The organism is Pseudomonas sp. M47T1 (genome assembly GCF_000263855.1).
Taxonomy (GTDB): domain Bacteria; phylum Pseudomonadota; class Gammaproteobacteria; order Pseudomonadales; family Pseudomonadaceae; genus Aquipseudomonas.
This window is the reverse complement of record NZ_AJWX01000013.1, coordinates 1-168,729: the sequence shown is the minus strand read 5'-3', so window position 1 is coordinate 168,729 and position 168,729 is coordinate 1. Positions and strand designations below refer to the sequence as shown.

General features: G+C 64.8%; 131 protein-coding genes, 1 tRNA gene and 8 pseudogenes. 86 read left to right on the top strand and 54 right to left on the bottom strand.

Going from position 1 to position 168,729, the window contains the following annotated elements; genetic code table 11:
• The first annotated feature begins 127 nt into the window (after positions 1 to 127).
• From PMM47T1_RS15440 to PMM47T1_RS15430, 3 genes are read left to right on the top strand one after another with little or no spacing between them, the layout of a single operon-like run.
• The gene (locus PMM47T1_RS15440; protein ID WP_008370422.1) at positions 128 to 1,753 is read left to right on the top strand and encodes an FAD-dependent monooxygenase; all 1,626 of its coding nucleotides are present in this window, start codon (positions 128 to 130) and stop codon (positions 1,751 to 1,753) included.
• Positions 1,754 to 1,781: 28 nt separating this feature from the next.
• Positions 1,782 to 2,774 (top strand): VOC family protein, encoded by a 993-nt coding sequence (locus PMM47T1_RS15435; RefSeq protein ID WP_008370421.1) that lies wholly within the window; start codon positions 1,782 to 1,784, stop codon positions 2,772 to 2,774.
• A gap of 39 nt (positions 2,775 to 2,813) precedes the next feature.
• Complete coding sequence (locus PMM47T1_RS15430; RefSeq protein ID WP_008370420.1) at positions 2,814 to 4,832, top strand: oxidoreductase; 2,019 nt, start codon at positions 2,814 to 2,816, stop codon at positions 4,830 to 4,832.
• A gap of 46 nt (positions 4,833 to 4,878) precedes the next feature.
• Here the strand turns inward: PMM47T1_RS15430 and PMM47T1_RS15425 are convergent, their stop codons facing one another.
• Genes PMM47T1_RS15425 through PMM47T1_RS15410 form a run of 4 tightly spaced genes read right to left on the bottom strand, consistent with a single transcriptional unit; the run spans position 4,879 to position 9,657 of the window.
• On the bottom strand, positions 4,879 to 6,096 hold the full coding sequence (locus PMM47T1_RS15425) for an acyl-CoA dehydrogenase family protein (protein WP_008370419.1): 1,218 nt from the start codon (positions 6,094 to 6,096) through the stop codon (positions 4,879 to 4,881).
• A gap of 2 nt (positions 6,097 to 6,098) precedes the next feature.
• Positions 6,099 to 7,283 (bottom strand): acyl-CoA dehydrogenase family protein, encoded by a 1,185-nt coding sequence (locus tag PMM47T1_RS15420; protein ID WP_008370418.1) that lies wholly within the window; start codon positions 7,281 to 7,283, stop codon positions 6,099 to 6,101.
• Between the two features lie 57 nt (positions 7,284 to 7,340).
• Complete coding sequence (locus tag PMM47T1_RS15415; protein WP_008370417.1) at positions 7,341 to 8,540, bottom strand: acyl-CoA dehydrogenase family protein; 1,200 nt, start codon at positions 8,538 to 8,540, stop codon at positions 7,341 to 7,343.
• Between the two features lie 10 nt (positions 8,541 to 8,550).
• On the bottom strand, positions 8,551 to 9,657 hold the full coding sequence (locus tag PMM47T1_RS15410; RefSeq protein ID WP_008370416.1) for an acyl-CoA dehydrogenase family protein: 1,107 nt from the start codon (positions 9,655 to 9,657) through the stop codon (positions 8,551 to 8,553).
• Positions 9,658 to 9,909: 252 nt separating this feature from the next.
• On the opposite strand from PMM47T1_RS15410, the gene PMM47T1_RS15405 reads away from it, so the two are divergent.
• From PMM47T1_RS15405 to PMM47T1_RS15395, 3 genes are all read left to right on the top strand, one after another.
• The gene (locus PMM47T1_RS15405) at positions 9,910 to 10,710 is read left to right on the top strand and encodes an enoyl-CoA hydratase (RefSeq protein WP_008370413.1); all 801 of its coding nucleotides are present in this window, start codon (positions 9,910 to 9,912) and stop codon (positions 10,708 to 10,710) included.
• Positions 10,711 to 10,773: 63 nt separating this feature from the next.
• On the top strand, positions 10,774 to 11,610 hold the full coding sequence (locus tag PMM47T1_RS15400; protein WP_008370412.1) for a MaoC family dehydratase N-terminal domain-containing protein: 837 nt from the start codon (positions 10,774 to 10,776) through the stop codon (positions 11,608 to 11,610).
• Positions 11,603 to 13,054 (top strand): DHA2 family efflux MFS transporter permease subunit, encoded by a 1,452-nt coding sequence (locus PMM47T1_RS15395; RefSeq protein WP_008370410.1) that lies wholly within the window; start codon positions 11,603 to 11,605, stop codon positions 13,052 to 13,054. Before PMM47T1_RS15400 ends, PMM47T1_RS15395 begins: the two co-directional genes overlap by 8 nt.
• Before the next feature lie 39 nt (positions 13,055 to 13,093).
• Here PMM47T1_RS15395 and PMM47T1_RS15390 read toward each other — a convergent pair whose 3' ends face one another.
• Positions 13,094 to 14,005 carry a 3-keto-5-aminohexanoate cleavage protein gene (locus PMM47T1_RS15390; protein ID WP_008370408.1) on the bottom strand — a complete coding sequence of 304 codons (912 nt, stop codon included), beginning with the start codon at positions 14,003 to 14,005 and terminating at the stop codon, positions 13,094 to 13,096.
• 315 nt (positions 14,006 to 14,320) lie between these two features.
• Here PMM47T1_RS15390 and PMM47T1_RS15385 point away from each other — a divergent pair, with 315 nt between their 5' ends.
• Positions 14,321 to 14,866, top strand: coding sequence for a TetR/AcrR family transcriptional regulator (locus PMM47T1_RS15385; protein ID WP_008370406.1), 546 nt, complete (start codon positions 14,321 to 14,323; stop codon positions 14,864 to 14,866).
• A 72-nt stretch (positions 14,867 to 14,938) separates the two neighbouring features.
• Here PMM47T1_RS15385 and PMM47T1_RS15380 read toward each other — a convergent pair whose 3' ends face one another.
• Positions 14,939 to 15,349, bottom strand: a complete 411-nt coding sequence (locus PMM47T1_RS15380) for a Zn-ribbon domain-containing OB-fold protein (RefSeq protein WP_008370404.1) — start codon at positions 15,347 to 15,349, stop codon at positions 14,939 to 14,941.
• Between the two features lie 264 nt (positions 15,350 to 15,613).
• On the opposite strand from PMM47T1_RS15380, the gene PMM47T1_RS15375 reads away from it, so the two are divergent.
• The 10 genes from PMM47T1_RS15375 (at position 15,614) to PMM47T1_RS15330 (ending at position 28,835) form a co-directional block, all read left to right on the top strand.
• Positions 15,614 to 16,309: an SDR family NAD(P)-dependent oxidoreductase gene (locus PMM47T1_RS15375; RefSeq protein ID WP_008370402.1), complete on the top strand. Its 696-nt coding sequence runs from the start codon at positions 15,614 to 15,616 to the stop codon at positions 16,307 to 16,309.
• Positions 16,310 to 16,448: 139 nt separating this feature from the next.
• Positions 16,449 to 18,140 carry a DUF1302 domain-containing protein gene (locus PMM47T1_RS15370; protein WP_008370401.1) on the top strand — a complete coding sequence of 564 codons (1,692 nt, stop codon included), beginning with the start codon at positions 16,449 to 16,451 and terminating at the stop codon, positions 18,138 to 18,140.
• Between the two features lie 16 nt (positions 18,141 to 18,156).
• Positions 18,157 to 19,530 (top strand): DUF1329 domain-containing protein, encoded by a 1,374-nt coding sequence (locus PMM47T1_RS15365; RefSeq protein ID WP_008370399.1) that lies wholly within the window; start codon positions 18,157 to 18,159, stop codon positions 19,528 to 19,530.
• Positions 19,531 to 19,609: 79 nt separating this feature from the next.
• Positions 19,610 to 20,689 carry a WD40/YVTN/BNR-like repeat-containing protein gene (locus PMM47T1_RS15360; protein ID WP_177323384.1) on the top strand — a complete coding sequence of 360 codons (1,080 nt, stop codon included), beginning with the start codon at positions 19,610 to 19,612 and terminating at the stop codon, positions 20,687 to 20,689.
• Between the two features lie 28 nt (positions 20,690 to 20,717).
• Entirely contained in the window at positions 20,718 to 23,231 is a 2,514-nt protein-coding gene (locus PMM47T1_RS15355) for an efflux RND transporter permease subunit (protein ID WP_008370397.1), read from the top strand.
• A 219-nt stretch (positions 23,232 to 23,450) separates the two neighbouring features.
• Positions 23,451 to 25,082 carry an AMP-binding protein gene (locus PMM47T1_RS15350; RefSeq protein WP_008370396.1) on the top strand — a complete coding sequence of 544 codons (1,632 nt, stop codon included), beginning with the start codon at positions 23,451 to 23,453 and terminating at the stop codon, positions 25,080 to 25,082.
• 10 nt (positions 25,083 to 25,092) lie between these two features.
• On the top strand, positions 25,093 to 25,602 hold the full coding sequence (locus PMM47T1_RS15345) for a MarR family winged helix-turn-helix transcriptional regulator (protein WP_008370395.1): 510 nt from the start codon (positions 25,093 to 25,095) through the stop codon (positions 25,600 to 25,602).
• Positions 25,599 to 26,678: a phosphotransferase family protein gene (locus PMM47T1_RS15340; RefSeq protein ID WP_008370394.1), complete on the top strand. Its 1,080-nt coding sequence runs from the start codon at positions 25,599 to 25,601 to the stop codon at positions 26,676 to 26,678. Before PMM47T1_RS15345 ends, PMM47T1_RS15340 begins: the two co-directional genes overlap by 4 nt.
• Positions 26,679 to 26,704: 26 nt before the next feature.
• Positions 26,705 to 28,024, top strand: coding sequence for an acyl-CoA dehydrogenase family protein (locus PMM47T1_RS15335; protein ID WP_008370393.1), 1,320 nt, complete (start codon positions 26,705 to 26,707; stop codon positions 28,022 to 28,024).
• A gap of 61 nt (positions 28,025 to 28,085) precedes the next feature.
• A complete protein-coding gene (locus PMM47T1_RS15330; RefSeq protein WP_008370392.1) occupies positions 28,086 to 28,835 on the top strand; it encodes an SDR family NAD(P)-dependent oxidoreductase in 750 nt (249 codons plus the stop codon).
• Positions 28,836 to 28,898: 63 nt separating this feature from the next.
• Here PMM47T1_RS15330 and PMM47T1_RS15325 read toward each other — a convergent pair whose 3' ends face one another.
• Together PMM47T1_RS15325 and PMM47T1_RS15320 are read right to left on the bottom strand one after the other, a co-directional pair.
• Positions 28,899 to 29,801, bottom strand: a complete 903-nt coding sequence (locus PMM47T1_RS15325; protein WP_008370391.1) for a 3-keto-5-aminohexanoate cleavage protein — start codon at positions 29,799 to 29,801, stop codon at positions 28,899 to 28,901.
• A 27-nt stretch (positions 29,802 to 29,828) separates the two neighbouring features.
• Positions 29,829 to 31,304, bottom strand: a complete 1,476-nt coding sequence (locus PMM47T1_RS15320; RefSeq protein WP_008370390.1) for an aldehyde dehydrogenase family protein — start codon at positions 31,302 to 31,304, stop codon at positions 29,829 to 29,831.
• 185 nt (positions 31,305 to 31,489) lie between these two features.
• Between PMM47T1_RS15320 and PMM47T1_RS28710 the strand changes: the two genes are divergently transcribed.
• A complete protein-coding gene (locus tag PMM47T1_RS28710; RefSeq protein ID WP_008370389.1) occupies positions 31,490 to 32,101 on the top strand; it encodes a TetR/AcrR family transcriptional regulator in 612 nt (203 codons plus the stop codon).
• 96 nt (positions 32,102 to 32,197) lie between these two features.
• A complete protein-coding gene (locus PMM47T1_RS15310; protein ID WP_008370388.1) occupies positions 32,198 to 33,034 on the top strand; it encodes an SDR family oxidoreductase in 837 nt (278 codons plus the stop codon).
• A gap of 41 nt (positions 33,035 to 33,075) precedes the next feature.
• On the opposite strand, the gene PMM47T1_RS15305 is transcribed toward PMM47T1_RS15310, so the two are convergent.
• The 6 genes from PMM47T1_RS15305 to PMM47T1_RS15280 all read right to left on the bottom strand — a co-directional run bounded on the left by PMM47T1_RS15305 (position 33,076) and on the right by PMM47T1_RS15280 (position 41,161).
• A complete protein-coding gene (locus PMM47T1_RS15305) occupies positions 33,076 to 34,407 on the bottom strand; it encodes a spinster family MFS transporter (RefSeq protein WP_008370387.1) in 1,332 nt (443 codons plus the stop codon).
• 13 nt (positions 34,408 to 34,420) lie between these two features.
• Complete coding sequence (locus PMM47T1_RS15300) at positions 34,421 to 35,290, bottom strand: alpha/beta fold hydrolase (RefSeq protein WP_157213021.1); 870 nt, start codon at positions 35,288 to 35,290, stop codon at positions 34,421 to 34,423.
• Positions 35,291 to 35,348: 58 nt separating this feature from the next.
• Positions 35,349 to 36,839 (bottom strand): aldehyde dehydrogenase family protein, encoded by a 1,491-nt coding sequence (locus PMM47T1_RS15295; RefSeq protein WP_008370385.1) that lies wholly within the window; start codon positions 36,837 to 36,839, stop codon positions 35,349 to 35,351.
• A 40-nt stretch (positions 36,840 to 36,879) separates the two neighbouring features.
• On the bottom strand, positions 36,880 to 38,541 hold the full coding sequence (locus PMM47T1_RS15290; protein ID WP_008370384.1) for an AMP-binding protein: 1,662 nt from the start codon (positions 38,539 to 38,541) through the stop codon (positions 36,880 to 36,882).
• An 82-nt stretch (positions 38,542 to 38,623) separates the two neighbouring features.
• Positions 38,624 to 39,811: a thiolase family protein gene (locus PMM47T1_RS15285; protein ID WP_008370383.1), complete on the bottom strand. Its 1,188-nt coding sequence runs from the start codon at positions 39,809 to 39,811 to the stop codon at positions 38,624 to 38,626.
• Positions 39,812 to 39,865: 54 nt separating this feature from the next.
• Complete coding sequence (locus tag PMM47T1_RS15280) at positions 39,866 to 41,161, bottom strand: amidohydrolase family protein (RefSeq protein WP_008370382.1); 1,296 nt, start codon at positions 41,159 to 41,161, stop codon at positions 39,866 to 39,868.
• Positions 41,162 to 41,455: 294 nt separating this feature from the next.
• Here PMM47T1_RS15280 and PMM47T1_RS15275 point away from each other — a divergent pair, with 294 nt between their 5' ends.
• The 7 genes from PMM47T1_RS15275 to PMM47T1_RS30595 all read left to right on the top strand — a co-directional run bounded on the left by PMM47T1_RS15275 (position 41,456) and on the right by PMM47T1_RS30595 (position 46,759).
• Positions 41,456 to 42,754 carry a cytochrome P450 gene (locus tag PMM47T1_RS15275; protein WP_008370381.1) on the top strand — a complete coding sequence of 433 codons (1,299 nt, stop codon included), beginning with the start codon at positions 41,456 to 41,458 and terminating at the stop codon, positions 42,752 to 42,754.
• A gap of 24 nt (positions 42,755 to 42,778) precedes the next feature.
• Positions 42,779 to 43,351 carry a TetR/AcrR family transcriptional regulator gene (locus PMM47T1_RS15270; protein WP_008370380.1) on the top strand — a complete coding sequence of 191 codons (573 nt, stop codon included), beginning with the start codon at positions 42,779 to 42,781 and terminating at the stop codon, positions 43,349 to 43,351.
• 34 nt (positions 43,352 to 43,385) lie between these two features.
• Positions 43,386 to 43,706, top strand: coding sequence for a 2Fe-2S iron-sulfur cluster-binding protein (locus PMM47T1_RS15265; protein ID WP_043301095.1), 321 nt, complete (start codon positions 43,386 to 43,388; stop codon positions 43,704 to 43,706).
• Positions 43,700 to 44,929: an NAD(P)/FAD-dependent oxidoreductase gene (locus PMM47T1_RS15260; protein WP_008370378.1), complete on the top strand. Its 1,230-nt coding sequence runs from the start codon at positions 43,700 to 43,702 to the stop codon at positions 44,927 to 44,929. Before PMM47T1_RS15265 ends, PMM47T1_RS15260 begins: the two co-directional genes overlap by 7 nt.
• 123 nt (positions 44,930 to 45,052) lie before the next feature.
• Positions 45,053 to 45,610 (top strand): GTP cyclohydrolase I FolE, encoded by a 558-nt coding sequence (gene folE, locus PMM47T1_RS15255; RefSeq protein ID WP_008370377.1) that lies wholly within the window; start codon positions 45,053 to 45,055, stop codon positions 45,608 to 45,610.
• 13 nt (positions 45,611 to 45,623) lie between these two features.
• The gene (locus tag PMM47T1_RS15250; RefSeq protein WP_008370376.1) at positions 45,624 to 46,400 is read left to right on the top strand and encodes an enoyl-CoA hydratase-related protein; all 777 of its coding nucleotides are present in this window, start codon (positions 45,624 to 45,626) and stop codon (positions 46,398 to 46,400) included.
• Positions 46,298 to 46,759 (top strand): Lrp/AsnC ligand binding domain-containing protein, encoded by a 462-nt coding sequence (locus PMM47T1_RS30595; RefSeq protein WP_081492662.1) that lies wholly within the window; start codon positions 46,298 to 46,300, stop codon positions 46,757 to 46,759. Before PMM47T1_RS15250 ends, PMM47T1_RS30595 begins: the two co-directional genes overlap by 103 nt.
• A gap of 129 nt (positions 46,760 to 46,888) precedes the next feature.
• Here PMM47T1_RS30595 and PMM47T1_RS15240 read toward each other — a convergent pair.
• Positions 46,889 to 47,779: pseudogene (locus PMM47T1_RS15240) on the bottom strand (dioxygenase family protein).
• Positions 47,780 to 47,828: 49 nt separating this feature from the next.
• A pseudogene (locus PMM47T1_RS15235) lies at positions 47,829 to 48,863 on the bottom strand (maleylacetate reductase).
• Between PMM47T1_RS15235 and PMM47T1_RS15230 the strand changes: the two are divergent.
• From PMM47T1_RS15230 to PMM47T1_RS30890, 5 pseudogenes are all read left to right on the top strand, one after another.
• Positions 48,835 to 49,182 (top strand): annotated as a pseudogene (locus PMM47T1_RS15230) (cupin domain-containing protein); the annotation flags it as partial. The pseudogenes PMM47T1_RS15235 and PMM47T1_RS15230 sit on opposite strands and share 29 nt — an antisense overlap.
• Positions 49,179 to 50,156, top strand: a pseudogene (locus tag PMM47T1_RS15225) (fumarylacetoacetate hydrolase family protein). The pseudogenes PMM47T1_RS15230 and PMM47T1_RS15225, both read left to right, overlap by 4 nt.
• Before the next feature lie 9 nt (positions 50,157 to 50,165).
• Positions 50,166 to 51,126 (top strand): annotated as a pseudogene (locus PMM47T1_RS15220) (NAD-dependent epimerase/dehydratase family protein).
• Positions 51,123 to 51,922: pseudogene (locus PMM47T1_RS15215) on the top strand (cyclase family protein). Before PMM47T1_RS15220 ends, PMM47T1_RS15215 begins: the two co-directional pseudogenes overlap by 4 nt.
• Positions 51,919 to 52,772, top strand: a pseudogene (locus tag PMM47T1_RS30890) (cache domain-containing protein). Before PMM47T1_RS15215 ends, PMM47T1_RS30890 begins: the two co-directional pseudogenes overlap by 4 nt.
• 531 nt (positions 52,773 to 53,303) lie before the next feature.
• On the opposite strand, the gene PMM47T1_RS15205 reads toward PMM47T1_RS30890, so the two are convergent.
• Both PMM47T1_RS15205 and PMM47T1_RS15200 read right to left on the bottom strand, forming a co-directional pair.
• Positions 53,304 to 54,572 carry a tyrosine-type recombinase/integrase gene (locus PMM47T1_RS15205; RefSeq protein ID WP_043301092.1) on the bottom strand — a complete coding sequence of 423 codons (1,269 nt, stop codon included), beginning with the start codon at positions 54,570 to 54,572 and terminating at the stop codon, positions 53,304 to 53,306.
• Positions 54,573 to 54,725: 153 nt separating this feature from the next.
• The gene (locus tag PMM47T1_RS15200; RefSeq protein WP_008370359.1) at positions 54,726 to 55,640 is read right to left on the bottom strand and encodes a LysR family transcriptional regulator; all 915 of its coding nucleotides are present in this window, start codon (positions 55,638 to 55,640) and stop codon (positions 54,726 to 54,728) included.
• Between the two features lie 214 nt (positions 55,641 to 55,854).
• Between PMM47T1_RS15200 and PMM47T1_RS15195 the strand changes: the two genes are divergently transcribed.
• The 6 genes from PMM47T1_RS15195 (at position 55,855) to pgm (ending at position 66,114) form a co-directional block, all read left to right on the top strand.
• Complete coding sequence (locus PMM47T1_RS15195) at positions 55,855 to 56,871, top strand: zinc-dependent alcohol dehydrogenase family protein (protein ID WP_008370357.1); 1,017 nt, start codon at positions 55,855 to 55,857, stop codon at positions 56,869 to 56,871.
• A gap of 512 nt (positions 56,872 to 57,383) precedes the next feature.
• On the top strand, positions 57,384 to 58,847 hold the full coding sequence (locus PMM47T1_RS30120) for a hypothetical protein (RefSeq protein WP_008370355.1): 1,464 nt from the start codon (positions 57,384 to 57,386) through the stop codon (positions 58,845 to 58,847).
• Positions 58,847 to 60,244: an aminotransferase class I/II-fold pyridoxal phosphate-dependent enzyme gene (locus PMM47T1_RS15185; protein ID WP_043301123.1), complete on the top strand. Its 1,398-nt coding sequence runs from the start codon at positions 58,847 to 58,849 to the stop codon at positions 60,242 to 60,244. Before PMM47T1_RS30120 ends, PMM47T1_RS15185 begins: the two co-directional genes overlap by 1 nt.
• 89 nt (positions 60,245 to 60,333) lie before the next feature.
• The gene (locus PMM47T1_RS15180) at positions 60,334 to 61,977 is read left to right on the top strand and encodes a VRR-NUC domain-containing protein (RefSeq protein WP_043301122.1); all 1,644 of its coding nucleotides are present in this window, start codon (positions 60,334 to 60,336) and stop codon (positions 61,975 to 61,977) included.
• Positions 61,974 to 64,232 carry an ATP-dependent DNA helicase gene (locus PMM47T1_RS15175; protein ID WP_043301121.1) on the top strand — a complete coding sequence of 753 codons (2,259 nt, stop codon included), beginning with the start codon at positions 61,974 to 61,976 and terminating at the stop codon, positions 64,230 to 64,232. Before PMM47T1_RS15180 ends, PMM47T1_RS15175 begins: the two co-directional genes overlap by 4 nt.
• A gap of 241 nt (positions 64,233 to 64,473) precedes the next feature.
• Positions 64,474 to 66,114, top strand: coding sequence for a phosphoglucomutase (alpha-D-glucose-1,6-bisphosphate-dependent) (pgm, locus tag PMM47T1_RS15170; RefSeq protein ID WP_008370349.1), 1,641 nt, complete (start codon positions 64,474 to 64,476; stop codon positions 66,112 to 66,114).
• 53 nt (positions 66,115 to 66,167) lie between these two features.
• On the opposite strand, the gene PMM47T1_RS15165 is transcribed toward pgm, so the two are convergent.
• Complete coding sequence (locus PMM47T1_RS15165; protein WP_008370347.1) at positions 66,168 to 66,866, bottom strand: pirin family protein; 699 nt, start codon at positions 66,864 to 66,866, stop codon at positions 66,168 to 66,170.
• A 261-nt stretch (positions 66,867 to 67,127) separates the two neighbouring features.
• Between PMM47T1_RS15165 and PMM47T1_RS15160 the strand changes: the two genes are divergently transcribed.
• Positions 67,128 to 69,596 (top strand): UvrD-helicase domain-containing protein, encoded by a 2,469-nt coding sequence (locus tag PMM47T1_RS15160; RefSeq protein WP_008370346.1) that lies wholly within the window; start codon positions 67,128 to 67,130, stop codon positions 69,594 to 69,596.
• A gap of 49 nt (positions 69,597 to 69,645) precedes the next feature.
• Here PMM47T1_RS15160 and PMM47T1_RS15155 read toward each other — a convergent pair whose 3' ends face one another.
• Entirely contained in the window at positions 69,646 to 69,906 is a 261-nt protein-coding gene (locus PMM47T1_RS15155; protein WP_043301119.1) for a DUF1652 domain-containing protein, read from the bottom strand.
• Positions 69,907 to 70,307: 401 nt separating this feature from the next.
• Between PMM47T1_RS15155 and PMM47T1_RS15150 the strand changes: the two genes are divergently transcribed.
• The 3 genes from PMM47T1_RS15150 to PMM47T1_RS15140 all read left to right on the top strand — a co-directional run bounded on the left by PMM47T1_RS15150 (position 70,308) and on the right by PMM47T1_RS15140 (position 75,579).
• Entirely contained in the window at positions 70,308 to 71,933 is a 1,626-nt protein-coding gene (locus tag PMM47T1_RS15150) for a methyl-accepting chemotaxis protein (RefSeq protein WP_008370342.1), read from the top strand.
• 57 nt (positions 71,934 to 71,990) lie between these two features.
• On the top strand, positions 71,991 to 73,166 hold the full coding sequence (locus PMM47T1_RS15145) for a pyridoxal phosphate-dependent aminotransferase (protein WP_008370341.1): 1,176 nt from the start codon (positions 71,991 to 71,993) through the stop codon (positions 73,164 to 73,166).
• Positions 73,167 to 73,347: 181 nt separating this feature from the next.
• Positions 73,348 to 75,579, top strand: a complete 2,232-nt coding sequence (locus tag PMM47T1_RS15140; protein WP_043301089.1) for a TonB-dependent receptor — start codon at positions 73,348 to 73,350, stop codon at positions 75,577 to 75,579.
• A gap of 66 nt (positions 75,580 to 75,645) precedes the next feature.
• Here PMM47T1_RS15140 and aceE read toward each other — a convergent pair whose 3' ends face one another.
• Positions 75,646 to 78,315 (bottom strand): pyruvate dehydrogenase (acetyl-transferring), homodimeric type, encoded by a 2,670-nt coding sequence (aceE, locus tag PMM47T1_RS15135; RefSeq protein WP_008370339.1) that lies wholly within the window; start codon positions 78,313 to 78,315, stop codon positions 75,646 to 75,648.
• A gap of 100 nt (positions 78,316 to 78,415) precedes the next feature.
• Here aceE and PMM47T1_RS15130 point away from each other — a divergent pair, with 100 nt between their 5' ends.
• Positions 78,416 to 78,859 carry a MarR family winged helix-turn-helix transcriptional regulator gene (locus PMM47T1_RS15130; protein WP_008370338.1) on the top strand — a complete coding sequence of 148 codons (444 nt, stop codon included), beginning with the start codon at positions 78,416 to 78,418 and terminating at the stop codon, positions 78,857 to 78,859.
• 43 nt (positions 78,860 to 78,902) lie between these two features.
• On the opposite strand, the gene bamA is transcribed toward PMM47T1_RS15130, so the two are convergent.
• A complete protein-coding gene (bamA, locus tag PMM47T1_RS15125; protein WP_043301087.1) occupies positions 78,903 to 81,269 on the bottom strand; it encodes an outer membrane protein assembly factor BamA in 2,367 nt (788 codons plus the stop codon).
• Positions 81,270 to 81,492: 223 nt separating this feature from the next.
• On the opposite strand from bamA, the gene PMM47T1_RS15120 reads away from it, so the two are divergent.
• The 6 genes from PMM47T1_RS15120 to PMM47T1_RS15095 all read left to right on the top strand — a co-directional run bounded on the left by PMM47T1_RS15120 (position 81,493) and on the right by PMM47T1_RS15095 (position 86,641).
• Entirely contained in the window at positions 81,493 to 82,176 is a 684-nt protein-coding gene (locus tag PMM47T1_RS15120; RefSeq protein WP_008370336.1) for a response regulator transcription factor, read from the top strand.
• Positions 82,173 to 83,438 carry a HAMP domain-containing sensor histidine kinase gene (locus tag PMM47T1_RS15115; RefSeq protein ID WP_008370335.1) on the top strand — a complete coding sequence of 422 codons (1,266 nt, stop codon included), beginning with the start codon at positions 82,173 to 82,175 and terminating at the stop codon, positions 83,436 to 83,438. Before PMM47T1_RS15120 ends, PMM47T1_RS15115 begins: the two co-directional genes overlap by 4 nt.
• 180 nt (positions 83,439 to 83,618) lie before the next feature.
• Entirely contained in the window at positions 83,619 to 83,828 is a 210-nt protein-coding gene (locus PMM47T1_RS15110; protein WP_008370332.1) for a hypothetical protein, read from the top strand.
• Positions 83,825 to 84,241 (top strand): hypothetical protein, encoded by a 417-nt coding sequence (locus PMM47T1_RS28695; RefSeq protein WP_008370330.1) that lies wholly within the window; start codon positions 83,825 to 83,827, stop codon positions 84,239 to 84,241. The genes PMM47T1_RS15110 and PMM47T1_RS28695 overlap by 4 nt, the downstream gene beginning before the upstream one ends.
• 173 nt (positions 84,242 to 84,414) lie before the next feature.
• Entirely contained in the window at positions 84,415 to 84,819 is a 405-nt protein-coding gene (locus PMM47T1_RS15100) for a hypothetical protein (protein WP_008370328.1), read from the top strand.
• Between the two features lie 190 nt (positions 84,820 to 85,009).
• Positions 85,010 to 86,641: a methyl-accepting chemotaxis protein gene (locus PMM47T1_RS15095; RefSeq protein ID WP_008370325.1), complete on the top strand. Its 1,632-nt coding sequence runs from the start codon at positions 85,010 to 85,012 to the stop codon at positions 86,639 to 86,641.
• A 102-nt stretch (positions 86,642 to 86,743) separates the two neighbouring features.
• Here PMM47T1_RS15095 and PMM47T1_RS15090 read toward each other — a convergent pair whose 3' ends face one another.
• Positions 86,744 to 87,271: an RrF2 family transcriptional regulator gene (locus PMM47T1_RS15090; protein ID WP_008370323.1), complete on the bottom strand. Its 528-nt coding sequence runs from the start codon at positions 87,269 to 87,271 to the stop codon at positions 86,744 to 86,746.
• 160 nt (positions 87,272 to 87,431) lie between these two features.
• Here PMM47T1_RS15090 and PMM47T1_RS15085 point away from each other — a divergent pair, with 160 nt between their 5' ends.
• The 3 genes from PMM47T1_RS15085 (at position 87,432) to PMM47T1_RS15075 (ending at position 90,396) form a co-directional block, all read left to right on the top strand.
• A complete protein-coding gene (locus PMM47T1_RS15085) occupies positions 87,432 to 88,634 on the top strand; it encodes an NAD(P)/FAD-dependent oxidoreductase (protein WP_008370322.1) in 1,203 nt (400 codons plus the stop codon).
• A gap of 84 nt (positions 88,635 to 88,718) precedes the next feature.
• Complete coding sequence (locus PMM47T1_RS15080) at positions 88,719 to 89,642, top strand: extracellular solute-binding protein (protein WP_008370320.1); 924 nt, start codon at positions 88,719 to 88,721, stop codon at positions 89,640 to 89,642.
• Positions 89,643 to 89,646: 4 nt separating this feature from the next.
• On the top strand, positions 89,647 to 90,396 hold the full coding sequence (locus PMM47T1_RS15075; RefSeq protein WP_008370318.1) for a molybdate ABC transporter permease subunit: 750 nt from the start codon (positions 89,647 to 89,649) through the stop codon (positions 90,394 to 90,396).
• Positions 90,397 to 90,531: 135 nt separating this feature from the next.
• On the opposite strand, the gene PMM47T1_RS15070 is transcribed toward PMM47T1_RS15075, so the two are convergent.
• Complete coding sequence (locus PMM47T1_RS15070) at positions 90,532 to 91,545, bottom strand: alpha/beta hydrolase (protein ID WP_008370316.1); 1,014 nt, start codon at positions 91,543 to 91,545, stop codon at positions 90,532 to 90,534.
• A 257-nt stretch (positions 91,546 to 91,802) separates the two neighbouring features.
• Between PMM47T1_RS15070 and PMM47T1_RS15065 the strand changes: the two genes are divergently transcribed.
• The 5 genes from PMM47T1_RS15065 (at position 91,803) to PMM47T1_RS15045 (ending at position 96,586) form a co-directional block, all read left to right on the top strand.
• Positions 91,803 to 92,780: an AraC family transcriptional regulator gene (locus PMM47T1_RS15065; RefSeq protein WP_008370314.1), complete on the top strand. Its 978-nt coding sequence runs from the start codon at positions 91,803 to 91,805 to the stop codon at positions 92,778 to 92,780.
• 85 nt (positions 92,781 to 92,865) lie between these two features.
• Complete coding sequence (gene benA, locus PMM47T1_RS15060; protein ID WP_008370311.1) at positions 92,866 to 94,230, top strand: benzoate 1,2-dioxygenase large subunit; 1,365 nt, start codon at positions 92,866 to 92,868, stop codon at positions 94,228 to 94,230.
• Positions 94,227 to 94,715, top strand: coding sequence for a benzoate 1,2-dioxygenase small subunit (gene benB / locus PMM47T1_RS15055; protein WP_008370310.1), 489 nt, complete (start codon positions 94,227 to 94,229; stop codon positions 94,713 to 94,715). Before benA ends, benB begins: the two co-directional genes overlap by 4 nt.
• Before the next feature lie 10 nt (positions 94,716 to 94,725).
• Entirely contained in the window at positions 94,726 to 95,739 is a 1,014-nt protein-coding gene (gene benC, locus PMM47T1_RS15050; RefSeq protein ID WP_008370308.1) for a benzoate 1,2-dioxygenase electron transfer component BenC, read from the top strand.
• An 82-nt stretch (positions 95,740 to 95,821) separates the two neighbouring features.
• Positions 95,822 to 96,586, top strand: coding sequence for a 1,6-dihydroxycyclohexa-2,4-diene-1-carboxylate dehydrogenase (locus PMM47T1_RS15045; RefSeq protein WP_008370306.1), 765 nt, complete (start codon positions 95,822 to 95,824; stop codon positions 96,584 to 96,586).
• A gap of 10 nt (positions 96,587 to 96,596) precedes the next feature.
• Here the strand turns inward: PMM47T1_RS15045 and PMM47T1_RS28690 are convergent, their stop codons facing one another.
• Entirely contained in the window at positions 96,597 to 96,902 is a 306-nt protein-coding gene (locus PMM47T1_RS28690; RefSeq protein ID WP_008370304.1) for an ECF family RNA polymerase sigma factor, read from the bottom strand.
• 193 nt (positions 96,903 to 97,095) lie between these two features.
• Between PMM47T1_RS28690 and PMM47T1_RS29115 the strand changes: the two genes are divergently transcribed.
• Genes PMM47T1_RS29115 through PMM47T1_RS15025 form a run of 3 tightly spaced genes read left to right on the top strand, consistent with a single transcriptional unit; the run spans position 97,096 to position 103,659 of the window.
• Positions 97,096 to 98,148: a response regulator gene (locus PMM47T1_RS29115; RefSeq protein ID WP_008370302.1), complete on the top strand. Its 1,053-nt coding sequence runs from the start codon at positions 97,096 to 97,098 to the stop codon at positions 98,146 to 98,148.
• Positions 98,138 to 98,527 (top strand): response regulator transcription factor, encoded by a 390-nt coding sequence (locus PMM47T1_RS15030; protein ID WP_008370301.1) that lies wholly within the window; start codon positions 98,138 to 98,140, stop codon positions 98,525 to 98,527. Before PMM47T1_RS29115 ends, PMM47T1_RS15030 begins: the two co-directional genes overlap by 11 nt.
• Positions 98,524 to 103,659, top strand: coding sequence for a trifunctional serine/threonine-protein kinase/ATP-binding protein/sensor histidine kinase (locus PMM47T1_RS15025; RefSeq protein WP_008370299.1), 5,136 nt, complete (start codon positions 98,524 to 98,526; stop codon positions 103,657 to 103,659). The genes PMM47T1_RS15030 and PMM47T1_RS15025 overlap by 4 nt, the downstream gene beginning before the upstream one ends.
• 186 nt (positions 103,660 to 103,845) lie before the next feature.
• Here PMM47T1_RS15025 and PMM47T1_RS15020 read toward each other — a convergent pair whose 3' ends face one another.
• On the bottom strand, positions 103,846 to 104,667 hold the full coding sequence (locus PMM47T1_RS15020; RefSeq protein WP_008370297.1) for an alpha/beta fold hydrolase: 822 nt from the start codon (positions 104,665 to 104,667) through the stop codon (positions 103,846 to 103,848).
• 195 nt (positions 104,668 to 104,862) lie between these two features.
• Between PMM47T1_RS15020 and PMM47T1_RS15015 the strand changes: the two genes are divergently transcribed.
• Positions 104,863 to 105,423: a helix-turn-helix domain-containing protein gene (locus tag PMM47T1_RS15015; RefSeq protein ID WP_008370295.1), complete on the top strand. Its 561-nt coding sequence runs from the start codon at positions 104,863 to 104,865 to the stop codon at positions 105,421 to 105,423.
• Here PMM47T1_RS15015 and PMM47T1_RS15010 read toward each other — a convergent pair.
• On the bottom strand, positions 105,413 to 106,807 hold the full coding sequence (locus PMM47T1_RS15010; RefSeq protein WP_008370293.1) for an alginate export family protein: 1,395 nt from the start codon (positions 106,805 to 106,807) through the stop codon (positions 105,413 to 105,415). The genes PMM47T1_RS15015 and PMM47T1_RS15010 overlap by 11 nt on opposite strands.
• The gene (locus PMM47T1_RS15005; protein ID WP_008370291.1) at positions 106,804 to 107,676 is read right to left on the bottom strand and encodes a hypothetical protein; all 873 of its coding nucleotides are present in this window, start codon (positions 107,674 to 107,676) and stop codon (positions 106,804 to 106,806) included. Before PMM47T1_RS15005 ends, PMM47T1_RS15010 begins: the two co-directional genes overlap by 4 nt.
• Positions 107,677 to 107,898: 222 nt before the next feature.
• Here PMM47T1_RS15005 and PMM47T1_RS15000 point away from each other — a divergent pair, with 222 nt between their 5' ends.
• Positions 107,899 to 108,954, top strand: coding sequence for a diguanylate cyclase (locus PMM47T1_RS15000; protein ID WP_008370289.1), 1,056 nt, complete (start codon positions 107,899 to 107,901; stop codon positions 108,952 to 108,954).
• A gap of 67 nt (positions 108,955 to 109,021) precedes the next feature.
• On the opposite strand, the gene PMM47T1_RS14995 is transcribed toward PMM47T1_RS15000, so the two are convergent.
• Positions 109,022 to 110,725 carry an amidase gene (locus PMM47T1_RS14995; protein WP_008370287.1) on the bottom strand — a complete coding sequence of 568 codons (1,704 nt, stop codon included), beginning with the start codon at positions 110,723 to 110,725 and terminating at the stop codon, positions 109,022 to 109,024.
• A 291-nt stretch (positions 110,726 to 111,016) separates the two neighbouring features.
• On the opposite strand from PMM47T1_RS14995, the gene PMM47T1_RS14990 reads away from it, so the two are divergent.
• Both PMM47T1_RS14990 and PMM47T1_RS14985 read left to right on the top strand, forming a co-directional pair.
• The gene (locus PMM47T1_RS14990) at positions 111,017 to 112,369 is read left to right on the top strand and encodes an MFS transporter (RefSeq protein ID WP_008370285.1); all 1,353 of its coding nucleotides are present in this window, start codon (positions 111,017 to 111,019) and stop codon (positions 112,367 to 112,369) included.
• A 163-nt stretch (positions 112,370 to 112,532) separates the two neighbouring features.
• On the top strand, positions 112,533 to 113,552 hold the full coding sequence (locus PMM47T1_RS14985) for a branched-chain amino acid aminotransferase (protein WP_008370283.1): 1,020 nt from the start codon (positions 112,533 to 112,535) through the stop codon (positions 113,550 to 113,552).
• Positions 113,553 to 113,672: 120 nt separating this feature from the next.
• On the opposite strand, the gene PMM47T1_RS14980 is transcribed toward PMM47T1_RS14985, so the two are convergent.
• Positions 113,673 to 114,677, bottom strand: coding sequence for an aldo/keto reductase (locus PMM47T1_RS14980; protein ID WP_008370280.1), 1,005 nt, complete (start codon positions 114,675 to 114,677; stop codon positions 113,673 to 113,675).
• A gap of 133 nt (positions 114,678 to 114,810) precedes the next feature.
• Positions 114,811 to 116,115: an MFS transporter gene (locus PMM47T1_RS14975; RefSeq protein WP_008370278.1), complete on the bottom strand. Its 1,305-nt coding sequence runs from the start codon at positions 116,113 to 116,115 to the stop codon at positions 114,811 to 114,813.
• Positions 116,116 to 116,277: 162 nt separating this feature from the next.
• Between PMM47T1_RS14975 and PMM47T1_RS14970 the strand changes: the two genes are divergently transcribed.
• The 4 genes from PMM47T1_RS14970 to PMM47T1_RS14955 all read left to right on the top strand — a co-directional run bounded on the left by PMM47T1_RS14970 (position 116,278) and on the right by PMM47T1_RS14955 (position 119,906).
• Positions 116,278 to 117,384 (top strand): sugar diacid recognition domain-containing protein, encoded by a 1,107-nt coding sequence (locus PMM47T1_RS14970; protein ID WP_008370276.1) that lies wholly within the window; start codon positions 116,278 to 116,280, stop codon positions 117,382 to 117,384.
• Positions 117,385 to 117,478: 94 nt separating this feature from the next.
• Positions 117,479 to 118,612, top strand: coding sequence for a glycerate kinase (locus tag PMM47T1_RS14965; protein ID WP_008370274.1), 1,134 nt, complete (start codon positions 117,479 to 117,481; stop codon positions 118,610 to 118,612).
• A gap of 130 nt (positions 118,613 to 118,742) precedes the next feature.
• The gene (locus PMM47T1_RS14960; protein ID WP_008370272.1) at positions 118,743 to 118,976 is read left to right on the top strand and encodes a DUF2790 domain-containing protein; all 234 of its coding nucleotides are present in this window, start codon (positions 118,743 to 118,745) and stop codon (positions 118,974 to 118,976) included.
• 45 nt (positions 118,977 to 119,021) lie between these two features.
• Entirely contained in the window at positions 119,022 to 119,906 is an 885-nt protein-coding gene (locus tag PMM47T1_RS14955) for a LysR family transcriptional regulator (protein WP_008370270.1), read from the top strand.
• A gap of 72 nt (positions 119,907 to 119,978) precedes the next feature.
• Here PMM47T1_RS14955 and mltA read toward each other — a convergent pair whose 3' ends face one another.
• On the bottom strand, positions 119,979 to 121,124 hold the full coding sequence (mltA, locus tag PMM47T1_RS14950) for a murein transglycosylase A (protein WP_008370268.1): 1,146 nt from the start codon (positions 121,122 to 121,124) through the stop codon (positions 119,979 to 119,981).
• A 139-nt stretch (positions 121,125 to 121,263) separates the two neighbouring features.
• On the opposite strand from mltA, the gene PMM47T1_RS14945 reads away from it, so the two are divergent.
• Positions 121,264 to 123,627 (top strand): DNA polymerase II, encoded by a 2,364-nt coding sequence (locus PMM47T1_RS14945; protein WP_008370266.1) that lies wholly within the window; start codon positions 121,264 to 121,266, stop codon positions 123,625 to 123,627.
• A 159-nt stretch (positions 123,628 to 123,786) separates the two neighbouring features.
• Here the strand turns inward: PMM47T1_RS14945 and PMM47T1_RS14940 are convergent, their stop codons facing one another.
• The 6 genes from PMM47T1_RS14940 to PMM47T1_RS14915 form a co-directional block, all read right to left on the bottom strand.
• On the bottom strand, positions 123,787 to 125,262 hold the full coding sequence (locus tag PMM47T1_RS14940; RefSeq protein WP_008370264.1) for an aldehyde dehydrogenase family protein: 1,476 nt from the start codon (positions 125,260 to 125,262) through the stop codon (positions 123,787 to 123,789).
• A 9-nt stretch (positions 125,263 to 125,271) separates the two neighbouring features.
• A complete protein-coding gene (locus tag PMM47T1_RS14935; protein ID WP_008370262.1) occupies positions 125,272 to 126,081 on the bottom strand; it encodes an ABC transporter permease in 810 nt (269 codons plus the stop codon).
• A gap of 1 nt (position 126,082) precedes the next feature.
• Positions 126,083 to 126,991 (bottom strand): ABC transporter permease, encoded by a 909-nt coding sequence (locus PMM47T1_RS14930; RefSeq protein WP_008370260.1) that lies wholly within the window; start codon positions 126,989 to 126,991, stop codon positions 126,083 to 126,085.
• 16 nt (positions 126,992 to 127,007) lie between these two features.
• Positions 127,008 to 128,150 carry an ABC transporter substrate-binding protein gene (locus tag PMM47T1_RS14925; RefSeq protein WP_008370258.1) on the bottom strand — a complete coding sequence of 381 codons (1,143 nt, stop codon included), beginning with the start codon at positions 128,148 to 128,150 and terminating at the stop codon, positions 127,008 to 127,010.
• Positions 128,151 to 128,189: 39 nt separating this feature from the next.
• Positions 128,190 to 129,299 (bottom strand): ABC transporter ATP-binding protein, encoded by a 1,110-nt coding sequence (locus tag PMM47T1_RS14920; protein WP_008370256.1) that lies wholly within the window; start codon positions 129,297 to 129,299, stop codon positions 128,190 to 128,192.
• A gap of 162 nt (positions 129,300 to 129,461) precedes the next feature.
• A complete protein-coding gene (locus PMM47T1_RS14915) occupies positions 129,462 to 130,253 on the bottom strand; it encodes a helix-turn-helix transcriptional regulator (RefSeq protein ID WP_008370254.1) in 792 nt (263 codons plus the stop codon).
• Positions 130,254 to 130,444: 191 nt separating this feature from the next.
• Here PMM47T1_RS14915 and PMM47T1_RS14910 point away from each other — a divergent pair, with 191 nt between their 5' ends.
• Positions 130,445 to 131,092 (top strand): ribonuclease T2 family protein, encoded by a 648-nt coding sequence (locus tag PMM47T1_RS14910; protein WP_008370251.1) that lies wholly within the window; start codon positions 130,445 to 130,447, stop codon positions 131,090 to 131,092.
• On the opposite strand, the gene PMM47T1_RS14905 is transcribed toward PMM47T1_RS14910, so the two are convergent.
• Both PMM47T1_RS14905 and PMM47T1_RS14900 read right to left on the bottom strand, forming a co-directional pair.
• Entirely contained in the window at positions 131,089 to 131,979 is an 891-nt protein-coding gene (locus tag PMM47T1_RS14905) for a hypothetical protein (protein WP_008370249.1), read from the bottom strand. The genes PMM47T1_RS14910 and PMM47T1_RS14905 overlap by 4 nt on opposite strands.
• A 129-nt stretch (positions 131,980 to 132,108) precedes the next feature.
• Positions 132,109 to 133,551: an alpha/beta hydrolase gene (locus tag PMM47T1_RS14900; RefSeq protein WP_008370247.1), complete on the bottom strand. Its 1,443-nt coding sequence runs from the start codon at positions 133,549 to 133,551 to the stop codon at positions 132,109 to 132,111.
• A 91-nt stretch (positions 133,552 to 133,642) separates the two neighbouring features.
• On the opposite strand from PMM47T1_RS14900, the gene PMM47T1_RS14895 reads away from it, so the two are divergent.
• Positions 133,643 to 135,367 carry a phospholipase D-like domain-containing protein gene (locus PMM47T1_RS14895; protein WP_008370245.1) on the top strand — a complete coding sequence of 575 codons (1,725 nt, stop codon included), beginning with the start codon at positions 133,643 to 133,645 and terminating at the stop codon, positions 135,365 to 135,367.
• A 161-nt stretch (positions 135,368 to 135,528) separates the two neighbouring features.
• Here the strand turns inward: PMM47T1_RS14895 and mapR are convergent, their stop codons facing one another.
• The 5 genes from mapR to PMM47T1_RS14870 form a co-directional block, all read right to left on the bottom strand.
• The gene (gene mapR / locus PMM47T1_RS14890) at positions 135,529 to 136,938 is read right to left on the bottom strand and encodes a GntR family transcriptional regulator MpaR (protein WP_008370243.1); all 1,410 of its coding nucleotides are present in this window, start codon (positions 136,936 to 136,938) and stop codon (positions 135,529 to 135,531) included.
• Positions 136,939 to 137,023: 85 nt separating this feature from the next.
• Entirely contained in the window at positions 137,024 to 137,815 is a 792-nt protein-coding gene (gene map, locus PMM47T1_RS14885; protein ID WP_008370242.1) for a type I methionyl aminopeptidase, read from the bottom strand.
• Positions 137,812 to 138,060, bottom strand: a complete 249-nt coding sequence (locus PMM47T1_RS14880) for a ParD-like family protein (protein WP_008370240.1) — start codon at positions 138,058 to 138,060, stop codon at positions 137,812 to 137,814. Before PMM47T1_RS14880 ends, map begins: the two co-directional genes overlap by 4 nt.
• A 395-nt stretch (positions 138,061 to 138,455) precedes the next feature.
• On the bottom strand, positions 138,456 to 138,776 hold the full coding sequence (locus PMM47T1_RS14875) for a hypothetical protein (RefSeq protein WP_008370237.1): 321 nt from the start codon (positions 138,774 to 138,776) through the stop codon (positions 138,456 to 138,458).
• A gap of 97 nt (positions 138,777 to 138,873) precedes the next feature.
• Positions 138,874 to 139,509, bottom strand: coding sequence for a LysE family translocator (locus PMM47T1_RS14870; RefSeq protein ID WP_008370235.1), 636 nt, complete (start codon positions 139,507 to 139,509; stop codon positions 138,874 to 138,876).
• Positions 139,510 to 139,730: 221 nt separating this feature from the next.
• Here PMM47T1_RS14870 and PMM47T1_RS30885 point away from each other — a divergent pair.
• Together PMM47T1_RS30885 and PMM47T1_RS30880 are read left to right on the top strand one after the other, a co-directional pair.
• A pseudogene (locus PMM47T1_RS30885) lies at positions 139,731 to 140,492 on the top strand (PAS domain-containing protein); the annotation flags it as partial.
• Entirely contained in the window at positions 140,490 to 141,047 is a 558-nt protein-coding gene (locus PMM47T1_RS30880; protein WP_443216098.1) for a methyl-accepting chemotaxis protein, read from the top strand. The pseudogene PMM47T1_RS30885 and the gene PMM47T1_RS30880, both read left to right, overlap by 3 nt.
• A 69-nt stretch (positions 141,048 to 141,116) precedes the next feature.
• On the opposite strand, the gene PMM47T1_RS14860 is transcribed toward PMM47T1_RS30880, so the two are convergent.
• The 3 genes from PMM47T1_RS14860 to PMM47T1_RS14850 are packed head-to-tail and all read right to left on the bottom strand — an operon-like array spanning position 141,117 to position 145,258.
• Positions 141,117 to 142,124 (bottom strand): PstS family phosphate ABC transporter substrate-binding protein, encoded by a 1,008-nt coding sequence (locus PMM47T1_RS14860; RefSeq protein WP_008370232.1) that lies wholly within the window; start codon positions 142,122 to 142,124, stop codon positions 141,117 to 141,119.
• Entirely contained in the window at positions 142,121 to 143,152 is a 1,032-nt protein-coding gene (locus PMM47T1_RS14855) for a PstS family phosphate ABC transporter substrate-binding protein (protein ID WP_008370230.1), read from the bottom strand. The genes PMM47T1_RS14860 and PMM47T1_RS14855 overlap by 4 nt, the downstream gene beginning before the upstream one ends.
• A 15-nt stretch (positions 143,153 to 143,167) precedes the next feature.
• On the bottom strand, positions 143,168 to 145,258 hold the full coding sequence (locus PMM47T1_RS14850) for a TonB-dependent siderophore receptor (RefSeq protein WP_043301102.1): 2,091 nt from the start codon (positions 145,256 to 145,258) through the stop codon (positions 143,168 to 143,170).
• A gap of 268 nt (positions 145,259 to 145,526) precedes the next feature.
• Between PMM47T1_RS14850 and selA the strand changes: the two genes are divergently transcribed.
• The 3 genes from selA (at position 145,527) to PMM47T1_RS14835 (ending at position 148,945) form a co-directional block, all read left to right on the top strand.
• The gene (gene selA / locus PMM47T1_RS14845; protein ID WP_177323385.1) at positions 145,527 to 146,930 is read left to right on the top strand and encodes an L-seryl-tRNA(Sec) selenium transferase; all 1,404 of its coding nucleotides are present in this window, start codon (positions 145,527 to 145,529) and stop codon (positions 146,928 to 146,930) included.
• Entirely contained in the window at positions 146,927 to 148,840 is a 1,914-nt protein-coding gene (selB, locus tag PMM47T1_RS14840; protein ID WP_008370225.1) for a selenocysteine-specific translation elongation factor, read from the top strand. The genes selA and selB overlap by 4 nt, the downstream gene beginning before the upstream one ends.
• Positions 148,841 to 148,849: 9 nt before the next feature.
• Positions 148,850 to 148,945 (top strand) — tRNA-Sec (locus PMM47T1_RS14835).
• A gap of 10 nt (positions 148,946 to 148,955) precedes the next feature.
• Here the strand turns inward: PMM47T1_RS14835 and PMM47T1_RS14830 are convergent.
• The 3 genes from PMM47T1_RS14830 to PMM47T1_RS14820 are packed head-to-tail and all read right to left on the bottom strand — an operon-like array spanning position 148,956 to position 152,229.
• Positions 148,956 to 150,539, bottom strand: a complete 1,584-nt coding sequence (locus tag PMM47T1_RS14830; RefSeq protein ID WP_008370223.1) for a rhodanese-related sulfurtransferase — start codon at positions 150,537 to 150,539, stop codon at positions 148,956 to 148,958.
• On the bottom strand, positions 150,536 to 151,144 hold the full coding sequence (locus tag PMM47T1_RS14825) for a cysteine dioxygenase (protein ID WP_008370222.1): 609 nt from the start codon (positions 151,142 to 151,144) through the stop codon (positions 150,536 to 150,538). The genes PMM47T1_RS14830 and PMM47T1_RS14825 overlap by 4 nt, the downstream gene beginning before the upstream one ends.
• A 14-nt stretch (positions 151,145 to 151,158) precedes the next feature.
• On the bottom strand, positions 151,159 to 152,229 hold the full coding sequence (locus PMM47T1_RS14820; protein WP_008370220.1) for an LLM class flavin-dependent oxidoreductase: 1,071 nt from the start codon (positions 152,227 to 152,229) through the stop codon (positions 151,159 to 151,161).
• Positions 152,230 to 152,762: 533 nt separating this feature from the next.
• On the opposite strand from PMM47T1_RS14820, the gene PMM47T1_RS14815 reads away from it, so the two are divergent.
• Positions 152,763 to 153,692, top strand: coding sequence for a LysR family transcriptional regulator (locus PMM47T1_RS14815; protein WP_008370219.1), 930 nt, complete (start codon positions 152,763 to 152,765; stop codon positions 153,690 to 153,692).
• Here the strand turns inward: PMM47T1_RS14815 and PMM47T1_RS14810 are convergent.
• The 3 genes from PMM47T1_RS14810 to PMM47T1_RS14800 all read right to left on the bottom strand — a co-directional run bounded on the left by PMM47T1_RS14810 (position 153,683) and on the right by PMM47T1_RS14800 (position 156,694).
• Positions 153,683 to 154,126 carry a GlcG/HbpS family heme-binding protein gene (locus PMM47T1_RS14810; protein ID WP_008370217.1) on the bottom strand — a complete coding sequence of 148 codons (444 nt, stop codon included), beginning with the start codon at positions 154,124 to 154,126 and terminating at the stop codon, positions 153,683 to 153,685. The genes PMM47T1_RS14815 and PMM47T1_RS14810 overlap by 10 nt on opposite strands.
• The gene (locus PMM47T1_RS14805; protein ID WP_008370213.1) at positions 154,123 to 155,472 is read right to left on the bottom strand and encodes a metal-dependent hydrolase family protein; all 1,350 of its coding nucleotides are present in this window, start codon (positions 155,470 to 155,472) and stop codon (positions 154,123 to 154,125) included. The genes PMM47T1_RS14810 and PMM47T1_RS14805 overlap by 4 nt, the downstream gene beginning before the upstream one ends.
• Positions 155,473 to 155,770: 298 nt before the next feature.
• Entirely contained in the window at positions 155,771 to 156,694 is a 924-nt protein-coding gene (locus PMM47T1_RS14800) for a LysR family transcriptional regulator (protein ID WP_008370211.1), read from the bottom strand.
• A gap of 223 nt (positions 156,695 to 156,917) precedes the next feature.
• Between PMM47T1_RS14800 and PMM47T1_RS14795 the strand changes: the two genes are divergently transcribed.
• The 10 genes from PMM47T1_RS14795 to PMM47T1_RS14750 all read left to right on the top strand — a co-directional run.
• Positions 156,918 to 157,856, top strand: a complete 939-nt coding sequence (locus tag PMM47T1_RS14795; protein ID WP_008370209.1) for a VOC family protein — start codon at positions 156,918 to 156,920, stop codon at positions 157,854 to 157,856.
• A gap of 3 nt (positions 157,857 to 157,859) precedes the next feature.
• Complete coding sequence (locus PMM47T1_RS14790) at positions 157,860 to 158,249, top strand: Rieske (2Fe-2S) protein (protein WP_008370205.1); 390 nt, start codon at positions 157,860 to 157,862, stop codon at positions 158,247 to 158,249.
• A 50-nt stretch (positions 158,250 to 158,299) separates the two neighbouring features.
• Complete coding sequence (locus PMM47T1_RS14785) at positions 158,300 to 159,307, top strand: fumarylacetoacetate hydrolase family protein (RefSeq protein ID WP_008370203.1); 1,008 nt, start codon at positions 158,300 to 158,302, stop codon at positions 159,305 to 159,307.
• Positions 159,308 to 159,338: 31 nt separating this feature from the next.
• Positions 159,339 to 160,469, top strand: a complete 1,131-nt coding sequence (locus PMM47T1_RS14780; protein WP_008370201.1) for an FAD-dependent oxidoreductase — start codon at positions 159,339 to 159,341, stop codon at positions 160,467 to 160,469.
• A gap of 138 nt (positions 160,470 to 160,607) precedes the next feature.
• Entirely contained in the window at positions 160,608 to 162,221 is a 1,614-nt protein-coding gene (locus PMM47T1_RS14775; protein WP_443216097.1) for a DUF1302 domain-containing protein, read from the top strand.
• 24 nt (positions 162,222 to 162,245) lie between these two features.
• The gene (locus tag PMM47T1_RS14770; protein WP_008370199.1) at positions 162,246 to 163,595 is read left to right on the top strand and encodes a DUF1329 domain-containing protein; all 1,350 of its coding nucleotides are present in this window, start codon (positions 162,246 to 162,248) and stop codon (positions 163,593 to 163,595) included.
• 1 nt (position 163,596) lies between these two features.
• Positions 163,597 to 164,649, top strand: a complete 1,053-nt coding sequence (locus tag PMM47T1_RS14765) for a WD40/YVTN/BNR-like repeat-containing protein (protein WP_043301085.1) — start codon at positions 163,597 to 163,599, stop codon at positions 164,647 to 164,649.
• Positions 164,650 to 164,653: 4 nt separating this feature from the next.
• Positions 164,654 to 167,119 (top strand): efflux RND transporter permease subunit, encoded by a 2,466-nt coding sequence (locus PMM47T1_RS14760; RefSeq protein WP_008370197.1) that lies wholly within the window; start codon positions 164,654 to 164,656, stop codon positions 167,117 to 167,119.
• The gene (locus PMM47T1_RS14755; protein WP_008370196.1) at positions 167,109 to 168,296 is read left to right on the top strand and encodes an MFS transporter; all 1,188 of its coding nucleotides are present in this window, start codon (positions 167,109 to 167,111) and stop codon (positions 168,294 to 168,296) included. Before PMM47T1_RS14760 ends, PMM47T1_RS14755 begins: the two co-directional genes overlap by 11 nt.
• Positions 168,293 to 168,729: SDR family NAD(P)-dependent oxidoreductase (locus tag PMM47T1_RS14750; RefSeq protein ID WP_008370193.1), on the top strand; the 437-nt coding region annotated here is incomplete at its 3' end. The genes PMM47T1_RS14755 and PMM47T1_RS14750, both read left to right, overlap by 4 nt.

Genomic DNA, 168,729 nt, shown 5'->3' with positions numbered 1-168,729 from the left:
ACGGCGACGTGGTCGAGGTCCAGATTTCCGGCATCGGCACCTTGGTCAACCCTGTGCGCGACGAGCGCTGAATCCAAGTGATGCACTTGTTTTGCAATCAGGCCAAGGCACACAGAAGGGTAGCCCCATGAACATCCCTGTATTGATCGCCGGCGGCGGCCCTGTCGGCATGACCACGGCGCTGGAGCTGGCGCGGCGCGGCGTGCGCTGCATGGTGGTCGAGCGCAACGACACCACTACCCGCCATCCGAAAATGGACATCACCAACGCGCGCAGCATGGAGCTGTTCCGGCGCATCGGCATTGTCCCGCAACTTCGCGCCGCGGCCGTGGCGCCTGATCACCCGTTCGATGTGTCGTGGATCACCTCGTTCGCCGGCCACGAGCTGCAGCGCTTTCGCTACGCCACGGTGGACCAGGCCTATGCGCGCATCCAGGCGCACAACGACGGCAGTCAGCCGCTCGAAGCACCGATGCGGGTTTCGCAGGTCGAGATCGAGCCGGTGCTCAAGCGCGCGATCGACGAAGCGCCGCTGATCGATGTGCGCTTCGGCGTGCAAATGGTCGACCTGGTGCAGGATGCGCAAGGCGTGACGGTGACCTTGCGCCACCGCGCCGATGATCGCGTCGAAACCGTGCGCTGTGCGTTTCTGGTCGGTTGTGACGGCGGTGGCAGCCAGGTCCGGCGGTGCCTGGAGATCGGCCTCACGGGCCAGGAAAACGTCATGCAGCGCTTCATGACCCACTTCAAGTCAGATGCCCGCGAGGTACTGCAACGCTGGGGTTTCGCCTGGCACTACCAGTCGGTCCACGGCACCCTGATCGCCCAGAACGACAAGGACACCTGGACCCTGCACACGCGCTTCCCGGACAGTGCCCTGGGCAGCCCCGATCCCTCGGCGCTGATCCGGCGCTTTACCGGCGTCGACATCCCCCATCAGGTGCTGGTGGCCAATGCCTGGGTGCCGCATCTGGTGGTGGCCGACCAGTACCGCAAGGGCCGGGTGCTGATCGCCGGCGATGCCGCGCATCAGTACATCCCTACCGGCGGCTATGGCATGAACACCGGTATCGGCGACGCGTGTGACGTGGCCTGGAAACTCGCCGCCATTGTCCGCGGCTTTGGTGCCGAGGGCCTGCTGCACGCCTACGAGGCCGAACGTCGCCCGGTAGGCCTGCGCAACTGCGAAGGCTCCGGGCGCCACAATCAGGTGCGCGTGCAGATCGGCAAGCTCTATGACGACCGGCTCGAAGCACCCGGTGCCGAAGGCGAAAGCGCGCGGGCCCAGGTGGGCGAGCAGATCCGCCAGATCGGCAATGCCGAGAACGAGAGCTTCGGTATCGAGCTGGGCTACATCTACGCTGACTCGCCGATCGTGGTGCCTGAGGCGGGCGCGGTCGTGCCGCTCGATACCCTCGCCTACGTACCGACCACCGTCCCCGGCGCACGGCTGCCCAGCGTTTATCTGGCCAATGGCGCCGCCTTGTACGACTGCCTGAGCGACTGGTTCACCTTGCTGGTGTTCAGCGATGCCGAGGGCACCGCCGAGCACTTCGAGCAAGCGGCCCGCAGCCGCGACCTGCCGTTCACGGTGCTGCGTATCGACCAGCCAGAGTTGCTGAAGATCTATGACGCGCCGTTGATTCTGGTGCGCCCCGATCAGCACGTGGTGTGGCGCGGTCGGTCGATCAAGGATCTGGCAGCGGCGCATCGGGTCTTCGCCCGGGCGCTCGGCTGGCCCACCCACGTTTGAGCGGGCAGATGTCTGCAGCGAGGCAATCATGTTGATCAACGCCCTTGGGCAAATCGAGATCCGCACGGCCAAGCTTGAGGAGTGGGCCGAATACGGCCCGCGCTTCCTCGGCCTGCAGCTGGCGGAAAAGACCCGCGACGGCCTGCTGTTTCGCATGGACGATCGCGAGCAGCGGATACTGGTCAGCCGCGACGACGGCGCCGGGGAAAGCGCGGTGTTCTGCTGGGAGGTGGACGACGAGGCAACCCTGGATGCCCTCGGCGCGCGCCTTGAGGCCATCGACGTCGCCGTGCGGCCGCTGGGGCGCAACGAGTGCGATTACCGCCACGTACGCCAGGCCATCGCCTTCACCGACCCCGCCGGCAACGCCCTGATGGCGTACCACGGTGCCCGCATCGCGGCCGAGCCGTTCGCGCCCGGGCGCCCTTTGACCGGCTTTCGTACTGGTGTCGGCGGCATGGGCCACGCGGTGGTGCACGTCAAGCGCATCGACGACCTGATGTGGTTTTACACCGACGTGCTGGGCTTTCGCCTGACCGACTATGTGCCGCATCCATATCGCGTGTACTTCTTTCATGTCAGCGAGCGGCACCACAGCCTGGCCATGGTGGAGTCGGGCAAGACCGGCATCCATCACGTCATGCTGGAGTTGCAGCACCTGGACGACGTCGGCCAGGCCTATGACCTGGCCCAGGCCGACGAAGGCCGTGTGGGCGTGACGCTGGGCCGCCATACCAACGACTTCATGACCTCGTTTTATCTCTATACGCCGTCCGGCTTCATGATCGAGTACGGCTGGGGCGGGCGCAGCATCGACCCGGCCACCTGGCAGCCGGTCGAGGTGCAGCACGGCTCCAGCTTCTGGGGCCATGACCGCACCTGGATGGCCGCCGACGACCTCGCCGAAATGCGTCGCATCAGGGCTGGCGCCGCGGCGGCCGGGCTGTATGCGCCGGTGCAGGTGATGGAAGGTAATTTCGAGATCGGTATCGGCGCCTGCAGCGTGATCGATCGCCGCTGATGGGGCTCGCTTCGAGCACCCTTTGAGGACACCCACAAGATGCGCCATCCTTCATTTCCAAACCTGTTCAGCCCCTTGCGGCTGGGCAATCTGACCCTGCCCAACCGTATCGTGATGGCGCCCATGTCGACCCAGCTGGGCGACGAGGAGGGCCACGTCACGCCGCGCCAGATCGCCTTCTACAAGGCCCGCGCCGAGGGTGGCGTGGGCATGATCATCGTTGAGTTCTGCTGCGTGCATCGCCCTACCGGGCGCTCCGAGCACCGTCAGTTGAGCCTGGACACGCCGGCCCATCTGGACGGTCATCGGCGCCTGGTGGAGGTCATCAACCAGGCCGGCGCCGTGGCGTGCCTGCAGTTGCAGCACGGTGGCTCCGGGGTGCCGCGCGCGCTGGTCGAGGGCGGGGTCGCCATTGGCCCCAGCGATGTAGTATCGCGTCGCGATCCGAGCAAGCTCACGGCCCGGGCCATGACCGACGCTCAGATCGAGCACTTGATCGAATGCTTTGGCCGCACCGCAGAGCTGGGCGTGCAGGCCGGTTATCAGGCGTTCGAGTTGCACGGCGCCCATGGCTATCTGCTGACGCAGTTCCTGTCGCCCCTGACCAACCATCGCCAGGATGCCTGGGGCGGTGATGAGGCAGGGCGCCTGCGCTTGTCCCAGCGGGTCATCGCCCGGGTCAAGCAAGCCATTGGTGAGCGGCCGTTGAGTTATCGGCTGTCGGCCGACGAGTTCTCCCCAGCCGGGTTGGGCATCGCCGATATGGAGCGCATCACCCCGCAACTGGTGGCGGCGGGGCTGGACCTTGTGCATGTGTCCATGGGCACCGGCTATACCGGCATGGCCAAGGTGATCGAACCGATGTCCGCGCCCGAAGGCTGGCGCTTGCCCTATGCGCGGCGCATTCGTGCGGCGGTGGACGTGCCGGTGATATCGGTGGGGCAGATCCGCTGGCCAGCGACCGCCGAGGCCGCCATCGCCAACGGTGACACCGACCTGATCGCCCTCGGGCGCCCCTTGCTGGCCGATCCGCATTGGGCCAGCAAGGCGCTGCGCGGCGAGGTCGAGAGTATTCGCCCCTGTACCTCGTGCAACTATTGTGTGACCAGCCATGCCGGTGCCCATGGGGTGATCGGCTGCGCCGAAAATCCGCGTACCGGGCAGGAGCTCGACCCGGCGCTGGACGCCGGCAGCCAGCGCGGGGCGCGAGCGGTGGTGGTCGGTGGCGGGCCGGGGGGCATGGCCACGGCCTTGATGCTCGACCAGGCGGGCTACCGCACCGAGCTGTTCGAGGCGCGCGATACCTTGGGTGGCGGTCTGATCGCCTCGGCGGCGCCGCCCTTCAAGGAGAAGCTGCAGTGGTATCAGCACTATCTGGAACGCCAGCTGGCCGCCAGTGGTGTCGAGGTCCGCCTGCATCAGCGCGCCGATCTCGCCACCTTGCTGGCGCCACGCCCGGCGATCGTCATCCTCGCCATGGGCGGCCGGGCGTTGAGCCTGGACATCCCGGGCACCGACGGTCAACGGGTGTTCGATGCCTATGAATTGCTCATGGGCGCGGTCGATTGGCAGCCGTCGCCCCTGGGGCTACCGGTGCTGATCTATGGCGGTGGCGAGACCGGTTGCGAATCCGCCGAATACCTTGCCGAGCGTGGCTTCAATGTGGTGCTGGTGTCGCGTTCGCCGGCCAGCCAACTGGCCCGCGCGGCGGAGGCGATCTATCGCGGTGTGCTGCTGACGCGTCTGTCGAGCAACCCGCAGGTGCGGATCGTCGACGGCACGCAGATTCTCTCCATCAGCGGCGCCGATACTGCCTCGGTTAGCCTGAGCGGTGAGGACGGCAGTCCCTGGACGCTGCTGTGCGACCGGGTGCTGATCGCTCAGGGGCGCCGCCCTGACACTGAGCTGGCCGAGGCGCTGCGCGCTGCGGGCGTGCCGTTCGTGGCCATTGGCGATGCCCATCGCGGCGGGCGCATCGGGGATGCCGTGCACGGCGGTTATGCGGCGGTCAAAGCCTTGCGCTCACAGACGGTGGTGGTGCACGAACTGGCCTGCTGAATAGCGGCGCTGCCACCCGTTGCGGGTGTCAGCGCGGCCACCGCCCTCAGGTGTGTGCCAACTCTGCCGGCACCGGTACGTCGATGCTGGCCGGCACGGGCTGATCGAGCGCCACTGGCGCGCCAGGCACTTCACATTCGTGTTCGGCCAGGCGCTGCAGGTGAAAGTGCGAGTTGCCCATGGCTTGGTCGATCAGGGTCATGCGCTTGAAGTGATGACCGATCACGTACTCTTCCGTCACCCCGATGCCGCCGTGCAGCTGGATCGCCTGGCCGCAGACGAACTTGCCGCTCTGGCCGATATGCGCCTTGGTCGATGACAGCGCCAACTGGCGCGCAGGTTCGGCGGCACCGAAGTGCGAGAGGGCGCGAAAGACCATGGCGCGCGACAGCTCCAGCTCGGCGAGCATCTCGCTCATGCGATGTTGCAACGCCTGAAAACTGCTCAGTGGCGCGCCGAACTGCTTGCGCACCTTGAGGTAGTCGCGGGTGATCCACAGCGCCTGTTCCATGACCCCGATGGCCTCTGCGCACAACGCCACCGTGCCGTGGGCGTGGGCGCTCTGCAGGGGTGAAAAACCCTGATGCAAGGTACCGAGCAGGTCCTGTTCGCTGACCTGGACCGCATCGAGTTGCACGTGCGCGGCCCAGCGGTTGTCGATCAGCCGCACGTTGTGGCGGGTCAGGCCGAGTGCGTCAGGTTTGACCAGGAACAGGCTGATGCCTTCACGATCACGGCATTGCCCGGCGGTACGCGCCGAGACGATCAGCAGGTCGGCGATATTGCCGCCCACCACCAGTGTCTTGCTGCCCGAGAGCGTCCAGCCGCCGCTGGCGTTGCGCACGGCGGTGGTGGCCACGTGTTCGATGATGCCGCCTGCGTCTTCTTCACCGTGGGCCAGCACCGGCCGCGCTTCTCCGGCCACCAGCAGCGGCAGAATGGCCTGGGCCTTGGTCTCATCGCCGGCGGCCACCAGGGTCTGTGCGGCCAACACACTGACCGCCCACACAGGCTCCACCAGCAGTACCCGGCCGAACTCCTCCATCAGCACCGCCATGCTGGTCGGGCCCTCGCCCAGGCCGCCATATTCTTCCGGGATGGACAGCCCCAGCCAGCCGAGTTCGGCGAAGGTTCGCCAGTGGGCCGGGCTGAAGCTGCCTTGTTCGATGATCGGTCGGCGCGCTTCGAAATGGCAGTGCTTCTCCAACATCCGGCGGGCGCTGTCTTGCAGCATTTGTTGTTCTTCGCTGAGGTTGAAGTCCATGGTCAGAGTTCCAGAAATGAGCGGGCGATGATGGTGCGTTGGACCTCGTTGGCGCCGCCGTAGATGGTGGTGGCGCGCCGGTACATGAAGTCGGCGACGACCCCGGGCGCATGGGCGGGGCCGGGCGGCCAGGGCACGGCGGATTCGTGCGGGTCGGCGTAAACGTAGGCGCCATAGTCGCCAAGGGCCTCGACCTGCATCTCGCCGATTTTCTGCAGCAGCTCGGAGCCGCGCAGCTTGAGCAGCGAGCCGACCGGCAGGCGTGAGCCTTGATCCTTTTCGGTGAGCGCGCGCAGGGTCATCATTTCCAACGCCTGGAAATGCACCTCCAGTTGCGCCAGGCGGCTGGCGACGCCGGGGTCGTCAAGGCGGCGGGAGCCGTCGGCGCGGGGCAGGGCGAGCATCCGCCGCAGTTTCATCAGGTTGCTTTTGTTGAGCGGCACTTCGGCGCTCGAGGCGCGCTCGTTGTCGAGCAGAAACTTGGCGTAGTTCCAGCCTTGGCCTTCTTCGCCGATGAGGTTGTCGAGCGGTACGCGCACGTCTTCAAAGAGGGTTTCGTTGAGGCTGTAGCCTTCGCCGATGTCGATGATCGGGCGAATGCTGACCCCCGGCGCATGGGCGTCGACGACGATCATCGAGAAGCTGCGCTTGGCGGTGAGGTCAGTGCGTGCCAGCACGCAGATCACCTCGGTGTTGTGGGCGTAGGAGGTCCAGATCTTGCGGCCGTTGATGACGTATTCATTGCCGTCGCGCACCGCCCGTGTGGCCAGCGAGCCGAGGTCGGAGCCCGCATTGGGCTCGGAGAAGCCCTGGGCCCAGAAAAGCTCGCCGGTCAGAATCGGCAGGCCGAAGCGCGCCTTGCATTGCTCGTTGCCAAAGGTCATCACCACGGGGCCGAACATGCGCAGCCCGGCGACATCGACCGGGGGGGCACCGGCCAGCGCGCATTCCTCCTCGAAGATGAACTGCTGCAATTGCGACCAGCCGGTGCCGCCCCAGGCCTTGGGCCAGTTGGCTCCGGCCCAGCCCTGGGCATGCAGCAGGCGCGTCCAGTGGCGCATGTCTTCGCGCAGAAAGTGGTAGCCCAGGCGGTTGCGCTCGGCCATGTCGGGGGGCAGTTGCTCGCGCAGGAACTGGCGCACTTGCTGGCGAAACAGATCATCAGCAGGGTCGGGTCTCAAATCCATCACTTGGTCCTTTTTACAAACGGCTCGGCGGCGCTAACCGCGGGTACGCGCCGGGCATCAGCGCAGTGCGGTGTTGAAGGGCTGGCCCTTGTCGGGACGGTGATCCTGGGGCAGGCCCAGCACGCGTTCGGCGAGGGTGTTGAGCAGGATTTCATCGGTGCCCCCGGCGATGCGCACACTGGGGTCGAGCCAGGCATGGGTGAAGTCGCGGCTCGACAGGCTGTCAGCGGGCAAACGCAGCGCCTCAAGGCCCAGCAAGTCCATCGCCAGTGCCCCGAGTTGCTGGCGCGTGCGGCCGATCAGCAACTTGCGGATGGCGCCTTCGGGGCCCGGTTCGCGCCCCGCTGCAATGGCTGCCATGGCCCGGCTGTGGATGCTGCGCAGGCCCTGGCGTTCGACGAAGGCCTTGGCGATAGCCTGGCGTACTTCGCCATCAAGCAGCGCCGGGCGGCCGTTGAGGCGTGCGCCGCGGGCGAGTTCGACGAAGGCTTCAAGGGGCGGCGAGTCGGCGGTTTCGTCGGTGACGCCGTAGCGTTCGATCATCAAGGTCTCGACCGCCACCTTGAAGCCGCCGTTGACCTCGCCCAGGCGCTGGTCGTCAGGGATCAAGACGTTATCGAACCACACCTCGTTGAGGTCCGGGTGGCCGACCAGCCGACGCACAGGGCGCACGGTGATGCCAGGGCTGTGCATGTCGAGAAAGAAGTACGTCAGGCCGGCATGCTTGGGCAGCGATGGATCGGAGCGGGCGATCACCACGCCCCAGTCCGCCAGCTGCGCCCAACTGGTCCAGAGCTTCTGGCCATTGAGGCGCCAACCGTTGTCGACCCGTTCGGCGCGCAAACGCAACGCCGCGAGGTCGGAGCCGGCAGCGGGCTCGGAAAACAACTGGCACCAGATGTGCTCGCCGCGGATGGCCGGGGGCGCCAGGCGCTCCTTGAAGGCTTCGCTGGCATAGCGCAGGAAGATCGGCAGCGGGTTGCTGAGGCTGATGGAGTAGTAGACGGTGGGGAGGTCGTACTTGAGCTCTTCTTCACTGAAAATGATCTTGTCCAGCTCGCTGCCACCGCCGCCGCCGTAGTGCTCGGGCAGGTTGATGGCGGCGTAGCCGTGACGGGCCTTGAGGGCCTGCCAGGCGCGGCCCAGGGCGACGTCTTCGGCCAGCGACAGGCCGCGGCGGGCGGCGCCGCTGAAATCGACCGCGTGGGCGGCCAGCCATTGGCGCGCGGTGGCGCGGTAGTGCGTGTCATGTGTCATGGGGGAGGCCCTATGGGTGGTCCGCAAGGTCAAAGCCCAGCTGAGCGAGCAACGCGTCGCGCCAGGTTTGTTGGCTGCCCAGCTCCAGCGCCAGGCTGCGCGAGCGACGGTAGTAGTGGTGGGGCCAGGCTTCCCAGGTCACGCCCAGGCCGCCATGAATCTGGATGTTTTCCCGCGCTGCGGCTTCGTAGGCGTCGATGGCCGCCAGGCGTGCGCCGATCGTCAGCGCCGCTGCCTGCGGGTCGTCCTGCTCAAGGGCATTGAGCGCATCGAGGGCGCAGCCCCGGGCGATTTCCACACGCGCATAGACGTCCGCGACCTTGTGCTTGATGGCCTGGAAGCGCCCGATCGGCTGACCGAAGGCCACTCGCTCCAGGGCGTAGTCGCGGGCCATGAGCATGCAGGCACTGGCGCCGCCGATCTGTTCGAACGCGGTGGCCAGTGCGGCCAGGTGCAACCAGTGGCGGGCAGGCTGCTGGCTGTGTCTCAAGGGGTGGGCGTGGGCGCCGTCGAACTGCAGGCCCGCGTAAGCCCGAGCGTTGTCGAAGGTCGGCGCGACGTCGCGCTGCACGCCCGGCTGATCGAGCCCGACCCACAGCAGAATGTCGTCAGTCCCGGATTTGGCGCAGACCAACGCGTAGTCCGCCACGGCGGCGAAGGCGAGCAGGCCGGTACTGCCATAAAGTGCGCCCGCTTGCCAGCGCAACGCGGCGGGGGCGTCTGCGTCGTCATGCTGCGGGCGCCCCAGGCCCAGGCACGCGATGGCTGCTCCGCTGCTCAGTACCGCCACCGGCTCATCGATCAGCAGCGGCTCGCCGCTGTCCAGCAGCGCCGCGGCCGCCACCGCATTACCCACCAACGGCAGGGACGCGGTGTGGCTGCCCAGCGCTTCCATCAGCACGCATAACCCACGCCAGCCCAGGCCGATACCGCCCGCGGCTTCCGGCACGGCGATGGCCGGCCACACTTGCTCCACGGCGGCGCCCCACAGGGCGGTATCGAACTGCCCGGGTGCTTCTAGCAGCTGCTTGAGGTGTTCGGGCGTGGCGCTGTGCTTGAACAGCCGGAGCGCCTGGTCGCGAATCAGTTCCAGGGTCCCATCGACATCGTCGGTCACGGTGTTTTCCTTTCGGGTCTGCGGAAAAATCCCGTCGAGAACAGTAATAAACTGACGGTGTGTAAGTTATACATTCACCTTTTGAGGCTGGCAAGCAGGGGCAAGCAAAACGTTTTTAGGGGTGTTAGTGACATGTGGCGCACCGAGCTTGTGTTATCAGGATAAAAAAACTAACTACTTGACAGTTTGTTTGAGCTGGCTGATCTTGTTGGCCAGTGATGTTTTGGATGACAAGAGTCCCAGGAGGACCCCATGACGTACTCGCATATCAGCTATGAAGTGCTCGGCCCCGTGGTTCGGGTCTGTCACAACCGCCCCGACGCTGCCAACGCCGAATCCGAGGCGTTGCTCGACGAGCTGGACGACGCCCTGGAGCGGGCTAAAAACGACCCCGAGATCCGTGTGTTGATTCTCGGCGGCAAGGGCAAGCATTTTTCCTCGGGGCATGATCTGGTTGACGGCATCGCCACTCGAGCGCACTTCACGCCCGAGCAGATCTACATGTGGGAGCAGGAGCACTATCTGGGCAATGCCATGCGCATTCGCGACTTCCCCAAGCCGACCATCGCCCAGGTACAGGGCGCCTGCATTGCCGGCGGGCTGATGGTGGCCAACATGTGCGATCTGATGGTCGCCAGCGAAGACGCTTTTTTCAGCGATCCGGTGGTTCACAGCCTGGGCGCCGCCGCCGTGGAGGTGCTGGTGCATCCCTGGGTGATGGGCATGCGCAAGGCCAAGGAATTCCTGTTTACCGGCGAGCGCATCGGCGCCGCCGAAGCCAAGGAGTGGGGCATGGTCAACCATGTGGTGCCCCGCGACTCGCTGGAGGAGTTCACCCTGCGCCTGGCCAACAAGATCGCCGAGGCGCCGCCGGTGGCGATGCATGTGCTCAAGCGCTCGCTCAACCGCACGGCCGATATCCAGGGCTTTCGCAATTCGGTGATGGCGCATTTCGACAGCCACGTGTTTACCCATGCCACGGTCGAGCACAAGGAGATGGTCGCGCGCGGCATGAAGGCGTCGATGGCGGCGGTCAAAAACAGCAGCAACTGACGCCAGCCGCTGTGCGCTGGCCGTCCTGCGGTTTACCCCTTCGTTCACTCAAGGACCGTTGTCATGGATGTCGAGTTACTCAAGGCGTGGCCCTTTGCGCCGATGCTCAAGCGCTATAGCGGCGCAGATGCCATCGCCTTTGCCAAAGGCTTCGGTGCCGGATTGCCCGGTCCGCTGTCTGCGCAGGATCAGCCGTTCATCCAGGTCCTCGGTTTGCAGGCGTTGCCGGCAATGGCGGTGGCCCTGGCGGACGGTGAATTCTGGCAGCGCGATCCACGGGCCGGCCTGCATTGGCAACAGATCGTGCATGCCGAAGAAGCCATCACCCTGTATGCACCCTTGCCGGTGGAAGGCCGCGTGGTGGTCACGCGCGCCATCGAGGCCCTTTATGATCGAGGGCCGCAGCGCGGCGCCTTGTTCGTCGAGCAGCAGACGCTCAGTGACGACCAGGGCCAGCGCCTGGCGACGGTGCAGGTCAAGACCATCGCCCTGGGCGACGGCGGCTTTGGCGGCGACCCCGAGCCGTTGCGCGAGCGGGTGAGCATTCCCGAGCGCGCACCGGACGCCGAAGTCGAGATGCTCACGCCGTTGGCGCAGGATGCGCTGTTTCGCCTGCCCGCAGAGTTTGCTGTGGCAGCCCAGGATTCGACGGCGACGGTGTTGCGGGGGTTGTGCGGGTTCGGCCTGGCCTGCCGCGGTGCGCTGTACCTGCTGTGCGGCAATCGGCCCGAGCGCTTGCGCCATTTGAGCGTGCGTTACACGGCAGCCCTGCATGCCGACGAGACGGTGCGGGCGCAGGTGTGGCACACCGGGCCGGGCACGGCGCTGATGCGGCTGTGGTCGGTGCAGCGCAACGTGGCGATTCTCAACCACTGCCAGGTGGTGTTCGACGATGGATGAAGCCGCTGACGCGGTGTCGGCGGGCGAGGAGCGGGCAGTGGACGATTCGCCACGTGGCGGGCGGGCACTGCTGACCTTCACGGTGCTGCTATCGGCTTTTTCTGCTGCCATGTCGGCGGTGATCATGAATATCGGCTTGCCGGCGATCATCGATGCCCTCGGTGCCCGGCAAGCCACGGCCCATTGGTTGATCACCGGGTTCACCGCCTCGGGCACGCTGTCGATGCTGCTGGCGCCCTGGAGCGCGCGGCGTTTTGGCGTGCGACGTACCTTCATGAGTACTTTGCTGGTGTTCATCCTCGGGTGCGCGGCCTGTGGGCTGAGTACCAGCCTGGCGGTGCTGATCGCCAGTCGCATCGTTCAGGGCATGGCCAGCGGCTTGATCACCACTCTGGGGGTGGTTGCGCTCTCTGCGGCATACCCCGAGCACCAACGTGGCCGAGCCATGGCGGTGTTCGGCATGGGCGTGGTACTGGCGCCCATGCTCGGCCCGGCAGTGGGCGGGCTGCTGATGCAGGTGTGGGGCTGGCGGGCGTTGATGTGGATGCCGTTGCCGTTCTGTGTGGTGGCGCTGTGGACGGCGCGCGTGGCCCTGCCTGCGCAGGTTGCACACACCGGCGCTGCACCCCCCTTTGATTGGGGCGGGTTCGTGTGCTTGACGGCCACGCTTTGCCTGTTATTGGGTGGCATGACGCAGTTGCAGCTCAATGGCTGGCCGCCGGCCTGGACGCTGGCTTGGGGCAGTGCGCTATTGGCGCTGGGGACCCGTCTCGTGCGCCAGGAGCTGAGCTGTCGGATGCCCCTTGTCGATCTGCGCCATTTTCGCGTGTTGCCCTTTGCGGCAGCGGGCTGCGTGTCATTCGTCTACGGCTTTGGGGTGTGGGGCTCGGCCTATGTGCTGCCAATGTTCCTGCAGGTCGTGGGCGGGCGCTCGCCACTCGACACCGGGCTGATGCTGTTGCCGGGCGGGCTGGTGATGCTGTTGATGATTCCCGTGGCGGGGCGCATGGCTGATGCCCGCGCCCCGCAGTGGGTGGTGGCCGGCGGCTTGCTGTGCTTTGCCATTTCGTTCACGGCGCTGGCGCTGGTCGCGGATGTCGGCAGAGCGGCTTCGACCCTGCTGATCGTCGCGCTGATCACCTTTGGTCGCGGCCTGGGGCTGGGCATGGTGATCCCCGCACTGGATGCCACCGCCAGCCGTACCCTGCCGCCAGCGGCGATGGCCGAAGGGTTGGCACTGATGAATTTCCTGCGCCAACTGGGCGGCGCCCTCAGCCCGGGTTTGCTGGCGCTGGTGCTGGAGGCTCGGGTGGCGGTGCGTGAGCAGCCCGGCGTCAATCATGAATGGGCGAGGGCGCTGGGCTATCAAGACACCTTGATGGTGCTGGGTGTGTTGTTCGTGATTGCCGCCGTCCCGGCCTGGAAAATGCGCCCTCACGGTTGAAGAGCCCACTGGTCTGCCGGGCCAGTGGGTTCGTCGCAGTCAGCTGGCGTTGTGCCGCCGCGCCAACGCGCCACCCTCGAGCGCCTGCAAGGCGGCATCACCGACCACCACCGGGCGGCCGACTTCAGCGGCCAGTGCCACGGCGGCTTCTACCATCTGCCGGTTGCCCAGGGGCGAGGTGCCGGCGGCGTCCTCGATCCCGACCCGCAGATGGCCGCCACGCTCAAGGGCGTAGCGGGCCAGCGGGCTGTCCAGCAATGCGTCACCCATCAGGCCCACCGACCAGGCTAAAGAGGTGCCATCGAGCATGTCCAGGTAGGCATCCAGCGCCGAGCGGGTCGGTGGCAAGCCGAAGTTCAGCGCCTTGCGGCCCAGATGAATCAAGCTATGGCGCCCGCCGAAGTACAGCTTCACCAGCGAGCCGCGGGGCAGGTTGCCCGCCGCTGCATGGGCGAGTACCCAGCGCAGGTTGTAGGGCTCGTAGATGCCGATCGCCAGCGGTTTGCCGTACTCGTGCGCCAGCGTGAGGATGTAGTTGGCATCGTCGAAGGTGGCCTGCACCTTGTTGTCGCCCAGCGGCAGGCCGGCGGCGTCCAGTTGCCCGGAATTGGCCCGCCCGGGGTCCACGGGCAACAGGTCGATGGCACCGGCTTGCAGCAGCGGCGCGAAATGCCCGACACGGCCCTGCACGCTGTCTTCCTTGAGAAAATCGGGATACAGCAGCGCGGCGCGATGGCGCTGTTTGATCGCCTGGCCCATGCCGCGCATTTCGTTGATGGAGCTGGGTGAGTCGAGACGAAAATCATGGTGGTGATGAATGATCGCCGCGCCGGCGGCATGGCAGTCGCTGGCCTCGCGGGCCATGGCGGCTTCGTCCCACACCGGTTCGCCAAAGCGGAACGGGCAGATGGCGGCTTCGATGAGCAGAGGGGGGAGGGGGGTGGCGGGCATCGGGATTCTCCTTGTTGTACGTATGCCGGGTGTGCTCGAGTATAACTGATAGATCGACAGTTATGGCGAGTCTTGATGTCAGAGGCGGGTGGTCAGTGGCCGCCCAAGGCTATATAATTTTGATTACTGCAAAACTGTCAGTTTCTGCCAACCCCACGGTTTACGTGGCCTTCGGCGTATCGATGCGAGAGATTCATGGACACAGCGGTCACCACCAACAAGCAAGGGCAGGCACTGGGCCCTAAAGGCCAGGCCACTCGTCTGAGGCTGATGCACGCGGCGGGAAAACTTCTCAAGACGATGTCTCCGGTCGAGATGACAGCCGTCTCCATCGCCAAGATCGCCAAGACGTCTTCGGGCACCTTCTACATGTACTTCGACGACATCAAGGACGTGCTCTACGCCCTCAGCGAGTCGGCCGGCCATGACATGGGCAGCGCGCTCGAGGTGCTGGACGAGGTCTGGGAGCTGGATCGCCTGGAGGTGCAGGCCGTGCGGCTGGTCGAGGTCTTCAATCAGGTGTGGGACAACCACCGGGAGATCCTGCGCTATCGCAACATGGAAGCCGACCGCGGTGATTCCAACTTCGAGAAGCTGCGCATGGATGTCTACGTGCCCTTCGTCGAGTTGCTGGCGCAGCGCATGATTGGCATGTGCCCCACCGACAACAAGATCACCCGTGGCGATGCCCGCGCCCTGGCGTCGGTATTGCACGGCGCCATGGAACGCATGGCGACCACCGACCCGGATGTGGTCAACAAGGGCGTCGGCACCCGCCGCCTGCTCGCGGCGCAGGCCCGGGTGGTGGTGCAAGTGATCGCCTCGAGCTGCAATCACCCCGAGCCCCTGTCCAGGGACTGAGCCGTCCGGCGCAGCCTTCACGCTGCGCCGGCCTCGCTCGAAGCTCAAAGCTCAAAGCTCGAAGCTCAAAGCTCAAAGCGCCAGCGTGAACACCGGCAGCCACACATCCTCGCGATGCTCGAAGGCCACGCGCACCCGCTGGCCGATCTGCACCTGCTCCACCGGTACGCCGACCACATTGGTGGTCAGACGCAGGCCCGGCTGCTCGTCGAGCTCGACGATGGCGATCGCATACGGCAACTCGATACCTGGCACCCAGGACTGATGGTTGATGGTCACCGCCTGCACGGTCGCCATGCCGCTGACGGCGGCAGGGGCCAGGTGCATCTGCTGGCACACAGGGCAGATCGGCGCCGGCGGATGGACCCAGTGTTCGCAATCGGCGCAGCGCAAGACCTGCAAGGTGCCGGTCTGGCCGCTGGTCCAGAAGAAGCGGTTGGCGTCGTCGAGTTGCGGCAAGGGGGTAAAGCTCAGGTGGCTCATGAACGGCTTCCTCGGATTGAAGCTTCTTGTGGGAATAAAACGCTGCGGCTATCCAATAACTGATTGGTTGTTGTTTATAGTCCAGCCCGCTGCCGCTGGCAAGCGATCTCCTCTGGCGCCGCCACCTTAGCCAGTTCAGGCGACTCTCTGGGTGAGCTCTTTACACAAAAAGAATGATCTACAGCTTGATAAATGACGATTAGTCAGTTAAAAATCTCCCCAGCGGATAAAAACAACGAACCGTAAAGGATGAGGAGAGAGTCGATGAATCGCCCATTGGTGGTCATTACTGGCGCAGCGGGAGGCCTGGGTCGGGTCGTCGCACAGACGTTCGCCGATCACGCCCGGCTGGTGCTGCTGGATATCAGCGAGGCGGCGCTGGTCAAGGCCTTTGGCCCGCAGCGCGAGGGCCTGCACCTGATCGCCGTGGACCTGACCAACGCCGGCGCAGTGCAGGACGCCCTGCAACCGGTGTTCGATCGCGAGGGGCCAGCCGCCGTGCTGTGCAACCTGGCAGGCGGCTTCGACATGGGCCCCGCCGTGCACGAGACGGCCGACCAGGCCTGGCGCCAGTTGCTCGACTTGAACGTCGCCACCTTGATCAACGCCTGCCGCAGTGTGGTACCTGGGATGCTCGCTGCTGGCACCGGCAAGGTCATCAATGTGGCTGCAGCGGGTGCGGTCAGTGGCGCCGCTCACAAGGGAGCCTACTGCGCATCCAAAAGCGCGGTGGCGCGCCTGACCGAGTCCATGGCGCTGGAGTTGCGCGGCCAGGGCATCAATGTCAACGCCATCGCCCCCAGCATCATCGATACCCCCGCCAACCGCGCCGCCATGCCCGATGCCGACCCCGGCGATTGGGTGTCGCCGCAAAACCTCGCCGACATCATCCAGTTTCTCGCATCGCCCCAGGCCAGTGCCGTCCATGGCGCCGTGATCCCGGTGGTGGGGTTGTCCTGATCGTTGGTGCGGCAGGGACGCCGCAAGCTGTCGCTGATAAATGTTTCTCATGGTATCCGCTGGTGGTCTCGCGCTATTGTCATGGCGCCTATGAGCCCGCACAGCCAACAACAATAAAAAATGCATGAGGCTTGCTGACATGAAACTAGAGTGCTCCCCCCTGCGAGGCGTCCAGCTGCGCGCCCGCTCGTTGTGTACCGCATCGACTATCGCCCTGGCCGCCAGTGCCGCACCCGCGTATGCGGTCAGCCTGGATGTCGGCAACACCGACTGGGATGTGCGTTGGGACAACACCTTGCGCTACAACGCCGGCTGGCGCGCCGAGGGCACCAACAAGGCCTTCGCCAACAGTTCGGCCTATGACGAAACCGAGCGCAAGTTCGGCAAGGGCGACATGGTCCTCAACCGCGTCGATGTCCTCAGTGAATTCGATGCCGTCTATCAAGGCCGCCATGGCGCACGCTTGAGCGTCGCCGGCTGGTACGACCAGGCCTACAACGACGACAAGGTCGAGCACAGCTCTGCTTATCCCAGCAGCTACAGTAATGATCGCTACTCGGGCTTTACCCGGCGTTTTACCGAGGGGCCGTCGGGGGAGATTCTCGACGCCTTCGTGTTCAGCGGCTTTGATGTGGGCGACACCAGCGTTGACGTGCGCCTGGGCAAGCACACCGTGTACTGGGGTGAGTCGCTGTTCAACGCGGCGCAGTCGATCGCCTACTCGCAGTCGCCCCTGGATGGCCTCAAGGCGGCCTCCAGCCCAGGCATCACCGCCAAGGAAACCTTCCTGCCGGTGCAGCAAATCTCGATGCAGGTCCAGCCCACACCCGACCTGACCCTGGCAGCGCAGTACTACCTGCAATGGGCACCTAACCGCTTGCCTCAAGGCGGCACCTATTTCGGTGCCACCGATTCGCTGTGGGAAGGCCCTGAGCGGCTATTTTTGGGCTACGGCGCGGGCGGCGTGCCGATCTTCGCCAACAAGGACGGCAACGACAAACCGACCCAGGGGCCGGGCAACAACTACGGCCTGTCGGCGCGCTGGAGCCCGGACTGGCTCAAGGGCACGGCGGGCATCTACTTCCGCCAGTTCGACGAAACCCAGCCTTGGGCGCCGGTGCTGGTGGTCAATGCCGATGGCACGCGCAACTATCACCTGGCCTATGCCCGCGACACGCGCTTGCTGGGCTTCAGCCTGAACAAGGAACTGGGCGGTTTCAGCGTGGGCTCCGAGTTGAGCTTTCGCAAGAACACCGCGCTGGTCAGCAGCACCTCGTTTGCCGCCGCCGGCGATACCACGGGCCACGAAGGCGCACGCGGCAACACCATGCACTTCCTGCTCAACGGCGTTTACCTCTTGCCCCAGACCCCACTGTGGGTGGGCGGTACCTTCCAGGCCGAGCTGGCCTACGCTCATTTGCTCTCGGTGACCGAAAACAAAGAGCTGTTCAAGGGTGAGGGCTACGCCGGCTGCCCGACCGGGCAGAACCGCAAGGAAGGCTGCGCCACCGACGACGTGGTCTCGGCGCAACTGGGCTTTCGTCCCGAGTGGTCGCAGGTCCTGCCCTGGGGCGGCAACCTCGCGGCGCCCATGTCCCTGGCCTATGGCATCTACGGTAACGGCGCGACGCTGGCCAGCGGCAACGAGGGCTCGGTGGTCTGGTCGATGGGCCTTGAGGCCAACTTCCGCCAGAAGTACATCGTGACCCTCAAATACAACGATTCCCATGCCGCCTACAACACCAGTAACAACATCGTCACCACCACCAACGGTAACGCCGTGCAGAACAACCACGGCTGGGTTTCGCTGGCGCTGCAGACCACATTCTAATAAGCAGGAGAGCACCATGAATTTGTTGAAAAACTGTCTGCTGGCCGCATTGCTTCCCGTCGTGTGCCTGGATTTCGCCTTGGCGGCGCCGACTGCCGAAGAAGCCGCCCAGCTGGGTAAAAATCTGACCCCACTGGGGGCGATCAAAGCCGGCAACGCCGACGGCACCATCCCTGCCTGGGAAGGCGGCCTGTGCAAGCCGGTGGCCGGCTACAAGCCCAAGGACCCTGCCGGCGGCTGGCCGTACATCGACCCCTGGGCCGCAGAAAAACCGCGCCTGGTGATCAATGCCGCGAACATGGCGCAGTACGCCGACCAGCTGACCGAGGGCACCAAGGTCATGCTGCAGCGCTACCCGGACACCTACCGCCTGGACGTGTACCCGACCCACCGCTCGGCGTGCTTCCCGGACTACGTCTACAAGAACACCATCGAGCGCGTCATGAGCCCCAAGCTCAGCGGTACCGCGCCGGGGGTGGTGGGCGCCCACGCGCAGATTCCGTTCCCGGTACCCCACGACGGCTTTGAAGCCATGTGGAACTCCCTGCTGCGCTATGTGCCGCCCTACGAGACCTTCGACTTTACCCAGTACGTGATCGACAGCGCCGGCAATCGTAGCGTCTCCAACGGCAGCACCACCCAGGAAGAACGCCAGTACTGGGACAACAACCTGCCCGAGTCCACTGAAACCACCTACTGGAAAACCATCGCCACGCAAAGCGAGCCGCCGTCTCAGGCCGGCACCAAGAACATGCGCTGGCAGTACGTGCGCATGGACCTGCACGACCCGCAGAACTGGAGCTACGTGCCCGGCCAGCGCCGCGTCCGCCTGGCGCCGGAGTTCACCTACGACACCGTCTCGACCACTTCCGGCGTGCTGTTCTTCGACGAGATCAACGGCTTCGACGGCAAGATGGACAAGTACGACTTCAAGCTGCTCGGCCGCAAGGAAGTCTACGTCCCGTACAACAGCTACCGGCGCTTCCTCACGCCGCAGGACAAGGCCCATGGCGTGCACCACATCCTGCCCGAGGCCCAGCGCTGGGAGCTGCATCGCGTGTGGGTAGTCGAAGGCACGCTCAAACCGGGCGAGCGTCATGCGCAGTTGAAGAAGAAGTTCTACCTGGACGAAGACAGCTGGGCGATCCTCGCTTACGTCGGCTTCGATCACCAGGACAAGCCCAACCGTTACTACGAAGGCCCGACCTTCCCGGCGTACGACGTCTCGGCGCTGCGCACCAACGGCATCTACGACCTGTACGACCTGAGCACCGGCAAGTTCACCACCCAGGCAGTACCGGGTGGGCGCGGCATTGGCCATCTCGTCCACGAGCCGTGGTCGGCCAATACCTACAGCCCGACCGGCCTGGCGGGGCGCGGCGTGCGCTGATGGGCGGCCGGCGGTGCGAGCCGCCGGCCTGTGCGTGAAGGCTTCGACAATGGTCGCAGCCGGCCTGGAGAATAATAAAATGCGTCCAAGGTTAATGTTTGCAGGCATGTGCATGGCGGTGGCGCTGGTGGCCCACGCCGGCACTGCCGCGTTTGTCGATCCGTTGCAGGCCGCAGCGCCCATCGATGCGATGACGAGCGATTCGCTCACCAGCAGCGGCCAGCTGAGCGCGATCGCCAAGGCCGGCACGCGCCTGGTGGCGGTCGGTTTGCGCGGCTTGATCGTCCTCTCCGACGACCAGGGCAAGAACTGGCGGCAGGTACCCGTGCCGGTCAGCAGCGACCTGCTCGCCGTGCAGTTCGTCAGCCCGAGCAAGGGCTGGGTAGTGGGGCAGGACGGGGTGGTATTGCACAGTGACGATGGCGGCGAGCATTGGCTGCGCCAGTTCGAAGGCAATGCGGCGCACGCGGTGGCCGTTGCGCACTTTCAAGGGTTGATCAAGGCAGGGGAGCCCACCGCCGAACAGGCATTGAACGATGTGGAGCTCAACTATGCCAATGGCCCCGAACAGGCGTTGCTCGACCTGTGGTTCGAGGACGAACAGCACGGTTTTGTGGTGGGCTCGTTTGGCACCTTGTTCGCCACCGACGATGGCGGCGCCACCTGGCAATGCTGGATGGACCGAGTCGAGGCGCCGGAGTTGCTGCACCTCAATGCCATTCGCGGTATCGGCGCGACGGTGTACATCGCCTCCGAGCAGGGTTTTGTGTTCAAGCTCGATCGCCAGCAACAGCGCTTCATGGCGCACGAGACCGGTTACCCCGGCAGTTTCTTCAGCCTGGCCGGGTTCGGCAACACCGTGGTGGCGTTCGGGCTGCTGGGCAACGCCTGGCACTCCGTCGATGGCGGCGACAGCTGGAAAAAAGTCGAGACCGGCACCCAAGGATCATTCACCAGCACCCTGGCGCTGGACGATGGCCGCCTGCTGGCAGTGACCCGCACAGGGCAATTGCTGGTGAGCGCCGACCAGGGTCAGCATTTCAGCGCCGTAGCGATCCCGCGCCCAATGCTGTTGACCGGCCTCGCGGCCACCGGCGACACCGCCACGCTGGTCGGTCTGGGTGGCGTACAGGCCGCCAGCCTGACGGTTGCCAAGTAGTGAAACGCCTTACCATAAGAGAGTCCTCATGAAAATCGACCGTGAACAGGCGCCTCCGATCGTCCGCGATCCGCGCTACTTCGACACCGATGGCGGCAACTGGCTGGAGCGGCTGATCTTCAATCATCGGCTGCTGATGATCGCCATCTGCGTGGTGGTCACCGCCGTGCTGGGCTGGCAGGCGACCCAGCTTGAGGTCAACGCCAGCTTCGAGAAAATGATCCCGCAGTCGCACCCCTATATTCAGAACTACTTCCACAACCGCGAGGCCTTGCCCAGCGCTGGCAACTCGATTCGCGTGGTGGTCGAGAACACCCACGGGACCATTTACGACAAGGACTACCTGCTCGCCCTGCAGCGGGTCAACGATGCCCTGTACCTGATGCCCGGCGTCGACCGCAACTGGATGCGCGGCCTGTGGACCACCAGCCTGCGCTGGACCGAAGTCACCGAGGCCGGCTACCAGGGCGGCCCGGTGATGCCCGATCGCTGGGACGGCTCGGCGCAGAGCATGGAGCAGCTGCAAGCCAACATCAGCCGCGCGAACATCGTCGGCAGCTACGTGGCCAGCGACCTCAAGTCATCGATGATCGTGGTGCCGCTGATCGGCATGGACCCGGACACCCGCCAGCCGCTGGACTACGGCGTGTTGAGCCGCGACATCGAGCAGAAGATCCGCACCCTGGGCAACGACAACGTGAAGATCCACGTGTCCGGCTTTGCCATCGTGGTCGGCGACCTGATCGCCGGGCTGCAGCAGGTGATGAAGTTCTTCGCCGTGTCGGTGCTGATCGCGACCCTGTTCGTGCTGCTCTACACCCGCTGCCTGCGCAGCACGGTGCTGCTGGTCAGCGCCGCGACGTTGGGCGTCATCTGGCTGTTGGGGCTGATGCATCTGCTGGGCTTCGTCCTGGACCCGTATTCGATCCTGGTGCCGTTTCTGGTGTTTGCCATCGGCCTGTCCCATGGTGCGCAGAAGATGAACGGCATCATGCAGGACGTCGGTCGCGGCATGCACAAATACGCGGCTGCGCGCTTTACCTTCCGCCGCCTTTTCCTCGCCGGCCTGACCGCGCTGCTGGCCAACATCGTCGGTTTTGCGGTGCTGATGATCATCGACATTCCGGTGATCCGCGACATGGCGCTGATCACCAGCGTCGGCGTCACGGTGCTGATTTTCACCAAGCTGGTGTTGATCCCGGTGATGCTGTCCTACACAGGGGTCAGCGAGAATGCCGCGCGCCGTTCGATCGCCAGCCAGGCCAATCGCCGCGGGCTGGGGCGCAAGTGCTGGGAGGCCCTGGCCAGCCTGACCGAGCGCCGTCGCGCCAGTGTGACCCTGGTACTGGCGGCGCTGTTGGTCGGCGGCGCGTTCTACCTGCGGGGCAATATCCAGATCGGCGACCTGGACGCCGGCGCACCGGAGCTGCGCAAGGATTCACGCTACAACCGCGACACCGCCTACATCACCGCCAACTATCGGCTGTCGGGCGATCCGTTCATCATCATGCTGAAAACCCCGCCGGGGGACTGCGAGAAATTCCAGACGCTAGTGGAGGCTGATCGGCTGGGTGCGGTGCTGCGGCGGGTGAAGGGCGTGCAGACCACGTTCTCCACCGCTGACGGCGCGCGAATGGCCACCTCGGGGATGTTCGAGGGCAACCCCAAGTGGTTGTCGATTACCCGTAACACCAGCACCTTGAGCCAGGCGGTGGCGAGTTTCAGGCGCGATCGCCCGGATCTGGTCGACCGTACCTGTGCGATCACGCCGATCATCGCCTACCTGGCCGATCACCGTGCCGACACCCTGACCGGCGTGGTCAACGCGGTCGAAGCCTTTGCGGCCAGCCATGACACCGACGGCCGGGTGTTCCAGCTGGCGGCGGGCAGCGCGGGCATCGAGGCGGCCACCAACATCGTCGTCAAGCACAGCTTCTGGATCATGCACTTCGTGCTCTACGGCGCGGTGACAGGCCTGTGCTTCCTGACCTTTCGCAGTTGGCGCGCGGTGCTGGTGGCCTTGATTCCCCTGGTCATCACCTCAGTCCTGTGCGAGGCGCTGATGGTACTGCTGGGCATTGGCATCAAGGTCTCGACCCTGCCGGTGATCGCCGTGGGTGTGGGCGTGGGGGTCGACTATGCGCTGTACCTGCTGAGCGTGCAGCTGACCTTGCAGCGCCGCGGCGTGCCGCTGGCCGAAGCCTACATGCGTTCGCTGGACTTCACCGGGCGCATCGTCGCGCTCGTAGGCTTGACCATGGCTGCGGCGGTGATTACCTGGGCCTGGTCACCGATCAAGTTCCAGGCCGACATGGGCATTTTGCTGACCTTCATGTTCGTCTGGAACATGATCGGCGCGCTGGTGCTGATCCCGGCCCTGTCGCACTTTCTGCTGCCCAGCGCGCCTGACCGCAGCCTTGAAGCGGCGCCATCTGCCGGTACAGCGGACGCCGAGCGTCCAGCCCCGGCGCGAGAAGCCCAGGGGGCGCTGGAACCCAGTGAAACCTTGACCCTGCAGCGTTACGGCGTGACCCGCCGCTAGCGTCGATTGGGGTCGCCTCGACCCTGTCCGACCCTTGTCGGACGGGGTTTTTTTGTTGGCGAAACAGCCCGTGGCACCGGCAAAAAAACCTCACGAATAGCGTCGACAGCGGGTTGACGGAATGACGCATCGGTGTCAATTTGAATTAGCTGACGAATCATCAGTAATTTCCATGACGGTCATTTCCCGACAATAAAAACAGTGACGACGGAGAACCCAATGAGCGCTTCCTATCTTCCTTCAGGCTGGACGGCGGGGCAGGCGGACACCATCAACGATGCCCTGCGCCGCGCGGTTGCCGCCCACGGCGAGCGGCTGTTCCTCGACGTGCTGGGCGAACGCTACAGCTATGCTGACCTGGACCGCGAAGCCTGCCGCCTGGCCAACGGTTTGCACGACCTTGGCGTCACCAAGGGGGACACGGTCGCGACCTTGCTGGACAACCATTTCGACGCTGTTGTGCTGTGGTTCGCGATCAACAAGCTGGGTGCGATCAGCGTACCGGTGAACACCGCCTACAAGGGTGAATTCCTGCGCCATCAGTTGGCCGACGCCGGGTCGGCGATCATCATTGCCGAGCACGATTACGTCGAGCGGGTGGCGCGGGTCGCCGACCCACTCGAGTCGTTGCGCAACGTCATCTATCGCGGCCCGCACCCCGAACACATCCAACTGCGCAGGCCCATGTTGCCGCTGGACGAACTGCGCAGCAGTGACAGCCGTGACCCTGACGTGCCGGTGGCGCCGGCCGACCTCGCCATGCTGATCTACACCGGCGGCACCACCGGGCCTTCAAAGGGCTGCATGATCACCCACAACTACGCCTGCAACGAAGCCCGGCAAATGGTGGTCTGCCTGGGGCGCACTGCGCAGTCCTTCACCTGGACGCCGCTGCCGATGTTTCACCTCAACGCCATCGTCACCACGGTGCTGTGCAACCTGATGCTGGGCGCCAAGGTGGCGCTGTACCCACGCTTCTCGGTGTCCAACTTCTGGCCGGAGATCGAACGCACCGGCGCCAACGAGGTGTCGCTGCTGGCCTCGATGTTCCCGCTGCTGGCGCAGGCGCCGGACAACGACGCCATGAAGCGTTGTTTTGGCCAGTTGCAGATCGTCACCGGTGCGCCATTTGCGCCGCAACTGCAAAAGATCTGGCGCGAGCGCTTCGGCATCAAAGCGGTCAACGGCGCCTGTTTCGGCCTCACCGAATGCGCGGTCGTGACCATGACCCCGTTCGGCGAACCCGAGCCGCCCAACAGCGCCGGCAAGATCTGCGAGTGGTTCGACATCCGTGTGGTGGACGACAACGACGTTGAGCTGCCGCGCGGTACGCCGGGGGAGTTGATCGTGCGCCCCTTGCAGCCCCACGTGATGTTCGAGGGCTACTGGCAGCGGCCGGCCGATACCCTCAAGGTCATGCGCAACCTGTGGTTCCACACCGGTGATATCGGCAAGCTGGACGAACAGGGGTTTTTCTACTTTCTCGACCGCAAGAAGGATTACCTGCGCCGCGGCGGCGAGAATATTTCCAGCTTTGAAATGGAAAAGACCTTCCAGGCCCACCCCGATCTGGCGGAAGTGGCCGTGCACGCGGTGTATTCCGAGCTGGCCGAAGACGAGGTAAAGCTCACTGCGGTATTGGCCGAAGGCGCCACGCTGGACGAGGCCACCTTGTGCCGCTGGGCCATCGAGCGCCTGCCGTACTTCGCCGTGCCGCGCTACATCGAGTTCGTCCAACAGGTGCCACGCAGCCCGGTGGGTCGGATTCTCAAATACCAGCTGCGCGATGCCGGGGTCACCGCCGGCACCTGGGATCGCAATGGCTCCGGTATTGAACTGAAAAAGCGCTGAGGATTTCGCCATGAGTACCTTCCCCAACAGCGAGCCGCACGCTGCGGCTCCACCTTGTGCCAGCGCCTTGATCGAGCTTATCGATGAGGTGACACGCCTGCGTGGCCGGGTTTTCGCGGCCCACAAACAGGCCGATGACGCGACGCAGATGGGTGGCCTGCAATGGCTGGTGCTGAGCGCCGTGGTCGGCGCTCGCGAGGCCCCGACCGTGGCGCGTATCGGCCGCAGCCTGGGCCACCCGCGCCAATCGATCCAGCGCCTGGCCGACGAATTGGTGCAGCGCGGGCTGATCGCGCAGCAGACCAACCCCGAGCATGCCCGGGCGCGCTTGCTGGTGCCGACGCTGGCCGGTCGCACGCTGCATCAGGCGCAGAGCCTGCACAGCCTGGACTGGGCCGCGCGGATTGTCGGCGACCTTGACCTGACGGCCCTGGAACACAGCATTGCGACCTTGCGCCTGCTACGCCAGCGCATTGAAGCCGATTACAAAAATACTCCCTTGAAGGGCTCTGCCTCATGAACATCCTGTCCTCTGAAAACACCCCGCTGGCGGATTTTGGCGGCTTGCTCGACTGGCCCAGGCTGCAAGCCTGGATCGAGCACAGCGAACTGCCTGGGCAAGGGCCGGTGACCGCCGCCCAGCAACTCACCGGCGGCTCGCAGAACAATCTGTTTTTGCTGACCCGTGGTACGGCGCGCTTCGTGTTGCGCCGCCCGCCCGCGCATCTGCGCGAGCACAGCAACGCCACCATCCTGCGCGAGGCGCGAGTGCTCAAGGCCCTGGCCGACAGCGACGTGCCACACCCGCGCTTGCTGGGCGCCTGCGACGATCCGACGGTACTGGGTGCCTGCTTTTTGTTGATGGCGCCGCTGCCGGGGTTTTCGCCGCTGGGTGAACTGCCGGGGCGCTATGCTCGGGACCCCGACTGGCGCGCGGCGATGGGCCCGGAGTTCGTGCGCGCAGCCGCAGCCCTGGCGCGGGTGGATCATCAGGCCGTTGGCCTGGCTGACTTTGGCAAACCGGACCACTGGCACAGTCGCCAGGTCGAGCGCTGGCGGGCGCAGCTGGACGGTTACCAGAGCCTGCCCGGTTATACCGGCGCGCATCTGCAACACATCGACAGCACCGCGCGCTGGCTGCAGGACAACCTGCCCACCGACGGCCGGATCGGCATCATCCATGGCGACCTGCAATGGCCCAACGCGATGTTCGCCTACGACCAGCCACGCATCGTCGGCTTGATCGACTGGGAGCTGTCGACCCTGGGCGATCCGTTGCTCGACCTGGCCTGGATTCTCTCCTCATGGCGCGAGCCGGGCGACCCGCAGGTGGGCGCTGCCGATCCGGTGGTACGGCCCTGGGACGGCTTCGACAGCCGCGCCGAGATGATCGCCCTGTATGGCGAGCTGACCGGGCGCGACATGCATTCGCTGCCGTGGTTCTTCGTACTGGCCTGTTTCAAGCTTGCCTGCATCCTCGAAGGGAGCCATGCGCGGTCCCTATCCGGCGGGCCGGGCAAACAGATGGGCGAGTTCCTGCACGACTACGCGGTCTGGCTGATGGCCAAGGCGCGGCAATTGACTATGTCCCTATAACTAACAAAACATCAGGAATAGCAGCCATGTGGGATGTCGAACCGCAATTTCAGGAAAAACTCGCTTGGATGAGGCGCTTTGTCGAGGAGGACGTGGTGGCGCTGGACGTGCTCTTCCCCTCGGTCAGCGTGGTCTACAACACGCGCCACGAGGTCTCGCGCGCGATCCTCAAACCGTTGCAAGCCAAGGTCCGCGAGCAGGGCCTGTGGGCCTGTCACCTGGGCCCGGAACTGGGCGGGCAGGGCTATGGGCAGTTCAAGCTCGGCCTGATGAACGAAATCATCGGCCGCTCGATCTGGGCTCCGACGGTGTTCGGCACGGCGGCGCCCGATACCGGCAACGCGGAGATCCTCGCCCTGTTCGGCACGGCCGAGCAAAAGGCGCGCTACCTGCAGCCCCTGCTCGATGGCGATATCGTTTCGTGCTTCTCCATGACCGAGCCGCAAGCGGGCGCTGACCCGCGCGAGTTCACCACCATGGCGGTGCGCGATGGCGAGCAATGGGTGATCAACGGCGAGAAGTGGTTTTCATCGAATGCGCGCTATGCCGAGTTCGTCCTGGTGCTGGCCGTGACCGCCCCCGAGGCGCCGATTCAGCAGCGCCTGTCGATGTTCATCGTGCCGACCGACAACCCGGGCCTCAAGACCATTCGCGACAGCGAGCACATGCTCGAGCGCGCCGAGCAGGATGAAGCCACCGAGGGCTATTTGCATTACCACGACGTGCGGGTGCCGCTTGACCATATGCTCGGTGGCGAGGGGCAGGGGTTCGCTGTGGCCCAGGCGCGGCTCGGCGGTGGCCGCGTGCACCATGCCATGCGCACCGTCGGCCAGTGCCAGCGCGCCCTGGACATGATGTGCGAGCGCGCTTTGAGCCGGCGTACCCAAGGCACCTTGCTGGCTGACAAACAGATGGTCCAGACGATGATCGCCGACAGCCATATCGAACTCGAGCAGTTGCGCCTGCTGGTGCTGCAGACGGCAGTGATCATCGATGCCAGCCACGGTGATCCACGGGCAGCGCGCAAGCATATCGCGATGGTCAAGGTGGCCATGGCCAAGGCCTATCACGACATCGTTCAGCGTGCCCTGCACCTGCACGGGTCGCTGGGCACCACCCTGGAATTGCCGCTGGCCTGGATGTGGATGAACGTGCCGACCATGGCCATCGCCGACGGCCCCACCGAGGTACACCGGTTTACCGTGGCCAAGGAATTGCTGCGCGGCTACACCGCCGCCCGCGGGCTGTTCCCCAGCGAACACCTGCCGCCCAAGATCGAGGCGGCCCGCAAGCGCTATGCCGAGCTGCTGCAACCGGCGCCTACGATGGATCGCCGTCACGCCTGAGGCATTCAACGGTTAACCGCGCGCGTGGCCTGCGGGGCATGCGCGCAAGGAGTTCATAGCGATGAAAACCGATTATTTCGACCTGTCGGGCAAGGTCGCCCTGGTCACCGGCGCCAGTCGCGGCCTGGGCTACGAGATGGCCATGGCCTTCGCCCGCCATGGCGCCGATTTGATCATCACCAGCCGCAAACTGGAGGCCTGCGAAGCGGTCGCGCAAGAGGTGCGGGCGCTCGGTCGGCGCGCGCTGGCCTATGCCTGCCACATGGGCGAATGGCAGCAGATCGAGGGGCTGGTCGATGCCGCCTATGCAGAGTTCGGCAAGGTCGACATTCTGGTCAACAACGCGGGTATGTCGCCCTTGGCGCCGTCCTCGCTGGAAACCAGCGAAGGACTGTTCGACAAAATCGTGGGGGTCAACTTCAGAGGGCCGTTTCGGCTAACCGCCCTGGTCGGCCCGCGCATGGTGGCGGCGGGTAGCGGCTCGATCATCATGATCAGCAGCACCGGCGCGCTGCGTCCGTCCCCGGCCTTCGCACCCTATGCCGCGGCGAAGGCAGCGCTCAACAGCATCACCACCTCGTTCGCGCTGGAGTACGGCCCCAGCGTGCGGGTCAACTGCATCAGCGCCGGGCCCTTCCTGACCAACATCTCCACGGCCTGGGGCGACCCGCAACACATCAACGACGGCGCCGCGTTGAAGCGCGCCGGGCGTCCGGAGGAGATCGTCAGCACGGCGTTGTACCTGGCCAGCGACTACTCGAGCTACACCAGTAATGCGCTGATCAAGGTCGACGGAGGTCTGGCGCCCTGAGGTCGAGCCACATAACGCAAAAAGCCCGGCATCGCTGCCGGGCTTTTCTCATGCGCGTGGGGGTCAGGCCACGCGCCGCGCCGCATCGCCGATCAGCAATTTGCGGGCGCTGCTGCAGTCCGCCAGCGGCCGGCCCACTTCGGCCACCAATCTGGCGGCGGCCTCCACCGTCTGGGCGTTGTTCAGATCGGTGCCGCCGGCGGTGTCTTCAACGCCCACCCGCAAGTGGCCACCGCGCTCCAGGGCGTGGCGGGCGATGGGGCTGTCGAGCAGCACGCCGCCCATCAGGCTGACCATCCAGGGCACCTGGCTGCCCTCCATCAGCCCCAGGTACACATCCAGCGCCTGCACGGTCGGCGGCATGCCGAAGTTGGTCCCCGGCACACGGTTGCCGCCCAGCACCCACTCACCGCCAAAATACAATTTGATCATCGAACCCGGCGGCAGTTTGCCGGCCTTGGCGAAGGCCATGGCCCAGCGCAGGTTGCCCGGCTCATAGATGCCGATCATCAGCGGCTGTTGCACCCGCTGGGCAAACTTCATTACCTCGACGCAATCGGGGTAGGTCGCGCCGTTCTGCACGTGCAGGGTCGGCAGGCCGTCTTCATCGAGGAAGCCGAACTGGGTCAGGCCCGGGTCCAGCGAGATCATGCGCAGCACGCCGGCGTCGGCCATGGGTTGCAGGTGTGCGTTCTTTTCCCAGGTGGTGTCGCCGCGCAGGTAGTCGGCGTACAGAAAGGCGTCGGGATAGGCCTGCAGCAGCTCGCGCTCGATGCGGATGATCTGCGCGGTGGCGTCGCTGCGCGATTGGCGAAAGTCGTGGTGGTGGTGAACGATGGCGGCGCCTGCGGCAAGGCTGGCCATGCCTTCGTTGATCATCTGTTCGGTGCTCAGCAGCGGTTCGCCTTTGCGCAACGGCGTCACTGCCGATTCGAGAATCACAGGCGTGTTTTGGTACGAGGTCATGGGGTGTCTCCTTCAGCGGCGTTGTTGTTATTGGACGGGAGCGATGGATATGGTCTTGGGGCGGATGAATTCATCCAGGCCGGGCTTGCCGCCTTCGCGGCCGAAGCCGCTCTCGCCCTGGCCACCGAAGGGGCTGTGGGCGGGCACCGGGAAGGCGCCGTTGACGTAGACCGAGCCTGCCTGCAACTGCTCGGCGACCCGGTGCACGCGGCTGACGTCTCGGCTGTGGAGGTAGGCCGCCAGCCCGAAGCGGGTGTTGTTGGCGATGGCGATGGCGTGGGCTTCGTCGTCGAACGGGATGACGCACAGCACCGGCCCGAAGACCTCTTGCTGGGCGAGGTCGGAGTCCGGGTCGACGTCGGCGAACAGCGTCGGCTCGATGAAGTAGCCGTTGGCGAGCTCACCGCCCATGCGCGCACCGCCGAGCAGCAACCGCCCGTCGCCGGCCTCGGTGGCGCGCTGGATCATGCCCAGGATGCGCTCGCAGGACGCGGCATTGATGACCGGCCCGAAGCTCACCGTCGGGTCGCTGGGGTCGCCGCAAGGCAGTTGTCGTGCGGCACTCACCAACTTGTCGAGGAAACTGGCGTAGATCTGCCGTTGCACCAGGATGCGCGAGCCGAGAATACAGGCCTGGCCGCTCATGGCGCTGAGCCCCATGGCCACCGCATCGCGCACTGCGGCGTCGAGCTCGGCGTCGGCGAACACGATATTGGCCGACTTGCCGCCCAGCTCCATCACCGAGGGCTTGAGGTGCGCGGCGCAGGTGGCGAGGATCTTGCGCGCTGTGGCCGGGCCGCCGGTGAAGGTGACTTTTTCGACCTGCCGATGGGCCACCAGCGCATCGCCGGCCGCGGCGGTGCCGGGCAGGGTATTGATGACCCCCGCCGGGATACCCGCTTCACGGGCCAGGCGGGTGAACAGCTCGGGGGTGAAGGGCGTGTGTTCCGAAGGCTTGATGACCACGCAGTTGCCGGCAGCCAGTGCCGGGATGACCTTCATGCACAGCGACACCAGCGGCACGTTCCAGGTGATGATCACGCCGATCACGCCGTAGGGCTCGGGTTGTGTGTAGGTGAAGTCCTCACTGCGGATAAAGGCCCCGGTCACGCTGCCCTCGAGCTTGTCGGCCCAGCCCGCGTAGTAGCGTGTCCATTGCTGGGCGATGTACGCGCGGCCACCGCCCGAGCGCACGGGGGCGCCGTTTTCCAGGGCAGCGATGCGGGTGAATTGTGCCTCGTGGGCGGCCAGCAGATCGGCCAGGCGCAGCAGCATGTCCCGCCGTTGTGCGGGCTTGCAGCGCCGCCAGAGGTCGAAGGCTGCGGTGGCGACGGCGATGGCCTGGTGGATTTCCTCCGGGCCCGCCAAGGGCACCTGGGCTTGCACTTGCCCGGTGGTTGGGTTGCGGTGTTCAAAGGTACCGCCCGAGCCTTCGCTCAGTGCGTGCGCGCCGATGTGCAGATGGACATCGGGCAGGGCGTTGTCAGGTGTCGAGGGGAGCATGCGGGGTGTGTCCTCGGGGGCTGAATTTATTGTTATCGGGCGGCTTGCGCGGCACGTTTCTTACACTAGCATTGAGTGGCAGTAACTGCCATTATTTTTCATCTGGCGCCGCTGACCGGCTTGGCTATTTGAATTGCCAGGTCGATCAGTTACTCTTTTTCGTTCGTTATCGAAGCGATGGACCCATGCCTAAAGCTCGTTCCGCCCCGCCGGCCGCCAGTGCGCCCCACGATGTAAACCGCACTCGGCTAGCCGCTTCCCGCAGCGCCATTGCTCTGTTCATCGAGCACGGCACCAGCGATTTCACCGTCAAGCAACTGGTCAGCCACACGGGCCTGTCGGAACGCACCTTCTATCGCTACTTCCCCACCAAGGAAGACGTGGTCAAGCCGGCGATCGCCGAGGCCATCGAGCGTATCGGCGCGGCCATGGCCCGGCGGCCGCGCACTGAGCCGTTGCGCGACTCGCTGGTGGCGGCCTTTATCGACGCCTGGGTCGCGGTGCCTATCCAGCGTTCCCAGGCGTTGGCCCAGGTGATGAACGAGACCGACAGCTTTCGCGCGGTCTGGCAGCAGGCGTTCATGGCCGGTGCCAGCCAATGGACGGCCATCATGGCCGAGCGCCTCGGGCTGCCGCCCCAGGCGCCACAGGTGGTGCTGGGCGGCGCGGTGGTGGCGGTGTCGGCGCGCCTGGCGCTGGAAAACGCCGACCCGCGCAACGGCAGCCATGCCGGTGAGCTGCTTGCCCACTACCTGACGCTGCTGGGCCCGAATCTGTTTTCGGTCGATACGGACTGAATATTGGCAGTTACTGCCACTGGTGTTATGTTGCATTGGCTTGCCCGGGGTTCATGCCCAGGGCCGCCATAACAACAACAGCAGGGGCACAGCCACGTGAACAACTATCTGCAAGACAAGGTCGTCATCGTCACCGGCGCGGGGTCCGGCTTCGGCCGGCTGATCGCACGCAAGGCGGCGCAGCAAGGGGCCAGGGTGATCGGCGTCGATATCAACGAGCCAGGGCTGCAGGAAACCTTCACCGGCATGGGCGAACGGGGCGAGCAGGGCGCCTGGTGCCTGGCCAACGTCGCGGACCGTGCGCAAATGGCCGGCATGGCCGCCTTCGCGCTGCAGACCTTCGGCCGTATCGACATTCTGGTCAACAACGCCGGCACCATGCCGTTGGCGTTCTTCGCCGACCACGCACAAGCTGCGCACGCCTGGGACCGCGCCATCGATATCAATATCAAGGGCACGCTCAATGGCATCACCGCGGTCTATGACGCGATGATCGCCCAGGGGCAGGGCCATGTGATCAACATCTCCTCGACCTACGGCAATTATCCCAATGCCGGCTCTGCGGTGTATGGCGCGTCCAAGACCGCCATCAACAGCTTGTCGGAGTCGTTGCGGGTGGAGTCGCAAGGCAAGATCAAGGTCACCCTCGTCAAGCCCACGGGCATTCCGGCCACCGGGCTTAAGGGCTCGATCATCAACCCGCAAGCCTCGATCGGTATGCTGGGCCACCACAGCGAGCAGGCGCGCGAGGTGTTCAAGCGCTTCATGGCGGGCGATCTGGAGCCTGAGTACACCGACGTCGACAGCATCAAGTACTGGTTCATGGACCCGGCCTTGCTGGCCGATAACGTGCTGTACGTGATGAATCAGCCGTGGGGCGTGTGCATCAGTGATATCACCGTGCGCGCCAGTGGCGAGCCGTACATGCTGTGATGGCAATCGCCCCTGCCAGTGCGGCAGGGGCGGCCTTGCGCTCAGAGCTGAGCGGCGCGGGCCATGTCTTTTTCGAAATGGCGCGAGGCGCAGTAGAAGTGCAGCGCCGCCCACAGCAACGAGCCGCACATGACGATCAGCAGCGCCATGCGCAGTGAATTCTCGCCACCGACCACATCGCTGAGCATCCCCACCATGAACGGCGCCAGGCCATAACCAATCAGGTTGGTGACCACCTGCATGCCCGCCAGGGTGATCCCGCGCATGCGCGGTTTGGCCAGGCTGACCATGCTGCCGAAGGTCGGCGGTATGGTCGAAAACGCCAGCATCGCGAGGATGAACCAACTGGCGATGGCCAGCGGGGTGTTCTCTACCAGCGTCGCAGCGACGGCCACCGGCACCGCCAACAACGAGGTCGCCGCCGCCAGGCCGATGCGCCGCCCGGCGATGACTTTGCCCACGCGGTCGCTGAGCAGCCCGCCGAGAATCGAGCCCGCCGCCGAGAAGCCGCCAAAGGTAACGCCGGCGACGATGCTGGCGTGGGCGAGGTCCAGGTGGTGCACGCGCATCAGGAACGCCACCAGCCAGGCGCTGTTGGCGGAGATCGCCATGATCGCCAGCGGCATGGCGATGAACAGGTGGCGCAGGGATTTCTGCCCGACCAGAAACCGCGCCGTTTCTTTCAGGCTGGGCATGGCCTTGGGCTCGACCCGGGCTGGGTCCATGGCGCCGCGCCGGGGCTCCTTGACGGTCAGCAGCAGGATCGAGGCGAAGATCGCCCCCGGTAATCCGGCGATCAAGAACGCCGCACGCCAGCCGTAGTGCACGGCCACGTAGCTGCCGATGATGGCGCTGCCGGCCGCGCCCACCGAGGTGCTGAGAAACAGCACACCCATGGCAGTGGAGCGTTTGCGTGGCGGGAAGAGGTCGGAAATCATCGACATGCTGGTCGGTGAACCGCCGGCCTCGGCCGCACCCACCGCCATGCGCGCCAGCAGCAATTGGCTGAACGACTGCGCGAAGGCCGCGAAGGCGGTGAAGCAGCTCCAGCACAGCACCACGATGGCCAGCAGGTTGCGGCGGTTGACGCGGTCCACCAGATAGCCGAGGGGCAAGCCGGCCACCGCGAAGGTCAGGCCATAGACCAGCCCGGTGAGCAGGCCCAGCTGGCTGTCGCTGAGGCCGAATTCGTGACGAATGGGCTCGATCACGATCGACACCACGATACGGTCCAGGTAATGGGTCGAATGAATCAAGGTCATGATGAACAGCGCGTACCAACTGGCGCGCATCACCTGGTCCCGAGGTGTTGCGGCCGCGCTTTCAAGGGTCGTGCGTTCAAGCTTCAGGGGTACGCTCTGTTCGCCGTTCATCAGGGGCATCCTCTTATTGTGATTGTTGTTGCAGGAAGGTGATGATTGCGCCGTTGAAGGCGTCGTTCTTGTCGCCGGCCACCATGTGCCCGGCGCCTTCGATGTCCACCAGTTGCAGGTGCGGCAGGTGCCGGCGCAGGTGTTCGGCGCCCTCCAGGCTGACCACATCGCTTTGCTTGCCGCGCACCAGCAGGGTCGGCACCTTCACGTGGGCGGCGGCAGCGAGCATGCGCCGGGAGATGTCGCGGGTGCGGCCGCGATGGTCGCCCTCCATCAGGCGTGGGTCCCAGTGCCAGTAGAACCGTCCATCGTCGGCCAGCCGTACATTCTTGCGCAGGCCCTGGTGATCGGTCGGGCGCGGACGCGTGGGGTTATAGGCAGCAACCGCTGCGGCGACGTCTTCCAGGCAGGCGAAGCCCGCGGTGTGGGCGGTCATGAAGTTGACGATGTGATCGACGCCGTCGAATTCCAGCTGCGGTGCGACGTCGACCAGAATCAGCGCGCGGGCCAGCTGCGGATCTTCGCCCTGGGCGATCAACGCGGTGACGCCACCCAATGAGGCGCCCACCAGCACCGCCGGGCGCGACAGACTCGCCAGCACCCGGCGCAGGTCCGCCACCAGAGCGTCGAGGGAGTAATCGCCGCAGGGCGACCACTGCGAATCACCGTGGCCACGGCAATCGAGCGACAGCACTCGATAACCGCGCGCGACCAATTCATCGAAGGCGCGGGCCCAGGAATGGCGAGTCTGGCCGCCGCCGTGCAGCAGCACCACGGGTTGACCGTCAAGAGGTCCGTCGAGGTCGGCGACCAGCACGTTATCTTCTGCGCCGGTAAAGGTGACGACGGGGCGGGCGCTGTGCTGCAAATGCCGTGGAGTCATGAGCAAAACTCTGAGGGATGACCTGCCCGTTGCCGGGCAGGTGGGAGCTGTTTGCGCTTCAGCCCAGGGGCGCCACGCAAACGGTCTTGGGCCGGATGAATTCATCCAGGCCGGGCTTGCCACCTTCGCGGCCGAAACCGCTTTCGCCCAGCCCGCCAAAGGGCGCATGGGGTGGCAGGCGCGCCGCGCCATTGACGTACACGGAGCCTGCACGCAGCTGATCGGCGACCCGGTGCACCTGGGTCACGTCCTGGCTGTACAGGTAAGCGGCCAGGCCATAGACGGTGTTGTTGGCGATGGCCACGGCCTGGGCTTCGTCACTGAAGCGAATCACCGACAGCACCGGGCCGAACACCTCTTGCTGCGCCAGATCGGACAGCGGGTCGACGTCGGCGAAAATGGTCGGCTCGATGAAGTAACCCTCGGCCAGCGTACCGCCCATGCGTTTGCCGCCCGCCACCAGCTGCCCGGCACCTTTGCTCTGGGCGCTGTCGATGATGCCGAGGATGCGTTCGCAGGCGGCGGCGTTGATCACCGGGCCGAACAGCACCTGCGGGTCGTCGGGTATGCCGCGGGGCATGGCCTGGGTCGCCACCAGCAAGCGCTGCAAGACCTCGTCGTAGATGTCGTCCTGCACCAGCAGGCGCGAGCCGAGGATGCAGGCTTGCCCCGCCAGTGCGCCGAGGCCCATGTACACGGCGTTGGCGACCGCCAGATCGAGGTTGGCGCCCTTGAAGATGATGTTCGCCGACTTGCCGCCCAGCTCCATCACCGAGGGCTTGAGGTGCTCGGCGCACGCGGCCATGATCTTGCGCGCCGTGGCCGGGCCGCCGGTGAATGACATCTTCTGGACCTTGCGGTGCACCACCAGCGCGTTGCCCGCCTGGGCGGTGCCCGGGACCATATTGATGACACCCGGTGGTATGCCTGCCTCGATGGCCAGTTGGGCAAACAACTCCGAGGTGAAGGGCGTGAGCTCCGAGGGCTTGACCACCACGGTATTGCCCGCCGCCAGCGCCGGAGCGATCTTCATGGCGAGGGAAATCAGCGGCACGTTCCAGGTGATGATCACCCCGATGACCCCATAGGGTTCGGGCTGGGTATAGGTGAAGTCGCCGCCCTGAATGAACGAGCCGGTGACCGAGCCTTCGAGCTTGTCCGCCCAGCCGGCGTAATACTTGAGCCACTCGCGCGCATGGGCCACCAGGGTGCTGCCGATGCGCACCGGCGAGCCGTTTTCGAGCACCGCGATGCGCGCAAATTCGTCGCCGTGAGCCTGCACCAGATCGGCCAGGCGCAGCAACGCGTCGCGCCGAGCCGCTGGTTTGCAGGCGCGCCATTGAGTGAACGCCAGCGCGGCGGCATCAATGGCAGCGTTGACCTCGTCGGGGCCGGCCAGCGGAATCTGCGCCTGTACGCGCCCGGTGGCCGGATTGATGTGATCGAAACTGCCACCGCTGCCGGTGGTCAGTGCCTCGGCGCCGACCCGTAGATGTACGGCGGGGAGGCGAACGGCGGGCAGGGGCATCTGTGCAGCATGACTGGGCATGATGTATTCCTCGGGGTAGTCGGCAGGGGAGTAGGGGCCTTCAGCGTTTGCTGATCTTGATCCCGGCCTGTTCCTGGTCCCATGTGGCCGCCGTCACGCCTTCGTCGCGCAACTGGTACTTGAGAATCCGCCCCACGGGGCTGCGCGGCACTTCGCGGCGAAACTCGATGTAGCGCGGCACCGCGAAGTAGGGCAGATGATCCACCGACCAGAGAAACAACGGCTCTGCCTCCAACGAGTGGCCGGCGCGCAACACGATGGTCACCTTGAGCTCGTCCTCGCCCAGGTCGGAGCGCACCGCGTGGGCGGCGATGTCTTCGATTTCCGGGCGTTGACGAAAGGCGGCTTCGACCTCGAAGCTGGAGATGTTCTCGCCGCGGCGGCGCAGGTAATCCTTTTTGCGATCGACGAAATAGAAGTACCCCTGCTCGTCGAAGCGGCCGATGTCGCCGGTGTGAAACCACTGGTTGCGCAACAGCTTGAGGGTGTCCGCGGGGCGCTGCCAGTAACCGTCGAACATGACGTTGGGCTTGCTCGGCCGCACGATGATTTCGCCTGGGCTGCCCACGGGCACTTCGACGTCATGCTCGTCGACGATACGCACGTCGAAATCCGCGTGGCGCATGCCGGAGCTGCCGGGGGCTGCGGGCACATCCAGTGGCTGCACGGTGACCATCGCGCACTCGGTCAAACCAAAGCCGCTGATGATGGTGCGCTTGACGCCGAAGCGCGCCTTCCACTGTGCCTGGATGTCTGGCGGGAACGGCGCGCCGATGACATTGACGATCTGCCCGTGGCAACGCTGCATCGCGTCGTTGTCGGCCGCTTGCACCAGCAACGGGAACATCGAGGCCAGCAGCATGACTTCGTTGGCGCCGGTGCGTTCGATTTCCGGCCAGAAGTTGGACACCGAAAAACGCGTGTACAGCGCCACCTTCGCGCCCACCATGAGGTTGGACATCAAGGTCGCACCCACCGCGTTGAAGTGGAACATCGGCAGCGGCGTCCAGGTCACGCTGGTGTGATCGCGCCCAGAGACTTCGAGCATCTGCCGGCCCAGGTTGCAGGTGTAGTTGTGGTTGACCATGCAGCCCTTGGACGGGCCGGTGGTGCCGCCGGTGTAGATGAGCATCGCCAGGTCGCTGGGGGCGATGTCGACCGCCGGGTCCGAGGTATCGTCGCTGTACAGCGCGGGCCACTCGATGACCTGCCATTGGCGCTCGGCAGCGGCGCCCAGGTCCGGCGTTGCGCCGCGGTAGACCACGGTGCTGACCGCGGGAATACCGCTGGCGATGGCGGCGACCCGCTCGGCGTAGTCGCTCTGGGCGATGACCACCGCAGCGCCGGAATCAGCCACCTGGTGGCGCAGAAATTCGCCTTTGTAGGCGGTGTTGACCGGCACGCTCACCGCGCCCAGCTTGGTGATCGCAAACAATACGATGATCGCTTCGGCGCAGTTGTCGAGGATGGTCACCACCGTCTGGCCCTTGCTGACGCCCAGGGCCCGCAAGCCGTTGGCGACCTGGCAGGCATGCCGGTCGATGTCCCGGAAGCTGTACTGTTCGCCGAGAAAGTCCAGGAAGATGCGGTCGCCGTAGGCACTGACCGCACGGCGCAACACGGCGTTGATGGTGTCCTGGTCGCCGGCGCTCCAGCCGGCCGCCTGCAAGTGCTCTGGCTCTGAATGAGTAATGGCGTTCATGAAAATCCCCGGTGTTATTGGACTTGTCTGGAGTCAGTCTTGATGAATTTACTGGCTATATGTCAGTTATTTGTCTGCGCCGTTACAATCGCGTCAACAGCGCCGCGGAGGCGATCGGCCCGCCGCCCATGGTCACCGCAGACACCCTCGGCGTCCCGGGTACCTGGCGGTCGCCGCCCAGGCCGCGCAACTGGATCACTGCTTCGTGCACATGGCCAAGGCCATGCAGGCGCCCGGCCGACAACTGGCCGCCGCCGGTGGCCAGCGGCAACTCGCCGTCCAGGGCAATACGCTGGCCGCCCTCGATGAATGCCGCGCCTTCACCGCGCTTGCAGAAGCCCAGGCCTTCGAGCCACAACAGGCTGAGGAAACTGAAGCCGTCGTACAGCTGCGCCATGTCGACGTCGGCCGGCTTGAGATCAGTGCGACTCCACAGGCGCTTGCCGGCGTCTTCGGCGGCGAAGCGGGTGAGGTCGGTTTGCTGATCCCAGGTGTCACGGCCATACAGCGGGCCGCAGATCGCTTCGATGCCGATGGCGGCAGCGTTGAGGTCGCGGGCGCAGTCGCGGTGCGAGACGATGATCGCCACCGCGCCATCCACCGGCACATCGCAGTCGTACAGGCACAGGGGCGTGGAGATCATTCGCGCCTCCAGGTATTGCTGCAGGCTCAACGGCTCGCGGTAAATGGCCGCGGGGTTGAGCGTGGCGTTATGCCGAGCGGTCAGGGCGATCTGCGCCAGTTGCTCGCGGGTCGCGCCGAATTCATGAAAGTAGCGCGACGCCGCCAGGCCCACCCAGTTGGTCGCCGAAAACGCGCCGAAGGGTGATTGCCAGATGCCGAATCCCGCTACCCGATCAGTGCCGGCGCCTACCAGACTGGAGCGCGTGCCTTGGCTTGCGGCCGACGACTCGGTGACGGTGCGAAAGCACAGCACATGGCGCGCCTGCCCGGTGGCCACGGCCATGCAGGCATTGATCAGTGCGCTCATTTGCGACGCCTCGGCGCCGGCCGTGTACCAATTGAGCTCCAGGCGCAGGGCTTCCTTGATGTCGGTGATCGAGACCGGTGAATACCCAGCAGGCTCGGGCTTGTAACCCGGCCAGCCGGCGATGCCGTCGATGTCGCTGCGCTCAAGGCCGGCATCGGCCAGCGCCCGGGTGATGGCCTCCAGCGTCAGGTCCAGACCGCTGCGCCCCAGGCGGCGCCCGGTGGCGGATTGGCCAACACCGGCGATGATCGCTCGACGTTCGAATATTTCAGTGCTCATGACGCTTCCTTCGCTGACCGGGCCTGCCCGTGACGGCAGGCCCGAGACCACTGATCAGGCAAACATCTTCATGACGTCGCCGGAGGTGACCGGCTTGCCATCGGCGCGCGCCGGGTTGGCGCCACCCAGGCCCGCACGCGGCGCGGTATCGACATGCAACGCCTGAGCGCGCAGGGCACCGACGGTGCAGTTTTCGCGGCCCAGAATGGCGAACGGGTCGTAGGAGAACTCACGCATGGCATTGAGGTGGGTGATTTTGTGGATGTCGTTTTCCGGCAGGTGCTGGATGGTCTTCCACAAGGCCTCAGGGCAGTTCGGCCACACGGTGTCGGAGTGCGGGTAGTCGCATTCCCAGGTGATCATGTTGTCGTTGAGAAAGCGCGTGTTGGCCAGGCCAAAGGCGTCATCGATGAAACAGGTGATGAAGTTCTTGAAGAACAGCTCCGAGGGCAGCAGCTCGCCGAAGTTGGCGTTGGTCCAGGCGCTGTGGTGCTTGTAGGTGAAGTCGGCGCGCTCGAGGAAGTACGGAATCCAGCCGATGCCGCCCTCGGACAATGCCACCTTCAAATTGGGGAATTTCTTGAAGATGGGCGAAAACAGCCAGTCGGATGTGGCGTTGGCGATCGACATCGGCATGGTCACGATCCACGAATCGATGGGCGACTCGGACGACACATGGGGGGCGCTCATCCCGGAGCCGATATGGATGCTGACGACGATCCGATGGTCCTCGCACACCGCCCACAGGGGGTCCCAGTAGCCGCTATGGATGCTCGGCAGGCCTTTGGCGGCCGGCACGTCAGGGAAGGTGATGGTGCGCACGCCCAAGGCGGCGACCCGCTTGGCTTCGGCCACGCAGGCGTCGATGTCCCACAGTGGCATGATCGCCAGGGGGATCATGCGCCCGGGCGCGTAGCCGGCCCATTCATGGATGTGCCAGTCGTTGTAGGCGCTGACGATCGCCTTTGCCGCAGCCGGGTCCTTGGAGCCGATGAACAGCACGCCGGCGAACTGCGGGAAGGTCGGGAAGCAGATGGAGCCCAGCACGCCATTGACGTTCATGTCCTCGATGCGCGAGGCGATGTCCCATGCGCCCTTGCGGATCTGGCTGTAGGCTGCGGGCTCGACACCGTATTCCTCCGGCGGGCGACCCACCACGGCATTCAAGGCGATGTTGGGCAGGACCTTGCCGTCGTAGATCCACGAGTCCTGGCCTTCGGTGCCGTTCTTGGTGGTGTGCATCCTGGGGGCCTGGTCACGGTATTTGGCCGGCAGGTGACGGTCGAACAGGGTCGGCGGTTCGATCACGTGATCGTCGACACTGACCAGGATCAGATCATTCATTTCCATTCGGACTACCCTCATTGTTTTTGTTGGGCGAAGCAGTCGCATTGACGGCGACAGCGAGCGAAATGCGAAAAAACTGTCATATAGTCAGTTATAAACTTACCCCTCGTGGTCCGGCGCTGTCAAGCGGCCTGACCGGCCCACCCCAGTAAAACTGAAGAGACACAAATTTCTATTTGCGTCTCACAAAACTCTGGTTAGACTCGATGAGACACAATGTGGTTTCTGTCTCATTGCGCATGTGCGGCGACAGGCTCCTCATTGCGTGCCCCATCACTCTGATGCAGGACAACAACAATGAAGATCGGAGCTGTAAACCTGGCCGACCCCGACGTTTTCGTCGGCGGCGTGCCTTATGACTATTTCGCCTTTCTGCGCCAGCACGCGCCGGTCACTTGGGTGCCCCGTGCGGGCACCGACGGCTTTTGGGCAGTGACGCGGCATGCTGACATCGTCGCCATCGAGAAAACCCCCGAGGTGTTCAGCTCGCGCACCAATCTGTTGCCGCTGCCCATTCCGGAATTCACCCTGCAGCGCGACATCGATCACAACCTGGTGCTGACCGATCCGCCTCGGCATGCCTTTTTGCGCCGCATCATCATGAGCGCGTTCACGCCCAAGGCCGTGGCGCAATTGAACGAGCGGATCAAGGTGCTGACCGCGGCGATCATCGACGAGGTGATAGAGAAGGGCGCATGCGATTGGGTCGACGTCGCCGCCTACGTGCCGATCGAAGTGGTCGCGCACATCCTCGACGTGCCCGAAGAGGTTCGCGCCCAGTTGTTCACCTGGGCCAACGCCACCCTGGGCAGCAGCGACCCGCAAGTAGCCGCGCTGCTGGACCCGCGCACCGCCGCCGAGCAGATGTTCGCCTACGCCAGCGAGCTGGGTCGCCAGCGCCGAGCCAATCCTCAAGACGATATCTTCAGCGCCATCGCCGCCGCCCGCGAAGACGGCGAGATGCTCAGCGACGTCGACCTGGGTTGCTTCTTTCTGCTGCTGGCAACCGCCGGTAACGAGACCACCCGTACGCTGATCCTGCAGGGCACCCTGGCCCTGATCCAGCACCCCGAGCAGATGCGCAAGCTGCGCGCCGACTTGTCGCTGCTGCCCAATGCCATCGAGGAGATGCTGCGCTGGGCCACCCCCGTGCTGTGCTTCGGCCGCAAGGCACTGAGCGATGTCGAACTGCACGGGCAGTTGATCAAGGCGGGCGATCAAGTCGTGCTCTGGTACTGTTCCGGCAGCCGCGACGAGGCGGTGTTCGAGGCGCCCGATCGCTTCGATATCGAACGCCGCAACGCCCGGGATCACCTCGCCTTCGGGGCCAAGGGCGGCATTCATCAATGCCTGGGTTCGATGCTGGCACGCAGTGAACTGCTGGCGATGTTCGAGGCCATCGTCACGCGTCTGCCCGATATCCGCCTGGCCGGGCCCGTGGTGCGCTTGCGCTCCAACTTCGCCAACGGCATCAAGCACATGCCGGTGCATTTCAGCGCCGCGCCAGCCTCGGGCAATGGCCCACGCGCACGGCTGTACGCCACCGAAACCGTTGTACCGCCGCCCGGCTGCCCGATGCATCGGGCCGTGCCATGAGGCATTCACACCGTGGAGATTCAGATGAATGAGACAACACCCAAGCGCGGTGCCGGGGTACAGCAACGGGTGGTCGACAGCGCGGGCTCCTGCGTCGAGCGCCTGGGCCTGGAGGCTACTACCGTGGACGACATCGCCACCGAAGCAGGCGTGTCGCGGGCCACGCTTTACCGCAAGTTCGCCAACAAAGAAGCCATCTTCGACGCCATGGTCGCCGCCGACGCCGAGCCCTTCGCCGAGCAGGCCGAGCAGATCCTCAAGGGCGCGGGCGACCTCGCCACCCGTATCGAAGACGCCCTGGCCCTGGGCATCCTCGCCATGGCCGAACGGCGCTGGTTGCATGACGCGATGCAGGGCGCCGGCTCGTTGGGCAATACCCTGTTCCAGACCGGCTACCGCCAGCGCTCGCGCGCGGTATTGGCGCTGATCCTGCAGTCACCCCAGGCCCGTCCCGGGCTTGAGCTCGACCCGTTGCTGGAGTGGTTCATGCGCGAGCTGCTGGCGCTGGTGGCGGCTCGGCCCTGGGACGAGGTACGCCTGCGACGGCATATCGCCGACTTCGTGCTGCCGGTGCTGATCCTTGATCAGTACCGCTGAAACCGCCCGCCCAGACCTAGTGGATGAACGCACCATGCCAACAATAATAATGATCGAACACAACGGGACTCGCCACGAACTGCAGGCCAAAGCCGGCGAGTCGGTGATGCACGCGGTGGTGGAGAATATGGTCCCGGGGCTGCTCGCCGACTGTGGCGGCGCCTGCAGCTGCGCCACGTGCCACGCCTACGTGGAGCCGGCCTGGCGGGACGCGCTGCCGGCGCCGAGCGAGGATGAGGCGATGATGCTTGACGGCGTGCTGGAGCAGCGTGACACCAGCCGCCTGACGTGCCAGGTGATCGTCACCGATGCCATGGAGGGCTTGCAGTTCCAACTGCCGGCCAGCCAATGCTAGCGCCGGGTGGTGTGGTGATCGTCGGTGCCGGCCAGGCGGCGGCGGAGCTGGCGGTGAGCCTGCGCCAGCAAGGGTATGGCGAGACCATCACGTTGATCGGCGATGAGCCGTGCCTGCCGTACCACCGCCCGCCGCTGTCCAAAGGCTTGCTGGCCGGCGCGCTGCAAACCGACGCGGTGCTGATTCGCGGTCAGGCAGCTTATGCCAAGGCTGGCATCGACCTGCGCCTGGGCACCCGGGTGCAGCGTATCGAGCGCGAACACGCCAGGGTCCGGCTCGACACGGGCGATACGCTGACGTATGGCGCGCTGGTGCTGGCCACCGGCGGTCGCGCCCGCCGGCTCGCGCTGCCGGGCGCCGAGCATCCACGGGTGATGACGTTGCGCAGCATGGCCGACGTGCAAAGGCTGCGTGAACACTTCAGGCCCGGCCAGCGCCTGGTGATCATCGGCGCCGGCTATGTGGGCCTCGAAGTGGCTGCCATCGCCGCCCAGGCAGGGCTCGACGTGCAAGTGCTGGAGAGCGCTGACCGGGTGCTGGCGCGTGTCGTCACGCCGCAGCTCTCGGCCTACTACCAGCAGGTGCATGCCCGCGCCGGCGTGGCCATCAGCACCGGCATCAGCCTGAGCGCCATCGTTGAAGAGCCAGATGCCGCCTTGCGGGTGTGCGCCAAGCAGGGCGCCAGCTGGCTGGCGGACGTGGTGCTGGTGGGCGTTGGTCTGGAGCCCGATGTGGCGTTGGCGCGCGATGCCGGCATCGAGGTGGGCAACGGCATTCTGATCGACGAGTTCGGCCGCACCAGCGCGCCGTCGATTTTCGCCATCGGTGATTGCGCCAACCATTTCAACGCGTTTGCCGGCAGGCGCCTGCGCCTGGAGTCGGTGCAGAACGCGGTCGAACAGGCACGCGCGGTGGCCAGCTGGTTGTGCGGCAAGCCAGTCGCCCATTGCATCGTGCCGTGGTTCTGGTCCGATCAATACCATCTCAAGCTGCAGATGGCAGGCTTGTGCGAAGGTCATGACCACGTGGTGCTGCGCGGCACGCTGGCGGCCGATAGTTTTTCGATGTTCTACCTGCGCGCAGGGCAAGTGATTGCCGTGGATGCGGTCAACCGGCCGGCGGAGTTTCAGCACGCCAGGCGGCTGATTGCCAACGGTGGCAACGGGTTCAGTGTCGAGCAACTGGCGGACGAAGCCGTGTCTCTCAAGGAGGGAGCGGCGTAATCGAGCACATGAGCAGACGTGTACAGGCTGGATAACTGACATATGGTCAGCTAATATCCTGGCTCGACTGACCCGTTGCGCAGGGCCAAACCCCGCGTTGGCACTTCAATACAAGAGGCACTCATGAGCGAGAAGCTAGCAGTACATTACCGGGAAATCCTGGAGGGCCTGGGCGAAAACCCTCACCGCGAAGGCTTGCTCGACACCCCGGCGCGGGCTGCCAAGGCCATGCGCTTCCTGTGCAACGGCTACCACAAAGACCTGCACGAGGTTCTCAACGGTGCGCTGTTCGCGTCCGACACTGACGAGATCGTCATCGTCAAGGACATCGAGCTCTATTCCTTGTGCGAGCACCATCTGTTGCCCTTCATCGGCAAGGCCCACGTCGGCTACATTCCCAGCGGCAAGGTGCTGGGGCTGTCCAAGGTCGCGCGGATCGTCGATATGTTCGCGCGGCGCCTGCAGATCCAGGAAAACCTGACCCGGCAGATCGCCTCGGCCCTGCAGGAAGTGACCGCCGCCGCCGGGGTCGCGGTGGTGATCGAGGCCCAGCACATGTGCATGATGATGCGCGGGGTTGAAAAGCAGAACTCGGTGATGACCACCTCGGTGATGCTGGGAGCGTTCCGCGATTCGGTGAACACCCGTCAGGAGTTTCTGCAATTGATTGGCAAGCGCTAGGGTGAAGCCGCCCATGGACAACCCGCCGGTGATCATCCAGCGTGAAGGCCCGCTGACCCTCATTACCCTGAACCGCCCGCAGGTGCACAACGCCTTGAACGCCCTGGCGCAGCAGGCGCTGGAGCAGGCGTTCGATGATTTTGACGCCGACCCCTCGCAGTGGGTTGCGATTGTCACCGGGGCGGGCAGCAAGGCGTTCTGCGTGGGCCACGATCTCAAGCAACAGGCCCGTGCCCCGGCGCGCGTGACGCTTGCCAGGGGCTTCGCCGGCCTCACCGCGCGGTTCGACCTGACCAAGCCCGTCATCGGCGCAGTCAACGGCATGGCCATGGGCGGCGGCTTCGAGCTCGCTCTGGCCTGCGATATCCTGGTAGCCAGCGAGCATGCCACGTTTGCTTTGCCCGAGCCGAAGGTGGGCCTGGCCGCATTGGCTGGTGGCTTGCAGCGCCTGCCCCGGGCCATCGGCCTCAAGCGCAGCATGGGCATGCTGCTGACCGGGCGCCGCCTGAGCGCGGCCGAAGGGCTGGCGGCGGGCTTCGTCAATGAAGTGACCGGTGGTGATGTGATGCACTGCGCCCGCGAGTGGGCCGCGCAGATTCTCGGCTGCAGCCCACTGGCCATCAGGGCGACCAAGGAGGCCTTGCTGCGCGGCCTGGACCGCCCCATGGCGGCGGCAATGGAGGAGCAATGGCAGTACCCGGCGATGCGCCAGATGCTGGACTCGGAGGATGCCCACGAGGGACCGCAGGCCTTCGTCGAGAAGCGCGCGCCGGTGTGGAAGGGCCGGTAGTCGCCGCGTATCTGCACTGGCTGTGTTGTCAGCGCAGGGTGCGTCGAAAAAACAGCGGATACCTACCCGTGACGCGCTTGAAGGCGCTGCTGAATGCGCTCCGTGAGGTGATTTCGGCGTTTCTGGTCTCCGGGGAATCGGATTTCCTGTTGCACGTGGTGGTGCCCGACCTGCGTGATTACGAGCGCTTCTTGACCGAGTCGCTGCTCCGGCTACCGGGGTGGCGGGACATCCGCAGCAACTTCGCGATCAAGACCATCAAGCCTGCAGGGGTGTTGCCGTTGGAGCATTTGAAATCAACGCATCGCAGTGGATGTGGCAGCCCGGAAGTTGCCTGGCGCCGATGTGAGGTAGGATGAGGTCTTTGTATTATGATTACAATGTCATTGCTCCCACCTTTTAGGACGTACGCGAGCCCACGGCTGCGTGCAGGCCCCGATAAGCCGACTGGGGCGTTTCTGAGGGCGTATTGCCTAGGGCTGTGGCAGTCAAGCCCGCACGCCGGCGCCGAACCCTGAAGGACTAAGCACAAACTCGAAATCCAGCGTGCAGTACCCCCGATCGATGTGCTGGCCATACGGGTCTTCACCCGGCGGATGATCCTGCCAGTTGGCAATCAACGAAGAGCGCACGCCGAAGACCGCGTCCGAATCCAGATAGTCACCGCCTTCACGAAACACATGGGTCACCAGGCGCTCATGATTCGGTGCGGTGATCATGAAATGCAGGTGCGCCGGTCGCCATGGATGACGGTTCAGCGCCTCCAGCATTTTACCGACGGGGCCGTCATGGGGGATCGGATAGCAGTCAGGCACGATGGTGCGAAAGTGGCATGCGCCTTATGCATCGGCTTGCAGCACGGCGCGGCCTTGAAAGGTCGCTTCCCCGAGCTCGGGCTTCTGGACATCGTAGAAGCCTGCATCATCGGCCTGCCAGACCTCCACGGTCGGCCGGGCAACCGGCTTGCCGTGAATGTCCCGCACGTGGGTGCGCACGAACCAGGGCGTTCCAGGCAAGCCTTCGCTGATGTCTGCGCCGAGGTCGAAATGCGGGGCATTTGGGACATGGAAGGGGCCGAAGACCGTCGCTTCGGTACAGCCCTCAGGCTTGCGGTTGTTCTGCGCGGTGACCAGGGTCGACAGCCCCAAGGTGTCCGAATGCAGGATGAACTCCTGGCGCAGCGGCGAGCAGATTTGCCCGACCGCTGTTAAAAACTGGATGCCCTTGTCCCATTCCTCTTCGGTCAGCTGCGTCTCCCGAGCGAAGTCGTGCAAGTGCTGTATCAGGCCGGCCATTATTTCGTGCAGGCGCGCATCGTCGGTTTCGGCGTTGCGGGCGAGCACGGCTTGAGTGATGGTGTGTTCATCAAAGTTTTTCATAAGTCTGCCCTTCCTGTTGTTCTTGTTCAGGTGTATGCCCGGTGGCGCATCAGGCTGGACTTTTGCCTTCGTAGGCATCTTGCAGAAGCTCGCGGATGCCCGCGCGTTCCATAGGCTGCGGGTTCCAGTACGGGTTGGAGAGGGCGATGTCGGTGGCGGTGTCCAGGTCGGTTTCGGTCATGCCCAATGATTTGAGGGTCATCGGCGCCCCAAGGGATTGGGCCAGGTCATAGAGCGCGGCGCCGGCCGAGGTTTTACCCGCATTCAGGGCGCGGACAATGCCGCTGGCCGCTTCAGGGGCCGCGCCGGCGTTGTAGGCGATGGCGTGGGGCAGCACGATGGTGTGGGTCGGGGAGTGAGGCAGGTTGAAGCTGCCGCCCAGGGTGTGGCACAGCTTGTGGTGCAGGGCCATGCCCAGGTGGCCCAGTACCGTGCCGCATAGCCACGCGCCGTGCGGCAGTCGGCGCGTGCGTCGAGGTCCTGGGGGGCCTTGATCACCCGGGCGAGGCCCGCGGCCATGGCGCGAATGCCGTCCTCGGCCATCAGGGCCATCACCGGGTTGCCATCCTGGGCGTAGAGGCCCTCGGCCGCATGGGCAATGGCATTCATGCCGCTGGTGACGGACAACCCTACTGGCAACGTCGCGGAAAGTGCCGGTTCGTAGATCACGGTTTTGGGCAGCACGCGCAGGTCCTTGCCGGTCTTTTTCAGGCCGTTCTCGGTGAGCCCGTACACCGCGTCATTTCCGACCCTGCATAGGTGGTCGGGATCGCCAGGATCGGCAAGCCGGACTCCAGGGCGATGGCCTTGCCCAGGCCGATGGTCGAACCACCCCCGATTGCGATGGCGCAGTCCGCGTCCAGTTCATGGGCGACAGTACGGGCCTGCCGGGCGGTTTCGATCGGCACATGCATCACCGCCTTGTCGAACACACCGGCGGCTCTTGAGCCCAGTATTTCGGCGATGCGCTCGGCATGGTCGCGGTGGTCAGGGGTCGACAGCACCAGGGCGCGACGTGCCCCAGGCGGTCGATTTCACCCTCCAGTTGCGAGAGGCTGGGCAGCCTGATTCGCGTGGTCGACATCCCCCCGGACAGCGTACAGAACAACGTCAGCGCCGAGGACGCGGCGGCCGCGTTCGCCGAAATCGGCCAGGCCCACGCCAGCACGGGGGAGCCCGGCTCGCGCCACAAGCTGATGCACCGCACCGAGACCCTCGACTACGGCATCGTCACCGAGGGCGAAGTGTGGCTGGTACTGGGCGACGAAGAAGTGCACCTGACCCGCGGCGACGTGGTGGTCCGGCGCGGTACCAACCATGCCTGGAGCAACCGCACCGAATCGATGGCGCGCATGGTCTTCATCCTTCTCGACGGCCGCCTTGCCAAGGAGCTGCAAGCATGAAATTGGCAACATTGAATAACGGCACTCGCGACGGCCAGCTGGTGGTGGTCTCGCGCGACTTGCAACGCGCCGCGCTGGCACCGATCGCAACCCTGCGCGAGGCCATCGAAACCTGGCCGACCAGCGAGCCTCAGCTGCAGTTGCTGTTCCAGGCGCTCGAGGCCGGTACCGCAGCCGGCGCGTTCGACTTCGATCCCGCGCTGGCCATGGCGCCGTTGCCGCGGGCCTAGCAATGGTGCGACGGCTCGGCGTTTCTCAACCACGGCACCTTGATGCAGAAGGCTTTCAACCTCGAGCCCATCGATGGCGTCGAGCAGACGCCCCTGATGTACCAGGGCGCCGCCGACGATTTCCGCGGTGCCCGTCAGGACATTGCCCTGCCTAGCGTCGCTCAGGGCATCGACTTCGAGGGCGAATTCGGTGTGCTGGTGGATGACGTGCCGCTGGGCTGCTCGGCAGAGCAAGCGCTGGGCCATATCAAGCTGGTGCTGCAGATAAACGACGTCAGCCTGCGCGCCCTGGCCCCGCGGGAGATGAAAACCGGTTTTGGCTTCCTCCAGGCCAAGCCATCATCGGCCTTTGCCCCGGTGGCAGTCACCCCCGACGAGTTGGCTGAGGCCTGGCAAGACGGGCGGGTGCAGTTACCCCTCAACATTCACTGGAACGAGCAGTGGTTCGGCCACCCCCATGGAGGCGAAATGAATTTCAGTTTCGGCCAGTTGATCGCTCACGCAGCCTTCACCCGCAGGCTGGGGGCAGGGACCCTCGTCGGCTCGGGCACGGTGTCCAATCGTCAGCGCAGCGCGGGTTCGGCCTGCATCGCCGAGCGCCGTGCGATCGAGATGATCGAGCAGGGCGCCGCCCAGACCGCTTTCATGCAATTCGGTGATCGCGTGCGCATGGAGGTGTTCGATGCGGCTGGCCAGTCGGTCTTTGGAGCCATTGATCAGCGTGTGGTTCAGGCCAATGGCTAAGGGGTTTTCATGAGTGTATTGATCACTGGCGCGAATGGTTTCGTGGGGCGGCAATTGGTCCTGCGCCTGCTTGAGAAGGGCGCCATTGCCAGCCGACGTATCAGCCACTTGTTGTTGCTCGACGCTAAACTGGACGGCTTCGCCCAGGACCCGCGATTACGCCTGCACAAGGGCAGCATCACCGATGCCGCGCTCATTCGGCGAGTGCTGGCCGATGGTATCGATGTGGTCTTCCATCTGGTCAGCGTGCCAGGCGGCGCAGCGGAGCAGGATTACGGCCTGGGCTACCAGGTCAACCTGCTGGCCAGCCTGGAGCTGTTCGACCAACTGCGCCAGCAATCCCGGCCGGCGGTATTGGTGTATGCCAGCAGCGTCGCGGTCTATGGCGCGGCGTTGCCCGCACGCATGGATGAATCTGCCCCCACGTGCCCTCAGCTGTCTTATGGCGCGCACAAGCTGATGGTCGAGACGGCGTTGTGCGACCTGGCCCGGCGTGGCGAGGTTGATGGCCGGGCGCTCAGGCTGCCGGGTATCGTGGCGCGCCCGCCTCAGGCCAATGGGCTGCGCAGTGCCTTCATGAGCGATCTGTTGCATGCCTATGCGGCGGGGCAATCCTATGTCTGCCCAGTTGCCCCTGAGGCAACCGCCTGGTGGATGTCAGCACTGTGTTGCGTCAACAACCTTATCCATGCCGCAGAGCTCCCCGCAGGCCAGCACCGACCGCGTGTGGCAACTGCCCGTGCAGCGCTTGTCGATGGTGCAGGTCCTTGACGCCTTGGCCAATCGTTTTGGCGTCGCCGGGCGAGCCGCGATCAGCTTCGAGCCTGACGCGCCTCTTCAGTCCCTGTTCGGCGCGATGCCATTGCTCAAGGCTTCACGGGCTCGCGCCGCTGGTTTTTGTCACGACGGCAACGCCAATACGCTGGTCCGCAACGCCCATAAATTGCCTGCCGGGAGGAAAACCCTATGAACAGCTCGAAACGTCGTCTCGTGGATTGTCGGTCACGCTCGGAAACAACCCCTATACCGATCCACCGCCATTGCTCCCCAAGATCGAGTACATGGACCACCAGCAGGGTTGGCCCGAGATGGCCGCGATGTGCCCCGGCCTGCGCATGGACCAGATGCCTGGCAACGAGTCGTGGGCGGCGGAGCGCCAGCAGATAACGACGCACAGCGGGACCCATATGGACGCCCCCTGGCACTACGCATCGACCACTGACGGCGGGCAGCCGGCCTGGGGAGTTGACGAGCTGCCGTTGGAGTGGTGCCTGCAACCCGGGGTGAAGCTCGATTTCAGGCATTTGCCCGACGGGCATGTGCTCACCGCCCATGAGGTGGAACAGGAGCTGGCCCGCATCGGCCATAGGCTACAGCCCTTGGATATTGTGCTGGTCAACACCCGCGCAGGGGCATTGTTCGGGCAGCCAGGTTACCTCGATGCCGGGTTGGGCATGGGCCGCGAGGCCACGCTTTATCTGCTGGATTGTGGCGTCAGGGTGGTGGGGACCGACGCGTGGAGCTGGGATGCCCCCTTCAAATACACCCGCGAGCGATTCGCCCAGAGTGGCGACGCGGCAATCATCTGGGAAGGGCACAAGGCGGGCCGGGACATTGGTTACGGGCAGATGGAAAAACTCGCCAACCTTGAGCAATTGCCTGCCCATGGTTTTGAAGTGTCGTGCTTTCCCTACAAGATCAAACACGCATCAGCCGGCTTCGTTCGCGCCGTGGCGATTTTCCCAGAGACGATGGATTCGCTATGAATCTTCGTTTGTGTGTGGCTGCTGGTCTCGCACTGTGTGCCGCTCTGGCACATGCCGATGATGGGGCACAAGATGTCCGGGCCAGTGCACTGGTCAAACGTGCCGTCGATTACTATCAGTTGCAAGGTGACGCGGCCCTGCCGGCATTTAGCCGACAAGGTGAATTCATTGATGGTGATCGCTCTGTCTTTGTTGTCGACAACCGCGGTACGCTGCTGGCCAGCGGCGGCCCTACGGCCGTGCTCATAGGCCCCGAAGTGTCCAAGGTGCTGGCTGCGGAACTGAACAGCGCATTCGCCAAGGCCTTCAGCGCCAACGATAACCTGGGCGTGCAAAGCGTGGAATATCGCTGGAACAACAGCGTTCAGCATCGGGTGGATGCTTAAACGCGTGTACTTTCAAAGAGTCGGGGGACCGAGTGATCGCCGCGACTCAGTCGGTCCCTCACGCCAGCGCCACCCAGGCGCAGCAGTTACTCGGCCGGGCTGTAGCGGCACTCGCCCAGGACCCTGATGGCACCATCAAGGCGATCAACAATTTGTCAGCAGACTTTCGCGAAGACGACCTGTATGTCTTCGTGGTGGATTCACGCACGGGGCGCTACGCCGCGCATGGTTATAACGTGCGCCTGGTCGGTGTTGATTTCGCCAGTATCCATGACCCTGCCGGCAAACCTGTGGGCGAGCCGATCATGGCATTGATGCGCAAAAGCGACGCCGCCAAATACGACTATCGCTGGGAACACCCGGTGACGGGCAGGGTCGAGGATAAATATGCCCTGATTCAAAAGGTAAGGGATTATGTGGCCGTGGTTGGCTATTACCGTGGTTCTACCGGGGATGAACAGTAGCCCTGACCAGGCTGTACGCGGGAGCGCTGGCGAGGGAACATCGCCGCGCTCTCAAACGGGGGCGGTGGTGCATTTGAATTGGAGTATGTGCATGCTCGCAGAAGATTCCAGGTATCTCGCTTCGACCCGCGAAGGCAGCCAAGGTGTCAACGTGCTCACGGATTTCATCTGCGCAATTGGAAACGTCGATTCGGCGTTTCTGGGGTGTGGCGTGCAACTTCCATCCGCAAAGCTAGGGGGGCCTGAAACCGCGGTTGGGGCGAGGGCTGGTTGCCTACCTAGAAAAAAACAATCGGGGTTCCCGACCAATGCGTAAAACCTCTATGCGGGATTGTCCTGGCTTCGAGTGGTACTCTGCAAGCGTGCCTGGAAGTTTTTCACGCGGTGTGTTGACAACCCTTCGAAACCAGTCCAGAACTGCGTCCATTCCTGAGGCAGGAATGAGAAAAACCCTAAGTTAATCAAATGGTTAGCGATTGGATGTTGGTCTCGTTTCCCGCACCAGTCTCCTGATTTGCATTCGCCGCATCGTCAATCTGTGGTTATTCGCGCAGCGTTTTGCCGCAGCTGATCTAAGTAGTCAGCCCATTGTTGAGCCGCTTCCCGGCGTTGTGCCAGCAGTTGGGCGCGCGCATAAACAGCCCCTAGCGCACCTGGCATTCTATGGGATAACGATAGTTCGAGCACAATTGGATCGATGCCCAAGTGCTCGTGTGCAATGGTTCTGTAGGTCGCGCGAAAGCCGTGGGCAGTGATGTCGTACTCTGGCCAAATGCGCTGAAAGGACTTGAGCATGGAGGTTGGGTTTATGGGACGCCCCGGATAGACCGGGGAGACGAACACCCAGCCTTTGCCTCCTTCATCCACAACGCGGGTTTTATGTACCTCGCGTAACAGAGCCAAGGCTTGCTCAGGCAACGGCACGATGTGTTTGCTCTTGTCCAGATGCTTGGTCTTGCTCACCACATAACGCCAATCGGCGCCCACCAGGTCGACATCTTCCCAGCGCATCTGCACCAGTTCGCCTGGGCGGACCGGCAACATAACCAGCAGGCGCATTGCGGTGGCAACGCTGCCGTCGTTGCAGTCATCAAGGCGTAGAAGAAATCTGCCCAGGTCGGATGGCCTTTCGATTGCCGGGTTGCTGGTCACGATGTGGCGAATCTTCAACTCCTCGATGTTACTGAGCGCCACGTTGCGCTCTACCCAGCCGCGACCTTCGGCAAAGCCCAACACTGCCCGGATGATGGTACGCACGCGCCGGGCCATGGCCATGGTGCGCTGGCGGCGCAACTCAGTGATGATCGTAGTGATGTGCTCCAACTTGATCTCGCTGATCGGTTTTTTGCCAATGGCAGGCAAGATGTGGTTGTTCAGCGCTCCGGTAAAGCCTGAGATGGATTTGGTCACCAATTCGGCAGACTTGAATGCCAACCATTGCTCGGCTACGTACGCGAAGGTGCGCTCTTCATTAAGTAACTGCGCCTCGATTTTGGCGGTCTTGGCCTTGAGCGGAGCGGTGTGGTTAGCCACGTCGCGGCGCGCGCTGCGGGCAATGTCGCGCGCCTCCTTGAGACCAATGTCGGGGTAAGCGCCGATGGAGAAGCGGTTTTCCTTGCCATGAAGCCGATACTTCAATCGCCAAACCTTGGATGGGGATTTGCCGACCTTGCTCGACGCCCTTACCTCCAAGTAGAGGCCAGGGACTTCGCCATCGGCGTGTTTTCCGGGTTCGGTCAGTGAGCGAATTAAGGCATCGCTGAGTTTTCGTTTGAAAACAACCGCGTTATCTGGGGACATCGGTGGGGGCATCCCTTTTAAGGAACCGGAATTTGCCCCCAATTATGCCCCCGTGAGTCGTGGAATCCACTGGATTTAGACAGACGGCAGCGGACCGTAATTAGCGGTAAGAGGTTGTTAGACAACGCTTTTATGGAATTTAGCGGAATTCCATTACAAGCTATCGGGGTCCCCAAAAAACATCTGAATCCTTGACCTCAACCACCGCTCCCCCGGGTCGTTATCCTGCGCCCCACGCCACGCCATGTGCAGCTCAAACCCCGGCATCTCCAGCGGTAGATCCTCTGCCCGCACACCGCCGGCTGCCGTCAGCGCCTCGGCGGTGTAGTCCGGCACCGTCGCCACGATATCGGTGCCCGACAGCAACGTGCTCAGCCCATTGAACTGCGGCACGGCCAATACCACATGGCGCTTGCGCTCGACTTTTTCCAGCTCGGTATCAATGAACCCGCTGAGGTCGCCGGCGAACGACACCAGCGCGTGGGGGCGGGCGCAGAAGTCGTCCAGGCTGATGGGGCCGGGCATGGTGTCGGCGCGCAGCAGTTTGGGGCGGCTGCGGCGCAGCACCTTGCGCTTGGCGTTGGCCGGCAGGTCGTTGGTGTAGCTGACGGCGATGGAGATTTCGCCCGAGGCCAGCAGCGGCGGGGCGAGGATGTAGTTGACCCGGCGTATTACCAGGACGATGCCCGGCGCTTCGGCGCGCAAGCGCTTGAGCAGGGGCGGTAGCAGGGCGAATTCGACGTCGTCGGACAGGCCGATGCGAAACACCGCAGTGCTGGTGGCCGGGTCGAACTCTGACGCGCGGCTGACGGCGGTGGAGATGGAGTCCAGGGCCGGCGACAGCAGGGCGAAGATCTCCACGGCCCGCGCCGAGGGCTCCATGCTGCGCCCGGTGCGCACGAACAGCGGGTCGTCGAACAGGCCGCGCAGGCGCGACAAGGCGGCGCTGATGGCCGGCTGGCCAAGGAACAACTTCTCGGCCGCGCGGGTCACGCTACGCTCGTGCATCAGCGTTTCGAACACGATCAGCAGGTTGAGGTCGACGCGGCGCAGGTCGTTTCGATTCATCGGATTCGCTTCAATGCCAGGGTGACAAATGGTTCATGCGTGAATCTTACGGGCAAAGGCTGTTAATCTGCACCGGTAAATTCATTTTTGCCTGGTGCGCAAGTCATCGCGGAATCAATGCCAGGCATGTCGACTATTAATGGCCACGGGTGGTCTATCTCTCAAAGCCCGGATAGAGTTCATGGCATTAGAGGTTAAAAAGGCGAGGTTTGCGATGTCCCGCACGATCCGTTTTCACAAGTTTGGCCCGGCCGAAGTGCTCAAATGCGAAGAGCATGCGGCCGCCTTGCCCGGCCCGGGCGAAGTGCAGGTGCGTGTCGAGGCGATCGGCATCAGCTGGTACGACGTGCTCTGGCGTCAGAACCTGGCCCCGTCCCAGGCGCACCTGCCCGCAGGCCTGGGGCATGAAATGGCCGGCGTGGTAACCGCCGTCGGCGACGGCGTGGAAGGTTTTTCAGTGGGCGACAAGGTGGCCAGCTTCCCGGCCGAAAGCCCCAACCAGTACCCGGTGTACGGTGAGGTGATTGTGTTGCCGGCGCTGGCGCTGACGCGCTACCCCGACGTGCTGACGCCGGTAGAGGCGGCGGTGCATTACACGCCATTCCTGATTGCGTCGTTCGCCTACACGGAGCTTGCCCGCGCCAAGCCGGGGCAGACCGCCCTGGTCACGGACGCCAGCCACTGTGCCGGTCCTTCTTTTGTGCAACTGGGTAATGCCCTGGGCCTGAAGGTGATTGCCGCCACCAAGTCGGCGGACGAGCGTGAGTATCTGTTGTCCTTGGGCGCCACCAAGGTGATCGTCACCGAGGAGCAGGACCTGTTGATGGCGATCAACAAGTACACCGACAACCGTGGCGTGGACATGGTGCTCGATGGCCTGGGCGGCCCGCAGATGTCGATTCTGGGTGACGTGCTGGCACCGCGCGGCAGCCTGATCCTGTATGGCCTGCAGGGCGGCAACCAGACACCGTTCCCGGCGTGTGCGGCGTTCCAGAAGAACATTCAGTTCTACGTGCACTGCCTGGGCAACTTCACCGGCAAGCCGGAGCTGGGTATCGCCCAGGACAGCACGGCGTTGCAGCGCGCCCTGCGTGAAATCAACCAGCTCACCGCCGACCGGGTGCTGGTGCCGCAGATCACCCGTGTGTTTGCTTTCGAGCAGTTCGTGGAAGCGCACCGGTTGATGGATGAATGCCCGTGCGGCGGGCGGATCGCGCTGACCCTGGTGTGATGGAGGGGGCGGGTGCGCTGAGCGCAAGGCTTGCACCCGCGTAACCACGGATAGGCCCGTTTGTCGCCAGCGGCTACAGCCTCCGCAATTCTCCTACTTATATACTCCCAAATATTCGACAGATACTTCCGTAACTCATGTCGAAATTTCCTACAAGTTAGCCCCTGCAACTTCGCTCACCCCTCTAGACAGGGTGTTTCCCTCTGCTCGTTGATGTTTCCTTCGTAACTGCACTGGTTTTTACAGTCGTTCTGTCCCTGTTAATTCTCCTTCAGCCCTGACTACCATCCGCCCATCAGATAGCTCAGGGACCGAGTCATGCCTGTCCATTTTTCCGCGCCAAGGCCGCATACGCCCCTGTCAGAACCGTCTTGGTACTGATAGGCGATCGTGCGCCTGGTCGCCGTCGCTGCCTGTAGGAAGTTGTAAGAAAGCTCTGAAGATCCACAACTCCACTATTACGGTGTCAATGAGTGCCAAGTCCTAACGTCAGCGTTATTCATCGTGAAGCCATGAGCAATATCTACCAGCAAGTGCTGGAGAAGTTGCTGGAACACTTCACCCACGCCCAGCGCGCGGCCCTGCAACTGCTGGTGCAGCGCCTGGGCGTGGCCGCCGGTGGCATCGATCGGCTGGGGCAGTTCAAGGTGCTGGTGGCCCACGGCGGCGGCAGCACCAGTGGCCAGTGCCTGGCGCTGGTACGGGCGGCGCAGTTGAGCGTGGCCGTGCGCCACCCGGGCACCTTCCAGCTGCGGGTGGCCACCTACCGGCATTCGGGCATGGGCCGGGCGGTGATGGAAAACATCGAGCGCGGTTATGCGGCGTTGTCGTTGCATGACGACCCGCGGGTGGAGCTGTTGGTACTCGATGACCAGCAGGTGCACCCCTATGACCCGCTGGCGCCGTTGTCAGCCGCCACACGGTTGCGCAACCGCACCGACCTGCTGGTGAACGGCCATCTGAGCGGCGGTGATGGCCGTACCAGCCTGTGTCACGGCTGTTACCTGGGCCGCGCCGACTTCTATCAGCGCGCCATGACCTGCAACGGTGGCGTGCAGGCGATGGTCAGTGCCCAATCGCCCATGCGTCAGCGGCGATACCTGGCGTGGGGGTTGCGGGTGGCACGTCAGGCCGGGTTGGGAGACCGGGGCGAGGAGGGCAGTGGCGACAGTGCCCTGGACGTGATCGGCCGGCTGGGTGAAGCCTATTACCGGCAAATGTATGGCGAGAAAATAGGCAGCCGCCGCTTGCCGCGTCCCCGGCGCAAGGCCCATGTGCACTGGGTGCACATGGATGACCTGCTGGCGGTGGCGCCGCAGCAGCACTGGCGCCTGCTGGTGGAATTCCTGGGCTTTCGCTTTTCCGCCCAAGCCCTGGGCTTCAGTGAAACGGCCTGTGCCAACCCGCTGCTCATGGCCCACTTGCGCGGCCTGCGCGCCGAGCGCGTGCAGCAGCGCACCTATGCCGAGGGGGTGGAGGAATACCTCCAGGCCGCGCCGCAGCTGATGACCCGCAAGGGCATGCCCGATCACCTGGTAGACCTGATGCTGTCGGCGTACGACGACCCGCACAAGTTGCAGGAGCGGCGAGTGCTGGCCAACGAGCACGGCCAGGCCAATTACCAGGTCAGCGAGGAGCAACTGACCTGCCTGCTGTTCAGCCCCTTCGTCGACGGTGGCAAGGGCCTGGCCGGATACCTTGTGCGCTGCCATCCCGAATGCGTCGCGGCCCTGGCGCCGCTGCATCAGGTTTTGCAGGGCAGCCGCAACGACGAGCCGATGACGCGCTGGCTGGTGACGGTCAGTGGTTTGCCCATCCAGGCCCTGCGTCGCCTGTACAGCCAGCGTGGCGCCAGCGGCCCCGGCCCCCAGACGCTGATCGCCCGGCTGCGCGCCGGCGATCCGGACGGTGCCCGCGTGCAACTGCTGGACCCGGTCACCGGGCAAACCACAACAGAACGGGTGTGTGGCCGCTGATGTCGATCAAATCTCAACCAGGTTTTGCCTACCAGGCGGTGTATCGGTACCTTGGCGCGCTGATCGATGCTGGGGAGCCGGACGTCCCGTTCAAATTACCGTCACTGCGGGCACTGGCCCGGCGCCTGGGTGTGTCGGTGTCGACTATCCAATACGGCTACACCTTGCTGGAGCGTGAAGGCCGCGTGTATGCCTTGGCCAAGTCCGGTTATTACGCACGGCCCCCGGCCCGGCTGACGGCGGCGAAGGATGGCAGCGACCTGCTGCAACGGATTCAGGCCGAACATCGGCGCCAGGTGGGTGGCCAGGCGCCGTTGCTGGCCTTGGACGTGCCCTTGTTGCGGCTCGAACGCCAGGTGCAGCGCCAGTACGGCACCTTGCCCAGCCCGGCCTGGCACCCTTGCGGCGACCCGCAGTTACGCACGGCGCTGGCCGCGCGCTACACCCATAGCGCCCGCCATTGCTGGCACGCCGACCATGTCTACCTGGCGGGGGACCTGCGCGGCCTGCTCGACATAACATTCGAAGCGCTGGCGCTGAGCGGTGAGCCGGTGCTGGTCGCTTCGCCGTGCTGCCCGGTGGTGTTGCAGGCCTTGCGCCTGGCCAAGGTCAGGCTCATCGAATTGCCCTTGGGCGACGATGGGCGCCTGGACCTTGGCAGTGTGCGTCATTATCTGGAAACGCTGTCGGTACGCTTGATGGTGCTGGACGCCGGGTTCAGCAGCGTGCAGGGCGCACGCATGCCGGACGCCGACCTGGATACCCTGACGGCCTTGCTCACCCGTCACGACGTGTGGCTGCTGGAAAACGATGCCCAGGGCGAGCTGCGTTTCGAGCCGGGTCGCTGCCTGCGCGAAAGCGTCCCGGCGCAGCGGGTGCTGGTGATCGGCTCGTTGGAACCGTGGCTGGGGGCCGAGGCGCCCTTTGCCTACCTGCTGGCCGCCGGTGCGCACTTGCCGTTCACCAGCGCCTTTCAGCGCCGTGCCATGCGCCTGCCGCCGCTGCGCCAGAAGGCGGTGGCGCGCCTGCTGGAACAAGGCTTGCTGGACGATCAGTTGCCCGCCCTGCGCGTGCAGTTGCAGCAGCAGTTATGGCGCCTCGACCGGCAGATCCGCAGCCGCCTGGGGCGTTACCTGCTGGCCGTGCACCCGGCCGGCGGCACCGGGCTGTGGCTGCGCAGCCGCTACCCGATGGACATGCGCAAGGTGTTCGAACGGCTGCTGGCGCGCGGCCAGGTGGTGGAGCCCGGCACCCTGTTCAGCGCCCACGGCTTGCATGAGCGCTACCTGCGTATCGATGGCCTGCACCTGGACAGCGCCAACACCGAGGCCTTGCTGGATGCCCTGGGGGACGCCTTCGTCGAGGAACGCAAACTGCTGGACGCCATGAATGGCTGAGACGGCCACCATCGGTCCAAAAGGTTTGCCAATACTGCTTGTCTGTATGTATAAACAGTGTCTTTCATGCTTTGGCTACTGTGCGCATCGTGACCCCTGGCAACCTTGACGACCCGTTCTACTACCTCATCAACTTCCAGCGCGTGCTGGAGTGGCTGGCCCGCCGCTATGCCGACCTGCTGGACAGCGAGGAACGGCGGTTCATCGACGGTTTCGCTGGTCTGCCCCGTGCGCCTCAGGCGTTGCTGGTGCGCATGGTGATGCGCAAGGGGCCTTTGTACCGCGCCAGCAAGCTGGTGTATGGCGAGATTGGCTGCACCCATGCAGCCGTGGCGCCCTTGGTGCAGGCGGGGTGGGTCGACAATCGCGCGCCGCTGTCGGTAGCCCAGTTGTTCGAGGTGTTGCAGAAGGCCGAGGTGGTCACGCTGTTCAAGGCGCAGTTGAGCCGCACGTCCCTGCGCAAGGAGCAGTTGCTGGCCGAACTGCTGGAGCAGGCTCCGGCGCCGCAGCCGTTTACGGCCTGGTGCCCGGATATGGACGATGCGGTCTATTCCTTGCCGGTGCGGCCGTTGTGTGACCGGTTGCGGCTGCTGTTTTTTGGCAACCTGCGCCAGGACTGGTCCGAGTTCGTATTGGCTGACCTGGGCATCTACCGTTACGAACAGGTCGAGTTGGACCCTGCGTCTCGCGGTTTGCAAAGCCGTGCCGACATCGACTTCTGCGTGCAACTGCACGCCTGCCGCCAGGCACTGGAGGAAGGTGGGCTGTTGGCGCCGCTGTTACAGCAACTGGCCACGCTGCACAGCGACAACGCCTGGTTGCAGGGGCGTCGCGATCGACTGCTGTTCGCCGTGGGCCAGCAGTGCGAGCGCCAGGACCTGCTTGAACAGGCCCTCGCCATCTATGAACAGTGCGCCTACCCGGGCGCCCGCGCGAGGCGCATCAGGGTGCTGGAGCGTTGCGAGCACTATGAGGCGGCGCTAGCCCTGGCCGAAGTGGCGCTGGCCGCGTCGGAGAGTGCCGCCGAGGCCCAGCAGATCCCGCGCATGGTGCCCCGGTTGCGGCGTAAGCTGGGCCTGCCCGCGCTGCCCAGGGTGGGCAAAGCGGCGGTCAACGAGTCGCAGTTGTTGCTGGCCCAGGATCCGGGGCTTAGCGTGGAGCAGCGAGTGGCGCGGCACCTGCACCTGGATGAAGCCCCTGTACACTATGTGGAAAACAGCCTGATCAACTCGCTGTTTGGCCTGTTGTGCTGGCCGGCCATCTTTGCCGCATTGCCCGGCGCCTTTTTCCACCCGTTCCAGAGCGGCCCCACCGACCTGCATCAGCCCGATTTTCGTCAGCGTCGTGGCGCGCTGTTCGACGCCTGCCTGGCGCAGTTGCACGACGGCCGCTACCAGGACAGCATCCGCGCCTGCTACCGCGACAAGTGGGGCCTGCAATCACCCTTCGTGTATTGGCAGGCCTTGACACAAGAGCTGCTGGAGCTGGCCCTGCATTGCCTGCCTGCCGAGCACTTGCATCACTGCTTCGAGCGCCTGTTGCAGGACATCGCCGCCAACCGCGCGGGCATGCCCGACCTGATCCAGTTCTGGCCGGCCGAGCGGCGTTACCAGATGATCGAGGTCAAGGGGCCGGGTGACCGGTTGCAAGACAACCAGTTGCGCTGGCTGGAGTTCTGCGCCCGCCACGCGCTGCCAGTGCAGGTGTGCTACGTGCAATGGGCCCAGGCGTGAGTTATCGCGTGGCGGTGCGCGCCCTGTGCGAGTTTACCGCCAAGGTCGGTGACCTGGACCTGCGCTTCACCCCGTCGCCCAGCGCCCAGGAAGGCATGGCCGGGCACCGGCGGGTGACGGCCGGGCGGGGCGCGGCGTACCAGAGCGAGGTGGCGCTGGAGGGCGAGTTCGGCGAACTGTTGGTGCGTGGCCGGGCCGACGGCTATGACCCGGTACGCAACCGTCTGGAGGAGATCAAGACCCACCGCGGCGACCTGGAGCGCCAGCCTGCCAACCATCGCCAATTGCACTGGGCTCAGGCGCGGGTGTATGGCTGGCTGCTGTGCCAGCGCGACGACCTGCAACAGCTGAACCTGGCGCTGGTTTACCTGGAGGTCGACAGTGATCGCCAGACCCTGATCGAGGAAAGCTGGCAGGCGGTTGACCTGAAGGTTTTTTTCGATCAGCAGTGCGCACTGTTTCTCACCTGGGCCAGGTCGGAAATGTTCCGCGCCGCGGAACGTGACCAATGCCTGCGCACGTTGAAATTCCCCCATGGTGACTTCCGCCTGGGCCAGCGTGACCTGGCCGAGACCGTATACAAGGCGGTCAGCACCGGGCGCTGCCTGATGGCCCAGGCCACCACCGGCATCGGCAAGACCCTGGGCACGCTGTTCCCGATGCTCAAGGCATTGGTGCCCCAGCAGTTGGACAAGATCCTCTTTCTCACGGCCAAGACCCCCGGACGCCAACTGGCCCTGGAGGCCTTGCGTAAAATCGGCGCCAGCGCGCCCCAGCTGCCGCTGCGCAGCTTGGAACTGGTGGCTCGCGACAAGGCCTGCGAGCACTTGGACAAGGCCTGTCACGGTGATTCCTGCCCGCTGGCCAAGGGCTTTTATGACCGCCTGCCGGCAGCGCGGGCGGCGGCCATGCAGGTGCGCGTGCAGGACCAGCAGGCCGTGCGCGAAGTGGCCTTGGCTCATCAGGTGTGCCCGTACTACCTGAGCCAGGAACTGGCGCGCTGGGCCGACGTGGTGATTGGCGACTACAACTACTACTTCGACCTCAACGCCTTGCTGTTCGGCCTGGCCCAGGCCAACCAGTGGCGTCTGGCGCTGCTGGCCGACGAAGCGCACAACCTGGTGGAGCGCACGCGCGGCATGTACAGCGCCAGCCTTGACCAGTACCACCTGGGCGCACTGCGACGTGACCCGCCGCCGGCGTTGAAAAGCTCGTTGCAACGGCTCAATCGCGAATGGAACGCGCTGTACAAGGATCAACTGGGCCCTTACCAGGCCTACGCCCACCTACCTGACAAATTCGTGCAGGCGTTGCTGCGTTGCACCGCAGCCATCGCCGACCTGCTCAACGAACAGCCCGAGGGCCTCGACCGCGCCTGGCTGGATTTCTACTTCGACGCCTTGCAGTTCACCCGCGTGGCCGAGCTGTTCGGCGAGCACTATGTGTTCGACATCCAACAGCGCGAGGGGGCAGGGCGCCGACGTCAGGCCCAGTTGAACCTGCGCAACGTGGTGCCAGCCCCCCTGAGCGGGCCACGGCTGAAGGCGGCGCGCAGTTGCGTGTTGTTCTCCGCTACCTTGAGCCCGCAGCACTACTTCGCCGACCTGCTGGGGCTGCCGGCCGATTGCGCGTGGATCGACGTGCAGTCACCGTTCAGTGCCGCACAGTTGCAGGTGCGCATCATCAACAGCATTTCCACGCGCTTCAACCATCGCCAGGCGTCCCTGGCGCCGATCGCCGACCTGATTGCCGGCCAGTTTGCCCGCGCGCCCGGTAATTACCTGGCGTTCTTCAGCAGCTTTGACTACTTGCAACAGGTGGCCCAGGTCATGGCCGAGCGGCACCCCGGCGTGCCGCTGTGGCTGCAGGGGCGCAGAATGGACGAAGCGCAGCGGCGCGACTTCCTTGGCCAGTTCAGCGAACACAGCCAGGGCGTGGGCTTCGCGGTATTGGGCGGCGCCTTCGGTGAAGGCATCGACCTGCCTGGCAAGCGCCTGATCGGCGCTTTCATCGCCACCCTGGGCCTGGCCCAATTCAACCCGATCAACGAACAGCTCAAGGCACGCATGGGCGACATCTTCGGCGCCGGCTACGACTACACCTACCTGTACCCCGGCCTGCACAAAGTGGTACAGGCGGCAGGCCGAGTGATTCGCGGCCAGCAGGACACCGGCGTGGTAGTGCTGATTGACGACCGTTTCAGCGAAAGCCGGATCAAGGCGTTGCTACCGCGGTGGTGGGAAATTGCCCCGTAGCTGCCGCCAGGCTGCGAAGGCTCGCATAGCGTGCCCGCCATCCGAACCACAGAGCCCAAGGTCCTGCGAACCTTTGCGCCGCCTCGGCAGCGCCTACAAAAAAATGCGCGCCCCGCAGAGGCGGCGGGGGTAGGGACGTGTGTCAATTTTCATTCACCTACGGATCGAACTCGTCGCGCCAAGGTCAAACTGCCAGTAAACTGACCCTTAGTGTTCCCGAATTCCTTTTCAGAGGTTATGCATGAAGCTCAGTCCATTGGCGGGTAAGCCGGCTCCAGAAAGCGTGCTGGTCGATATTCCGCGACTGGTGACCGCCTATTACACGGTCCAGCCGTCTGCCGAACAGGCCACCCAGCGTGTGGCCTTCGGTACGTCCGGGCACCGTGGCAGTTCCTTTGATGCAAGCTTCAACGAATGGCACGTATTGGCCATCAGCCAGGCCATCTGCCTGTACCGTCAGGCGCAGGGCATCGATGGCCCGCTGTACCTGGGCGCCGACACCCATGCGCTGTCCACGCCGGCCGCTGCCAGTGCCCTGGAAGTACTGGCGGCCAACGGCGTGCAGGTGATGATCTCGCACAACGACGAGTACACCCCGACGCCGGCCGTGTCCCACGCCATCCTGTGCTACAACAAGGGTCGCACCCAGGGCCTGGCGGACGGCATCGTCATCACCCCGTCGCACAACCCGCCGCAAAGCGGCGGCTTCAAGTACAACCCGCCCAACGGCGGCCCGGCCGACAGCCATGTCACCAAGTGGATCGAGGCCAAGGCCAACGAACTGCTGGCGGACGGCCTCAAGGGCATCAAGCGCATGGGCCACGAGCAGGCGCTGAAGGCGGCCACCACCCATCGCCACGACTACCTCAACACCTACGTGGCCGACCTGGGCAACGTCATCGACCTGGACGCCATCCGTGGCGCCGGCCTGCGCCTGGGCGTAGACCCATTGGGCGGCGCCGGAGTCAACTACTGGTCGGCCATTGCCGATCACTACACATTGAACCTGGACGTGGTCAACACCCACGTCGACCCGACCTTCCGTTTCATGTGCGTGGACTGGGACGGGCAGATCCGCATGGACCCGTCCTCGCCGTACGCCATGCAGGGCTTGATCGGCCTGAAAGACCGCTTCGACGTGGCCTTCGCCTGCGACCCGGACCATGACCGTCACGGCATCGTCACCCCGAACGGCGGCCTGCTGGCCCCCAACAACTATCTGGCGGTGGCCATTGATTACCTGTTCCAGAACCGCCCGCAGTGGCGCGCCGATGCCGCCGTGGGCAAGACCGTGGTCAGCAGCGGCCTGATCGACCGCGTTACCGCGCGCCTGGGTCGTCGCCTGTACGAAGTGCCGGTGGGCTTCAAGTACTTCGCCGACGGCCTGTTCGACGGTTCCCTGGGCTTTGGCGGTGAAGAGAGCGCCGGCGCTTCGTTCCTGCGCCGTGACGGTGGTGTATGGGCGACCGACAAGGACGGCCTGATCCCGGCCTTGCTGGCTGCCGAGATCACGGCGCGCACCGGTCGCAACCCGGGCCTGGCCTATCAGGAACTGACCCGCGACCTGGGCGAGCCGTTCGCCACCCGTGTGGAAGCCAAGGCCAACCCTGCGCAGAAAGCCCTGCTGGGCAAACTGTCGCCTGATCAGGTGAAGTCCACCGAGCTGGCCGGCGAGAAGATCGAGCAGATCCTCAGCCACGCGCCAGGCAACAACCAGGCCATCGGCGGCCTCAAGGTCATGACCGCCAACGGCTGGTTCGCCGCGCGGCCGTCGGGCACCGAGGACATCTACAAGATCTACGCCGAAAGCTTTGTCGACGAGGCGCATCTGCAGCGCCTGGTGGGTGAAGCGCAGGTGTTGGTGGACGCTGCCATCCGCTGATTTTCAGCGCTCATAAAAAAAGGGCCTGCATCACTGCAGGCCCTTTTTCATGTTCACGCCACATCTACCAACACGATCTCGGCGTCTTCAACCGCGGTCACCCGCAGTACACGTTCGTCCTCCACCGCCACACCGTCGCGGGCCACGGCGCGCACACCGTTGACCTCGATCACACCCTTGGCCGGTACCAAATAGGCCTTGCGGCCCTCGTCCAGCACGTACTCGGCGGTCTCGCCGGCTTTCAGCGTGGCGGCCACCAGGCGGCCGTCGGCGCGGATGCGCAGGCTGACATCATCAATGGCACGGCCGCTGGCCAGGGTCACGAAGCCTTCGCCGCGTTCACCCTTGGGAAATGGGCGAGCGCCCCAGGACGGTGCTTCACCGCGGTTGTCCGGGATGATCCAGATCTGGAAGATGCGCGTGGCGCCTTTTTCCAGGTTGTACTCACTGTGGGCAATGCCGGTGCCGGCACTCATCACCTGCACATCGCCTGCTTCGGTGCGGCCCTTGTTGCCCAGGTTGTCCTGGTGGGTAATGGCGCCTTCACGGACGTAGGTGATGATTTCCATGTCCCGGTGCGGGTGTTGCGGGAAACCGGTGCCCGGGGCGATCACGTCATCGTTCCACACCCGCAGGTTGCCCCAGTTCATGCGTTTGGGGTCATGGTACTCGGCGAAGGAAAAGTGGTGATGGGCGTCGAGCCATCCGTGGTTGGCGCCACCCAAGGACGCGAAAGGTCTGAGCTGAATCATGGTGCACTCCTTAAGTGGAAGATTTGAATCACGGGGCCAGTGTCTCTCTTCCATAGATCGAAAAAAAGCGTAAAAACTTCAATATTCCAATCGAATTAATCAATGTGTTTCGTTATTCGTGGGCGCTGGCTTGCCTGCGGGCTGTTCAGGGCACCCAACCGCTCGCGGGCAAGCCAGCGCCCACAGGCGTGACGTAAATGCTTGATTACTCAAGCGTTGGCTGGCAGTGTCAGGGCCTGTCATTTCCACCCTGGTGCCCGTGTGTCCGAACTTCCCGCCGAACTTGTCCCTCCTGCCCAATTGCCCCTGCTCAAACGCCTGGTTGCCCGCTTGCTGGGCCGCGGCCTCAGCCGCCTCAGCGCCCAGCACCGCGATTCCTGGTTCCATGGCCACGTGGCTGGGCAGCGCAGCGGCCATGGCGAGGGCGTGCGTGAAGGCTACGAGCGCGGTCGCGTGGAAGGCTTCGAGGAAGGCCAGCAGGTGCTGGTGATTCGAGACACGCGCCCCGACGAGCACGGCGTGCCCGGGGTGGACGACTACCTGTTCGACCACTGGAAGCCTGCGCTCAGCGCCGAGCTGAAACGGGGCATCAAGGCCGACGTCGCCCAGCGCCTGCCCGAAGCCGCACAGCCCAGCGCCGCGCAGTGGAAGCTGATTTTCAGTGACACGCCGTCCACCTGCGTGATCGCCGGGGCAGGGGCGGGCAAGTCCACCTCGCTGGTGTTGCGCATGCTGGTGCTGCACCACTATCTGGGCATGGAACTGGATGCCCTCACCGTGGTGACCTTCACTCGCGAGTCGCGCAAGGACTTCATCAATAAGCTGCTGCACGTGTTCGGCCTATGGGGCTACAGGCTCACCGGCAAGCAGGTGCGCGAGGTGGTGCGCACCTTCCACTCGCGCATCCTGCCGCTGGTACGCAGCCTGCCGGGTTTCGGCCAGTTGCGCGCGTTTGAAAACCTCAGCAACCAGGCGCCTGCGCCCGGTGCGGACGAAGACGCCGACAGCAACCCTTTCGACCTGCGCCTCAACGACGCCCAGCGCCAGCAGATGAACCTGTGCTACCGCGACCTTATGCAGCGCAGCGAGCGCTTCGCCGAGCTGATCGGCCCCTTGCGCCGTCAGGCCCTGCAACTCAAGGAACTGGACCGCGAGCACCCCGATGTGCAGAAGCGCGTGGCCGTGACCGAGTTGTCCTCACGCCGCGACGAGGAACTGTGCGATGTGATCGAGGATTTGTGGTTCAACGCCGGCGCCTGGCCCATCAAGGGCATCGAGCCCAGCCGCGAAACCGTGGACATCAACGGCAGCCGCTTCCATTTCCACGGCTACATCGCCGAGATGGACGCCTGGGTGGTGCTGGGTTTCGACCCGTCCCAAGACCAGCAGATGAAACGCCCTGGCGCCAAGCTGCCGGTGTGGGCCGAGTGGGTGATCAAACGTACGCTGTTCCAGGCTTTCTGCCCGCGACCGGTGATTTGGCTGGAAAACTACGCCCAGGCTCGACGCCTGCTGGGCTCGTTGGCGGGCGACGCGGTGGCGGGGCCCGGCTTCGACTACAAGGTCAAGGGCGAACTGGTGGCGGCGCCGTTGCTGGACTGCTTTGTGGCAGCGGCCGGTTTCATCGAGAACCTCGGCCTGGACGTGTCGGCGGCCGTGGGCCAGATGAGCTTTGCCAGCGACGACAATGACCGGCTGTTTTTCGAGGCCCTTAGCCTGTACTGGAAGGCCTTTGAGGCCCACTTGCTCAAACAGTCGCCGCCGGTCATGACCTACAACCGCATGTTTGCCCTGTTCGGCGAGAACAACCCGGAAAACCTTCGCCAAGTGGGCGATGACATGCTGCGCCCGCTGTCGCACCTGATGATCGATGAATTCCAGGACGTGTCGCCGCAGATTGTTTCCTGGCTGCGGGCCACCCTGAGGGAAATCCGCAACCGTGGCCCGCAACTGTCGGTAGGGCGAGTGGCGCAGTATTCCTCGCTGTTGTGTGTGGGCGATGACTGGCAGTCGATCTACGGCTGGCGCGGCAGCTCGCCCAAGTACTTCATGGAGTTCGCCAAACAGTTCCCGTCCCCGGCCACCACGCGGGTGATGCTGGCGGACAACTTCCGCAGCCACCAGCACATCATTGATGCCGCCGAGCACCTTGTGCGCAACGCCCCGGCCATCCCCGGCAAGAAGGCCCGGGCCGCTGGCCGGCAGCCCCAGGTGTTGACGCCGGTGCGCGTGCTGGACCGCGACGACGAGACCATGGCGCTGACCGTGGCCGAACACTACCAGCGCGCAGATTCGATCCTGTTGCTGTTCCGCAAAGGCAGTGACCGTGCCGCTGCTGCCGAGCACCTGTTGCCGTTGTTGCAGCGCGACCAGGCGCGGCCCGTGGGCGAACGGCAGATCAAGCAATTGACCTATCACAGCGCCAAGGGCTTGCAGGCCGACGCGGTGTTTTTGGTAGGCGACTGCCAGCATGTCACCCGTTCACCCTACAAAAACCAGGTGTACCGCCAGGCAGGCCTGGGCAAACCGGGCGAGGCGCAAGCCTACGACAAGGCCCAGCAGGACGAGACACTGCGCCTGGCCTACGTGGCCGTGACCCGGGCGGTGAGCCATTGCTACTGGTACGTGGAAGCTGCAACCAAGGACGCTGCCGCGCTGCCCAAGGCATCGGACAACGTAGCGGGTGACAAACCTTTCTTCGAAGACCTGCGCAGCGCCACCACCGCGTAACTGGTGGCACACGGCTGCAAGGCGGGCGGTGCCTGGAGAGGTGCCGCTGTCAGCCGAACGCTGACAGCGAGTGGGGCGGGATAAAGGCTTCCAGCTCAGCTTCCACCGCCTCGATGATGCGTTCCACATCGGCGGCGTTCATCACCGTGGCACAGGGTATGCCGGCGATGGCGATCAGGGTTTCACCGCTGGCACGGTCGAACAGCCGTGCAACCATGCTGCTGGGCGCGTCCATGCTGCCCTCGAACCCCATGGGGTGAAAATGCCAACGCATGACCTGGCAGGCGTTGGGAAAGGTCATTTTGTTCATCTGTGCCACCTCTGCATCGTGCAGCCCGGCCGGCGTGCCGAATTTCTTCAACTGGCGTGTTCTGCCCCGACCCTTTCGAGACTGTAAAAGTAGCATTCGAGCACACAGGGCAGGGAAGTTTTTTAACTAAAAACATCCGCAATGCGCATTTTTTGACGCAGGTCATAAAGCAGCCGACCAATGGCAGTGAGATTAAAGTGCCATGTTTGCAGCGCAAACGTTTCACCTCAGAAACATGGACCATCCAGTTAAATAAACTTATGTTTATTTCCAATAAGCCGCTCATTTTTCTAAAGTTCTGCCGATAGCTCTGGTAAGGCACGCGACTGTTCGGCACGCGAGCCTTTTGCGTACTTCAACCGCATGGATGCCGCGCCACCTTTCTCTGTGAGAGCTATTCCATGTCCCTACGAAACATGAACATCGCCCCGCGTGCGTTCCTCGGGTTTGCCTTCATCGCCTTGCTGGTGGTGTTGCTCGGGGTCTTTGCCTCCAACCGCATGGCACTGATCCGCCAGGCCTCTATCGACATGCAGACCAACCAGCTGCCCAGCGTCAGTTTCCTGGGCAACATGGTGGAAGGTGTGGTGCGCTTGCGGGTGACCTCATTCCGCTTGCTGGTCAACCGCGAACCGGAAATGATTGCCGACACCGATACCCGCATTGGTGTTCTGGTGGACAAACTAAAGCAGGCTCAACGCCAGTATGCGGTACTGCCCGCAGGCGCTGATGAGCAAGCGTTGTACCGGGAATTTGAAACATCGCTCAATACTTACCTGCAATTGCAAAGCCGCCTGCAAGACTTGTCTCACCAGAACAAACTGGAAGACATGCGCACCTTGCTCAATACCGGTATCAAGGATGGTTCCGACAAGATGGGCGATCAGCTCAACCGCCTGGTGGCCATCAACCAGGCCGGTGCCAAGGCGGCGGGTGATGAGGCCGCTGCCCAGTACAGCCTGGCCAACGGGTGCGTCATCATTGTCTCGATCATTGCCTGCCTGATGACCGTGCTGCTGGCCTGGCTGTTGACCCGCAGCATCGTCAACCCGCTGAACGTGGCCGTGAAGGCCGCGCAGACCATCGCCGACGGCAACCTCACTCAACCGATTGCGGTGGAAGGCCGCGACGAACCGGCGCAATTGCTCAAGGCCCTGGCACAGATGCAGGGCAACCTGCGCCAGACCATCGAACAGATCGCCGGCTCCGCCACTCAGTTGGCCTCGGCGGCCGAGGAGCTGAGCGCCGTCACCGAAGAGGCCTCCAAGGGCCTGGTGGCGCAGAACCAGGAAATCGAACAGGCTGCCACGGCCGTGAATGAAATGACGGCGGCGGTGGAAGAGGTGGCGCGCAACGCCGTGTCCACTTCCCAGGCGTCCCAGGAATCCAACCAGGTGGCGCTGCAAGGCCGCGACCGCGTCAGCGAAACCGTGGGCGCCATCCAGCACATGACCCAGGACGTGCAGCAGACGTCGGTGCTGATCGAGGGCCTGGCGGCCCAGGGCCGTGATATCGGCCAGGTGCTGGACGTGATTCGCGCCATTGCCGAACAAACCAACCTGCTGGCACTCAACGCCGCCATCGAGGCGGCGCGGGCGGGCGAGGCAGGGCGTGGTTTTGCCGTGGTGGCCGACGAGGTGCGGGCCCTGGCCCATCGTACCCAACAGTCCACGCGGGAAATCGAGCAGATGGTCAACGGCATCCAGAATGGCACCGGCGAGGCGGTGCAGTCGATGCAGCAAAGCAGCCACCGCAGCCAGTCCACCCTGGACATGGCGCGCCAGGCCGGCACCGCCCTGCAGCAGATCACTGAGTCGATCTCGTTGATCAACGAGCGCAACCTGGTCATTGCCAGCGCTTCCGAGGAGCAGGCCCAGGTGGCGCGGGAAGTGGACCGCAACCTGGTCAATATCCGTGACCTGGCCAATCAGTCCGCCGCCGGTGCCCATCAAACCAGCGCCGCCAGCCACGAACTGTCGCGCCTGGCCGTGGGCCTGAGCGGCATGGTGTCGCGTTTTGTGATTTAACTGCACGCGCGGCAGTGATAGGGTCAGGGGCCGTCAGCTTGCATCAAGGACCTGTGCATGCGTTATTCCGCCCTTACCCAACGTATCGCCGGTGACGGCGCCGACGCCTGGAACATTCATTACCGTGCCCTGGGCATGATCGACCAGGGGCAGGATGTGATCCTGCTCTCGGTCGGCGACCCCGACTTCGATACTCCCGCACCCATCGTCGAGGCCGCCGTGCAGAGCCTGCGCGCCGGCCATACCCATTACTCTGAAGTGCGCGGCAACCTGGCGCTGCGTCAGTCCATTGCCCGCCATCACGGCCAGTGCAGCGGCCGCCACGTCGAGGCTGACGAGGTGGTGGTGCTGCCCGGCGCCCAGTGCGCGGTGTTCAGCGTGGCCCAGTGCCTGCTGCAGGCCGGTGACGAGGTGCTGGTGGCCGAGCCGATGTATGTCACCTACGAAGCGGTGTTCGGCGCCTGCGGTGCCACCGTGGTGCCCGTGCCGTTGCGCCCTGAGCATGGGTTTGCCCTGCAACCGGCCGACCTGGCCGCGCGCATTCGCCCGAACACTCGCGCGGTGATGCTCAACAGCCCCCATAACCCCACGGGTGCCAGCCTGTCGTTGGCCACCTGGCAGGCGGTGGCGCAACTGTGCATTGAGCATGACCTGTGGCTGATCAGCGACGAGGTCTACAGCGACATGCTCTACGACGGCCAGCACATCAGCCCCGCCAGCCTGCCCGGTATGGCCGCGCGCACGGCCACCATCAACAGCCTGTCCAAGTCCCACGCCATGACCGGCTGGCGTGTAGGCTGGGTGGTGGCGCCGCAAGCGTTGGCCAGCCACCTCAGCCACCTGGCGCTGTGCATGCTCTACGGCCTGCCGGACTTCATCCAGCACGCTGCACAGGTGGCCATCGAGGCGCCGCTGCCACAACTCGCGGCCATGAAAGCCGCCTACCGCGAACGCCGCGACCGAGTGTGCGCAGCCCTTCAGGGCTGCCCAGGGGTGAGGGCGGTGAAGCCTGCGGGCGGCATGTTCGTGATGGTCGACATCCGCGAAACCGGCCTCAGCGCCCAGGCCTTCGCCGACCGGCTGCTGGATGAGCATGGCGTGTCGGTGCTGGCAGGAGAAGCGTTCGGCCCCAGCGCGGCAGGGCATGTGCGCATGGGCTTGGTGCAGGATGCCGACCGCCTGGAAGAGGCGTGCCGGCGCATCGCCCGCTGTGCAGCAGCGATAGTGGGATAAATCGCACCCCCTTACTATGGCAGCGAAGCCATGTAACGTATTTGTGACCAAATATCATCCGCAAATAGGATGTATATGTAATTGATAGGCAATATCATTAGCGTTGAAGGCATTGTGCTTTCAGCGAGCGTGCCGGCACCCCTGGTACGCGCTTATCACTTATCCCCTCGCAGGATCGAACATGCTCTCACCTGTATGCCAAGGCGTTCCGTTTCGGCCCACGATGCTCGCGCTGCTGTGCTCGTTGACCCTGACGGCGCAGGCGGCCACTGTAACCACTTCGCAGGATGCGACCGAACAGCAGGGTGCCGGCGCCCTGCAGCTCAGTGACGTCAACATCTCTGCGCAGTCGTTGACTGCCGCGCCTTCGCTGCCCGCCGTCTACGCCGGTGGCCAGGTGGCAAGAGGAGCGCAACTGGGCGTGCTGGGTAACCAGGACATCATGGACACGCCGTTCACCAGCACCGCCTACACCGCGCAACTGATCGAGAATCAGCAGGCCGAGAGCATCGGCGACGTGTTACTCAACGATTCGTCGGTGCGCCAGGCCTCGGGCTACGGCAATCAGGCCCAGGTCTTCATGATTCGCGGCTTGCCCCTGGCCACCGATGACATCTCCTTCAACGGCCTGTACGGCATGCTGCCGCGCCAGATCATATCCACCGACGGCATCGAGCGGGTGGAGGTGTTCCGCGGCCCGAGCGCATTCACCAACGGCATCACCCCCACCGGTACCGGCCTGGGTGGCTCGGTGAACCTGCAACCCAAGCGCGCCGACGACACGCCCTTGCGTCGCCTGACCACGGATATTTCCAACAATGGCCGCATCGGCGAGCACCTGGACATTGGCCAGCGCTTCGGCGAGGACAACCAGTTCGGCGCGCGGGTGAACATTGCCCAGCGCAGCGGCAACACCGGCGTCGACCACGAAAGCCAGGCCGAGCAGGTGTTCACCGCAGGCCTGGATTACCGCGGCGACCGGCTGCGCTTGTCCGCTGACCTGGGCTACCAGAAGGAAGACATCGACGGCGGCCGCAATTCGGTGTTCCTCGGCAGCGCCACCAAGGCCCCGAAGGCGCCATCGTCCACCACCAACGCCAACGCCAAATGGGCCAACACCACGCTGGAAGACACCTACGGCATGCTGCGTGGCGAGTACGACCTCAACGACAACTGGACGGCCTACGCGGCGGGTGGCTACAAGCACACCCGGGAGAACGGTCGTTATTCGTCGGTGACGCTGACTGACAACGTGGGTGATGCCACGGTTTCAGGCTCCAAAATTCCTCACGACGAGGACAACACCAGCTTTTCCGCCGGCCTGAACGGCAAGTACCAGACGGGCTCCATCAGCCACCGTCTCAACCTCGGCATGGCCGACATCTGGGCGCAGCAGCGCAGTGCCTACGATTTCGACCTGGTGGGTGCCTCAACCAATCTTTATCAACCAGTATCCACGGCCAAGCCTGATTACAACTACCCGGGCGGCGACATGAGCGACCCGGGGATCATCGGCAAGACCTTCAACCGCAGCCTCGCGGCTTCGGATACGTTGGGCTTGCTGGATGACAAGGTGCTGTTTACCGCTGGCTTGCGTCACCAGCAATTAGTGGTTCAGGGCTACAGTTACGCTGACGGCGCCAAGGACGCTGGCTACGACAAGTCGATTACCACCCCGGTGTTCGGTATTGTCATCAAGCCGTGGGATCATGTGTCGTTCTACGCCAACCGCATTGAAGGCCTGGCCGCAGGTGAGACCGCAGGCTCATCGCTGGCGGGCTACACCTATACCAACCCCAATGAAACCTTTGCGCCAGCCCGAACCAAGCAGGTGGAAGCCGGCGTGAAGGTAGACATGGGTACCTACGGCGCAACGCTGGGTGTTTACCGTATCGAAGAGCCTACCGGTGGCTATACCGAAACGGACGCAGTCAATAAGACGGCCACCTTCGTGGTCGACGGCACCCAAATCAACAAAGGCGTCGAATTCAACGCCTTCGGCGAGCCGGTCCCGGGCCTGCGCATCCTGGGCGGCGTGACCGTGATGAAAACCCGTGTCGAAGACACCCAGAACGGTACCGACGACGGCAACCGTGCCATTGGCGTGCCCACCTTCCAGCTCAACGCTGGCGTGGACTGGGACGTGCCAGGCCTGGAGGGCGTATCGTTGAATGGCCGTATGCTGCGCACCGGTGGCCAGTACGCCGACGCCGACAACACCATCAGCCTGCCCACCTGGAACCGCTTCGACATGGGCGCGCGCTACGGCTTCAAGGTCGACCAGCGCGACGTAGTGCTGCGTGCCACCGTAGAGAACGTGTTCAACAAGGACTACTGGGCCTCCGCCCAGGGCGGTTATCTGACTCAGGGTGACCCGCGGGTGATGAAGCTCTCCGCCTCGGTGGATTTCTAACCCTCGATCCTTAGCCGCTGCCGCCAGGCGGCGGCGACAAGATTGCGCCATTGCCGGGATGTAGACCTACACGCTGGTTGGATCGGTCTTGGTTGCATCAATGCCCAGCGCCGACAACGCCCCGGCCACCACCCCACGCTCGATCACGCCGTCATCGGCCAGCGCCTTCAGCGCCGCCAGCACGACGAACTGCCTATCCACCTCGAAATGCCTACGCAACGCCTCGCGGGTGTCCGACTGGCCGAAACCGTCGGTGCCCAGCGCCACGAACCGTCGGCCGTGCACAAGCGGACGGATCTGGTCGGCAAAGATCTTCATGTAATCCGTCGCCACCACCACCGGGCCTTTGCGGCCGTGCAGGCAGGTTTCCACGTGGGACCGGCGTGGCTCGGCCATCGGGTTCAGCAGGTTCCAGCGCTCCACCACCTGGCCCTCGCGGCGCAGTTCCGTGAGGCTGGTGGCGCTCCATACGTCACTGCTCACGCCATAGTCTCGCGCCAGGATCTCGCCTGCGGCGATTACCTCGCGCAGGATCGAACCGCACCCCATCAACTGCACGTGGGGCGTGCCGTTGATCACCGAGTGGGAGGAGAGGTTGTACAGCCCTTTCAGGATTCCCTCGGCCACGCCCTCTGGCATGTCCGGGTGGCGATAGTTCTCGTTGAGCAGCGTGATGTAGTAGTACACGTCCTCATTGTTCACGACCATGCGGCGCATGCCTTGGTGAATGATCACCGCCAGCTCGTACGCGTAAGTCGGGTCATACGACACGCAGCAGGGAATGGTCGACGCCAGCACGTGGCTGTGGCCATCGTCGTGCTGCAAGCCTTCGCCCATCAGCGTGGTGCGCCCGGACGTGGCACCCAGCAGAAAGCCCCGGGCGCGGGCGTCGCCGGCCGCCCAGGCAAGGTCGCCGATGCGCTGGAAGCCGAACATCGAGTAGTAGATATAAAAGGGGATGGTGGTGACGCCATGGTTGGCGTAGGACGTGCTGGCGGCGATCCACGAGGACATGGCCCCGGACTCGTTCAGGCCCTCCTGCATGATCTGGCCGTCCATGCTCTCCTTGTAATAGCTCAGTTGGCCGGCGTCCTGCGGGGTGTACAGTTGGCCCACGTGGGAGTGGATACCGATCTGCCGGAACAGGCTTTCCATGCCGAAGGTACGCGATTCGTCCGGCACGATGGGCACCACCCGCTGGCCGATTTCCTTGTCCTTGAGCAGGGTGCCGAGAATCCGGACAAAGGCCATGGTGGTGGAAATCTCGCGCTCACCGGTGCCCGTGAGCTGGGCTTGCAACGCACACAGCGGCGGTATGTTCAAGGCGTCGGCTTGGCCATGACGCACTGGCACCTGGCCGCCGAGCCGCTTGCGCGCGGCCTGCAGGTAGCGAGCTTCGGCGCTGTCGGCGCCGGGCTTGAGGTAGGGTAGTTCGGCCACCTGCTCATCCGACAGGTCCAGGTTGAAGCGGTCGCGAAAGGCCTTCAAGGCATCGTTGCCCATCTTCTTCTGCTGGTGGTTGATGTTCTGCCCTTCACCGGCTTCTCCCATGCCGAAGCCTTTGACCGTCTTGGCCAGGATCACCGTGGGCGCGCCGGGGTGGCGCACGGCAGCGGCGTAGGCGTTGTACACCTTGACCGGGTCATGGCCGCCGCGTGCAAGCTTCCAGATATCGTCGTCGGACATGTCGGCCACCAGCGCCAGCAGTTGCGGGTACTTGCCGAAGAAGTGCTCGCGCACGTAGGCGCCGTTCTGCGACTTGTAGTTCTGATAATCACCGTCCACGCACTCCATCATGCGCTGGCGCAGCAGACCACTGCTGTCCTTGACCAGCAGGCGGTCCCAGCCGCTGCCCCAGATCACCTTGATCACGTTCCAACCGGCCGCGCGGTACAGGCTTTCGAACTCCTGGATGACCTTGGCGTTGCCGCGTACCGGGCCGTCCAGACGTTGCAGGTTGCAGTTGACCACAAAAATCAAGTTGTCGAGCTTCTCGCGCCCGGCCAGGGAAATGGCCGCCAAGGACTCGGGCTGGTCCATCTCGCCGTCACCCAGGAACGCCCAGACCTTGCGCCCCTGGTGAGCCTTGAGGCTGCGGTTCTCCAGGTAACGCATGAAGCGCGCCTGGTAGGCCGCCGTGATCGGCCCCAGGCCCATGGACACCGTGGGGAACTGCCAGAAGTCGGGCATCAACCGCGGGTGTGGGTAGGAGGAAATGCCGTCACGGTCGGTTTCGCGACGGAAGTTGTCGAGCTGCGCCTGGCTCAAGCGCCCTTCAAGGAAGGCGCGGCCGTAGATACCGGGTGAGGAGTGACCCTGGATGTACACCAGGTCGCCGGCAAAGGTGTCGGTGCGGCCGCGGAAAAAGTGATCGAAGCCCACGTCATACAGCACTGCGGCGGATGCGTAGCTGGCGATGTGGCCGCCCACGCCTGAGTGATTGCCGGCGCGCAGCACCATGGTCAGGGCGTTCCAACGGATGAGCGCGTTGATGCGTTTTTCAATGCCCAGGTCGCCGGGGTAGGGCAGTTCGCGCTCGGGTGCGATGGTGTTGACATACGGGGTGGACATCCGGCCGTGAAAGTCGCCGTGGAGGGCCACGTCGAAATCCAGTAATTGGTCGATCAGGTAATGGGCACGGGAGCGGCCTTCCACCTCGATGACCGACTCCATGGAGTCCAGCCATTCCCGTGTCTGCTGAGGATCGCAGTCGGGAAACTGAATTGGCTCGTTCATCATTCCTCCTGAATTATGATTGCAAGTGCAACTAGGTCTCGAATCTAGTTGCTGATGAAGTACAATTGCAACTACATTTTTGTGCACATCAGGAGTACCCATGGCTACGGGCCAAGTCGATCTTTGGTTCAATTTTGTGCGCGCACATCGCTCGCTGATCCGCGAGATAGAACGGCGCCTGGCGGCCGAGCAGTTGCCGGCCTATGCCTGGTACGACGCCTTGTGGGGGATTGAAAGCGGGCCGCAAGGCATGCGGCGCATGCATGAACTGGCCGACGTGATGGTGATCGAGCGCTACAACCTCACGCGCCTGGTGGACCGCCTGGCGGCCGACGACCTGGTGCAGCGCCAGCGCGTGGAAGGCGACGGCCGCGGCTACACGGTATGCATCACGCAGAAGGGCAAGGCCCTGCGCAAGCGCATGTGGGCCGTTTACGAGGGGGCAGTCAACGAGCTGTTCCTGAGCCAGTTCGACAGTGAGCAGGCCCGGTTGTTTGCCGAGGCCTTGGAGCGTGCCCGGTTATCCGCGAACGCCAAACCGTAGCCACAAGGCTCTGCGCTGGCCTCATGGGGTTACGTGGCAGCGTTTAGAACGTCTGGCCCAGGGAGAACTGGAACACCTGCGCTTGCGAGCCGCTCGGGCTGCGGATTGGTGCGGCGAGGCTGAAGGTCAGTGGGCCCAGGGGCGAGTACCAGGTGGCGCCGACGCCGATGGACGCGGCCATCTCATCCAGGCTCAGGTTGCCACAGTTCTGCGTGGTGGCCAGGTAGCACTTGTCCGAGTACACGGTACCGAAGTCCAGGAACACCGAGGTCTGCAGCGACTTCTGGTCCTTGATGAACGGCATCGGGAACAGGTACTCGGCGCCGCCGGTCACCAGGATGTTGCCGCCAAGGGAATCGGTGCTGCGGTCCGAATAGTATTCCTGGCCCATGGACGAGTAGGCGCCGGTCGCCGGGGTGCTGCGCGGGCCCAGGGTACCGTCCTTGAAGCCGCGCACGCTGCCTTCGCCGCCGGCGGTGTAGTTCTCGTAGAAGGGCAGGCCGTCGGTGTTGCCGTAACCGTTGCCGTAGCCCAGCTTGGTGTGCAGGCGAATCGAAGTGGTGTTGCTCATGGGCAGGAACGTCTGGCCGGTGTAGTCGACCTTGTAGAAGGTCAGGTCACTGCCCGGTACGGTTGCCATGAAGCTCAGGCTCTGGGAGTGGCCGCGGTTGGCCAGCACGCCGCGGTTGAGCGTGGACTCCGACCAGGCCATGCTGGCCTTGAGGTTGGTGAAGCTCTCGCCGTTGCGCTCGATGAAGTCGTAGATTTCGTCGGCGCTGTAGGTGCCCGGGGTAATGTCGTCGTGTTGCAGCGTCAGCCCGTAGGTCATGCGCGTGGTTTCGCTGATCGGGTAGCCGAAGGTCACGCCGGCGCCGTAGCTGTTGATCGAGTAGTACGACACACCGTCGGAGTAGTAGTCGTTGTAGTCGGTCTTGTTGTAGAACAGGTTGTAGCCCAGGCTCACGCCGTCGGGTGTGAAGTAGGGGTTGGTGTAGCCGAAGTTGTACTTGGTCTGGTACTCGGACTTGGTCAGGCCGATGCTGGCGTAGTTGCCGGTGCCCAGGAAGTTGCTCTGGGTGATTGAACCGCCCAGGATCAGGCCGGCACTCTGGGCAAAGCCGACACTGGCGGTGATGGAGCCCGAGGCCTGTTCTTCAACCGAATAGTTGACGTCCACCTGGTCGTCCTTGCCGGGCACGGCCGGGGTCTCGACGTTGACAGTCTTGAAGAAGCCCAGGCGTTCCAGGCGTGTCTTGGACTGGTCGATCAGGTAGGTTGAAGCCCAACCGCCCTCCATCTGGCGCATTTCCCGGCGTAGCACCTTGTCATCGGTCTTGGTGTTGCCCACGAAGTTGATGCGGTCCACGTAGGCGCGCTTGCCCGGTTCCACCACAAAGGTGATATCCACCGTATGGTCGTCGTCATGGGTTTGCGGCACGCCGTTGACGTTGGCGAAGGTGTAGCCTTCGTTGCCCAGGCGGCGGGTGATCAGCTCGCTGGTGGTGGTCATCAGCTTGCGCGAGAACACCTGGCCTTTTTGCACCAGCAACAGCGCGCGCACTTGGTCTTCAGGTGCTTTCAGTTCGCCCGACAGCTTCACGTCGCGCACGGTGTAGCGCTGGCCTTCGTTGATGTTCACGGTAATGAACACGCTTTTCTTGTCGGGGCTGATGGACACCTGTGTGGAGGCGATGTCCATGTTGATGTAGCCGCGGTCCAGGTAATAGGAGCGCAGCTTTTCCAGGTCGCCGGAGAGCTTTTCCCGGGCGTACTTGTCGTCATTCTTGAAAAACGACAGCCAGTTGGTGGTCTTCAGGGCGAACTGGCTGGTCAGGTCCTCTTCGGAGAACACCGTGTTGCCGACTATGTTGATGTGCTTGATGGCGGCGACACTGCCTTCGTCGATCTTGATCTTCAGGCTGACACGGTTGCGTGGCTGTGGCACCACGTCGGCGTCCACAGTGGCCGAGTAACGGCCCTGGGCCACGTACTGACGCTGTAATTCGTTGCGCACGCCTTCGAGGGTGGCGCGCTGGAAAATCTCGCCTTCGGCCAGGCCCGATTGCTTGAGGCCCTTCATCAGGTCTTCGGTGGTGATGGCCTTGTTGCCCTCGATCTCGATGGACGAAATGGACGGGCGTTCCACCACATTGATGATCAGTACGGTGCCGTCGCGGCTGAGGTTGATGTCCTGGAAAAAACCGGTCTTGAACAAGGCCCGGGTGGACTCCACCAGGCGGCGGTCATCGGCTTCATCGCCGACGTTCAACGGCAGTGCACCAAATACACTGCCGGCAGACACCCGTTGCAGGCCGTTGACACGAATATCGGAAATCTTGAACGCTTCGGCGTGCACCATCGTGGCATTGGCCACCAGTACAACCGAGCAGAGCAGGCGCGACACATTCATCAGGACAGGTTCCAGGACGCTTCGACAGACAGCCCAAACGCACCGCACGGCCCGCGGTAAGGCAAGGCGCCGCGCGGTCGCTTGGCTTGGGGGGTGAAGCATAAAAGGCCGGGAAGTTCGGTGCGGTTAACCGAATGTCAAGTTAGGTAAAGGTTGGGCAAGTTGCGGTGACGGCCATAGGGACTACGGTGATAATCCACGCACATTCATTCAAGAGCGCGCCATGATTTCCGTATTGCTGGTGGACGATGACGAGGAACTGACCGAAATGCTCAGCGAGTACCTGGCGCGTGAGGGTTTCTGCGCCACCGCCGTGCACACCGGCGAGGAGGGCGAAGTGCAGGCGCTGTCCGGGCGCTACAGCATTGTGGTGCTGGACGTGATGCTGCCGCGCCTGTCGGGCATCGAGGTGCTGCGCCGCATCCGCGCCAGCAGCCAGGTGCCGGTGCTGTTGCTGACCGCGCGCGGCGACAACATCGACAAGATCACCGGCCTTGAACTGGGCGCCGACGACTATGTGCCCAAGCCCAGTTCCCCCGGCGAGCTGGTGGCCCGGCTGCGCGCCATCATGCGCCGGGTGCAGCCCCAGGATGCACCGATTGCCGACACCATCCGCACCGGCGCCTTGGTGCTGTGGCCCGGCAAGCGCCAGGCCCATTGGCAAGGCAGTAGCCTGGACCTGACCAGCACCGAATTCAGCCTGCTGGAAGAACTGGCCCGGTATGCCGGCCAGGTGGTCACCAAGCAGAACCTGTCCATCAACGCCCTGGGGCGGCCATTGACCCGCTATGACCGGCGCATCGACGTGCACATCAGCAGCATCCGCCAGAAACTGGGCCCCCGTGACGACGCCAAGGCCTGGATTCAGAGCGTGCGTGGGCTGGGCTACCTGTTGATCGCCGAATGATCAGGCCCAGCCGGCTGTTCTGGAAGTTGTTCCTGGCCTTCTGGCTGGCCACCAGCCTGACTTTCCTGGCGGGGCTGGCGATTTTGCTGATCGGCCGCTTCTTCCCCGGCGACCCGCAGATCGGCACGGTGTTCTTCAATACCCAGCACGTGATTGAGCGGTTTGGCGTGGAGGCCGGCGAGCCGTTGCTGACGGTATGGGCCGATGACCTGCATGGCCAACAGATCGGCTTGTACGACCAGCAAGGCCAACTACTCGCCGGCAAGCCCGTGCCGGCCGACAAGTACAACCTGAAGGTGACGGCCAAGGACGGCCGCGTGGTATGGCTGCGTGCTCCGCAGAACCCCGGCTCGCCTGAAGGCAAGGGCCCCAGCCACGCCATTCCGCTGGTCGTGGGTACCATCATGAGTGCGCTGTTCAGCTGGTACCTGGCGTACTACCTGGTGTGGCCGCTGGTGCACCTGCGCAGGGCCATGCACAGCGTCGCCCAAGGCCGTTTCGACACGCGGGTCAAGCCGATCATGGGCCGGCGCCGCGACGAGATCGTCGACCTGGCCGAAGACTGCGACCGCATGGCCACCCAGCTCAAGCTGCTGGTGGACGCCCAGCAGCATCTGCTGCACGACATCTCCCATGAGCTGCGCTCACCGCTGACGCGCATGCGCGCGGCCATCGGCCTATTGTTGCAGGACCCGCACCGCCTGGAAATGCTCGGGCGTATCGAACGCGAGTCCGAGCGCATCGATATCCTGATAGAAGAACTGCTGACCTTGGCGCGGGTCCAGGGCCGTCCTGAAAGCCTGGACAGCGAACGGCTGGACGTGATCGAACTGCTGGCCGATATCGTTGAGGACGCGCAGTTCGAGGCAGGCATCAAGCACTGCACGGTGCAGCTCGATGCCCCAGAGAGTTTCGTCAGCTGCGTGAACGGCGAGTTGCTGTACCGCTGTTTCGAGAACGTGGTACGCAATGCCGTGCGCTACACCTGGCCGTCCACCACGGTGCGGGTGGTGGCCGTGGCCAACGCCGCCGGCGACAGCCTGACCGTGCGCATCACCGACCAGGGACCGGGGGTTGAACACCATCGGTTGCAGAGCATCTTCAGCCCCTTCGAGCGCGGTGTCGCCCAGCCGGCTGCAGGCTTCGGCCTGGGCCTGGCCATCGCCCAGCGCGCGGTAGAGCTACATGGTGGGCGCATCAGCGCCAGCAACCTGCCCGAAGGCGGCCTGAGCGTGGCCATCCACCTGCCACGCCGCGCCTGAACCCGTGGTATAGCCGCTGCCGCCAGGCTACACGTTTTGCGCCACGGCTAAATACGTATCTTTACCCAATATTACATGGCCTTGACCGCCTTGAACCTGCTCCCCGCTTAAGCTTTGGCCAGAGGCGCCCGTTGCGCATGAAGCGCCAGGCGCAATGGAGAATAGGCTTTGGAGGTAGAGATGAAAGACCTGATACGTTCCGTTGGCTTGACCTTCCTGCTGGACCATAAAGTGCTGCGCAGCGCCTATTCGGCAGCGCCGGTATTCCCCGCATTCAGCACCTATTGCGACTTCAACGTGGTGCAAACCCAAGTGGCTGGCTACGCCTTTGGTTTTGGCCACCCGGTGGCGGTGCAACTGCCATGGCAGGCGGTGGAGGGTGGGCTATGAGGCTCAAGCGCAAGCTCAAGGCGCGGCCGCCCCGGCGCCTGGTGGAAGAAGTGCCGGTCAATGTCCAGGATGCGTTGCAAGATCAACTGCGTGCCTACCTGGGGCGCGGATTTACCCCGGTGTTGCTGGGCAGTGGCGGCAGCGACGGGTCGCGGCGCTATCATTTGCAGATTCATCATGATCGCAGTGGTCAGTATCTGGAGTTGCATGGTGATTTTGATGCTCATGGCGCCGAGGCCATTTTCAAGGTTGCGCACCAGATGAAAACCATGCTGCAGCCAGCGGCCAATGCCCTGGGCAACAATGTGCGGCTGATTGCCCGCATCACTGACCTGCCATGCCCCGACACCCTGAAGGACGCCGCCCGACGCCTGGCCACCGACACCCGTCGATTTCAGCTCGCCAAGGGCTGAAAGCAGGCGATTGTTTCTGGCGTGGCTTTTGATCCGGCTTTTGATGTGAGGCCCTGTAAAGCGCCAGGCCCCCGCAAGGGCTAACCGCAACAGCAACAGCAGCGCGGTCCTGACCGTGAGGGGCTGGTTGCGGTAAGATGGGCGTTTTTCCCGCATTACGGAACAGCGCCCCCATGGCCTCCACCCACAAGCAAGACAAACGCGCCGCCCGCGCCAAGACCAAGGCCAAGCAGAACCGCGTCAAGCGCGCCGCGCCCGAAGTCGAACTGGACCCCAACGACCAGCGCATCGATTTTGAATCGGTAGACCTCACCGATCTGTTCAAATTGATGCGCGACGCCGAAGCCATCAGCCAGCAAGCCATGTGCAAGGCGTTCCTGTCCCACCCGCTGCTGGTGCTGGTGTTCGAACAGGAAGGCGAAGAGGGCGCCATGGACTTCATTCTTGCCGCCCTGATGGAATACCGCGAGTGGTCGGCCGGCGCCGATGAAACCCAGGCCCTGGCGTGGATCGAATCCGCCGAATTCCAGACCGACTACGTGGCCGCCTCCGACGAAATCGCCGCCGACAACGCCTGATCACTGTTTTCTGTGGGAGCTGGCTTGGCTTGCCAGCGAGCTTTTCGACGCCTGAAAGCTCGCTGGCAGCCAGCGCCCACAAAAACAACTGCGCCACGACGATCCTGCCGTTTACCGGTACTGCCCTTCAGTTCACTCCACCCATGCCGATGCCTTGCTAATAACAAGAGCAAGGCACGGAGTAGCGGACATGAAAATGCGCAATCTATCGATCAGCGGGCGTTTGTGGCTGATCCTGATCGTCGCGGCGTTGATGCTGTGCGCGATGGCCGCGGCGATGGTCAAGCAGATACACGACGACCTGTACGACGCCAAGGCGCAGAAAACCATGCACGTGGTGCAGACCGCCAGCGGCCTGCTGGCCTACTACCACGGCCTGGAGACCGCCGGCACACTGACCCGCGAGCAGGCCCAGGCCCAGGCCATGGAGGCAATTCGCGGCCTGCGCTACAACCAGACCGACTACTTCTGGATAAACGACCTGCGGCCGGTGATGATCATGCACCCGGCCAACCCCAAGCTGGTGGGCCAGGACCTGTCCCAGGTGAAAGACCCGGACGGTGTCGAGGTGTTCAACGCCATGGTCAAGGTGGCCAAGGCCCAGGGCGCGGGCATGGTCAATTACCGCTGGCCCAAGCCCGGCGCCAGCGAGCCGGTGGAAAAGACCTCTTACATCAGCCTGTTCGCGCCTTGGGGCTGGATCATCGGTTCGGGCGTGTACGTGGATGACGTGGAGGCCGAGTTCCATCAACAGGTGCTGAAAGCCAGCGCAATCACCGTGGGCATTATCCTGATCATGGCCGCGCTGCTGACCCTGATTGCCCGCAGCATCATCCAGCCGTTGAACGCCGCAGTGCAGGCCATGGCCAACATCGCCAGCGGCGACAGTGACCTGACCCGGCGCCTGGAAGAGCAGGGCAGCGACGAAGTCACGCAACTGGCCCGGCATTTCAATGCCTTTGTGGCCACCCTGCGCCAGGTGGTCAGCGAGTTGCAGCAGTCCGCCACGCGGCTGGGCCAGGCGTCGGGCGAGTTGGGCGTGGATGCCGACCAGGCCCAGGCACGCAGCCAGCAACAGTCCCAGCAAATGGAGTTGGTGGCCACGGCGGTCAACCAGGTGACCTACGGTGTGCAGGACGTGGCGAAGAACGCCGAGCATGCCGCCAGCGAAATGCGCGATGCCGAATCCGAGGCGCAGCGCGGCCAGGCCAATATCGACGGCAGCCTGCGGCAGATCGACCAGTTGTCCGGCACCATTGACCAGGCGGTCGAGGTCATCCGCACGTTGGCCAGCGAAAGCACACAGATCGGCAGCGTGCTGGACGTCATCAGTTCCATTGCCGAACAGACCAACCTGCTGGCCCTCAACGCCGCCATCGAGGCCGCCCGGGCGGGGGAGCAGGGCCGTGGCTTTGCCGTGGTGGCCGACGAAGTGCGGCTGCTGGCCCAGCGCACGCAGAAATCGACCGCGGAGATCCAGGGCATGATCGAACGCCTGCAACGTCATTCCGACGCTGCGGTGAAAGTGATCGGCGACAGCAGCCGCGCCTCGCACCTGACCATTGAACAGGCCAACCTGGCCGGGCGCAGCCTGACGTCGATCAGTCAGGCACTGAATAAACTCAACGGTCTGAATGCATCCATTGCCAGCGCCACCCTGCAGCAGTCCCACGTGGTGGAGGATATCAACCAGAACGTCACCCAGGCCGCCGAACTGTCACGCAGCGCGGCGCTGGCCGCCGAGCAGTCCAACACCGCCAGCGTGCAGCTCAAGGCCCTGAGCCAGCAGTTGGACGGGGTGTTGCGCCGGTTCCGGGTGTGACAAGCGGGTAGCGGCTGCCGAACGCTGCGCTGGGCATCAGCCTCGCTGAAGATCTACAGCGCATGCCAAGATCCGCGCAGCCCAGGGCGGCGGCTACACGGACTACAGGTTCGTGGTCTGGATCTTGCGGTCGCGGCGGCCTTCCATCCAGTCGTCCACCTGGCTGCCAAACTCGGCCGGCGCCTTGCGCGCTACGCGGCGTGACAGGTCGAGGATGGTCTGTTGCGCCAGCGCTTGCTCCATGCGTTGCTGCGCGGTTTGCATGGCGCCATGCACCGCACACGGGCCGTCCAGGGCCCAGGCGGGCGGGGCGCCGTCGAACAGCGCGCAGCGGCCACGAATTTCCCGGCAATCAAAAATCGACTTGCGCCCGTCGATGGCGTTGACCACGTCCAGCAGGCTGACCTCATCGGCCGGCCTGGCGAGGCGGAAGCCCCCGCGCACACCTTCAGTCGCCACCACCAGGTGCGCCTTGGCCAGTTTGGTAAAGATTTTTGCCAGGTAATCCTGAGGCACGCCTTGCAGCTGTGCCAAGTCGCGCACGCTGGCCTCGCGGCTGTCGCCACCGGCGCCGACCAGGAAAATCAGGCAATGGATGCCGTATTCAACACCCGCGCTGTAGAGCGACATGGGAATCTCCGACTGAATAAGTCGCCATTCTAGCGCTGACTATCGCCCAGAGGCAAAGCAACCCATTCGATGAGAGGTCGCTTGTCAAAATTAACTACGACCAATATAGTCGTAGTTATTGAGGCGCCATCGATCGGCACCTCTCCTCGTGGAGCGACACATGAAACAGCACATCCTGATTCTCGGCGCTGGCTTCGGTGGCCTGTGGACGGCCCTGGGCGCCACCCGCCTGTTCAACCAGCATGGTCACCGCGACACCCGTGTAAGCGTGCTTGCCCCCCAGGCCGAGCTGCGCATTCGCCCGCGCTTCTATGAGCCGGACGCCCACCGCCTGGCGGCGCCCATTGGCGACCTGCTGGCCGCCGTGGACGTGGACTTCATCAAGGGCGCCGCGCAAGCCATCGATGTGGCCGCCAAGTGCGTGCGCTACACCGATGCTTTCGGTGCCAGCCAGGTCTGCCGCTACGACAAACTGGTGTTGGCCACCGGCAGTGGCCTGGCGCTGCCCGGCGCGCCCGGCGTTGCCGAACATGCCTTTGACGTGGACCAGATCGAGCAGGCCGTGCGCCTGGAAAACCACCTGAAAGCCTTGGCCCGGCAGCCCGAGAGCCGTGGGCGCAACACCGTGGTCGTCGCCGGTGGCGGTTTCACCGGTATCGAGACCGCCACGCAGATGCCGGGGCGGCTGCGGGCCATCCTCGGTGAACAGGCCAACATCGACGTCATCATTGTCGATCGCGGCGCGCAGGTAGGCGCCTCCATGGGCGCCGAAATCGCCGAATCCATTGCCCAGGCCAGCGACGCGCTGGGGGTGAGCTGGCGGTTGCAGTCATCGGTGGTGGCCGTGGATGCGCAAGGTGTGACCCTGGAAGATGGCCAGTGCATCGAGGCTCATACAGTCATCTGGACCACCGGTGTGCGCGCCCACGGCCTGACGGCCCAGGTGCCCGGCGAGCGTGACGGCCTGGGGCGCCTGCACGTGGATGTCAACCTCAAGGTCATTGGTCAGCACGACATTTACGCCACGGGTGACGTGGCCCATGCCGCCACCGACGAGCTGGGCAACCACGCGCTGATGACCTGTCAGCACGCGATCATGCTCGGCCGTTTCAGCGGTCACAACGTGGCGGCCCAGGTGCTGGGTGTCGAGCCCCTGCCATACCGCCAGCCCAAGTACGTGACCTGCCTTGACCTGGGCGCCTGGGGCGCGGTGTACACCGAAGGCTGGGACCGCCAGGTGAAACTGGTGCGCGAAGAGGCCAAGGCCCTGAAGACCCAGATCAACACCGTGTGGATCTACCCACCGGCGGCCGATCGTGACGCCGCCTGGGCCGCCGCAGACCCGCTGGTTCCCATCGCCTGAGTACGGGTGCCTGCCCAAGCCGCACAAACCCCGATATCATCGGCGCTATATAACACCGTAAATAGCGCTTGGGGGCGCGTGTGCATGTCGAGAAAGACCGTTCAGTGGCTGTTCACCGGCCTGGCCATGGGCTGCGCGTTGGCGGCCCATGCCGAGGACAAGATCCAGGTGGCGTACGCCGGTTCCATGGGCGTGGTCATGGACAAGGCCCTGGGGCCCGGTTTCGCTCAGCGCGAACACGTGGCCTATCAGGGGCAGGGCCAGGGTGCCTATGGAATGGCGCGGTTGCTGGCGTCGAAGAAGGTGCTGGCCGACGTGTTTGTGTCCATTACCCCGGGCCCTATCGACGTGCTCAAGCAGGCCGGGCTGGTGGACCAGGCCGTGCCGGTGGCCAGCACGCGCATGGTGATTGCCTACAACCCCAAAAGCCGCTTTGCCGGCGCCTTGCAGGCAGCCGCCCAGAACGGGGCGGCTGCCCAGCCTTGGTGGCAGGTGCTGCAAAGCCCGGGCTTGCGCTTTGGGCGCACGGATGCCGCCACCGACCCGCAAGGGCAGAACATCATTTTTACCCTGCGCCTGGCTGAAAAGTACTACCACCAGCCAGGCCTGGCCAGGGCGGTGCTGGGTGCCGAGCAGAACCCCGAGCAGGTGTTTGGCGAAGGCGGCCTGCTGACTCGCCTGGAGTTGGGGCAGGTGGACGCCGCCTCGGGTTATGAAAGCGCGACGCTGTCGGCGAAGCTGCCCTACATTGCGCTGCCGGACGAGATCAACCTCAGCAACCCCGGGTTTGCCCACGACTGGTATGACACGGTCAGCCTGAGCCTGCCCGGCAAGGACGGCGCGGCCCAGGTGGTCACCCCGCAGCCGTTGGTGTTCTACGCCGCCGTGCTGAAAAACGCCCCGGACCCGGCCCGTGCCAAGGCGTTTGTCAGCTACCTGCAATCGGCAGACGGCCAGGCGCTGTTCAAGGCCAATGGCTACGGCCAGCCCAAGGGCCCGGCGCTGTGACGACATGAACCGTGGGCGCCTGGCGTGGCTGGGCCTGCCCGCGCTGCTGGTACTGGTGGTGCCGATGCTGGCGTTGATCCAGGCGACGGGTTGGCGGCATTGGCAGCTGGCATATGGTGATTGGACGGCGGTGGCGGTGTCGCTGGGGCTGACCGCCGTGTCGATGCTGGTGATTGTCGTGTTGGGCACGCCCTTGGCGTTCTGGCTGGCGCGCACCGGTTCGCGGGCGAAGTCCGCGGCCCAGACCTTGGTGTTGCTGTCGCTGTTGACCCCGCCGTTGGCCATGGGCATCGTGCTGGTCGGTGCTTATGGGCCTTACGGCAGTATTGGTGAGTGGCTGGGTCATGTGGGCGTCAGCCTTAACAACAACCCGCCGGCCTTTGTGCTGGCCCAGGTGTACGGCGGCCTGGCGTATTACGTGCTGTGCGCCCGCAATGCCTTCGAACAGGTACCCCGGGTGCTGGAGGAGGCCGCCCGCAGCCTGGGCGATGCCCCGGCCCAGGTGTTTCGCCGCGTTACCTTGCCGCTGGCGCGGCGCAGCCTTGCCAACGGCCTGGCCATCGTTTGGGCGCGGGTGATCGGTGAGTTTGGCATTGTCATGGTGTTCGCCTACTTCCCCCAGGGCATCCCGGTGAAGTTATTCGTCAATTTGCAGAACGAAGGCGTGGATTCAGTGTACGCGCTGTTGTGGCTGTTGCTGATCGTGACCTTGCCGTTTCCGTTGTGGTGCCTGCGCGGCCGGCTGGCCCTTTAGGCGCTGCCGAACGCTGCGAAAAGGTCCGCAGGACCTTCGGCGGTGTCATGCCGAAAACAGGCCCGCGGTGCGGGCCTTCGCAGCCTGTTGGCAGCTCCTGTTATTTCTGACGCAGGACAGTTGCTGCTACGGGCGTCAGTTCAGGTGAACCTTCAGCTCCTGAGCCGCCTGGCGCAGCGCAGCCTTGACTTCGGGGATGTTGCTCAACGGGTTGAGCAGGCCGTAGTCATGGATCATGCCGTTGTAGCGTACGGCGGTCACTTCAACCCCGGCGGCATCCAGTTTACGGGCATAGGCCTCGCCTTCGTCACGCAGCACATCAAGCCCGGCGGTCTGTACCAGCGCCGGTGGCAGGCCCTTGAGTTGTTCCAGGCTGGCACGCAACGGCGAGGCATGGATCTCGGCGCGTTGCGCCGCGTCGGTGGTGTAGCTGTCCCAGAACCAGGCCATCATGTTTTTGGTCAGGAAATGACCTTCGGCATACTGTTGATAGGAGGCGGTGTCGAAGCTGGCGTCGGTCACCGGCCACAGCAGCAACTGGAAGCGCAGTTTCGGCGTGCCCTGTTCCTTCGCCATCAGGCTGACCACCGCAGCCATGTTGCCGCCCACGCTGTTGCCGGCCACAGCCAGGCGCTGGCTGTCCACGCCGATCTGCTTGCCATGCTCGGCCACCCAGCGAGTCGCGGCGTAGGCCTGGTTGATGGCGGTGGGGTAATGGGCTTCCGGTGAAGGCGTGTAGTCCACGTACACCGCCACCGCGCCAGAGCCCACCACCAGGTCATGGATCAGGCGGGCATGGGTGGGGTAGTCGCCCAGCACCCAGCCGCCGCCGTGGAAGAACATGAACACCGGCAAGTCACCCTTGACCTTGGCAGGGCGCACGATGGTCAGCTTGATGGCCTGGCCATTCGCCTGGATGGTCTTGTTGCTGACCTCGGTGCCCGACAGGTCGACTTTCACCGAGTTCTGCGCGCCGGTCAGTACCGCCCGGGCATCCTTGGGGCTCAGTTGTTCCAGTGGTGTGCCACCGCCGGCATTCAAGGCATTCAGAAAGGCCTGAGTCTGATGCTCGGCGCCGGTGTCGGCAGCGAAGGCGTTGTTGACGCAGAGGGCTAGCAGGGTGGTGGTCAGGGCTTTGCGCAGGGTCATGGTGTTGTTCCTTCAAGATAATGTCAGTGGTGGACCGCTACCCGTGGTTGTGGGGTACGCGGTATGGAGGCCACTTTACGTAGGCTTGATAAAAGGAACAATTGGCTTAAATGGAGAATGATTGTTTCTAAATAAGGGACTAACAAGCCGCGCTACCATACCCGGCAGGTATGGCACCAGATCTCGACCCTATTGGCGCCCGAGGGCGCAAAGGGCGAAGATAACCGCACGTATAAAAACAATCAGAGTGACCAGCCATGCACACGCCTTTACTGGGCCAGCGCAGTGAGGTTTTCACCCAGGCCGACCCCCATGCGGTGTCTGTGTACGTCAACCAGCATGTGGGCAGCCACTGCATTCAACTGCCCCGTGCCAGCCGCCCGCTGGCACACCTGAGCCATCGCTCGTTCGCCGAACTGGACCTGTGCCGCATCGGTTACGGCGCCGCCGTGCGCGTGGTGTCGCCGGCCCTGGAACGCTTCTTTCACCTGCAAGTGCTGTTGCAGGGCCATTGCCTGTGGCGTCGCGGCCGTGACGAGCACTACCTGGCGCCGGGTGAATTGCTGTTGATCAACCCCGACGACCCGGTGGACCTGACCTACTCGGCTGACTGCGAGAAGTTCATCGTCAAGGTACCGGTGCGCCTGCTCGATGGCCTGTGCGAGCAGCAGCACTGGGCCTTGCCCGAAGGCGGCGTGCGCTTCCTCGAACACCGCTACCGCCTGGACGACCTGCACGGCCTGGTGAGCCTGCTGGGCATGGTCTGCCAGGAGGCCGAGGAGGCCGAGCCGCAACCGCTGGTGCAGGCCCACTACACGCAGATCGTCGCCAGCAAGCTGTTGAGCCTCACCCGCACCAACGTGAACCCGGTGACGGGCCACGAGCGACCGCTGAATTTCGAGCGAGTGGTCGATTACATCGACCACCACCTTGGCGACGAACTGGGCAGCGAGGCCCTGGCGCGGCTGGCCCAGGTCAGCGTGCGCAGCCTTTACGGGTTGTTTGAGCGCAACGCCTGCACAACGCCGGCCAACTACATCCGCCAGCGCCGCCTGGCGCGGGTGCATGCCTGCCTGGTAGACCCCACCTGCAAGGTGCGCAGCCTGTCTGAACTGGCCATGGACTACGGCTTTCTGCACCTGGGGCGGTTCTCGGAAAGCTACCGCAAACAGTTTGGCGAGTTACCGTCAGACACGCTCAAGCGCCGCCGCAACGGCCTTGCACAAAACGGATAGCGGTCTGCACGCAGCGGCTATTGCCACCCTTGACCCACTCGTACGCTGGAGGTGCCTGAACACAATAACAACGGAGGCCCTGGCCATGACCCTGGGAATCGAGTACCTCAATGCCTTGCTGCAAGAAGACCGCGAGCAGGGCATCTACCGCTGCAAGCGGGAGATGTTCACCGACCCACGCCTGTTCGAGCTGGAGATGAAGCACATCTTCGAAGGCAACTGGCTGTACCTGGCCCACGAAAGCCAGATCCCCAACGTCAATGACTTCTACACCACGCAGATGGGCCGCCAACCCATCTTCATCGCCCGCAACAAAGCCGGCGAGCTCAACGCCTTCCTCAACGCCTGCAGCCACCGCGGCGCCATGCTGTGCCGGCACAAGACCGGCAACCGCGCCTCCTACACCTGCCCGTTTCACGGCTGGACCTTCAATAACTCCGGCAAGCTGCTGAAAGTGAAGGACCCCAAGGAAGCCGGCTACCCGTCGAGCTTCAACTGTGAAGGCTCCCACGACCTCACCAAAGTGGCGCGCTTGGAGTCCTACCGCGGCTTCCTGTTCGGCTCACTGAACGCTGATGTACCGACCTTGGTGGAGCACCTGGGCGAGTCGGCCAAGATCATCGACATGATCGTCGACCAGTCCCCCGAAGGCCTGGAAGTGCTGCGCGGCTCCAGCAGCTACGTGTACGAAGGCAACTGGAAGCTCACCGCCGAAAACGGCGCCGATGGTTACCACGTCAGCGCCGTGCACTGGAACTACGCCGCCACCCAGCAGCAACGCCAGCAGCGCGAAGCCGAGGTCGCCGCCAAGACCATGAGCGCCGGCGGCTGGGCCAAGCAGGGCGGGGGCTTCTACTCGTTCGACAAGGGCCACATGCTGCTTTGGACCCGCTGGTCTAATCCCGAAGACCGCCCCCTGTACGAGCGCCGCGATGAGTTGGCCGGGCAGTTCGGCAGTGCCCGTGCCGACTGGATGATCGAGAACTCGCGTAACCTGTGCCTGTACCCCAACGTCTACCTCATGGACCAGTTCAGCTCGCAGATCCGCATCGCTCGGCCCATCGACGTCAACCGCACCGAAATCACCATCTACTGCATTGCGCCCAAGGGCGAGAGCGATGCGGCGCGCAGCCAGCGCATTCGTCAGTACGAAGACTTCTTCAACGTCAGCGGCATGGCCACCCCCGATGACCTGGAGGAATTCCGCTCCTGCCAGATGGGTTACCAGGGCAGCACCACCGCCTGGAACGACATGTCCCGTGGCGCCGCGCACTGGGTGGAAGGCGCCGATGAGGCGGCCAGGGAAATCGACCTGCACCCGCAGCTCAGTGGCGTGCGCACCGAAGATGAAGGCTTGTTCGTGATGCAGCACAAGTATTGGCAGCAAACCATGATCAACGCGCTGCAGGCCGAGCAGGCCAAACGCATCGATGTGGAGGTGGTGCAATGACCATCACCTACGACGCTGTGCGCGACTTCCTGTACCGCGAAGCCCGCTACCTGGACGACAAGGACTGGGACAGCTGGCTGGAGCTGTACGCCCCCGACGCTACCTTCTGGATGCCCAGCTGGGACGACAACGATGAGCTGACCCAAGACCCGCAACGCGAGATCTCGCTGATTTGGTACGGCCGCCGCGATGGCCTGGAAGACCGCGTGTTCCGCATCAAGACCGAGCGCTCCAGTGCCAGCGTTCCCGACACCCGCACCTCGCACAACCTCAGCAACATCGAGGTGCTGGAGCAGGGCGACGGCGTGGCCCAGGTGCGCTTCAACTGGCACACCCTGAGCTTTCGCTACAAGACCGTGGACAGCTACTTCGGCACCAGCTTCTACACCCTCGATACCCGGGGTGAGCAGCCGCTGATCAAGGCCAAGAAAGTGGTGCTGAAGAACGACTACGTTCGTCAGCTCATCGACGTCTACCACATTTGAGGCGGCCATCATGACCTACAAGATCGCACTGAATTTCGAAGATGGCGTGACCCGTTTCATCGACAGCAACGCTGCTGAAACCGTGGCCGAGGCGGCCTATCGCCAGGGCATCAACATCCCTTTGGACTGCCGCGACGGTGCGTGCGGCACCTGCAAGTGCTTCGCCGAAGCGGGCCGCTACGACCTGGGCGAGGACTACATCGACGACGCCCTGACCGAGGAAGAAGCGGCGCAAGGCTACGTGCTGACCTGCCAGATGCGCGCCCAGAGTGACTGCGTGGTGCGGGTACCGGCGTCCTCGGACGTGTGCAAGACCAAGCAGTCCAGATACGACGCTACCATCAGCGCGGTGCAGCAGTTGTCCGACAGCACCATCGCCTTGAAAATCAAGGGCGAGGCCCTGAGCCAACTGGCGTTTCTGCCGGGCCAGTACGTGAACCTGCAAGTGCCGGGCAGCGAGCACACCCGGGCCTATTCCTTCAGCTCCTTGCAGCGTGACGGCGAGGTCAGCTTTCTGATCCGCAACGTGCCGGGCGGCTTGATGAGCAGCTTCCTCACCGGGTTGGCCAAGGCGGGCGACAGCATGACGCTGGCGGGCCCGTTGGGCAGCTTTTACCTGCGCGACATTCGCCGGCCGCTGTTGCTGCTGGCCGGCGGTACGGGCCTGGCACCGTTCACCGCCATGCTCGAACGCATTGCCGAGCAGGGCAGCGAGCACCCGGTGCACCTGATCTACGGCGTGACCCACGACATCGACCTGGTGGAAACCGCGCGGCTGGAAGACCTGGCCGCGCGCATCCCCACCTTTACCTTCAGCGCCTGCGTGGCCAGCCCGGACAGCAGCTACCCGCGCAAGGGCTACGTAACCCAGCACATAGAGCCTGCGCACCTGAACGATGGCGATGTGGACGTCTACCTGTGCGGCCCGCCGCCCATGGTGGAGGCGGTGAGCGCCTACTTGCGCGACCAGGGCATCGTCCCGGCCAACTTCTATTTCGAAAAATTCGCCGCCAGCGCGGCGTGAACCCACTATCGGTTGCCTCCACCCCTGTAGGCGCGGACACGGTGCGCGCCTACAGGGCGGGTGCAGCCCGCGAGGAAGATTGATGAACCGATTTGAAAACAAGATCGCGCTGGTCACCGGCGCCGCCCAAGGCATCGGCCTGCGTGTGGCTCAACGCCTGGCGGCCGAAGGCGCTCGCCTGGTGCTGGTGGACCGCAGCGAGCTCGTCTACGAGCTTGAACAGCTGCCCAACAAGCCCCTGGTGTTGACCGCCGACCTCGAGCAATACGAAGAATGCGCCCGCGCCGTGCAAGCCGCCGTGCAGCACTTCGGCCGGCTGGATATCCTGATCAACAATGTGGGTGGCACTATCTGGGCCAAGCCGTTCGAGCACTACGAGCCACAACAGATCGAAGCTGAAGTGCGCCGCTCGCTGTTCCCCACACTGTGGTGCTGCCACGCGGTGCTGCCAACCCTGCTGGAGCAGGGCAGTGGCGCCATTGTCAACGTCTCGTCCATCGCCACCCGCAGCCTCAACCGCGTGCCCTATGGCGCCGCCAAGGGCGGGGTGAATGCCCTGACCGCCTGCCTGGCCTTCGAAACCGCCGGCCGCGGCGTGCGGGTCAACGCCACCGCCCCGGGCGGCACCGAAGCACCGCCACGGCGCATTCCGCGTAACAGCGCCGAGCAGAGCGAGCAAGAGAAAGTGTGGTACCAGCAGATTGTCGATCAGACCCTGGACACCAGCCTGATGCATCGTTACGGCACGGTGGACGAGCAGGTGGGGGCGATCCTGTTCCTGGCCTCGGATGAGGCGTCCTACATCACCGGGGTGACCTTGCCGGTGGGCGGCGGCGACCTGGGGTAAGCGCCAGCGCTCAAACCGCTGGCGCCAGGCCCAGCAACGCGCCAGCCAGGCGCTGCATCCAGCGCGGTGCCGGCTGCGGACGTTGTGCGACCACCACCGGCCGCAATGGGCGGCGTGCCTGGGCGTGGGCCAGATTTCGCACGATGCGCAACAGGCCGCTCAGGCGGGTTTCGCCGGCCTGCGCACCGAACCGCAACCAGGCTTCCTGCACCAGGCGCTCGGCCTGGTTGCGGCAACCGACCACGCTTGTCGCGTAGTTGATCAGCGCCGCGCGTTGGGTCAGGTAAAGGTCGAGTTTCTGTGCGCAGGGGTTCACGATCAGTCACCGGTCGCGGGAAGAGGAGGTCATCATATTCGTAGTGAGAAGCGTTATCAATAGTGGTGGTTGATTTTGCTGGCTGCACTTGGTATCCATCTGGATAATTGTCGGTGACGATGCCAGGCCCCACGCTGTGCATCATGGCCAGGGACAAGACGGACAGGCGCTTGAAAGGCATGGCGGGGTACCCATGATTCATATCGGCAATGTCACAGTGTGTCTTGCGCTGCGGGAAATGACGCGCGCAGGGCAGCCCGTCAAACTTGGCAGCCGGGCGTTCGACATTCTCGAACGGCTGATCGCAGCCCACGGCCAACTGGTTACCAAGGACCAGTTGCTGGCCCACGTGTGGCCCGAAGTCGTGGTCGAGGAAAACAACCTGCAGGTGCATATCTCCAGCCTGCGCAAGGCCTTGGGCAACGACCGCGAGCGCATTCGCACGGTACCGGGCCGTGGCTACCGGCTGGTACTGGACGCCCCGCACGCAGAGGCTGCGCCGCCCGCCCCGAGTGGCCGGGACAGCCTGCTGATCGCCTTGCTGGAACGCCTGGGGCTGCATGACATGCTGGCCGACCCCGTGCCGGCCCGAGCGGCTGTGATCCCCACGCACCCTGAAGCCATTGTGTACGTGGTGGATGACGAGGCCAGCGTGCGAGATGCCCTGTCGCGGCTGCTGCGTTCGGCCGACATCGCCGTACAGGCGTTTGCCAGCGCCGAGGCGTTCCTGGCCGCGCCGTTCGAGCAGCGCCTGGCCTGCCTGGTGCTGGACGTCAACCTGCAGGCAGGCACCGGCTTTGACCTGCAGGGCGAGTTGCAGCGGCGTGGCAGCGCGTTGCCCATCATCTTCATGACCGGCTACGGCACCATTCCCATGTCGGTGAAGGCCATGAAGGCCGGCGCCCATGAGTTCCTCACCAAGCCCTTCGACGAAGGCGAGCTGCTGGGCGCCATCGAGCGTGCGCTGGGCTGCGCGCGCCAGGGCTTTGCCGCCCAGGCACAGGCGCGCGAGGTGCGCGGCCGCTATCAGACCCTGACCCCGCGCGAGCGCCAGGTGCTGGGGTTGTTGATAGACGGTAAGGTCAACAAGCAGATCGCCTCTGCACTGGGCACCCGCGAGGTCACGGCCAAGGTGCACAAGAAGCACGTCATGGCCAAGATGCGTGCCGCCACCCTGGTGGAGCTGGTGCGCTTGTGCGAACAGATCGGCGTTGACCCTGCCGGGGTTCGCGCCCATGTCGGTTGACGCCTCGGCACTGCCCCTGCACGTGTGCATCGTTGATGACGATGGCTCGGTGCGCAAGAGCCTGGCCAACCTGCTGCGCGCCCTGGGCTACCACAGTGCAGGCTTTGCCAGCGGCGAACAGTTCCTGGCCTCGGAGCAATCGCGGCAGGCGGCGTGCGTGCTGCTGGACGTGCGCATGCCGGGCCTGTCCGGCTTCGAGGTTCAGCAGCAGTTGCAGGCCCGCCATGACCCTATCGCGGTGATCTGCATGTCGGCCCACGACGACCCGGCCACGGTGTCCCGAGCCCTGGCGGGCGGTGCGCGCGGGTTTCTGCACAAGCCGTTCAGTGAGTCGGCGTTGCTGGCTTCCCTGGCCGTGGCCATGGATCGCCCAGCATGACCCGGCCACCGCTGTTGCCCGGCGAGTTGGCCAGTTATCGTCAGCAACTGGGCGGCTTCAATGAGCAGTGGCTCAAGCACCTCAGTTGGCGCCTGCTGCTGGTGGACGGTGAGGTGGCGCGCTACCGCGTGCGCTCGCCCATTTCCGCCCGCGACTGGCTGATTGCGCGGCCGGCGGCGTTGCCCTCGGAGGGTGGCTCGCGGCGTCTGCGCCAGGAGTACGACTTTCGCCTGCACCTCAACCCGGCCTGGGCCATTGTCCCGGTCGCGCTGATCAGCGCAGCGGAAGGCCCCGTGCTGGTGTTCGACGACTGCCAGGGCCGTGGCCTGCATGAGCTGATGGGCGAGGGGTTGTCGATTCTGCGCTTTCTGCGCGTAGCCCTTGGCGCTACCCAGGCACTGGCGCAGGCGCACAAGGCTGGCGTTCTGCATCGTGATATCAAACCCTGCAACTTGGTTGAAGGGGCGGACGGCAAGGTACGCCTGATGTCTTTCGCCCTCAGTTGCCAGCGTCACGCGCCGGCGCCTGCCGCCGAGGCCATCTGCGGCAGCTTTGCCTACATGTCGCCGGAACAGGGCGGGCGGGTGGAGCAGGGCGTGGACGAGCGCAGTGACTTGTATTCGCTGGGCGTCAGCTTTTATGAAATGCTCACCGAGCGCCTGCCGTTCGAGGGCAACGACCCGGTGGAGTGGCTGCACCAGCACGTGGCGTTGCAACCACCGTCGCTGGACGCATTGCGTCCTTCGCTGCCGCCGCCGCTGACGGGCGTGGTGCTTAAACTGCTGGCCAAACGCGCGGCCGACCGCTACCCCAGTGCCGACGACTTGGCCGCCGACCTGCGCCTATGCCTGGCCCAGTGGGCGGAGTTTCGCACCATCCACCCGTTCCAGCCCGGTAGCCGTGGCGGGTCCGACCTGAACCTGAGCACCTCTCGGCTGCCGGGACGCGAACGTGAATCGGCCCTGCTGCATGAGCGGGTGCTGCGCTGTGCGGTCAGCGGCGAGGGCGAAGTGGTGCTGCTCGATGGTCCGGCAGGCAGCGGCAAAAGTGCGCTGGTACGCCAGGTGCACCAAGACTTGGTGGCGGGCAGTATCCTGTTCGCCGGGGGCAAGTTCGACCATGCCGGCTCGATCATGCCTTACGCATCGCTGTCCACGGCGCTGCGGGCGTTGGTGTCGCGGTTGCTGGGCGAGCACCCGCAGGGCCTGGCGGACTGGCGCCAACGGCTGCTGGCGGCGCTGGGCAACGACGTTGCGCTGGTGCTGGCCCTGGTGCCGCAGCTGGAGCTGGTGACCGGGCCGCTGCCGGATTCGACCGAGCCTGCGCGAGGGGACGCGGGCACACGGCTGCCGGGCGCGCTGCGAGCGTTCATCGCTGCGTTTGGCAACCCAGGTACGCCCTTGTTGCTGTTTTTTGATGACGTGCAACGGCTCGATGCCCACACCTTGGCGCTGGTGCATGAGTGGGTGGCAGCGCCCCTGGCCCATGTGTTGCTGGTACTGGCGAACCGTGGCGCCTGGCAGGGGCCCCTGGCCGTTGTCGCCCGAGCACCGACTCGCCACGTCACCCGGCTGTCGCTGGCGCCGCTGGACCGGCGGGCAGTGCTGGCCATGCTCAACGCCCTGCTGGCGAGCGACGGCGAGGCATTGCTGCCCCTGGCCGCAGTGATCCATGAGAAGAGTGGCGGCAATCCGCTGTTCATTCAGCAATTGGTGAGCACCCTGCTGGAGGACAAACGCCTGGTGCCCACGGCTGGCATGCAGGGCTGGACCTGGGATCATCACGCCCTGCAGGGCTGCCCGCTGGCCGATAACGTAGTGGACCTGATGGTTGCGCGCATGGCCCGCCTGCCGCGGCGCACGCGCTGGTTGCTGGGCTTGCTGGCATTGGTCGGCAACCGCGCCGACCTTGCGCAACTGGCGCTGCTGGGCCGGGTAGCGCCGGCGCGGGCCAGCCAGGCGCTGGCGCCGGCGGTGCAGGCCGGGCTGCTGCTGGGTGATGGCGAAGGCTGGTGCTTCAGCCATGACCGGGTACGCGAGACCGCCTACCACGCCATCGCCCCTCATCATCGCGCCGCCCAGCACACCCGCCTGGCACGCCTGCTGATCCAGGCCATGGACCGTACGCCGGCGCCGGGCCAGCTGTTTCGCATAGCCTTGCACATTCAGCAGTGTGCTCATGAGCAATTGCAGGCGGCCGATCAGCACGCTTTCATCGATGCCCTGTTGCAGGCCGCGCGTCGCGCCAGTGATACCGTGACCCTGCCGTTTGCCTTGCAGTACCTGGGCCTCGCCCGGGACCTGGCGCGGCGCCAGCGCTGGGTGCAGGACGCCGCGCAAGGCTACGCGGTGGATGTGCTGTACGCCCAATGCCTGATCAACAGTGCGGACTATGCCGGTGCCCACGCCTGCATCGACGCAATGCTGGACGGTGTCGACTCGCTGGCCCAGGTCTCGGCCCTGTACGTGCTGAAAATCGACGCGCTGTCCGTGGCCGACAGTTACATCGCTGCGCTGCACACCGCACGCGCCGGCCTGGCGCTGTTCGGCATCGAGTTCGCCCGGGCCGACAGCCAATGGGTTCGTGCCCAGGTGCGCGAGGCGCTGGGCGGCCGGGCCATCGATGCCTTGCTGGCCCATCACACGGTAGACAACTCGTTCATCACCGCAGCGCTGGACCTGATGGCGGCGATGATCATTCCCGCCATTCTGGTGGAACGCGACCTGGCCTTGCAGGTGTTGGGGCGCATGGTGCAGATGACCGTGCGCCACGGCGTCAGCTCGGCGTCGGTGCCGGGCCTGGCCTGGTTCGGCGTGTTGCTGGCGGACGAATACGCCGCCCATCAGGAAGGGCTGGAGTACGCCGAACTGGCCGTGCGCCTGGAGCGGACCCTGGGGGTGGGCGCCACCCAGGCCACCACGCAACTGGCGCTGGGGCGCGTCAGTGTGTGGACGCGCTCGCTGGCCTTTTCCCTGGCGTGTGGCGAGCAGGCCCTTGCTGCGGCACGCCGGGAAGGCCGCGTGGCCCTGAGCTGTTATGCCTGCCACCACTTGGTGTGCACGCTGCTGGTCATGGGCGAGGCGCTGGAGCAGGTGGAACAGCGCATTGACGCTGCCATGGCCCTGACCGACCCGTCGAGCTTTGCCGACAGCCACTTGCTGTTGCAGATACAACAGATCTACGTGCGCTCATTGCGTGCCGCCGACACGGCGCCGGACAGTGATCCGTTGCAATCGTTGCAGCCTCGCGTTGACGCCAGCACCATGCTGCCCATCGGCTTCTTCTACTGGCTGTACCGCGGCATGCTGGCGTTTGCCCTCGGTCGCCATGATGCGGCGCATGAGCACTTGCAGCGCGCCGAGCACCTCAAGGGCTGCATGGCCGCCCATGTGCAGTTGCTGGACTTGGCGTTTTATTCGGCGCTCAACCTGGCGGCGCGGGCGGCCAGTGCTCACAGCCCCCTGGCCGCCGTGCAGGCCTTGCAGGGGTATTTGCAGGATTTGCGGCGCTGGGCTCAGCTCAACCCCCAGAGCTTTCTGGACCGCCAGTGGCTGGTGGAGGCCGAGGTGGCGCGCTTGCAGGGTGACCTGATGCGCGCGTTACGGTTGCTGGAAGCGGCCATTGAACACGCATCGGCCACCGGCGGGGTGACCGTGCAGGCCCTGGCCCATGAGCGCGCCGCCCATTGCCATCAGGCGCTGGGCCTGCCCAGTGCGGCGCGTAGCCATCGCCTCAGTGCCCGGGACGCCTACCAACGCTGGGGTGCGCTGAACCGGGTGCGGGCACTGGAAGCAGCATACCTGTACCTCAACAGCAAGCCGCTGGATGCTCGCGCCTCGATTGACATGCTCAACGGTCAGCAGTACCTGGACCTGGTCTCAGTGACCAAGGCATCCCAGGCACTGTCGCGGGAAATCGTGTTTGAGCGGCTGGTGGAAACCCTGCTGGCCAACACCCTGGTGCATGCGGGTGCGCGCACCGGTTCACTGATTCTGCTCGATGGCGACGACCTGCGCAGTGTGGCCAGCGCGCAAGCGGTGGAGGCGGGGGTGACAGTCACCCTGGAGGACAAGCCCGCGGCTCCCCGCGCGCTGCCGTTGTCGCTGATGTACACGGTGATGCGTACGGGCCGCACGGTGGCCCTGGAGCAGGCGGGGGAGGATACCGATTTTGCCGAGGACCCTTACTTCCAGGTGCATTCGGCCGGGGCGGTGCTGTGCCTGCCGCTGCTCAAGCAGGGTGAGGTGATGGGCTTGTTGTACCTGGAAAACTCTCTGGCCAGTGGTGTGTTCAGCCATTCGCGGGTGGCGATGATCGAGTTGCTGGCGGCCCAGGCGGCGATTTCCCTGGAGACAGCCCGGCTGTATGCGCAGGTATTGGACGAAAACACCCGGCGACGTGCCACCGAGGCGGCGTTGCGCAGCGCCCGCGACGAACTGGCTCAGGTGCGCCATAGCATGGTCATGGGCGAGTTGGCGGCGTCCATCGCTCATGAAATCAACCAGCCGCTGGTGTCCATCGTCACCAATGCCAGCGCCAGCGTGCGCTGGTTGCAGCGCCAGGACCCGCAGGTAGAAGAAGCGCTTGAAGGCCTGCGCGACATTGCTCGTGATGGCCGCCGCGCGGCCGACATCATTCGCGCGTTGCAGGGCCTGGCCCGGCAGAAACCGGCCAGCCGTCGCTGGCTGGCCATTGATGAGTTGATTACCCAGGTGCTGCGCCTGACAGCCGTGGAGACCGAGCAACAACAGGTTCGTGTGTGCGTGGCCCTGCAGGCTCCGGGGGTGAAAGTGCAGGTGGATGGCGTGCAGTTGCAGCAGGTGCTGTACAACCTGATCATCAACGCCGTGGAAGCCATGGCGCCCATCACCGCGGCGCAGCGTCTGTTGCGGGTCACGTCCACGGTGCCGGTGGCCGGCCAGTTGGTGGTGATGGTGGAGGATCAGGGGCCGGGCGTGAGCGTGGAGCACCACGAAAAAATCTTCAGCGCCTTCTTCACCACGAAAGCCACGGGCATGGGCATGGGCTTGGCCATCTGCCGCTCCACCCTGGACGCCCAGGGCGGCACGCTCAACCACTTCACCAGTCGCGCAGGGCACACGGTTTTCGTGTTCACCCTGCCTTCCCGGTAGGCGGTGCCGCCAGGCTGCGAAAGGGGTCGCAGGGCCTTCATCGGTGTCATGCCAATCGCGGGCACGCTGCGCGCGCCTTCGCAGCCTGGCGGCATCTCCTACGGCGTCGCGACATCTCCGGCCTGGCGGCAGGTCCGGCGTGCGGCAGCTACGGGGACGCAGCGTAGCCGTTGGCGCGGCCGTGCATCAGCCGCGGGCGAACGCCAGCAGGTCCTGGTTCAACTGGTCCTTGTGGGTGAAGTACACCGCGTGCGGGGCGCCCGGGTAGACTTTCAGTTGCGCGCCACGCACCAGTTCGGCGGCGGCCTTGCCGGTGACCTCGAAGCTGACCACGGCATCGCCGTCACCATGGATGACCAGGGTCGGGATATCGATGCTGCGCAGGTCGTCGCGCAAGTCGGTTTCCGAGAAGGCCGCCACGCAGTCGAAGGTGCCCTTGAAACTGCCCTGCAAGGCCAGGAACTGGGTCCAGTCGAGCATCGGTTTGCCCACCTTGTTTTCCGGCTTGTCGCTGCCGGTGAACACTGGGCCGAAGGCGTCCAGAAAGCCGGCGCGGTCGTTGAGCAGGCCGGCGCGGATGCCGTCGAAAATGGCCGGGTCCATGCCTTGGGGATGGTCGTCGCGGCGAATCATCAGCGGCGTCACGGCGCTGACCAGCACGGCCTTGGCAATGCGCTTGCTGCCGTGACGGCCCAGGTAGCGGGCCACTTCGCCGCCGCCCATGGAGAACCCGACCAGGATGGCGTTGCTGATGTCCAGCTCGTCCAGCAATTGCTCCAGGTCATCGGCAAAGGTGTCATAGTCGTAACCGGTCCATGGCTGGCTGGAACGGCCAAAGCCGCGGCGGTCATGGGCAATCACCCGAAAGCCGTTGGCGGCCAGGAAGTTCATCTGGTAGTCCCACATGTCGGCATTCAGCGGCCAGCCGTGGCTGAGCACCACGGGCTGCCCGCTGCCCCAATCCTTGTAGTAAATCTCGGTACCGTCGGTGGTGGTGAGGTAAGGCATGGTCGACTCCTGTGAGGTGCATTGCGCAAGGGGTGGAGTCGACACGCTAGAGGATCGGCACCGGGCAAATCCTTGTCCTGGCCTTAATTGTTCTGAAACCACTGCGCTTCAGAACATTTAAGGCCCTGGCAAGGACGTGCCACGCCAGGGCTTGGACACTGTGCAGGTACCGGATCGTACACGGAGCGTCCCCCGATGAATGCTACCCCCCATGCCGCCGCCAAGCCGCTGGACCCCACCACCCTGGACCTGTTGCTGGCGCTGGCGGCCACCTTGGCCGATAACGGCCCAGCCGCGCCGCAGGCGCTTTACCAGCACTCCAGCGCCCTGTGCACGCACCTGCTGGTGCAATACGGCGATCGCCCGGCGCCGGCCCCCGAGCGCGTGGCACTGTCACCCTGGCAAGCGCGGCGGGCCAAGCAACTGATGCTGGAACAGATGAGCACCAGCCCCTCGATTGCCGACATCGCCAAGGCCTGCTCGTTGTCGCGTAGCCATTTTTCCCGGGCGTTCAAGCGCACCACCGGCCAGTCGCCGCGCGACTGGCTATTGAGCGCGCGGTTGTCCCGGGCCAAGGAACTGCTCGCGGACGGTAACGTGCCCATCGCCCAAGTGGGCCTGGACTGCGGTTTTGCCGATCAATCACACTTCACCCGGGTATTCACCCGTTGCCTGGGCACCACGCCATTCGCCTGGCGACGGGCTTTGCCCCGGGGTATTGACCATGTGGTCAATACCCCGACGCTTACCAACTGAACTTCATTTCCACGCCCAGGTAGTTGCTGTCATGGCCGCCGGCTTCACGCAGGGTTTGTCCCGCGTCGTAGTGCACGGCCTCGACGGCGCCGCTGAGGTTGGCGGTAAAGGCATAGTCGGTGCGCAGCTGGGCGTAGGCACCCGTCCAGCGCTGCCCGGTACCGGCAGTGTTGGCCACGGCAATGTTGGGCTGGGTGTACACCGCGTCATCGGTGGTCTGGCGCCATAACAGGCCGATGGCGGTTTGCACGCTCAGCCCTGGCAAGGGTTTGACCGTGAGCGACGGCTTCACGTGAATCAGGTTGCTGTAGCCGGTGTAGCCCGCCAGGGTGAAGTAGTACCCGTTGGGGAACAGCGGATTGAAGGTGCCCACACGGCCGTCACCGGCGTGGCTGTCACCCGAGGCAATGTCCAGTTGCAGGCCCAGCCGCGGCGTCCATGGCTGGTCGGCAAAGGTGTAGCCCACGCGACTGCCGCCGGCCCAGGCGCGAATGTCCTTGGCCCCCACGGTGCCGCCTTGCAGCATGGCTTCCAGGTCCCAGTCGACATTGGCCGCGGTGCCGGCGTAGCGGGCATCGACAATATGCCGTTCCTCACTGCCCGACGCGTCCAGGTACTGGGCGTCGTCGCGCTGGTACAGGGCGTAGTAGGCCGACAGCTCCTGATTGTTACCCACCACGTGCTCCACGCGCAGCATGTCGAAGCGCACGGCGTTGTTGGAGGTGTCATCGAAGTCCTGGTCGTCGCGGTACTGCACCGGGTGGCTGACGATACCGATGAAGCGCCACTGAGTGGTTTCCCAGTCAGCCCACAGGGCGTCGAACGACTGACGCACGTTGGGGCCGTCGCGCGAGGACACGAAGCGCTGCAGGTCAAAGGCGAAATCCTGGCGGCCTACGCGGCTCTTCAAGGTGCCGCTGTCGAAGGCGTTAATGTATTCCAGGAAGGCCAGGCGCAGGTCCAGGCGGTTCTGGTCGGCGCCGCCGAGGGTGGTCTTGTCGTAGGCGCGCACATCCTCCAGTTGAGTAAACAGGCGCCAGTGCTCGTTGAAGTGCAGGTCGGCGTGCACCTGGAAGCGTTGCAGCAAGTAGTTGTCCCGCGCCGTGCCCTTGGTGCCGAAGTTCGCCGCGTCATTCATTTCCAGGCGTTCGCGCAAGGTCGCGCCCAGCGACAGCCAGGCGTCGCTGCCAAGGGGGATATACTTGAGGTTGTCCAGGGGTTCGGTGCGCAGCGCCGGCGAGGCCAGCGCCGACCAGTCTTCCTGCCAGCGGTTGGCCTTGATGGTGGGGCGCGTCTCTTCGCCGTCAGCGTGGGCGCCGCTGCCGATCAACGGCAGCAGCACCAGCGACAGGCCCGCCAGACGAGAGGGCAGGGGGCGCTTCATTTTTTCGCCAGCACTTGGTGGATTTCTGCCACGTAGCCGCCGGGGAACTGCACCATCGCGGCCTGGCGGCCGTCACTGCTGGCGGCCGGGACCAGCACGGTAGCGCCGCTGCCGGTGGCCTTCTGCAGGGTGGCATTGAGGTCGGCGACTTCATAGCCGGTGGTTTCATGGCCATAAGGGAACGGCAGGTGGCCGTCGGTGACCAGCACCGTCATGTGGCCGAAGTCGGAGCTGATGCGCACGCGCTCGTAGGTGCCCTTGTCGCGGCCGATCTCGGCCCCGGGGGCGTGCTTGTCGTCGGCGACCACGCGGCCATGGGAGAAGGTGGTAAAGGCCTTGATGAACGCAGGGGCGCGATCAGCGGATACGTACACGCGATTCTCTGGTACATACTGGAACGCCGCATAGTTGGGCGCGGTGGTGTGCCAGTAGAGCTGCATGTTCACGCCGCCCGGCCATTGCACCACGGCGTCACGGCCGATAGGGTCGGGGAAGGGCGCGACGATCACATCGGCACCGGCCTGGCGGGCCTGCTGGATGGCCAGGTCCATGTCCTTGACCAGGTAGCCGTTGCGCTCATCGCCAAAGGGGTGCGGGATGGGCGTCTTGAAGCCGAACAGCGACACGGTGCCCGACGGGGTTTGCAGCAGTTGCGAGGTGGTGCTGCTAGGTGTTGGCGTCACATCGGCCACCACCTGCGCCGTGCTCTTGCCGCCAAAAGTGCTGGTGAAGCTTTGCACGAAGGCATCCACGTCATTGGGCGCTACGTAGACATGACTGGTGTCGTACTGCGGCCCTACGGCCGGGCCGGCGGCGGCCATGGCCGACAGTGGCGCGGCCAGGGACAGCATGAGGAAGGTGCGACGCATGACAATCTCCAAAAGGGGGAAGGCGGACTGCGTCAGGGTGCGGGGCAGGGCAGATGAATAATTGAATGGGTGTGCTTTTGTGTCTGTAGCGGCCGCACGCGGTGACGAGGGGGGGCGATTGTCCGACAAAAAGGCACATTCGCCAGTATCAAGCGTGGCGTGGCCGCGCCGACATCAGTCTCAGTACCAGACTTGAATTTTTTTTGCCCGCGAGACCACTTGATGACCAGCTCTACTGCGGATGACCGCGCCCAGGTGTTGCAGGACGCCACCTATCAGTTCTGGCGGCACATCATTGCCATTGTGTGGATTGCGTTTGCCATCCATGTCCTGCTGTTCGGGCTGTTCGTGGCCCTGGGCATACCGGTGCTGTGGGGCGCCAATGCGGTCAGCATCGCCATGTACGTGGCCTGCCTGTTGGCCATTCGTCGGCAGCGCTACCAGGCGGCCGGCCTGCTGTTCAGTATTGAGATCATCGCCCACGCCATCGTCGCCACCTGGATGCTGGGCTGGGACAGCAACTTCCACTTCTACCTGTTCTGCCTGGTGCCCATCATTGCCTTCAGTTTCCAGATTTCTCCGGTACGGCGAATCTGCCTGAACGTGGCCATTGTGCTAGTCGCCGTGGGCGGCTACGCGCTGCGTGGGCACATGGGTGTGGCCAATGGCATCAACGACGGCCTGGTGGAGGTGTTCGGTATTGTTAACGCCTTCACCGCCACGGCCTTGTTAATGCACGCCACTGCCTTGTCGGTGCGTTTTACCATGGCCATGCAGATGAACCTGTTTCATTCGGCGCACCGCGACAGCCTGACCAGCTTGTACACCCGCCGTCGGGTGCTACAACGGCTTCGGCAACTGGGGGCGGCGCGGCAAGGGGCGAGCACGGCGATCATTTTGCTGGACGTGGACCACTTCAAGCAGATCAATGACCGCCATGGCCATGACCTGGGGGATGTGGTGTTGCAGCGTATCGCCGAAAGTATCTCCGGCAGCGTGCGGGCCACGGACATCGCCGCGCGCTGGGGTGGCGAAGAGTTTCTGGTGCTGATGCCCAACACGTCACTGGCCGATGCGTGGCCGGTGGCCGAGCGCATGCTGGCGCACATCCGCGCCCAGGCCGGGCAGGTCAGCGGCGCCACGCTGGCGGTGACGGCCACGCTGGCCGTCACCGTGATCGAGCCGGGCGAGGCGTTTCGCGATGCATTGAACCGGGCCGACCAACTGCTTTACCAAGGTAAGGAAGCGGGTCGTGACCGGGTGATGCGTACGGCGTGAATCGGTCTGTAGCCGCTGCCGCCAGGCTACAGATCAGCGGCGGGATCAGCGGTTACGGATCGGCCAATCAACCCAACTGCGGTGTGCGCGGCGGGATCAGGCGCTTGCTGCCGGTGGCTTCGAACGCCGATGCCAGTTGCAGCAGCGACGAGTCATCGTAGGCACGGCCGGCAAACGTCAGCCCCACGGGCATGCCGATGTCGCTCATGATGCCCATGGGCACGGTCACAGTGGGCACGCCCAAGTGACGGATAGCCAGGTTGCCGTTGGCCACCCAGACCCCGTTGCTCCAGGCGATGTCAGCCGAAGCCGGGTTGATGTCGGCATCGGCCGGGCCTACGTCGGCCACGGTTGGGAACAGCACGGCGTGCAGGCCCAGGCGGTCCATCCACTCTTCCAGGTCGGTGCGCCGGGTTTGCTCCAGAGCGCGCAGGCCATCGGGCACGGTGCTGATCTCGTTCCACGGGGTGATGCCGCGTTCGGCCATGCGCACGTATTCGTCCATGCCGGCGGCCAGGTCGCCCTCGCGGTTGGGCAGGGTGCCCGGGTCGTGCGGGAAGATTTTCGGCCCGTCCACGTCCACCAGGCGGTTCAGCGCCGGGTCGCCGTTGGCTTGCAGGAAGTCGTCGAACGCCCAGGCGGTCAGGTCCCAGAGTTCATGGTGGAGGAATTCCTTGCTCACCAGGCCACGGTTGAACACGGTGGGCGCGCCAGGGCGGTCGCCCTCGCAGTTGGACACCAGCGGGAAGTCCACCTCTACCACCTCTGCGCCGGCCGCTTCCAGGGCCTGGCGCGCCTGCTGCCAGAGGTCGATGACCGTGGCGCGGGTATTGATGCGCTGCCCGGTGGGGCCGCCGATACCCGGGGTTTCAGACGTGCCCGCTTCGGCGTCGGCATTGATGTACATGCGCGGCACGCCCAGGCGCTTGCCTTTCAGTGCGGCCGGCGCGGCAGCCAGGTCCAGGTATGATGCAGGGCGCACCGACTCGACGCTGGGGATGGCCACCCAGGGTTGCAGGCGCCACAGGTCGCCGCGGGTGTCGGGGTCTTCGGCCACCACCACGTCCAGCACTTCCAGCAGGTCGGCCATGGTGCGGGCGAACGGCACTACCACGTCCATGGTGGGCGTGAGCGGCCAGTTGCCACGCACCGAAATCACCCCGCGCGACGGTGTATAGGCGCACAGGCCGTTGTTGGACGCCGGGCCGCGGCCGCTGGACCAGGTTTCTTCCGCCAGGCCGAAAGCGGCAAAGCTGGCAGCGGTGGCCGTGCCAGCGCCGTTGGACGAGCCGGAGGCGAAAGGCGCGGTGAGGTAGCTGGCGTTGTACGGGCTTTGCGCCCGGCCATACACGCCGCGCTGCATGCCGCCGTTGGCCATGGGCGGCATGTTGGTCTTGCCCAGGCAGATGGCGCCACCGGCGCGCAGGCGCTCGATGGTAAAGGCGTCGCGCTGAGCCACCAGGTGTTCAAAGGCGGGGCTGCCGGAGGCGGCGGTCAGGCCCTTGACCAGGTAGCTGTCCTTGGCGGTGTAGGGAATGCCATCCAGCGGGCCCAGCAGTTCGCCACGGGCGCGGCGGGCATCTGACGCCCGGGCCTCGTCCAGCGCCTGGGGGTTGCGCACCACCACCGCGTTGAGCGCGGTTGCCGTGCCGGGCAGGTCGTAGGCGTCGACACGTGCCAGGTAGGCTTCAACCAGCGCTACCGAGGTGGTCTGGCCGGACTCAAGCGCAGCGCGCAATTGCGCAATGGAAACTTCGGTGACCTCGATCATGCTTTTACCGCCGATGGCTGAAGGGAAATGGGGTGACTGTAACCTGCCGGGGCAGGGGCATCACTTCTCGTCGTGGGGGTGTTCATAGGATTCTCGTCGCACCGCGTCATGCGGCTGCGCTGAATTTACCCTGTGATCGTTATATTGAACAGTGCAAAACACCTTCTCTTGAGTGAATGAGGGGTTCAGGTGCGCTATTTGACACCCTCCAGATCACGTCATACGATGTCCTACAAATCCATCGCATGGCTGTCGAATGGATTCAATAACAACAAGAAAGGAAGCCTCAGCATGACCATCGATATCGGGCCCGCACCCCGGGCGAATGCCGTTCGCGCCGCTGAAACACGCAAACCCCTCACCAGCCGCTACCGCTGGACCATCTGCGCCCTGTTGTTCGTTGCCATCGGCATCAACTACATCGACCGGCAGATGATCGGGATCCTCAAGCCTACCCTCAGTGCCGATTTGAAGTGGTCGGAAACCGACTACGCCAACATCGTGTTCTGGTTCCAGTGTGCCTACGCCATCGGCTTCCTGACCTTCGGCCGCGTCATCGACAAGGTGGGCGTGCGCATCGGCTATGCCATGGCGTTCACCCTGTGGACCATCGCCAGCATCGGCCATGGCCTGGTGCAGGGCGTCACCCAGTTCGCCCTGGCGCGCTTTGCCCTGGGCTTCGGTGAGTCGGGCAGCTTCCCGGCCAGCCTGAAAGCGGTGTCCGAGTGGTTTCCACAGAAAGAGCGGGCCCAGGCCACCGGCATCTTCAACGCCGGCACCGCCTTCGGCCCTATTGTCACCCCGTTGCTGGTGCCCGCCATTACCCTGGCCTGGGGCTGGCGCGCCGCGTTCATTTCCATTGGCGTGGTGACCGCGTTGTGGTTGATCGCCTGGCTGCTGATGTACCGCAGCCCCCAGGAGCATGCCAAGGTCAGCGCCCAGGAGCTGGACTATATTCGCAGTGACACCGACCCTTCGCTGCCGGTGGACGCCACCCCGGCGAAGTTTTCCTGGTTCAAACTGCTGACCTTCCGCGAAACCTGGGCCTACGCCGCCGGCAAGTTCCTGACCGACCCGATCTGGTGGTTGTACCTGTTCTGGCTGCCGGACTTCCTGGGCAAGACCTATGGCCTGGACCTGAAGTCCTTCGGCCCACCGCTGATTGCCGTGTACCTGCTGGCTGACCTTGGCTCTGTGCTGGGCGGCTGGGGCTCATCGCGGCAACTGAAAAATGGCCGCGGCGTGAACGCCTCGCGCAAGACCACCATGCTGATCTGCGCCCTGGCCGTGATCCCGATTGTCACCGCCCAGTTTGTCTCCAGCCTGTGGCTGGTGGTGGCCATTATTGGCCTGGCCGCCGCGGCGCACCAGGCCTGGTCGGCAAACCTGATGACCTTGCCTTCCGACCTGTTTCCCAAGCAGGCCGTGGCCTCGGTGATCGGCATCGGCGGCACGGCAGGCGCCATGGGCGGCATGCTGATGACCACCTACAACGGCTACATCCTCGAGGTGTTCAAATCCTATCAGCCGATTTTCATCGTGGCTGGCAGCGCCTACCTGGTGGCCATCGTGGTGATCCACATGCTGACGCCGCGCCTGCAACCGGTGGCGGCCCATCGGCTGCTCAAAATGCAACCGCGCTGACCTCTGGCACAGGCCGCAAGGCGCGCCGTTGAGCGCTTTATGGCCCATTCGTGCATTTCCTGCGGCTTGCGTGCCAAGCCGCGCTTGCCGCAGGGCACCTGGCGCCGTATCTTTGTCGCCTGATCAACGAATTGCATCCTAGCGATCATCTGTAGAGGGCATCATGAGCGGCGCTGGCATAAACTGGGACAACCTGGGTTTCGACTACATCAAGACCGATTTGCGCTTCCTGTCGGTGTGGCGCGATGGCGCCTGGCAAGAAGGCACGTTGACCGAAGACAACGTCCTGCACATTGCTGAAGGCTCGACCGCGATTCATTACGGTCAGCAGTGCTTCGAAGGCCTGAAGGCCTACCGTTGCAAGGACGGTTCGATCAACCTGTTCCGTCCTGACCAGAATGCCGCGCGCATGCAGCGCAGTTGCTCACGCCTGCTGATGCCGCACGTGCCAACCGAGATGTTCATCGAGGCCTGCAAGCAGGTGGTGCGCGCCAATGAGAAGTTCATTCCTCCGTACGGCACCGGCGGCGCCCTGTACCTGCGCCCCTTCGTCATCGGCGTGGGTGACAACATCGGCGTGCGCACCGCACCCGAGTTCATCTTCTCGGTATTCGCCGTGCCGGTGGGCGCCTACTTCAAGGGCGGCCTGAAGCCACACAACTTCTCCATCTCCACTTATGACCGCGCGGCCCCACAGGGTACCGGCGCGGCCAAGGTCGGTGGCAACTACGCCGCCAGCCTGCTGCCAGGTGCCGATGCCAAGAAGCACAACTTCGCCGACTGCATCTACCTGGACCCGCTCACCCACTCGAAAATCGAAGAGGTGGGCTCGGCCAACTTCTTCGCCATTACCGAGAACAGCGAGTTCGTCACGCCGAAGTCGCCATCGGTATTGCCAGGCATCACCCGCCTGTCGCTGATGGAACTGGCCGAAAGCCGCCTGGGCCTGAAAGTGGTCGAGGGCGATGTGTTCGTCGACCAACTGGACCAGTTCAAGGAAGCGGGCGCCTGCGGCACCGCCGCCGTGATCTCGCCAATTGGCGGCATCCAGCACAACGACAAGCTGCACGTGTTCCATAGCCTGGAAAGCGTGGGCCCGGTGACCGTCAAGCTCTACAACGAGCTGACCGGCATCCAGTTCGGCGACGTCGAGGCCCCTGCGGGCTGGATCGTCAAGGCCTGATCAACTGATCGCCGCCCAGCCGTAGCCGCTGCCGCCAGGCTGCGCTGGCCCTGTGCCTCGCTGAAGATTTTCAGTGACCGCCAGGGCCAGCGCAGCCTGGCGGCAGCGTCGTTTTACCCTTTAAACGACGCGTCCCGGCACGAAGTGCCCCGGGTCGTTGTAACCCGGCGTCGACGGGTGGCCCGGTGTTACCAGCGAGTCGATAAACGCCTCATCTTGCGCCGTGATCTTCACCGCCAGCGCCCCGCTGTAGGTATCCCACTGGGCCTCGGTGCGCGGCCCCACAATGGCCGAGCTGACCAGCTGATTGTTCAGCACCCAGGCAATCGCAAACTCCACCATTCCCACGCCCTTGGCCGCCACATGCGCCTGGATTTTTTGCGCGATGTGCAGTGACTCGTCGCGCCATTCGGTTTCCAGTATCCGCTTGTCCTGGCGCGCGGCACGGCTACCGGCCTGGGGTGCCTTGCCGGGGCTGTATTTGCCACTGAGCACGCCGCGGGCCAGGGGGCTGAAGGGCACCACGCCCAAGCCGTGGTAGGCCGCAGCGGTGAGTTGCTCGGTTTCCACCTGGCGGTTGACGATGTTGTACAGCGGTTGGCTGGCCACCGGCTTGTCCACGCCCAGGCGCTGGGCCACGTTGACGATTTCGGCCAGGCGCCAGCCGCGGAAATTGGACACGCCCCAGTGACGGATCTTGCCGTGGCGCAGCAGGTCGCCGATGGCGCTGACGGTCACCTCCAACGGGGTGTTGAGGTCGTCGCGATGCAGGTAATAGAGGTCGATGTAGTCGGTGCCCAGGCGGGTCAGGCTGGCGTCGACGCCATTGAAGATGTGCTGGCGGCTCAGGCCGCTGCGGTTGGGCAGGCCGTCAGCCGGGCCAAAGCCCACCTTGGTGGCCAGAATCCAGTCCTGGCGGTTGCGGGCAATCGCCTCGCCGACGATTTCCTCGCTGCGGCCGCCGTTGTACACGTCGGCAGTGTCGATGAAGTTGATGCCCTGGTCCCAGGCCTTGTCGATGATGTGCAGGGCGTCTTCGGTAGGCGTCTGCTCGCCGAACATCATGCTGCCCAGGGTCAGGGCGGAGACTTTCAGGCCACTGTGGCCCAGTGCGCGGTAGATCATCGGTGACATCCCTTTGCAGTGGTGAACCGCAAAGGTACTGCACGGCATCTGAAGGCGCACCTAAAACCTGTTGAATGGCGCGGCGGCAGCGCCTACGGCCTGGCGGCAGCCTACGGGGCGCTGAGGTACCGGATCAACGCTTGCCGGCCACCTTGTAAGCCACCGCGCTGCCCAACACGATCAACCCCGCCAACGCATACAACGCCGCATCGGTGGACCCGGTCTGGTCCTTGATGAAGCCAACGATGTAAGGGCTTAGGAACCCCGCCATCTGCCCCACGGAGTTGATGATCGCCAGGCCGCCAGCGGCCACGCCTGCGCTCAGGAACGCCGTCGGCAATGGCCAGAACATCGGCAGGCCGGTCAGCGCGCCCATGGTGGCGATGCTCAGGCCAACGATGGCGATGGCCGGGGTGGCGGCGAAGTTCACGGCAATGATCAGGCCGATGGCGCCCATCAGCATCGGTACCACCAGGTGCCAGCGGCGCTCATTGCGCAGGTCGGCCGAGCGGCCCACCAGCAGCATGAAAATGCCGGCCAGCAGGTACGGTATGGCGCTCAGCCAACCGATCACCAGCGCATCGCTGAAGCCCAGGTTCTTGATGATCGACGGCAGCCAGAAGTTGATGGCGTACACGCCGCTCTGAATGCAGAAGTAGATGAAGCCTAGCACCCAGATCAGTGGTGTGGCGAACACCGCGCCAATGAATTCGTGCTTGTGCGCGGGCTTGTTGAGGGCGTCCTCGGCCAGGTCGGCTTCCACCACCTGGCGCTGTTCGGCGGTCAGCCAGGTGGCCTTGGCAAAACTGTCGCTGAGCAGGAAGTAGGCCAGGCAGCCGAGCACCATGGTCGGAATGCCCTGGATCAGGAACATCCACTGCCAGGCGGCCAGGCCCTGCTGGCCCACGGCAAAGTGGTTGAGAATCCAGCCGGAAAACGGGCTGCCCAACAACCCCGATACCGGGATGGCCGACATGAACAGGGCCATGATGCGACCGCGGCGGGCGTTGGGGAACCACTGCGAGAGGTACAGCACAATGCCGGGAAAGAAACCGGCCTCGGCGGCGCCGGTCAGCAGGCGCAGCGTGTAGAACTCCATGGGCGTAGTCACAAACAGCAGGCAGGTCGACAGGCCGCCCCAGGCCAGCATCATCAGCGCAATCCAGCGCCGTGGGCCAAAGCGGGTAAGCGCCAGGTTGCTCGGCAGACCGCACAGCACATAGCCGATAAAGAAAATACCGGCGCCCAGGCCGTAGGTGGTTTCGCTGAACTTCAGGGCATCGAGCATCTGCAACTTGGCGAAGCCGACGTTGACCCGGTCCAGGTAGTTGAACAGGTAGCAGATGAAGATAAAGGGGATCAGCCGCAGGGTGATGCGCCGATACACGGCATCGCGGACGCCATGGTTACCCTGGTCAAGGGCGGGGCTTGTAGACATGGGGTTTCTCTCTGTTTTTATGTTATTGGCGGCTATCGTGAGCCACCCTTGAGTGTCGGCGACGAAACGGGCACTGTCTTTGTGCGTTTGCACAGTGAAGCGGTGGCCCGGCTGTGCGACCCTACAGACGTGCGTGCTGCGCTTTACCAGGAATATCGTCCTATGTTCGAACTTGATCATGACCTTGCGCAAGACATTGTCGACCGCGCAATGGCCATTCTGCCGTGCAACGTCAACGTCATGGACAGCCAGGGGCTGATCCTGGGCAGTGGTGAGCCCGAGCGTATCAACACCCGCCACGAGGGCGCCCAGCTGGTGCTGGCCAACGGTAGGGTGGTGGAATTGGACGTCCAGGCGGCGCAGTGCCTGAAGGGCGTGCAGCCGGGGGTGAACCTGCCCCTGATGCTGGACGGGCGGCTGATCGGGGTGCTGGGCCTGACGGGGGAGCCAGGGCAATTGCGCACCTTCGCGGAGCTGGTGCGCATGACCGCCGAGATGTTGCTGGGCCAGCGCCGTCTGCAAGTGGAACAGCACTGGCGGCGTCAGCGTTGCGACGACTTACTGGCCTTGTTGCTGGGCGGTACCGGTGATTCCCCACGTTTGCTGGACGAAGCCCGACAGATGGGCCTCAAGCCGCACCTGCCACGCACGCCGTGCCTGTTCGAGCTCAAGGCCAGTCAGGGCACTGAGGCCTTGGCGGCCTGGTTGCTGGGGCGCTACCCGGACAGTTGGTGCGTGAGCCCGGCGGCAGGTTCGCTGCTGTGGTGCCGGCCGGCCAGCGTCACCGTTGACGAAACCCGTTTGCTGGACAAACTCGTTGCCCAGGCCTGGCCCGTGCAGCGCCTGGCCTTGGGCGAGGCCGCCGATGACCTGGCCGGGCTGCGCCGCGGCTACCGCTGGGTGCGCGACCTGTTGGCCTATGGGCGCGATATCGTGCCCCAGGTGCGATGCCTGCCGTTGGCCCGCTATCGGCTGCCCGCCATGCTCTGGCGCCACCGTAGCGATGACAGCCTGGACGAATGGCTGGGGCCACTGCGCAAGGTGATGGCCAAGGACGCCAGCGGCCAGTTGCTGGCCACCTTGCGGGCCTGGTGCGAACACGACGGCCAGAGCCAGGCGTGCGCCGACGCGCTGGGCATCCACCGCAACAGCCTGCGCTACCGCATGGAGCGCATTGCCGAGCTGAGCGGCATCGACCCCAACCGCCTGGCCGGCATGCTCACCCTGTACTTGGGTGTGCAGTTGCTGCCCGCCGACTTGTGGAAATGAACAACAAAGCACCGCCCGGCTTGTGCAATGGCCCGGCGCCGTGGCGTCGAGCAACTGGCAGCATGGGTGGAACAAGAAAACCGGAGTAGCCGTCATGAAAATCGTCATTGCCCCAGACTCGTTCAAGGACAGCCTCAGCGCTGCCGGGGTCGCCGCCGCCATTGCCGAGGGCCTGGCCCTGGCGCTGCCTGATGCCCAGCTAGTGCAGTGCCCCATGGCCGACGGTGGCGAGGGCACCATGGAGGCGATTCTGGCGGCCTGTGACGGGGAGTTGCGCAGCCTGACCGTGGAAGGCCCGCTGGGCGCACCCGTGCAGGCTCGCTGGGGCTGGCTGGCCGACAGCGCCACGGCGATCATCGAAATGGCCGAGGCCAGTGGCTTGCAGTTGGTGCCCGTGCAGCAGCGCGATGCCTGCACCAGCAGCACCTATGGCACCGGCGAGCTGATTCGGGCAGCGCTGGACGCAGGTGCGCTGCGGGTCATTCTTGCCATTGGCGGCAGCGCCACCAATGACGCCGGCACCGGCATGCTCCGCGCCCTGGGCGTGGAACTGTTCGGCGCAGACGAGCAGCCACTGGCCAAGGGCGGCCTGGCCCTGGCGCAGCTAGCCCGGGTGGTGCTCGACGGCCTGGACCCGCGCCTGGCCAGCGTGCGTTTCGAAGTGGCCGCCGACGTCGACAACCCCCTGTGCGGCCCTCATGGCGCCTCCCATGTATTTGGCCCGCAAAAGGGCGCCAGCCCTGCGCAGGTGCTGCAACTGGATGCAGCACTGGACCACTTTGCCGATCGCAGCGCCGAGGCGCTCGGCCACGACTTGCGCGAGTCGCCAGGCGCCGGTGCCGCAGGGGGCATGGGCTTCGCCGCCAAGGCCTTTCTGGGCGCCACGTTCCGCCCGGGCGTGCAGGTGGTGGCAGAGCTCACCGGGCTGGAACAGGCCCTGCACGGTGCCAACCTGGTGATTACCGGGGAAGGGCGCTTCGATGCCCAGACCCTGCGCGGCAAGACACCCTTTGGTGTGGCGCGTGCCGCCGCCGCGCAGAACGTGCCGGTGCTGGTGATTGCCGGCACCCTGGGCGATGGCTATGAGCAGATGTACGCCCATGGCGTGACCGCCGCGTTTGCCTTGGCCAGTGGGCCCATGACGCTGGATGAGGCATGTCGCAATGCGGCGCCGTTGCTGCGTGATCGGGCTCGGGATATTGCGCGGGTGTGGCAGCTGGGGCGCTGACCGCACCCACCCTGCGGCCGCCTTGGGGCGGCCACGTTTTGTGTATGGGTGATGACGAATTCAATCATATTCACCGGGCAGGCTGCCGCTTAACCTGTCTCCAAGGAAAAATCACTTGGAGAACAGACACATGAAAGCCCTCATGGCCATTGCTGCCTTGACCCTCGGTATTGCCGCCACGGCTCACGCCGACCCCGCCCAGCGTTACACCTACGGCCAGAAGCTGGACATCGCCAAAGTCATCAACGCCGGTGACATCCCGGACGTATGCGCGGTAGTGCCGGTGACCATGGTGTACGAAGACAGCCAGGGCCAGCGCCATTCGCTGATCTATCGACTAATGGGCAAAGGCTGCTACGACTAGGGCGTTCGGCTATTCTGGGTGCATGCCTTATGGACCGAGCCCTTCATGAATTTACGCCACCTGCTGTACTTCAAGACCATTGTCGAGCGTAAATCCATCGCGGCCGCCTCCCAGGAGCTGCACATCGCGCAGCCCCCCCTGAGCCAGCACCTCAAGACCCTGGAGGCCGACTATGGCCTGCAACTGTTCGAACGCCAGGGCCGCGGCCTGCTGGTGACCGACGCTGGCCAGCATCTGTACCGGCGTGCCTGTGAGCTGCTGAACCTGGCCGATGAGATCGACGCCGACATGCGTGGCCTGGCCCAAGGCGTCAGCGGCAGGGTCAGCGTTGGCACGGTGACCTCCGGCGCGGCCTTCCTGGCCCGCGTGCTGGGCGAGGTACGCCAGCAGTTGCCTAACCTCCTCTTTTGCGTCTACCACGCCGAACCTGCCGTGCTGGAGCACATGCTGCAATCACGCCAGCTGGACTTTGCCCTCAGTCAGTGGCCGGTGGCGAACCCTTTATTGCACAGCGAACCGTTGCAGGCCTTGACCCTGGCAGCGGTGGAAGCCGTGCCCGGGCATTTGCCGGATGTGGATGTGTGCAGCCTGGACGAGCTGGCGCAGGTGCCGTTGATCATCGTGCGGCGGCGCCAGGGCCATGGCTTCTACGAACGTATTCAGCAGGCGTTTACCGACAGTGGCCTGCGGCCCCTGGTGGCGTTCGAGTGTTCCGACATTTCCGCCGCCCTGGCGCTGGCCAAAGCCGGGGCGGGGGTGGCCTTGCTGCCGGTGTGGCCCGGCGACCAGGCGCTGGCCGGCCTGCGCCAACGGCCAGTGGCAGGCGTGGGCAGCGATGAGCGTCTGATGCTGACCTGGCTGGCCGACCGCGACCGCCTGCCGGCCGTGGTCAAGGCGGTCAAGGCCTTCCAGGCGTCCTGTACCCCCTAACCGCGAAAAAGCCCGCAAACTGCCGAAGGCTGGCTCTGCGGCACCCACTCCACAAATGCGGCGGCTGCTGGGTTACTGCACTTTGGGTGGCGGCGCGCCCTTGGGCCACAGCAGCCAGATCTGCCCCTGCTGTTTCATGTTGCCGGCCAAGTCGCCGGCCTTGTCGCCGGTGCCCCAGAACAGGTCCGCACGCACTTCGCCGGCAATGGCGCCGCCAGTGTCCTGGGCCGCCACGGGACGGATCAGCGATTTGCCGTCGGGGCGGGTGGTGGACAGCCACAGCAGGCTGCCCAGGGGGATTACCTTGCGGTCGATGGCCACGCTATAGCCAGCGGTCAGCGGCACGTTCAGCGAGCCGCGCGGGCCTTCGTTGCTGTCCGGGCGGGTGGAAAAGAACACGTAGCTGGGGTTGCTGGCCAGCAACTCGGGCACCCGCTCGGGGTTGGCCACGGCCCAGTCGCGGATCTTGCCCATGCTGACTTCTTCTTTCTTCAACTGGCCCTGTTCCACCAGCCAGCGGCCCACCGGCTTATAAGGGTAGCCGTTCTGGTCGGCATAACCGATGCGCAACTGGCGGCCGCTGTCCAGGCGGATGCGGCCCGAGCCCTGGATCTGCAGGAACTGCAGGTCCATGGGGTTGTTCAGCCACGCCAGCACCGGTGCGTTGACGCCCTTCTCATTGATGGTTTGCGCATCGTCGTAGGGGCGCAACACATGACCGTCCAGGCGTCCGCGCAGGCGTTTACCCTTCAGTTCGGGGTAGAGGCTGTCCAGGTTCACGATGATCAGGTCGTCGGGCACGCCCAGCACCGGCACGGTGTGGTGTGCGTCCTGCGTCAGGCTGCCGGGATACACCGGTTCGTAATAACCGGTGATCAGGCCGCGGTCCTGGTTGTCACCCGAGCGCAGGCTGTAGACCTGCAGCTGGGTTTGCAGGAAGGTGCGTACCGCCGCCGGTTGCGCCGGCACCTGGGCCGCGACGGCGCAGGTAGCGCCCCAGGTGGGGTCCTTGGCCAGGCGCTGACAGGCGGAATTCCAGGCGGTGAAACCGGCCATCAGGTCGCTGTCGCTGACCGCCGGCAGGGCGCTCCAGTCGACGCTTGTGTAGGTGGTGGGCGGTGGCGGCTTGGGCTTGCCGAAATCACAGCCGGCCAGCAGCACCAGCACACCGGTGGCGGCGAGCAGCAGGCGGGGCCATTTGATTGCTGAAGTCTTCACTCAGGGGTATCCGCAAAACGAGTGGAAAGGCGCGTAGCTTGGGCAAAGCCATGGGCTGCGTCAAATCGTTGGCATGAACGGGTACAATGGTTTCTTTGCGCCATGTTTCGGCAGCGCGTTTCAACCGAGGTTCAGTGCCGTGGATGTCCAGCAAGGTTTTATCCTCACCCGTCATTGGCGTGACACGCCCGCGGGCACGGAGATTGAATTCTGGCTGGCCACCGACGCAGGCCCCCGCCAAGTGCGCCTGCCCGTGCAGCCGTGTGTGGCCTTCGTGCCCCAGGCGCAGGCTGAGCACGCCCAGCGGTGGGTGGCGCAACAGCAGGGCGCCGAACTGCGCCCACTGGGCTTGCAGGATTTTCACCACCGTCCGGTGCAGGGCCTGTACTGCCAGCAGTACCGGCATTTGCTTGACCTGGAAAAGACCCTGCGCCGAAACGGCATCGATGTCTACGAAGCCGACATCCGCCCGCCCGAGCGCTACCTGATGGAGCGCTTCATCAACGCCCCGGCCAGTATCACCGGGCGCCCGGACGCCAATGGCCTGCTGCTGGGCGCCCAGCTCAAGCCCGCGCCCGGCTACCGGCCCACGCTCAAGCTGTTATCGCTGGACATCGAAACCACCGAGCATGGGGAACTGTATTGCATCGGCCTGCAAGGGTGCGGTCAGCACCAGGTCTACATGCTGGGCCCGGCCAATGGCGACGCATCGGGGCTGGATTTCGACCTGCAGTACTGCCAGTCGCGGGTCGAGCTGCTTGAATGCTTGAACCAGTGGATGGCCGAGCACGACCCCGACGTGATCATCGGCTGGAACGTGGTGCAGTTCGACCTGCGGGTGCTGCACGAACAGGCCCGGCGCCATGGCGTGCAACTGCGCCTGGGGCGCAACGGCGGCGAATTGTTGTGGCGCGAGCACGGCAGCGGCAACGGGCACTACTTTGCCAGCGCCGCCGGGCGGCTGATCATCGACGGCATCGAGGCGCTGCGTCAGGCTACCTGGAGCTTCCCCTCGTTCAGCCTGGAAAACGTCGCGCAAACCCTGCTGGGCGAGGGCAAGTCGATTGCCACGCCGTACCAGCGCATGGACGAGATCAACCGCCTGTTCGCCGAGGACAAACCGGCGCTGGCACGTTACAACCTAAAGGACTGCGAGCTGGTGCTGCGTATCTTCGAGCACACGCGCATCATGGACTTCATGCTTGAACGGGCCACGGTCACCGGCCTGCCCGCCGACCAGAGCGGCGGCTCGGTGGCGGCGTTCACCCACCTGTACCTGCCGTTGATGCACCGCCAGGGCTTCGTGGCGCCCAACCTTGGCGAGCGCCCGCCTCAGGCCAGCCCGGGCGGGTTTGTCATGGACTCGCGGCCCGGGTTGTACGAGTCGGTGCTGGTGCTGGACTACAAAAGCCTGTATCCGTCGATCATCCGCAGCTTTCTCATTGACCCCATTGGGTTGATAGAGGGCCTGCGCCAACCCGACGACGCGCATTCGGTGCCCGGCTTTCTCGGCGCGCGGTTCTCCCGCCAACGCCATTGCCTGCCGTCCATCGTCAACACGGTGTGGCAGGGGCGCGAGGCGGCCAAGGCGCATCACAACCAGCCATTGTCCCAGGCCCTGAAGATCATCATGAACGCCTTCTACGGCGTGCTGGGCTCCAGCGGCTGCCGTTTTTTCGACCCGCGTCTCGCATCGTCCATTACCCTGCGCGGCCATGAAATCATGCAGCGCACCCGGCAACTGGTGGAAGGCCAGGGCTATGAAGTGATCTACGGCGACACCGACTCCACCTTCGTGTGGCTCAAGCGCGCCCACGGCCAGCAGGAAGCGGCAGACATCGGTCGCGCTCTGGTGGCCCATGTGAATGCATTCTGGCGCCAGCACCTGCAGGATCAATACGGTTTGCACAGCGCCCTGGAGCTGCAGTTCGAAACCCATTTCACGCGATTCCTGATGCCCACCATTCGAGGCGCGGAAGAGGGCAGCAAAAAGCGTTATGCCGGGCTGGTACGCCGCGCCGATGGCAGCGACGAAATGGTTTACAAGGGTCTGGAAGTGGTGCGCACCGACTGGTCGCCGCTGGCCCGGGCGTTTCAGCAGGAGCTGTACGAGCGTATTTTTCACCACCGCCCCTATCAGGATTTCGTCCGCGCCCTGGTGCAAAAGACCCTGGCGGGCGAGGTGGACGAGCAACTGGTGTACCGCAAGCGCCTGCGCCGGCCGCTGGATGACTACGAGCGCAATGTGCCGCCCCACGTGCGCGCCGCGCGCCTGGCCGACGAGTTCAATGCCCGCCACGGTCGGCCATTGCAGTATCAGCGTGGTGGCTGGATCAGCTACGTCATTACCCTGGCCGGCCCGCAGCCGCTGGAAGCCATTGATGCCGCCATCGATTACGACCACTACATCAGCCGGCAATTGCAGCCGGTGGCGGACGGCATCCTGCCCTTTGTCGATGACGACTTCGCCACGCTGGTGGGCGGGCAGATGGGCTTGTTCTGACTACACCTGTGCGCTCCCCCGGAGCTGCCGTGAGGCTGCGAAAAGGTCCGCAGGACCTTCGGCGGTGTCAGGCCGATCGCGGGCCCGCGGTGCGGGCCTTCGCAGCCTGGCGGCAGCTCCTATCGTCGCAAGCTGCTTGAGCCAGGTGCGGGGGGAGGGTCAGGGCTTGAGGTACCACCCCCAGGGTTCTGCGCCCACGTACTCGGTCACCTGCTTGACCTCCAGGTAATTATCCAAGCCCCATTGCCCCAGTTCGCGGCCAATGCCGCTGTGCTTCATGCCGCCCCACGGCGCCTCGACGAAGGTGGGCTGCGAGCAGTTGACCCACACGATACCGGCGCGCATTAAGTTGGCAACGCGCGTCGCCCGCTCGGGGTCGGCGCTCATCACGGCTGCGGCCAGGCCGAAGCGGCTGGCGTTGGCCATCTGCACCGCCTGGGCTTCGTTGTGAAAACGCTTGATGCACAGCACCGGGCCGAAAATTTCCTCGCGCCACAGGGCGCTGTCCAGGGCCGGTTCGTCGAAGATCGCCGGGCTGACGAAGTAGCCCCTGGGCAGGTGCGCCGGGCGCTGGCCACCGGTGAGCAGGCGCGCGCCGGTCGCCTGGCCCTGGTCAATGTAGCCCATGACCTTGTCGTACTGCCCCTGGCTGACCAATGGCCCCAGCAACACGCCCGGTTCCAGCCCGGGGCCGATGGTGATGCGCCGGGTTTGCTCCACCAGGCGTTCGATCAGGCGCGGGGCGATGCTGTCCTGCACCAGCAGGCGCGAAGTGGCGCTGCACACCTGGCCCTGATTCCAGAAGATGCCAAACAGAATCCACTCCACGGCGGCGTCCACCGAGGCATCGTCGAACACGATGAAGGCCGACTTGCCGCCCAGCTCCAGGCTGATGTTCTTGATGTCCCGGGCGGCGCTGGTCATGATTTTCGCGCCAGTGGGCACGCTGCCGGTAAACGCCAGCTTGTCCACCCCCGGGTGTTCGGTCAGGGCGCTGCCGGCCTCGCTGCCCAGGCCGGTGACCACGTTCAGCACGCCGGCGGGCAAACCGATGCGTTCGGCGCTGGCGGCCAGTTCCAGGGCACTCAGGGGCGTCAGTTCCGAGGGCTTGAGCACCGCGGTGGCGCCTGCGGCCAGGGCCGGGGCCACTTTCCAGGCGGCCATCAGCAAGGGGTAGTTCCAGGGGATGATCTGCCCGGCCACGCCCACCGGTTCGTGGCGAATGCGGCAGCGAAAGCGCGCATCGCTGACGGCCAGCGATTGGTCCTGGCGATCATCCAGGGCCTCGGCCAGTTCGGCGTAATACTCGAAACAGCCAATGGCATCGGCGATGTCCCAGCGTGCTTCGGGCAACGGCTTGCCGTTGTCGCGCACTTCCAGGTGGGCCAGGCTGTCCTGCTGTTCGCTCAGGTCCTTGGCCAGCGCGCGCAGCCACTGGCCGCGCTCGGCGCCGCTGCTCTGGCCCCAGCCGCCGTCGAAGGCACGCCGCGCCGCACGCACCGCATGGTCGATGTCTTCCTCGGTGCCGGCGGCCACCTGCTGCAGCACTTCGCCGGTGGCCGGGTCCTGCACGGGCAGGTAGTTGCCCAGGTCCGGGCTGACCCATTGGCCGTTGATGTACAACTGGTCACGCATGCCTGACTCCTAGGCGCCGTTACGGCGATTCTGCAAATAACGGGAAGTGAACAGCAGGGCCATGGAGGCGCAGATGATCACCGTGGAAAGGGCATTGATCTCGGGCGTCACGCCCCGGCGGATCGACGAGAAAATGTAGATGGGCAGGGTGGTCTGCGACCCGGCCACAAAGAACGCAATGATGAAGTCGTCAAAACTGAAGGTGAACGCCAGCAGGAACCCCGCCAGGATGGCCGGGGTGATCTGCGGCAGCGTCACCCGCCAGAAAGTTTCCAGGGGCGGTGCATAGAGGTCGGCCGAGGCTTCCAGCAGCGCCTGGTCCAGGGTGTCGACGCGGCTGCGCACAATCACCATCACCAAGGCCATGGTGAACAGCGAGTGGGCGGCGATCACCGTGGCAAAGCCCATGTTCAGCCGCGGTACCTGGGGCAGCCAAGCCGCCAGCAGCGGGTTGATCAGGTCGAACAGGCTGATGAACGCAATCAGCGTGGAGATGCCGATGACAATTCCCGGAATGATGATGGCGCAGTAGGTGAGGGCGTCGAACAGCATCCGCACCCGCCGCCCGGCACGTTGCAGGCCGAACACCGCCAGGGTGCCGAATAGCGTCGCCAGCAGCGCCGAGGTGGTGGCGATGAAGGCGCTGTGGCCCAGGGCTTCCATGATAAACGGGTTACCGAAGGCACGGCCAAACCACTGCACCGAGCAGCATTCGAACGCCAGGCCGCTGCGCCCGGCGTTGAAGCTGAACAGCACGATCAGGGCGATGGGTGCGTAGAGGAACAGGTACAGCGAGGTCGAATAACTGCGCAGCCACATGCTACAGCCCTCCGTCGGCCGGGCGGCCGCCGACGCGGGCGACCAGTTTCAGGTACACGCCGATGATCACCAGCATCATCGCCACCAGGGTCATGGCCAGGGCACTGCCGAAGGGCCAGTTGCGCGATTGCAGGAATAGGTCCACCAGGGCATTGCCGACAAAGAACACCTTGCCGCCGCCCAGGATGGCGGGTATCAGGAACTCGCCCATCAGCAGGATGAACACCAGCATCACCCCGGTGATGATCCCGGGCGCCGACAGCGGCAGGGTCACCCGCACAAAGCTTTGCAAGGCACTGGCACCCAGGTCGGCGCTGGCTTCGAGCAGGCGTTTATCGAGTTTTTCCAGGCTGACGTAGATGGGGAACACCATCAGCGGCAAATAGCCGTAGACAATACCGATCAGCACCGCCCACGGCGTGTTGATCAGGCGCACGCCTTCCAGGCCCAGGCTGGCCAGCAGCGCCGGAATGCCCTTGCCGCTGAGGATGAAAATCCACGCATAGGTACGGATAAGGAAACTGGTCCAGAACGGCACGATCACCAGGGTCAGCAGCAGCGAGCGGTTGCGCTGCACCTTCACTGCCAGGAAATACGCCAGCGGGTAGGCCGCCAGCAGGCACACCAGGGTGCCCAGCGGCGCCAGCACCAGGGTGTTGCCGAACGCCGCCGCCCGTGAGCCCAGGTTCAGGTAGTTGTCCAAGGTGAACCCGCCCGCGTAACCGCCCACCGTGCTGCGCTGGCCGAAACTGAAGACCAGAATGATCACCAGTGGCATCAGCAGCAACAGCACAAACCACAAGGTGGAAGGCAATAGCATCAGCGCCGTGAAGCGCCGGCTACGGCTGCGCACCGGGGGCGGCAGGGGGCTGGCGTGGCTCAGCGGGCGAGTGCGGGTGGCGGCATTCATGGGCGGTTTCCTTGGCTCAGGCGGACTTGAAGCGGGCCATCAGTTCGGCGCGCGCAGGGCTGGTGAGCGTGGCAGCAGCGCCGAACTCCAGGGGGCTTAGGGCTTCGGCGGCCGGGTACATGATCGGGTCGTCGAGCATCGCTGTGGGCAGCAGTGCATCCACCCGCTTGTCGCCGCTGGGGTAGCCGTGGCTCAGCACTTCCAGCTTGTTGTGCTGCGGGTCCAGCAGGTAGTTGATGAAGGCGTAGGCGGCGTCCTTGTGTTCTGAGCTTTTCGGAATGGCGAAGAAGTCGCTCCAGATCTCGCCGCCTTCCTTGCCCAGTTCAAACTGCATCTGCGCATTGTCGCGGTGCAGTTGCGAAGCGTCACCGGTCCAGGACATGGCCAACACCGCGTCGCCGCTGCGCATGGATGGCTGGATGTCGGAGTTGATGGCAAACAGGTGCGGCTTGACCTCGATCAGCAGCTTCTCGGCGTCGGCCAGTTCTTTGGAGTCCAGGGAGTTGAAGCTGTAGCCGAAGTTTTTCAGGGCGTTGCCGATGGCGGTCAACTGGTAGTCGTGCACCATCACCTGGCCACTGGCCGGGCCCTGGGCGGCGGCCCAGAATTCCTTCCAACTGGTGGGGCCGGCCTTGAGCTTGCTTTTGTCGAACACCATGCCGGTGGTGCCCCAGTTTTTCGGCACCGCGTAGACCTTGCCATTGACCGTGCCTTGGGCGATGAACTTCTGCTGGAAGTCGCTGGCGTCGAAGTTGGGGATGCGCGACAGGTCCAGCGGCTCGATCAGGCCCAGGCCCACGTAGGTGCTAATGGTGTAGTTGGTGGGCACCAGCACGTCCCAGCCGCTACCGCCGGCCTGCAGTTTGGCGAGCATTTCCTCGTTTGAACCGAACACGCTCATGGACACCCGCGCGCCGGTGGTCTTGGCGAAGTTGTCGAGGTTTTCCTGGCTGTGGTAGTTGGGCCAGGTGGCCAGCGACAGGCGATCGCCCAGCTTGCCGGCTTCGGCGGCCTGAGCATCGCTCATCAGCAGCCCTGGCATGTTGCTGGCCACGACTGCGGCGGCGATGCCCAGGCCGGTGCGGCCGAGGAAGTCGCGCCGGTTGATCGAGCCGTTCTGCCAGCTGCGCAGGGTCTTGATAAAGGTCTTCTGGTCCATAGCACATTCCCCATCACGTTGATGAAACGAATTGGTTGATCAAGCGTTCATGGCCAGGCCGCTGGCCTGGTCCCAGCCCACGCGCACGGCGCTGCCGTGCGCAAAACCGTGGCCGTCCTGCTGGCGCGGTACCCGTGCGCAGACGATGCCGAACGCCTGGGTGCGCACGCGGTATTCGGTGCAGTTGCCCAGGTAGATACGGTCTTCGACCAGGCCGCTGAGGGTCACGTCGCGGGCGAGTGCCTGGCCATCGGCGGCAATGGCGATGAGTTCCGGGCGCACCGCAATGCAGGCTGCGCTGTCGGTGCGCAGGCCGTTGCCATTGGGGGTAGACGGGCTGGTCAGCTCCAGGCCGTGGGCGGTGCGCAGCACCACGGCGTTGCCGTGCAGGCGCTGCACGGTGCCGTCGAACAGATTGGACTCGCCGATGAAATCGGCCACGTAGCGGTTTGCCGGGGCTTCGTACAGCTCCCGGGCGCTGGCGGTCTGGATAATGGCGCCGTTACGCATCACGCTGATGCTGTCGCTCATGGACAGCGCTTCTTCCTGATCGTGGGTGACCAGCACAAAGGTGATGCCCACTTCCCGTTGCAGGCGCAGCAACTCCGACTGCATTTCCTTGCGCAGCTTGCGGTCCAGGGCGGCCAGCGGTTCATCGAGCAGCAACACCGTGGGTTTGTTCACCAGCGCCCGGGCCAGCGCCACCCGCTGTTGCTGGCCGCCGGACAGCTCGCTGGGCTTGCGCTGGCCCAGGCCGGTCAGGCGCACCATTTCCAGCGCCTCGTCGGCCAGGCGCTGCTGGCTGGCCTTGTCGGGGCGCGGGGTGCGGTAGCGCAGGCCGTAGGCGACATTCTGCGCCACGGTCATGTGCGGGAACAGCGCGTAGTGCTGGAACACCATGTTTACCGGGCGCTGGAACGCCGGTACCCCGGCCACGTCCTGGCCGGCCAGGCGCACCTGGCCGGCGCTGGGCTGCTCGAAGCCGGCGATCATGCGCAGGGTGGTGGTCTTGCCACAGCCCGAGCCGCCCAGGAAGGAATGAAACGAGCCACGGCGCACGCTGAAATTCAGGCCGTCGACGGCGGTGACATCCCCGTAGCGCTTGACCACGTTGCAGAACTCGATGTCGTTGGGCTGGCGATCGTCCACGGTGCGGCTCCCTTGCTGTGCGTGATTGCGTCGGGGGCCAAATTAGCAATGGGGTGGCGGGGGCGTATATATCCCTTGGGGGATACGGAGGGCTCTTGTGGGAACTGGCTTGCGTGCGAGCGGTTCATGCACCCAAAAGCTCGCTGGCAAGCCAGCCCCACATCACGAGGTGGTCAGCTCGCGGATGAACAGCCCCAGCAACTCGGCCTGGCTGCCGATGCCCAATTTGGCGTAGAGGTTCTTGCGGTGGATTTTCACGGTGCCGGGGCTGATACCCAATTGCTCGGCCACCGACGCACTGGAATGGCCACGCAGCAGCAGTTGCACGATTTCCTGCTCGCGGCTGGTCAAGGTGCGGGCGCCGAACTGCTCGAAGGCCTCGCGAATCTTGAAGTCCAGGTCCTGTTCGGGGCGCGGCTGCTGGGCCTGGCGCAACTGCCAGGCCGTGGCCACCACCTGTTCGACCACCGCCTGGGCACATTCCAGCCACTGCAACTCTTCACGGCTGAACGCGCAGCGACTGCTGGCGCGCATCAGTGACAACACCGCCATGGCGCCGTCGCCCAGGTGCACAAAGAACGCCACTTCCTCGGCCAGGCCGGTCTGCTGGTAATAGGTGAGGTAATACTCGCCCAAGTAGAAGTGGTCGGGCGCGAACTGCCGCAGGCGCCACAGCCCCGGCGCCTGCTGCCGGGTACAGGCCAGGTAGAAGGGGTCCAGCAGGTAGGGGCCACGCTGGTAGTCATCCACATAGATGGCGCGCTTGTCGGCCGGGAAGGTGTCGAACAGCGCCAATGGTCGGTGGTTGCCCTCATAGACAAACAGCACAAAATGGTCCACCGGGCACACGGCCTGCAACCAGTGGCCCAGGGCGCATAACCGCGCATGGCCATCGGGCTGGCTCATCAGGTGGGTGATGCCGGCCGTCCAGTGCTTCAATTCCTTGGGGCGCATGACTGCTTCGCGTCAATCGAGGGGCCAACGGCAATGCACAATGCGCGCCATGCCCTGTGACCCGCTGCCGGCGTGGCTGGCGGGCCGGCGCATTGCCCGGCCGTGCACCAACAGTGTCACCGACTGCCACAGAATGGGTAACACGGGAGGCCACCTGCTAAAGTGTGCGCACCATTGAGCGGAGAGATGACGTGACGAGGATCGTACTGATTACCCTGGTGCTGCTGTGCAGCCTGGGCACAGCAGATGCGCGGCAGAAGGGCACGCGTCCGGAAGCGGTGGCGGGGCAGTTCGATTACTACCTGCTGAGCCTGTCGTGGTCGCCCACCTTTTGCCTGACCCACGGCAATAACGAGCAGTGCAGCGGCAAGGGCTACGGCTTCGTGCTTCATGGCCTGTGGCCGCAGTACGCCAAGGGCGGCTGGCCGCAAAGCTGCGCGCCGATCACGCCGTTGTCCCCGGCCGAACGCAGTCAGGGCGCCGGCCTGTACCCCAGCCGGCAACTGCTGGACCATGAGTGGACCAAGCACGGTACGTGCAGCGGCCTGAGCGCCACCGACTACCTGAGCACCGCCGACAAGGCCGTGGGCCGGGTCAAGGTGCCGGGCGCGCTGCAACCCTCGGAAAATGCCCAGTCATTTGCGCCACGGCAGATCGTGCAGCTGTTGCGCCAGAGTAACCCCGGCATGCCCGAAGATGGCGTGGTAGTGCGGTGCAGCGGCGCGCAACTGGCCGAGGTGCGCGTATGTTTGTCCAAGGACCTGGCATTCACCTCCTGCGGGCGTGGGGTGAAGATGCAGTGCTCGCAGGATTCGGTGCGTGTGCCGGGTATCCGCTAAGGGACCAGCACGGCGCGCGCCGCAGGGGCGTTGAACACGCAGGCTACATCATGGCCGCACCCCGGCGCCTCGATCAGCGGCGCGCCCTGGGCCTGGGCATAAGCCTGCGCCCGTTCCAGGCGAAACGGGCCCTGGGCCATGGCGGCGCAGGAACGGTCGAGCACCTTGTAGGCGGTGCCTTTGCCGCTGCCGGTGTCCAGGGTGCCGGCCAGGTAGTGGACTTCAGCCGCGGCGTATTGCTTGGCTGCGGCCTGCCCATCGTGGGCTAGCCAGCTGGGCAATTGCCGGGTGCCATATTTCCACTGTTCCAGTGCCGGGCAATCGCCCACCGGGTAGGGCCGTGCACTGTTGAAATATAGCCAACTGCCGGGGTCGGCCACCACGAAGCGCAGGCCCGGTTGCGGCGCGGCAAAGCCTATGTAGTGTTGCACCAATTGTGCCCCGGCCGAAAAGCCCGCCACCGTGATGGTGTTTACCGAGGGCCACTGCCGATGCACCTCGGCAATCAACGCGTCCATGGCCTGGAACGAGGTGACCGAGGGCGCGTTCAACGCCGGGTCGCCCTGGGCCCAGCCACCGCAGCTCCATTGCAGCTCAACGGCTTGTGGCACGGGTTCATCCTCGGCCTGGCACTTGCTGCCCCGGCTCTGAAACAGCGGTGCTATCACCAGGCCGTTGGGGCTCAGCCCCGTGCCCACGTCGAACGTACGCCGGGCATCATGATGAAAACCGTGCAGCACGATCAACGCCGACCGCGCCTGGGTGTTGGCGGGCTGCGAGGCGTAATAGTGCAACTGGCCCTGGCCGGGTTGCGGTTCCACGGCCAGCCATTGGCTGGCCTGGGCGAGGGCGGGCAGGGCAAACAACAGGCAAAGCCAATGGCGCATGATCAGCCTCCAGTGGATAAACGTATGCCTAAGATACCTGTAGCGGCTATAGGCTGCACCCTGGCGTATCAGCTACTCCACGGTGTTCTTTTCGCGGGTAGAACCCGCTCCCACGCACGACAGTTGCGGTTACCGATAGGTAGCGTCCAGCCGTTGCAGCAGGTAATCGAAAAACGGGTTGCAGCCAATGCGCATCAACACGTCCAGCGGCACCACCAACACCCCGCGTTCGCCCCGGGCGGCCAGGGTGCCCAAGTGAATGCCGAAGCGGTCCGTGGCCGCAGGCTGGGTGCCGTACAGGCCATCGGTGACGGGAAAGGGCATGGCCACGTGTGACAGCGAAAAAATATCCCGAGGGTAGCTGGCTGCCAAGGGCGTGGTGGTGCTGGCCTGGCGGTCGGCCGGGGTGTCCACGGCCACGGTGGCGGGGCCGTTGCTGGCGGCGTTGGTGATCAGCGTGGTGCGCCAAGGCCGGGGTGTGGCCGGCAGCAGGCGCTCCACCGAGGTGGCCGCGCTGTCGTCCAACAGGCCACCAAAGTCACTGGCGCGGTTGATGTCGAACAGCACCAGGGCGCTGCCGTTGTCCGGTAGCAAGCGGTACAGCCGGTTGATCACCGCCGGCGTGCTGACGGTGTAATCCACCAGTGACTGAAAGGTCAGGATCGGCGGCAGCCCCTGCAACCCGTTGACCTTGGCATGGGCGGCCAGCGCCTTCTGCAAGTGGCTGGTGAGCAGCCACGACTGGCGCGCGGCGTTCACCGGGAACGAGTTGTACTTGAACGGGTTGAACTCCGGCAGGCGATCCAGCCATGCCGATTTGGCAAAGGCTGGGAAAATCGCCGGCCACCCGGCAATGCCGGCAAACCGCGCGTAGCCGTCCACGCCGATCATGGGCGACAACAGCACGACCTGGGCAGGGCGCGCCAGGCTGGCATCGTCCAGGCTGTCCAGGGTGTAGGTCATGGCCAGGGCGCCGCCGTTGGAATAGCCCACCAGAATCAGGGGCAAAGGCGCGGGCACCTGTTGGCGGGCCTCGCGCACGGCCAGGCGGGTGGCGGCCAGCCAGTCCTGCCAGTGCACGTGGGTCAGGCCGGCGGGCACCGTGCCGTGGCCGGGCATGCGGATGGCCACCGCCAGGTAACCAGCGTCGCGGTAGTGCTCGGCCAGGTGGCGCATGCTGAACGGTGAGTCGGTCAGGCCGTGCAGCAACACCACCACGCCCTTGGGCGCACCCGCGGGGCGCAGTTCGAACGAGCGGTTCCAGTCCTGGGCGAAATGGGCCGGGTAGACAATGCTGTCCTGCCGGTAACGGTTCACCCGGGGTACCTGGCCAAGGTCCAGTTTGGCAGTGACCTGGCTGGCTACTTGCGCCATGGCCTGGTTTTCGGCGGCCAGCCACACCTGCCAGTCGGCGTGGTCCAGTTGCGGGGCGCTGAGCTCGTCCGGCACGAAGGTGTGCCAGGGTTGCAGCGGTGGGCCTTGCAGGCTGTCCACGGCGCGCCAGGTCAGCAGGCCGGCAAGGGCGACTGTCACGACCAGCGCCGAGCGGATGAGCCAGCGGGGTAAAACCATGGGGCGATGCTCCGTGCAGAGTGCCCAGAGCTTTGCCGGGCGCGGTGGATCTGTCAATCTGCTGGCCCACCGTAGCCGAAGGAACGCAGCCATGCCCGGGGATTTTCAAGTCAGCGGCACCCACGACTCCGCATTGTTCAGCCTTAAATTGCACCGCAGCGAAGGCATGCTGCTGTTGGCCATGAACTGGAAAAACAGCCCGCCACCGGCTGATTTCGTCGGCTTCGGCATCGAATACAAGGAGCCGGCCGGCGACCGCTTCTACGCCCTGAACAACCGCCTCACGTTCCCCACTGTCGACGGCAGCGTGCCCACCACGGCGCTTTCGAGCCTGCTGTCACCGATTCAGAAATTTCGCTGGGTGCACTTCCCGCGTAACGCCGAGCTGGCCGGGGCCTTCACCTACCGGGTTACGCCGGTGTTCATGAATGCCCAGGGCCAGCTCAGTTACGGCGAAGCCCAGGCCGCCGACATCGAATTGCAGCGCAACACTTGGCCGGGCCAGCTTAATGTCACCTTTACCCGTGGCTACGTATCCTCCCAGGCGTTCGTGGAACGCTATGCCAACACCGACCGCAACCTCACCACGCTGTTGCCGCGCAAGGCCGACGACGGCCTGGACTTCGTGCCCACCAACCCGGACGCCCAGGCCGCCTTGGAATGGATGGGCTTCGAAGCCCGCGACGCGATTCTCGCCGTGTTGGACGCGGCAGTGGCCGACACCGGCGCGCAAGTGAAAGTAATCGCCTACGAGCTCAACGAGCCCAACATCGTTAACCGCCTGGAAAAGCTGGGCAGCCGCTTGCAGATCATCATCGACGACAGCAGCGACCACGGCGCTGCCGACTCGGCGCAAACCCTGGCCGCCACGCGCCTGACCCAGGCCGGCGCCACGGTGAAGCGCGAACACATGGCCAGCCTGCAGCACAACAAGGTCATCCTGCTGGATGGCACCACCGACAAGACCGTGGTGTGCGGCTCCACCAACTTCAGCTGGCGCGGGCTGTACGTGCAGGCCAACAACGCCTTGATCGTGCAGGGCCAGGCCGCGTTGGCGGTGTTCCAGGCGGCGTTCGCGCAATACTGGACGCGCTCATCGGCCAAGGACTTCGGCACCCAGCCACCCGCCCAATGGCACAGCCTGGGGCTGGACAACATCGACGCCCAAGTGACCTTTTCGCCCCACGCCCAGGACAACGCTGCCCTGGCCGGCATCGGCAGCGACATTGCCACTACCGCGTCCAGCCTGCTGTTCTCGCTGGCCTTCCTGTACCAAACCAAGGGCCCGATCCAGGCGGCGATCAAGGAAGTGGCGGCCAACCCCAAGGTATTCGTCTACGGCATCTCCGACCGGCAGATGCAGCAAGGCCTGGACGTGCTGTTGCCGGGCGGCGAAAGTGCGATCCTGCACGCGGCGGCGCTGAACAAGAACATCCCGGCACCGTTCCAGGCCGAACCCACGGGGTTGACCGGGGGTGCCGGGGTGCGCCTGCACCACAAGTTCGTGGTCATCGACTTCGACAAGCCCACGGCGCGGGTGTACATGGGCTCCTATAACTTCGCCGACGCCGCCGACCGCAGCAACGGCGAAAACCTGTTGTTGATCCGCGACCGCCGAGTGGCCGTGGCGTACATGGTGGAAGCCGTGCGCTTGCTGGACCATTACCACTTTCGCGTGGCCCAGGAGAGCGTCAATGCCGGCACCCGCAGCAGCCTGACCCTGCAACGCCCGCCGCGTCAGGCCGGCGACGCTGCGTGGTGGCAGGAGGACTACAGCGACCCCCGCAAGATCCAGGACCGCGAGTTGTTTGCCTGATGGCGGGCAAAACCTTCCACGCCTCCCCCGTAGGGGCTGCCGCCAGGCTGCGAAAAGGTCCGCTGGGCCTTTGGCGGTGTCAGGGTGATGGCGGGCCCGCGGTGCGGGCCTTGGCAGCCTGGCGGCAGCCCCTACGGGGGGGGGTGGCTGCGCCAGCGATGTCAGAACGAGGCAATAATCCGCCCCAGCATCGCCATCGCTTCTTCACTGCGCTTGTCCCACGGGTGCCCATGGTTCAACCGTGCGCAATGACTGAACCCGCGCGTGGCCGAGAATATCGGCCCCGGCGCAATGCTGATGCCCTGGGCCAGCGCCAGCTGAAACAGCTGCAACGCATCCACTCGCTCGGGAAATTCGAACCATAGGAAATAGCCGCCATCAGGCCGCGTCACCCGCGTGCTCTCGGGAAAATGCCGCGTCGCCGAGGCCAGCATCGCGCTCTGTTGCATTTCCAGGTTGTGCCGCAGCTTGCGCAAATGCCGATCGTATCCGCCATGCTGCAAGTAATCGGCTATCGCCCCCTGGGCCGGCACCGACGGCGAAATGGTGGTCATCAGCTTCAAGCGGCTTACCTGCTGGGCAAAACGCCCGGCCGCCACCCAGCCCACGCGATACCCCGGCGCCAGACTCTTGGAAAACGACCCGCAATGCATCACCAGCCCGTCGCGGTCCAGGCGCTTTACCGGCTGTTGCGGCTGCGCGCCGTAATGCAACTCGCTGTACACATCGTCTTCAATCAACGGCACCTGGTGCTGATGCAACAACCCGTACAGCGCTTCCTTGGCCGCACTGGGCATGCTCGCGCCCAGCGGGTTCTGCAGGCTGCTCATGAACCAGCAGGCCTTGATGGGCAGGCGTTGCAGGCGGTCGGCCAAGGTCGCCAGGTCAATGCCTTCGCGCGGGTGCACGGGAATCTCGACGGCCTTGAGCTTGAGCCGTTCCAGTACCTGCAAGGTCGCATAGAAAGCCGGCGACTCGATGGCCACCAGGTCCCCCGGTTGCGTCATGCATTGCAGGCACAGGTTCAGCGCTTCCAGCGCGCCGTTGGTGATCACCAGCTCATCCATGGCCAGGTGCACGCCGCTGGTCATGTAGCGCAGGGCAATCTGGCGGCGCAATTCAGGGTTGCCAGCGGTCATGTCGGCAATCACTGCCTGGGGGGCCATGTCGCGCACGGTGCGCGCCATGGAGCGCCCCAGGCGTTGCAGCGGGTACAAGTCAGGGCTGGGAAAGGCCGAGCCGAATGGCACGGTGTTCGGGTCCTTGAGCGAACCCAGCACCGAAAACACCAGCTCGCTGACGTCCACGTCGGTGCTTTCCGCCTGGCGCGTGGCAATGGCCGGCTCGGTCAAGGGCCGCGCGTGCTGCTCACGCACGAAATACCCCGACCGCGCCCGCGCCTGAATCATCCCGCGGTCTTCCAGTAGGTAATAGGCCTGGAACACCGTGGACGGGCTGACCACGAACGTGCGGCTGGCAGTGCGCACCGACGGCACCTTCTCGCCGGCCTTGAGCACGCCGGTGCGGATCATCAGGGCAATTTCGTCAGCGAGCTGTTCGTAGCGTTTCATGGGAAGCCGGTGCCGTGGAGGAGGGCACCAGCATGCCGCTGAATCTGCTTGCATACCAGCAGCAGATTCAACGTAAAACACCCGATCAGAAGATCGCTTCGTAGCCTTCGACAGGATGCGGCCATGGCGTCAGAATCTCGAATCCGTCATCGGTCACCGCCACCATGTGCTCCCACTGGGCCGACCACGAACGGTCACGGGTAATGACCGTCCAGCCATCGTCAAGCGCCTGGGTGCCGCGCTTGCCGGCGTTGAGCATTGGCTCCACGGTGAAAATCATGCCCTTGACCAGCTTCATGCCCTGGCCCTTCATGCCGTAGTGCAGCACCTGCGGCTCGTCGTGGTAGACCTTGCCGATGCCGTGCCCGCAATACTCGCGCACCACGCTGAAGCCGGCCGCCTCGGCCACCGTTTGAATCGCATGGCCAATGTCACCCAGGTGCGCACCCGGTTTGACCTGGCGAATGCCCGCGCACATGGCATCATACGTAGTACGTACCAGTCGCTGAGCCTCATCATTGGTATTGCCCACCCGATACATGCGGCTGGTGTCACCGAACCAGCCGTCCTTGATGACGGCCACATCGATATTGAGGATATCGCCATCGGCCAGTAACGTGCCGTTGGGAATGCCGTGGCAGATCACCTCGTTAGGCGACGCGCAAATGGTCTTGGGGAAGCCGTGATAGCCCACGTTGGCCGGCTTGGCCTTCTGTACCTTGACGATGTAGTCGTTGCAAATGCGGTCCAGCTCATCGGTGGACACGCCTGGCTTCACGTAGGGCGTGATCATGTCCAGCACATCCGCCGCCAGCTTGCCGGCAATGCGCGACAGCTCGATATCGGCTGCGCTGTGAATCGTGACTTTCTTGCTCATTGGGCACTCCCGGCCAATTGGCGTTGTTCCATGCAGGTCGCGACCGTTTGCAGGTCGAAGCCGCCGGCCTGCTCGGCGCGGATCAGCAATTGCGTGAGTTCGTTGTGCGGCAGGTGAGGGTGCAGTTCGGCCAGCATGCCGATACGCATCCAGTGCTCGGCCTGGGCGTTGATGGAACGGCTCAGGGCATTGGAGGTGATGCGCAGGTTTTCGTGCATCACGTCGGAGATTTTGACGATGCCCATGGGGGGGGGTGGCTCGTATATGAAATGTATATGAAGCGTATGGTAGCGGGGCGGGCGGACAAATGCCAGTGCAATACCCGTTCTCCATCTTCCATCGGCGGTGTGACGTCGAGCGCGGGCCGGCGGTGCGGGCCCTCGCAGCCTGCCGCAGCTACGGGGGGCGCGAGTGCCTGGGGCAGTACACCTTCCAGATCATTCGCCGCGATGTGGACGATATCCTCACCATCACCGACGAGCAGGTGGTGGAGGGGCATGCGCTTTTTTGCCAAGCGGATGAAGAGGGTGGTCGAGCCTACCGGGTGCCTGGGGCTGCCGGATATGGCTCGCTATGCGTCGTTGCTGAGCGCATAACCGCTGACGAAGTCGGCAGCGGTTATGCGGTACCGCCGGTGCCGTTACCAGCGGCCGTAACCACCACGGTGGTCATAACGGTAGTAATCGTCATGACGGTAGTGGCCGCCGTAGCCGTAGTAAACAGGGCGTGGTGCTACCGGCACGTACGCCACGGTCTGATAAGGGGCCGGCTGGTAGTAGCCCTGATACACCGGGCGGTAGTGGTGCTCATGCACCGGGCCTGCCAGTGCGCCGGCCACTACTGCGCCTACCACGGCCCCGGCGATGACGGGCACGATCACGTTGCGTTCACCTGCGCTGGCGGTACCGGCGGCAATCAGGCAACCGGACAGGATCAGGGCTTGGGTCATCTTCGAAATCATGGGTATCTCCTTTGGCGGATAGTGGGTTCGCCATGGAGCTATGAAACAACGGATTCGTGTAAGCGGACGTCTACAATCGGTAAAGATTCGGTAAACCTCAACGTCGACTTTCCACGGCCATGCGCACCGCCAAACCCGCCAGCACGGTGCCCATCAGCCAGCGCTGCGCCACCTGCCAGGTAGGCCGGTTGGCCAGGAACAAGGCGATGCTGCCGGCCATCATGGCGATCACCGCGTTCACGCACAGGCTGATGACGATCTGCGTGCTGCCCAGCACCAGCGACTGCGCCAGTACACTGCCGTGGCCGCTGGGGCTGATGAATTGCGGCAGCAAAGACAGGTACATCACGGCGATCTTGGGGTTGAGCAGGTTGGTCACCAGGCCCATGGTGAACAGCTTGTGTGGGCTGTCGGCAGGCAGGTCGCGCACCTGGAACGGCGAGCGGCCGCCGGGCTTCACCGCCTGCCAGGCCAGGTACAGCAGGTACAGCGCGCCGCCCAGGCGCAGGGTGTCGTAGGCGAAGGGCACGGCCAGCAGCAGGGCGGTGATGCCCAGGGCGGCGCACAGCATGTAGATGACAAAGCCGGCGGCCACGCCGCCCAGGGAGATAAGCCCGGCCGTGCGGCCCTGGCAGATCGAGCGGGAAATCAGGTAGACCATGTTGGGGCCAGGGGTCAGCACCATGCAAAGGGAGATCAGGGCAAAGGCCAGCAGGTTGGGCAGTTCGGGCATGTCGGGACTCCTGTCGTAAAGGGCATGGCGCAGTATACCCGCCGCTGCCGCCAGGCTGCGCTGGCCGCATGCCTCGCTGGAGCTGTGGGGTGTAAATCAGGGTCAGCGCAGCCTGACGGCAGCGGGTTTTGCATGAAACCTGCGCGCCACTCTCAAGACTGGGTTGAGCAGGCCGATAGCACAGCCACGAATCTGCCTCCCTGCCTTGAGATACGGTACCTATGTTTAACAAGCGGTTGAAAGAAGAGCTGTTGGTGTTGGGCGAAAAGCTGTCGTCCCATGAACAGGTCATCGAGAGCCTGGACAGCGAAATGCTGGCGCTGACCCTCGACCCGCAAGGCCGCATCACCTATGCCAACGCCAATTTCGCCCGTGAAATGGCCTACCGTGCCGAGCAGGTGCAAGGCCGCGCGCTGGTCGACCTGGTGCCGGCCGACGCCCGTGGCACCGAGCATTTCAACCGCATGAAAAATGCGCTGCACAGCGGCGCTCATTGGGCCGGCGCCCTGCAGCTGACCCGTGGCGACAACGCCTGCGCCTGGCTGCGGGCCATTGTGCAGCCGGTGCGCAACAGCCTGGGCAAGGTGATTTATTGCTCGGTGTACGCTAACGACCTGACCCGCACCATCGATACCTCGCGCGAGCACCAGAACCTGATCGACGCCTTGCAGCGCTCCACCGCGGTGATTGAGTTCGACCTGGACGGTAACGTACTGGCGGCCAACGACCGCTTCCTCAGTGCCATGGGCTACCGGCTGGAACAGGTCAAGGGCAAGCACCACCGCCAGTTCTGTGAGCCGGAGGAGGCCCGCTGCGCGGCGTACCAGACGTTCTGGGACACCCTGCGCCGTGGCGAATTCATCGCCAACCGCTTCAAACGCGTGGACAGCGCCGGGCGCGTGGTGTGGCTGGAGGCCTCGTACAACCCCATCGCCGACGTGCACAACCGCCTGTACAAAGTGGTGAAATTCGCCACGGTGATGACCGATCAGGTCAACCGCGAACTGGCCGTGGCCCAGGCTGCCGACATTGCCTACAGCACCTCGGAAGACACCGATGCAGCCGCCCAGCGCGGCAGCAGCGTGGTGCAGGAAACCGTGGACGTCATGCGCCAGCTGGCCGTGCAGATGCAGGCAGCGGCGGACGGCATCGCCGCGCTGGACAAGCAGTCGCAGATCATCGGCACCATCATCAAGAGCATCAGCAGCATTGCCGACCAGACCAACCTGCTGGCCTTGAACGCGGCCATCGAAGCGGCGCGAGCCGGGGAGCAAGGGCGCGGGTTTGCGGTGGTGGCCGATGAAGTGCGGCAGTTGGCGTCACGGACCAGCACCGCCACCGAGGAGATTGTGGCGGTGGTGGCGCAGAACCAGAAACTGGCCGAAGAGGCCGTGCAGGTCATCGAACAAGGCAAGCGCCAGGCCGAACAGGGCCTGGGCCTGGCGGCGCAGTCGGGCGATGTGATCGCTGAGATCCAGGACGGTGCGCGCAAGGTGGTGGATGCGGTGGGGCAGTTCAGCAGTCAATTGAGCCACTGACCACAGCCGCCCCCCCCCGCAAGGCGCTGCGGGGCGGCAGCTCCTTGTGGGGCAGGGTCGGTGGGCGGGTTATAGGGCGTCCACCTTGCGCCGCTCACGCGCCAGGTCCGCAGCATTCAGCGGCACATACCCCTCGGCACTGGCCGTCTGCGCTCGCACCAGTGCCTGGCCCTCATCGCTCAAGGTCACCTTCAGGTATTGCTTGATGAAGGGCTCCAGTGGCTGCCCCGGCGTGGCGTTGACGAACAGGTGAAGGTACGACGACAACGGGTACGCGCCTGCCGCCACGTCGTCCAGCGCCGGGCCGTGAGCCGCTTCCCCGGCCTTGTGGCTCAGGGGCACGATGCGCAGCGCCGGGTCGGCCTTGGCCCAGCCGGTCAGGCCAATGCCGTGGCTGTCGCTGGCCACCGCCTTGAGCACCGCCGCCACGCTGTCCAGCGCTTCGTAATGGGCGCTGAAAGGCTGGCCGCCGAAACGGTCGATGCGCTGGTTGGTGGCAAAGCCGCCGTCGTCGCGCAGGCCGTAGACGTGAATGCGTCGCAGCGCCCAGTCACCGCCCAGGCCCAGTTGCCCCCAGGTGTTAAGGTCACCCGCCGGCTGGCCGGCCGTCACCAATTGCGCCAGTTGTTGCAGGGTCAATTGCGTGAGCGGGTTGTCGGCGTTCACGTACACCGCAGGCGGCGTCTTGCCGTTGGCGCGCGGGCCGTAGCCGGAATAACCGATGCGAATGTCCAGCGGCGTGTGGTCGAAGACTTGCTCGAAGCCATGCAGGTCACCCAGCCAGGGCTCGCGGGACAGCGGCGCGATGGCCGTGGCCCCGGCGGTCAGTGCCGGCAGGCCCACGGACGAGCCCTTGGCGGTGACGGCAAAACGAAAGCCTGGGTGCTGGCGCACGAACAGTGCGTTGAGCTGCTCGATCAGCGGCCCCATGCCGTCGTTGCCAATAATGGCGATGGCGCCGTCGGCGTTCAGGTAGCTGGCCGCGGCGGGCGGTTGCAGGGTGTCGGCCTGGGCCCAGCCCAGGTGCAGGCCCAGCCCTAGCCCCAGGCAGGCGGCGCGTTTCAGGACAGCGATCATTGCGGGGCTACCTCGTCCAGTTTGGCCAGTTCGGCCGTGGCTTGCTCAGCGCTCAGGGGGAAATACCCCTTGGGCTGGCTGGCGATGATTTGTTGGCCCTGGCGCGACAGCACGAAGCGCAGGTATTCGCGGGCTACCGGGTCAATGGCCTTGCCCGGTTCGCGGCGCAGGTACAGGTACAGGAAGCGCCCGTAGGGGTATTCACCGTCGCGGACCTGGGCTTCGGTGCCGGTGGTCAGGCGGCCATCGTCGCCAGCGATGGGCAGGGCCCTGATCCGGGCGTTGTCCAGGCCGATGGCGGCCACGGCCAGGCCGGCCGGGTCGGCAGCCAGGCGCGCGAGGATGGCCTCGGTGTTGCCGTAACCTTCGTAGCCGGGCGCAAGGGTTCGGCCCTGCAGGTGGTTGCTTTGCAGGTAAGTACCGAAACCGGTGAACTCCGGTGTGCCGTAGGAGTGGATGCGCCGCATCGCCCAGTCACCCTTTAGGCCCAATTGACCCCAGGTGGACAGGTCGCCTTCGGGGTTGCCGGCGCTCAGCGCACGGCGCACCTGGGCCGCGCTGACCTGGGCCAGCGGGTTGGCGCGGTTGACGTATACCGCCAGGGAAGTAGCCAGGTGTTGCGAAGTGTCGTTGGCCGCCAGGGCGATGCGGATTTCCAGCGGCGCGGTGCCGACAATTTTGCTGTAGGCGTTGATTTCCAGCGGGTCGATTTCGCGGCCCATGGCGCCGAACAGGGTCACGCCGTGGGTCAACAGCGGCACGGCGCTGGTGGTGCCCTTGGACTCGTCCTGGAAGCGCCAGCCGGGATGCTGCTTGAGCAGGGCGGCGTTGAAGCGCTCGACAATCCAGCGCACGTGCTCGGCGCCACCGATGCGAATGGCGCCGTCCTGGCTCAGGTAGGGGGCGTTGGCGTCCGGTTGCACGGGCTGGGCCTGGTAGGGCGCCAGGTGCGGGCCCACGGCGGCGTGCACGCTGCCGGCCAGCAGGGCACTGGCCAATGCCAGTGCACGGGTGAGGGTAGGGGTCATGTTCAGTCCTTGAAGTTAAAAGGCCAGGGTGGCCTTGGCGATCACTTGACGGGGTTCGCCGATGACGATGGCGGGGGAGCCAAGGCCGCTGTTGGAGACGTAGTAGGTCTCGTCGAACAGGTTCTTGACGTTCAGTTGCAGGGTCAGGTCCTTGTGGTCCATTTTCATTTTGTAGGCGACGAAGGCATCGGCCACCTTGGCCGACGGCAGCCAGTACTCGTTGCCGCTGCCATCGTTGGCGCCCCATTTGCTCATGTAGCGGCCGCCGAAGCCGGCGCGCAGGTCGCCGATGCCCACATGGCCGAAATCACGGGTGAGGTACAGCGCCGCGGTGTTCTTCGACACGCCGTCCAGGGGCGTGCCTTGCAGGATCGGGTCCTTGGTCCATTCGGTGTCGGTCAGGGCGTAGCTGCCGGTCAGGCTCCAGAACTCGTTGAGCTGGCCGGTCACATCCAGTTCAACGCCCCGCGAGCGCGCTTCGCCACCCAGCCGCGTGCAGGTCTCGGTACCGCAGGTGGCGCTGGTCTGCACGTTCTTCTTGGTAATGGTGTAGGCCGCCAGGCTGGCGGTCAGGTAGTCGTTCTGGAACTTGGTGCCGATCTCGTAGGCCTTGGCTTCTTCCGGGGCCAGGTCGCCAATCACGGTGGCGATGGAAGTGTTGGGGCGGAACGACTCGGTATAACTGCCGTACACCGACCAATCGGGCTGGATCATGTACACCAGGCCCAGGCGTGGCACTGCCTTGCTGCGGTCCACGTCAGCGCCCACCACGAACGGCCGGCCCTTGCCGGTGTATTCGGTGAACGACTCGTAGCGCAGGCCGGCTTGCAGAATCCATTTGTCGGTGAGGTGGATGGCGTCCTGCACGAACAGCGCGTGGGTGTGCAGCAGGTCGGTCTGGTCGCTGTTGGCGGCGCTGACGGTGCTGGGCACCGGTACCTGGCCATACACCGGGTCGTTGTAGTTGAAGGCGGTGTCATAGGCGCTGCGGTCCAGGTCGCCCAGGGTGCGGTCGTTGTGCATGTAGTCCACGCCCACCAGCAGTTCATGGCGCATGCCGGCGAACTGCAAGTCGCCCAGGGCGCTGACGGTGGCGGTGTGGGCCACTTGCAGCGCGTCGCGGGTGGCGTCGCCACGGCGCTTCACCGCACCGGTGGTGAAGTCGGCCGAGATGTAGCGCGACTGGTGGTCGTTGTAGTAATTGCGGCTGTAGCCGTAGCCGGCTTTCAGGGTCCAGTCGTCGTTCAAGCGGTGCTCGGCGGTGAGGTTGAACGAGTCGGAACGGCCGGTGGTGATGTTGAAGTGCTCGTCCAGGCGGCGCGTGCGCGGAATGTCCAGGACCTTGCCGGTGGTGGTGTTGATCTGCGTGCCCCGGTCGAAGGGCACCGAGTATTCCATGTGCTCGTAGGCGGCGGTGATGGTGGTGTCGTCGCCGAACCAGGACAGCGACGGCGCCACCACTTCCTGGTCGTAGCTGCCGAAGTTGCGCCAGTAGTCGTACTGCTGCTTGTCATAGATCAGGCGGTAGGCAAGCCCGGTGTCGCCCACCGGCCCGGTGGTGTCGTACTGGCCGCCACCGCCGCCAAAGCTGGTGCCCCAGCCGGAAATCGACGTAGCTTGGGTAAGCTGTGGTTTCTTGGTGACCACGTTGATCACCCCGCCTGGGTCTTGCACGCCATACAGCATGGACGCCGGGCCCTTGAGCACTTCCACGCGCTCGGTGGTGGGGGTGAAGTTGCGCGCCTGCACCGATTGCATGCCGTCGCGCATGATCGAGTTGTCGCGGTTGGTGCCGAAGCCGCGCTTGATGATGGCGTCCTGGGTGCCGCCCAGGGTGTTGCCCTGCTTGACGCCGCTCACCGCGTTGATGGCTTCGTCAAGGCTTTGCGGGGCGCGGTCCTCGATCACCCGGTGGGTCACCACATTCACCGAGGCGGGCACTTCGATCAGCGGGGTTTCCGTGCGCGTGGCCACGGTGGACGCCACGGCCTGGTAGCTGGTCTGGCTTTTTTCCGTGGTGGTGGGGGCCACGGCGGTGCTGTCGATGTTGGTGGCGCCCAGCTGCAGCGCGTCGGCGGCCCACAGCGGCTGCGCCAGGCCGAGCATCAGCACGCCGCTGGCACAGGCGCTGCGGTAGCGAAGGGTAGGGGTGAAGGAGGCGGAAACCGACTGCTGCCTGGATTTCATGCTGATGCTCTGCTTAAAGGGTATGAATGGAAATGGGATTGCCTTTCATTCACAACACGTAAGCCAACGGCAAACACCTCACTTAAAAATGAAAATTATTTGCATCGCAGGTTTCGGCCACGCGTTTTTTACCCAGCGGCTACGCTGTCGGTGTCTGCCTGTGAATGGGTGCCTGATGTCTACTGCCTTGTCCGTTCCCCGCCTGCCTTCGGTTGACAGCCTGTTGCGCGACGCCGCCTGTGCGCCGCTGTTGCAACGCTACGGCCGCGACGCCGTACTGGCAGGGCTGCGCCTGCTGTTGGACGAGCTGCGTGCCAGCGGTGCGTTGCAAGCCGTGGAATGCATGCCGCAGGTTTTACTGGGCCGCCTGGCCGAACGCCTCGCGGTGCAGCACCAGAGCCGCGTGCGACGCGTGTTCAACCTCACCGGTACGGTGCTGCACACCAACCTGGGCCGCGCCTTGCTGCCGGAAGAAGCGGTGGTGGCGGTGCAGGCCGCTGCCCGTTACCCGCTGAACCTGGAGTTTGACCTGGCCTCCGGCAAACGTGGCGATCGCGACGACCTGATCGAGGGGCTGATTCGCGAACTGACCGGCGCCGAAGCGGTGACCGTGGTCAACAACAACGCGGCGGCCGTGTTGCTGGCGCTCAACAGCCTGGGCGCGCGCAAGCAGGGCATCATCTCCCGTGGCGAACTGATTGAAATCGGCGGCGCGTTCCGCATCCCCGACATCATGGCCCGGGCCGGGGTCAAGCTGCATGAGGTGGGCACCACCAACCGCACCCATGCCCGCGACTACGAGGCCGCCATCAACCCGCGCAGCGGCCTGCTGATGCGCGTGCACCGCAGCAATTACAGCATCGAGGGCTTCACCGCCCAGGTGCCCACCGCAACGCTGGCCGATATCGCCCATCAGCATGGCCTGCCGCTGCTGGAAGACCTGGGCAGCGGCAGCCTGCTGGACCTGAGCCGCTGGGGCCTGCCCGCCGAACCCACGGTGCGCCAGGCCTTGGCCGATGGCGCCGACATTGTCACCTTCAGCGGCGACAAATTGCTGGGCGGGCCCCAGGCCGGTTTGATCGTGGGCCGCAAGGCGCTGATCGACACAATCAAAAAGAACCCGCTCAAGCGCGCTCTGCGGGTCGACAAATTGACCCTGGCGGCGCTGGAGGCCGTGCTGAGCCTGTACCGCGACCCGGATCGCCTGGCCGAGCGCTTGCCCAGCCTGCGCTTGCTGACCCGCCCGCAGGCCGACATTCAACAGCAGGCCGAGCGCCTGTGCCCAGCGCTGGCGCAGGTGCTTGGCCACGGCTGGGGCGTGGCGGTGGTGCCGGCCCTGGGCATGATCGGCAGCGGCAGCCAGCCCGTGGCACGCCTGCCCAGTGCCGCGCTGTGCGTGCGCCCGCAGGTGTCCAGGCGCCTGCGTGGGCGCCACCTGCTGCAACTGGAAGCGCGCTTGCGCGGCCTGCCGATACCGGTGCTGGGGCGAATCGACGATGACGCCCTGTGGCTGGACCTGCGCCAACTGGACGACGAGCCCGCCTTCGTCGCGCAACTGGCCCAGTGGGCCGCGCCCGAGGGCATGCTGTGATCGTTGGGACCGCCGGCCATATCGATCACGGCAAAACCGCACTGCTGGCGGCGCTGACCGGGCAAAGCGGCGACCGTCGTCGCGAGGAGCGCGAGCGGGGCATCACCATCGACCTGGGTTACCAGTACGCGGTGCTGGAGCGCGGCGCGCCGTTGACCGGGTTCATCGACGTGCCGGGCCACGAGCGCTTCATCCACAACATGCTGGCCGGCGCCCAAGGCATCGACCTGGTGTTGCTGGTGGTGGCTGCCGACGACGGCATCATGCCCCAGACCCGCGAACACCTGGCCATTGTCGAGTTGCTGGGCATTGCCCAGGTGCTGGTGGCCATCACCAAATGCGACCGCGTGCCGTTGGCCCGGGTGCGCGAGGTGCAGGCCCAGGTCGGCGAATTGCTGGCCTCGGGGCCGTATACGGCGGCGCGGCAGATCGCCGTGTCCAGCGTCACCGGCGTCGGCATCGACACGCTGCTCAAGACCCTGGTGATGATGCAGCGCGAAATGCGCCGCCAGCGTGACACCGGCGGCTTTCGCCTGGCCATCGACCGTGCGTTCAGCGTGGCCGGGGCCGGCATCGTGGTCACCGGTACGGCGCTGGCCGGGCGCGTGCAGGTGGGCGATGCGCTGTTGTTGGGCAGCCAGGGCCAGCCGGTGCGGGTGCGCGGCCTGCATACGCAGAACCAGCCGGCCAGCGAGGCTGAAGCCGGTGAGCGCGTGGCCCTGAACCTGGCCGGCGAACGGCTGGACCTGGCGCACATTCATCGCGGCGACTGGCTGGTGCCTGCGTGGTTGTTCGCGCCCACCCGGCGCATCGACATTCAGCTACGCCTGCTGGCCGGCGAAACTCGCGCGTTCGAGCATTTCAGCCCGGTGCACGTGCACCTGGGCACCCAGGATGTCACCGCCCGTGTGGCGTTGCTGGAGGGCAGCCGTCTGGAACCGGGCGGCTACATGCTGGCGCAGTTGCTGCTCAATGCGCCGGTGCAGGCCGTGCGCGGCGACCCGCTGGTGCTGCGCGACCACAGCGCCCAGCGCACCTTGGGCGGTGGGCGAGTGCTGGACCCGTTCGCGCCCTCGCGGCAACGGCGCAACCCGGCGCGGCTGGCGCAGTTGCACGTACTGAACACCACCCGCAGCCTGGAAGCTGCCTTGCCCCTGCTGCTGACTAACAATGGCACCGGGCTCGACCCGCAGCGCCTGGAACGTCAGTTCAACCGGTTACGCGACACCTGGCGGCTGCCGGCGGGCGTACGCGTGATGGCCACGCGCCAAGGTCCGCTGCTGTTCAATGAACAGCGCTGGCAATCGTTGAAAGGCGCGTTGCTGGCGCACCTGGAACGCTTCCATGAACTGGAAGCCGATCAAATGGGCCCGGACCGTGACCGTTTGCGGCGCTTTGCCGCCTTGCCGCTGGAGCGGCCGGCGTTCATCAGCCTGCTGGATGAGTTGCTGGCCGAGCAGGCCATCGTCGCCACCGGCCCTTGGCTGCACCTGGCCGGCCACCGCCCGCAGTTGAGCCCGGCCGACCAGGCCTTGTGGCAGCGCATACGGCCGTTGCTTGCCCTGGGTGGTTTTGATCCGCCGTGGGTCCGCGACCTCGCCAGCGCCACCGGCCATGACGACGCCAGCGTGCGCATGTTGATGCGCAAGCTGGCGCGCCTTGGCCAGGTGCACCAGGTGGTGAAGGATCTGTTCTACCCGGATAACACCTTGCAACAAATGGCGGCTATGCTGAGGCAACTGAGCGCGGCTGCGCCGGACATTCAGGTCAGCGACTTTCGCGACCGGCTGGCCCTGGGCCGCAAGCGCAGCATTCAGGTGCTGGAGTTTTTCGACCGCATCGGCCTCACCCGCAGGCTGGGTGAACACCGCCGCCTGCGCCCGGACAACCCGTTGGCGCAGGAGCAGTAAACGTTTCAAGGAAGGCAATCGCGCCTGGTGGCGCGGCCGGGCTTCAAACCCGGTTGGGGACGGCATCCGTTCCCGGGCAGGTTCGACTCCGGCTGCCTTCCGCCATTTTTGCCCCTCAGATCACGAAGAAGCCATGGGTGCCATCGCGACCCAACTGCGCCACCAGCCCGAACTCCCAGTCCAGATACGCCTGCATGGCCTCACGCGGGGCGTCGGTGCCTTCGTACGGACGCTTGTAGCGGTCAATGCGCGGTGAGGCCAGGTGCTGTTCACCGCTGTGGGTGGCGAGCCCGGCGTTCAACCAACTGGCGGTGCCGTCACGCAGCACGAATACCGGCTTGCCGGTCAGCGCCTGTACCTGGCCCACGGCAAAGCGTGCCAACAGGCTGCTGCCGCAAGTGAGTACGTAGCGCTCGGCGGCGGGGACCTTCTTCAATGCCTGGGGCAGGTCGGCGCGCAGGGCCCACCAGGCGCCCGGAATATGCTGCTTGACGTGGTTCGCGCTGGTGGTGAAATCCAGCACCTGGGTATCGCCCTGGGCAAGCCAGTCGGCCAGGGTCTCGGGGCTGATGACCTCGTAGGACGGCACCGCCGGGACCGCCGGCTTCCACGGCCCGGTTTCGCTGAATGCGCTGGTGCCTACGCCGTCCAGCACCTGTACCTCCCAACCCAGCTGCGCCAGCCATGAGGCGCTCATGTTGGCGCGCACGCAATCGTCGTCCACCAGCACGATCCGCGCGCCACGCACGCTGGCGTAATGGTCGGTTTCCTGCACCAGTTGGCCGCCCGGGGTGGAACGTGCACCGGGCAGGTGCCCCGCCTCGAATTCCTGTGGGGTGCGTACATCGAACAGGTACGTGGTGCGCCCGGCCTCGGCCTGCCAGCGCTGCCAATCGCTGAGCGTCGCCTGCTGTACCCCGGCCTTGGCCGCCACGCGCTGGGCGTCGCGGCGGGCGATGGCGCGGGTTTCTTCACCGGTCTCGGCGAACTGGCGCGCCTGGCCGTGTTCCAGGGTTTGCCCGGCCAGCAGCCAGCCAATGGTGCCATTGCGCAGCGCGGCGATGGGGTTGGGCAGGCCAGCGTTGACCAGGGACTGGGTGCCGATGATGCTGCGCGTGCGGCCGGCGCAATTGACAATGATGCGTGTGGCCGGGTCCGGCGCCAGTTCGCGGGCGCGCAGTACCAGTTCGGCGCCGGGCACGCTGATGCCGGTGGGAATGCTCATGGTCTGGTATTCGTCGAAGCGGCGGGCATCAAGCACCACCACGTCGGCCTTGCTGTCTAGCAGGGCCTTTACCTCTTCGGCAGGCAGCGACGGCGTGTGGCGCTCATGCTCCACCAGCTCGCCAAAGGCCTTGCTGGGCACGTTGACGTCAATGAACAACTCGCCGCCGGCGTCCCGCCAGCCTTGCAAGCCGCCCTGCAGCAACGCCACGTCGCTGTAGCCCAGCTCTACCAGGCGTTCCGCGGCCTGTTGCGCCAGGCCTTCGCCGTTGTCATACACAGTGATGGCCGTGTCCAGGCGCGGAATGCGCGGGTAAACCTCCACCTCCAGTTTCGACAACGGGATATTGGCGGCAAACAGCGGGTGCGCCTGGGCAAACGGTGCCTCTTCGCGCACGTCCACCAGCGCCACTTCCTGGCGTTGCAGCAAGGCGTGGCGAATATCGGCGAAAGAGCGGGTCAGGGGGTGGCTCATAGGCTGTGATTCTCTTTGGAAAGGTCCCAGATATTGGGGAGCGTGCGGTTGGAATAACCGGAGATAAACAGTTTCTCGCTGCCGTCGGGCTGGTACACCGCGCGGTGCACCGCACCGATATTGGCGCCATACACATGAATGCTGACCGACACCTGGTCGGCGAAGGCATTGCTCACTTGGTGGATGTCACCAATACGCGGTGACACGGCTTCCACGTGCCCCGGCTCCAGGCGAATGCGCGGGCCATCGGGCACCAGGCCTTGCTGGGCATCGCGCACATAGTTCTGCGAATACTCGGCGCCGCGCAGCATGCCGATCAGGCCCCACACCCTGTGGTCATGAATGGGCGTCTGCTGGCCCGGGCCCCAGACAAAACTGACAATGGAAAAGCGCTGGCGCGAGTCGGCGTGCAGCAAAAACTGCTGGTAGCGCTCGGGGTCGGGCTGGGCGTATTCGTCGGGCAGCCAGTCGTCGAAGCTGACCAGTTGTTGCAGCAACTGGCCGCCACGGTGCAGCTTGTCGCCCTCGCGAGGGTCACTGTCGAGCAGTTCGGCCAGGGCGCCGATAAAGGCGCGCAGGCGTTCGGGATGACGAACCTGGGACATCTTCACTCCTGGGTTCAGGCCACCTGGGCCTGGCGTTGAGCAACCAACTGACGGGTCAGCGGAATCAGGGTCTTGCCATAGTCGATGGCGTCTTCCAGCGGGTCGAAACCACGAATCAAGAAGGTGGTGATGCCCAGGTCGTAGTAGTCCAGCAGCGCATCGGCCACCTGTTCCGGGGTACCCACCAGCGACGTCGAATTACCCTGGGCACCCAGCAGCCCGGCGATGCCGGTCCACAGGCGCTTGTCCAGGCGCGAACCTTGGGCAGCCGCGGCCAGCAGCCGACGGGAGCCTTCATTGGGCGGCTCGCGACGGACAAAACCGCGTTGCTCGGCCAAGGCGGTGGCCTTGACCAGGATGCTGTCGGCACGGGCCCAGGCCTGCTCTTCAGTGTCGGCCAGAATGGGCCGTAGCGACAGGCTGAAGCGGATTTTTCGGCCATGCTTGGCCGCTTCGGCGCGCACCTGGGTCACCACTTGCTTGACCTGCTCATAGGTCTCGCCCCACAGCGCGTACACGTCCGCATGCTTGCCGGCCACCTCAATGGCCGCCGCCGAGGAGCCACCGAAATACAGCGCGATGGGCTGGGCCGTCTTGACTGCCGAGTGGGCGCCTTCGACGGCGTAGTAATCGCCCTTGAAATCGAACGGCGTGGCGCTGGCCCATTCCTGGCGCAGCACGGAGAGGTATTCATCCGTGCGGGCGTAGCGCTCGTCCTTGCCAATGAAACTGCCGTCCGCACGCAACTCCTTGTCGTCTCCGCCCGTGATGATGTGCACGGCCGTTCGCCCGCCGTTCAACACGTCCAGCGTGGCGAACTGGCGAGCGGCGAGGGTAGGGGCGGCAAAGCCGGGGCGATGGGCAATCAGGAACTGCAGCGTGTTGGTGACGCTGGCCGCATGGCTGGCAATCAAGGTGCTGTCGGGGCTGTTGGAGTGAAAGGCCACCAGGGCGCGGTCAAAGCCGGCCTCCTCGTGAATGCGGGCAATCTTCTCCACGTAGTCCGGTTGCAGCACGGGGCCGGTCGCGGGGTGGATTTCAGAGCCATGGTGGCCGGCGATGTAACCGATGAACTCGATGCTCATGGGGGCTTCCTTTAGGGGGCGAGCGTGGTCAGGGGCCTCCGCCGGGCGTGGGGTCGGTCATTGATGATGAACATAAAGGCAGGATGCGGCGCTGTGAAATTCGATTTTCTTCTAAGGTAATTATTAAAAACAGGAATCTAACAAATTATGAATATTATATTTATGCATAGTTGTGGTGAGGTGCCCAACGGTTCAGCGCCATCCGCGCCTGTCCCTTGGCCGTGCCGTGGCCGTGCGCGACTGGATGCACAGCATGAGCGACATTCCCGATGGCTGCTTCGCCGTACAAGGGCTCGCGGCCAGCCAACCGGTTGCCGGTCACGACACCGAGTGGGGACGAGCCTCCAATCGCCGGGTCGATATACAAGTATTGCCTGTGGCTGTGGCCTGCACCTCGCCTGAGCGGTAGCCGCCCCAGCGACTATAAGCACCAGGTATCGACACCACCAATACCTGCCCCCCACGCATCTCGATTGGTCCGCAGCCCTAGCGCTGGCTATGGTGCCCACTGGCCCTTTACCCACGGACGCCCCATGCGCTACCAACGCCTCGACCTCAATCTGCTGGTGGCCCTCGAAGCTTTGCTTACCGAGTGCAACGTCACCCGCGCCGCCGAGCGCCTCAACCTGGGCCAGTCGGCCACCAGTTCGGCACTGGGGCGGTTGCGCGAGCATTTCAATGATCCGTTGCTGGTGGCGGTGGGCCGGCGGTTGGAGCCGACGGCGCGGGCGCAGGTGTTGTTGCCCAAGGTGCGTGAGGCACTGGCGTTGACCCGGGAGATCATCGAGGCGCCTCAGGCCTTCGACCCCGGGCTGTGTCAGCGGCGTTTCACGGTGGTGGCGTCCGACTATGTGGCGGCGGTATTGATGCCGGTGGTCAGCCGCGTGCTGGCGCAGGTGGCGCCGGGGGTACGCCTGGCCCTGCGCGATTTGCCGCAACCGCGGGGCAGTGATGTGGTCAGCGAGGCGCTGGATTACCGGCGCAGCGACTGTGTGATCGTGCCCCAGCGCCGGCTCAACACCGACTACCCCCACGTACCGCTGCTGGTGGATCAGTGGTGCTGCATTGTCTGTGCCCAGTCTGCGGTTCACGCGCAAGGGCTGAACCTTGCGGCGTATCGCAAGGCCGAGCATGTGGTGCGTGAGTTTGCCGACGGGCGTACCCTGGCGATGGATGCGGCGTACCTGGCCGAGCAGGGTATCGAGCGCAAAGTGGGGGTGGCGGTGGAGAGTTTTGCGTTGATGCCGGCGTTCGTGGCGGGCAGCGACCGGGTTGCGACGCTGTTTCGGCGTCAGGCTGAGCAGTTTGCCACGGTGCAGGGGGTGCGTATTGTGCCGGCGCCGCTGGCGTTGCCGCGGGCCTTGCAGGTCATGCAGTGGCACCCCTATCAGCAGGATGATCCGGCACTGGCCTGGTTTCGCGGCCTGCTGGTGGAGCAGGCCACGTTGCTCAATCAGGCCTGAGCGTCTCCGGTATCGGCCACAAGGCCGGCCGTGTCGAGGGCGGCCAGGGCGCAGCGTTCATCGTTGTCGGAGGTGTCGCCGCTGATGCCGATGGCGCCCAGCAGCGCGCCCTGGGCGTTGCGGATCAGCACGCCGCCGGCCACCGGAATCACCTGGCCGTCGGTGAGGCTGTTGATGGCATCGAAGAAGGCCGGCATGGCCTGGGCTCGGCGGGCCAGTTCGCGGCCGCCCAGGCCCATGCCCAGGCAACCGCGGGCCTTGCCGGTGGCGATCTGCGGGCGCAGGAAGCTCGCTTGTTCGTCGCGCAGCACAGCCAGTGGGTGGCCGGCGGCGTCCAGCACGGCAGCGGCCAACGGACGCAGGCCGAGTTCGCGGCCGCTGGCGATGGCCTGGCTGGCGATGAGGGTGGCAGTGTGCAGGTCGAGGTGGTTCATACGGTCCATTTCCCCAGTTGGGCGACGCGGTCGCGGGTGTAGAGATCGGTCCACTTCAGCGAGTTGAAGTCCGAGACCTGTTTGGGGTTGTAGGGGCTGCGGCTGAGGTTCACTGGCTGCCCGGCCTTGTACACGGCCTTGAAGCGGCTGCGGTCCTGCAGCACGCGGATATCGTCCAGCGGCGAGCTGTCCAGCACCAGGAAGTCGGCTTGCTTGCCCACGGCCAGGCTGCCCAGGGTGTCGCCTTTGGGCATGCAGCGGGCGCCGACGTTGGTGGCGGCGTACAAGGCTTCGGCTGGGGTGAAGCCAATGCGCTTGACCAGCAACTCCAGCTCGCGGGCATGCCATTCGCCGTACGGGGTCACGGCAAAGCCCGAGTCACTGCCACAGGCGAACGGCACGCCGGCGGCCTTGGCGCGCCTGAGTACCGCCGAACCTACCTCCAGGGTGCGTGCGCAATAGCCGGCGTAACCGGTGGTGACGGCCGGGTCATGGGGCTGACAGAAGTCCACGGTGTTCTGTGGAAAGGTCATGGTCGGTGCCAGGATACTGCCGGCGTCCAGCAGCGCCTCGATGCAGTCGTCGTCCATGTAGAACGCATGGAACACCAGGTCCACGCCAGCCTTGGCCGCGTACAACACCGCTTCGCGGCCGTAGGCGTGAGTGGCCACCTTGCAGCCCAGGCGGTGGGCTTCCTCGACCATCTCTTTGGTTTCATCGGCGGTGAACGCGGCAATGATCGAACCGTCGGGGCGGCGGTGGGTGCCGTCCATGGCGATCTTGATCAGGTCCACGCCATCCTTGGCCTGGGTACGGATCTCGGCGATGGCTTCGCTGCGGCTGGTGACCAGGCGCGCGGTAAAGAATTCCGGCGCGCCGACGCGGCTGGGGAACCAGTCGTTGAGGCTCTGGCGGTTGGTGATCACGCGGCTGCTGGCCGCCACTCGCGGGCCATCGAACAACCCAGCGTTGATGGCATTGCGCACCGAAATGCTCAACTGGCCGCTGTCACCGGGGCAGACCATGCTGGTAACACCGGCGGCCAGCACGTGCTGGGCGAAGAACATGCCACGCAGGGCACGAAACTCATCGCTGGTCCACAGGTCAATGTCTTCCTCGCTCTGGGCGTTGCCAAACGCCAGGTGGGTATGCACGTCTACCAGCCCGGGCATCACAAAGTGCTCGCTGGCGTCGACCAGGGTGTCACCGGGCTGAGGCGTCGGCGCCTGGGCAGTGGGCCCCACGTAGGTCAGCACGCCGTTCTCGGCGATCAGCGTCTGCTGGGTACGGGGTGTCAGGCTGGTGCTGTCAAACAGCATCTTGCAGTGCAGGTGAAGGGCGCTCATCGGGGCGTGCTCGCTGTTGTTATGAGTATGGAGCGAGGCTAACGAGGCACGGGGCAGGGGGGAAACAGATTGGGTTGATGGGTGGGTATTGATAGGGTCGATGGCTGGGCTGATACCGGAACACCTGCGGCAGCGGCCGCTACGCGGGAATACGGTGGGAGCTGGCAAGGCCCTGAAAACTCGCTGGCAAGTCCGCTCCCACAGTAGGCAGTTCTGTTACACCGCCGTTCTGTAGTCGTGAAGATCTGCGGCAGGGCCCCGCGCAGCCTGACGGCAGCGGTTAAAAAACAGCCCGCGATCACGCCGCCAACGGCTGCTCCAAGCCCAGAATGATCCCTCCGATCTGCTCCCTCAGCCACCGGTGCATCGGGTCGCCTTCCATGGTCCGGTGCCACAGCATGAACTCGCGCATCAGTGGGATCTTCACCGGTGTGGGCAGGATGCGCAGCGGCAGATGCTTGGCGTATAAACGCGCCAGGCGCCCGTGCATGGTGGCTACGCGCTGGGTGCCGATGATCAGCTGGGGCAGGGTGTTGAAGTCGTTGGTGATCACTTCCAGGCGGCGGCTGAAGCCGTACTGGTTCATGAACCACTCCTCGATGCTCATGTGCCGGGTGCGGCCAAAGCCTACCGACACGTGGCCCATGTCCATGTACTGCTCAAGCGTCAGGCTCTCGCCCACCTGGGTGTTGCCGTTCCACACGGCGCACACGTGCTCTTCCTCGAACAGCAGTTGCGAGGGGTGGTCTTCGAGTACGTAGCGTTCGGGCACGATCATCAGGTCCACTTCGCCGCGCACCAGCAGTTCGCTGGAGTTGTCGCCAGGGCCAAGCATTTCGAAGGTGATGGACGGCGCTTCCTGGCTGATTTTCTCGATCACCTGGGCCAGCAGCACGCTGATCAGGTAATCGGAGGTTACCAGGCGGAAGTGGCGCTTGCTGGTGGACGGGTCGAAAGCCGGTTTGCTGGTGATGGACGAACGAATCTTCAGCAGCACGTCGCGCACCGGTTCCATCAACTCCAGGGCGTAGGGCGTGGGCTGCATCTTGCGGCCCACCTGCACCAGCAGTTCATCTTCGAAATAGGTGCGCAGGCGGCCCAGCACGCCACTGGTGGCCGATTGGGTCATGTGCAGGCGCTCGGCGGCGCGGGTGATGTTCTGCTCCTCGAGCAGGATGTCGAGGGCGACCAACAGGTTCAAGTCCAGGTGGTTGAAGCGCATGGCATGTGCTCACGGTTCTTGTAGTTATTTTGTCGATACATTCACGCGAAACCATCGACGCGTCAACCCCGACCCGAGGTATCGCCAACGCCGATACATCCCATCCCCACTCACGATTAGTCAGCTGCCAAGCACCGCGCCACTCTGTACCGCATCCCGGTTTGCCGGGCATGCCACCGGATACAGCCTGTGTCCGTATCATAATTTCAATGGAGTGGTTTGCATGAGTATCCTAGGCCTCGATGCCCTGGTGTTTGGCGTGGACGATGTGCCCGCCTGTACCGCCTGCCTGACCGACTACGGCCTGACACCGCTGGATGTGAGCGACGCAGGCGGACGTTTTGAAGCCATGGACGGTACCGCGATCATTATCCGCCGCGCCGACGACGCGCAGTTGCCGCCCGGTTTCGGCCCCTCGCCATCGATACGCGAAACCGTGTACGGCGTGGCCAGCGCCGCCGACCTGGACGCTATCGAAGACGAACTGGCCCGCGACCGCAGCGTCAGCCGCGACGCCAATGGTGCGTTGCACTGCGTGGACGATATGGGCTTTGCCATCGCCTTCCAGGTCAGCGTGCGCCGCGAGCTGGTGGCCAGCGCCGACCTCACCAACGCCCCGGGCAGTGCCCCGCAGCGGCCGCTGAACCAGATCGGCATCAGCCCGGACATGCCGGCGGTGCCGCGCACCCTGTCCCACGTGGTGTATTTCGTGCCCGACGCGGCCAAGGCCGAGGCCTTCTACCATCGCCTGGGCTTCCGCACCACCGATAGCTTTGTCGGCGTGGGCCCGTTCATGCGCCCGGCAGGGGCGGATGACCACCACTGCCTGTTCATGATCCAGACGCCACCGCACATGAAGGGCTGCGAGCATTTCACCTTCCACCTGGGCAGCGGCACCGAAGTACTGCTGGCTGGCACCCGCTTCGCCGCCAAGGGCTGGACCAGCTTCTGGGGGCCGGGCCGTCACCTGTTGGGCTCCAATTGGTTCTGGTACTTCAACAGCCCGCTGGGCTGCCACATCGAGTACGACGCCGACATGGACAAGCACGACGATGACTGGGCCGCACGCCAGGCGCCGATGTCGGCGGACAATTCGCAGCTGTTCCTGTTTACCGGCCGCGAGAAGTGGGCGCCAGGCGGCCCGCCGCCGAAGCAGGGTTAAGCCATGGCCATCGCCCTGTGCCCGCTGGAACAACTGGTAGAAGGCCAGTCACGCGGGTTCGACCCCCATGGGGTGGGCAGCGACACGGTGTTTGCCCTGCGCCACGGCGGCCTGGTGCGGGTGTACAGCAACAGCTGCCCGCACCTGGACGTGCCCCTGGAGTACCGCAAGGACCGTTACCTGTCCGCCGATGGCCAACGAATCATCTGCTACGCCCACGGCGCGCAATTTTTGCCGCTGAGCGGTGAGTGCGTCTACGGGCCCTGCCTGGGCGAACGCCTGCAGGCCCTGGCGCACCATATCGAAGACGGCTGGCTGATGCTTGAACACAGCAAACCGGGCGGCAGGGAGGTATCGCGATCGCCGATACATCGCATCCGAACATGCGATTAGTCAAATCCCTCGCCAGCCCTGAAGCTCATTGCACGACAGTGGAGACAATAATGACTCATCCATCGATCGAAACGCCCTTTGCCCTGGGCACCTTTTCCGCCGCCGGCAGCCCGCGCTTCGCAGGCCTGGTGGTGGCCAACAAGGTTATCGCCGTGGCCGCCCTGGCGCACCTCGCCCCACTGCGTGGCGCCCACAGTGTGCTGGGCCTGCTGGAAGACTGGGAGCACAACTTCGCGCACCTGGACCCCCTGGCCCGGCAATTGGCCGCCGACGACTGCGGCCTGGCGTTCCTCACCCTGGACCAGGTGCAGTACCACGCCCCGGTGGACCTGCCCCGGCAGATTTTCTGTTCCGGCGCCAACTACCACAAGCACGTGGTGGACCTGATCGTCGACGACCCGCAGTTCGAAACCGACGGCATGGACAACACCCAGCGCCGCGCCTACGCCGTGGACCTGATGAACAAGCGCGCCCGTGAAGGCAAGCCGTTCGTATTCAACAAAGTGGCCTCCACCGTCACTGGCCCCTTCGACCCCATCATCATTCCGGCCGGGGCGAAAAAGCCCGACTGGGAACTGGAGCTGGGCGTAGTCATCGGCAAGCCCGCCTACCGCGTCAGCCGCGACCAGGCCCTGGAACACGTGGCCGGCTACGTGGTGGTCAACGATCTTACCGAGCGCACCAAGGTGTTCCGCCCCGACATCCCGCAAATGGGCATGGACTGGCTGAGCAGCAAGAACGCGCCAACGTTCCTGCCCATGGGCCCCTACCTGGTGCCAGCGGCCTATGTGGGCAACCCCCAAGAGCTGCAACTGACCCTGCGCCTCAATGGCCAGGTGATGCAGGACGAAAGCACCGCCGACATGATCTTCGACGTGGCGCGCATTATCGAATTCATCTCCCAGAGCGTGCAGCTGCTGCCCGGTGACCTGATCTGCAGCGGCTCGCCCTCGGGCAATGGCACCCACTACAACCGTTTCCTGCAAGCCGGCGACCTGATGGAAGGGACCATTGCCAAGCTGGGCACCCAGCGCAACCCCTGCATTGACGACATCTGAAGCACCCATAACAAGAATACGGAGCAACGCCATGACAGCAGTGAGCAAAGTCCTGATTGTGGGCGGCGGCATCGGTGGCCTGTGCGCCGCCATTGCCCTGCGGCGCAAGGGCATTGAAGTGGACCTGGTGGAACTGAAGGCCGAGTGGACGGTGTACGGCGTGGGCATCATCCAGCAGTGCAATGTAGTGCGTGAGATGGCCCGCCTGGGTGTGCTCGACGGCTACCTGAAGGCGGCGTTCGCGTTCGAGGACGTGGCCCTGTACAACGCCCATGGCCATACCTTGGCACGCATCCCCGGCCAGCGCCTGGCCGGCCCGCAGTATCCGGCCAACGTCGGTATTTCGCGCCTGGCGCTGCACCAGGTATTGAGCACCACCGCCGCCGAACTGGGCACGCGGATTCGCCTGGGCACCAGCGTCGAGCGCCTGGACCAGGACGAGCAGGGCGTGGACGTGACCTTCACCGATGGCAGCCAGGGCCGCTACGAATTGGTGGTGGGCGCCGACGGGCTGTTCTCCAAGGTGCGCGGCCTGCTGTTCGGCGACACCTACACGCCACGTCACACCGGCCAGTCGGTATGGCGTTACAACTTCAAGCGCGACCCTTCCATCGACCACCTGGCCAACTACCTGGGCCCGGACGGCAATGCCGGCCTGTGCCCGCTGGCCGATGACTTGATGTACCTGTACCTGACCTCGTATGAGCCCGGCAACCCGTGGATGGACACCGCCACCCTGGCGGCCGAGATGCGCAAGCGCCTGGGCGCCTTCACCGGCCTGATCGGCGAACTGCGCGAGCAAATCATCGACAGCAGCCAGGTGGTCTACAAGCCCATGGAAGTGGTGTTTGTCAGCGAACCCTGGTACCGCGGCCGTGTGCTGCTGATCGGCGATGCTGCCCATGCCACCACGCCGCACCTGGGCCAGGGCGCCGGCATGGCCATCGAAGACGCCGTGGTGCTGGGCGAACTGCTGGGCGAGCCGGGCGGGCAGGGCGTTGATGCGCTGCTCAAGCGCTTCATGGAGCGGCGCTACGAGCGCTGCAAGTTCATCAGCGACAGTTCGATCCTGGCCGGTGACAAGGAAATCGAACACGACCACGCCTTCGACCGGGTAGGCCTGGTGCGCCAGATGCTGGCGCTGACGGCCGAGGAAATCTGAACCACGCCTTGCCACGCGACCGCGTCCCTCGATGGGCGCGGCGAACCTGATAACAAGAACAACAGAAGAGGTTTCCCCATGGTACGTCTGCACCTTACCGTGCTGCGCGGCGCCCACCCGCCGTTCGCCCTGAGCCTGATGATGTTCGGCCTGCTGGCGGGCAACGCGCAGGCCTTTCAGTTTGACACCGGCAACCCCGACATCAGCACCCGCTGGGACAACACCCTCAAGTACAGCGCTGCTTGGCGTACCGAGGGCCGCAGCGACAAGCTCACCACCGGTACCGCAGCGGTGAACGGCGATGACGGCGACCGCAACTTCAGTGGCGGCATGATCTCCGACCGCCTGGACCTGCTGTCCGAGTTCGACATCGGCTACAAGAACGTCGGCGCCCGGGTCAGCGGCGCGGCCTGGTACGACGACGTCTACAACAAGAGCAACGACAACAACTCGCCCGGTACCAACAACAGTACCTCGGTGGACTATGACCATTTCACCGACCAGACCCGCAAACTGCACGGCCGCGAAGGCGAGATCCTCGACGCCTTCATCTACGGCAAGGCCGACTGGGGCGACATGCCGGTGTCCGGCCGCATCGGCCAGTACGCCATGCAGTGGGGCGAGAGCCTGTTCTACGGCATGAACGGCATTGCCGGCGGCATGGCGCCCATCGACGTGGTCAAGGGCCTGTCGGTGCCCAACACCCAGTTCAAGGAACTGATTCGCCCGGTGCGGCAAATGTCCGGGCAGTTCCAGCTGACGCCTGATGTGTCGGTAGGCGCCTACTACCAGTTTGAATGGGAAGCCAACCGCCTGCCAGCAGCGGGCAGCTACTTCTCCAGCTTCGACAGCATCGGCAGTGGCAACGAGCGCCTGTATGCCGGTGACGCGGTGATCCCTGGCGGCCAGCCGCTGGCGTTCTACAGCGGCGGCAACAAGAACGCCAAGGACTCGGGGCAGGGCGGCGTGCAATTGAAATGGCGCACCGAAACCGTCGACTACGGTCTGTACGCCATTCGCTTCCACGACAAGAACCCGCAGCTGGAAGTGCGCCCCGACTTTGCCAATCTCAACCCGGTCACCGGCCAGGCGGGCGAGTATTACTGGGTGTACCCAGAGGGCATCGAAGCCCTGGGCGCGAGCTTCTCCACCACGCTTGACCAGTTCAACGTCGCGGGCGAGCTGTCCACCCGTTGGCACCAGCCCCTGGCGTCCACCAACCAGCGCACCTTGCTGGCTGGCGAAGCCATCTCCAACGAAGCCGACGACGCCCTGTACGCCACCGGCCACACCCTGCACGCCAACCTGTCGTGGCTGGCCAGCTTCGGCCCGACCTTCGTGGCCATGGAGTCCAGCTTCATTGGCGAACTGGCGTGGAACCGCACCCTGAGCGTCACCCGCAACCCCGACGCCGTGGACCCCAACGCCGACCGCGACGCCTGGAGCTTTCGCACGGTGTACGAGCCCATGTACCGGCAGTTCTTCCCGGGCATGGACGTGAGCATCCCGCTGGGCATCAGCTACACCCACGGCGCGTCCGAATCCCTGGGCACCGCGTTTGGCACCAACCGCGGCGGCGACATGAACATCGGCATCAAGGGCAACTACCTCAACACCTGGAACCTGGGGCTCACGTACACGCACTACTACGGCCCGGCCAATACCTTTCTCGATGAAAACAACAACTACACCTTCGAACAGTCGCTCAAGGACCGGGATTTCGTGGCCTTCAGCGTCAGCCGCACTTTTTGAACCGAGGACCTGCTGATGAAACCAATGACCTTGCTGTTCACCGCCCTGGCGTCCTCGCTGCTGCTGGCTCAAGGCGCGATGGCCGCCGTGTCGGCCAGTGAAGCCGACACCCTCAAGACCACCCTCACGCCCCTGGGCGCCGAGCGCGCCGGCAACGCCGATGGCAGCATTCCGGCCTGGAACGGCGGCATGACCCAGGCCGACCCGGCCTACAAGGACGGCGGCAAGCGCGGCGACCCCTTTGCCACGGAAAAGCCGCTGTTCACCATCACTGCTCAGAACGCCGGCAAGTACGCCGACAAGCTGTCCCAGGGCACCCTGGCCATGCTCAAGAAGTACCCCGACAGCTATCACCTGGACGTGTACCCCACCCACCGCACGGCGGCAGCGCCGCAACCGGTGTATGACGCCACCTACAAGAACGCCACCGGCGCCACACTGGTGGACGGCGCTGCCGGGCCCATGCCCGAAAACGGCCAGGGCGGTATTCCGTTCCCGATTCCGAAAAGTGGCGCCGAGGCCATCTGGAACCACTTGCTGCGCTGGCGCGGGGCGTCCTGGCACGCCGACTTCACCCAGTACCTGACCACCGCCGACGGCAAGCACGTGCTGACCAACGATTCCAAGGCCGACCTGCAAATGCCCTGGTACCTGCCCGACGGTGGCAAGAAAGACGGCGTGTTCTGGACCATCCGCATGGTCAACGACGGCCCGCCGCTGCGCGCCGGCGAAGCCATTACCGGTCGCGAAAACATCAATGCCAACAACGCCGGGGTGTGGACCTACCTGCCAGGCCAGCGCCGTGTGCGCCGCCTGCCCAATGCCTGCTGCGACACGCCGACACCGGCCACTGCCGGGGTGATGAGCTTCGACGAACTGTACGTGTTCAACGGCCGCATTGACGGCTTCGACTGGAAGCTGGTGGGCAAGAAGGAGCTGTACATCCCCTACAACTCCAACAAGGTGTTCACCGTAGCCAACCCCACTGACCTGCTGGGCGACCACCACCTCAACCCGGCCGACATCCGCTGGGAACTGCACCGCGTGTGGGTAGTGGAAGCCACCCTCAAGGCCGGCAAGCGCCACGTGATGCCGCGCAGCACCTACTACCTGGACGAAGACACCTGGGCCGCCGTGCTCGGTGAACGTTATGACGCCCAGAACCAGTTGGCCAAGGCCCTGTGGACCACCCCCGTGGTACTGCCGGACATGCCGGGCGTGGTGACCCTGACCAACGGCTTCTATGACTTGCTGTCGGGTGCCTGGTTCACCGGCGATATCTTTGCCGGCAAGAACGAGCAATACCGCGTGGTACAGGCCTACAAGGACTCGGTGTTCACCCCCGATGCCCTGGCCGGCGAAGGTGTGCGCTGAGATGAAGGCCTCCTTGCTGATCAGTGCGCTGTGCCTTTCCATGGCCGGGCTGGGCGCCCAGGCGGCCAGCGCGTCGGACGTGCTGGCCCAGCCGGCCGTGCAGTCGCCCCAGGCACTGCATGGGGTACTACTGGGCATCGCCCGCGCCGGCGCCCGGCTGGTGGCAGTGGGCGAGCGCGGCACGGTGCTGCTATCGGACAATAACGGCGTCAGTTGGCGCCAGGCCAGCGTGCCGGTCAGCACCAGCCTGACCGCCGTGCAGTTTGTCGACGGCCAGCAGGGCTGGGCCGTGGGCCACGGCGGCGTGGTGCTGCACAGCAGCGACGCTGGCGAGCATTGGCACCTGCAACTGGACGGTCGCAGGGCGGCAGCGCTGGAGCTGGCCGCCGCCCAACAGGACGGCAACGATCAGCGCCTGGCTGCGGCCCGGCGGCTGGTGGCCGATGGCGCCGACAAGCCGCTACTGGCCCTGAGCTTCAGCGACGCGCGCCACGGCCTGGTCACCGGTGCCTACGGTTTGGCGCTGTACACCGAGGACGGTGGCGCCACCTGGAGCAGTTGGGCGGGGCGCCTGCCCAACCCCCAGGGCCTGCACCTGTACGCCGTGGCCCAGCGCGGCCATGACCTGTGGGTGGCCGGCGAGCAGGGGCTGGTGCTGCATTCGAGCGATGGCGGCGGGCATTTCGATGCCCTGGCCAGCCCCTATGAGGGCAGTTTCTTCAGCCTGGCCCTGTTGCCAGACGGCGACGTGTTGCTGGGCGGCCTGCGCGGGCACCTCTACAGCCTGAAGGGCGACACCTTCAGCGAAGTCGGCAACCCGCTGCCGGTGTCGGTCAACGCCCTGTGGGTCAGTGACCAGCGCCTGCTGCTGGTCAACCAGGCGGGCGCCGTGCTGCAAGGCCATGCCGACGGTACAGGCCTGGCGCCGCTGCCGCTGGCAGCCGGCGCGCCCCTGAACGCCGTGGCCGAGGCCAGCGACGGCAGCCTGATCGGCGTCGGCTTTGCCGGCCCCTTGCGCCTGAACCAGGCGCCTACCTTGTCTTCTGCGGAGTAAGCCCATGCATGCCCCCAGCTCTTCCCCGGCGGCGCCGCACAGTGGTCGCCTGGCTGACTTCGACAGCCGTTCCGGCTCGTTGCTGGAACGCGCGCTGTTCAACCACCGGCGCATCGTGCTGCTGCTGTGCCTGCTCACCACCATCGTGCTGGGCTGGCAGGCCACGCGCCTGACGCTCAATGCCAGCTTCGAGAAAATGATCCCCAGTGATCAGCCCTTCATCGCCAACTACCTGGCCCATCGCCAGGAGTTGTCGGGGCTGGGCAATGCCGTGCGCATCGCCGTGGTCAACACCCGTGGCAGCGTCTACGACAAGGACTACCTGCAGGCCCTGCAGAAACTCAACGACGAGGTGTACCTGCTGCCCGGCGTTGACCGCGCCTACATGAAATCGTTGTGGACCCCGGCCACCCGCTGGGTGGGTGTGACCGAGGAAGGCCTGGAAGGCGGCCCGGTGATCCCCGACGGCTACGACGGCGGTGCTGCCAGCCTGGGGGCGCTGAAGCGCAACGTGGAGCGCTCCAACGAGATCGGTCAGTTGGTGGCGTTCGACCAGCAGTCGAGCATCATCTACGTGCCCTTGCTGGCCACCACGGCCGATGGCAAGGCCCTGGACTACAGTGCCCTGGCCACGCGCCTGGAAGCGCTGCGCACCCAGTACCAGGGCCATGGCATCGAGATTCGCATCACCGGTTTTGCCAAGGTAGTGGGCGACCTGATAGACGGTTTGCGGCAGATTCTGCTGTTCTTCGCCGCCGCCATCGCCATCACCGCCGTGGTGCTCTACGGCTACACCCGCTGCCTGCGCAGCACCGCGCTGGTGATGAGCTGTTCGCTGGTGGCGGTGGTGTGGCAGTTGGGCCTGCTGCCACTGCTGGGCTTTGAGCTGGACCCGTATTCGGTGCTGGTACCGTTCCTGGTGTTCGCCATTGGCATGAGCCACGGCGCACAGAAAATGAACGGCATCATGCAGGACATCGGCCGTGGCATGCACCGGCTGGTGGCGGCGCGATTCACCTTCCGCCGACTGTTCATGGCCGGCCTCACCGCGTTGCTGTGTGATGCGGTGGGTTTTGCGGTGCTGATGATCATCAAGATCCAGGTCATCCAGGACCTGGCCCTGATCGCCAGCCTGGGCGTGGCCGTGCTGATTTTCACCAACCTGATCCTGTTGCCGGTGTTGTTGTCCTACGTGGGCGTCAGCACCACGGCGGCCACCCGCAGCCTGCGCGGCGAGCAGGCCGACGCCGCCGGGGCGGTGCGCCACCCGGCCTGGCGCTTCCTGGACCTGTTCACCCAGCGCCGCTGGGCGAGCGTGTGTGTGGTGGTGGCGGCGCTGTTGGCCGCAGGCGGCTACCTGGTCAGCCTGCACCTGAAAGTCGGCGACCTGGATGCGGGCGCGCCGGAGCTGCGCGCCGATTCGCGCTACAACCAGGACAATGCCTACCTGACCGCCCACTACGGCGCCAGCAGCGACGTGTTCGCGGTGATGGTCAAGACGCCGCCCGGCGGCTGCTCGGCCTACGACACCCTGCAACGGGTGGACAACCTGGACTGGCAGCTGCGTGGCCTGCCCGGTGTGGACTCCACCAACTCCCTGGCCTTGCTAAACCGCCGGGTGCTGGTAGGGCTGTCCGAAGGCAACCCGCGCTGGTACGAACTGCTCAATAACCAGGCCACCCTCAACATGGTCACGGCCGGCGCACCGCGCGGGTTGTACAACGAGGATTGCAGCCTGCTGACGGTGTACGCCTACCTCACCGACCACAAGGCCGACACCCTGACCCGGGTAGTGGACACCGTGCAGGCCTTTGCCCGCGCCAATGACAGCGACCAGGCGCAGTTCCTGCTGGCGGCCGGCAGCGCCGGTATCGAGGCCGCCACCAATATTGTGGTCAAGCAGGCCAGCCACGAAATGCTCTGGTGGGTGTACGGCGCGGTGGTGCTGTTGTGCCTGATTACCTTCCGTTCGTGGCGCGCGGTGCTGTGCGCGGTGCTGCCATTGATGCTCACCTCGATCCTGTGCGAGGCGCTGATGGTGGTGCTGGGCATTGGCGTCAAGGTCGCCACCTTGCCGGTCATCGCCCTGGGCGTGGGCATTGGCGTGGATTACGCGCTGTACGTGATGAGCATTGTGCTGGCGCAGATGCGCGCTGGCGCCAGCCTGTCCCAGGCCTATTACCAGGCCCTGCAGTTCACCGGCAAGGTAGTGATGCTCACCGGTGTGACGCTGGCCATCGGCGTGGGCACCTGGATGTTCTCGCCCATCAAGTTCCAGGCCGACATGGGCGTGCTGCTGGCCTTCATGTTCGTCTGGAACATGGTAGGCGCACTGATTCTGCTGCCGGCCCTGGCGTACTTCCTGTTGCCGCAAAAGCGTCAGCCCCAGGCTGCGCTGGTGTCGTCGGGGGCGTCGAGGAACGTGGAAAAATCGCGGCCACTGGCTCTGGAGGTCATCCATGAAGGCTGAACACAACGCCGGGCTGCCCCAGTCGCTGTTGCTACTGCTGGGCAGTTGCCTGCCGGTGCTGGGGGCGGTGCTGCTGGCCCCGGTGCTGCCGCGCATGCAGGCGCATTTTGCCGACACCCCGGGTGTGGCCGTGCTGGTGCCCATCGCCTTGACGCTGCCCGCCCTGGTGGTGGCCCTGCTGGCGCCGTTTGCCGGAGTCATTGCCGACCGGGTCGGGCGCAAGCCGCTGCTCCTGTGGGCCATGCTGCTGTACACCCTGTGCGGCACGCTGCCGCTGTGGCTGCAATCGCTGCCGATGATCGTTGCCAGCCGTGCCGGCATCGGCCTGGCCGAGGCGGCCATCATGACCGGCTGTACCACGCTGATGGGCGATTATTACCAGGGCGCGCGGCGCGAACGGCTGTTTGCCCTGCAAATGGTTGCCACCTCGCTGTCGGCGGCCATCTTCATGGGCCTGGGCGGGCAACTGGGCCAGGACAACTGGCGCGCCCCCTTTGCGCTGTACGCCGTGGGCCTGATGTTCCTGCCGTTGATGGCGCGCTTGCTGTGGGAGCCTGTGGCGCCCACCCGCACGCAGCAGCAGGCCGACAGCGGTTTGCCGTGGCGCGCCCTGGCACCGTTGTACCTGCTGGCCCTGTTGGCCGGCGCCAGTCTGTTCATCGTGCCGGTGCAGGCCGGGTTCATCCTCAACTTGCTGGGCGTGGACGCGCCGCAGCAGATCGGCCTGACCATGGGCGGCAACCAGTTGGGCGTGGTGGCCGGTGCACTCAGTTTTAGACTGATGGGTCGTATTGCCCCGGCGCGGTTGTTGCTGCTGGCGTTTTTGCTGGCCGGTTGCGGCGGCGTGCTGATGGGCAGTGCCAACAGTCATTGGCAAGTGGTTGTGGCTGTGGTGATCAATGGCTTGGGCATTGGCCTGATGCTGCCCACGCTGATCACCTGGATCATGGCTCAGGTCGGCTTCAGCCAGCGCGGCCGTGCCACCGGGCTGTTCACCGCAGCCATTTTTGCCGGTGAATTCGTCAGCCCGTTGATGGTGCTGGCCATCAGCGCCGGGCAGCTGTCGGCCGTGCCCCATGCAGTGCTGATGGTGGGCCTGGTGCAGGGGCTGGTGGCCCTGGCGTGCCTGGCGGTGCCGCGCGTCAGTGGCGCACGCTTGCAAGGAGAGCACGCATGAACCTGTTCAACCTTGAAGGGCAGGTGGCGTTGATCACCGGCGCTACCCGAGGCATCGGCCTGGCCATCGCCCGTGCCTATGGCCAGGCCGGTGCGCGGCTGGCCATCAGCAGCGAGAACGCCGAGGACTGCCGGCGCGTGGCCGCGCAGTTGGCCGAGGAGGGCATCCACGCCTGGCCGCAGGCGGCCGACCTGGGCCAGCAGGGCCAGGTGCAGAGCCTGGCCGAGGCGGTGCTGGGGCAGTTCGGCCAACTCGACATTCTGGTGTGCAACGCGGGCATCGCCCCGCACTTGGGGCCGCTGGCCAGCGCCACCGACGCCCAGTGGCAGGCCACCCTGACCGTGAACCTGCAAAGCGCGCTGTGGTTGACCTCGGCGCTGATCCCGGCGCTGGTGGCCCGTGGCGGCGGCAGTGTGGTGCTGATGGCCAGCAT

Coding starts and splice junctions, on each gene's coding strand:
- PMM47T1_RS15440 (WP_008370422.1), top strand. CDS start 128: ATGAACATCCCTGTATTGATCGCCGGCGGCGGCCCTGTCGGCATGACC.
- PMM47T1_RS15435 (WP_008370421.1), top strand. CDS start 1,782: ATGTTGATCAACGCCCTTGGGCAAATCGAGATCCGCACGGCCAAGCTT.
- PMM47T1_RS15430 (WP_008370420.1), top strand. CDS start 2,814: ATGCGCCATCCTTCATTTCCAAACCTGTTCAGCCCCTTGCGGCTGGGC.
- PMM47T1_RS15425 (WP_008370419.1), bottom strand. CDS start 6,096: ATGGACTTCAACCTCAGCGAAGAACAACAAATGCTGCAAGACAGCGCC.
- PMM47T1_RS15420 (WP_008370418.1), bottom strand. CDS start 7,283: ATGGATTTGAGACCCGACCCTGCTGATGATCTGTTTCGCCAGCAAGTG.
- PMM47T1_RS15415 (WP_008370417.1), bottom strand. CDS start 8,540: ATGACACATGACACGCACTACCGCGCCACCGCGCGCCAATGGCTGGCC.
- PMM47T1_RS15405 (WP_008370413.1), top strand. CDS start 9,910: ATGACGTACTCGCATATCAGCTATGAAGTGCTCGGCCCCGTGGTTCGG.
- PMM47T1_RS15400 (WP_008370412.1), top strand. CDS start 10,774: ATGGATGTCGAGTTACTCAAGGCGTGGCCCTTTGCGCCGATGCTCAAG.
- PMM47T1_RS15395 (WP_008370410.1), top strand. CDS start 11,603: ATGGATGAAGCCGCTGACGCGGTGTCGGCGGGCGAGGAGCGGGCAGTG.
- PMM47T1_RS15390 (WP_008370408.1), bottom strand. CDS start 14,005: ATGCCCGCCACCCCCCTCCCCCCTCTGCTCATCGAAGCCGCCATCTGC.
- PMM47T1_RS15385 (WP_008370406.1), top strand. CDS start 14,321: ATGACAGCCGTCTCCATCGCCAAGATCGCCAAGACGTCTTCGGGCACC.
- PMM47T1_RS15380 (WP_008370404.1), bottom strand. CDS start 15,349: ATGAGCCACCTGAGCTTTACCCCCTTGCCGCAACTCGACGACGCCAAC.
- PMM47T1_RS15375 (WP_008370402.1), top strand. CDS start 15,614: ATGAATCGCCCATTGGTGGTCATTACTGGCGCAGCGGGAGGCCTGGGT.
- PMM47T1_RS15370 (WP_008370401.1), top strand. CDS start 16,449: ATGAAACTAGAGTGCTCCCCCCTGCGAGGCGTCCAGCTGCGCGCCCGC.
- PMM47T1_RS15365 (WP_008370399.1), top strand. CDS start 18,157: ATGAATTTGTTGAAAAACTGTCTGCTGGCCGCATTGCTTCCCGTCGTG.
- PMM47T1_RS15360 (WP_177323384.1), top strand. CDS start 19,610: ATGCGTCCAAGGTTAATGTTTGCAGGCATGTGCATGGCGGTGGCGCTG.
- PMM47T1_RS15355 (WP_008370397.1), top strand. CDS start 20,718: ATGAAAATCGACCGTGAACAGGCGCCTCCGATCGTCCGCGATCCGCGC.
- PMM47T1_RS15350 (WP_008370396.1), top strand. CDS start 23,451: ATGAGCGCTTCCTATCTTCCTTCAGGCTGGACGGCGGGGCAGGCGGAC.
- PMM47T1_RS15345 (WP_008370395.1), top strand. CDS start 25,093: ATGAGTACCTTCCCCAACAGCGAGCCGCACGCTGCGGCTCCACCTTGT.
- PMM47T1_RS15340 (WP_008370394.1), top strand. CDS start 25,599: ATGAACATCCTGTCCTCTGAAAACACCCCGCTGGCGGATTTTGGCGGC.
- PMM47T1_RS15335 (WP_008370393.1), top strand. CDS start 26,705: ATGTGGGATGTCGAACCGCAATTTCAGGAAAAACTCGCTTGGATGAGG.
- PMM47T1_RS15330 (WP_008370392.1), top strand. CDS start 28,086: ATGAAAACCGATTATTTCGACCTGTCGGGCAAGGTCGCCCTGGTCACC.
- PMM47T1_RS15325 (WP_008370391.1), bottom strand. CDS start 29,801: ATGACCTCGTACCAAAACACGCCTGTGATTCTCGAATCGGCAGTGACG.
- PMM47T1_RS15320 (WP_008370390.1), bottom strand. CDS start 31,304: ATGCTCCCCTCGACACCTGACAACGCCCTGCCCGATGTCCATCTGCAC.
- PMM47T1_RS28710 (WP_008370389.1), top strand. CDS start 31,490: ATGCCTAAAGCTCGTTCCGCCCCGCCGGCCGCCAGTGCGCCCCACGAT.
- PMM47T1_RS15305 (WP_008370387.1), bottom strand. CDS start 34,407: ATGAACGGCGAACAGAGCGTACCCCTGAAGCTTGAACGCACGACCCTT.
- PMM47T1_RS15300 (WP_157213021.1), bottom strand. CDS start 35,290: ATGACTCCACGGCATTTGCAGCACAGCGCCCGCCCCGTCGTCACCTTT.
- PMM47T1_RS15295 (WP_008370385.1), bottom strand. CDS start 36,839: ATGCCCAGTCATGCTGCACAGATGCCCCTGCCCGCCGTTCGCCTCCCC.
- PMM47T1_RS15290 (WP_008370384.1), bottom strand. CDS start 38,541: ATGAACGCCATTACTCATTCAGAGCCAGAGCACTTGCAGGCGGCCGGC.
- PMM47T1_RS15285 (WP_008370383.1), bottom strand. CDS start 39,811: ATGAGCACTGAAATATTCGAACGTCGAGCGATCATCGCCGGTGTTGGC.
- PMM47T1_RS15280 (WP_008370382.1), bottom strand. CDS start 41,161: ATGGAAATGAATGATCTGATCCTGGTCAGTGTCGACGATCACGTGATC.
- PMM47T1_RS15275 (WP_008370381.1), top strand. CDS start 41,456: ATGAAGATCGGAGCTGTAAACCTGGCCGACCCCGACGTTTTCGTCGGC.
- PMM47T1_RS15270 (WP_008370380.1), top strand. CDS start 42,779: ATGAATGAGACAACACCCAAGCGCGGTGCCGGGGTACAGCAACGGGTG.
- PMM47T1_RS15265 (WP_043301095.1), top strand. CDS start 43,386: ATGCCAACAATAATAATGATCGAACACAACGGGACTCGCCACGAACTG.
- PMM47T1_RS15260 (WP_008370378.1), top strand. CDS start 43,700: ATGCTAGCGCCGGGTGGTGTGGTGATCGTCGGTGCCGGCCAGGCGGCG.
- folE (WP_008370377.1), top strand. CDS start 45,053: ATGAGCGAGAAGCTAGCAGTACATTACCGGGAAATCCTGGAGGGCCTG.
- PMM47T1_RS15250 (WP_008370376.1), top strand. CDS start 45,624: ATGGACAACCCGCCGGTGATCATCCAGCGTGAAGGCCCGCTGACCCTC.
- PMM47T1_RS30595 (WP_081492662.1), top strand. CDS start 46,298: ATGGCAGTACCCGGCGATGCGCCAGATGCTGGACTCGGAGGATGCCCA.
- PMM47T1_RS15205 (WP_043301092.1), bottom strand. CDS start 54,572: ATGTCCCCAGATAACGCGGTTGTTTTCAAACGAAAACTCAGCGATGCC.
- PMM47T1_RS15200 (WP_008370359.1), bottom strand. CDS start 55,640: ATGAATCGAAACGACCTGCGCCGCGTCGACCTCAACCTGCTGATCGTG.
- PMM47T1_RS15195 (WP_008370357.1), top strand. CDS start 55,855: ATGTCCCGCACGATCCGTTTTCACAAGTTTGGCCCGGCCGAAGTGCTC.
- PMM47T1_RS30120 (WP_008370355.1), top strand. CDS start 57,384: ATGAGCAATATCTACCAGCAAGTGCTGGAGAAGTTGCTGGAACACTTC.
- PMM47T1_RS15185 (WP_043301123.1), top strand. CDS start 58,847: ATGTCGATCAAATCTCAACCAGGTTTTGCCTACCAGGCGGTGTATCGG.
- pgm (WP_008370349.1), top strand. CDS start 64,474: ATGAAGCTCAGTCCATTGGCGGGTAAGCCGGCTCCAGAAAGCGTGCTG.
- PMM47T1_RS15165 (WP_008370347.1), bottom strand. CDS start 66,866: ATGATTCAGCTCAGACCTTTCGCGTCCTTGGGTGGCGCCAACCACGGA.
- PMM47T1_RS15155 (WP_043301119.1), bottom strand. CDS start 69,906: ATGAACAAAATGACCTTTCCCAACGCCTGCCAGGTCATGCGTTGGCAT.
- PMM47T1_RS15150 (WP_008370342.1), top strand. CDS start 70,308: ATGTCCCTACGAAACATGAACATCGCCCCGCGTGCGTTCCTCGGGTTT.
- PMM47T1_RS15145 (WP_008370341.1), top strand. CDS start 71,991: ATGCGTTATTCCGCCCTTACCCAACGTATCGCCGGTGACGGCGCCGAC.
- PMM47T1_RS15140 (WP_043301089.1), top strand. CDS start 73,348: ATGCTCTCACCTGTATGCCAAGGCGTTCCGTTTCGGCCCACGATGCTC.
- aceE (WP_008370339.1), bottom strand. CDS start 78,315: ATGAACGAGCCAATTCAGTTTCCCGACTGCGATCCTCAGCAGACACGG.
- PMM47T1_RS15130 (WP_008370338.1), top strand. CDS start 78,416: ATGGCTACGGGCCAAGTCGATCTTTGGTTCAATTTTGTGCGCGCACAT.
- bamA (WP_043301087.1), bottom strand. CDS start 81,269: ATGAATGTGTCGCGCCTGCTCTGCTCGGTTGTACTGGTGGCCAATGCC.
- PMM47T1_RS15120 (WP_008370336.1), top strand. CDS start 81,493: ATGATTTCCGTATTGCTGGTGGACGATGACGAGGAACTGACCGAAATG.
- PMM47T1_RS15115 (WP_008370335.1), top strand. CDS start 82,173: ATGATCAGGCCCAGCCGGCTGTTCTGGAAGTTGTTCCTGGCCTTCTGG.
- PMM47T1_RS15110 (WP_008370332.1), top strand. CDS start 83,619: ATGAAAGACCTGATACGTTCCGTTGGCTTGACCTTCCTGCTGGACCAT.
- PMM47T1_RS28695 (WP_008370330.1), top strand. CDS start 83,825: ATGAGGCTCAAGCGCAAGCTCAAGGCGCGGCCGCCCCGGCGCCTGGTG.
- PMM47T1_RS15100 (WP_008370328.1), top strand. CDS start 84,415: ATGGCCTCCACCCACAAGCAAGACAAACGCGCCGCCCGCGCCAAGACC.
- PMM47T1_RS15095 (WP_008370325.1), top strand. CDS start 85,010: ATGAAAATGCGCAATCTATCGATCAGCGGGCGTTTGTGGCTGATCCTG.
- PMM47T1_RS15090 (WP_008370323.1), bottom strand. CDS start 87,271: ATGTCGCTCTACAGCGCGGGTGTTGAATACGGCATCCATTGCCTGATT.
- PMM47T1_RS15085 (WP_008370322.1), top strand. CDS start 87,432: ATGAAACAGCACATCCTGATTCTCGGCGCTGGCTTCGGTGGCCTGTGG.
- PMM47T1_RS15080 (WP_008370320.1), top strand. CDS start 88,719: ATGTCGAGAAAGACCGTTCAGTGGCTGTTCACCGGCCTGGCCATGGGC.
- PMM47T1_RS15075 (WP_008370318.1), top strand. CDS start 89,647: ATGAACCGTGGGCGCCTGGCGTGGCTGGGCCTGCCCGCGCTGCTGGTA.
- PMM47T1_RS15070 (WP_008370316.1), bottom strand. CDS start 91,545: ATGACCCTGCGCAAAGCCCTGACCACCACCCTGCTAGCCCTCTGCGTC.
- PMM47T1_RS15065 (WP_008370314.1), top strand. CDS start 91,803: ATGCACACGCCTTTACTGGGCCAGCGCAGTGAGGTTTTCACCCAGGCC.
- benA (WP_008370311.1), top strand. CDS start 92,866: ATGACCCTGGGAATCGAGTACCTCAATGCCTTGCTGCAAGAAGACCGC.
- benB (WP_008370310.1), top strand. CDS start 94,227: ATGACCATCACCTACGACGCTGTGCGCGACTTCCTGTACCGCGAAGCC.
- benC (WP_008370308.1), top strand. CDS start 94,726: ATGACCTACAAGATCGCACTGAATTTCGAAGATGGCGTGACCCGTTTC.
- PMM47T1_RS15045 (WP_008370306.1), top strand. CDS start 95,822: ATGAACCGATTTGAAAACAAGATCGCGCTGGTCACCGGCGCCGCCCAA.
- PMM47T1_RS29115 (WP_008370302.1), top strand. CDS start 97,096: ATGATTCATATCGGCAATGTCACAGTGTGTCTTGCGCTGCGGGAAATG.
- PMM47T1_RS15030 (WP_008370301.1), top strand. CDS start 98,138: ATGTCGGTTGACGCCTCGGCACTGCCCCTGCACGTGTGCATCGTTGAT.
- PMM47T1_RS15025 (WP_008370299.1), top strand. CDS start 98,524: ATGACCCGGCCACCGCTGTTGCCCGGCGAGTTGGCCAGTTATCGTCAG.
- PMM47T1_RS15020 (WP_008370297.1), bottom strand. CDS start 104,667: ATGCCTTACCTCACCACCACCGACGGTACCGAGATTTACTACAAGGAT.
- PMM47T1_RS15015 (WP_008370295.1), top strand. CDS start 104,863: ATGAATGCTACCCCCCATGCCGCCGCCAAGCCGCTGGACCCCACCACC.
- PMM47T1_RS15010 (WP_008370293.1), bottom strand. CDS start 106,807: ATGAAGCGCCCCCTGCCCTCTCGTCTGGCGGGCCTGTCGCTGGTGCTG.
- PMM47T1_RS15005 (WP_008370291.1), bottom strand. CDS start 107,676: ATGCGTCGCACCTTCCTCATGCTGTCCCTGGCCGCGCCACTGTCGGCC.
- PMM47T1_RS15000 (WP_008370289.1), top strand. CDS start 107,899: ATGACCAGCTCTACTGCGGATGACCGCGCCCAGGTGTTGCAGGACGCC.
- PMM47T1_RS14995 (WP_008370287.1), bottom strand. CDS start 110,725: ATGATCGAGGTCACCGAAGTTTCCATTGCGCAATTGCGCGCTGCGCTT.
- PMM47T1_RS14990 (WP_008370285.1), top strand. CDS start 111,017: ATGACCATCGATATCGGGCCCGCACCCCGGGCGAATGCCGTTCGCGCC.
- PMM47T1_RS14985 (WP_008370283.1), top strand. CDS start 112,533: ATGAGCGGCGCTGGCATAAACTGGGACAACCTGGGTTTCGACTACATC.
- PMM47T1_RS14980 (WP_008370280.1), bottom strand. CDS start 114,677: ATGATCTACCGCGCACTGGGCCACAGTGGCCTGAAAGTCTCCGCCCTG.
- PMM47T1_RS14975 (WP_008370278.1), bottom strand. CDS start 116,115: ATGTCTACAAGCCCCGCCCTTGACCAGGGTAACCATGGCGTCCGCGAT.
- PMM47T1_RS14970 (WP_008370276.1), top strand. CDS start 116,278: ATGTTCGAACTTGATCATGACCTTGCGCAAGACATTGTCGACCGCGCA.
- PMM47T1_RS14965 (WP_008370274.1), top strand. CDS start 117,479: ATGAAAATCGTCATTGCCCCAGACTCGTTCAAGGACAGCCTCAGCGCT.
- PMM47T1_RS14960 (WP_008370272.1), top strand. CDS start 118,743: ATGAAAGCCCTCATGGCCATTGCTGCCTTGACCCTCGGTATTGCCGCC.
- PMM47T1_RS14955 (WP_008370270.1), top strand. CDS start 119,022: ATGAATTTACGCCACCTGCTGTACTTCAAGACCATTGTCGAGCGTAAA.
- PMM47T1_RS14940 (WP_008370264.1), bottom strand. CDS start 125,262: ATGCGTGACCAGTTGTACATCAACGGCCAATGGGTCAGCCCGGACCTG.
- PMM47T1_RS14935 (WP_008370262.1), bottom strand. CDS start 126,081: ATGTGGCTGCGCAGTTATTCGACCTCGCTGTACCTGTTCCTCTACGCA.
- PMM47T1_RS14930 (WP_008370260.1), bottom strand. CDS start 126,991: ATGAATGCCGCCACCCGCACTCGCCCGCTGAGCCACGCCAGCCCCCTG.
- PMM47T1_RS14925 (WP_008370258.1), bottom strand. CDS start 128,150: ATGGACCAGAAGACCTTTATCAAGACCCTGCGCAGCTGGCAGAACGGC.
- PMM47T1_RS14915 (WP_008370254.1), bottom strand. CDS start 130,253: ATGCGCCCCAAGGAATTGAAGCACTGGACGGCCGGCATCACCCACCTG.
- PMM47T1_RS14905 (WP_008370249.1), bottom strand. CDS start 131,979: ATGCGCCATTGGCTTTGCCTGTTGTTTGCCCTGCCCGCCCTCGCCCAG.
- PMM47T1_RS14900 (WP_008370247.1), bottom strand. CDS start 133,551: ATGGTTTTACCCCGCTGGCTCATCCGCTCGGCGCTGGTCGTGACAGTC.
- PMM47T1_RS14895 (WP_008370245.1), top strand. CDS start 133,643: ATGCCCGGGGATTTTCAAGTCAGCGGCACCCACGACTCCGCATTGTTC.
- mapR (WP_008370243.1), bottom strand. CDS start 136,938: ATGAAACGCTACGAACAGCTCGCTGACGAAATTGCCCTGATGATCCGC.
- map (WP_008370242.1), bottom strand. CDS start 137,815: ATGAGCAAGAAAGTCACGATTCACAGCGCAGCCGATATCGAGCTGTCG.
- PMM47T1_RS14880 (WP_008370240.1), bottom strand. CDS start 138,060: ATGGGCATCGTCAAAATCTCCGACGTGATGCACGAAAACCTGCGCATC.
- PMM47T1_RS14875 (WP_008370237.1), bottom strand. CDS start 138,776: ATGATTTCGAAGATGACCCAAGCCCTGATCCTGTCCGGTTGCCTGATT.
- PMM47T1_RS14870 (WP_008370235.1), bottom strand. CDS start 139,509: ATGCCCGAACTGCCCAACCTGCTGGCCTTTGCCCTGATCTCCCTTTGC.
- PMM47T1_RS30880 (WP_443216098.1), top strand. CDS start 140,490: ATGACCGATCAGGTCAACCGCGAACTGGCCGTGGCCCAGGCTGCCGAC.
- PMM47T1_RS14860 (WP_008370232.1), bottom strand. CDS start 142,124: ATGATCGCTGTCCTGAAACGCGCCGCCTGCCTGGGGCTAGGGCTGGGC.
- PMM47T1_RS14855 (WP_008370230.1), bottom strand. CDS start 143,152: ATGACCCCTACCCTCACCCGTGCACTGGCATTGGCCAGTGCCCTGCTG.
- PMM47T1_RS14850 (WP_043301102.1), bottom strand. CDS start 145,258: ATGCTCGGCCTGGCGCAGCCGCTGTGGGCCGCCGACGCGCTGCAGCTG.
- PMM47T1_RS14830 (WP_008370223.1), bottom strand. CDS start 150,539: ATGAGCCACCCCCTGACCCGCTCTTTCGCCGATATTCGCCACGCCTTG.
- PMM47T1_RS14825 (WP_008370222.1), bottom strand. CDS start 151,144: ATGTCCCAGGTTCGTCATCCCGAACGCCTGCGCGCCTTTATCGGCGCC.
- PMM47T1_RS14820 (WP_008370220.1), bottom strand. CDS start 152,229: ATGAGCATCGAGTTCATCGGTTACATCGCCGGCCACCATGGCTCTGAA.
- PMM47T1_RS14815 (WP_008370219.1), top strand. CDS start 152,763: ATGCGCTACCAACGCCTCGACCTCAATCTGCTGGTGGCCCTCGAAGCT.
- PMM47T1_RS14810 (WP_008370217.1), bottom strand. CDS start 154,126: ATGAACCACCTCGACCTGCACACTGCCACCCTCATCGCCAGCCAGGCC.
- PMM47T1_RS14805 (WP_008370213.1), bottom strand. CDS start 155,472: ATGAGCGCCCTTCACCTGCACTGCAAGATGCTGTTTGACAGCACCAGC.
- PMM47T1_RS14800 (WP_008370211.1), bottom strand. CDS start 156,694: ATGCGCTTCAACCACCTGGACTTGAACCTGTTGGTCGCCCTCGACATC.
- PMM47T1_RS14795 (WP_008370209.1), top strand. CDS start 156,918: ATGAGTATCCTAGGCCTCGATGCCCTGGTGTTTGGCGTGGACGATGTG.
- PMM47T1_RS14790 (WP_008370205.1), top strand. CDS start 157,860: ATGGCCATCGCCCTGTGCCCGCTGGAACAACTGGTAGAAGGCCAGTCA.
- PMM47T1_RS14785 (WP_008370203.1), top strand. CDS start 158,300: ATGACTCATCCATCGATCGAAACGCCCTTTGCCCTGGGCACCTTTTCC.
- PMM47T1_RS14780 (WP_008370201.1), top strand. CDS start 159,339: ATGACAGCAGTGAGCAAAGTCCTGATTGTGGGCGGCGGCATCGGTGGC.
- PMM47T1_RS14775 (WP_443216097.1), top strand. CDS start 160,608: ATGATGTTCGGCCTGCTGGCGGGCAACGCGCAGGCCTTTCAGTTTGAC.
- PMM47T1_RS14770 (WP_008370199.1), top strand. CDS start 162,246: ATGACCTTGCTGTTCACCGCCCTGGCGTCCTCGCTGCTGCTGGCTCAA.
- PMM47T1_RS14765 (WP_043301085.1), top strand. CDS start 163,597: ATGAAGGCCTCCTTGCTGATCAGTGCGCTGTGCCTTTCCATGGCCGGG.
- PMM47T1_RS14760 (WP_008370197.1), top strand. CDS start 164,654: ATGCATGCCCCCAGCTCTTCCCCGGCGGCGCCGCACAGTGGTCGCCTG.
- PMM47T1_RS14755 (WP_008370196.1), top strand. CDS start 167,109: ATGAAGGCTGAACACAACGCCGGGCTGCCCCAGTCGCTGTTGCTACTG.